178 protein-coding genes, 7 tRNA genes and 1 pseudogene are annotated in these 188,452 nt (G+C 67.6%); 87 read left to right on the top strand and 99 right to left on the bottom strand.

All coding sequences use genetic code 11. From position 1 onward, the window contains the following. Positions 1 to 129: 129 nt before the first annotated feature. The 4 genes from ACODRX_RS05590 to ACODRX_RS05575 form a co-directional block, all read right to left on the bottom strand. Positions 130 to 1,758 (bottom strand): phosphoethanolamine transferase, encoded by a 1,629-nt coding sequence (locus ACODRX_RS05590; protein ID WP_488870099.1) that lies wholly within the window; start codon positions 1,756 to 1,758, stop codon positions 130 to 132. 81 nt (positions 1,759 to 1,839) lie between these two features. After that, entirely contained in the window at positions 1,840 to 3,423 is a 1,584-nt protein-coding gene (locus ACODRX_RS05585; RefSeq protein WP_488870097.1) for an ArnT family glycosyltransferase, read from the bottom strand. Positions 3,424 to 3,447: 24 nt separating this feature from the next. Then, a complete protein-coding gene (locus ACODRX_RS05580; protein ID WP_488870095.1) occupies positions 3,448 to 3,990 on the bottom strand; it encodes a phosphatase PAP2 family protein in 543 nt (180 codons plus the stop codon). A gap of 548 nt (positions 3,991 to 4,538) precedes the next feature. Beyond that, positions 4,539 to 5,723 (bottom strand): CaiB/BaiF CoA transferase family protein, encoded by a 1,185-nt coding sequence (locus ACODRX_RS05575; RefSeq protein ID WP_488870093.1) that lies wholly within the window; start codon positions 5,721 to 5,723, stop codon positions 4,539 to 4,541. Positions 5,724 to 5,847: 124 nt separating this feature from the next. On the opposite strand from ACODRX_RS05575, the gene earP reads away from it, so the two are divergent. From earP to ACODRX_RS05550, 5 genes are all read left to right on the top strand, one after another. Then, on the top strand, positions 5,848 to 7,035 hold the full coding sequence (gene earP, locus ACODRX_RS05570; protein ID WP_488870091.1) for an elongation factor P maturation arginine rhamnosyltransferase EarP: 1,188 nt from the start codon (positions 5,848 to 5,850) through the stop codon (positions 7,033 to 7,035). 190 nt (positions 7,036 to 7,225) lie between these two features. Further along, positions 7,226 to 7,780 (top strand): elongation factor P, encoded by a 555-nt coding sequence (gene efp / locus ACODRX_RS05565; RefSeq protein WP_488870089.1) that lies wholly within the window; start codon positions 7,226 to 7,228, stop codon positions 7,778 to 7,780. A 242-nt stretch (positions 7,781 to 8,022) separates the two neighbouring features. Beyond that, on the top strand, positions 8,023 to 8,634 hold the full coding sequence (locus ACODRX_RS05560; protein ID WP_488870088.1) for a DUF2239 family protein: 612 nt from the start codon (positions 8,023 to 8,025) through the stop codon (positions 8,632 to 8,634). A 9-nt stretch (positions 8,635 to 8,643) separates the two neighbouring features. Then, positions 8,644 to 10,023, top strand: coding sequence for an MATE family efflux transporter (locus tag ACODRX_RS05555; RefSeq protein ID WP_488870086.1), 1,380 nt, complete (start codon positions 8,644 to 8,646; stop codon positions 10,021 to 10,023). A 33-nt stretch (positions 10,024 to 10,056) separates the two neighbouring features. Next, on the top strand, positions 10,057 to 10,869 hold the full coding sequence (locus ACODRX_RS05550; RefSeq protein WP_488870084.1) for a PPK2 family polyphosphate kinase: 813 nt from the start codon (positions 10,057 to 10,059) through the stop codon (positions 10,867 to 10,869). A gap of 160 nt (positions 10,870 to 11,029) precedes the next feature. On the opposite strand, the gene rimO is transcribed toward ACODRX_RS05550, so the two are convergent. Together rimO and phaR are read right to left on the bottom strand one after the other, a co-directional pair. Further along, complete coding sequence (rimO, locus tag ACODRX_RS05545; RefSeq protein WP_488870082.1) at positions 11,030 to 12,442, bottom strand: 30S ribosomal protein S12 methylthiotransferase RimO; 1,413 nt, start codon at positions 12,440 to 12,442, stop codon at positions 11,030 to 11,032. A gap of 103 nt (positions 12,443 to 12,545) precedes the next feature. Then, complete coding sequence (gene phaR, locus ACODRX_RS05540) at positions 12,546 to 13,079, bottom strand: polyhydroxyalkanoate synthesis repressor PhaR (protein ID WP_488870080.1); 534 nt, start codon at positions 13,077 to 13,079, stop codon at positions 12,546 to 12,548. Positions 13,080 to 13,237: 158 nt separating this feature from the next. On the opposite strand from phaR, the gene ACODRX_RS05535 reads away from it, so the two are divergent. Beyond that, positions 13,238 to 14,065 (top strand): zeta toxin family protein, encoded by an 828-nt coding sequence (locus tag ACODRX_RS05535; RefSeq protein WP_488870079.1) that lies wholly within the window; start codon positions 13,238 to 13,240, stop codon positions 14,063 to 14,065. Positions 14,066 to 14,265: 200 nt separating this feature from the next. Here the strand turns inward: ACODRX_RS05535 and ACODRX_RS05530 are convergent. The 3 genes from ACODRX_RS05530 to ACODRX_RS05520 all read right to left on the bottom strand — a co-directional run bounded on the left by ACODRX_RS05530 (position 14,266) and on the right by ACODRX_RS05520 (position 17,688). Next, positions 14,266 to 14,342: transfer RNA gene (locus tag ACODRX_RS05530), tRNA-Val, on the bottom strand. Positions 14,343 to 14,501: 159 nt separating this feature from the next. Further along, positions 14,502 to 16,739, bottom strand: coding sequence for a RelA/SpoT family protein (locus ACODRX_RS05525; protein ID WP_488870077.1), 2,238 nt, complete (start codon positions 16,737 to 16,739; stop codon positions 14,502 to 14,504). Positions 16,740 to 16,752: 13 nt separating this feature from the next. Continuing rightward, positions 16,753 to 17,688: an alpha/beta fold hydrolase gene (locus ACODRX_RS05520; protein WP_488870076.1), complete on the bottom strand. Its 936-nt coding sequence runs from the start codon at positions 17,686 to 17,688 to the stop codon at positions 16,753 to 16,755. An 87-nt stretch (positions 17,689 to 17,775) separates the two neighbouring features. Here ACODRX_RS05520 and ACODRX_RS05515 point away from each other — a divergent pair, with 87 nt between their 5' ends. The 5 genes from ACODRX_RS05515 (at position 17,776) to hpnC (ending at position 22,330) form a co-directional block, all read left to right on the top strand. Further along, positions 17,776 to 18,558: a 3-hydroxybutyrate dehydrogenase gene (locus tag ACODRX_RS05515; RefSeq protein WP_488870075.1), complete on the top strand. Its 783-nt coding sequence runs from the start codon at positions 17,776 to 17,778 to the stop codon at positions 18,556 to 18,558. Between the two features lie 323 nt (positions 18,559 to 18,881). Continuing rightward, positions 18,882 to 19,613 carry an osmolarity response regulator transcription factor OmpR gene (gene ompR, locus ACODRX_RS05510; protein ID WP_488870074.1) on the top strand — a complete coding sequence of 244 codons (732 nt, stop codon included), beginning with the start codon at positions 18,882 to 18,884 and terminating at the stop codon, positions 19,611 to 19,613. Positions 19,614 to 19,767: 154 nt separating this feature from the next. Further along, complete coding sequence (locus ACODRX_RS05505) at positions 19,768 to 21,231, top strand: sensor histidine kinase (protein ID WP_488870106.1); 1,464 nt, start codon at positions 19,768 to 19,770, stop codon at positions 21,229 to 21,231. 93 nt (positions 21,232 to 21,324) lie between these two features. Then, positions 21,325 to 21,411: transfer RNA gene (locus ACODRX_RS05500), tRNA-Leu, on the top strand. 55 nt (positions 21,412 to 21,466) lie between these two features. Continuing rightward, on the top strand, positions 21,467 to 22,330 hold the full coding sequence (hpnC, locus tag ACODRX_RS05495) for a squalene synthase HpnC (protein WP_488870073.1): 864 nt from the start codon (positions 21,467 to 21,469) through the stop codon (positions 22,328 to 22,330). 32 nt (positions 22,331 to 22,362) lie between these two features. Here hpnC and acuI read toward each other — a convergent pair whose 3' ends face one another. The 3 genes from acuI to ACODRX_RS05480 are packed head-to-tail and all read right to left on the bottom strand — an operon-like array spanning position 22,363 to position 25,628. Then, positions 22,363 to 23,349 carry an acrylyl-CoA reductase (NADPH) gene (acuI, locus tag ACODRX_RS05490; protein ID WP_488870071.1) on the bottom strand — a complete coding sequence of 329 codons (987 nt, stop codon included), beginning with the start codon at positions 23,347 to 23,349 and terminating at the stop codon, positions 22,363 to 22,365. 32 nt (positions 23,350 to 23,381) lie between these two features. Next, the gene (locus ACODRX_RS05485) at positions 23,382 to 24,641 is read right to left on the bottom strand and encodes a CaiB/BaiF CoA transferase family protein (RefSeq protein ID WP_488870070.1); all 1,260 of its coding nucleotides are present in this window, start codon (positions 24,639 to 24,641) and stop codon (positions 23,382 to 23,384) included. Positions 24,642 to 24,656: 15 nt separating this feature from the next. Next, complete coding sequence (locus ACODRX_RS05480) at positions 24,657 to 25,628, bottom strand: tripartite tricarboxylate transporter substrate-binding protein (protein WP_488870069.1); 972 nt, start codon at positions 25,626 to 25,628, stop codon at positions 24,657 to 24,659. Between the two features lie 102 nt (positions 25,629 to 25,730). On the opposite strand from ACODRX_RS05480, the gene ACODRX_RS05475 reads away from it, so the two are divergent. Then, the gene (locus ACODRX_RS05475; protein ID WP_488870068.1) at positions 25,731 to 26,663 is read left to right on the top strand and encodes a LysR family transcriptional regulator; all 933 of its coding nucleotides are present in this window, start codon (positions 25,731 to 25,733) and stop codon (positions 26,661 to 26,663) included. A gap of 415 nt (positions 26,664 to 27,078) precedes the next feature. Here the strand turns inward: ACODRX_RS05475 and ACODRX_RS05470 are convergent, their stop codons facing one another. The 4 genes from ACODRX_RS05470 to ACODRX_RS05455 all read right to left on the bottom strand — a co-directional run bounded on the left by ACODRX_RS05470 (position 27,079) and on the right by ACODRX_RS05455 (position 31,446). Beyond that, the gene (locus tag ACODRX_RS05470) at positions 27,079 to 27,552 is read right to left on the bottom strand and encodes a carboxypeptidase-like regulatory domain-containing protein (RefSeq protein ID WP_488870066.1); all 474 of its coding nucleotides are present in this window, start codon (positions 27,550 to 27,552) and stop codon (positions 27,079 to 27,081) included. A 38-nt stretch (positions 27,553 to 27,590) separates the two neighbouring features. After that, positions 27,591 to 29,129 (bottom strand): DegQ family serine endoprotease, encoded by a 1,539-nt coding sequence (locus ACODRX_RS05465; protein WP_488870064.1) that lies wholly within the window; start codon positions 29,127 to 29,129, stop codon positions 27,591 to 27,593. A gap of 275 nt (positions 29,130 to 29,404) precedes the next feature. Next, a complete protein-coding gene (locus ACODRX_RS05460) occupies positions 29,405 to 30,745 on the bottom strand; it encodes an ATP-binding protein (protein WP_488870105.1) in 1,341 nt (446 codons plus the stop codon). 2 nt (positions 30,746 to 30,747) lie between these two features. Then, on the bottom strand, positions 30,748 to 31,446 hold the full coding sequence (locus ACODRX_RS05455; RefSeq protein WP_488870063.1) for a response regulator: 699 nt from the start codon (positions 31,444 to 31,446) through the stop codon (positions 30,748 to 30,750). A gap of 49 nt (positions 31,447 to 31,495) precedes the next feature. Between ACODRX_RS05455 and hpnD the strand changes: the two genes are divergently transcribed. Continuing rightward, entirely contained in the window at positions 31,496 to 32,338 is an 843-nt protein-coding gene (gene hpnD / locus ACODRX_RS05450; RefSeq protein WP_488870061.1) for a presqualene diphosphate synthase HpnD, read from the top strand. A gap of 7 nt (positions 32,339 to 32,345) precedes the next feature. Then, positions 32,346 to 33,650 carry a hydroxysqualene dehydroxylase HpnE gene (gene hpnE, locus ACODRX_RS05445; RefSeq protein WP_488870059.1) on the top strand — a complete coding sequence of 435 codons (1,305 nt, stop codon included), beginning with the start codon at positions 32,346 to 32,348 and terminating at the stop codon, positions 33,648 to 33,650. Positions 33,651 to 33,666: 16 nt separating this feature from the next. Here hpnE and ACODRX_RS05440 read toward each other — a convergent pair whose 3' ends face one another. Further along, positions 33,667 to 34,401 carry an HAD-IA family hydrolase gene (locus tag ACODRX_RS05440; RefSeq protein WP_488870057.1) on the bottom strand — a complete coding sequence of 245 codons (735 nt, stop codon included), beginning with the start codon at positions 34,399 to 34,401 and terminating at the stop codon, positions 33,667 to 33,669. A 47-nt stretch (positions 34,402 to 34,448) separates the two neighbouring features. Between ACODRX_RS05440 and hemH the strand changes: the two genes are divergently transcribed. From hemH to vapC, 5 genes are all read left to right on the top strand, one after another. Beyond that, on the top strand, positions 34,449 to 35,483 hold the full coding sequence (hemH, locus tag ACODRX_RS05435) for a ferrochelatase (RefSeq protein WP_488870056.1): 1,035 nt from the start codon (positions 34,449 to 34,451) through the stop codon (positions 35,481 to 35,483). A gap of 46 nt (positions 35,484 to 35,529) precedes the next feature. Beyond that, complete coding sequence (locus tag ACODRX_RS05430) at positions 35,530 to 38,238, top strand: AAA family ATPase (RefSeq protein ID WP_488870054.1); 2,709 nt, start codon at positions 35,530 to 35,532, stop codon at positions 38,236 to 38,238. Between the two features lie 167 nt (positions 38,239 to 38,405). Then, the gene (locus ACODRX_RS05425) at positions 38,406 to 38,723 is read left to right on the top strand and encodes a DUF4148 domain-containing protein (protein ID WP_488870053.1); all 318 of its coding nucleotides are present in this window, start codon (positions 38,406 to 38,408) and stop codon (positions 38,721 to 38,723) included. Between the two features lie 122 nt (positions 38,724 to 38,845). Beyond that, positions 38,846 to 39,079, top strand: a complete 234-nt coding sequence (vapB, locus tag ACODRX_RS05420; protein WP_488870051.1) for a type II toxin-antitoxin system VapB family antitoxin — start codon at positions 38,846 to 38,848, stop codon at positions 39,077 to 39,079. Next, on the top strand, positions 39,076 to 39,474 hold the full coding sequence (gene vapC, locus ACODRX_RS05415) for a type II toxin-antitoxin system tRNA(fMet)-specific endonuclease VapC (protein ID WP_488870050.1): 399 nt from the start codon (positions 39,076 to 39,078) through the stop codon (positions 39,472 to 39,474). Before vapB ends, vapC begins: the two co-directional genes overlap by 4 nt. Here vapC and ACODRX_RS05410 read toward each other — a convergent pair whose 3' ends face one another. Then, the gene (locus ACODRX_RS05410; RefSeq protein ID WP_488870049.1) at positions 39,475 to 40,368 is read right to left on the bottom strand and encodes a ParB N-terminal domain-containing protein; all 894 of its coding nucleotides are present in this window, start codon (positions 40,366 to 40,368) and stop codon (positions 39,475 to 39,477) included. It abuts the gene before it with no gap. Between the two features lie 123 nt (positions 40,369 to 40,491). Between ACODRX_RS05410 and ACODRX_RS05405 the strand changes: the two genes are divergently transcribed. The 3 genes from ACODRX_RS05405 to ACODRX_RS05395 are packed head-to-tail and all read left to right on the top strand — an operon-like array spanning position 40,492 to position 42,724. Next, positions 40,492 to 41,448 carry a sulfurtransferase gene (locus tag ACODRX_RS05405; RefSeq protein WP_488870048.1) on the top strand — a complete coding sequence of 319 codons (957 nt, stop codon included), beginning with the start codon at positions 40,492 to 40,494 and terminating at the stop codon, positions 41,446 to 41,448. Between the two features lie 14 nt (positions 41,449 to 41,462). Beyond that, positions 41,463 to 42,542 (top strand): YeeE/YedE thiosulfate transporter family protein, encoded by a 1,080-nt coding sequence (locus tag ACODRX_RS05400; protein WP_488870046.1) that lies wholly within the window; start codon positions 41,463 to 41,465, stop codon positions 42,540 to 42,542. Between the two features lie 14 nt (positions 42,543 to 42,556). Further along, a complete protein-coding gene (locus tag ACODRX_RS05395) occupies positions 42,557 to 42,724 on the top strand; it encodes a hypothetical protein (protein ID WP_488870045.1) in 168 nt (55 codons plus the stop codon). 17 nt (positions 42,725 to 42,741) lie between these two features. Here the strand turns inward: ACODRX_RS05395 and ACODRX_RS05390 are convergent, their stop codons facing one another. Then, positions 42,742 to 43,698, bottom strand: coding sequence for a rhodanese-like domain-containing protein (locus ACODRX_RS05390; protein ID WP_488870044.1), 957 nt, complete (start codon positions 43,696 to 43,698; stop codon positions 42,742 to 42,744). Between the two features lie 101 nt (positions 43,699 to 43,799). Here ACODRX_RS05390 and ACODRX_RS05385 point away from each other — a divergent pair, with 101 nt between their 5' ends. Further along, positions 43,800 to 44,663, top strand: coding sequence for a DNA ligase (locus tag ACODRX_RS05385; RefSeq protein ID WP_488870042.1), 864 nt, complete (start codon positions 43,800 to 43,802; stop codon positions 44,661 to 44,663). Between the two features lie 15 nt (positions 44,664 to 44,678). On the opposite strand, the gene ACODRX_RS05380 is transcribed toward ACODRX_RS05385, so the two are convergent. Then, complete coding sequence (locus tag ACODRX_RS05380) at positions 44,679 to 47,231, bottom strand: Orn/Lys/Arg family decarboxylase (RefSeq protein ID WP_488870041.1); 2,553 nt, start codon at positions 47,229 to 47,231, stop codon at positions 44,679 to 44,681. 158 nt (positions 47,232 to 47,389) lie between these two features. Between ACODRX_RS05380 and ACODRX_RS05375 the strand changes: the two genes are divergently transcribed. Both ACODRX_RS05375 and ACODRX_RS05370 read left to right on the top strand, forming a co-directional pair. Beyond that, complete coding sequence (locus ACODRX_RS05375) at positions 47,390 to 47,830, top strand: NfeD family protein (protein WP_488870039.1); 441 nt, start codon at positions 47,390 to 47,392, stop codon at positions 47,828 to 47,830. Between the two features lie 26 nt (positions 47,831 to 47,856). Beyond that, positions 47,857 to 48,774, top strand: coding sequence for an SPFH domain-containing protein (locus tag ACODRX_RS05370; RefSeq protein ID WP_488870037.1), 918 nt, complete (start codon positions 47,857 to 47,859; stop codon positions 48,772 to 48,774). A gap of 62 nt (positions 48,775 to 48,836) precedes the next feature. Here ACODRX_RS05370 and ACODRX_RS05365 read toward each other — a convergent pair whose 3' ends face one another. Genes ACODRX_RS05365 through ACODRX_RS05345 form a run of 5 tightly spaced genes read right to left on the bottom strand, consistent with a single transcriptional unit; the run spans position 48,837 to position 56,766 of the window. Next, complete coding sequence (locus tag ACODRX_RS05365; protein WP_488870036.1) at positions 48,837 to 50,255, bottom strand: heavy metal sensor histidine kinase; 1,419 nt, start codon at positions 50,253 to 50,255, stop codon at positions 48,837 to 48,839. Next, positions 50,236 to 50,925, bottom strand: a complete 690-nt coding sequence (locus tag ACODRX_RS05360; RefSeq protein ID WP_488870035.1) for a heavy metal response regulator transcription factor — start codon at positions 50,923 to 50,925, stop codon at positions 50,236 to 50,238. The genes ACODRX_RS05365 and ACODRX_RS05360 overlap by 20 nt, the downstream gene beginning before the upstream one ends. Continuing rightward, the gene (locus ACODRX_RS05355; protein WP_488870033.1) at positions 50,922 to 54,110 is read right to left on the bottom strand and encodes an efflux RND transporter permease subunit; all 3,189 of its coding nucleotides are present in this window, start codon (positions 54,108 to 54,110) and stop codon (positions 50,922 to 50,924) included. Before ACODRX_RS05355 ends, ACODRX_RS05360 begins: the two co-directional genes overlap by 4 nt. Continuing rightward, positions 54,107 to 55,339, bottom strand: coding sequence for an efflux RND transporter periplasmic adaptor subunit (locus tag ACODRX_RS05350; protein WP_488870032.1), 1,233 nt, complete (start codon positions 55,337 to 55,339; stop codon positions 54,107 to 54,109). Before ACODRX_RS05350 ends, ACODRX_RS05355 begins: the two co-directional genes overlap by 4 nt. Then, positions 55,336 to 56,766, bottom strand: coding sequence for an efflux transporter outer membrane subunit (locus tag ACODRX_RS05345; protein ID WP_488870030.1), 1,431 nt, complete (start codon positions 56,764 to 56,766; stop codon positions 55,336 to 55,338). Before ACODRX_RS05345 ends, ACODRX_RS05350 begins: the two co-directional genes overlap by 4 nt. Positions 56,767 to 57,035: 269 nt before the next feature. On the opposite strand from ACODRX_RS05345, the gene ACODRX_RS05340 reads away from it, so the two are divergent. The 4 genes from ACODRX_RS05340 to ACODRX_RS05325 all read left to right on the top strand — a co-directional run bounded on the left by ACODRX_RS05340 (position 57,036) and on the right by ACODRX_RS05325 (position 59,856). After that, positions 57,036 to 57,126: transfer RNA gene (locus ACODRX_RS05340), tRNA-Ser, on the top strand. Between the two features lie 148 nt (positions 57,127 to 57,274). After that, complete coding sequence (locus tag ACODRX_RS05335) at positions 57,275 to 58,309, top strand: hypothetical protein (protein ID WP_488870028.1); 1,035 nt, start codon at positions 57,275 to 57,277, stop codon at positions 58,307 to 58,309. Between the two features lie 94 nt (positions 58,310 to 58,403). Next, positions 58,404 to 58,532, top strand: coding sequence for a hypothetical protein (locus tag ACODRX_RS05330; RefSeq protein WP_488870027.1), 129 nt, complete (start codon positions 58,404 to 58,406; stop codon positions 58,530 to 58,532). Positions 58,533 to 58,866: 334 nt separating this feature from the next. Then, on the top strand, positions 58,867 to 59,856 hold the full coding sequence (locus tag ACODRX_RS05325; protein ID WP_488870026.1) for a LysR family transcriptional regulator: 990 nt from the start codon (positions 58,867 to 58,869) through the stop codon (positions 59,854 to 59,856). Here the strand turns inward: ACODRX_RS05325 and ACODRX_RS05320 are convergent. From ACODRX_RS05320 to ACODRX_RS05235, 18 genes are all read right to left on the bottom strand, one after another. Further along, positions 59,842 to 60,843 carry an amidohydrolase family protein gene (locus ACODRX_RS05320; RefSeq protein ID WP_488870024.1) on the bottom strand — a complete coding sequence of 334 codons (1,002 nt, stop codon included), beginning with the start codon at positions 60,841 to 60,843 and terminating at the stop codon, positions 59,842 to 59,844. The genes ACODRX_RS05325 and ACODRX_RS05320 overlap by 15 nt on opposite strands. Beyond that, positions 60,840 to 61,427, bottom strand: coding sequence for a 3-hydroxyanthranilate 3,4-dioxygenase (locus ACODRX_RS05315; protein WP_488870023.1), 588 nt, complete (start codon positions 61,425 to 61,427; stop codon positions 60,840 to 60,842). Before ACODRX_RS05315 ends, ACODRX_RS05320 begins: the two co-directional genes overlap by 4 nt. Positions 61,428 to 61,451: 24 nt before the next feature. After that, positions 61,452 to 61,889 (bottom strand): RidA family protein, encoded by a 438-nt coding sequence (locus ACODRX_RS05310; protein WP_488870022.1) that lies wholly within the window; start codon positions 61,887 to 61,889, stop codon positions 61,452 to 61,454. A gap of 28 nt (positions 61,890 to 61,917) precedes the next feature. Beyond that, on the bottom strand, positions 61,918 to 62,721 hold the full coding sequence (locus ACODRX_RS05305) for a 2-keto-4-pentenoate hydratase (RefSeq protein WP_488870021.1): 804 nt from the start codon (positions 62,719 to 62,721) through the stop codon (positions 61,918 to 61,920). Further along, on the bottom strand, positions 62,718 to 63,809 hold the full coding sequence (gene dmpG / locus ACODRX_RS05300; protein WP_488870020.1) for a 4-hydroxy-2-oxovalerate aldolase: 1,092 nt from the start codon (positions 63,807 to 63,809) through the stop codon (positions 62,718 to 62,720). Before dmpG ends, ACODRX_RS05305 begins: the two co-directional genes overlap by 4 nt. A gap of 15 nt (positions 63,810 to 63,824) precedes the next feature. Continuing rightward, positions 63,825 to 64,796, bottom strand: a complete 972-nt coding sequence (locus ACODRX_RS05295) for an acetaldehyde dehydrogenase (acetylating) (protein ID WP_488870019.1) — start codon at positions 64,794 to 64,796, stop codon at positions 63,825 to 63,827. Between the two features lie 29 nt (positions 64,797 to 64,825). Beyond that, a complete protein-coding gene (locus ACODRX_RS05290) occupies positions 64,826 to 65,602 on the bottom strand; it encodes a 2-keto-4-pentenoate hydratase (RefSeq protein WP_488870104.1) in 777 nt (258 codons plus the stop codon). 33 nt (positions 65,603 to 65,635) lie between these two features. Continuing rightward, entirely contained in the window at positions 65,636 to 66,031 is a 396-nt protein-coding gene (locus ACODRX_RS05285) for a RidA family protein (protein ID WP_488870018.1), read from the bottom strand. A gap of 11 nt (positions 66,032 to 66,042) precedes the next feature. Next, the gene (locus ACODRX_RS05280) at positions 66,043 to 67,533 is read right to left on the bottom strand and encodes a 2-hydroxymuconic semialdehyde dehydrogenase (protein WP_488870017.1); all 1,491 of its coding nucleotides are present in this window, start codon (positions 67,531 to 67,533) and stop codon (positions 66,043 to 66,045) included. 118 nt (positions 67,534 to 67,651) lie between these two features. After that, positions 67,652 to 68,995: an MFS transporter gene (locus ACODRX_RS05275; protein ID WP_488870016.1), complete on the bottom strand. Its 1,344-nt coding sequence runs from the start codon at positions 68,993 to 68,995 to the stop codon at positions 67,652 to 67,654. Between the two features lie 164 nt (positions 68,996 to 69,159). Next, positions 69,160 to 69,510, bottom strand: coding sequence for a cupin domain-containing protein (locus tag ACODRX_RS05270; protein ID WP_488870015.1), 351 nt, complete (start codon positions 69,508 to 69,510; stop codon positions 69,160 to 69,162). A gap of 12 nt (positions 69,511 to 69,522) precedes the next feature. After that, positions 69,523 to 70,521 carry a quinone oxidoreductase family protein gene (locus ACODRX_RS05265; protein WP_488870014.1) on the bottom strand — a complete coding sequence of 333 codons (999 nt, stop codon included), beginning with the start codon at positions 70,519 to 70,521 and terminating at the stop codon, positions 69,523 to 69,525. Positions 70,522 to 70,581: 60 nt separating this feature from the next. Next, the gene (locus ACODRX_RS05260) at positions 70,582 to 71,484 is read right to left on the bottom strand and encodes a beta-keto acid cleavage family enzyme (RefSeq protein ID WP_488870013.1); all 903 of its coding nucleotides are present in this window, start codon (positions 71,482 to 71,484) and stop codon (positions 70,582 to 70,584) included. 14 nt (positions 71,485 to 71,498) lie between these two features. Then, on the bottom strand, positions 71,499 to 72,263 hold the full coding sequence (locus ACODRX_RS05255; protein ID WP_488870011.1) for an SDR family NAD(P)-dependent oxidoreductase: 765 nt from the start codon (positions 72,261 to 72,263) through the stop codon (positions 71,499 to 71,501). A 24-nt stretch (positions 72,264 to 72,287) separates the two neighbouring features. After that, positions 72,288 to 73,169 carry a dioxygenase family protein gene (locus ACODRX_RS05250; protein ID WP_488870010.1) on the bottom strand — a complete coding sequence of 294 codons (882 nt, stop codon included), beginning with the start codon at positions 73,167 to 73,169 and terminating at the stop codon, positions 72,288 to 72,290. 111 nt (positions 73,170 to 73,280) lie between these two features. Next, positions 73,281 to 74,399: an amidohydrolase family protein gene (locus ACODRX_RS05245; protein WP_488870008.1), complete on the bottom strand. Its 1,119-nt coding sequence runs from the start codon at positions 74,397 to 74,399 to the stop codon at positions 73,281 to 73,283. Positions 74,400 to 74,448: 49 nt separating this feature from the next. After that, positions 74,449 to 75,090 carry a nuclear transport factor 2 family protein gene (locus ACODRX_RS05240; protein ID WP_488870007.1) on the bottom strand — a complete coding sequence of 214 codons (642 nt, stop codon included), beginning with the start codon at positions 75,088 to 75,090 and terminating at the stop codon, positions 74,449 to 74,451. A gap of 10 nt (positions 75,091 to 75,100) precedes the next feature. Then, on the bottom strand, positions 75,101 to 76,147 hold the full coding sequence (locus ACODRX_RS05235) for a porin (protein WP_488870005.1): 1,047 nt from the start codon (positions 76,145 to 76,147) through the stop codon (positions 75,101 to 75,103). 54 nt (positions 76,148 to 76,201) lie between these two features. On the opposite strand from ACODRX_RS05235, the gene ACODRX_RS05230 reads away from it, so the two are divergent. Further along, positions 76,202 to 77,107, top strand: coding sequence for a LysR family transcriptional regulator (locus tag ACODRX_RS05230; protein WP_488870003.1), 906 nt, complete (start codon positions 76,202 to 76,204; stop codon positions 77,105 to 77,107). Between the two features lie 28 nt (positions 77,108 to 77,135). Here ACODRX_RS05230 and ACODRX_RS05225 read toward each other — a convergent pair whose 3' ends face one another. The 3 genes from ACODRX_RS05225 to ACODRX_RS05215 form a co-directional block, all read right to left on the bottom strand. Next, positions 77,136 to 77,618: a RidA family protein gene (locus tag ACODRX_RS05225; protein ID WP_488870001.1), complete on the bottom strand. Its 483-nt coding sequence runs from the start codon at positions 77,616 to 77,618 to the stop codon at positions 77,136 to 77,138. A gap of 71 nt (positions 77,619 to 77,689) precedes the next feature. Continuing rightward, positions 77,690 to 79,024 (bottom strand): amidohydrolase family protein, encoded by a 1,335-nt coding sequence (locus tag ACODRX_RS05220; protein WP_488869999.1) that lies wholly within the window; start codon positions 79,022 to 79,024, stop codon positions 77,690 to 77,692. Between the two features lie 74 nt (positions 79,025 to 79,098). After that, positions 79,099 to 80,151 (bottom strand): Bug family tripartite tricarboxylate transporter substrate binding protein, encoded by a 1,053-nt coding sequence (locus ACODRX_RS05215; protein ID WP_488869997.1) that lies wholly within the window; start codon positions 80,149 to 80,151, stop codon positions 79,099 to 79,101. Between the two features lie 314 nt (positions 80,152 to 80,465). Here ACODRX_RS05215 and ACODRX_RS05210 point away from each other — a divergent pair, with 314 nt between their 5' ends. From ACODRX_RS05210 to ACODRX_RS05160, 11 genes are all read left to right on the top strand, one after another. After that, a complete protein-coding gene (locus tag ACODRX_RS05210; protein WP_488869995.1) occupies positions 80,466 to 81,434 on the top strand; it encodes a LysR family transcriptional regulator in 969 nt (322 codons plus the stop codon). A gap of 213 nt (positions 81,435 to 81,647) precedes the next feature. Continuing rightward, on the top strand, positions 81,648 to 83,249 hold the full coding sequence (locus tag ACODRX_RS05205) for an ABC transporter substrate-binding protein (RefSeq protein ID WP_488869994.1): 1,602 nt from the start codon (positions 81,648 to 81,650) through the stop codon (positions 83,247 to 83,249). Next, a complete protein-coding gene (locus ACODRX_RS05200) occupies positions 83,246 to 84,298 on the top strand; it encodes an ABC transporter permease (RefSeq protein WP_488869992.1) in 1,053 nt (350 codons plus the stop codon). The genes ACODRX_RS05205 and ACODRX_RS05200 overlap by 4 nt, the downstream gene beginning before the upstream one ends. Further along, positions 84,298 to 85,146, top strand: a complete 849-nt coding sequence (locus tag ACODRX_RS05195) for an ABC transporter permease (RefSeq protein ID WP_488869991.1) — start codon at positions 84,298 to 84,300, stop codon at positions 85,144 to 85,146. The genes ACODRX_RS05200 and ACODRX_RS05195 overlap by 1 nt, the downstream gene beginning before the upstream one ends. A gap of 8 nt (positions 85,147 to 85,154) precedes the next feature. Further along, a complete protein-coding gene (locus tag ACODRX_RS05190) occupies positions 85,155 to 86,171 on the top strand; it encodes an ABC transporter ATP-binding protein (RefSeq protein WP_488869990.1) in 1,017 nt (338 codons plus the stop codon). Further along, positions 86,161 to 86,976, top strand: coding sequence for an ATP-binding cassette domain-containing protein (locus ACODRX_RS05185; protein ID WP_488869988.1), 816 nt, complete (start codon positions 86,161 to 86,163; stop codon positions 86,974 to 86,976). Before ACODRX_RS05190 ends, ACODRX_RS05185 begins: the two co-directional genes overlap by 11 nt. 62 nt (positions 86,977 to 87,038) lie before the next feature. Then, positions 87,039 to 88,121, top strand: a complete 1,083-nt coding sequence (locus ACODRX_RS05180) for a sugar phosphate isomerase/epimerase family protein (RefSeq protein WP_488869987.1) — start codon at positions 87,039 to 87,041, stop codon at positions 88,119 to 88,121. After that, entirely contained in the window at positions 88,118 to 89,311 is a 1,194-nt protein-coding gene (locus ACODRX_RS05175; RefSeq protein ID WP_488869986.1) for an amidohydrolase family protein, read from the top strand. Before ACODRX_RS05180 ends, ACODRX_RS05175 begins: the two co-directional genes overlap by 4 nt. A 48-nt stretch (positions 89,312 to 89,359) precedes the next feature. Continuing rightward, entirely contained in the window at positions 89,360 to 89,641 is a 282-nt protein-coding gene (locus tag ACODRX_RS05170) for a YciI family protein (RefSeq protein ID WP_488869984.1), read from the top strand. Positions 89,642 to 89,969: 328 nt separating this feature from the next. After that, positions 89,970 to 91,064, top strand: coding sequence for a porin (locus ACODRX_RS05165; protein WP_488869983.1), 1,095 nt, complete (start codon positions 89,970 to 89,972; stop codon positions 91,062 to 91,064). 78 nt (positions 91,065 to 91,142) lie between these two features. After that, entirely contained in the window at positions 91,143 to 91,883 is a 741-nt protein-coding gene (locus ACODRX_RS05160; RefSeq protein ID WP_488869981.1) for an aspartate/glutamate racemase family protein, read from the top strand. 56 nt (positions 91,884 to 91,939) lie between these two features. Here ACODRX_RS05160 and ACODRX_RS05155 read toward each other — a convergent pair whose 3' ends face one another. Continuing rightward, complete coding sequence (locus tag ACODRX_RS05155) at positions 91,940 to 92,758, bottom strand: helix-turn-helix domain-containing protein (protein WP_488869980.1); 819 nt, start codon at positions 92,756 to 92,758, stop codon at positions 91,940 to 91,942. A 219-nt stretch (positions 92,759 to 92,977) separates the two neighbouring features. Here ACODRX_RS05155 and ACODRX_RS05150 point away from each other — a divergent pair, with 219 nt between their 5' ends. Genes ACODRX_RS05150 through ACODRX_RS05140 form a run of 3 tightly spaced genes read left to right on the top strand, consistent with a single transcriptional unit; the run spans position 92,978 to position 95,737 of the window. After that, a complete protein-coding gene (locus tag ACODRX_RS05150) occupies positions 92,978 to 93,739 on the top strand; it encodes an alpha/beta fold hydrolase (RefSeq protein ID WP_488869979.1) in 762 nt (253 codons plus the stop codon). 25 nt (positions 93,740 to 93,764) lie between these two features. Next, the gene (locus tag ACODRX_RS05145) at positions 93,765 to 94,667 is read left to right on the top strand and encodes an alpha/beta hydrolase (protein WP_488869978.1); all 903 of its coding nucleotides are present in this window, start codon (positions 93,765 to 93,767) and stop codon (positions 94,665 to 94,667) included. Continuing rightward, on the top strand, positions 94,664 to 95,737 hold the full coding sequence (locus tag ACODRX_RS05140; protein WP_488869977.1) for an Ldh family oxidoreductase: 1,074 nt from the start codon (positions 94,664 to 94,666) through the stop codon (positions 95,735 to 95,737). Before ACODRX_RS05145 ends, ACODRX_RS05140 begins: the two co-directional genes overlap by 4 nt. A 76-nt stretch (positions 95,738 to 95,813) precedes the next feature. On the opposite strand, the gene ACODRX_RS05135 is transcribed toward ACODRX_RS05140, so the two are convergent. Next, positions 95,814 to 96,785, bottom strand: coding sequence for a Bug family tripartite tricarboxylate transporter substrate binding protein (locus ACODRX_RS05135; RefSeq protein ID WP_488869976.1), 972 nt, complete (start codon positions 96,783 to 96,785; stop codon positions 95,814 to 95,816). Between the two features lie 299 nt (positions 96,786 to 97,084). Here ACODRX_RS05135 and ACODRX_RS05130 point away from each other — a divergent pair, with 299 nt between their 5' ends. From ACODRX_RS05130 to ACODRX_RS05110, 5 genes are read left to right on the top strand one after another with little or no spacing between them, the layout of a single operon-like run. Next, complete coding sequence (locus tag ACODRX_RS05130; protein ID WP_488869974.1) at positions 97,085 to 98,137, top strand: porin; 1,053 nt, start codon at positions 97,085 to 97,087, stop codon at positions 98,135 to 98,137. Positions 98,138 to 98,173: 36 nt separating this feature from the next. Further along, a complete protein-coding gene (locus ACODRX_RS05125) occupies positions 98,174 to 98,704 on the top strand; it encodes a GlcG/HbpS family heme-binding protein (RefSeq protein WP_488869973.1) in 531 nt (176 codons plus the stop codon). A 43-nt stretch (positions 98,705 to 98,747) separates the two neighbouring features. Next, a complete protein-coding gene (locus tag ACODRX_RS05120; protein ID WP_488869971.1) occupies positions 98,748 to 100,055 on the top strand; it encodes an acetamidase/formamidase family protein in 1,308 nt (435 codons plus the stop codon). Beyond that, positions 100,052 to 100,378, top strand: a complete 327-nt coding sequence (locus ACODRX_RS05115; protein WP_488869970.1) for an NIPSNAP family protein — start codon at positions 100,052 to 100,054, stop codon at positions 100,376 to 100,378. The genes ACODRX_RS05120 and ACODRX_RS05115 overlap by 4 nt, the downstream gene beginning before the upstream one ends. 34 nt (positions 100,379 to 100,412) lie before the next feature. Continuing rightward, positions 100,413 to 101,090: a c-type cytochrome gene (locus tag ACODRX_RS05110; RefSeq protein ID WP_488869969.1), complete on the top strand. Its 678-nt coding sequence runs from the start codon at positions 100,413 to 100,415 to the stop codon at positions 101,088 to 101,090. 11 nt (positions 101,091 to 101,101) lie between these two features. Here the strand turns inward: ACODRX_RS05110 and ACODRX_RS05105 are convergent, their stop codons facing one another. Continuing rightward, a complete protein-coding gene (locus ACODRX_RS05105) occupies positions 101,102 to 102,433 on the bottom strand; it encodes a chloride channel protein (protein ID WP_488869968.1) in 1,332 nt (443 codons plus the stop codon). Positions 102,434 to 102,471: 38 nt separating this feature from the next. Continuing rightward, positions 102,472 to 103,482, bottom strand: a complete 1,011-nt coding sequence (locus ACODRX_RS05100) for an isopenicillin N synthase family dioxygenase (protein ID WP_488869966.1) — start codon at positions 103,480 to 103,482, stop codon at positions 102,472 to 102,474. Positions 103,483 to 103,907: 425 nt separating this feature from the next. Between ACODRX_RS05100 and ACODRX_RS05095 the strand changes: the two genes are divergently transcribed. From ACODRX_RS05095 to ACODRX_RS05080, 4 genes are read left to right on the top strand one after another with little or no spacing between them, the layout of a single operon-like run. Next, positions 103,908 to 104,936 carry an ABC transporter substrate-binding protein gene (locus tag ACODRX_RS05095; protein ID WP_488869965.1) on the top strand — a complete coding sequence of 343 codons (1,029 nt, stop codon included), beginning with the start codon at positions 103,908 to 103,910 and terminating at the stop codon, positions 104,934 to 104,936. 27 nt (positions 104,937 to 104,963) lie between these two features. Next, positions 104,964 to 105,989: an ABC transporter substrate-binding protein gene (locus ACODRX_RS05090; protein WP_488869964.1), complete on the top strand. Its 1,026-nt coding sequence runs from the start codon at positions 104,964 to 104,966 to the stop codon at positions 105,987 to 105,989. A 52-nt stretch (positions 105,990 to 106,041) separates the two neighbouring features. Further along, positions 106,042 to 106,896, top strand: a complete 855-nt coding sequence (locus ACODRX_RS05085) for an ABC transporter ATP-binding protein (protein ID WP_488869962.1) — start codon at positions 106,042 to 106,044, stop codon at positions 106,894 to 106,896. A gap of 19 nt (positions 106,897 to 106,915) precedes the next feature. Beyond that, a complete protein-coding gene (locus ACODRX_RS05080; protein WP_488869960.1) occupies positions 106,916 to 107,683 on the top strand; it encodes an ABC transporter permease in 768 nt (255 codons plus the stop codon). 10 nt (positions 107,684 to 107,693) lie between these two features. On the opposite strand, the gene ACODRX_RS05075 is transcribed toward ACODRX_RS05080, so the two are convergent. The 6 genes from ACODRX_RS05075 to urtA all read right to left on the bottom strand — a co-directional run bounded on the left by ACODRX_RS05075 (position 107,694) and on the right by urtA (position 114,449). Then, a complete protein-coding gene (locus ACODRX_RS05075; RefSeq protein ID WP_488869958.1) occupies positions 107,694 to 108,524 on the bottom strand; it encodes an urease accessory protein UreD in 831 nt (276 codons plus the stop codon). A 22-nt stretch (positions 108,525 to 108,546) separates the two neighbouring features. Beyond that, positions 108,547 to 109,251, bottom strand: a complete 705-nt coding sequence (gene urtE / locus ACODRX_RS05070) for an urea ABC transporter ATP-binding subunit UrtE (protein ID WP_488869957.1) — start codon at positions 109,249 to 109,251, stop codon at positions 108,547 to 108,549. Positions 109,252 to 109,401: 150 nt separating this feature from the next. Beyond that, positions 109,402 to 110,259, bottom strand: a complete 858-nt coding sequence (gene urtD, locus ACODRX_RS05065) for an urea ABC transporter ATP-binding protein UrtD (protein ID WP_488869955.1) — start codon at positions 110,257 to 110,259, stop codon at positions 109,402 to 109,404. After that, positions 110,256 to 111,407, bottom strand: a complete 1,152-nt coding sequence (gene urtC, locus ACODRX_RS05060; RefSeq protein WP_488869954.1) for an urea ABC transporter permease subunit UrtC — start codon at positions 111,405 to 111,407, stop codon at positions 110,256 to 110,258. The genes urtD and urtC overlap by 4 nt, the downstream gene beginning before the upstream one ends. A gap of 3 nt (positions 111,408 to 111,410) precedes the next feature. Then, positions 111,411 to 113,003 carry an urea ABC transporter permease subunit UrtB gene (urtB, locus tag ACODRX_RS05055; protein ID WP_488869953.1) on the bottom strand — a complete coding sequence of 531 codons (1,593 nt, stop codon included), beginning with the start codon at positions 113,001 to 113,003 and terminating at the stop codon, positions 111,411 to 111,413. A 174-nt stretch (positions 113,004 to 113,177) separates the two neighbouring features. Then, positions 113,178 to 114,449, bottom strand: a complete 1,272-nt coding sequence (gene urtA / locus ACODRX_RS05050; RefSeq protein WP_488869952.1) for an urea ABC transporter substrate-binding protein — start codon at positions 114,447 to 114,449, stop codon at positions 113,178 to 113,180. 281 nt (positions 114,450 to 114,730) lie between these two features. On the opposite strand from urtA, the gene ACODRX_RS05045 reads away from it, so the two are divergent. The 7 genes and pseudogenes from ACODRX_RS05045 (at position 114,731) to ureG (ending at position 119,656) form a co-directional block, all read left to right on the top strand. Then, complete coding sequence (locus tag ACODRX_RS05045) at positions 114,731 to 115,033, top strand: urease subunit gamma (protein ID WP_488869950.1); 303 nt, start codon at positions 114,731 to 114,733, stop codon at positions 115,031 to 115,033. 47 nt (positions 115,034 to 115,080) lie between these two features. Continuing rightward, positions 115,081 to 115,680 (top strand): HupE/UreJ family protein, encoded by a 600-nt coding sequence (locus ACODRX_RS05040; protein ID WP_488869948.1) that lies wholly within the window; start codon positions 115,081 to 115,083, stop codon positions 115,678 to 115,680. Between the two features lie 11 nt (positions 115,681 to 115,691). Continuing rightward, positions 115,692 to 115,997, top strand: a complete 306-nt coding sequence (locus ACODRX_RS05035; RefSeq protein ID WP_488869946.1) for an urease subunit beta — start codon at positions 115,692 to 115,694, stop codon at positions 115,995 to 115,997. Next, on the top strand, positions 115,997 to 117,715 hold the full coding sequence (ureC, locus tag ACODRX_RS05030; protein WP_488869944.1) for an urease subunit alpha: 1,719 nt from the start codon (positions 115,997 to 115,999) through the stop codon (positions 117,713 to 117,715). Before ACODRX_RS05035 ends, ureC begins: the two co-directional genes overlap by 1 nt. Before the next feature lie 51 nt (positions 117,716 to 117,766). Further along, positions 117,767 to 118,288: pseudogene (gene ureE, locus ACODRX_RS05025) on the top strand (urease accessory protein UreE); the annotation flags it as partial. Then, positions 118,275 to 119,000, top strand: coding sequence for an urease accessory protein UreF (locus tag ACODRX_RS05020; protein WP_488870103.1), 726 nt, complete (start codon positions 118,275 to 118,277; stop codon positions 118,998 to 119,000). The pseudogene ureE and the gene ACODRX_RS05020, both read left to right, overlap by 14 nt. Further along, entirely contained in the window at positions 118,997 to 119,656 is a 660-nt protein-coding gene (gene ureG / locus ACODRX_RS05015) for an urease accessory protein UreG (RefSeq protein ID WP_488869943.1), read from the top strand. Before ACODRX_RS05020 ends, ureG begins: the two co-directional genes overlap by 4 nt. Positions 119,657 to 119,674: 18 nt before the next feature. Here ureG and ACODRX_RS05010 read toward each other — a convergent pair whose 3' ends face one another. The 4 genes from ACODRX_RS05010 to ACODRX_RS04995 all read right to left on the bottom strand — a co-directional run bounded on the left by ACODRX_RS05010 (position 119,675) and on the right by ACODRX_RS04995 (position 122,918). After that, positions 119,675 to 119,944, bottom strand: coding sequence for a Bug family tripartite tricarboxylate transporter substrate binding protein (locus ACODRX_RS05010; RefSeq protein WP_488869941.1), 270 nt, complete (start codon positions 119,942 to 119,944; stop codon positions 119,675 to 119,677). Between the two features lie 588 nt (positions 119,945 to 120,532). Continuing rightward, on the bottom strand, positions 120,533 to 121,057 hold the full coding sequence (locus ACODRX_RS05005; RefSeq protein ID WP_488869940.1) for a carboxymuconolactone decarboxylase family protein: 525 nt from the start codon (positions 121,055 to 121,057) through the stop codon (positions 120,533 to 120,535). A gap of 30 nt (positions 121,058 to 121,087) precedes the next feature. After that, positions 121,088 to 122,062 (bottom strand): Bug family tripartite tricarboxylate transporter substrate binding protein, encoded by a 975-nt coding sequence (locus tag ACODRX_RS05000; RefSeq protein ID WP_488869938.1) that lies wholly within the window; start codon positions 122,060 to 122,062, stop codon positions 121,088 to 121,090. Positions 122,063 to 122,123: 61 nt separating this feature from the next. Next, positions 122,124 to 122,918, bottom strand: coding sequence for an SDR family NAD(P)-dependent oxidoreductase (locus ACODRX_RS04995; RefSeq protein ID WP_488869936.1), 795 nt, complete (start codon positions 122,916 to 122,918; stop codon positions 122,124 to 122,126). A gap of 118 nt (positions 122,919 to 123,036) precedes the next feature. On the opposite strand from ACODRX_RS04995, the gene ACODRX_RS04990 reads away from it, so the two are divergent. Next, complete coding sequence (locus ACODRX_RS04990; protein ID WP_488869934.1) at positions 123,037 to 123,993, top strand: LysR family transcriptional regulator; 957 nt, start codon at positions 123,037 to 123,039, stop codon at positions 123,991 to 123,993. Between the two features lie 98 nt (positions 123,994 to 124,091). Here ACODRX_RS04990 and ACODRX_RS04985 read toward each other — a convergent pair. Next, positions 124,092 to 124,168 (bottom strand) — tRNA-Arg (locus ACODRX_RS04985). A 102-nt stretch (positions 124,169 to 124,270) separates the two neighbouring features. Continuing rightward, a complete protein-coding gene (locus ACODRX_RS04980; RefSeq protein ID WP_488869932.1) occupies positions 124,271 to 125,488 on the bottom strand; it encodes an MFS transporter in 1,218 nt (405 codons plus the stop codon). A gap of 197 nt (positions 125,489 to 125,685) precedes the next feature. Between ACODRX_RS04980 and ACODRX_RS04975 the strand changes: the two genes are divergently transcribed. After that, positions 125,686 to 125,762, top strand: a tRNA-Arg gene (locus ACODRX_RS04975). A 46-nt stretch (positions 125,763 to 125,808) separates the two neighbouring features. Here the strand turns inward: ACODRX_RS04975 and ACODRX_RS04970 are convergent. The 17 genes from ACODRX_RS04970 to ACODRX_RS04890 are packed head-to-tail and all read right to left on the bottom strand — an operon-like array spanning position 125,809 to position 142,257. Further along, positions 125,809 to 127,314 (bottom strand): AMP-binding protein, encoded by a 1,506-nt coding sequence (locus tag ACODRX_RS04970; RefSeq protein ID WP_488869931.1) that lies wholly within the window; start codon positions 127,312 to 127,314, stop codon positions 125,809 to 125,811. A gap of 43 nt (positions 127,315 to 127,357) precedes the next feature. Further along, on the bottom strand, positions 127,358 to 128,530 hold the full coding sequence (locus ACODRX_RS04965) for an acyl-CoA dehydrogenase family protein (RefSeq protein ID WP_488869930.1): 1,173 nt from the start codon (positions 128,528 to 128,530) through the stop codon (positions 127,358 to 127,360). Positions 128,531 to 128,550: 20 nt separating this feature from the next. Then, positions 128,551 to 129,522, bottom strand: coding sequence for a tripartite tricarboxylate transporter substrate binding protein (locus ACODRX_RS04960; RefSeq protein WP_488869929.1), 972 nt, complete (start codon positions 129,520 to 129,522; stop codon positions 128,551 to 128,553). After that, positions 129,519 to 130,343 carry an enoyl-CoA hydratase/isomerase family protein gene (locus ACODRX_RS04955; RefSeq protein WP_488869927.1) on the bottom strand — a complete coding sequence of 275 codons (825 nt, stop codon included), beginning with the start codon at positions 130,341 to 130,343 and terminating at the stop codon, positions 129,519 to 129,521. The genes ACODRX_RS04960 and ACODRX_RS04955 overlap by 4 nt, the downstream gene beginning before the upstream one ends. 1 nt (position 130,344) lies before the next feature. Further along, positions 130,345 to 131,520, bottom strand: coding sequence for a CaiB/BaiF CoA transferase family protein (locus ACODRX_RS04950; RefSeq protein WP_488869925.1), 1,176 nt, complete (start codon positions 131,518 to 131,520; stop codon positions 130,345 to 130,347). Position 131,521: 1 nt separating this feature from the next. Next, positions 131,522 to 132,520 carry a Bug family tripartite tricarboxylate transporter substrate binding protein gene (locus ACODRX_RS04945; protein WP_488869923.1) on the bottom strand — a complete coding sequence of 333 codons (999 nt, stop codon included), beginning with the start codon at positions 132,518 to 132,520 and terminating at the stop codon, positions 131,522 to 131,524. A 24-nt stretch (positions 132,521 to 132,544) separates the two neighbouring features. Further along, the gene (lpdA, locus tag ACODRX_RS04940) at positions 132,545 to 133,963 is read right to left on the bottom strand and encodes a dihydrolipoyl dehydrogenase (RefSeq protein ID WP_488870101.1); all 1,419 of its coding nucleotides are present in this window, start codon (positions 133,961 to 133,963) and stop codon (positions 132,545 to 132,547) included. Continuing rightward, entirely contained in the window at positions 133,963 to 135,123 is a 1,161-nt protein-coding gene (locus ACODRX_RS04935; protein ID WP_488869921.1) for a dihydrolipoamide acetyltransferase family protein, read from the bottom strand. The genes lpdA and ACODRX_RS04935 overlap by 1 nt, the downstream gene beginning before the upstream one ends. A gap of 3 nt (positions 135,124 to 135,126) precedes the next feature. Then, positions 135,127 to 135,918: an enoyl-CoA hydratase/isomerase family protein gene (locus ACODRX_RS04930; protein WP_488869919.1), complete on the bottom strand. Its 792-nt coding sequence runs from the start codon at positions 135,916 to 135,918 to the stop codon at positions 135,127 to 135,129. Between the two features lie 18 nt (positions 135,919 to 135,936). Further along, a complete protein-coding gene (locus ACODRX_RS04925; RefSeq protein WP_488869917.1) occupies positions 135,937 to 136,914 on the bottom strand; it encodes an alpha-ketoacid dehydrogenase subunit beta in 978 nt (325 codons plus the stop codon). Next, positions 136,911 to 137,891 carry a thiamine pyrophosphate-dependent dehydrogenase E1 component subunit alpha gene (locus ACODRX_RS04920; RefSeq protein WP_488869915.1) on the bottom strand — a complete coding sequence of 327 codons (981 nt, stop codon included), beginning with the start codon at positions 137,889 to 137,891 and terminating at the stop codon, positions 136,911 to 136,913. The genes ACODRX_RS04925 and ACODRX_RS04920 overlap by 4 nt, the downstream gene beginning before the upstream one ends. 10 nt (positions 137,892 to 137,901) lie before the next feature. Further along, a complete protein-coding gene (locus ACODRX_RS04915; RefSeq protein ID WP_488869913.1) occupies positions 137,902 to 138,315 on the bottom strand; it encodes a MaoC family dehydratase in 414 nt (137 codons plus the stop codon). Between the two features lie 55 nt (positions 138,316 to 138,370). Next, positions 138,371 to 138,775 carry a hypothetical protein gene (locus tag ACODRX_RS04910; protein WP_488869911.1) on the bottom strand — a complete coding sequence of 135 codons (405 nt, stop codon included), beginning with the start codon at positions 138,773 to 138,775 and terminating at the stop codon, positions 138,371 to 138,373. Continuing rightward, the gene (locus ACODRX_RS04905; RefSeq protein ID WP_488869909.1) at positions 138,772 to 139,170 is read right to left on the bottom strand and encodes a Zn-ribbon domain-containing OB-fold protein; all 399 of its coding nucleotides are present in this window, start codon (positions 139,168 to 139,170) and stop codon (positions 138,772 to 138,774) included. Before ACODRX_RS04905 ends, ACODRX_RS04910 begins: the two co-directional genes overlap by 4 nt. After that, on the bottom strand, positions 139,170 to 140,324 hold the full coding sequence (locus ACODRX_RS04900; RefSeq protein ID WP_488869907.1) for a thiolase family protein: 1,155 nt from the start codon (positions 140,322 to 140,324) through the stop codon (positions 139,170 to 139,172). The genes ACODRX_RS04905 and ACODRX_RS04900 overlap by 1 nt, the downstream gene beginning before the upstream one ends. Beyond that, positions 140,321 to 141,112 (bottom strand): enoyl-CoA hydratase/isomerase family protein, encoded by a 792-nt coding sequence (locus ACODRX_RS04895; protein ID WP_488869905.1) that lies wholly within the window; start codon positions 141,110 to 141,112, stop codon positions 140,321 to 140,323. Before ACODRX_RS04895 ends, ACODRX_RS04900 begins: the two co-directional genes overlap by 4 nt. Next, positions 141,109 to 142,257: an acyl-CoA dehydrogenase family protein gene (locus tag ACODRX_RS04890; RefSeq protein ID WP_488869903.1), complete on the bottom strand. Its 1,149-nt coding sequence runs from the start codon at positions 142,255 to 142,257 to the stop codon at positions 141,109 to 141,111. The genes ACODRX_RS04895 and ACODRX_RS04890 overlap by 4 nt, the downstream gene beginning before the upstream one ends. 253 nt (positions 142,258 to 142,510) lie before the next feature. Between ACODRX_RS04890 and ACODRX_RS04885 the strand changes: the two genes are divergently transcribed. From ACODRX_RS04885 to ACODRX_RS04860, 6 genes are all read left to right on the top strand, one after another. Further along, positions 142,511 to 143,665: an acyl-CoA dehydrogenase family protein gene (locus tag ACODRX_RS04885; RefSeq protein ID WP_488869901.1), complete on the top strand. Its 1,155-nt coding sequence runs from the start codon at positions 142,511 to 142,513 to the stop codon at positions 143,663 to 143,665. Between the two features lie 47 nt (positions 143,666 to 143,712). Next, positions 143,713 to 144,681 carry a Bug family tripartite tricarboxylate transporter substrate binding protein gene (locus ACODRX_RS04880; RefSeq protein ID WP_488869899.1) on the top strand — a complete coding sequence of 323 codons (969 nt, stop codon included), beginning with the start codon at positions 143,713 to 143,715 and terminating at the stop codon, positions 144,679 to 144,681. A gap of 1 nt (position 144,682) precedes the next feature. Further along, positions 144,683 to 145,831: a CaiB/BaiF CoA transferase family protein gene (locus tag ACODRX_RS04875; protein ID WP_488869897.1), complete on the top strand. Its 1,149-nt coding sequence runs from the start codon at positions 144,683 to 144,685 to the stop codon at positions 145,829 to 145,831. Continuing rightward, the gene (locus ACODRX_RS04870) at positions 145,828 to 147,927 is read left to right on the top strand and encodes an acetate--CoA ligase family protein (protein WP_488869895.1); all 2,100 of its coding nucleotides are present in this window, start codon (positions 145,828 to 145,830) and stop codon (positions 147,925 to 147,927) included. The genes ACODRX_RS04875 and ACODRX_RS04870 overlap by 4 nt, the downstream gene beginning before the upstream one ends. Positions 147,928 to 147,943: 16 nt before the next feature. Next, the gene (locus tag ACODRX_RS04865; RefSeq protein ID WP_488869893.1) at positions 147,944 to 148,708 is read left to right on the top strand and encodes an enoyl-CoA hydratase/isomerase family protein; all 765 of its coding nucleotides are present in this window, start codon (positions 147,944 to 147,946) and stop codon (positions 148,706 to 148,708) included. 62 nt (positions 148,709 to 148,770) lie between these two features. Beyond that, positions 148,771 to 149,568, top strand: a complete 798-nt coding sequence (locus tag ACODRX_RS04860) for an IclR family transcriptional regulator (RefSeq protein WP_488869892.1) — start codon at positions 148,771 to 148,773, stop codon at positions 149,566 to 149,568. On the opposite strand, the gene ACODRX_RS04855 is transcribed toward ACODRX_RS04860, so the two are convergent. The 10 genes from ACODRX_RS04855 to hrcA form a co-directional block, all read right to left on the bottom strand. Continuing rightward, positions 149,565 to 152,426, bottom strand: coding sequence for an Hsp70 family protein (locus ACODRX_RS04855; RefSeq protein ID WP_488869891.1), 2,862 nt, complete (start codon positions 152,424 to 152,426; stop codon positions 149,565 to 149,567). The two genes, ACODRX_RS04860 and ACODRX_RS04855, sit on opposite strands and share 4 nt — an antisense overlap. A gap of 23 nt (positions 152,427 to 152,449) precedes the next feature. Then, positions 152,450 to 154,348, bottom strand: a complete 1,899-nt coding sequence (locus ACODRX_RS04850) for an Hsp70 family protein (protein WP_488869890.1) — start codon at positions 154,346 to 154,348, stop codon at positions 152,450 to 152,452. A 2-nt stretch (positions 154,349 to 154,350) separates the two neighbouring features. Further along, positions 154,351 to 155,001: a DUF2760 domain-containing protein gene (locus tag ACODRX_RS04845; protein WP_488869889.1), complete on the bottom strand. Its 651-nt coding sequence runs from the start codon at positions 154,999 to 155,001 to the stop codon at positions 154,351 to 154,353. 184 nt (positions 155,002 to 155,185) lie between these two features. Beyond that, positions 155,186 to 156,487 carry a type II toxin-antitoxin system HipA family toxin gene (locus tag ACODRX_RS04840; protein ID WP_488869888.1) on the bottom strand — a complete coding sequence of 434 codons (1,302 nt, stop codon included), beginning with the start codon at positions 156,485 to 156,487 and terminating at the stop codon, positions 155,186 to 155,188. 45 nt (positions 156,488 to 156,532) lie between these two features. Next, the gene (locus ACODRX_RS04835) at positions 156,533 to 156,856 is read right to left on the bottom strand and encodes a helix-turn-helix domain-containing protein (RefSeq protein ID WP_488869887.1); all 324 of its coding nucleotides are present in this window, start codon (positions 156,854 to 156,856) and stop codon (positions 156,533 to 156,535) included. A gap of 179 nt (positions 156,857 to 157,035) precedes the next feature. Then, a complete protein-coding gene (locus ACODRX_RS04830; protein WP_488869886.1) occupies positions 157,036 to 157,566 on the bottom strand; it encodes a GNAT family N-acetyltransferase in 531 nt (176 codons plus the stop codon). Positions 157,567 to 157,764: 198 nt separating this feature from the next. Then, positions 157,765 to 158,193 carry a type II toxin-antitoxin system VapC family toxin gene (locus tag ACODRX_RS04825; RefSeq protein WP_488869885.1) on the bottom strand — a complete coding sequence of 143 codons (429 nt, stop codon included), beginning with the start codon at positions 158,191 to 158,193 and terminating at the stop codon, positions 157,765 to 157,767. After that, on the bottom strand, positions 158,190 to 158,444 hold the full coding sequence (locus ACODRX_RS04820) for a type II toxin-antitoxin system Phd/YefM family antitoxin (RefSeq protein WP_488869884.1): 255 nt from the start codon (positions 158,442 to 158,444) through the stop codon (positions 158,190 to 158,192). Before ACODRX_RS04820 ends, ACODRX_RS04825 begins: the two co-directional genes overlap by 4 nt. A gap of 184 nt (positions 158,445 to 158,628) precedes the next feature. Beyond that, positions 158,629 to 158,707: transfer RNA gene (locus tag ACODRX_RS04815), tRNA-Ile, on the bottom strand. Positions 158,708 to 158,746: 39 nt separating this feature from the next. After that, positions 158,747 to 159,751 (bottom strand): heat-inducible transcriptional repressor HrcA, encoded by a 1,005-nt coding sequence (gene hrcA / locus ACODRX_RS04810; RefSeq protein WP_488869882.1) that lies wholly within the window; start codon positions 159,749 to 159,751, stop codon positions 158,747 to 158,749. Positions 159,752 to 159,779: 28 nt separating this feature from the next. Here hrcA and ACODRX_RS04805 point away from each other — a divergent pair, with 28 nt between their 5' ends. From ACODRX_RS04805 to rapZ, 3 genes are read left to right on the top strand one after another with little or no spacing between them, the layout of a single operon-like run. Continuing rightward, the gene (locus tag ACODRX_RS04805) at positions 159,780 to 160,682 is read left to right on the top strand and encodes an NAD kinase (RefSeq protein ID WP_488869881.1); all 903 of its coding nucleotides are present in this window, start codon (positions 159,780 to 159,782) and stop codon (positions 160,680 to 160,682) included. Next, positions 160,679 to 162,346 (top strand): DNA repair protein RecN, encoded by a 1,668-nt coding sequence (recN, locus tag ACODRX_RS04800; RefSeq protein WP_488869880.1) that lies wholly within the window; start codon positions 160,679 to 160,681, stop codon positions 162,344 to 162,346. The genes ACODRX_RS04805 and recN overlap by 4 nt, the downstream gene beginning before the upstream one ends. Further along, positions 162,327 to 163,235 (top strand): RNase adapter RapZ, encoded by a 909-nt coding sequence (gene rapZ / locus ACODRX_RS04795; protein WP_488869879.1) that lies wholly within the window; start codon positions 162,327 to 162,329, stop codon positions 163,233 to 163,235. The genes recN and rapZ overlap by 20 nt, the downstream gene beginning before the upstream one ends. Before the next feature lie 73 nt (positions 163,236 to 163,308). Here rapZ and mutY read toward each other — a convergent pair whose 3' ends face one another. Together mutY and mutM are read right to left on the bottom strand one after the other, a co-directional pair. After that, positions 163,309 to 164,349, bottom strand: a complete 1,041-nt coding sequence (gene mutY / locus ACODRX_RS04790; protein ID WP_488869877.1) for an A/G-specific adenine glycosylase — start codon at positions 164,347 to 164,349, stop codon at positions 163,309 to 163,311. A gap of 42 nt (positions 164,350 to 164,391) precedes the next feature. Continuing rightward, entirely contained in the window at positions 164,392 to 165,204 is an 813-nt protein-coding gene (mutM, locus tag ACODRX_RS04785) for a bifunctional DNA-formamidopyrimidine glycosylase/DNA-(apurinic or apyrimidinic site) lyase (protein WP_488869876.1), read from the bottom strand. Between the two features lie 47 nt (positions 165,205 to 165,251). On the opposite strand from mutM, the gene ACODRX_RS04780 reads away from it, so the two are divergent. From ACODRX_RS04780 to pth, 7 genes are all read left to right on the top strand, one after another. Next, positions 165,252 to 167,069, top strand: coding sequence for a tetratricopeptide repeat protein (locus tag ACODRX_RS04780; RefSeq protein ID WP_488869874.1), 1,818 nt, complete (start codon positions 165,252 to 165,254; stop codon positions 167,067 to 167,069). Further along, positions 167,066 to 167,587 (top strand): lipoprotein insertase outer membrane protein LolB, encoded by a 522-nt coding sequence (locus tag ACODRX_RS04775; protein ID WP_488869873.1) that lies wholly within the window; start codon positions 167,066 to 167,068, stop codon positions 167,585 to 167,587. The genes ACODRX_RS04780 and ACODRX_RS04775 overlap by 4 nt, the downstream gene beginning before the upstream one ends. A 31-nt stretch (positions 167,588 to 167,618) precedes the next feature. Then, the gene (ispE, locus tag ACODRX_RS04770) at positions 167,619 to 168,470 is read left to right on the top strand and encodes a 4-(cytidine 5'-diphospho)-2-C-methyl-D-erythritol kinase (protein ID WP_488869871.1); all 852 of its coding nucleotides are present in this window, start codon (positions 167,619 to 167,621) and stop codon (positions 168,468 to 168,470) included. A 39-nt stretch (positions 168,471 to 168,509) separates the two neighbouring features. Further along, positions 168,510 to 168,586: transfer RNA gene (locus ACODRX_RS04765), tRNA-Gln, on the top strand. Between the two features lie 48 nt (positions 168,587 to 168,634). Further along, on the top strand, positions 168,635 to 169,597 hold the full coding sequence (locus tag ACODRX_RS04760) for a ribose-phosphate pyrophosphokinase (protein ID WP_488869869.1): 963 nt from the start codon (positions 168,635 to 168,637) through the stop codon (positions 169,595 to 169,597). Positions 169,598 to 169,699: 102 nt separating this feature from the next. Continuing rightward, on the top strand, positions 169,700 to 170,296 hold the full coding sequence (locus tag ACODRX_RS04755) for a 50S ribosomal protein L25/general stress protein Ctc (protein ID WP_488869868.1): 597 nt from the start codon (positions 169,700 to 169,702) through the stop codon (positions 170,294 to 170,296). A gap of 89 nt (positions 170,297 to 170,385) precedes the next feature. After that, a complete protein-coding gene (gene pth, locus ACODRX_RS04750; RefSeq protein WP_488869866.1) occupies positions 170,386 to 171,003 on the top strand; it encodes an aminoacyl-tRNA hydrolase in 618 nt (205 codons plus the stop codon). A gap of 19 nt (positions 171,004 to 171,022) precedes the next feature. Here pth and ACODRX_RS04745 read toward each other — a convergent pair whose 3' ends face one another. Further along, positions 171,023 to 171,280, bottom strand: a complete 258-nt coding sequence (locus tag ACODRX_RS04745; RefSeq protein ID WP_488869865.1) for a YfhL family 4Fe-4S dicluster ferredoxin — start codon at positions 171,278 to 171,280, stop codon at positions 171,023 to 171,025. A gap of 142 nt (positions 171,281 to 171,422) precedes the next feature. Between ACODRX_RS04745 and ACODRX_RS04740 the strand changes: the two genes are divergently transcribed. The 6 genes from ACODRX_RS04740 to ACODRX_RS04715 all read left to right on the top strand — a co-directional run bounded on the left by ACODRX_RS04740 (position 171,423) and on the right by ACODRX_RS04715 (position 178,118). Further along, positions 171,423 to 172,385: an ABC transporter permease gene (locus ACODRX_RS04740; RefSeq protein WP_488869863.1), complete on the top strand. Its 963-nt coding sequence runs from the start codon at positions 171,423 to 171,425 to the stop codon at positions 172,383 to 172,385. Then, complete coding sequence (locus ACODRX_RS04735) at positions 172,375 to 173,211, top strand: ABC transporter permease (RefSeq protein ID WP_488869862.1); 837 nt, start codon at positions 172,375 to 172,377, stop codon at positions 173,209 to 173,211. Before ACODRX_RS04740 ends, ACODRX_RS04735 begins: the two co-directional genes overlap by 11 nt. Positions 173,212 to 173,329: 118 nt before the next feature. After that, positions 173,330 to 174,340, top strand: a complete 1,011-nt coding sequence (locus ACODRX_RS04730; RefSeq protein WP_488869861.1) for an ABC transporter ATP-binding protein — start codon at positions 173,330 to 173,332, stop codon at positions 174,338 to 174,340. Beyond that, positions 174,337 to 175,146 carry an ATP-binding cassette domain-containing protein gene (locus tag ACODRX_RS04725; RefSeq protein WP_488869860.1) on the top strand — a complete coding sequence of 270 codons (810 nt, stop codon included), beginning with the start codon at positions 174,337 to 174,339 and terminating at the stop codon, positions 175,144 to 175,146. The genes ACODRX_RS04730 and ACODRX_RS04725 overlap by 4 nt, the downstream gene beginning before the upstream one ends. 79 nt (positions 175,147 to 175,225) lie before the next feature. Next, the gene (locus ACODRX_RS04720; RefSeq protein ID WP_488869859.1) at positions 175,226 to 176,713 is read left to right on the top strand and encodes an ABC transporter substrate-binding protein; all 1,488 of its coding nucleotides are present in this window, start codon (positions 175,226 to 175,228) and stop codon (positions 176,711 to 176,713) included. Between the two features lies 1 nt (position 176,714). After that, positions 176,715 to 178,118, top strand: a complete 1,404-nt coding sequence (locus ACODRX_RS04715) for an amidase (protein WP_488869857.1) — start codon at positions 176,715 to 176,717, stop codon at positions 178,116 to 178,118. A 15-nt stretch (positions 178,119 to 178,133) separates the two neighbouring features. On the opposite strand, the gene ACODRX_RS04710 is transcribed toward ACODRX_RS04715, so the two are convergent. The 3 genes from ACODRX_RS04710 to ACODRX_RS04700 are packed head-to-tail and all read right to left on the bottom strand — an operon-like array spanning position 178,134 to position 180,178. Beyond that, the gene (locus tag ACODRX_RS04710) at positions 178,134 to 178,553 is read right to left on the bottom strand and encodes a type II toxin-antitoxin system VapC family toxin (protein WP_488869855.1); all 420 of its coding nucleotides are present in this window, start codon (positions 178,551 to 178,553) and stop codon (positions 178,134 to 178,136) included. Then, positions 178,550 to 178,822 carry an antitoxin gene (locus tag ACODRX_RS04705; RefSeq protein ID WP_488869854.1) on the bottom strand — a complete coding sequence of 91 codons (273 nt, stop codon included), beginning with the start codon at positions 178,820 to 178,822 and terminating at the stop codon, positions 178,550 to 178,552. Before ACODRX_RS04705 ends, ACODRX_RS04710 begins: the two co-directional genes overlap by 4 nt. Positions 178,823 to 178,882: 60 nt before the next feature. Then, a complete protein-coding gene (locus tag ACODRX_RS04700; protein WP_488869852.1) occupies positions 178,883 to 180,178 on the bottom strand; it encodes a Y-family DNA polymerase in 1,296 nt (431 codons plus the stop codon). A gap of 82 nt (positions 180,179 to 180,260) precedes the next feature. Between ACODRX_RS04700 and ACODRX_RS04695 the strand changes: the two genes are divergently transcribed. Both ACODRX_RS04695 and ACODRX_RS04690 read left to right on the top strand, forming a co-directional pair. Then, positions 180,261 to 180,755, top strand: a complete 495-nt coding sequence (locus tag ACODRX_RS04695) for a MarR family winged helix-turn-helix transcriptional regulator (protein WP_488869851.1) — start codon at positions 180,261 to 180,263, stop codon at positions 180,753 to 180,755. Beyond that, complete coding sequence (locus ACODRX_RS04690; protein WP_488869850.1) at positions 180,752 to 181,528, top strand: DNA alkylation repair protein; 777 nt, start codon at positions 180,752 to 180,754, stop codon at positions 181,526 to 181,528. Before ACODRX_RS04695 ends, ACODRX_RS04690 begins: the two co-directional genes overlap by 4 nt. A 10-nt stretch (positions 181,529 to 181,538) precedes the next feature. Here the strand turns inward: ACODRX_RS04690 and ACODRX_RS04685 are convergent, their stop codons facing one another. The 4 genes from ACODRX_RS04685 to ACODRX_RS04670 form a co-directional block, all read right to left on the bottom strand. Beyond that, positions 181,539 to 182,864 (bottom strand): MFS family transporter, encoded by a 1,326-nt coding sequence (locus ACODRX_RS04685; RefSeq protein WP_488869849.1) that lies wholly within the window; start codon positions 182,862 to 182,864, stop codon positions 181,539 to 181,541. Between the two features lie 87 nt (positions 182,865 to 182,951). Further along, complete coding sequence (locus ACODRX_RS04680; protein ID WP_488869847.1) at positions 182,952 to 183,872, bottom strand: DMT family transporter; 921 nt, start codon at positions 183,870 to 183,872, stop codon at positions 182,952 to 182,954. Between the two features lie 213 nt (positions 183,873 to 184,085). Then, positions 184,086 to 185,162 carry a YidB family protein gene (locus ACODRX_RS04675; protein WP_488869846.1) on the bottom strand — a complete coding sequence of 359 codons (1,077 nt, stop codon included), beginning with the start codon at positions 185,160 to 185,162 and terminating at the stop codon, positions 184,086 to 184,088. Positions 185,163 to 185,301: 139 nt separating this feature from the next. Then, positions 185,302 to 186,465, bottom strand: coding sequence for an alpha-hydroxy acid oxidase (locus ACODRX_RS04670; protein WP_488869844.1), 1,164 nt, complete (start codon positions 186,463 to 186,465; stop codon positions 185,302 to 185,304). 296 nt (positions 186,466 to 186,761) lie between these two features. On the opposite strand from ACODRX_RS04670, the gene ACODRX_RS04665 reads away from it, so the two are divergent. Continuing rightward, entirely contained in the window at positions 186,762 to 188,423 is a 1,662-nt protein-coding gene (locus ACODRX_RS04665) for an L-lactate permease (protein WP_488869843.1), read from the top strand. Positions 188,424 to 188,452: the final 29 nt, after the last annotated feature.

The following is a 188,452-nucleotide window of genomic DNA, read 5'->3' as shown; positions in this document are numbered from 1 at the left end:
TCGCCCGCCGGGGCGAGACCCGGCCTCTGGCCTCAAAACAAGGCTCCACGCTTGCGCTACGCTGGGTCTCCCGAAGAGCTCATGCCGTTCACTGGCTAAGTGAACGGCATGACCCCAAGCGGGCGCTCTTCAGCCCCGGGCGGCGCAGCGCGCAAACATGTCCAGCGCCGGCTGGTAGAGCCCGGTATGCACATCGGCCATGCCCAGCACCGAATGGAAATAGTTGTCGTGCGAGATCTGCTGCCCCGCCAGAGAAGTCTGCAGGCAGCCCAGCTCGACCCCCATGCGCTGGCGCATGGCCGGCGACAGCCAGGTGATCCATGGGATGTGCTTTTGCAGATCGGGCGCCACCGAGTAAGGCAGCCCGTGCAGGTAGATATTGTTCTCGCCCAGCGACTCGCCATGGTCGGCCACGTACATCATCGCGGTGGGCTGGCGCGCATGCGCCATCGCCAGCCACTGGATCAGCGTGCCCAGCATGCGGTCGGTGGCAACGATGCTGTTGTCGTAGGCATTGAGCAGCTCCTGCCGGCTGCATGACTGCAGCGCATTGCTGGTGCATTCGGGCAGGAAGCGCTTGTCCTGCGGCGCCGAGCGCTTGTAGTAGGCCGGCCCGTGGCTGCCCATCTGGTGCAGCACCAGCACCACCCCGCGCTCGCGCTGCTCGCGCGGCAGGGCCGCGATGCGTTCGCCCAGCCCGTCCAGCAGCGCCATGTCCAGGCACTCGCCGTCTGCGCACAGCGCCGGGTCGGCCTCGCCGGCGTCGGAGGTCTTCGCGGAATGCACCCGGGCGCACACGCCCTTGCAGCCGCCCTGGTTGTCCACCCACAGCACCGCCAGCCCGGCGCGCTGCAGTATGTCGAGCAGGTTTTCGTAGTGCTTGCCGTCGTCGATCTCGGTGCGGCTGAGGTGCGAGAACATGCAGGGCAGCGACACCGCGGTACTGGTGCCGCAGGACCAGGCGTTGCGCGCCACGATCAGGTCGCTGCGCGCGGACAGCATGGGCGTCGTCGGCCGGGCATAGCCGCCGACCCCGAAATTGCCCGCCCGCCCGGTCTCGCCCACCACCAGCACCAGCAGCGGCGCCGCCGGCTGCCGCTGGTAGCTGGCGCCCAGCCGGGCATCCTCGCCGATGCGATGCAGGCTGGCATCCGCATGGTGCAGCCTGGCGGCGACGAGATCGCCCACGGCATAGAAGGTGGCCAGCGGATTCATCATATAGCGCAGCTGCTTGTAGTTGCGCATGGCGCTGGACAGCGGCTGGAACACCAGCAACCCCGCGGCCAGCGCCAAAAGCATGCCGCCCAGCACCAGGCCCGCATTGCGCACGGCCTGGCGCAGCCCGGTGGCGGATGCCAGCCGCGCGCGCCACAGCCACCAGCTGGGCGGCAGGGCCAGCACGCCGACCACCGCCGCCATGCGCCAGTGCAGCAGGTCGAGCGACTCGCGCACATTGGTCTGCAGCACATTGACCAGCATCACCGTATCGATCGCTATGCCATAGCTGAGCATGAAATAGGCGGCGAACGCCGCCACCCAGACCGACAGCAGCAGCAGCGGCTTGGTGGCGCGCCCCCAGGCCAGCAGCCCCAGGATGGCCACCATGGCGCCGGCGATCATGCAGCCCAGGCCCAGCCCGAGCTCCCAGCTCTGCGCCGCGGTCCATTGCGGCAGGCTGGCCAGCCGCTGCCACAGGGCCACGTTGGAAAATGCCGCCAGCCACAGGCTGACCATCACCACCGCATGCCAGGTGGGCATTTCCCTAGGCACTTCCCTGGACATTGCTCTGGGCATTTCCCTGAACATTTCTCGCCGCGACATCATGGGCTGAAACGTCCCTCAGCCACCACAGTCCCGGAGCAGCGCCGAGCCCTGCGGCGCATGCCACAGCCGTATATCGCCAGCGCTAAACACCGGCGCAATCGCCGCCAGCTCGGGCACGCTGCGCGCGAAGTCCCTGCCGTCCGACACCAGCCACACGCCTTGCTTGCCGCACAGCAGCCCGCGCAGCTGCGCGCGGCCGATCAAATGCTGCGCCTGCTCGGGCGTGGCAAAGCCGGCCGCGTCGGCCAGCTCCTTCTTCCAGTTGTCGCGCAGCGCCAGCCCGGGGTCGTCCCAGTTCGAGTAGATATAGGGCTCGCCCTGCACCCGCAGGTAGAAGGGCAGCTCATAGGCCAGCCCGTCGAGCATGACCAGCTTGTCCTGCGGCTGCACCGCGAACTGGCGCAGCGCCCGCAGCTGGGTTGATGGCGGCACGGCCACCGTGCCCAGCGCCAGCGCGAGCGCCGCGCACAGCAGGGCCGCGCCGCCCCCCCACGGCGCCAGCCGCCTGCGCCCGGGCTGCGGCGCCCAGCGCCACAGCGCCAGGCGCGCCAGCAGGTAGGCCAGCGGCGGCATCGCCGGCATGATGTAGCCCACCAGCTTGCTGTGGGGCAGCGAGAAAAAGCCCACCACCACCACCGCCCAGACCACCATCAGGCGGTCGATCGCGCTGAGCTGCGGCATGCGCCGCAGCCTCAGCAGCCGCCGGCTCGCCAGCAGCGCCGTCCAGGGCAGGCTCGCCAGCAGGATGCAGGCGGGGTAGAACCACAGAGGCTGCTGGTTGTTGAAGCCCTGCTGCGTGAAGCGGCGGAAATGCTGGGTCACGATGAAGTAGTCCCAGAACTGCGGATGGTGCTGCTGCATCGCCCACATCCACGGCCCGGCAACCGCCAGCGTGATCGCCCAGCCCGGGCTCCACAGCAGCAGCTGCAGCTGGCGCCAGCGCCGGCCCCAGGCGCACCACAGCACCAGGATGGCCAGCGGCAGCACGAAGCCGATCAAGCCCTTGGCGAGGAAGGTGATGCCCGCAAACGCATAGGCGCCGGCCAGCAGGCCGCGCCAGGGCAGGCCGCCGTGGTGGCGCAGCGCGGCCGCTGCGCCCAGCAGCACCGTGGCCGCCAGGCAGCCCGCGACCAGCATGTCCATGTTGGCGTACTGCGCCCCCAGGTAGAACAGCGGCAGGGTCAGCAGCACCAGCCAGCTGGCACGCGCCAGCGGCTCGGCCGCGAATAGCCGCAAAAAGGCCAGCAGCCCCAGCGCCGCCATGGCCGCGCCCAGCAGCGAGGGCAGCCGCCCCACCCATTCATGGACACCAAAGACCTTGAGCCCGGCCGCGCAGATCCAGTAGAACAGCGGCGGCTTGTGGAAGAACGGCATGCCGGCCAGCCGCGGCGTGAGCCAATCGCCGGTGCGCAGCATGTCGAGCGCCACCACCACATAGCGCCCCTCGTCGGGATGGCTCAGGGGCCGGATCCAGGCCAGCGCCATCAGCCAGGCCAGGCTGAGCAGCGCCGCCAGGGGCAGTGAAAGTGCAAACCCGCCGGCAGCGGGCGCTGCCGGGGCGCCGGCCGCCGCGCGGCGGCTGGGATGGAGAAGGCTCATGGAGATAGGCTCGCCGGCCGGGCTTCAGCGCTCGTCGTCGGGCGCGAACAGGCGCTGGCCCGCCAGCGGCGAGCTGAGTGCGGCCAGCCGGATGGTGCCGAACACGAAGGCGATGGCCGCGCCCAGGCCCATGCCGGCCAGGATGTCCAGCGGAAAGTGGATGCCGACATACACCCGGGCCCAGCTCGTGGCCAGCGCACAGGCGCAGACCCACAGCCCCAGGCGCCGCAGGTCGAGGCTGTGCAGGCAGATGAATGCCAGGGTCCACAGCACGGTGGCATGCGCGCTGGGCAGCGAGCCGCGCGCCGCATGCTCCACGTATTCGGGGCTCAGGCCGATCATGAAGGGCCGGGGGTGGTTGATATAGTCCGCCAGCGCATGGGCCGCCATGGCCGCCAGGCCGCTGACCGCCACCGCGCACAGCAGGTAGCCGAGCTTGGAGGGCATGCGCCACATGGCCCAGACCGCGCCGCCAAAGGCCAGCCATCCGCCGCCATCGGCCAGCAGGCGCGCCAATGTCAGCAGCTCAGTATTGGGGGCGTGCCCCGCGGCGATCCAGGCAAACATTTGTCGGTTGATAAAGTTCATCGGTGCGTGCTCTTCAACATCGGGCCGATTCGGCCCCCCTCACAAGGGCAGCCTGCGATACCGGCCTGCTGAAGCTCAGCGGGCCGCAGTATCCGCGAGACTGCCTTAGCGTTTACTTAATTTTTCGGCCGCCACCCATGGCGGGAAACCGCGGCCGGCCGGGCCACGGCAAAGCTACCGGGGCAGGCACTGCCGCCCGGCACAGAAATGCAACTTGCTACCCTCTCCAGCCAGAAGCCCGTTCACTGGCATCGCCTGGTGCCGGGATGCCGGCAGCCGGTACGATGCGAACTTCTTGCAACAGATTCAACGAATCTTCTCTTTTGAATTTGTCGCGAATATTAATGCGCAAAAAACATTTTCATTCAATAAATTTACATTTAGAAACCTATTGAATGCATCTTAATAGTGTTTGTGAGCACTTTCGCGCAAAGTCGTGCAGACACAGTCTCTTCATGCCGGCCACCAATGCAAAGGGCTGCATACGGATATGCAGCCCTTGCTTCGCCAGGCCCCCCTGGCCTAGCTCATTGCACGACGCCGCGCGCGCGCAGCTCGGCTATCTGCGCATCGCCAAGGCCCATGCCGCGCAGCACCGACTCGGTGTCGTCGCCCACATGCGGCGCGCTGCTGCGCACCGTGCCCGGCGTGGCCGAGAGCTTGGGCACGATGCCCGGCACCTCCAGGCTGTAGCCGTCGCGCGTGTGCTGGGTCAGCAGCATGTCGCGCGCGCGGTAGTGCGGGTCTTCGGCGATGTCGCGGGCGGTGTAGACCTTGCCGGCCGGCACGCGCGCGGCGGCCAGCCGCTCCATCACCGCCTGCACGCTGCGCGGCCGGGTCCAGTCGCCGATGGCCGCGTCGATCTCGGCGATGCGCGCCACGCGCCCGGCGTTGTCGGCCAGCGCGGGATCGCGCTCCAGGTCGGGGCGCTCTATCGCCGCCATCAGCCGCTTGAAAATGGAGTCGCCATTGCCGGCCACCAGCACCCAGCCGTCCTGGCAGGGATAGGCATTCGACGGCGCAATGCCCGGCAGCGCGCTGCCGGCGGCCTCGCGGATCGCGCCGAATGCGCTGTACTCGGGGATCAGGCTCTCCATCACGTTGAACACCGCCTCGTGCAGCGCCACGTCGATCACCTGCCCCTGGCCGCCGTTCACCTTGCGGTGGTAGAGCGCCATCATCACGCCGATCACGCCATGCAGCGCGGCCAGCGTGTCGCCGATCGAGACGCCCACGCGCACCGGCACGCGGCCGGGCTCGGCGGTCAGGTGGCGCAGCCCGCCCATGGCCTCGCCGATCACGCCAAAGCCCGGCAGGTCGCGGTACGGCCCGCTCTGGCCGTAGCCCGAGATGCGCAGCATGACCAGGCCCGGGTTGAGCGCGTGCAGCTCCTCGGGCGACATGCCCCAGCCCTCCAGCGTGCCGGGGCGGAAGTTCTCGACCAGCACGTCGGCCTCGGCGATCAGCTGGCGCGCCAGGGCCTGCGCCTCCTGCTGGCGCAGGTCCAGCGCCACCGACTTCTTGTTGCGCGACTGCACCTGCCACCACACCGAGGTACCGTTCTTGAGCAGGCGCCAGTTGCGCAGCGGATCGCCCGCGCCCGGCGCCTCGATCTTGACCACCTCGGCGCCGAATTCGCCCAGCGTCTTGCCGCAGAACGGCCCGGCGATCAACTGCCCCATCTCCACCACCTTGACCCCTTGCAAGGCCATGGGGGTGGCAGCAGCGGGAACAGCGTGAGAAGTGGCGGCTGAAGCAGCGGCGGTGGAGCGGGAATCCGGCATGGCACGACCTCGGGCGGGATGGAACAGTTGGCGAGCATGATAATCCGGCCCCATGAGCATGCCATCCACCGCCGCCAACGCGCCGCGCATCTGGGACCTTTTCTGCCAGGTGATAGACAACTTCGGCGACATCGGCGTCTGCTGGCGCCTGGCCTGCCAATTGGCGGCAAGTGGCGAGCAGGTGCGGCTGTGGGTGGACGACGCCAGCGCCCTCGCCTGGATGGCGCCCGGCGGCGCCCCGCCCCAGGTGCAGGTGCTGCGCTGGCCCGATGCGCCCGATGCCGCGACCCGGGCACTGCTCGCCGCCGCGCCGCCGCAGGTGCTGGTGGAGGCCTTTGGCTGCGAGCCGCCCGCGGCCTACCTGGAGCAGCTTGCGCAGCGCGTGCGCCTTGGCGGGCGGCGCCAGCCGGTGTGGATCAACCTCGAATACCTGTCGGCCGAAGCCTATGTGGCACGCAGCCACCGCCTGCCCTCGCTGCTGGCCAGCGGGCCGGCCGCAGGCTGGACGCGCTGGTTCTTCTACCCCGGCTTCACGCCGGACACCGGCGGCCTGCTGCGCGAGGCCGATCTGCCCGGGCGCCAGGCCGCGTTCGAGCCCGAGCGCTGGCGCCGCCAGCACGGCCTGCCCGTGGCCGCCACGCAGATCTCGCTGTTTTGCTATGAGCCGCCCGGGCTGGCCGCATGGTGGCGGTCGCTGCCGGCGGCGGCGCAGCCGCTGTCGCTCGCGGTGACTGCCGGGCGCGCCACGGCCGCGCTGCAACCGCTACTGGAACAGGAGCACATAGCGCTTGACAGCAGGGAATTTCAGATACAAAACACTTCAGAACCCTTATCCATCAATCGCTGCCAGCTACTGTTTTTACCGCTGTTGCCGCAGCCGGCCTTTGACGAACTGCTCTGGGCGAGCGAGCTGAACTGCGTGCGTGGCGAGGACTCGCTGGTGCGCGCGCTGTGGGCCGGCCAGCCGCTGCTCTGGAACATCTACCCGCAGCATGACCAAGCCCATCACGGCAAGCTCCAGGCCTTTCTCGACTGGCTGGATGCCCCGCCCAGCCTGCGCCTGGCGCATGCGCTGTGGAACGGCCTGCCATGCGGCAAGGGCGCCGCCTGGCCGGCACTGACGCCGGCGCTGCTGGCCGAGTGGCGCGCCTGCGTGCAGCAGGCGCGCGCCCGGCTGCTGGCGCAGGCCGATCTGGCCAGCCAGCTGCGGGCATTCGCTGCCAGCAAAGAAAAAGGTTAGAATTGCGGTCTTTGTGCCTTTCGCGGTTTCGGCATCGTGCCGGGCCCGCATCCAGTGAGGCGCACAACGCCGCGGAATCAGCAGTGGCGCAGCCGCCCTTTACCACGGGCCTTACCGTGGACCCGTGCCGCCCCGGCACAGCGAGCCGCCCGCAGCCAGGTTGAGCGGCTCCACCACAGGCAAATCTGCTATGAAAATCGCTCAAGAAATCCGCGCCGGCAACGTGATCATGCACGGCAAGGACCCGATGGTCGTCCTGAAGACCGAATACGCCCGCGGCGGCCGCGGCGCAGCCACCGTGCGCATGAAGCTCAAGAGCCTGATCGGCAACTTCGGCACCGAGAACGTGTTCAAGGCCGACGACAAGATCGACAACGTGATCCTCGACAAGAAGGACTGCACCTACTCGTACTTCGCCGATCCGATGTACGTGTGGATGGACGCCGAGTTCAACCAGTACGAAGTCGAAGCCGAGAACATGGGCGACGCCATCAACTACCTGGAAGACGGCATGGAAGCCGAAGTCGTGTTCTACGACGGCAAGGCCATCTCGGTCGAGCTGCCCACCACCGTGGTGCGCGAGATCACCTGGACCGAGCCCGCCGTCAAGGGCGATACCTCCGGCAAGGTGCTCAAGCCCGCCAAGATCGCCACCGGCTTCGAAGTGGCCGTGCCGCTGTTCGTGGCCCAGGAAGACAAGGTCGAAATCGACACCCGCACCGGCGAATACCGCAAGCGCGTGTAAACGCGCCCCTGCTGCGACCCTTACGCGGTACGCGATACAGCCAAGGCCCTGCGCTTCATGCGCAGGGCTTTTTTTTTGCCGCCGGGCCGCCCCAAGGCAAAAAGCGGCCCCCTCGGGGGCAGCGGCTACACGCAGTGAGCAAGCGTGGGGGTTCTTTTTTTTGCTGCATGCAAGCGCTCTACATTAATTTACCCAGATCAAATTGACATCATCAATTTAACCCAGGTAATATGACAGACATCATGAGCGACACCTCCCCCCACTACACCATCTTCCAGGGCAAGCACCAGCTGCTGCAGGGCGACCGCAGCGCGGTGCTGCAGTACCTGAGGCACCACGACATCGCCACGCAGGGCAGCAGCCTGGCGCCGCTGTGGGTGTTCGACGACCAGAGCGGCATGCGCCTGGACCTGGACTGGCGCAGCGAACTGGCGCCGGCCGCGGATACGCCGCAGTCAGCACCGCAGCCAACGCCGCAGCCCGAAGCCGCGCCAGCTGCCAAGCCGCGCTCGGTGGGCCGCCCCAAGCTCGGCGTGATCTCGCGCGAGGTGACGCTGCTGCCCCGGCACTGGGACTGGCTGGGCCGCCAGCCCGGCGGCGCATCCGGCACGCTGCGCCGCCTGATCGACGAGGCCCGCAACGCCAGCGCCGCGCAGGACGCGCTGCGCGCCGCCACCGAGGCCAGCTACCGCTTCATGAGCGAGATGGCGGGCGACCTGCCCGGCTTCGAGGAAGCCTGCCGCGCCCTGTTTGCGCGCCAGTACCAACCCTTCGTGCTGCACACGCAAAGCTGGCCCGGCGACGTGCTGGCCTACCTGCACCGGCTCAGCGCGCCGGTGTGGCAATCCGAATAACTACCCTCCATGCAATCTCCCCCTCTCCACGGCGCCCCGGCGGCCGGCGTGCAACCGCAGTGGCGCGTGTTCCTGCGCTTTCTCGGGCCGATGATCCTGGCGAACACGCTGCAATCGCTGTCGGGCACCATCAATAGCGCCTTCCTCGGCCATATGCTCGGCGTGCAGGCGCTGGCCGCGGTGGCCGCCTTCTTTCCGGTGATGTTTTTGTTCATCGCCTTCATGATCGGCCTGGGCGCCGGTGCCTCGGTGCTGATTGGCCAGGCCTGGGGCGCGCGCATGCCGGACAAGGTGCGCGCCATCGCCGGCACCAGCCTCGCGGTGGGCCTGGCCTTCGGCGCGGTGGTAGCCCTGTTCGGCGGCCTGTTCAGCGCGCCGCTGATGCACCTGCTGGGCACGCCGCCCGACATCCTGGAGACGGCCACCACCTATTCGCGCGTGGTGCTGCTGGGCATGCCGGGCCTGTTCGTGTTCCTGCTGGCCACCTCGATGCTGCGCGGCGTGGGCGACACGGTGTCGCCGATGTGGTCGCTGGTGGTCTCCACCGGCGTGGGCCTGGTGGCCACGCCCGCCCTTATCGCCGGCTGGTGGGGCCTGCCGCGCCTGGGCGTGATGAGCGCGGGCGTGTCGATGATCCTGGGCTTCACGCTGGCGCTGCTGTGGCTGGGCTGGCGCCTGCGCCGCATCGGCAGCCCGCTCGCGCCCGGCGCGGCGCTGTGGCGCGCGCTGCGCATCGACCTGGCGCTGCTCAAGGCCATCCTGCGCGTCGGCATCCCCACCGGCGTGCAGATGGTGGCCTCTTCGCTGGCGGCGCTGGTGGTGGTGTCGCTGGTCAACGGCTTCGGCTCCAATGCCACCGCGGCCTATGGCGCGGTCAACCAGATCAATGCGTTCGCGCAGTTTCCCATCATCTCGGTGGCGATCACCGCGTCCATCCTGGGCGCGCAAGCCATCGGCGCCGGCCGCGCGCAGCAGCTGGGCGCGATCGCGGCCACCGCGATCCGCATGAACCTGATCATCGGCGCCGCGCTGGCGCTGGCCGGCAGCGTGCTGGCGCGGCCGCTGCTGGGCCTGTTCATCGCCGATGCGCAGGTGGTGGATACCGCGGTGCACCTGCTGCACATCATCTTGTGGAGCGGGTTGATCTTCGGCTGCTTCGTGGCGCTGTCGGCGGTAATGCGCGCCAGCGGCGACGTGTTGGTGCCCACCGGCATCACCATCGCGGTGCTGGCGCTGCTGGAGCTGCCAATGGCCTGGCTGCTGAGCCGCCGCTTCGGGTTGACCGGCGTGTGGCTGGCGCTTCCGCTGTCCTACACCATCACGCTGGCGCTGCAGTCGCTGTACTACCACCGGGTGTGGAAGCACAAGCCGATCCGCCGGATGGTGTAAAAACGACCTCTTCACCCACCTCGCACAGCGCCCATGCCCGATCTCAAAGACTACCGCATACCAGTTTCCGGCAAATTCCAGCTCAAGGACGCCAACCCGGCGGCCACGCCATTTGCCAGCGGCGACAAGAAGGGCCAGGAGGCCGAGCTGCTGCAGCTCAACGAAGCCCTGGCCAAGCTGCAGCGCGCGCTGCAGGCAGAGGCCCGGCGCTCGGTGCTGCTGGTGCTGCAGGGCATGGACGGCAGCGGCAAGGACGGCTCGGTGCGCGGCGTGTTCGCCCGCACCGGCCCGCTCGGCATCCGCGTGGCCACCTTCAAGAGCCCGAGCAAGGAGGAGCTGGCGCACGACTACCTGTGGCGCTGCCATGCGGTAGTGCCTGCGCGCGGCGAGATCGGCGTGTGGAACCGCAGCCACTACGAGGATGTGCTGGTGCCGGTGGTCAACGGCTGGATCGATGCCGACACCACGCGGCTGCGCTACGCACAGATCAACGACTTCGAGCGCCTGCTGGCCGAAAACGGCACCGCCGTGCTCAAGTGCATGCTGCATATCAGCAAGGGCGAGCAGCGCGAGCGCCTGCAGGACCGCATCGATACCCCGGAAAAACGCTGGAAGTTCGACCTCGGCGACCTGGAGGTGCGCAAGCGCTGGAGCGACTACCAGCAGGCCTACGAGGATCTGCTGAACGCCACCTCGACCAAGCACGCGCCCTGGTACGTGGTGCCGGCAGACAACAAGCTGCACCGCAACCTCATGGTCAACCGCCTGCTGAACAAGGTGCTGCAGGAGCTGGACCCGCAGTACCCGGTGGACCAGCCCGAGCTCAAGGGCCTGAAGGTCGAATAGGTTTTTGCCTAAGAGCTGCTAGCACAACCCAGCAAATCGAAGATTTGCGGTTGAGACGAGGCGCCGGGCCGCGATCGGCAAGCCGCAGGCAGTACAGTAGTACGACAAGGCTAGGCGCCCCCGACGAAGCAACGACGTATCAAGGGCTGTGCTAGCGGCGCTAAACCGGCAGCGCCACCAGGTCATGCCCCTGGGTGCGCAGCACGCGGGCCCGGATCAGCTCGCCCACCTTGTAGGTCTTGCTGATCTTCTCGGGCGGCAGCAGGTGCACCACGCCATCGATCTCGGGCGCATCGGCGTAGCTGCGACCCAGGCCGCCCTTCTTGCCCAGCGCCACCGCCTTGTCCACCAGCACCTGCATGGTCGCGCCCACGCGGCGCTGCAGGCGCTGGGTGGAGACTTCCTCGGCCACCGCCATGAAGCGCGCGCGGCGCTCCTCGCGCAGCTCCTGCGGCAGCATGCCGGGCAGCTGGTTGGCGGCCGCGCCCTCGACATCGCTGTAGGCGAAGCAGCCGGCGCGATCGATCTGCGCCTCGCGGATGAAGTCGAGCAGGTGCGCGAACTCTTCCTCGCTCTCGCCCGGAAAGCCGGCGATGAAGGTGCTGCGGATCACCAGGTCGGGGCACAGCTCGCGCCAGCGCTGGATGCGCTCCAGGTTCTTCTCGCCGTTGGCCGGCCGCTTCATGCGCTTGAGCACATCGGGGTGGCTGTGCTGGAAGGGCACGTCCAGGTAGGGCAGCACCAGGCCCTGGGCCATCAGCGGGATCACCTCGTCCACGCTGGGGTACGGGTACACATAGTGCAGCCGCACCCAGGCGCCGTGCGCGCGGGCCAGCTCGCCCAGCTGCTGCACCAGCTCCAGCATGCGGGTCTTGACCGGCTTGCCATTCCAAAAACCGGTGCGGTACTTCAGGTCCACGCCATAGGCCGAGGTGTCCTGGCTGATCACCAGCAGCTCCTTGACGCCGCCCTCGAACAGCGCCTTGGCCTCCTTGAGCACATCGCCGATCGGGCGCGACGCCAGGTCGCCGCGCATCGACGGAATGATGCAGAAGGTGCAGCGGTGGTTGCAGCCCTCGCTGATCTTCAGGTAGGCATAGTGCTTGGGGGTGAGCTTGATCCCGGCCTCGCCGAACGCACCGGGCACCAGGTCGATGAAGGGATCGTGCGGCTTGGGCAGGTGCGTGTGCACCGCGTCCATCACCTCCTGCGTGGCATGCGGCCCGGTCACCGCCAGCACGCTGGGATGGATCTCCCTGACCAGGTTGCCGCCGTCGGATGCCGCCTTGGCGCCCAGGCAGCCGGTCACGATCACCTTGCCGTTCTCGGCCAGCGCCTCGCCGATGGTGTCCAGGCTTTCCTTGACCGCATCGTCGATGAAGCCGCAGGTGTTGACGATCACCAGGTCCGCGCCCTCGAAGGTCTTGGCGGTCTGGTAGCCCTCGGCGCTGAGCTGGGTGAGGATCAGCTCGCTGTCGGTCAGCGCCTTGGGGCATCCCAGGGAGACGAAGCCCACCTTCGGGGCTTTGGCGGCATCGGTGGGTCGTGGGAGTGTGGTGATCGTATCGCTCATAGGGGCGATATTTTCGCAGGTCGGCGCCGCGGGCGCCATGCGCAGGGCATTCCCAAGAGCAAAGGCGCACCGAGGTGCGCCTTTGCGAGCACCCGGCTCGGTATCAGGGCTTCTTGATGCCGAAGGCCCCCAGCAGCTGCTCGGTCTGCTTTTGCATCTGCTCCTGCATCTGGGTGAACATCTGCTTGGACTGCTCCTGGTAGTTGCCCGCCACGTCGCCGAATCCCGGCATGCCCATCATCTTGCGCCAGGCCTCGGGCGTCATGCCCTGCATCTGCTCGGCGAAGCGGTTCTGCATCTCGGTGAAGAGCTGCACGTTGCGCTCCAGGTACGAGCCCATGAAGCCCTGCATCGCATGGCCGTAGTAGCGGATGATGTTGGCCAGCATGGCCTCGGAGAACATCGGCGCGCCGCCCGCCTCCTCCTCCAGGATGATCTGCAGCAGGATGCTGCGCGTGAGGTCGTCGCCCGTCTTCGCATCCCGCACGGCAATGGGCGCGTTCTGCATCACCAGCGCCTTGACCTCGGCCAGCGTGATGTAGGCCGAGGTCTGCGTGTCGTACAGACGGCGGTTGGGGTATTTCTTGATGACTCGCTCGGCCGGCGCCGCAGCGCCCGTTGCTTGGTTCTCCGACACGCGGTGACTCCTGACAAGTTGAGAATGCACGACCCACGCGGCAAACGCCGCCAAGCCGCCCTCATTGTAGTAACCGGCACCCTGCCGCAGTGCAGCATTTACCCTGACTATGCATGCGCTCAAAGCAAGAGCGTCCAGGCTTGGGATCACAATGCGCCATGACCGAGCAAGAGCAGCAATTCATCGAGGGGGCCAGGGCTTGGGTGAAGGCGAACCGCACGGCGTTGAGCCGCAGCATCACGGACACCGCCCGCTACCCCCGGGAGGATGACCCCGTTTCCGTCTTCATGGCGGGCTCGCCCGGCGCAGGCAAAACCGAGACTTCGAAAGCATACATTGCACAGTTCAACGAAGAAGGCCTTGAAATCCTTCGTATCGATCCGGATGAGTACCGCGAACTGATACCCGGCTATACCGGCGACAACTCCTGGATGGTGCAACCCGCGGTCTCACTGCTGGTCGAGCGCGTGCTGGACCGGGCACTGAGCCAGAGGCAATCCTTCATTTTGGACGGGACTTTCTCGAACCTGCAAAAATCGCGTGACAACATACGCTGCAGCCTTGCAAAGGGTCGCTTCGTCCAAATACTCTATGTCTATCAGGAGCCTGCGCTTGCATGGGCTTTTGTTCTGGCCCGGGAGTCCGTCGAAGGGCGCAAGATTCCATTTGACAGATTCGCGGAACAGTTCGTCCAGGCCCAAGCCTGCGTACAGGCAGCGCTTGAGGAATTTGGCGCCGCAATCCGTGTCGAAGTGCTTGTAAAGCCCATTGACAATGGCCGCCCGGTACACCATGCTGACGTGAAAAACCTGAGAGCGGTTCTGCCAAGCGGGTACACCACGCAAGAGATTTATTCGCTATGCCAACAGGAGAAAGCATTAAACACGAAGCCAATCGCGTGCTCTCGGTATCCGAGACCCGGTTTGCGCACTTCGTGCGCGCCGCGCCCGCTGCAGAGCGTCAGCGTGTTTTCGTTCGGGCCATGAAGGCCGCAACCGAAGAACAGCGCAAGATCATTGCGCAAAGCAACAACCAGAATCCAGAATCGGAGCCCGCGCATTGAGCGCGGCCGGCAGCGCCCCGCAATAAGGCCAAAAAAGGCAAAAGAAAACCCGGCTCAAGGCCGGGTTTTCTGCCATAAATCTCCCGCTTGAGTTTATGGCCCTCATGTTTCAGAGGAGGAATTTGGTAGGCGCAATTGGACTCGAACCAACGACCCCCACCATGTCAAGGTGGTGCTCTAACCAGCTGAGCTATGCGCCTGTCGTTGAAGCTGAAATTATAGCCTGAAAAATCCGGCTTTCCCAAATATCTGCTGCAACCGCCAAAAAAGACCACCGCGCTTGCTCACTGCGTGTAGCCGCTGCCCGCCGAGGGGGCGCTTTTTGCCTTGGGGCGGCCCGGCGGCAAAAAATCTGCCGCTCAGCGCCGGCGGGCCGAGCGTACGCCCTGCACCGTGGCGACTTGCGCCAGCACCTTGGACAGGCGATCGGTGCCAGCGATCTCCACGGTGAAGGTCATCCAGGCCGTGCCCTTGACCGACTGGGTCTGCACGCCGATGACATTGGTCTTCTCGCGCGCGAAGACTTCCGAAATGTCGCGCAGCAGGCCTTGCCGGTCGGCGGCCTCCACCGCCACGTCCACCGGGTAGACCGCCAGGTCGGCGCTCTTGCTGCGCCCCTCGCCCCAGGCCACGTCAATCACTCGCTCGGGGTTGCGCGCGCTCATTTCGCGGAAATTGCTGCAGTCGCAGCGGTGCACGCTCACGCCCTTGCCGCGGGTGACGAAACCGCCGATGGCATCGGGCGGCGCGGGCTTGCAGCACTTGGCAAGCAGGGTCATCAGCGAATCGACACCCACCACCAGCACGCCGCCCTTGCCCGAACCCTCGCTGGCACGGCGCGGCTTGTTCAGCAGGTATTCGTCCTGGTCGAACTCCGGCGCCGGCGGGTGCAGGATGTTCTCGATCGTGCGCAGCGACAACTCGTCCTTGCCCACCACCTCGAACAGCGCCTCGGCGCTCTTGAAACCCAGCTCGCCGGCCAGGTCGTCGAGCTTGACCGCGGTCTTGCCTTCGCGCTGCAGCAGCTTTTCGACCAGCTCGCGGCCGCGGCTGACGTTCTCGTGCGTGATCTGCGCATTGAACCAGGCCCGCACCTTGGCCTTGGCGCGGTTGCCCACCAGGTAGCCCAGATCGGGATTGAGCCAGTCGCGCGACGGGCGCCCCTCCTTGACCGTGGCCACCTCCACCGTCTGGCCGTTTTGCAGCGGCGTGTTCAGCGGCACCATGCTGCCGTCGACCTTGGCGCCGCGGCAGCGGTGGCCCAGCTCGGTATGCACGGCATAGGCGAAATCCACCGGCGTCGCGCCCTGCGGCAGCTCGATCACCGCCGCATCGGGCGTGAGCACATAGATATGGTCGTCGAACAGGCCGCTGTCCTCGGCCTGCCCCACCAGATCGCCGCGCCAGGCCAGCAGCTGGCGCAGCACCGCGATCTTGGCGTCGTACTCGCTGTCGGCCGACACGCCGGCATAGCCCTTGGCGCCCGCCTCCTTGTAGGCCCAGTGCGCCGCCACGCCGTTCTCGGCGTTGTCGTGCATGGCCTGGGTGCGGATCTGGATCTCGATCGCCTTGCCATTGGCATCGCGCACCACCGTGTGCAGCGACTGGTAGCCGTTGGGCTTGGGCCTGGCGATGTAGTCGTCGAACTCGGACTCGATGGGCGTGAACTGCTCGTGCACCCGCGACAGCGCCGCATAGCAGTCCTTGACCGTGGGCACCACCACGCGCAGCGCGCGGATGTCGAACAGCTGCTCGAAATCCAGCGACTTGCCGCGCATCTTCTTGACGATGCTGTAGATATGCTTGGGCCGCCCGGCCACCGTGGCGCTGATGCTGTGCGCGCGCAGGTCGGATTCGAGCCGGTCGCGCAGGTTCTCCAGGTACAGCTCGCGCTCCACCCGGGTCTCGTCCAGCAGCTTGGCTATTCTTTTGTAGGTCTCAGGCTCCAGGAAGCGGAAGGACAGATCCTCCAGCTCCCACTTGATCTGCCAGATGCCCAGACGGTTGGCCAGCGGCGCGAACACCTGCAGGCTTTCGCGCGCGATGGCGGGCGACACCGGCCGCTTGCTGGCCGCGTACCAGCGCAGGGTCTGCAGGCGCGAGGTGAGCCGCAGCATCACCACCCGCAGGTCGCGCGAGAAGGCGAGCAGCATCTTGCGGATGTTCTCGGTCTGCGTGGCCGGATCGTCCACCAGGTGGCCGGTCTCCGCCTGGCGCGCCTGCTCCTGCACCTTCATCAGTGCGGTGGTCTCGACCGCCAGCGAGGCATAGCTGCCGCCAAACACCTTGGCGATGACTTCGCGGGGCTTGTTCAGGTGCACGCTGGCATGCACCAGGTAGGCGGCGGCCTGCATGGCCTCGGAGCCGCCGATGTGCCGCAGGATGGCGGCCACCGCGTCGGCGTGCTCCAGCGCGTTCTCGCCGGTGCCCAGGCTCTCGCCGGCGATCAGCGGCAGCGCGAAGGCCCGGGCGCGGGTGAGCGCGTTTTCCTGCACCGGCAGGGCGTTGGCGGTGGCGGCTACCAGCGGGGACACCGGCGCTGCGGGGAACTTGTCGGAGCCTGCTGTGGGCTGTGCTGCCGCCGAAAGACTTTTCATGTTGACGTTGTTTCTATGTCTCTGCTTCGAGGAATCCGGCAACCGCCGCGATCTGGTCCGGCGCCACGATGGTGGGCGCATGGCCTACGCCGGCGAACTCCACGACCCGGGCCCGCGGCCCGGTCTCGGCCATAGTTTGGGCCGTCTCGCGGGAAAGCAAGTCCGAATCCGCCCCGCGCAGCAGCAAGGTCCGGGCGGTGATCTGCGAATACAGCTTCCATAGCAGCTGCTCGCCCTGCGCCGCGGCCTCGGGCGTGATGGCCAGCAGCGCCTGGGCGATCGCCGGGTCGTAGTGCAGCCGAAAGCCCCCCGCCGCATCGGGCGCCAGCATCGGCCGGCTCAGCGCCAGCCACTGCTCGGCCGTGTGCGGCCCGAAACTGCGGGAGATATTCCACAGCGCATCCGCGGCCTCCTGCTCGCTGGCGAAATGCATGGCCTTGCCGACATACTGGCCGATGCGCGCCAGCGCGGACGCCCCGATCGCCGGCCCCACATCGTTGAGCACCAGGCGGCGCAGCGGCACGGGCAGCAGCGGCTGCACCGAAGGCTCGCCCGCGACGACAATGCCGATCAGCCCGCCCATGCTGGTGCCCACCCAGTCGAGCTGCGCGATGGGCGCGGCGGCATGCAGCTGCTGCAGCAGCGCCAGCATGTCGGCCGCATACTGCGGCACCTGGTAGGCCAGCGGATCGGCCAGCCAGTCGCTGCGCCCGCGCCCCGCCACATCGGGGCAGACCACCCGCATGCGCTGCGACAGCCGGCTGGCCAGCGCGTCGAAATCCCGTCCCTGGCGGGTCAGCCCGTGCACGCACACCGCCACATGCGGGTGCTGCGGATTGCCGGTGGCATTCCACTCCCAGTAGGCCATGCGGTGGGTGGCCTCCGATGGCTGGGCAGCGGCCGCGGCGGCGCCCGCGCAAGTCACATGGTTCAGGGTCGGCTGGGGCATGGCGTGTGGCATGGCGGTTTCAATTTGCGGATACGATCCGGCAGGGAACGATCTTGCATCCTACCGTAACGTCATCGGAGATATCGAATGCTCAAAGGAAAAACCGCCCTGGTCACCGGCTCCACCAGCGGCATCGGACTTGGCATGGCCAAGGCCCTCGCCCGCGAGGGCGCGCACATCATCATGAACGGCTTTGGCGACACCGAGGGCCCGAAGTCCCAGATCCAGGCCGCCATGGGCGGCTCGGGTGCCCGCATCGGCTACCACGGCGCCGACATGAGCAAGGTGGCCGAGATCGAGGACATGTTCGCCTATGCCGCCCGCGAGTTCGGCCAGGTGGACATCCTGGTGAACAACGCCGGCATCCAGCACGTGGCCAACGTCGAGAGCTTTCCGCCCGAGCGCTGGGACGCCATCATCGCCATCAACCTCTCCAGCGCCTTCCACACCAGCCGCCTGGCCCTGCCCGCGATGCAAAAGGCCAACTGGGGCCGCATCATCAACGTCGCCTCGGTGCACGGCCTGGTGGCATCCGCGGGCAAGGCCGCCTATGTCGCGGCCAAGCACGGCATCGTGGGGCTGACCAAGGTCACCGCGCTCGAAAACGCCACCACCGGCGTCACCTGCAACGCCATCTGCCCCGGCTGGGTGCTGACGCCACTGGTGCAAAAGCAGGTGGACGACAAGGCCGCGCAGCAAGGCATCAGCAACGACGAGGCTAAGAAGCAGCTGCTGGGCGAGAAGGAGCCCTCGATGCAGTTCACCACGCCCGAAGAGCTGGGCGAGCTGGCCGTCTTCTTCTGCTCGCCCGCCGCGGGCAATGTGCGCGGCGTGGCCTGGAACATGGACGGCGGCTGGACTGCGCAATAGCGGCCGCCCCCCATCTCGCCCGTGCAAGCCGGTGCGCAGACAGCGCACTGGCTTTTTTCATGGTCAGCCAGCCCAGCTAAGCAATTAATGCATAAATTGCATAGTATTGAAACACTCACAAAAAATACTTCAAAACAGCATAAACCACCAACATCGAACGGCAAAAGCCATACTATTTGTTAAATAAAATGTAAATTCCAAGGATTTCGGGGAACAATCACCAAAAAATTCGTAACATAGACCCATTCTTGCCATTCCGGCTGGCGGCCGCCTCTGCGCCCTACCCGGTTGGCGTGTTGCAAACATGTCAAAGGATTCCGAACATGGTGACTACCCCGAATCGCGTCGACAAAATCCTGGTGGTGGATGACGACGCCCGCATCCGCGACCTGCTGCGCCGCTACCTTTCGCACGAAGGCTTTGAAGTCATGATCGCCGAGGACGGCAAGGGCCTGCAGCGCCTGCTGCTGCGCGAGACGGTGGACCTGATCGTGCTGGACCTGATGATGCCGGGCGAGGACGGCCTGTCCATCTGCCGCCGCCTGCGCGCCAGCAACGACCGCACCCCCATCATCATGCTGACCGCCAAGGGCGAGGATGTGGACCGCATCGTCGGCCTGGAGGTCGGCGCGGACGACTACATCGGCAAGCCCTTCAATCCACGCGAGCTGCTGGCCCGCATCCACGCGGTGCTGCGCCGCCGCCCGCCGCAGGAAGCGCCGGGCGCGCCCTCCGGCGAAAACGAGGTGGTCAACTTCGGCCCCTTCGTCTTCGACATGGGCACGCGGGTGCTGACGCGCAATGGCGAAGAGCTGCCGCTGACGACCGGCGAATTCGCCATGCTCAAGACCCTGGTGCGCCATCCGCGCCAGCCGCTGTCGCGCGAAAAGCTCGCGCTGCTGGCCCGCGGCCGCGAGTTCGAGCCCTTCGACCGCAGCCTGGATGTGCAGGTATCGCGCCTGCGCAAGCTGGTGGAGATCGACCCCGCCGCGCCCCGCTACATCCAGACCGTGTGGGGGGTTGGCTACGTGTTCGTGCCCGACGGCAACAATTGAACCGCGTCGGGCGCCGGCCGCTGCCCGCCGCAGCGTAGACTGGCAACCGGATTCATGAACTCACTGATCGTGGCAAGCTGCGTGGCGCGCCACGCGCACATCTAAGCAACTGGCCATGGTTTCCTCAGCCGCCCACGACGAAGTCTCCGGACTCATGCCGCTCGATGCGGCCGCGAGTTCGCTCGACCCCGCGGTGCGCAAGCGCAAGCGGCTGGGCTTCAATCTCTTTTGGCGCACCTTCTTCCTGCTCGCGGTGCTGCTTTCGGGCAGCATCTTCGCCTGGGTCCAGACCCTGAGGGCGCTGGAGCTGGAGCCGCGCACGATCCAGACCGCGCAGCAGATCGCCTCGCTGGTCAACCTCAGCCGCGAGGCGCTGGTGCATGCCGACCCCATCGCGCGCGTGGCCCTGATCAAGACCATGGCCGACCAGGAGCGCGTGCGCATCGTGCCGCGCGAGCCCAACGACCGCTACGAGGTGCTCGACCAAGGCACGCCGCTCGGACTGCGCCTGACCCAGGAGCTGACCCACCGCCTCGGCCCCGGCACCCTGGTCGCGCAAAGCGTGAACGGCCAGGATGGCCTGTGGGTGGGCTTCACGATCGGCGCGGACCAGAACTGGTTCCTGATCGAGCCCTCGCGCTACACGCCCGCCGGGGGCAAGACCTGGCTGATCTGGGTGCTGACCGCGGCCGGCCTGTCGCTGGCCGGCGCGGCCGCGATTGCCGGCCTGATCAACCGCCCGCTCAAGCAGCTGTCCAGCGCCACCAACCGGCTCAAGGAAGGCGATTTTGCCGCCCAGCTCGACGAGGATGCGGTAACCAGCGAGATCCGCGAGGTCAATATCGGCTTTAACCGCATGACCGAGCGCCTGGCCAAGCTGGAGCAAGACCGCGCGGTGATGCTGGCCGGCATCTCCCACGACCTGCGCACGCCGCTGGCGCGGCTGCGGCTGGAAACCGAGATGAGCGTGTTCGACGACGTGGCGCGCGAGCACATGGTCGCCGACATCGTGCAGCTCGATGCCACGATCGACAAGTTCCTCGACTACGCCCGGCCCGACACCATCGCCAAGCTCACGCCGGTCAACGTGCATGGCGTGGTCTCCTCCTGCGTCTACGCGGTGCAGGACCACCACGAGCTGCAGATCCACATGGACGTGCCCCGCGAGCTGATGGTGATGGCCGACGAGATCGAGCTCTCGCGCGTGTTGTCCAACGTGCTGGAGAACGCCCGGCGCTACGGCAAGACGCCCGACACCGACTACACCCAGGTCGACATCACCATCAAATGCAGCGAGCGCAACCTGCTCATCCAGGTGCGCGACCGCGGCCGCGGCGTACCGCCCGAGCAGCTGGCCAACATCACCAAGCCCTTCTTTCGCGGCGACACCGCCCGCACCGCGGCGGCAGGCGCGGGCCTGGGCCTGTCGATCGTGGACAAGACCCTGCAGCGCATGGGTGGCAAGCTGCGCATGAGCAATGCCACCCACGGCACCGGCCTGGTCACCAGCATCCAGCTGCAGCGCGCGCCCGATCTGCCCAAGGGCAAGGAAACCAAGCACCGCCTGCAGCGCCCGCAGGTCAGGCGCAACGCCCCCACCAATTTCGGCGATCTGTGAGGCGGGCGGCGCGTCGGCCAAAAAGTGCCGGCAATCGCCCGGAGACCGCCTGGCTTGCATGTAGAATCGCCCTCTTGTCCGGCAGGGCAGATTGCGCGGGTGGCGAAATTGGTAGACGCACCAGGTTTAGGTCCTGACGCCAGCAATGGTGTGGGGGTTCGAGTCCCCCCCCGCGCACCACATGCATGCAACAACGCCACGCTTTTTGTGTGGCGTTTTTCTTTGCAGGCCTCGTATGCGCGCTAGCATGCGCGCTGTGAACGAATCCGCGCCCATCCAGCACTACGAGAATTTTCCGGTCGCATCGTGGCTGTGCCCGGCGCGGCTGCGCCCGCCGATCGCCGCCATCTACCATTTCGCCCGCACCGCCGACGACATCGCCGATGAGGGCGATGCCAGCGCCCGGCAGCGGCTGGCCGCGCTATCGCGCTACCGCGACGAGCTGGCGCGGGTGGCTGCCGGCCAAGCGCCTCAGTCGCCCTGGAATGCGGTGTTCGCGCCACTGGCCGCGATGATCCGGCAGTTCGGGCTGCCGGTGGCGCTGCTGGACGACTTGCTCAGCGCCTTCATGCAGGACATTGCCCGCACCGCAGAGCGCGCCACCTACCGCGACCGCGAGCAGCTGCTGGACTACTGCCGCCGCTCGGCCAATCCGGTGGGCCGCCTGCTGCTGCACCTGTACGGCATCGCCGACGCCGCGTCGCTGGCGCAAAGCGACGCGGTCTGCAGCGCCTTGCAGTTGATCAACTTCTGGCAGGACCTGAGCGTGGACATTCCGCGCCAGCGCTACTACCTGTGCGACGCCGACCGCGAGCGCTTTGGCGTGAGCCTGGCCGACATGCAGGCGCAGCACCCCTCGCCCGCCATGCAGGCGCTGATCGCCGACCTGCTGCAATGGGCCGAGGCGCTGATGCACAGCGGCGCGCCGCTGGTGCATACCGTGCCCGGGCGCAGCGGCTGGGAGCTGCGGCTGGTGGTGCAAGGCGGCCTGGCCATGCTGGCCAAGGTGCGGGCGCAACAGGGCGGCAGCCTGCGCCAGCGCCGCACGCTCGGCCCGCTGGATGCGCCCGGCCTGCTCTGGCGCGCGCTGCGGATGTAGGCCCTCGCTCAGGCTGCAGTTCACACGGCAGCTCAGGCAGCGGTATCGACCACCACCCGGCCGCGCACCTGCCCTTGCAGCAGGCGCTGCGCCAAGGGAATCGCGTCCTTCAGTCCGATGGTCTGGGTATTGCGTTCGAGTACGCTGCGCGGCAGCTCTTCGGCCAGGCGCTGCCAGGCCCGCTCGCGGCGCGCTTTCGGCGCCTGGACGCTGTCCACGCCGATCAGGCTGACGCCGCGCAGGATGAAAGGCGCCACCGTCGCCGGAAAGTCCATGCCCTGCGCGAGCCCGCAGGCAGCCACCGTGCCGCCGTAGCGCAGGCTGGCGCAGACATTGGCCAGCGTATGGCTGCCCACGCTGTCGATGGCCGCGGCCCAGCGCTCCTTTTGCAGCGGTTTGCCCGGCGCGCCAAGGGCGCCGCGCTCGATGATCTCGCTGGCACCCAGGGCCCGCAGATGCTCGGCCTCCTGCAGGCGGCCGGTGCTGGCATGCACCGCATAGCCCTTGCTCGCAAGCAAGGCGATGGCGATGCTGCCCACGCCGCCGTTGGCGCCGGTCACCAGCACCGGGCCGTCGGCGGGCGCCACGCCGCGCTCTTCCAGCGCCATCAGGCACAGCATGGCGGTATAGCCCGCCGTGCCGATGGACATGGCCTGCTGGGCGCTCAGCCCCGCCGGGCGCCTGATCAGCCACTGCGCTTTCACGCATGCCTGCTGTGCAAGGCCACCCCAGTGGGTTTCGCCCACGCCCCAGCCGTTGAGGACGACTGCGTCGCCGGGCCGGTAGGCCGCGTCGCTGCTTTCGATCACCGTGCCGGCGAAATCGATGCCCGGCACCATGGGAAACTGGCGCACCACCGGCGAGCGGCCAGTGATGGCCAGCCCGTCCTTGTAGTTGATGGTGCTGTGCGATACCGCCACCCGCACCGCCTCCTGCGGCAGCTGGGACTCGTCCAGCGCCACCACATCGGCCTGGGTTTCGCGCTGGCCCGCCTGGGTCAGCAAAATGGCTTTGAACATGTTTCCATCTCCTGTGTTGTTGCCTGCAGCATTCATGCGGCCGGCTCGGCCAGCACCCCGGACGCGCACAGCGCATCGATGTCCGGCTCTGACAGGCCCAGCTCCCTGAGCAGTTGCCGGCCATCCGCCCCCAGCCCCGGCGCAGGCGCGCCTGGCATGCCCGCCACCCCATCCGCGCCGCCGAAGCGAAAGCCCAGGCCCGGCGTGTGCACGCCGCCGCCGCCTTGGCGGTAGCTCGTGGACTGCAGCGCGCCCTGGGCTTGCGCCTCGGCCAAAAACGCACCCAGCTGCCGCACCCGGGCGGCGGGTATGGCGGCGGCATTGAGCCTCTCTTCCATCTCTGCTGCGCTGCGCGTGGCAAATGCCTGCTGGAACCGGCTGCGCAGCGCCTGCAGATCACGGGCCACCACAAAGCCGCCTTGCTGCGCCCGCAAGGCCTGCAGGTCGAGCAGGTCGCCGTCGTCGCATACCTCTTGCAGGCCCAGCTCGGCGGCCAGCCGGCGAAACTGCGTCGGCGTGTTGGCCGCCACCGACAGCCAGCCATCGCGGCATTGGTAGGTGTCGGCCGTGGGGCTGCCGGTGTAGCCGCGGTTACCGACCCGCTGGGGTTCGATGCCGTGGGTCATGAAGCTGCAGGCATGCGGATACATGAGCATCAGCGAGGCCTGGAGCATGGAAGCGTCGATATGGCCGCCCGCCCGCCGCCCGCTCCCCGATGGCTCGCGCTGGTGCAGCGCGGCGGCGATGGACAAGGCCCCGAGCATGCCGACCGCCACATCGATCACCGGAAACCCGACCTTGACCGGCGGCGAGCCCTCGCTGTCGCCGGACATCATCATCATGCCGGTCAGCGCCTGAACGACATGGTCGTAGGCGCCCCGCCCGGCCCACGGCCCCTGCTGGCCGAAGCCCGATATCGAGCAGTACACGATGTCCGGCCGCAGCGCGCGGATGTCCTCATAGCCCAGCCCATACCTGGCCACCTTGCCAGGGCGGAAGTTCTCGATGAACACGTCCGCGGTGGCGGCAAGGCTGCGCACCAGAGCGGCGCCGGCGGGCTGGCGTATGTCCACCGCCAGCGAGCGCTTGCCCGCATTCAGCGCCACGAAACCCGAGGGCGTGTCGGACGCAGCCGTTTCGCCCGCCACCCGGCTGCGGCGCATCACCTCGCCGCCCACCGGCTCGATCTTGATCACTTCGGCGCCGAGCTGCGCCAGGTAGTGCGAGGCCAGCGGCCCGGCGATCACATGCGACATGTCGATGACGCGCACACCGCTCAATGCTTGGTTCATGCTGTTCCCCGCCGCTCAGCTGCTGGCCGTCACGCCGGCCAGTTCCACGATCTCGGTCCACTTGCGGTTCTCGCTGCGCACGAAGTGCGCAAATGCCGCCGGCGTAGGGCTGGCGACCGCGAGGTTGCCGGCTTTTTCGTAGGCTGCCTGCAGCGCAGGCGTGGCCGCCGCCTTGCGCGTGGCCGCATTCATCAGGCCCAGCGCCGCCTCGTCGGTCCTGGCCGGCGCCCAGATGCCGAACCAGGACTCCTGTACCGCTAGCTCGCTCTTGAGCACCTCTTGCAAGGTGGGCACCTGCGGCAGCTGGACCATGCGCCGGGCGCTGGTGACCGCCAGCGCGCGCAGCTTGCCGCCCTGGATCTGGGGCATGGCGGTGCCGGCTACCGGAAAGGCATAGTCGGTATCGCCGCGGATCAGCGACGCAGCAATCTCCACCGAGCCCTTGAGCGGAATGTGCGTGACCTCCAGCCCCGCCAGCGAGGCCAGCGTCGCGCCGGCCAGATGGGCCGAAGTCCCGATTCCGCCGGAGCCGTAGTTGCATTGCCTGGGCCTGGCCTTGATCGCCGCGATCAGCTCCTCGGCGCTGCGCTGGGGTGCATCGGCGCGCACGACCAGCACCACCGGCGACATCGCCAGATTGCTCACCGGCGCGAAGTCGCCGATGGGATCGAAATGCAGCGCGGGCTGCAGGATCTTCTGGATCAGATGGGTGTTGGAGCCCAGCAGGTAGGTATAGCCGTCGGCCGGCTGGTTGGCCACGTACTGCGCCGCGAGCACGCCCGCGGCGCCTACCTTGTTCTCGATCACCACGGACTGCCCCAGGGCCTCGCCCAGCAGCGGGCCAGCCTGGCGCAGCTGGACATCGGGGCCTCCGCCTGCGGCATAGGGCGATATCACCCGCACGGGCCTGGAGGGAAAGCCTTGCGCATGCAAGAGCGGCGCGGCAGCGGCGCTGACGGCGCCAGCGAGAAATATCCTGCGGTCCACCTGGAGTCTCCTTCGTCGATGTTGTGGGCCAAGAATAGAGCGCGCATGAAATTTCCAATAGTGATATGTTTTAATAGATTGAAATCTTTTAGTTATCACTGCATGTCCACATACGACCCCAGGCGGCTGCTTGCCCGCTTGCGCTTCAGGCACTTGCAGCTGCTGGTCACGCTGCAGGAGGCCGGCAGCCTGCGCGCCGCCGCCGCCAGCCTGCACCTGACCCAGCCGGCGCTGAGCAAGGCGCTGGGGGAAATCGAATCCGCGTTCGGCACCACGCTGTTCACTCGCAACGCACGTGGGCTGGAACCCACCGAGCAGGGCCGGATCGCCATCCGCGGCGCCGCGATGCTGCTGCAGGAGCTGGCGCACTGGGGGCAGGAGACCTCGCGACAGCCCTCGGTCAGTCTGCTGCGCATCGGCGCCCCACCCTTCGTGGCCCAGTGCGTCTTGCCGCTGGTGCTGGGCCGGCTGGCCGAACAGGCGCCGCATGTCCGGGTGCAGTTGCAGGAGGAGCGGGTTCCGCTGCTGATCGAGCACCTGCTCGGCGGCCGGCTGGATGCGCTGGTGTCGAGCTACCCCCTGGAACTGCCGGAAGCCGCGGGCCAGCCGCTGCGCTACGAAAAGCTCTTCGATACGGATTTTTCGGTGATCGCGCCCAGCAGCCATCCAGCCGCGCACAGCCAGGCCAATACCTGGCAGGGCCTGGCGGCCCAGCGCTGGATACTGCCTACCGGCAGCTCGATGCTGCGGCGCATGATGGAAGAGGTGTTCCGCCATGCGGGCGTGATCGCTCCCACGCCGGTCATAGAGTCCACCAGCCCGTTCACCAATATCCAGCTGGTCAAGGCGGGGTTGGGGCTGAGCGCCGTGCCCAGCGCCACGCTGCAGCTCGCGCCCATGCCTGCCGGAGTGAGCCGGGTGCGCATAGAGCCAGGCATCTCGGCCGGCCCGGTGGCCTTGATCAGCCGGGGTGCGGTGCACAATCCCCGCGTCGACATCTTGCGCGCGGCGCTGGAGCCCTCTACGCCGGCCTGAGCTTGGCCCATCTCCGCGAGCTCGGCGGCAAAAAAAGGCCCCCACGCTTGCCCACTGCGTGTGGCCGCTGCCCCCCGAGGGGGCGCTTTTTGCCTTGGGGCGGCCCGGCGGCAAAAAAGGGCCCCCGCGCTTGCCCACTGCGTGTGGCCACTGCCCCCCGAGGGGGCCGCTTTTTGCCTTGGGACGGCCCGGCGGAAAAAAAACCGGGCCCAAGGGCCCGGTGTGAATAGAGGCCCAAGGACCTCTGAGGAGAGTGTGTGACGGTGCCGGTGTTCAAAGCCAGCTTGCACGCCTGCCGTCAAGGCGCTCTCCCGAGCTGCGGGACAGTCCGAAGATGGGTGTTGGAAGCCGCCGCGGCTCAAGGGTTCCGATCTTTACGCCGCAGATATGCAACGCATACCTGTGCGCCAAGGTGTTACCTGGCCGGCGCCCGGCTGTCGGTGCCAGCCGGCCATTCCAGCACCACATGCGCCGGCTGGCCCTTGCGCACCGCCACCTCGCGCTGCAGGGCCCTGCCGTCGAGCGTGGCCTCGAGCCGGTAGCTGCCGGGCGGCAGCTCGGCCAGCAGGAACGGGCCCTGGCTGGTGGCCTTGAGCACCGTGGCGCCCTGGCCGTTCTTCAGCAGCACATGCACGTTGGATGCGTATTCCGCCTGCGCCCCGGTCTTGATCGCGAACTCCAGGCTCAGCGGCCAGTTGCCGGCGGCCGCTTTCATCGCGCTGGATTCGTCGCTGCCGATGCCGCCGCTGGTGTAGCGCACCCCCTGGTAGCTGTGCACCGCCGGCAGCTGGCCCGCCTCGGCCTGGGCGGCGCTGGCCATGCCCGCGCCCGCCAGTGCCAAAGAAGCGATCAGCGCGGCGGCGGCGCCGGTCAAGATGGATCTTTTCATGGTGTCTTCCTTTCCTGCAAAGCGGCCAGTCCCCGGTGTCAGCCCATGCGGACCGGCACAAATATCTTCTGCCCATCGCGCTCGATCAGCAAGGCCACCGACTTGTCGGCCTTGGCCACCATCTCGCGCACCTTGTCGACCTGGCTCACCGGCACGCCGTTGACCGACAGCACCAGATCGCCCGGCTGCACGCCGGCCAGCGCCGCGGGGCCGGCGGCGTTTTCCACCACCAGGCCGGCGTCAACGCCCGAGGCCTTTTTCTCCTGCGGCGTGAGCTCGCGCAGCGCCAGGCCCAGCTTGCCCTTTTCAAGCTTGGCGTTGCTGGCCAGTTGCGCTGCCTTGCCCTGGTCGCCGCCCAGCACCGCCGAGATCTCGGTGCTCTTGCCCTGGCGCCAGACCTGCAGCGCGGCCTGCGCGCCCGGCTTGGCCTGGGCGATCAACGCCGGCAGGTCGTTGGACGAGACGATGGGCTGGCCGTTGTAGCTGGCGATCACGTCGCCCGGCTGCAGGCCGGCCTTGTCGGCGGGGCCGCCCTTCTCGACGCTGGCCACCAGCGCGCCTTCGGGCCTGGGCAGCTTGAAGGAGTCGGCAAACGCCTGGTTCACTTCCTGGATCACCACGCCCAGCCGCGCATGCTGCACCTTGCCGGTGGCCACGATCTGGTCCTTGATGTGCACCGCCAGGTCGATCGGGATGGCGAAGGACAGCCCCTCGTAGCCGCCCGAGCGGGTGTAGATCTGCGAGTTGATGCCCACCACCTCGCCATTGGCGTTGAGCAGCGGGCCGCCGGAGTTGCCGGGGTTCACCGCTACGTCGGTCTGGATGAAGGGCACCGCGCTGTCGTCGGGCAGCGCACGCCCCTTGGCGCTGACCACGCCCGCCGTGACCGAGTTCTCGAAGCCGAACGGCGAGCCTATGGCCAGCACCCACTCGCCCTGCTGCAGCTTGTTGGAGTCGCCCAGCTTGACCACCGGCAGGTTGCTGGCGTCGATCTTGAGCACCGCGATGTCGGTCTTGGGGTCGGAGCCCAGCACCTTGGCGCTGAACTCGCGCCGGTCGGTGAGCTTGACGGTCACCGTCTTGGCGCCCTTGACCACGTGGGCATTGGTGAGGATGGTGCCGTCCGAGCTCACGATGAAGCCCGAGCCTTCGCCGGCGACCGGCACTTCCTGCGGGGCCTGGCGGCGCATGCCTTGCTGCGGCATGCCGAAGCCGAACTGCTTGAAGAACTGCAGCATCGGATCGTTCGGGTCGAACTGCGGCCCGCGCGACTGGGACGAAGGCGCGGCGCTGGGGCCGTCGTCGTCATCGTCGTCCGACACCTTGCGCGTGCCGCGCACGCTGATGTTGACCACCGCCGGCCCGGCCTGCGCGGTGATGGCGGTGAAGTTGGGCACCGCCGCCGGCGCCAGCGCATTCACCGCGCCGGCCGGCACCGCCAAGGCCGCAGCGGGCTGCGCGTGCGCCGGGATCTGCACATGCTCGAACGCGGTGGCGCCCACGCCGCCCAGCACGCCGGCGGCGAGCAAGGCCGCGATCAGTTGCTTGGAAGGGAGCTGAAGGGATTGCTTGGTCATGGCGGTGTTCTCCTGTCACACTTGCATCTCGATGGTGTGACTATCGCAGCCATGGCTTAGAAGAAACTTAGAGTCGCTGGATAGCGGGCAGATTCAAAAAAATGAGCTACTTGCGCTTATCCATCATAGTTTTTCAATACATTTGTTATTAAAAACAAGTACCCTAGAGCGCTGGCAGCTCACTTTTTTATTGCTGGGCCGCCCCAAGATGAAAAGCGCCCCTCTCGGAGGGGCAGCGACCACACGCAGTGGGGAGCGTGGGGAGTCATTTTTTTTCACTCCAGCACCGCAAAGCGCAGCCGCACCCGCAGCCCCTGCCATTGCGGCGACTCGTCGAGCACCAGCTCGGCGCCGTGCTGGCGCGCCACCGCATGCACGATCGCCAGGCCCAGGCCGCTGCCATGCGCGGCGGTGCCGGGCACGCGGTAGAAGCGGTCGAGCACCCGGGCGCGCTGCTCGGGCGCAATGCCGGGGCCGCTGTCCTCTACCGTCAGCAGCGCATGGCCGGCATCGGCGCGCTGCCAGCCCAGCAGCACCCAGCCCGGCGCCGGGGTGTAGCGCAGCGCGTTCTCCAGCAGGTTGCGCAGCAGCAGCTCCAGCGCGTCGGGCTGACCGGCCACGCGCAGGCCGCGCGCCGCCTCATCGCATTCCCACTGCAGCTGCAGCCCGCTGCGCGCGGCCTCGGCCTGCCAGTCGCCGACCATGCGCTCGCACAGCGCGGCCATGGGCACCGGCAGCGCATTTTGCCGCGGCTGCAGCTGGTTTTGCCCGGCCTCCTGGCGCGCCAGCGACAGCAGCTGCTCCACCATGCGGGTGGCGCGGTCGATGCCGCCCATGACCCGTGCGCCGGCGATGCGGCGGGCCTCGTCGTCCGGTGCGCGCGCCAAGCTCTGCACCTGCAGCCGCAGCGCGGCCAGCGGCGTGCGCAGCTCGTGCGCCGCATCGCTCACGAAGTGCTGCAGCGCATCCCAGGCGGCCTGCAGGCGCAGGAACAGCTGGTTCATCTCCTGCACCAGCGGCAGGATCTCGGCGGGCAGGCCCTGCTCGGGCAGCGGCGACAGATCGTGCGCCGCTCGCGCTGCCAGGCTCTGGCGGCTGCGCTCCAGCGGCGCCAGCGCACGTGAAATCACCCACCACACCACCAGCATGATCAGCGGCGCCAGCAGCGCCACCGGCACGATGGAGCGCAGCGCCAGCTCGCGCGCCATCTCGGCGCGCGAGGCCGCGACCTGCGCCACCTGGATCACCTGGGTCGGGGTCTGCAGCGCATAAACGCGGTAGGCGATGCCATGCGCCTGCACGTCGCTGAAGCCCAGCACCGCCACCTGCGGCAGCAGCCGCGGGCTGGCCGAGCGGTAGAGCATGATGCCGTCGGCGCGCCAGATCTGCACGATGATGTCGCGCCGGCGGGCCTCGGCGTTGTCCAGCTCGCCCCCCAGCACCTCGGCCGCCAGGCCGCCCGACAGCGACAGCGCCACGCGCTGCAGCTGGGCGTCGAACAAGGCCTCGGTCTCGGCGCGCGCGGTGTGGAAGATCACCACCGCCTGCACGCAGGCCGCCAGCAGCACCACCGCCAGCAGCGCCGCGGTGAGCCGCGCCCGCAGCGAGCGCGGCATGCTCACGGCAGCTCCTGGCCGCCGCCGGGCTCCTGCACCGGCACCAGGTAGCCCAGCCCGCGCACGTTCTGGATCAGCTCGGCGCCGAGCTTCTTGCGCACGCCGTGGATGTAGACCTCCACCGCATTGCTGCTGATCTCGTCGCGCCAGGAGTAGAGCTTTTCCTCGAGCTGCGCGCGCGACAGCACCCGGCCCGGGCGCGCCAGCAGCGGCTCGAGCACCGCCCATTCGCGCGCCGACAGCGTCACCGGCTCGCCATGCACGCTGGCCTCGCGCGTGGCCGGCACGATGCGCACCGCGCCCCAGGTGTACTCGGGCTCGGCGCGGCCGCTGGCGCGGCGCACCAGCGCGCGCATGCGGGCCATCAGCTCGTCCAGGTCGTAGGGCTTGATGATGTAGTCGTCGGCCCCGGCGTCCAGCGCCGCCACGCGCTCGGCGATGGCGTCGCGCGCGGTAGCCACCAGCACCGGCACCCGGCGCTGCGCCGCGGACGGCGCAGCGCGCAGCCCGCGCAGCACCTGCAGCCCGTCGCGCTTGGGCAGGCCCAGGTCCAGCAGCACCAGGTCGTAGTCGCCGGTGGCCAGCGCCGTCTCGGCCATCGCACCGTCCTTCACCCAATCCACCGCCCAGGAGGCGGCGCGCAGTGCATCCAGCACCACCTCGCCGATCATCTGATCGTCTTCCACCAGCAAAATGCGCATAGGTCTTTCATCCTAGACATGTAGTGTCGCATGGGAGAATACAGCCCCTATGACCACGCCCCAGCAGTACGTACAGAACAAGGCCGCAGCCGCGGGCAGCAGTTTCTACTACGCCTTTCGTTTCCTGCCGGCGGATCGCCGCGCAGCGATCACCGCCTTCTATGCCTTTTGCCGCGAAGTGGACGATGTGGTGGACGAGGTCAGCGACGCCGGTGTGGCGCACACCAAGCTGGCATGGTGGCAGTCCGAGGTGCGCAAGAGCTTCGCCGGCCAGCCCAGCCACCCGGTGATGCAGGCGCTGATGCCCTACACCGCCCGCTACGGCATCGAGGCTGCGCACCTGCTGGCGGTGGTCGACGGCTGCCAGATGGACTTGGAGCAGACGCGCTACCTCGACTTCGCCGGCCTCTCGCGCTACTGCCACCTGGTGGCCGGCGTGGTGGGCGAGGTGGCCGCGCGCATCTTCGGGCAGACCGAGGCCCAGACCACGGCCTACGCCCATAAGCTGGGCCTGGCCTTCCAGCTCACCAACATCATCCGCGACGTGGGCGAAGACGCGATGCGCGGCCGCATCTACCTGCCGGTCAATGAGCTGCAGCAGTTCGACGTGAAGGCGCACGAGATCCTGAACCGCCAGTACTCCGACCGCTTTGCGGCGCTGATGCGCTTCCAGGCCGAGCGCGCGCAGCGCCTGTACGACGAGGCCCTGGCTCTGCTGCCCGCCGCCGACCACCGCGCGCAAAAGCCTGGCCTGATGATGGCCAGCATCTACCGCACGCTGCTCGGCGAGATCGAGGCCGAGGATTTCAAGGTGCTGCACCAGCGCATCAGCCTCACCCCGCTGCGCAAGCTGTGGCTGGCGTGGAAGGTGCAGGCGCTGGGGCGCATGTAGGCAGACGATGGCCCCTCCCCGCAGGATCGCCATCATCGGCGGCGGCTGGGCCGGCATGGCTGCCGCCGTGGGCCTGGCATGCGCCGGCGAGCCGGCACAGCTGAGCGTGTTCGAGGCCGCCAGGGTCTTCGGCGGCCGGGCGCGCGCGCTGCAGCTGGCGCAGCCGGGCGGCGGCACGCTCCTGCTCGACAACGGCCAGCACATCCTGATCGGCGCCTATGCCGAATGCCGCCGCCTGATGGCGCTGGTGGGCGTGGACGCCAGCCATGCCTTCGTGCGCCAGCCGCTGGCACTGGTGCATGCCGACGGCAGCGGCATCGCCCTGCCCGAGCTGGCGCCGCCCTGGGATGCGCTGTGGGGCATCGCCCGGGCGCGCGGCTGGTCGTGGCGCGAGCGGCTCGCGCTGCTGCGCCAGGCCGCCCGCTGGCAGCGCCAGGGCTTCGGCTGCGCACCCACTGCCACCGTGGCCGAGCTGTGCGCCCTGCTGCCGCCGCGGCTGCAGGTCGAGTTCATCGAGCCGCTGTGCATCTCGGCGCTCAACACACCGATGCAGCAAGCCAGCGGCCAGGTCTTTCTGCGCGTGCTGCGCGACAGCCTGTTCGCCGGCCGCGGCGGCTCGCACCTGTGGCTGCCCGTGGCCGACCTCAGCACCCTGTTTCCCGCCAGCGCCGCGGCCTGGCTGCAAGCGCGCGGCCACGACTGCCGCAGTGGCACTCGCGTCGCCGAGCTGGCGGCGCGGCCGCAGGGCGGGTGGCTGGTCGACGGCCAGGCCTTCGACGCGGTGGTGCTGGCCACGCCCGCGCCCGAGGCCGCGCGGCTGGTGCGCGGCGCAGCACCGTGGGCCGCGCCCTGGGCCGATACCGCCGAGCGCCTGCGGCACACCGCCATCGCCACCGTCTATGCCCAGGCCGATGCGGCCACGCGCCTGCCCCGCCCCATGCTGGCGCTGCGCAGCCGCAGCGGCTGGCCGGCGCAGTTCGTCTTCGACCGGGGCCAGCTCGGCGGCCCTGCCGGGCTGCTGGCCTTCGTGATCAGCACCAGCGCAGGCGCGCAGGCCGGGCTGCAGGCCCAAGTGCTGGCCCAGGCCGAGGCGCAGCTCGGCCTGCGACTTGCGCCGCTGCAGACCATCGTGGAAAAGCGCGCCACCTTCGCCTGCACACCGGGCCTGCGGCGCCCGGGCATGGCGATCGCGCCAGGGCTGCTGGCCTGCGGCGACTATGTGGACGGGCCCTACCCGGCCACGCTGGAAGGCGCGATGCTCAGCGGCAGCGCGGCGGCCCAGGCCTTGGCCGCGGGGCCAGCTGGGCAGTAGGACAAAGACTCAACAGCTACCGCCCCAGCAGCGCGCACAGCTCGTGCAGCGTGGCCACCACCGCCTGCGGCGGCGGGCTGGGCAGCTGCCAGCGCGGCGCGGTGCCCTCCTGCGCCGGCCGGTGGTAGTCGATCTCGGGGCGCTGCACCCAGGCGGCCTGCATGCCGGCGGCCAGCGCCCCCTCCACATCGAGCGCGGCATCGTCACCCACGTGCAAAAAGGCCGACAGCGGCAGCCGCAGTTGCTGCGCCGCCAGCGCGAAGATGCGCGCATCGGGCTTGGCCATGCCCGCCTGGTGGGCGCTGATGCCGGCGCTGAAATAGCCGTCCAGCCCCACGCGGTCGAGCCGCGCATTGCCGTTGGAGATCGCCACCAGCGGGTAGCGCGCCTGCAGCCAGTCCAGGCAGTCGTGCACCTCGTCGAACATGTCGACCTGGTTGCGGCCGGCATGGAAGGCCTCGAACGCGGCTGGCATCAGCCCGCTGTCGCCGCCGGTCTGCTGCAGCGCCCGCGCGATGAACTGCTGGCGAAAATGCGTCATGTCGTGCAGCCGGTGGGCCAGCTCTGCGCGCAGGCCCTCGCGCAGGCGACGGGCATTGTCCTCATCCTGCAGCCAGGCGGCAGTGGCCGGCGCGTGCTGCTGCAGGAAGGCATGCTGCGCGGCCTCGGCGCGGGCCAGCGCTGGCAGCACTGGCCACAGGGTGTCGTCCAGATCGAAACTGATGGCGCGTATGCGCGAGATATCCAACATGCGGCGAGCATAGCGGATTCGCGGCGGCGAACTGAGACAATACCGCCATGCCCCCTCGCTTCGTGACCGAACCCGACCTGCCCCCAGCCGCCCGCGAACACACCGCCGTCCTGCTGTGCAACCTGGGCACGCCCGACGCGCCCAGCGCAGCCGCGCTGCGCCGCTACCTGGCCGAGTTCCTGGGCGATCCGCGGGTGGTGGAGATTCCTCGGCCGCTGTGGCGGCCCATCCTGCACGGCATCATCCTGCGCGTGCGGCCCGCCAAGTCGGCCGCCAAGTACCGCAGCATCTGGACGCCCGAGGGCTCGCCGCTGGCCACCTGGACCGCACGCCAGGCGCAGCTGCTGCCGCAGTGGCTGGCCGAGGCCGGCCACCAGGCGACGGTGCGCCATGCCATGCGCTATGGCAGCCCCTCCATCGCCAGCCAGCTCGATGCGCTCAAGGCCGAGGGCGCGCAGCGCATCCTGCTGCTGCCGCTGTACCCGCAGTACTCGGCCACCACCACCGCCAGCGTCTGGGATGCGGTCTATGCCTGGAGCGCCCGGCAACGCCGCATTCCGGAGCTGCGCTTCGTCAACGGCTATGCCGGCAACGCCGGCTACATCGCCGCGCTGGCCGCATCGGTGCGCCGGCACTGGCAGGCCGAGGGCCGCGCCGAACGGCTGGTGATGAGCTTTCACGGCATACCCGAGCGCAATGTGCGCCTGGGCGACCCCTACCAGCGCGAGGCCCTGGCCACCGCCCAGGCGCTGGCCGCCGCGCTGCAGCTGGCGCCGGCGGACTACAGCGTCACCTTCCAGTCGCGCTTTGGCAAGGCCCGGTGGCTGGAGCCCTATACCGAGCCCACGCTGGTGGCGCTGGCCCGGCAGGGCACGCGCCATGTGCAGGTGATCTGCCCCGGCTTCGCCGCCGACTGCCTGGAAACGCTGGAAGAAATAAACCAGGAGGCCCGCCACGCATTTTTGCAGGCCGGCGGCACGCGCTTCGACTACATCGCCTGCCTCAACGACCAGCCCGATTGGATCGCCGCGCTCGGCCGGCTGTGCCTGCAGCACCTGCAAGGATGGCCGACGGCCCTCTGAAGTCCCTCGTCCCTTGCCCCTCGCCTCTTTTTTGGAAGCTTCCGCATTGATCGCTCCTTCTCCCGCCCCAACCGCCGCCCCATCCGCCGCACCTTCCCCCGCCCCCTGCGCCGAGCTGCTGCACAGCGCCCAGCTGCGCCTCCGCATCGACCCGCAGAGCCTGGGCTTTGCCAGCACGGCCGAGCTGCTGCAGGAGCCTTTCTCGTGGATAGGCCAGCAGCGCGCCCAGGCCGCGGCCGAGTTCGGCCTGGCGATCCAGCAGCCCGACTACCACCTCTTCGTGCTGGGCGACGAAGGCAGCGGCCGCACCTCGCTGCTGCGCCGCGCCATGCTGGCCGAGGCCATGCGCCGCCCGGCCGCGCCCGACATCTGCTTCGTGCACAACTTTGCGGTGCCCGAGCGGCCGCTGGCGCTGCGCCTGCCCGCCGGGCAGGGCCGCATCCTGCGCCGCCGCATGGAAGCGCTGACCGACAAACTGCCGCGCCAGCTGGAGGCCGCGCTGTCCGAGCCCGCCCGGCGCAGCGGCATCGAGCAGATCTACCACCAGGCCCGGCAGCGCGAGGACGCCGCCTTCGACCAGTTGCAGGACTGGGCCCGGGAGCGCGGCCTGGACATAGGCCGCGACAACGGCCAGCTCGTCATCCGCATGGGCGGAGATGCCAAGGACCATCCGCCTGCGGGCCCGGCAGCCCTGCCACCGGATGCCGCCGACGGCACGCCTGGCGTAGATGGCACACATGGCGCGGCGGGCCCGGATGGCGAGGCCCTGCCGCAGAGCGCCGCGGACGAAACCGCGCCCCCGCTCGAATACCAGCTGCGCCTGGAGCTGGCCCAGTTCCGCGGCCAGGTGCGGCTGTGGGAGCAGCAGCGCGACGAGGCGCTGCAAGCCTTCTACCGCGAGGCCGCGGCGCCGCTGTGGGCCGCGGCGCTGGCCCGGCTGGGCGAGGGCCTCTCGCCCCAGGGCGAGCATGCGGCCACGCTGCAGCGCTGGCAGTCGCAGGTGCAGGCCGAATGGCTCAAGCAGATTGAGCTGTGGGTGCCGCGCAGCATCGCGCAGGAGGCCGATGAGATCTTCGACGGCGGCGGCGCGGACGGCGACGGCGAGCAGGAAGACGAGCGCCACCGCCAGGAAGCCGGGCTGCAGTCGCTGCGCGCGCTCAGCCAGGTCAACCTGGTGGTCGACCACCATGGCGAAAGCCATGCGCCGGTAGTCATCGAAGACCAGCCCAGCCTGCGCAACCTGTTCGGCACCATCGACCCGCCCAGCCACGAGGACGAGCACCGCAGCGACTTCTCGTGCATCCGCGGCGGCAGCGTGCTGCGCGCCGACGGCGGCTTCTTGCTGCTGCACCTGCGCGACCTGGCCGGCACCGGCCCCGAGAGCGAGGCCGCCTGGCAATACCTGCGCCGCGTGCTGCGCACCCGCCAGCTGCGCATCGAAGACGTGCATGCCAGCCAGGGCCCGAGCAGCAGCAGCGCGCTGCTGCCCGAGCTGCTGCCGCTGGCGTTCAAGCTGGTGCTGATCGGCTCCGAAGACAGCTACTACCAGCTGCAGGAAACCGACCCCGACATGGCCCGGCGCTTTCGCTGCAAGGTGGAGTTCTCCGCGCAGTTCAAGGCCACGCCCGCCACCTGGCGCGCCACCGCCGCGCTGATGGCGCAGCGCTGCGCCCAATACCGGCTGCCGCACTGCGACGCCGGCGCCACCGCCCGCCTGCTGGAGGAGTCGCACCGCGAGGCCGACGACCAGCAGCGCCAAAGCGGCCGGCTGAACACGCTGGAGGCGCTGCTGATCGAAAGCGCGCAATATGCCCAGCAGGAAGCGCAGCAAGCAATGCCGGCCGCGCCCGCGGGCGAATGCCTGGTGCGCGTGGCGCATGTCGAGGCCGCGATCGCCGCCCGGCGCCTGCGCCACAATGCCATGGAAGAGGCGCTGCACGAGGCCATCGCCGAGGGCGAGCATGTCATCGCCTTCGGCGGCCGCCTGGTGGGCCAGCTCAACGGCCTGTCGCAGATCGACACCGGCGACCACCGCTTCGGCCTGCCCGCGCGCATCAGCGCCCGCACCTATGCCGGCCAGGACGGCGTGCTCAACATCGAGCGCGAGGTCGCCATGTCCGGCCCCATCCACGACAAAGGCGTGCTCATCCTGCAAAGCTACCTGACCTCGCTGTTCAGCGAGCTGGCGCCGCTGGCGCTGAACGCATCGGTGGTGTTCGAGCAGGAGTACAGCGGCGTCGAGGGCGATTCGGCCTCGTGCGCCGAGCTGCTGGCGCTGCTGTCTTCGCTCTCGGGCCTGCCGCTGCTGCAGAACATCGCGGTCACCGGCGCGCTCAACCAGCATGGCGAGATCCTGCCGGTGGGCGGCCTCAACGAAAAGATCGAAGGCTGGTTCGACCTGTGCGCCGAGCAGGGCCTGGACGGCTCGCATGGCGTGCTCATCCCCGCCCGCAACCAGCGCCACCTGATGCTGGCCAGCCGCGTGATCGCCGCGGTGCAGGCCGGGCGCTTCCATGTCTACACCGCCGAGCATGCCGCCCAGGCCGTGGCGCTGCTGATGGAGCAAGGCGATTGCCTGCCCTGCACCAGCCCGCTGGCCGCCATGGGCCCGCAGCCGCTGCCGCCCCTGGTGATGCAGCGCGCCGGCGACCGGCTGCGCCAGTTCCGCCTGGCGCTCCAGAAGGCCGAGGCGGCTCCCAAGCGTAGCCAGCGCCAGCGCAGCAAACGGGCGGCGGAGCCGCTGCACGGCCGATGATTCAACCCATATTCGGAACAATCAATTCCACACAGGGTGATTTATCGAAATTCGTTCAACAAATACACTTTCCCCATCGCTGAACGACCAGCCCCCCCGCGCTGGCCAAAGAGTTCAACGACGCGATCGACCATGGGGCCGACCGCCACTGTGGAAAGGATTGCAAAATGTTGAACGCACGTATCTTCGCCATCGCCGCTTCCCTGGCCCTGGGTGCCGCCGCCGCGCAAGCCGGCTCGATCTATGAAGGCGAAGGCTCTTTCCCACCGGCTGTGGCCGCCAGCAGCCAGCTCAGCCGCGCCGAGGTCATCGCCCAGGTGAACGAGGCCAATCGCAATGGCTCGGTGGCCGTGCTCAGCGACCGGGTGGACTTTGCCGCCAGCGGCCAGGGTGCCCCGGCGCTCAGCCGCGAAGCCGTGCGCCAGCAAGCCGCCCAGGCCCTGCGCACCGGCCGCATTGCCGATGGCGAGGGCTACGGCGAATAAGCCGGCTGCCCGGCGCGAGGCACACCATTGAGCAGCTGCCGAATCCCCGGCAGCTTCGATGCCTGGGCATTCTGGATTGCTTGCATATACAATACACATATGCAACGCAAAAGGAGGCTGCCATGAATACCGTCAAGCTCTTTTGGAACAATAAAAGCCAGGCCCTGCGATTGCCCAAGGCACTGGAATTTGGCGCCGGCGTGACCGAGGTGAGCGTGGTGGCGCAGGGCAATACCCGCATGATCACCCCGGTGGAAGCGAGCTGGGACGCCTGGTTCGCCCAAGGCGCCAGCGATGATGCCCTGCTGCCCGAGCGCGAGCAGCCCGCCATGCAGCAACGCGAGATCCTGAAGTGACGCGCTACCTGCTCGACACCAACACCTGTATCTACGTGATGAACCGGCGCCCCGCGCATGTGCTGCCAATATTCAATGCACATGCGGGCATGATGGGCATTTCCGAGATCACCCGCTTTGAACTGCTGTACGGCGCGTACAAGTCGCAGTCTCCGCACAAGGCCCTGCACAATCTGCAGGCGTTCTGTGCCCGAATCGAAGTACTCCCTTTCGATTCCCTGGCGGCGGAACACTCGGCGCAAATTCGCACGCAACTCGAACAAAAGGGCATGCCCATCGGCCCCTTCGATACCCAAATCGCCGGCCACGCCCAAAGCCTCGCGGCCATACTCGTGACCAACAACCTCAAGGAGTTTCAGCGCGTCGGCGGCTTGATGCTGGAGGATTGGATCTAGTCAGGAGTCCGAACCCTCAAGCGCCGCAGCCAGCTCGCTGCGCAGGCGCTGGTTTTCCGCTTCCAGCTCCTGCACCCGGGCCCGCAGGGTCGACAACTGCTGCTGGGCGGTTTCGAGCGCCGCATCCACGGCCTGCATGCCATGGGCCTGCGAGGCCAGTTCGGCAGGCGATGCGCCTTCTGCGTCCCCAGGCTCATCGGCCTTGGACTTGCGCTTGGCCTCGCGCACCTTCTTGGCCGCCTGCTTGAGCTCATCCTTGCCGCCCTGGGCCGCGGCCTGCTGTTCGGCCACCGGCAGCGTGGCCACCACCGCCGCGGTATTGATCGAGACATCGCCCGCCTTGATGGCCTGCACCAGCTCGGGCGCCGCATGCTTCTGGATCTTCTCGATCTGCGCCACCTGGGCGCTGGACAGGCGCGCCGCCTTGGCCACCGCCTCGCGCGTGGCGACCTTCTCCAGCTCGGCGGCATCTTCCGAGCTGAAGGCCGGAACCTCCCCTGCCTGGGCTTGCGCCGCTTCCTCGGGCGCCGCGCCCTCCTCCTTGGGCACCGGGAAAGGCGCCAACTGCTTGCGCGAGGCCAGGATGGCGCGCTTGCGCAGCGCCAGCACGCCGCGCTGGAAGTCCGATACGCTGCGCCGGCCCAGGTGCTGGTCGATCATCCACAGGTACACGTCCTCCATGCTCGTGAAGCGCGTGTTCTGCACGGTGTTGAACGGCAGGCCATGCTTGCGGCAGATGCCGTAGCGGTTGTGGCCGTCCACCAGCACATCGCCCCACAGCACCAGCGCATCGCGGCAGCCCTCGGCCAGGATGCTGCGCTCCAGCGCCTCGTATTCGTCCGCGCTCAAGGGGTCGATATAGGCCTTGAGCTCTTCATTGATCACTATGTCCATCGCTGCGCGGTTCTTCGTCTGCAAAAAACCCTCGATTGTAGGGATGTGCCGGCCCTGTCTCCCAAGTGGCCTCGGCCAGCGCCGCACAATGGCATCATCCCCAGCCTTCGCAGGAATCCAGCCATGAAGCAATTGTTCACCCTCATCCTGGCCGGCACGCTCGGCGGCGTGGCGCTGGCCGCGCAGCCGCTGCTCTCGCCCAAGGAGCTGCAGGCGCAGCTGGCCAGCACACCGTCCGGGCAGGCCGAGCTGAAGATCATCGACATCCGCGAGCCCAAGCTGTATGCGCAGCAGCACATTCCCGGCGCGCTGAACGCGCCCTACGGCAAGTGGCGCGGCCCGGCCACCAACCCGGGCGAGCTGCCCGACATCGCCAAGCTCACGCTGCTGGTGCAGTCGCTGGGGCTAACGCCCGCCACCCACGCGGTGGTGGTCTCGACCGGTGCCGACCCCACTGACTTTGGCGCCATGGCCCGCGTGTACTGGACGCTGAAGGTGCTGGGCCTCAAAGAGCTGTCCATCGTCAATGGCGGCATGAAGGCCTGGCAGGCCGACGGCGGCGCGCTCGATGGCGCGGTGCCGCAGGTGGCGGCCAGCAGCTGGCAGCCACAGATCGACACCAGCTACCTCGCCACCCGCGAGCAGGTGCGCCAGCACCTCGACCTGAGCAATGCCGCGCTGGTGGATTCGCGGCCCGACGCCTTCTACCAGGGCCAGACGCGCGCGCCCGCGGCCAAGCTCTCGGGTACGCTGCCGGGCGCGCAGCAGCTCGATTTCAACCAGTGGTTCGTGCCCGGCACCGCGCGCTTCGTGGACCCGGCCAGCGCCAGGCAGATCGCCGCCAAGGTGCAGCGCAAGCAGGGCGAGGACATGGTGGCCTTCTGCAACACCGGCCACTGGGCCGCGACCGACTGGTTCGGCCTGAGCGAGATGGCGGGCTACCCGAATGTGAAGCTGTATGCCGGCTCGATGGTGGACTGGACCCAGTCGGCCGCGCCGCCGCCCATGCAGAACCAGCCGGGGCGCATCGAATCGCTGGCCTACGACGCCCGGCAGTGGTGGCAGCGCAAGTTCAAATAATCCTCTTTAATCACATGAAACGACTCCCCCTGTCGATCCTGATGGCCGCATTCTGTGGCTGGCTGCTGTGGAGCGTCTCCGCACGCCAGGCGGCGCTGTTCCTGGTGGGCATAGGCCTGGGCGCGGTGCTGGCGGGCAAGCGCTTTGGCTTCACCACCGGCTGGCGCATGCTGGTCGAGGACAAGGACCCGCGCGGCGTATTCGGCCAGTTGCTGCTGCTGGCGCTGGCCGCCGCCATGGCGATGCCGCTACTCGGGCATTATCCGGAGCTGGCCGCCGCGCTCGGGCCGCCCAGCGTGAGCCTGCTGGTCGGCGCCTTCGCCTTCGGCCTGTGCATGCAGATTGCAGACGGCTGCGGCAGCGGCACGCTGTACAAGGCCGGCATGGGCATTCCGATGAACACCGCCATCCTGCCGCTGTTCGCGCTGGGCAGCTTTCTGGGTTCGGCCCACCTGGGCTGGTGGCTGGAGCTGGGCCGCCTGCCGGCGGTGGGCCTGGTCGGCAGCTGGGGCTGGCTGCCCGCGCTGGCCGCCACGCTGGCGGCGCTGGCGCTGATCGGCCTGGCGGTGCGCCGCTATACCGCCAGCGCCAGGCCCGCAACGCCCTGGGAGCGCCGCTGGGTGACGGGCGCGGTCTGGCTGGCGCTGCTGGCCACGCTGAACCTGCTGCTCGCCGGCCAGCCCTGGGGCGTGGTGTATGGCTTCGGCCTGTGGGCCGCGAAGCTTGCCAACGCCAGCGGCGCGATGGATCTGGCGCACAACTGGTTCTGGAGCCAGCCGGGCAATGCCGCGCGGCTGCAGGAGACCGTGCTGCTCGACGTGACCAGCATCACCAACATTGGCATCCTGGCCGGCGCGCTGTGGGTGGCGGCCGGCAGGCCCGCCGCGGCCAAGCCGCTCACCGGCCAGCAATGGCTGGTGGCGCTGGCGGCCGGGCTGGTGCTGGGCTACAGCTCGCGCCTGGCCTTCGGCTGCAACGTGGGCGCGATGCTCTCGGGTATCAGCACCGGCAGCATCCACGGCTGGATCTGGGTGCCGCTGGCCTTTGCCGGCACCATCTTCGGGCTGCGCATCCGCCGCCACTTCGGCTTTTGACGAGGAGCGCCACCATGACCACAGCAAGCACCCTGCGCCTGGCATTCTGGGCCGCCCTCGCCGCCTTCCTGGCCTGGGACTACCACCACTCCAAGCCGGTGGACCTGCGCTACGAGGCGCCCTTCATCGCCGCCGGCTCGGGCCAGCACGCCTCGGGCGGCCATTGCTCGATGCCGGACTGACGCCGCTACGCCGCAGCCTACGCCGCAGCGGCCGTACCTGCGGCCTGCGGCTCCTGGCCGTGCACGTCGTAGCCGGCGGCCACCCAGGCGTCGAGCCCGCCGAGCAGCGGCCGCACCTTGTGGTAGCCCGCGCGGTGCAGCATGCGAGCGACGATGGCGGCCGAAGCCTCGTTGGGGCAGGCGCAGTAGACCACCACCTCCTCGCCGGGTGTCACCGCCGGCAGCGACCGGCTGCTGGCGCCGGGCTCGAAGACATGGGCGCCGGGAATGTGCGACTCGCCATAGGCGGCTTGCGAGCGCACGTCCAGCACCACCGGCGGCCGGTCGCTGGCCAGCATGTGGCTGAGCTCATCCACCGTGACCCGCGCCATGCGCAGCGAGCGGATCAGCTGCCGCCGCGCCCACCATTTGCGCGCCAGGAACACCGCCAGCGCCAGTGCCAGCAGCAGCACGCCCCACTGGCCCAGCGCCGCGAGCACCGCCAGCAGCTCCTCCACGGCCGAGCTGAACAGTTGGCCCAGCAGCACCGCCGATCCGACCCAGATGCAGGCGCCCAGGCCGTCGAGCAGCAGGAAGCGGCGGCGCGACGTACCCACCACCCCGGCCAGCGCGCTGGCCACCGACGCAAAGCCCGGAATGAACTTGGCCACCAGCAGCGACTTGGGGCCGAAGCGGGTATACAGCGCCTCGGTCTGGCGCACGCAGCTGTCGGGCGACAGCGAGATGCGGCACAGCTGCGACATCACGCGCCGCCCGTAGCGCTGGCCCAGCAGGTACCACACGCCGTCGGCCACCAGCGCCGCCAGCACCGCCACGCCCACCAGCAGCCAGCGCTCGGCGCCGCTTGCCGCGACCGCGCCGGTCACCACCAGCACCGGATAGGCGGGCAGGGGCGCGCCCAGCTGCTCGATGAGCACATTCAGGAAAACGATCCCCAGACCGTAGTCGCGGATCAGCTCAATGATCAACTGCATGGCAAGGCTGGCTCTGGGTTGTATGCATATGCCGCCATGGTATAGAGCGGTATTCAACCGTGCGCACAGAGGGACAAGGGATGCATTTTAGAAATACAAGATTGATAGCAAATTTTGCTTCATATATTAGGGCTGCAGCGCTATTTCTTTTACTTTCGGGGAGCTGCTGCCTGCATGCCGCGCCGCCGGCGCTGTGGCTGGCACAGAAATACCCGGGCGGCCTGGAACTGCAGGCCTATTGGGTCAGCGAGAAATACGACGGCGTGCGCGGCTACTGGGACGGCCAGCGCCTATGGACACGCCAGGGCGAGCCTATCGCCGCGCCCGCCTGGTTCACCGCCGGCTGGCCCGCCACGGCCATGGAGGGCGAGCTGTGGGCCGGGCGCGGCCAGTTCGCCCACGCCCAGTCCACCGCCCGCCGGCAGGTGCCAGCGGATGCGGCCTGGCGGCGCATGCGCTTCATGCTGTTCGACCTGCCCGGCCACCCCGGCAGTTTCGACGAGCGCCTGCACGAGCTGCAGCGGCTGGCGGCCGGCATCGCCCTGCCCTGGGTGCAGGCCGCGCCGCAGTGGAAAGAGGCCAGCGAAGAGAGCCTGCGGCGGCGCCTGGACACGCTGGTGCAGGACGGTGCCGAGGGACTGATGCTGCACAAGGCCGCGGCGCCCTACCGCAGCGGACGCGGCGACGACGTGCTCAAGCTCAAGCCCCAGGACGATGCCGAGGCGCAGGTGCTGGCCCACCTGCCGGGCAAAGGCAAATACCAGGGGCTGACCGGCGCCCTGCTGGTGCGCGCGCCGGACGGCCGCGAATTCAGGCTGGGCTCGGGCCTCAGCGATGCCGAGCGGCGGCATCCGCCGCCCCTGGGCAGTTGGGTCAGCTACCGCTACCGCGGCCTGCATGCCAGCGGCCTGCCGCGCTTTGCCACCTATTGGCGTATGCGCGAGGACGGGCCGCCCCAACCCTGAACGCCGCCCCGGCACTCAGGCCGCGCCCGCCTTTTTGGCCTTGCGCGCGCGTGCCACCTGCGGCTGCTGCGGGGTTTCGGCCACCGGCGACAGCCGGCCCGCCGCCGGATCGCCCAGCGGCACTTCCGACTTCAGCGCCTTCTTCAGGCTCGCGCCCGACCTGGCCTTGCCCGAGGCCGCGGGCGCCTTGGACTTGAGCATCGGGCTTTTCTTCGATGCCGCCACCGGCGCCGAGACCACACGGGTCTGCATGGCCTGGTCGTGCGCGTCCAGCGCCACGCAGTCGGCGTAGAAGCGCAGCGCGCCGCTATCGTCGACCTGCTCCACCAGGCCGTGGATGTCGGTCTCGAAGCCCGGGCAGAGCTTGGAGAATTCGCGCGCGAAGATCAGGTAGTCCACGATCTTCTTGTTGAACACCTCGCCCGGGATCAGCAGCGGAATGCCGGGGGGGTACGGCGTGACCAGGCCCACCGTGACCCGGCCTTCGAGGTGGTCGATCTCCACGCGCTCGGTCTTGCGCCGCGCGATGTGGGCATAGGCGTCGCTGGGCTTCATCGCCGGCGTCAGCTCCGACAGGTACATCTCCGTCGTCAGGCGGGCGATGTCGTACTTGGCGTACAGCTCGTGCACGTGCTGGCACAGGTCGCGCAGGCCCATGCGCTCGTAGACCTTGTGCTGCTGGCAGAACTCGGGAAGGATGCGCCACATGGGCTGGTTCTTCTCGTAGTCGTCCTTGAACTGCTGCAGCGCGGTCAGCATGGTGTTCCAGCGGCCCTTGGTGATGCCGATGGTGAACATGATGAAGAAGCTGTACAGGCCGGTCTTCTCGACCACCACGCCATGCTCGGCCAGGTACTTGGTGACGATGGAGGCCGGAATGCCGCTCTTGCCGAAGGTGCCGTCCAGGTTCAGGCCCGGCGTGACGATGGTGGACTTGATCGGGTCCAGCATGTTGAAGCCGTCGGCCAGCTCGCCGAAGCCGTGCCAGGAATCCGCCTTGTGATCCGCCTTCGAGCCCTTGCCGGCCTTGCCCTTCTTGCTGCGGATGATCCAGTCGTCGGCGCGGCCTATGCCCTCGTCGGCCAGATCCTGCGGGCCCCAGACCTGGAACCACCAGTCGTCCTTGCCGAAGTCTTCCTCCACCTTGCGCATGGCGCGGCGGAAGTTCAGCGCCTCGACGATGCTCTCCTCCACCAGCGCGGTGCCGCCGGGCGGCTCCATCATCGCGGCCGCCACGTCGCAGCTGGCGATGATGCTGTACTGCGGGCTGGTCGAGGTGTGCATCAGGTACGCCTCGTTGAACAGGTTGAAGTCCAGCTTGGTGGTCTGCGAGTCCTGCACCAGCACATGCGAGGCCTGGCTGATGCCGGCCAGCAGCTTGTGGATCGACTGGGTGGCGTAGACCACCGACTGGCGCGGGCGCGCGCGCTTCTTGCCCATGGCGTGGTAGGCGCCATAGAACGGGTGGAAGGCCGCGTGCGGCAGCCAGGCCTCGTCGAAATGCAGGTTGTCCACGTAGCCGTCGAGCTTGCCCTTGATGGTCTCGGTGTTGTAGAGCACGCCGTCGTAGGTGGACTGGGTGAGCGTGAGGATGCGCGGCTTGACGGTCTTGGCGTCCACGCCCTGCAGCAGCGGGTTGGCAGCGATCTTGGCCTGGATGGTCTCGGGCGCGAATTCGCTCTCCGGGATCGGGCCGATGATGCCGAAATGGTTGCGCGTGGGCTTGAGGAACACCGGAATGGCCCCGGTCATGATGATCGAGTGCAGGATGGACTTGTGGCAGTTGCGGTCCACCACCACCACGTCGCCGGGTGCGACCGTGTGGTGCCACACCATCTTGTTCGAGGTGGAGGTGCCGTTGGTCACGAAGAAGCAATGGTCGGCGTTGAAGATGCGCGCCGCGTTGCGCTCGCTCTCGCCGATGGCGCCGTTATGGTCGAGCAGCTGGCCCAGCTCCTCGACCGCGTTGCAGACGTCGGCGCGCAGCATGTTCTCGCCGTAGAACTGGTGGTACATCTGGCCGATGGGGCTCTTGAGGAAGGCCACGCCGCCCGAGTGGCCCGGGCAGTGCCAGGAGTAGGAGCCGTCCTCGGCATAGTCGAGCAGCGCCTTGAAGAACGGCGGCTGGATGCTCTCCAGGTAGTTCTTGGCCTCGCGGATGATGTGCTTGGCCACGAACTCGGGCGTGTCCTCGAACATGTGTATGAAGCCGTGCAGCTCGCGCAGGATGTCGTTGGGCAGGTGGCGGCTGGTCTTGGTCTCGCCGTAGATGTAGATCGGCACGTCCGGGTTCTTGCGGCGCACCTCGGAGATGAAGTCGCGCACATTGCGCACGATCGGGTCTTCGTCGCCGCCCTGGGTGAATTCCTCGTCGTCCACCGACAGGATGAAGGCGCTGGCGCGGCTTTGCTGCTGCGCGAACTGCGACAAATCCCCGTAGCTGGTCACGCCCAGCACCTCGAAACCCTCTTCCTCGATGGCATGCGCCAGGTCGCGGATGCTCAGGCCGGAGGTGTTCTCCGAGCGGAAATCCTCGTCGATGATGACGATGGGAAAGCGGAATTTCATGGGGAACCCCTCGCCCCTCAGGGCATCGAATGGAAGCAAACAGCCGCGAAGTGTACGGAATTCGCTGGCCTGGTTTGATGTATCTCCTATCATTTGCTGGAAATTTGATCGAGATATGCGGTCAAAATGCATCCATTTACTACGAAAGGAGGGGAGCCATGGCTGAATCCACACTCTGGTGGATCGCAACCGGCGTAGCCGTCGCCGCCGAGCTGCTGAGTGGCACGCTGTATCTGCTGATGGTGGCCATCGGCCTGGCCGCGGCCGCCATCGCGGCGCACCTGGGGCTGGGCACGCCGGTGCAGATGCTGGTGGCCGCGCTGGTGGGCAGCGCCACCGTGGTGCTGTGCTACCTGCGGCAAAGGCGCCGCGACAAAAGCCGCGGCCAGCGCAGTGCCCAGGCCGATCCCGACCTGCACCTGGACATCGGCGAGCAGCTGCAGATCCCCGCCTGGGGTGCCGACGGCACGGCGCAGGTGCGCTACCGCGGCGCCCAGTGGACCGCGGTACTGCGCCCCGGGGCCCAACCCACAAGCACCACCTACCGCGTGGCGGCGTTCGACGGCAGCCGCCTGCTGGTCGAGCCGGTGCCCGCCTGAATCAATCATTTTCTAGGAGAGTCTGCATGGAATTCGCCCTCGTGATCCTGGTGATCGCCATCATCTTCATTGCCATGTCCGTCAAGATCGTGCCGCAGCAGCACGCCTGGATCAAGGAACGCCTTGGCCGCTATGCCGGCACGCTGGCGCCCGGCCCGCGCTTCATCATCCCCTTCGTCGACAAGATCGCCTACAAGCACAGCCTCAAGGAAATCCCGCTGGACGTGCCCAGCCAGGTCTGCATCACACGCGACAACACGCAGCTGCAGGTCGACGGCATCCTGTACTTCCAGGTGACCGACCCGATGCGCGCCAGCTACGGCTCGTCCAACTACATCATGGCCGTCACCCAGCTGGCGCAGACCTCGCTGCGCAGCGTGATCGGCAAGCTCGAACTCGACAAGACCTTCGAGGAGCGCGACATGATCAACGCCCAGGTGGTCTCGGCCATCGACGAGGCGGCGCTGAACTGGGGCGTGAAGGTGCTGCGCTACGAGATCAAGGACTTGACGCCGCCCAACGAGATCCTGCGCGCCATGCAGGCCCAGATCACCGCCGAGCGCGAGAAGCGCGCGCTGATCGCTGCCTCCGAGGGCCGCCGCCAGGAGCAGATCAACATCGCCACCGGCGAGCGCGAGGCCTTCATCGCCCGCTCCGAGGGCGAGAAGCAGGCGGTCATCAACAAGGCCCAGGGCGAGGCCGAGTCCATCAAGGCGGTGGCCGATGCGACCGCCCAGGCGCTGGAGCGCATCGCCAACGCGATCCGCCAGCCCGGCGGCGAACAGGCGGTGCAGCTCAAGGTGGCCGAGCAGGCGGTCTCCGCCTACGGCAAGCTGGCCACGGACGCGACCACCACGCTGGTCGTGCCGAGCAATATGACCGAGGTGTCCGCGCTGATCACCTCGGCGATGAAGATGATGCAGGTGGGCGGGCAGCGCAGCTGAGGTTTCCGCCGCAAAATTCAGCCTCAAATGGCGGCTGGCGCTTGTGAATAAAGTGCCAGCCGCTATGTTTTTTGATCCAGCGGCAGCCGCAGCCCGAAGCTGATGCGCCCCTCGCCCTGGCGCGCGAAGGCCGCGCCGCCGTGCATGCGGGCGATCGCCTGCACGATGGCCAGGCCCAGGCCGTGGCTTTCGACGCTGTTGGCGCGCGCATGGTCGGCGCGATAGAAGCGGTCGAACACATGCGCCAGCTGCTCCGGCGTGAGCGGCGCGCTGGCATTGGTCACCGCCAGCTCGGCCCAGCCCGGCTCCGGCTGGGAGATGCGCACCGCGATGTTCGGGCTGCCGCTGGCGTGCTGGATGGCGTTGTGCAGCAGGTTGCTGAGCGCGCGGCGCAGCAGCGCGGTTTCCGCCCATAGCTGCGCATCGCCCTGCACCTGCACCGCCATGCCCGATTCGTCAAGCACCATGTCGAAGAAGTCGGCGATCTTGCGCACTTCCTGCGCCAGCGATACCCGCACCCGGCTGCGCACCCGTTCGCCCTGCTCGGCCCGGGCCAGGAACAGCATGTCGGCGACGATGCCGCGCAGCCGCTCCAGCTCTTCCAGGTTGGATTGCAGCACCTCGCGCAAGGCGGGCGCGCTGCGCTCGCGCGACAGCGCCACCTGGGTCTGGCCGATGAGGTTGGCCACCGGCGTGCGCAGCTCGTGGGCCACGTCGGCGTTGAAGGTCTCGAGCTGCTGGTAGGCGGCGTTCAGGCGGTCGAGCGCGGCGTTGAAGGAGGCCCCCATGTCCAGCAGCTCCATCGGCAGCGCCGGCAGGCGCAGGCGCTCGCCACGGCTGTCGGGCCCGATGCGCTGGGCCTCGCGCGAGAGCTGCTGCACCGGCTGCAGCCCGGCCAGCGCCACCCAGTAGCCCAGCCCGGCCGCCAGGGCCGCGCCAAGCACGGCGAGCACCAGCAGCGCGGTCTCGAAGGTTTTGAGCGTATGGTCCATGCCCTGCGTGTCCATGCCCGCCACCAGCACCACCGCCGGCCGGATGTCGTTGGCCGCAATGCGCGCGCCCAGCACCGCCATGCGCTGCAGGCCAGGCTGCTGCGGCACCAGCACCATGCCCGGGCGCGCCAGCGCGGCGGCGGCCATGGCGCGCGCACCATCGCCATGGCGCCAGGCCGGCTCGTCGCTCCACAGCCAGTAGCGGGTGTGGCCGTCGGCGCTGCCCAGCTCGTCCATCTTCTGCTTGGTGTGCTCCAGCAGCAGCGGCGAGCGCCCATGCATCAGCATGTAGCGGATGTCTTCGAGATGCCCCTGCAGCTGCTCGGCCTGGTAGCGGTCGAGCTCGCGCGCCAGCACATGGTGCAGCGCCATGCCGGTAAGCGCGAACACCGCCACCGCGGCGGCGGCGAACATCAGCGCCAGGCGGCCGGCGATCGAGCGGCGCCAGCGCAGCGGGCGCGGCAACCAGTCAGGCAGGGCCCGGGCCATCGCCCCGCTCCTCCAGCACATAGCCCATGCCGCGGATGGTGTGCAGCAGCGGCTGCGCGAACGGCGCGTCGATCTTGGCGCGCAGGCGCTTGACGGCCACCTCGACCACGTTGGTGTTGCTGTCGAAATTCATGTCCCATACCGCCTCGGCGATCGCGGTCTTCGACAGGATCTCGCCCTGGCGCCGCGCCAGCAGCGCCAGCAGCGCGAACTCCTTGGCGGTGAGGTCGATGCGCTGGCCGGCGCGCGCCACCTTGCGGCGGATCAGGTCCACCTGCAGCTCGCCCACGCGCAGCAGCGTGGGCTCGCGGGCATGGCCGCGGCGGGTCAGCGCCTGCAGCCGCGCCAGCAGCTCCATGAAGGAGAAGGGCTTGACCAGGTAGTCGTCGGCGCCGCCCTGCAGGCCGCGCACGCGGTCGTCGATGCCGTCGCGGGCGGTGAGCATGATGACCGGCGTCTGCTTGACCGCGCGCAGCGAGCGCAGCACCTCGAAGCCGTCGAGTCCGGGCAGCATCACGTCGAGCACGATCACGTCGAAGTCGTAGTGCAGCGCCAGGTGCTGGCCGTCGATGCCGTCATGCGCCAGCTCGACGCTGCAGCCCTGCTCGGTCAGGCCCTGGTGCAGGTACTCGGCCGTCTTGCGCTCGTCTTCGACGATCAGCACTTTCATGGCTGCGCCGCCGACTGTTGCGCCCCACCGGCGCGCTTGCGCCGCAGCCAGGCGGCCTTTCTGCGCTCGTACCAGTAGTGGGCGCGGTCGAGGTAGAGGTAGATGATGGGCGTGGTGAACAGCGTGAGCAGCTGCGACAGCACCAGCCCGCCCACCATGGCGTAGCCCAGCGGGCGGCGCAGCTCCGAGCCGGCGCCGCTGCCCAGCATCAGCGGCAGGCCGGACAGCAGCGCGCACATGGTGGTCATCATGATGGGGCGAAAGCGCAGCAGGCAGGCTTCGAAGATGGCGTCGCGCGGCGACATGCCCTTGTCACGTTCCGCATGCAGCGCAAAATCCACCATCATGATGCCGTTCTTCTTGACGATACCGATGAGCAGGATGATACCTATCAGCGCGATCACCGACAGGTCGTAGCCGCCGGCCATCAGGATCAGCAGCGCCCCCACGCCGGCCGACGGCAGCGTCGACAGGATGGTCAGCGGGTGGATGTAGCTCTCGTACAGCAGGCCCAGCACGATGTACACCGCCACCAGCGCCGCCGCGATCAGGTAGGGCTGGGTGCGCAGCGAATCGCCGAAGGCCTGCGCCGTGCCCTGAAAGTTGCCCGACAGCGTGGCCGGCACGCCCATCTCGGCCTGCGCCTGCTGGATGGCCTGCACCGCGTCGCCCAGCGAATGGCCGGGCTGCAGGTTGAACGAGATCGTCACCGCCGGGAACTGGCCCTGGTGGTTCACCGCCAGGTAGCCAGTGCGGCTGGTGTCGACCTTGACGAAGGTGGACAGCGGCACCTGCTGCCCGGTGATCGGCGAGCTGAGGTACAGCCGCTCGAACAACTGCGGGTCCTGCTGCAGGCGCGGCGTGACCTCGAGCACCACGAAGTAGCTGTTGAGCTGCGTGAAGTACTGCGCCACCTGGCGCTGGCCCACCGCATCGTTGATGCTCGCATCCACCAGCGCGGGCGTGATGCCGTAGCTGCTGGCCAGGTCGCGGTCGATGGTGAGCATGGCGGTGGGCGCGGCGTTCTGCTGGTCCGAGGTCACGTCGGTCAGCCCCGGCAGCGCGCGCAGCCGCTCCATGATGCGCGGCGTCCAGTCGTTGAGCTCCTGCAGGTTGGTGTCGGTCAGCGTGTACTGGTACTGGGTGCGCGCCAGGCGCCCGCCGACATTGATGTCCTGCCCGGCCTGCATGTACAGCGTGATGCCCGGCACCTTGGCCAGCTGCGGCCGCAGCCGCGCGATCACCTGGTCGGCGGTGGCGCTGCGGCCCTCGTCCTGGGGCTTCAAGCTGATGAACATATTGCCCGAGTTGAACGCGCTGGCGCCGGCCTGCATGCCGAAGCTGAGCACGTCCGGGTCCTGGCGCACGATGTCGGCCAGCGCCAGCATGCGGCGGTGCATGGACTCGGACGACGAGTCCTGCCCCGCCACCGCCGAGCCGAAGATGAAGCCGGTGTCCTGCTGCGGGAAGAAGCCCTTGGGAATGAAGGCGTAGAGCACCACCGTGGCCGCCACGGTGGCGATGAAGCTCAGCAGCGTGATGAACGGGTGGCGCAGCACCACTTCCAGGCCGCGCCGGTAGCCGCGCAGCAGGGCCTCGAAGCCGTGCTCGAACCACATGAACAGGCGGCCGTGCCGCTCGCTCGAATGGCCTTCGGCATCGTGCGGATGGCCCTTGAGGAACTTGGCGCACAGCATCGGCGTGACGGTGAGCGACACCAGCACCGACACCGCGATGGTGATGGTCACCGTGACCGCGAACTCGCGGAACAGCCGCCCGACGATGCCGCCCATCAGCAGCAGCGGAATGAACACCGCCACCAGCGACACCGAGATCGACACGATGGTGAAGCCGATCTCGCGCGAGCCCTGCAGCGCCGCCTGCAGCGGCGCCATGCCGTCCTCGATGTGGCGGTAGATGTTCTCCAGCATCACGATGGCATCATCCACCACGAAGCCCACCGCGATGGTCAGCGCCATCAGCGACAGGTTGTCCAGGCTGTAGCCCACCACGTACATCACCGCCGAGGTGCCAAGGATGGCCAGCGGCACGGTGATGCTGGGAATCAGCGTGACCATCACGCTGCGCAGGAACACGAAGATCACCGCCACCACCAGCGCGATCGACAGCAGCAGCGTGAACTCCACGTCCTTGACCGAGGCGCGGATGGTCTGCGTGCGGTCGGCCAGCACATTGACCTTGACGCTCGGCGGTATGCCGGCCTCCAGCCTGGGCAGCGCGGCCTGGATGCGGTCCACCGTCTCGATCACGTTGGCGCCCGGCATCTTGGTGATGGCCAGCATGATGGCCCGGCCATCGCGCAGGGTGCTGGCCGCGTCGTGCAGCGCCGCGCCCCGGAATCCCCAGGCGGCGATCTTGGCATTCTCGGGCCCGTCGAGCGCCACGCCGATGTCGCGCACGCGGATGGGCGCGCCATTGCGCCAGGCCAGCACCACGTTGTTCCAGGGCCCGGCCTGCAGCAGCTGGTCGTTGGTGTAGACGTTGAAGGCCTGCGCGCCGCCGTCGATGGTGCCGGTGGGCGAGCTGATGGTGGTGTTGGCGATCACGCCGCGGATATCCTCCAGCGACAGGCCCAGGGCCTTGAGCCTGGCCGGATCGGCCTGGATGCGGATGGCCGGCTTTTGCTGGCCGAACACGTTCACCAGCCCCACGCCCTCGATGCGCGAGATCTGCTGCGCCAGGATGTTCTCGGCATAGTCGTCCACCTGCGTCAACGGCAGCACCTCGGACTGCACGCCCAGGATCAGCACCGGCGAGTCGGCCGGGTTGATCTTGCGAAAGCTCGGCGGGCTGGGCAGGTTCTTGGGCAGCTGGCCGGTGGCGGCATTGATGGCCGACTGCACGTCGAGCGCCGCGCCGTCGATGCTGCGCGCCAGATCGAACTGCAGCGTGATCTGCGACAGCCCCAGCGAGCTGGTCGAAGTCATCTGCGCCAGCCCGGGGATCAGCGAGAACTGCCGCTCCAGCGGCTGGGCCACGTTGGAGGCCATGGTCTCGGGGCTGGCGCCGGGCAGCTTGCCGGTGACCTGGATGGTCGGAAAATCCACCTGCGGCAGCGGCGCCACCGGCAGCAGCGGCCAGGCCACCAGGCCGATGAGCAGCAGCGCCAGCGCCAGCAGCGTGGTGCCGATGGGGCGGCGGATGAAGGGCTCGGAGATGTTCATGGCGCGCCCTTCTCTGCCTTCCCCTCCGCCCCCCCCTGTGTGGCAGGCTGCTCGGCCGCCGGGGCGGCATCGAGCACCGCGGCCCCCGGCGTCACCCGGTACTGGCCATCGCTCACCACGCGCTGCCCGGCCTGCAGGCCGGAGGCGACCACCGATGCGCTGCCCTCGCTGCCCGCCACCTGGATGGCCTGCACCTGCGCCCGGCCGGCGCCGTCGACCACATAGGCGAACAGCCCGTCCTGGCCGCGCTGCACCACCGACGAGGGCACCACCAGCGCATCCTTTTGCGTGCCCAGCACCAGCCGCGCCATCGCCGCCTGCCCGGGCCAGAGCTTGTGCTGCGGGTTGGCGAAGCGGGCCTTCAGCGAGATGGTGCCGGTGGTGGTGTCGATCTGGTTGTTCAGCAGGGTCAGCTCGCCGCTGGCCAGCAGCTCGCCCGAAGCCTGGTCCAGCACCTGCACCGCCAGCGGCTTGCCGGCATTGATGGCGCGGTTCACCGCCTGGAAGCGCTCCTGCGGCAGCGTGAACTGCAGCGCGATCGGATCGATCTGGTTCACCACCAGCAGGCCACCGGCATCGGCCGCATGCACGATGTTGCCCGGATCGACCAGGCGCGCGCCGATGCGCCCCGAGATCGGCGAGGTGATGGTGGCAAAGCCCAGCTGCACGCGCGCATAGTTCAGCTGCGCGGCGTCGTTCTGCACCGTGGCCTCCAGCTGGCGCACCAGAGCCTTTTGCGTGTCCAGCGTCTGGCGCGTGGTGGCCTCGTCCTGGATCAGCGCGGTGTAGCGCGCCAGGTCGGCCCGGGCATTGGCGAGCTGCGCCTCATCCTTGGCCTTTTGCGCCTGCACCTGCTGGAGCTGGGCCTCGAAGGTGCGCGCATCGAGCCGCGCCAGCACCTGGCCGGCCTTCACGTCCTGCCCCTCCTTGAACTCCACCTTGTCGAGCTGCCCATCCACCCGCGTGCGTATCGTCACCGAGGCCACCGGCACCACCGTACCCATGCCGGTGACCGCGATCGGCATGTCGCGCTGCTGCACCAGCGCGGTGTGTACCGGCACGGCCGCGGCCTGAGGCTGCGCCGGCTTCTTCTCGGCAGAATGTTCGGCCGAATAGGCGCGCCACTGCGGCAGCCCCGCCGCCACCGCGATCACCGCCAGCGCCAGCGCCAGCGCCGAAAGGCCGATGAGCCGGCCCCGTGAGAAAGCGCCCTGTGCTTTGTCGTTCATGTCGGATTTCCTTTGGCGGCCTGGTAGCCGCCCCCCAATGCCTTGACCAGCGCCACGCTGGCCGCAAATTCACGCCCCTGCAATTGCAGCGCGGTGCGCTGGCTGGTAAGCGACAGCGCCTGCGCGGTGATCACCCCCAGGTAGGTGGCGGTGCCCGCGCGGTACTGGCTCAGCGCCACCCGCTCGGCCTCGCCCGAGGCCCGCACCGCGCGCTGCTGGGCCTGCATCTCCTGCTGCAGGTCGCGCAGCGCGGCCAGGTTGTCCTCCACCTCCTGAAAGCCCGTCAGCACCGTCTGCCGGTAGGCCGCCGCGGCCGCATCGAAGGCGGCGCGGCTGCGGGCCACATTGGCGCTGCGCGCGCCGCCATCGAACAGCGCGCCGGCCAGCCCGGCGCCCAGCGCCCAGACCTTGCCCGGCGCCGCGGCCCACGTGGCCAGCCCCAGGCCGGCGCCGGCAAAACCGCCGCTGGCGCTGAGCGTGAGGTTCGGGAAATACGCAGCCTGCGCCACGCCGATCTGCGCATTCGCCGCCGCCACGCGCCGCTCGGCGCCCGCGATGTCGGGGCGCCGCTCCAGCAGCTGCGACGGCAGCCCCGGCGGCATGCCGGGCAGCGCGGGCAAGGCGCCCTCGGGCTCGGGCGGCAGCGAGAAATCCGCCGGCGTGCGCCCCAGCAGCACGGCCAGCGCATGCGCCAGCTGGCGCCGCGACAGCCCCAGGTCCAGCGCCTGCGCCTCGGCCGCGGCCAGCGTGCTTTCGGCCAGCGCCACATCGGCGCCGGTGGCCACGCCCGCGCGGTGCTGCGCCTGGGTGAGCCGCAGCGATTCGCGGTAGGCGGCAAGCGTGCGCTGGTACAGCGCCTGCTGCCGGTCGAGCACGCGCAGCTGCAGGTAATCGTTGACCACGCTGGCCTGCACCGCCAGCTGCGCGGCGGCCAGATCGGCGCCGCTCGCCTCGGCGCCGGCCCGGGCCGATTCGACACTGCGGCGCACGCCGCCCCACAGGTCCGGCTCCCACGAGGCGCTGAGCGACCAGGCATGGCTGTCGCCCTGCGACGAGGTGCCGCCACTGAGCGTGCGCGCCCGGCTGCCGCTGGCGCTGAAGCCAGCGGTCGGATAGAACGCGGCCGACGCCCCCTGCACCAGGGCCTGCGCCTGGCGGTACTGGGCCTCGGCCTGCGCCAGCGTCTGGTTGGCGGTGGTGGCCTCGGCCACCATGGCATCAAGCCGCGCATCGCCATAGGCGGCCCACCAGGGCTGCGACGGATCGGGCTGCGCCGGCATGGCCAGGCGCCAGGCCCCATCTTCGAGAAACGCGGCCTGATGGTCGGCGCCATCGGGCGCCGCCGGCCGCACATAGTCCGGCCCCACCGCACAGCCGCCCACGCAGATCCCCAGGCAGACGGCCGCAAGCTTTACAACACGCGACATACTGATTCTCTTTGGCAAATGCGGTCACTGTAGAAAGCCGATCGGCTCGCCCCGCTGACAGCAGCATGACAGTTCTGTCAGCCAACCGTCATCATCAGAAAAGAGAGCATTCTGCGATTACCTGCTCTTGAATGTAGATAGTTTTCTATCCAATATGTCCGTACAGCAGGCGCCAGAAGCTCTTATTTTTATAGCAAACAAAACTTCTCGCAGTGCACGCCGGCGGATTGCCTGCGCCGGCCCAAAGTCCTGCTACAATGGCCGGCTTCGGAGAGGTGGATGAGCGGTTTAAGTCGCACGCCTGGAAAGCGTGTGTGGGTTAATAGCCCACCGCGGGTTCGAATCCCGCCCTCTCCGCCAGAACACCCCATAAAGGCTGCAAGCTTCGGTTTGCAGCCTTTTTGCGTTTGACCCCGGTGCAACGGGATCGGCGCCGAGGGCCTGGCCGGATGCTACGCTTGCTGCTCCCAAGCAAGTCCATAGGCCATCTCGGAAGACAAGCAGCATCGTGAAGGCATATTTTCAAATAAGGCGATCGCTGGCCGCGTTTGCCGCCGCCCTCGGGCTCTGCGCTGTGGCCGTGTGGGCGGGTTTCCTCGTGTCGTGCGCAGGTGACGAAACCGGCTTGCTGGCCGGGCTGAACCTCAAGGAGGGCCACTATGCGCTGGTGGTTTCAAAGCGCGACCCGAAGGCCTCGGAATCCAGTCTGCCGCGCCAGGCGATCCGGCTGATCGATGACCAGGCCGCGATTGCGAAATACCGCAATCAAATCCAACTCCGGCGGAGCTGGACTGAATTCCTCCCAGGCGAGCGCAGCGGGGACTATTTCATCTACGTCTTCCGCGATACCGCACAGGTGGCCGGGCACACGGTCGCCATGTCGGAGTTCGTGGAGATACCGGACACGCTGTTCGAGGCCGGCAAACCCATGTCAGCCGCAAGCTTCAACGGACCGCGAGCAGCCTATCTGGAAAAGCTCGCCCGGCTCAGGGCGGCGGATACCCTGATCAGATGGGCAGAGGAGCCGGGCGACGGGCGCTTCGAGCACTCCTTCATGATCGAATTGCCGACGATAGCGGTTCCTGACGGAGAGGATTTCGATCCCGTTGCCTATGCGCGCGATGCCGCCCGGCGCATCACGCGGCAGGTTTCCGGTACCGACTTCGAAGTATTGCTCTGGCAGGCGCCAGACCCGCCCTACGATGAGGCCATGATCATGGATGCCGGTGGAGGCTACATGCGCGACGACAACCGCATGCCGCTGAAGCTGAAGGGGGTCAGGCTCTACACCATGCGCCTCATGGTCGAATGCCTGCCGCACGCCCACGGGAAATTCCTGGGCCTCGATCTGGGGGCATTGGTTGCCGACAAGCGCAACGCTGAAGCAGTCGCCACTGCGTGGAAGCGCTCGACCGGCAAACCGCAGGCGCCTGCGGACATTTATCTCGACAACTTCTCTTCCGGCAGGGTGGGAGCGCTTCACGAACGCAGCTACACTGTCAACTACTGGGAGATGGCGAAAGACCCGCGTGTTGGCCGGTGAATGGCACATCCGAGGGAATTGCGCAGAACCTGCAAGATGTCACGGAAAGCGCTGCATTTGCTGATAAATTGTCCAGGTCGACAATTTCACCCGCATGGAGATGAAAGCAAAAATCAATTTCATTGAAAGAGCGCGGATCTTCCGCCGCGAGCTGAGGCGGCGCCGGGTGAAATTCCTGCCGCAGCAAGTCCTGCGCCGGATCTTCAAGGCAGCGGGTATCTAAGAGCTTGTTCACGATCCCCACGGCGCCGCGCCAGCGCATTTGTGGGCGCCCGGCCAGGGGATGGGATTCGCGTGGCCGGCAAGGCAACGCCGCAGGCCGCCCCCGCCCGGGCGGCCGCAAAGGCAGTGGCCCTACGGGTTGGAACGCAATCGCTCGATTGCGCATCCAGTGCCGCATTGTGGAGACCGCAAGCATGTTCCGGGAGCAGCCCATGCCGTTGCTGTGCCAGAATGCCCTGGCCAGCCCGAACAGACTTTACGGCAATGCCACTTTGCCCGGGCGCAGGATGGGCGTCCTGGCGCATTCATGGTGAATGCGCAGGCATGCCCGCCCCATGCAGATGCCACCATACATGCAGGAATTTGAGGATCTTCAGCCGGCGATGCCGCTTGCGCGCCGGCTTCGGCTGCAGCAGATCGCCATCTTCATCCAGGTCATAGAGTCTGGCTCGGTGCTGGCCGCGTCGCGGCAATTGGCGATGACGCAGCCTGCCGTCAGCAAGTCGATCCAGGATCTCGAAAGCCAGGTGGGCGTGGCCCTGTTCGAGCGCAGCAAGCGGGGCATGGCGTTGACGGATTTCGGCAGGACCTTCGAAAACCACGCGAAGATCATGCTGTCGCAGCTGCGCTACCTGTCGGAGGACCTGGAGTCCTGGAAGAGCGGCGCCGCGGGGCACCTGATCGTCGGCACCTTGATCGCGGCTTCTGCCACCATGCTGCCCGATGCCCTGGGCATTTTGCGGCGCCTTGCACCCAATGTGAAGGTCACCGTCAAGGTGGGGGCGAATGCCAGCCTCTACCCCATGCTGATCAAGGGCGAGGTGGACATGGTGCTGGGCATCCTGCCCGAGGATGCCAGCATCCATTTGCCCGACCCCAAGGGCGCCGCCTCGCTCAAGCATGTGGCCCTGTACGAGGAAGGCATGCATGTGGTCGTGTCCAGCAGGCACGCCCTGGCGGCCCGGCAGAAAGTGGCCAGCCATGAGCTGGAGGCGCTCGAATGGATTGTGCCGACCAGGGATTCCGCCACCTTCCAAGCCGTGCTGCGCTTCTTCCGCGAGCAGCAGCTGCCGTTTCCGGCGCGCGTGATCGAGTCGGTCTCCATTCTCACCAACCTTGAGCTGCTGATCAGGTGGGACATGATCGGCTTCATGCCGCGCTCGGTCGCCCAGCGCTTCGAGAGGCAGGGGCTCGTCAAGATCCTGGAGATCGGCAACCTCGACGACGCCACCACCATGGGCTACACCGTGCGCTCCGACCGCGAGCAGAGCGTGGTGATCCAGAGCTTCATTCGCGCGCTGCGCGAAGCCTCAGGCGGCGCCTAGCCCGAAGAAGGCGCGCGCATTGTTCTCCAGGATGTCGCTGCGTTGCGCGGCGTCGAGGAAGGACACGTCCTTGACCAGCGCGCCGATGCGCTGCTCGCCCAGGGGATAGGGATAGTCCGAGCCCAGCATGATGTTGCCGCTGCCCATCACATCCACCAGCAGCCGCAGCGCGCCGGGATCGAAGACGGCCGAATCCACATGCAGCCGGCGCGCATACTCCGATGGTGGGCGCGGGCAGTCCTTGCGCACGATGTCGCGGTGCTTCCAGGCATTGTCGGCGCGCCCGAGCAGATAGGCGAAGCTGCCGCCGCCGTGGGCGAAGCAGATCTTCAGGGATTCGGGAATCCGCTCCAGCGCCCCCGAGAGAATCAGCGACATCATGCTGAGCTGGGTTTCCGCTGCCATCGCCACCAGCCACGGCAGCATCCACTGCTGCATGCGGCCGGGGCTGCCCATCATGTCCCAGGGGTGCTCCAGAATGGGGATGCCATTCTCGGCGCAGTAGATCAGGAAGTCCACGATGTCGGGATGGTCCATGTCCTTGTCGCCGACATGATTGCCGATCTGCACGCCGACGCAGCCCATCTTCATCGCGCGCGATGCCTCGGCGCAGGCCAGCTTCACATCCTGCAGCGGCACCTGGGCCAGCGCCTTGAAGCGCGTGGGGTGCGCGGCGCAGAAGGCCACCGCCTTCTCGTTCATCTGCGCAGCCCAGTCCGCGGCCTTGAGCGCATCCCACGAGTAGCCGAACATGACCGGCGTGGCGCAGACGATCTGCAGGCCGATGCCCTGCTGGTCCATCTCCTGCAGGCGGAAGTCCGGGTCCCACAGCGCCTGGTACACCGGGCGAAACGGCTTGCCGCCGAGCATGATCTGGCCCTGGCTCGCGCCGGGCTCCACCGCCAGCCAGGGCGCGATCTTCGCATCGACCGCGGCGGCCTCTTTCTGCGTGATGAGCGGAAAGAAATGCGAGTGCATGTCGATCATGCCAGCTCTCCCCGCGCCAGGTTCACCCTGGAGCCTGCCAGCTGCCGGTGCCAGGCCTTGTAGTCGCGCCCGGGGTGCACGGTGCCGCAGCGCGTGCAGGTGCGCTCTTGCTCGCCCGTAGCGTAGAACTGCTCGTAGACCGGGGGCAGGTCGCTCACGATGCTCTGCAGCGTGACTTCGCTGCGCCTGATGAGCTGGCCGCAGCAGGCGCAGTTCCACTGGAACGCGTCCTGCTCGCCGAGGTCGCGCACATGCTCGACCACCAGGCACAGGCTGCCCGCCTCGGGGCGCTGTGGCGAATGCAGCACATGCTTGGGCAGTAGGAAGATGTCGCCCTCGCGCAGGTCCACGCGCTCGTACTGGCCCCGGTCCAGGATCACCAGGTGGGCATTGCCCTTGAACTGGTAGAAGAACTCTTCGATGGGATCGTCGTGGAAGTCCGAGCGGCCATTGGGGCCACCCACGATGGTGACCATGAAGTCGCCATCCTTCCAGACCTGTGCGTTGTTGACCGGTGGCTGCAGCAGATGCTGGTTGTCGTCGATCCAGCGCTGGAAGTTCAGCGCGCGTCCGTACTTGAGCATGATGAAGGTCTCCGTGAATCCGATTCAGTTGCGGACCAGCGGCTTGTAGGCCACGGCCTTGATCTCGATGAGCAGGTGCGGATGCGGCAGCTGGTGCACCGCCACCGTGGTGCGCGTGGGGCCGTCGTAGTCGAAGTACTCGGCCCAGACCTCGTTGTAGCCGCCGAAATCGTTCATGTTCACGAGGAACACGCCGGCCTCCACCAGGTCGCCGAGATCCGCGCCCGCGTCGCGCAGGATGTCGCGGATGTTCTCGATCACCGCGCGGGTCTGGGCGCGGATGTCGAGATTGGTCACGCCCAGGGGGTCGACCTGCACGCCTTCGAAGCTGTTGTCCTTGCGGCGCGAGCTGGTGCCCGAGATGTAGAGGAAATCCCCGCCGCGCTTGAGGTGCGGGAACTTGCCGCGCGGCGTGGCCTTGCCTTCGACGACGCTGGCCTTGACTGCTTGTGTGCTTGACATGCTTGCTTCCTTGTCGCTTCGTGTTGCGCTACTGCGCCTGTGCGGCGCTGGCGGTATGGAACATCACCGAGCCCAGCGCGCTGCGGCCGCTGCCGATATGGCATTCGACGGTGCTGGCGGGCTGCAGCGCCTCGGCGGCGGTAGCGGCGCCGGCCATGATGAGCGAGCCCGCGGGCAGGCTCATGCCGGCGCCGTGCAGCAGGCGCGAGGCCTGCACGATGGAGCGCAGCGGCTGCCCCAGGATGGCCGCGGTGGAGCCCACCTGCACATTGCGGCCGTTGACCTGCATGCGCACGCCGGCATTGGCCAGCGCCTCGAAATTGCGCGACCAGGCGCCCACCACCAGGCCCGCCGAGGAGCAGTTGTCGGCCACCACGTCTTCGAGCGTGAACTTGAAGTTGCGGTAGCGCGAGTCGATGATCTCCATCGCCGGCGCCACCGCCTCCAGGTAGTTCACCGCGTCGAGCGCGGTCAGCGGCCCGTCGATGGCCTTGCGGGTGACGAAGCAGATCTCGGGCTCCACCCGGGGGTGGATGTAGCGCGCAAGCTGAACCACTGCGCCTTCCTCCTCCTGCATGCCATCGGTCAGCAGGCCCCAGATCAGGCTGTCCACCCCCATCTGGATCATCTTGGCGCGGCTGGTGAAGCCGAGCTTGATGCCCACCATCCGCTCGCCCCGGGCGATGCGGTGGTCGATGGACGCGCGCTGGATCGCATAGGCCTCGGGCAGCGAGAAATGCCCGGCGGGAAACTGGTCGACCTCGCGCGCCTGGTGCGCCGCGGCGTCCAGCGTTTGCGCCACCTGCGCCAGCAATTCGCTCCTGCTGCTCATGCGGCCTCCTTCCGGCCGGCGGCCAGGCCCGCGGCGCCCGAGGCATCCGCGCCGCGCTGCTTGAGCATGTCGAGCGCCACATCGACGATCATGTCTTCCTGCCCGCCCACCATGCGGCGGCGGCCCAGCTCGGCCAGGATGTCGAAGGTCGGCAGGCCATAGCGCCTGGCCGCGGCCTCGCTGTGCAGCAGGAAGCTCGAATAAACGCCGGCATAGCCAAGCGCCAGCGTTTCGCGGTCCACCCGCACCGGGCGCTGCTGCAGCGGGCGCACGATGTCTTCGGCGGCGTCGATGAGCTTGCGCACATCGCAGCCATGGTTCAGGCCCATGCGGTCGACCGCGGCGATGAACACTTCCAGCGGCGCATTGCCCGCGCCCGCGCCCATGCCGGTGAGGCTGGCGTCGATGCGGTCGCAGCCATGTTCGAGCGCGACGATGGAGTTGGCCACGCCCAGGCTCAGGTTGTGGTGGGCATGCATGCCGGTCTGGGTCTCGGGCTTGAGCACCTGCTTGAAGGCCTTGAAGCGCTCGGCGATGTCGTACATGTTCATCGCTCCGCCCGAGTCCACCACGTAGACGCACTGCGCGCCATAGCTCTCCATCAGCTTGGCCTGCTCGGCGAGCCGGGCCGGCTCGTTCATGTGGCCCATCATCAGGAAGCCCACGGTATCCATGCCCAGTTCGCGGGCATATTCGATGTGCTGCCGGGAGATGTCGGCCTCGGTGCTGTGCGTGGCAACGCGCACCACGCGCGCGCCGGCGTCGTAGGCGGCGCGCAGGTCGTGGATGGTGCCGATGCCCGGCAGCAGCAACGTGGCGACCTTGGCATGCTGGAGCTCGCCGGCCACGGCTTCGATCCACTCCAGGTCGGTGTGCGCGCCAAAGCCGTAGTTGAAGCTGGTGCCGCGCAGGCCGTCGCCGTGCGCAACCTCGATGCTGTCCACCTTGGCGGCGTCGAGCGCGCGGGCGATGCGGCGCACGTCGTCGAGCGAATACTGGTGGCGGATGGCATGCATGCCGTCGCGCAGGGTCACGTCGGAGACGTAGATCTTCTTGCTGCGATCGAATGCGGATGGGATGGTGGACATGGTGAAGACTCCTTTTCAGGCCGCGGCGGCGGCTGGTTGACCCTGCGCGGCGAGCATGCGCGCGGCCATCTGCTCGGCGGTGGCCATCGCGGCGCTGGTCATGATGTCGAGATTGCCGGCATAGGCGGGCAGGTAGTGCGCGGCGCCCTCCACTTCGAGCATGACGGTGACCTTCAGGCCCTGGGTGAGGCCGATGCCCGGCACATTGACGCGGCGCTCGCCGTCGATGCGCTCGAACTGCACCCGCTGCTTGAGGCGGTAGCCCGGCACATAGGAATGCACCTTGGCCACCATGTTCTCCACCGAGGCGGAAATCGCCTCTTCGCTGGCCGACAGTTCGGTGAGGCAGTACACCGTATCGCGCATGATCAGCGGCGGCTCGGCCGGATTCAGCACGATGATGGCCTTGCCGTGCGCGGCGCCGCCCACCAGCTCGATCGCCTTGGAGGTGGTTTCGGTGAACTCGTCGATGTTGGCGCGCGTGCCGGGGCCGGCGGACTTGCTGGCGATCGACGCAACGATCTCCGCATAGCGCACCGGAGCCACGTTGGCCACCGCGCGCACCATGGGAATCGTCGCCTGTCCGCCGCAGGTCACCATGTTGACATTGGCCTGGTCCAGGTGGTCGCCCATGTTCACCACCGGCACCACATAGGGGCCGATGGCCGCGGGCGTGAGATCGATCACGCGCTTGCCATGGCTTTGCAGGATCTGGTTGTTCTTGATGTGGGCGCCCGCGCTGGTCGCATCGAAGACGATGCCGATGTCCTTGAAGCACGGCAGCTGCACCAGGCCGTCGATGCCTTCGGCCGTGGTGGCAACGCCCAGGCGCGCGGCGCGCGCCAGGCCATCCGAGGCCGGGTCGATGCCGACCATGGCGGCCATGCGCAGGTGCTTGCTGTGGCGCATCACCTTGATCATCAGGTCGGTGCCGATGTTGCCCGAGCCGATGATGGCGACGGGAATGCGGGAGTCAGTGTTGCTCATGGAACATCTCCTTGGCTTGAGCTGTGGCTTTATTGGGGTTGGCCGAAGGCGGCGCTCACGCTGCCGAGTCCCTCGATGCGCGCGGTGTAGACATCGCCGGGCTTCACGACGGCCATGGGGCCGAGCGCGCCGGTCATCAGCACGTCGCCGGCCTTGAGCGGCGAGCCCACGCGCACCATGGTGTCGGCCAGCCACACGGCGGCATTGAGCGGGTTGCCCAGGCAGGCCGCGCCCACGCCCACCGAGACCGGCTCGCCACGGCAGTCCATGCGCATGCCGCAGCCGGCAAGATCGAGCCGGGCCAGCGGCACGGGCCGCGTGCCCAGCACGAAGAGCGATGAGGAGGCGTTGTCGGCAACCGTGTCGACAAGGCGGATGTCCCAGTTGGCAATGCGGCTGCCCACCACCTCGATGGCCGCCACCGCGTAGGCCGTGGCGCCGATGATGTCGGCCACGGTGTGGCGCTCGTGCGGCAGGTCGCGATCGAGCACGAGGGCGATTTCGGCCTCGGCCTTGGGCTGTTGCAGCCGGCTCCAGGCGATTTCCTCGCCGTCGCCCACGGCCATTTCGGCAAACAGCGCGCCAAAGTCCGGCGAGTCAACGCCCAGCTGCTTTTGCACGGCGATGGAAGTCAGCCCGATCTTGCGGCCCACCAGGCGGTGGCCCAGCGCCGCGCGGCGCGCGGTGTTGAGCTGCTGCACCGCATACGCGGCAGCGATCGCGTCGCCGCCGAGCGCGGCGATCTCATCGCGCAGCGCGGCGATGGGCTGGTTGGTCTGTTCGGCCTGCCAGAGGCGATCGGCCATGCTTTGGAGTTGGGCTTGCACGGGGCAGCTCCTTTATCGGGTTGCTGGGTTGCGGTAAAACAGGAATTCGATCTCGACCAGCGCCGCCAGCGGCAGGGCGCTCACGCCGACCGAGGTGCGCGCAGGCGGCGCCACCTGGCTGAACTGCGCCTCCCACACGGTATTGATGGCGGGGAACTCGTCCATGCAGGTGGTGTAGATGCGCGCGAGCATCAAGTCCTGCAGCTCGTAGCCATAGTCGGGCAGCGCGAGGTACAGGTTGTCGAAGATGCGCTGCGTCTGCGCGGCCACGCCGCCCTCGACGAGGCGGCCCGTTTGCGGGTCGAGCGCCACCATGCCCGAGACCATGCCCAACGGGCCGTTCTTCACACAGGGCGTGTAGCGGAACTTCGGTTGCGGGCCCTTGGCCGAGGTGATCAGTTCTCGCATGCGAATGGTGCTCACAGCGCGAGGCAGATATTGGTTGTTTCCGAATAGAAGTCCAGCGAATGGCGCCCGCCCTCGCGGCCGATGCCCGAGAGCTTGGAGCCGCCGAACGGCGTGCGCAGATCGCGCGAGAACCAGGTGTTGATCCACACGATGCCGGCATGGAATTGGCGCGACACCCGGTGCGCCCGCTGCAGCTGACCGGTCCAGACGCAGGCGGCCAGGCCATAGGGCGTGTCGTTCACGCGCGCGATGACCTCTTCTTCCGTGTCGAACGGGCTGATATGGCAGACCGGGCCAAACACCTCTTCGCGCATGCAGCGCGCGGAGTCGGCCAGGCCCGTCCAGATCGTCGGCTGCACGAACGCGCCGTCGTCGCGCGCATCGCCAAACCGGGGCACGCCGCCGCCGCTCACCACGGTGGCGCCCTCCTCGACCGCCAGCCGGTAGTACGACAGCACCTTGTCACGGTGCTCGTGCGAGATCAGCGAACCCATGAAGACGCCCTGCTCGTCAGGCCAGCCGATCTTGAGCGCTTCGGTCCTGGCCTTGAGCGCGGCCACGAACTTGTCGAAGATCGGGCGCTGCACGAACACGCGCTCGGAGCACAGGCAGACCTGGCCCGAGTTGGTGAAGCTGGACTTCACGATGCCTTCGACAGCCGCATCGAAATCGGCATCGGCGAAGACCACCGCGCCGTTCTTGCCGCCCAGCTCGAACGAGATGTCCTTCACCCCATCGGCCACCGCCTTCATGATGGCGGAGCCGGTGCGCGACTCGCCGGTGAAGGTCACCGCATCGACGCCGGGATGCATGGTCATGGCTTCGCCGGCGGAGCCCGGGCCAAAGCCATGCACCAGGTTGAATACGCCGGGCGGAACGCCCGCCTCGTCGAATGCCTCGGCCAGCAGCGTGGCCGAGGATGGGGTTTCCTCCGAGGGTTTGACCACCATGGTGTTGCCGCAAATCAGCGCGGGGCCGGCCTTCCAGGTCATCGACAGCAGCGGCAGGTTCCACGGGCAGATGCTGGCGATCACGCCCAGGGGCTTGCGCACCGTGTAGTTCATCAGGTTCTGACCGTTGGCCAGCTGGGTCTCGAAGTACTCGCCGTTCGCCACCTTGCCCAGGTCGGCAAAGGTGCGCAGGTTGGCCATGCCGCGATAGATGTCGAGCGCGCGCGCCTGCTCGATCGGGCGCCCGGTATCCGCCACCTCGGCGGCGACGAATTCGTCGAAACGGCGCTCGATGATGCCGGCCACCTTGTAGAGCAGCTCGGCACGCTGCTGCACGCTCATGCGCCCCCAGGGGCCGCTCAGGGCCTGGCGGGCGGCCTGCACCGCCTGGTCGACGAGCTGCGCGTCGGCCTCATGCACCTTGGCCAGCAGGCGGCCATCGAGCGGGCTGACGTTGTCGAAGGTCTTGCCGGTTTCCACGAACTGGCCGTTCACGTAGTTGCGCAGCGACTGCAGGCTGGCCGGCAGTGCAAAGCGGGCGGAAGTTGTCATCCTGGGCTCCAGTGTTGCTATGCGTGTTTCAGAGTGCTGGCAGTCTAGGCAGCGCCGACTCCGTTGACTAATGAATTCGAAGGCCGCATCTATGACGGCGAGGAATATCGCGGCCGGCTCATGCCAAGCCCGGCCGGCGGTTGCACACCAGGTCCGAGCGCTGGTGCTGAACCAGCAGGATGCTGATCGCGGCCACCACCGCGGGCGCGGCGATCGCCAGGAAATTGCTTTGCAAGGGCAGCTCCATGCCCACGATGGCGCCGATGAAGATCGGCGACAGAATCGCGCCCACGCGGCCCACGCCGAGCATCAGGCCCACGCCGGTGGCCCGCGCCGTGGTCGGGTAGAACTGGCTGCAGTAGGCGCAAGTCATGGTCTGCGTGCCGATGGTGCATGCACCGGCGATGGCCACCACAACGAACAGGGCTGGCGTGGGCAGCTTGTAGCCCATGAGGGTGATGGCCACGGCGGCGATCACGAACATCAGGAAGGTCACGACCTTGATGTGGATGCGGTCCGCCAGCCAGCCCGCGAACACGGCCCCCACGGTGGCGCCGATGTTGAGCACCAGCACGAAGGTCAGCGCCGAACCCAGGCTGTAGCCAGCCTGCGCCATGAGCTTGGTGAGCCAGGAGTTGAGCGCATACACCATGAACAGCGCCATGAAGCAGGTGAGCCAGAACATCACCGTGCTGAAACCCCGGCCCTGCGCGAACAGCTCGCCCAGCGCAGAGCGCTGCGCGGCCTTGCCGGCCTGCGCTGCGGCCAGCACGAACTGGTCGCCAGGCTGCGGCTCGAAGCCCGGCGACATGCGCGCCAGCACCCGCCCCAGCTCGCCGGTGCGACCCCGCTTGAGCAGGAAGCCGAGCGACTCGGGCATCTGCATCCAGATCAGGGGCAGCAGCAAGACCGGCGCGGCCGCCGCCAGGAAGACCGCCTGCCAGCCATAGGTTTCGATCAGCCCCTTGCCCAGGATGGCGGCCAGCATGCCGCCCACGGAGTAGCCGCTGAACGTCAGGGTGATGAGCGTGCTGCGCATGCGCAGCGGCGAATAATCCGTCATCTGCGCGATCACGTTGGGCATCACGCCGCCGATCCCCAGCCCGGCGATGAAGCGCATCGCACTGAATGAGACCGGGCCATGCATCATGCCGGCCAGCGCGGTGAACAGGCTGAAAATCGCAATGCACAGGCACAGCACGAACCTGCGCCCGAAGCGGTCGGACAGCCCGCCGAACAGCACGTTGCCGAACATCATCCCGAACAGCGCCGAGCTGGCCATGAAGCCGGCCTGCGTGGCATCGACGCCCATGTCCTTCATGATCGACGGCAACGCAATGCCGACCACGGCCAGGTCGTACCCATCGAACACGATCGCCAGCGCGCACCAGACCAGGACCGTCCAATGGAATCTCGTGAACGGGGCTTCGTCAGCAAGCACCTGAAGGTTGATTTTTCGCATTCCCGCCTCTTTTCATTCAGCACCCCTTGAACCAGGGGACACATGTCTCGTGACGCTGAAATGTAGTGAGGATGCCGGCGCTTGGATAATGAATTCGAGAGACGCAGATATAAGCCGATGGAATACAACGCCGGCCCGCCTGCGCCCCATCCCAGGGCACGGAATCATCCCCGCCGCGGCATGACCAGCAGCAGGCGAGCGGGTTGCGCGCCGATATTGCGCAGCTGCCGCGCCTCTGCCGGGGCGATGCGGCAACTGTCCAGCGGGCGCAGCACCGTCTCTTCAGAGCGGCCGCCAGCCGACGCCGTCACCTGCACCTCGCCCTCCAGGCAGACATAGAATTTCTCGACCTCGGAGGCGCTCAGCGTCGTGCCGCCCCCGGGCTCGATCAGCGAGCAGCCGATCCAGACGCTGTCCGATGGGCCGGCCTCCATCCCCTGCAGCCGCTGCATGCGCATGCCGGCATGGCCAGGGGCTTCGTAGGTGGGGGCCTGGGCAATGGGCACCGCATGCATGGCATCCACCCTTCAGGGGGCGAGGACCACGCGGTCCATCGAGCCGCCCAGCACCTTGCGATAGGCATTCGCGGCCTCGCAGAGTGGCAGCAGCGTGGCCTCATCCACGTCGAAGGCGCGCAGCGATCCATCGTTGAACCCCGGCAGCAAGGTATTGAGCACTTGCGCGCATTGGCTTACGCTGAGCTTGAGGCTGTCCACCCCGAGCATCTGCAGGTTGCGGCGGTAGAACGCCAGAATATCGAAGGGCACCGTGCGCTCTATCGTGGAAATCAGGATCTGCGTGCCACCAATCGCAAGGCTGCCTAGCGCCAGCTCGAAGTACGGCGATCCCACGGTGTTGTAGGCGATGTCGATGCCGCGGCCTGCCGAGGCCTGCACAATGCGCTGGGCCAGATCGGGGCTTGCGCTGTCGAGCATGGCGATGGGCGCGGATGCGTGTCCATGGTAGGTGCTGGAGCCGCGATCCACGCCGATCACCGCTGCGCCGGCACGCGTTGCCAGCTGGACTGCCGCCTGGCCAACCTTGCCATTCGCGCCAAGCACGAGGACCGTCTGCCCGGCGCCCCTCAGGCCGGCACGGCGCAGGCCCTCGTTGGCCGTAATGAAAGGCACCCCGACCGTCGCGGCGGCCGCAACCGAGACGCTCGCGGGCTTGCGGCTCAGAGCATCCACCGGCAGGACGAGATAGCGCGCATGCGTGCCATCGCGGGTCACCCCCAGATCGCCGCCGGTGCCCCAGACATCCTCGCCGATCCATTCGGCGGGGCCTGCGACCACGCGGCCGGCGAAGTCACGGCCGGGGGTGCGCGGCCAGATGGCCTGCGGCATGGCGCCCAGCGCCGCCTTCACGTCACTGGGGTTGACGGCGGCGGCCAGCACCTCCACCACCGCCTCGCCCTGCCCGGGCTCGGGCCGTGGCTGGTCGATGATGGCGGGAGCGATGTCGTCGGCGCTGGCGGCCTTGGCGGCCAGCCTCAGGGCTTGGGGAATGGTTTGCAGGATGGTCATGATTGAATACTCTTTCGAACAAGATGGGTGAATACAGACGGGTGCCCAGGCGGCCGGCAATCAACGCGCAGCCGGTTGGGCATTGCTTGGGCGAAGCCCCCAGCGCGTGCGCGCCTGCTCACTGGTGGCGAGCGTGCCTCCCAGGTCCTCCACGATGCGCCGGGCCTTGCCGACCAGCTGGGCATTGCTTTTGGCCAGCTCGCCCCGGCTGATGTAGATCGTGTCCTCCAGGCCGACGCGCACGTTTCCACCCAGCAGGCAGGCCTGCGCGACCGCTGGAAACGCATGCCGGCCCACGGCAAATGCCGTCCATTGGGCCTGCCCGGGGATCAGCGAAGCCGCCAGTTGCATGGCCTGCGTGGTAAACGGCAGCGAGTAGCGCACACCCATCACAAAGCTGAAGATGCCCGGCCCTTGCAGGCAGCCCTCCTCGATGAGCTGTTGCGCAAGCACGAGATCGCCCGTATCAAAGCATTCGAGCTCGGGCACCACGCCGGCTTCCCGGATGATTTTTGCCATGCGGCGCACGTTGGCGGGCGTGTTCATCACCACCTGGTTGCCGGAGTTCATGGTGTTGAGGTCAAGCGAGCAGATATCCGGCTGCAGCGCCGCGATATGCTGCACACGCTGCTGCGGCGGCAGCAGCGAAGTCCCCGGGGCATAGATCTTGGGATCGTCCTCGCTGGGCACGTAGCGCCCGCCGGGTCCGGTAGTGAGGTTGATGATGAGCTGCGGTCGTTCGCGGCGCAGCGTCTGCACCACCTGGGCATACAGCTCCAGGTCCATGGAGGGCTTGCCGGTCTGAGGATCGCGCACATGGATATGCACCGCCGCAGCCCCGGCATCGTGGGCCTCGATGCAGGCGGCGGACAGCTGCTCCGGGGTGATCGGCAAATAGGGGGTCTGCTCCGGCGTGGTCAGGTTGCCGGTCACGGCGCAGGTCAGGATGGTGGGTTGGTTCATATCGCTTGCTGGAATCAGAGGTGGCGGCCGCCATCGGCCACGAAGATGCTGCCGGTGGCATAGCGCAGGCTGGTGCAGCACGCCACGACTGCAGCGGCCACGTCGTCGGCGCTGCCCACGCGGCGCAAGGGGATCGAGGCGCCGGTCCTGGCGTTGAAGTCCGCATCGCGCCCCGCGACGAAGCCGGTATCCACGACCCCCGGCGCCACTGCCAGCACCCGGACGTGCGGCGCCAGGGTTTTCGCCAAGCCCTTGGTCAGCGCGTCGATGCCGGCCTTGGCGGCCGCGTAGGCGAGATTGCTGCCCAACCCGGTGCCGCCCGCGATGGAGGACAGGTTCACCACCACGCCGTCCTGCGTGGCCCGCATCTGCGGCGCAAAGGCGCGAATGGCGGCGAACGTGCCGCGCCAGTTGGAGGCGAACATCGCGTCGATGAGCTCGTCGTCGAGCGCATCCAGGTCCGCGGCCGCAACGGGATGGGTATGGCCGGCGCAGTTCACCAGAATCCGGGCCGGGCCGTACTCCAGCTCGACCGCCCGGGCGGCGGCCTCCAGCTGCCGGCTGTCGGTGACGGATGCGGTGACCGCACCGTGCCCCGATCCTGGCAGCGACGCCAGCAGCGGCGCGGCCTTGTCGGCATTGCCGCGATGCAGCAGCACCACGTGGGCGCCAAGAGAGGCCAGGCGCCGGGCCGTCGCGGCGCCGATGGCGCCGGTTGCGCCAGTGATGACGGCGACCTGGCCGTCAAGGCGGTCAAGGGGAGAGAAAGCACTATTCATAGAGCTGCGGTCCGCCAGCGGACATCAAGGAATGGGACATTTGGGAATACGGGTCTCGCCGGGCTCCAGGCGCAGCTCCACGTCCAGGCGGAAGCTGCCATCGGCCTGCGGCTCGAAGCGGCGCAGCAGCGATCCCACGGCGCCAAAGACCACGTCATCGAATGCATGCGGGTCTTCGGCGTCGAAGAACTGCGTCGCGAGCACCTTGTGCCCCGGCGCAACCACGATGAAGTGCAGATGCGCGGGCCGCATGGTGTGCCGGCCCTGCGCGGCCAGCAGCGCTCCGCATGGCCCGTCCACCGGCACCGGGTAGCCGGCCGGGCGCACGCTCTCGAAAGAGAAGCGGCCCTGTTCATCGGTCTCGAAGCGGCCGCGCAGATTCATGCTTGCCTGCGTATCGTCCTGGTTCTCGTAGAGGCCCTTGGGCGATGCCTGCCAGGTCTCCACCCGGGCACCGGCCAGCGCGGTGCCGTCCAGGGACAGCACCCGCCCCGATACCTGCATGCGGGCGCCAGGCGTGTCCTTGCTGCAGATGCTCTCGCCGTTTTGCTTGAGCGGCTGGTTGGCCCGCCAAAACGGTCCTATCAGCGCGGGCTCCGTGCCGCCGGCGGCAAGCGCGTGGCGCGCGTCATGGAGCTGCACCAGCGTTGCCAGCCCTAGAATGTCGGCCAGCAAAATACCTTCATGCTTCTTCGGGCCGCTGGCCTGCCCGATCCCGACCAGGAAGTCCAGGCCATGCTCGAGCTCGGCGGGGGTGAGGCCGGCCTCCAGCGCGAAGGCATGCAAATGCCGGATGCCGATCTCCAGAATCTTACGCAGCCGTGGGTTGGCGGTGCCGGCGTTTGCCTTGAGCACTTGGGCCAGCAGTGCCTGCGGATCGGTGGATGACAAAACTTGGTGCTCCATCCTGTTGCTCTCCTGTTTGCGAGGGTTGGTCTTCAATCGCACGCGCCCGGCCAGGCAGCGCCCAGCCCGGGCCGGGTGCCCCCATAGTCCTGCCGTGCCGCGTGCTCTTTGCTATTGGTGCGCCAGCATCTTCAAGGTGTTGCCGCGATAGATGGCTTGCAGCTCGGCCGGGGTGAATCCGCTTTGCTCCAGGCCCTTGGCGATCTTCGCCGGCTCCACCCAGGGGTAGTCCGAGCCGAAGAGGATCTGGGAGTTGGGCACGATCATCCTCAGGATGCCCATGTGCACCGCGTCGGCGGCCGCCGCCGTGTCGTAGTAGAAGCGCCGGAAATGGTGCAGGCGCGAGTTGGCCGGCGCCTGCTGGGCAAGCGACTGCACCGTCTCGCCCACCAGGAAGCGCTGCGCCCAGATGCTGCCCCCGCCATGCGACCAGATGAAGCGCACGTCGGGCGTGGCATTGGCGACACCGTTGTGCACCAGGCTCACCATGGCGCGCGCCAGGTCGGAGCTGAGCTCCACGATCGTCGGCAGGATGCCCGGCTGATAATTCCAGGAACAGCAGCCCGGGGCCGTGGCATGTACGTAGACGATGGCCTTGCGGCGGTTGAGCTCCTGCCACATCGGCGCAAACGAGGGATCGCCCAGCCACTTGTCGTCATAGCTGGACAGCAGGCCCACGCCGTCGGCCTTGAGCACATCGAACGCATACTCGATCTCGCGCAGCGTGGCCTCCATGTCCGGCAGGGGCAGCACCGCAAACAGCCCATAGCGGCCCTTGCGCCTTTCCTTCATGCCGGTGCCGTACTCGTTGAGCTCGCGCGCGGCATAGGCGGTTTCCTTGACATCGCCAAACCACACGCCGGGCTGGGTGACGGAGAGGTAGGCCTTCTCCACCCCGCCCCGGTCCAGCACCTCGATATCACGCTCCAGGGTCCAGTTCTTGAAGTGCTCGAAGCCGAGCACCGGCTGTAGCGCGTTGCGCTTGTCCACCATCTTCACCCACTTGGGCGAGAAGAAATGGTGGTGAACGTCGATGCGCCCGGCGGCCGCCCCCGCAGCACCGGCTGCACCGGGGTCGGCGGAAGCCGCCGGCAGATGCTGGCAGCCCGGCAGCGCCGCAGCGGCGGCGAGCCCCGAGAACATGCCCATGAAGTGGCGCCGCGAGCAGCAGGCGGCATGCATTGCGGCCGAAGCCGGCGCACGCCTGCCTGCGGTGATATTCGTCTCCATCCAATAATCTCCCCGCCCCATGGGCATAGTCAGTCAACAAGCCAATCCATCACTGCGCGCCGAACAGCTTGTAGGACGGGTCATTCCTGCCGGCGCGTGGCGCGATCTGGTAGTTCTTCTTCACCTCTGCGGCGCTCACATAGCTGATGCGGCGATAGTCGCTCACCGTCTTGCGGCCATCCAGGCCCCACTTGCCGTTGCGCCGCGACCAGGTATCGAGATAGCGCGAATGCATCCAGCGCTCCTCGTACATGTCGGGATCACCGGCCTTGGGCACCAGCAGCGTCGCAGTACCCGTGGTTTCGCTGACGGCGTGGTCGCCGTTGACGCGGATCAGGATGTTGGTCATGCGGTGGTTGTTGCCCGTCATTTCGTCATGGGCCTTCATGAGCCAGTCCACATAGGCGGCCCAGCTGGGAAACTCCGTCTTGCCGAAAGTCATCTTGGCATCCGGATGCCCGATGGACAGGAGCAGCTCGCGGTCGAGCCGGTCCAGGCCGCGCGGATAGGTGTTGATCAGCTCGGTGATGGCTTGCTTGTCCAGCAGCTCCTGGATCTGGGCCGAAGTGGGCGCGGCAACGGCAGGCGGCGCGCCCGCCTGCTGCGCCTGGGCAGCGCCCGCGAAGCTGAGCAGCGCTGCGAGCGCCAGGCCGCTGAGTGATGGTTTGCCGAAGCTGGAAGATGGTTGCATGCTGGTCTCCTTAGAAAATATGCCGAATGCCGAACTCGAATCCAGACGAGCTGGCGCCGGGCTGGTTGGTCAGCGGTTGGTTGGTGGGGGCGTTGCCAAAGCCGGTGGTGGTGACGATCTGCGCGGACTTGCCGCGGTTGCCGATGCGCGCATAGGTTCCGTAGAGCGCCGTGCGCTTGGATAGATGGTGCAGATAGCCCAGCGACAGCTTGGTCCAGTCATCGCGGCTGTTCTTGCGGTCGTAGTAGCTGTAGGTGGCCCGCAGCTCGCCCAGGCCGCCGGCCGGCGCGGTCGCGCCGATGAGGTAGGCATCGATGCGCGCACCCGCGGAGTTCTTCTCGCTGGCCCAGAAGGCCATGGGCTTGACCATGCCGAAGTCGTAGGTGCCCACCACGCTCATGCTGTCGATGCGGCTGGCCACGGTGGCCGTGCCGCTGTGGTATTGCGACACCGAGGCCGCCAGGTTCATGCGCGCATTGGAGTACCCGCCGCGAATGCCGATGTAGTTGCCCTTCTTGCTGTTGGCAGAGCCTGAAGGCTCCTCGCCGAATGCGTACTGCAGCTGGCCGTGGACGCCCTCCAGGGTTCTGGGCAGAAGATAGCTCACCGCGTTGCCGATGCGAATCGGCGAGCCCAGCATCATGAAGGCCATCGGCTGGCCGATGCCCGTGCCCTGGAACGGATCGAACCAGGCAGGGTTGTAGTACGAGGCGGTGAAGTCCTGGCCCAGGCGCAGCTCGCCAAAGCTGCCCCAGAGGCTCACCGTGGCGCGGCGCACGAAGTTCAGGCTCGTGGCGGGATTGAGCCCTTGCCCGGTATCCCCCGAGAGGGGAGCCTCCAGCCAAAAGCCCGCCTTGAGCCCGCCACCAAGATCCTCGGTGCCCTTGAAGCCCAGGCGCGAATAGCTGGCGCCGCTGTTGGTGAGCGCGGTCACGCTCTGCCCTCCAGCCTTGACGTAGGCAAGGCCTGTGTCCACGACACCAAAAACGCTGACCTGACTCTGCGCCAAGGCGCAAAAGGGGACCATGCCGGCAAGCAGCATTGTGATTTTCTTCATGTCTCCTGCACTTTCTCTATTAATATGAATAGAAACCAATCATGAGTTTTTCAAATGGCCTCAAATATCACGCTGCGCCAGCTGCGCGCGTTCGTGGAAGTGGTTCGCAGCGCCGGCTTCACTGCCGCGGCCAGGAAGCTGCATCTCACGCAATCGGCCACCAGCCTGCTGGTGCGCGAGCTGGAGGCGCAGGTCGGGCTGCAGCTGATCGACCGCACCACCCGCCAGGTGCTGCTCACCGAGGCGGGCCAGGAATTTCTGGAGCGCGCGGAGCGCATCCTGCGCGACGTCGAATTCGCCGTCTCCAACGCGCAGGACCTGCTGCACAAGCGCCGCGGACGCGTGACCATCGCCACCACCCCGCTGCTGGCCGCAAGCTTCGTGCCATCGGTGATTGCCGAATTCCAGCAGCGCCATCCCGCCATCGAGGTGCGGATCGTCGACCAGCCGGTGGATCAGGTGCTGCGCCTGGTGAGCAACGGCGACGTGGACATCGGTTTCGGCGCGTTTCCGCAGACCGACATCGAGCTGCGGCGGCAAGCGATGCTCAAGCACAGCATGGGCGTCATGGTCCCCCGCGGCTGGCCGCTGGCCGATCGCAAACGGCTGGCCTGGAAGAACCTCGCCGAGCAACCCTTGATCACGCTCTCTTCCGGCAGCGGCTTTCGCACGCTGGTGGATCCCTTGTTTGCGCAGATGGGCATCGCCATCATCCCGCGATTCGAGGTGAACTACCTCGGAACCGCGGTCGGCATGGTGGAAGCCGGCCTCGGGATCACCGTGGTGCCCTCGTACGTGGGAGCCCTGCTGGACTCCCAGCATGCACGCTTCATCGCCCTGCACGACCCGGTCGTCTTCCGCGCCATCGAGATGGTGACGCAGCAGGGCCGCTCGATGTCGCCCGGCGTAGCAGTGTTCGCCGAGTGCCTGACACATATGTGCAAGAACTTTCACAAGTAGCTCCTGGGGCCGGTCCGGGCAGCCGTGCTCAGCGAGCGGCCAGGTGCTTGTCGCCCACCACGGCGGTCGCCTGGATCTCCACCAGCATGCCCGGCATGGCCAACGCCGACACCGTGACCTGCGCGCTCGCCGGATAGCGGCCCTTGGCGAACATTTCAGCGCGCACCTTCTGGAACACGGCGCCGTTGCGCACATCGGTGAGATACACCGTCATGTTGACGATGTCCGCCATCCCGCCGCCGGAGCGCTTGAGGGTCTCGTCGATCAGCGCGAATACGGTGCGCACCTGCGCCTCCATGTCACCACGAATGTCCTTGCCGTCCAGATCGGTGGTCGTGGTCACGCCCGCCAGCCAGATGGTCTTGCCGCCCTCGGTGATCACCGCCGGCGAATAGGTGCGCCCCTGGGTGCGTTCCGAATGGGCCAGGAACTCGGCCGCATGCGCGCCCGCGGCTCCGAGGCTCGCGGCCAGCATGGTCGCCATAGCGGCGGTGCGATGGGCTTGCTTCATATCGTCTCCAGTTCTTTCTCGGTTGAAAATAAATCGATGCGCCGCGTTCGGCGGCAGGGGGCAGGATGGATTCATGGCTGCGGCAGCAGCCGGGCCAGCTTGTGGGCCGACTCGATCGCCTCGCGCGCCACCGACTGCGGGTCGAGCTGGGTCAATTGCCCGCGGCGCACCAGCGCCTTGCCATCGACCAGCACGGTGTCCACGTTCACGGGCTGGCCGGAATACACCAGCGCATGGGCCGCATCCAGGACCGGCGCCATGTTCAGATCCGTAGTGCGCACCAGCATGAGGTCGGCGCGCTTGCCCGGCGTGATCGATCCGATGCGGTCCGCAAGCCCCAGGTCACGTGCGCCATCGAGCGTCGCGAGTTGCAGCAGGCGGGTCGCCGGCAGCGGCTCGGCGCTGCCAAAACGCTGCTTGTGCGACCACAGCAGTGCCCTGATACAGCTGAAGAAGTCCGCATTGGCGGACGCGGCCGAGCTGTCCACCGAGAGGCTTTGCTGCACGCCGGCCTGTTCGAGTTCATGGAACTGGATCACGCCGCGCGCGGCCTGCGCATAGTGCATCTCGATCACCGGCGAGCAGGTCATCGTGGTACGGCTCTCGGCGAGCCAGCCGCATTCCTGCTCGCTCACGCCCTGCGGATGCACCAGCTGCAAGTCCGGGCCGAGCAGGCCATGCTCGCGCAATACCGAGACGATGCCGGGGCGCGCATGCATGGTGATCGGCAGTCCGAGCTTGCGGATGTGCCGGCACTCGTGGCTGACGACCTCGATGGGCACGATGCCGCGAGGGTTGGAGATGGGCGTGCGCACCGCTGCGCCCAGCGTGACGAGGCCGCCGTGCTCGCCGCACTGGCGCTGCACGCGCTCCAAGTCAGCGAGATCCATGTGCTCGGACAGCGGCAGGTCCTGCCCCCAGCCATAGGAAAAGCGGCCGCGTATCCCCACTTCGCGCATGGCGCGCAGCTCGGCATCGGCATGCGCCGGCGTGCGGGTGTTGTGCGACCAGTTGTGCACGGTGGTGATGCCGGAAAGCAGCCCTTCCGCCAACCCAAGGCGCACCGCGCGATAGGAGTCCTCGGGCGTGAAATGCGGCCCAAGGCCAAGCGTCACCGGAAAGTAGCCGCATTGGGCATCGTCGCCGCGCACCAGGCCGCGCAAGGCGCTGTTCCACAAATGCCAGTGCGTGTCCACAAACCCCGGCAGGGCGATCATGTCGCGCGCATCGACCTCCGGTACTGCGGGGCAGCTCAGCTGCTGCCGCACTGCGACGATCGCGCCATCGCGCACATGGATGTCGGCGTTCGCCAGCTCGCCTAGCTCGGGGTCCATGCTCAGGACATGCGCATTGCGGATCACGAATTCGCCGGGCAGGGCAGCGCTGGGGGAAAGAGAGAATGTCATGGATAGGCGAAGCTGTACGGGCACACGGTGCGTGTGTGCGGGAAAGGGGCGGTAGATGGGCGGCGCGTCCCGGCCTACTCGGCCTTGGCGCCGGTCATGCGTATGAGCCTTGACTTCTGCGCGGCGTCCTCCGCGATGAATTGGCGGAACTCGGCCGGGGTGGAGAAAATGGGCGTGAAGCCACGCTGCTCCAACAGCTTGGAGAACTCGCTGCTGCGGCCGATGGCAGCGACATCCTGCTGGATCTGGGCAATGACCGCGGCTGGCGTCTGCGAGGCCGCGAACAAGCCAAACCAGGACTCGCGCGGATTGACGTCGCCGAACCCCTCCTCCTGCAGCGTGGGCACCTTGGGGAACTCCGCAATCCGCCTGGAGTTGGCCACGGCCAGCGCCTTGAGCTTGCCCGTGGTGAGATGCCCCTGTGCCGCCGAAACCCCAGCCAGCGTGAGCTGCACCTCATTGCCCAGGACCGCCATGACCGCCGGCGTAATGCCCTTGTAGGGGACTTGTACCAGGTCGATGCCGGAGCGCAGCTTGAGCCCGCCAAACAGCAGATGCGGCAGGCTGCCCGAGCCGTAGGACGCATAGTTCAGCGCCTGCTCGCCGGCCTTGGCCTGGGCCACCAGTTCGCCCAAGGTGTTGGCTGCGATGGACGGATGCGCGACCACCATCTGCGCAAGGCTCAGTATCTGGGAGACCGGGGCGAGATCGCGCTGCGGGTCGTAGGGCAGCTTGCTGAACAGATAGGGATTGCTGGTGATGGAGGCCTCGCTCGTCAACAGCAATGTGTGTCCATCGGGATCGGATTTGGCGACCGCCATGGTGCCGATGATCGTCGAGGCACCGGTCTTGTTCTCGACGATGACGGCCTGCTTCCACTTGCGCTGCAACCGATCCGCGAGCAGCCGGGCCACGGCATCGATTCCGCCTCCGGGCGCATATGGCACGATGATCCGGACAGTCTTCGACGGAAAGGCCTGCGCCCGCGCCGGCGCCAGCCAGCCATAGGCGCATGCCAGGCTCGCGGCGCCTGCGAGAAACTGCCTTCTGCCATGCCGGCTCGGCGGTACGAAAGGCAGGCGGTCCAGTGCGCAGGCTTGGGCAAATGGGTGGTTCGAAGCGTTCATGGCGCTATTTCAAGCCATTTGAAACCATTCGTCCAACGATATAAATAAATCAATTGATGAGAAAAATAAATACTATCGCCAGCACCGCTCCATGTGCGACACCGGCGCAAATGGAGCGGCCGGCGCAGCTGCGCTGATGGCTCGGGATTGCCGGAAAAGCGGGCGGCCCGAATGGATTTCCTATCACTTCCATTCTTCAAATGCATTTTTTCCATGCCTGCTGTAGCGCAGCGGACTCCTGCGAGGGCAAGCCCCGATGACAGCACCCGCCGCCTTGGTTACATTAGAAGATGCCCCTTATGAACACTGTGTAAATGCGCAACTTTCGCTGGTCCAAGCTTTCCCTCGGTCGAAAGTTGAGATTTCATCAATTGATGGTATTTGAGCGCGCACTGGAGACGGGGTCGCTGCAACGCGTGGCGAACGAGATGGCGCTGACGCAGCCCGCCATCACCAAGATCATCCAGGAGCTTGAAAGCAATCTGGGAGGCGCCCTGTTCGAGCGCTCCAGCCGCGGCGTTCGCCCCACGGAGCTGGGCATGCTGCTCGGGCGCCGGGTCAAACCCATCATGGCCGAATTCGAGCGCATGACGGAAGACGTCAATGCCTTTCAGGAAGGGCGTAGCGGCCACCTGCTGGTCGGCACGCTGGTGGGTGCTTCGGCAAAGCTGCTGCCCTTGAGCCTGGTTGCGCTCAAGCAAAGCGTGCCCGACGTGCAGGTGACGCTGCAGGAGTCGGATGCGGTACAGCTCTATTCCGCGCTCGCCGGAGGCAAGATAGACATTGCCGTGGGACGGCTCCCCGACCAATACCAAATGGTGGCCAGCGCGTTTTCATTGCGCCACGAAGTGCTTTTCGAGGAAAGCCTCTGCCTCGTCGGCGGCACGAAATTCTGGGCCCGGCATCAGGATGGCAGCGCGGATTTTGATGTCCACATGCTCAAGGACGCCGCCTGGATTCTGCCGGTACCTGATTCGCCATCGCGGATTGCCGTCGAGAACTACTTTCGGCGCAACCAGCTGCCGGTGCCGCGCGATGTGGTGGAGTCCCCATCCATGCTGGCCAACATCGGCCTGATGATGGCTGCGCCCAGAGTTGCCATGATGTCGCGGTCGACGATTCAGCAGTTCGTCGATCTGGGAGTGCTGTGCATCCTCGACACCAATGCCGCAGGCAGTGCCGGCGCCGTCGGCTTCACGGTCCCCACTGACCGCGAGCTCAAGCCCGCGTGCCGGATTCTCATCGAGTGCCTGAAGGAAGTGGCCAACCGCACTTCGCCATAGTCTGGCACGCCTTCTGCGCGATCCCCACTGCCCCCTGCCCCAGCCAGATTCTCCGCAGCTGCCTTGCACATGGGCAGCCCGCGGCGCGTCCCTTGCATTCCGACTGGTTATGGCGGCGCGCCATTTTTTCAATTTCCCAAGCCGCACCGCTTCCCTAGACTTCCCTTCATCGCTGTTTACCTTGAGAAATCCAGCCCATCAGGAGCACAAGAAATGAGACACCGCAACTTACCCACGATCGCCCTTGCCCCCAAGGTGAGAAAACGCGCGGCAGGCATGCCCGCGCTGGTGATTGCCGCGGCCGCCCTCTCGGCGCTGCATGGCGGCGGCGCGCAGGCGCAGCAGCTCAATCGCAACAACACGGTCGTCTTTGCCAACGGCGGGGTCATCGCCACGCTTGATCCGATGCGTACGGACTATGCGCAGACCAGCTTCGTGGCGAGCACCTTGTACGACACCCTGGTCACCTACGACGCGTCTGGAAATTTGGTGGGGTCGCTGGCCGAGCGCTTTTCGGTGTCGGACGACGTCAAATCCGTCAGCATCCAGTTGAAGCCCGGCTTGAAGTTCCACGACGGTGCGGAGCTGAGCGCCGCGGATGTGGCTTTCACGCTGGACCGGCTGCGGCGCCTTGGCCTGGGTATCGCTTCGCAGATCGACGGCTACGACAGGACCGAGGTGAAGGATGCACTCCATCTCAGCATCCACCTGACCAGGCCCGCCTCTGTCTTCCTGGGCGCGCTGTCGAAGGTCTACATCCTGAACTCCAAGCTCGTGAAGGCGAATGCGGGCAGCGACGATGGCCAGTCCTGGCTGACATCGCACGATGCAGGCAGCGGCCCCTATACCTTCGCCACGCGCCGGGGCAACGATGTGATGGTGGTCCGCAACGCCAGGTACTGGCAGAAGTCGGAGGGCCACCCGCAAGCGATTGTGTTCCGCCGGATCGACGAAGGATCGACACAGCGCGATGAGCTGCGCGCAGGCAATGTAGACCTGGCCGTACTGGGGATGGGGTACCGCGACGCAGCGATGATGGACCAGGAGGGCCTGGTGAAGGACGCTCGCCTCAAGCCCAACCTGCAGACCAATATCTTCTTCAACACACGGTCGGGGCCTACGGCAGATTCCCGGGTGCGCAAGGCCATCCGGCTGGCCTACGACTATGAAGGCGGCCTTGCCGGCATCCGCCAGGGCAATGGCGTGATCGCCAACGGACCGCTGCCGTCAACGATGGGCTGCAGGCCGGATCTGCCCCAGGCAAAACGCGACCTCGCCGAGGCCAGGCGCCTCCTGAAGGAAGCCAAGGCAGAGAACATCACGCTCACGATGCGCTTTCAGCCCACGGTGGAAGTGCAGCGCCTTGAAGCCACCTTGCTGCAGTCCAATCTTGCCGAAATCGGCATCACCCTGAAGCTCGAACCCATCTCCTTTGCCGCCTACATGGCGAGCACGGCACGCATCGAGACCATTCCGCAGATGATGCTGCTCGACGATTTCACGCAGTTCCCGGACCCTGGGGCGGTGCTGCTTCGTGGCTACAAGTCGGATGCCATCGGCACCAACCGTGGCGCCTATGCCAATCCCAAGGTCGATGAACTGCTGGGCAAGGCCATGGGCTCCGGCAACGAGGCACAACGCTGCGATCTGTATAAGCAGGTGCAGGCCATCATCGACAAGGACTCGGTCATCATGCCGTTGTACACCGTGGGACGCCCCGTGGTGTACCGGCCGCAGAAACTGCAGGTTCCACAGGTGAACAGCGTGGTGTTTCCGCTGGCTCCGGCCGACTTGAAGCTGGCGGCCAAGCCATGAGCGCGCCCGCCTTTCACCGCTCGGTCTACCTGCGCTACCTAGGCGGCAGACTGGCTGTCATGGGCATGACACTGCTGGGCCTGGTCGTGGTCGTGTTCGCCATGGTGAAGATGATTCCTGGCGACGAAGCCCAGGTGATTGCGGGCGCGGAGGCAACGCCGCAACAGGTGCAAGCGGTGCGCGAGAAGCTGGGGCTCAATGCGCCGGTGCCCGTGCAGTTTGTGCACTTCCTGGGGCGGGTGCTGCAGGCCGACCTGGGCACCTCCACCAGCACGCTGCAGCCCGTCATGAGCGATTTGGCCAAGGTGTTTCCCGCGACGATCGAGCTGGTGGTGGTGACACTGGTGTTCAGCATGCTGGTGTCCGTGCCCTCTGCCGTGGCGGCCGCCACCTGGCGCGATGGCGCGTTTGATCGCATCTGCCGCGTGATCGCCACGGCCGCAGGCGGCATGCCGGCATTCTGGCTGGCCCTGCTCGCCCAGTTCGTGCTCGCGAGCCGCTGGGGCCTGTTTCCGATCTCGGGTCAGCAAAGCCTGGAGTACATGGTGCCCGAGCTGACGCACATGCCCACGATCGACGCGCTGCTGGCGGGAAACCTGCCTGCGTTTCGCGATGCTGCCTGGTACCTGGTGCTGCCCACCTTGGCGCTCGCGCCGTTCTTTGCCGCCCAGTTCTTTCGCACATTGCGCACTTCGCTGATCTCGATTCTCGAAAGCGACTTCATCGTCCCCGTGCGGGCCAAGGGGGCCTCCGGCGCTCGCATCATGTGGCGGCACGCGCTGCCCAATGCAACCGGCCCGACGATCACTTTGGCGGGCGTGCTTCTGGGCGTGATGGTGGGCTCCGCAGTGCTGGTGGAGAGCGTGTATGGCCGGCAAGGCGTGGGCGCTTACCTGACCAATGCGGTGGAGCAAAAGGATACCTATGCGGTGCTGGGCACCGTGCTTTTTGTAGGGGTGATGGTGTGCTTGAGCAATATGTTGGTGGATATCGTGCTGCTGCTGGTCGATCCACGCGTGCGCGCAGCGCAGTTTCAAAAGGGATCCTGATGAGCCGCGCATTCGCTGTGAGACGCTTCTTCGGGTCATTGTCCGTGTTTGACCGCATGGTGATCCTGCTTGTCGTGCTGCTGGCGGCCCTGGCCATCGCCGGCCCGTGGCTGGCGCCGGACGCCATCTACCAGTCCGATATCCGCAGTGCCTTGCAGGCACCCAGTGCCATGCATTGGTTCGGCACCGATGACCAGGGCCGCGACGTGTTCTGGCGGGTGATCGCCGGCGCCAGAGCCACGCTGCTCTCTGCGACGCTGATCGTGGCCCTCTATTCGCTCATCGGTGTGGTTGTCGCCACGGTGGCAACGATAGGGCCGCGCTGGCTCGATGAAGTGCTGATGCGCATTACCGACATTGGCCTGGCGCTGCCCGGCCTGGTGGTGGCACTCGGCTTTGCCGCGGCCATGGGGCCAAGCCTCACCTCGGCCATCGTCGCCAAGGCGATCACCGGCTGGCCGGTCACGGCGCGCCTGCTGCGCGCAATCATGCGACAGACCATGACTGCGCAATTCGTGGTCGGTGCACAGGCCATGGGTGTGTCGCGGTGGCGCCTGATGACGCGGCATGTGCTCCCCAATTCGCTCGATGTGCTGATCGTCAAATGGGCGGGCGATATCGGCAGCGCGGTACTGGTGCTCGCCGGCATGTCGTTCATCGGCGTTGGCGCGCAGCCGCCCAGCGCCGAGTGGGGCGCCATGATCGCCTCGGCCAAGGGCTATGTCAGCAATGCCTGGTGGGTGGTGACGGCGCCTGGCGCGGCCATCGCGCTGGCGGCCATTGGTTTTGGCCTGCTCGGCGACATCCTCCAAGTGCGCCGTGATCCGAGCCTGGGAGGCAAAGCATGAATCACCCCTTGAACCCCGTACAACCGATGCTGGCCGACGATCAAGGCGCCGGCGAGGTATTGCTCGACGTGCAGAACCTGTGCGTCGACCTGCCCGCGGCGGGCGGGCAGACGCGCCTCGTGGATCGGGTGAGCTTTCGCATTCGCAAAGGCGAACGTGTCGCCCTGGTGGGCGAGTCCGGCTCGGGCAAGTCGGTGACTGCCCGTTCGCTGCTGCGGCTCAATCGCCGGCTCGCGACCAGCGGCCTCATCCGGCTCGATGGCCTGGATCTGCTGCAGCTGCCGGAGCGGCAGATGGCGCAGGTGCGCGGCCGCAAGATCGGCATGGCCTTTCAGGATGCCTTCACCTCGCTCGATCCGGTGATGCGCATAGGCGACCAAGTGATGGAAACCCTGCTCGTGCACGGAACCCACCGGAGCCTGGCCCACGAACAAGCCGTGAACATGCTGCGGGAGCTGGGCGTGCAGGATGCCGAAAACCGGATGAAGGCCTATGTGCACGAGTTCTCCGGCGGCATGCGCCAGCGTGTGGTGCTGGCAATGGCATTGATCGGCCAGCCTCAGTTGCTGATCGCCGACGAGCCCACGACGGCGCTCGATGTGCGCATCGCGCAGCAGGTGCTGGACCTGCTCGACGACGTGGCCACCCAACGCAACCTCTCCGTGCTCCTGATCACCCACGACATGGGCGTCGTGGCCTCGTTCGCCGACCGCGTGGTCGTGATGTACTCGGGCCGCGTGGTGGAGGATGCGCAAGTGCATGAATTGTTCGAACGCCCCTGGCATCCCTATACGCAGGGCCTGCTCAATGCGGTGCCTCGAATCGACAGGCATGTCGAGAAGCTGGTGGCCGTGCCGGGACTGCCGGTGGCACCGAGTGCGCGCCCCCAAGGCTGCGCCTTCCATCCGCGCTGCCATATGGCCAGCGCCGCCTGCCGCAGCGAAGTGCCTGAACTACGCGCATTCGGACCACACAAGGTGGCTTGCCACCACGCGCAAGCACTGGGAGCCAGCCATGCTGTTTGAGATGCGACATGTCTCCAAATCGTTTTCCGATGGCCGGGGTGGATGGGCAACGGCGCTGGGCGACATCAGCCTGGGCCTGGCCGCGGGCCAGTCGGTGGGACTGGTGGGTGAATCGGGCTCCGGCAAGACCACCCTGATCCGCTGCGCACTGCGGCTCATGAGGCCGGACAGCGGCCACATCGTGTACGACGGCATGGATGTTCTCAGCGCCGGCAGATCGCAGATGCAACGCTTTCGGCGCGAAGTCCAGCCCGTTTTCCAGGACCCATTTGCCAGCCTCAATCCGCGCATGACGGTGGAGGATCTCGTCGGCGAAGGCCTGCTGGTGCATGGCATCGAGCGCAATCCTGGGCGCAGGCGCGAGCTGGTGGCGCAAACGCTGGAGATGGTGGGGCTGGGCGCATCCGATATGCCGCGATACACCCATTCGTTTTCCGGCGGCCAGCGGCAACGCATCGCGATTGCCCGAGCACTGGCCATGCGGCCCCGGCTGCTGATCTGCGATGAGCCGGTTTCGGCTCTCGACGTATCGGTGCAGGCCCAAGTGATCAACCTCCTGCAGGAGATGCAGCAGGCCATGGGGCTCACCGTGCTGTTCATTGCCCACGACCTCGCCGTGGTACGCCATCTGTGCGACGAAATTCACGTACTGCACAAGGGCGTCATCGTGGAGAGCGGACCCGCGCGGCAATTGTTCGAGCAACCCGCGCATGCGTACACGCAAGCCTTGTTGGGCGCCGTACCCATCCCCGACCCGCACCTGGCGCGGCAAAGACACGGGCAACGCAGCTTGATGCGCCAGTAAGACAGAGAAAAGCCCCCCAATCCCGGAGATGGAAAATGAGACTTGGAATAGATGGAAAGAAGATGCCCGAAGCACAGAAGCAAGGCCCGATCGCCAGCTTCGAGCACGCGCGGAAGTTTGGCATGGACGGCCTTTTCTTCCGCACGGTCCTGGAGATGTCCCCTCGGCTGGACCATGGGTTCCTCAAGGAAATCCGTGCCAAGGCGGACAGCCTGGACATGTACCTGGAGACAGGCCTGGGCAAGGTCAACCCCTATGCCCTGCCCGAAACGCCGGAGATCCGCCTGGCCGGAGATGGCGATGTGATACGTGGCTTTCGGCGCTTGATGGAGGCCTGTGCGGCCATTGACTGCCGCGAGCTGTGGGTGGCCATGGCCAACTACAAGACCGCATTCGTCGGCAAGTACTCCACGGATCGCTTCCGCACCGATGTATCGTGGAGCGAGCAGCTCAAGGCCACCGAGGGCCTGCTGAGGAAACTTGCGCCCATGGCCCGGGATCTGGGCATTCACCTGAACATCGAAACGCACGAAGAGGCGACCACTTTCGAGATTGTGCGGCTGGTCGAAGCCGTCGGCCCCGACGTGCTGGGCATCGTGTTCGATTCTGCCAACGTGCTGCAGCGCACCGAACATCCCGTATACGCGGCCAAGCGGGTCGCGCCCTATGTGCGCCAGACGCACATCAAGGACGCGCTGGTGGGCAGCGAAGCGGCCGGAGTGAAATACCAGATGCGCCCCTGCGGCGAAGGCTCGGTGGATTTCGGCGCCATTCTTCCGCTGCTGGCGGCACACAAGCCGGACCTGAACCTCTCGATCGAGAACGACTCGTCCTACGAAGACCGCCCGCGCACCCCGGTACGCATGCGGATCGACATCTACGACGAGGAGTGGAAGGCGGCACATCCGGACCTGACCTCCGAGGAGCTCGAAGCCTTCATGGACTTGGTTGCCGAAGGGGACCGGCGCATTGCATCTGGTGAAGTCGCGGATTTCGAATCGTTCGATGCGCTGCGCCCCGGCTATGTGCAGACCATTGAGAACATCAAGAAGACCGCTGCGCATATCCGCAACATCTGCGCCTTCCACGCGCTGCCCATGCGCAGCGTTCCGGAATACGCCGCTGCGGGCTTGGGCGCCGCATGAGCCGCGCCCTTGTGCTCCAGAGCGGGCGCGTCAATGGCGGAGCATTCGCCGATGTGCTGATCCGCGATGGAATCATCGAACGGATTGACGCTCAAGTGCAGCCGCCCCCCGGCGCGCTCGTCGAGGACGTGACGGGAATGCTGGTCTTGCCCGGGCTGGTGGAGGCGCACACGCACCTCGACAAAACACTGTGGGGTATGCCGTGGCGCGAAAACACGGTGGGCCCGACGCTTCAGGACAAGATCGACCATGAGCGCCTGGCGCGCAAGCTCTGGCAGATCGACCCTGCGCTGCAATCGGCGAGGCAGGTGGAGCTTTCGGTTGCCCAGGGCACGACCCATATCTTGAGCCATGTCGATATCGATACGCACAATGGCCTGAGCTGTCTTGAGGGCGTGCTGGCCACCAAGCAGAAATACCGCGGCCTTGTCGATATCCAGATCGCGGCGTTTCCCCAGTCGGGCATGATGATCCGGCCCGGCACGGCGCAGCTGATGGATGAAGCCATGGCCCTGGGCTGCGACTGGGTCGGCGGCCTGGACCCCTACGCGATCGACCGCGATCCCAAGGGCCAGCTCGATGCCGTCTTCTCCCTGGCCCAGAAATATGCCCGCCCCGTCGACATTCACCTGCACGAGCCGGAAGAGATGGGAGCGCAGACGCTGTCGCTCATCTTCGAGCGCACCCGCGTGCTGGGAATGCAAGGCCAGGTGACGATCAGCCATGCGTTCTGCCTTGGCTCCGAACGCGCGCACATCGTCAATCCCTTGATCGATCAGCTCGTGGAGCTGGATATCGCCATAGTCACCACAGGCCCGAGCGGTTGGTCATCGCCCCCGATCCAGCGGCTGCTGGCCGCCGGCATTCGCGTGGCGGGCGGCTCCGACGGTGTGCGCGATACCTGGAAGCACTATGGAAACGCCGACATGCTGGAGCGCGCCATGTTCATCGGCATGCGCAACCGGCTCACCCGCGACGACGAAATGCGCCAGGCGCTCGACATCTGCACCCATGGCGGAGCCGCCGTCATGCGGCTGGAGAACTACGGGCTGCGCGCCGGCTGCAGGGCCGATCTGTTCGTGGTCGAGGCGCAGAACATAGCCCACGCCGTCGCCATGCATCCGGTACGCCACCTGGTGGTCAAGAACGGCAAGCTGGTAGCCAGGGATGGTGTTTTCCTGGCCCCCTGATTTTTCACGCCTTTTATTTTTCAACCCTTCCGGTAAATAGGAGAGAACATGCTTTATGTAAGGCTTTGCCTTGACGCACCCGGCTCATTCGATTTGAGGATGAAACACAGGCCTGAGCGCCAGGCCTACCTGGATAGCGGCGCCATCAAGATCGTGGAGGCCGGTCCGCTGTGTGCTGGAGACAACGCCGACGTCTATGTAGGCACATTCATGTTGATCGACGCCGATTCACGCGAGCAGGTAGTGGATTACCATAATAACGATCCATTCACCAAGGCAGGAATTTATGAGCGGTCTTTCATCATGAAATTCAAGAAAAACATCGGATAGATTTCACCCCCAACTCCTTCACGTGATTTCATTGCGAGCCACCGAAGGCGTTTCAACGCCCTGGGCGACTGGCTTTTATCCTTCGGCAACCCTCCAAGTGGCTGAAGGATTTTTTGTTGCCAGAATGGATTTTCAACGGCACATGATCCATTGGTGTTTTCACGAGGGATATTCTTGTTGGCTATGGCTTGCACCCATTTATTCATTACCGTGACGCGACTCAAATTTCTACACTTTCAATATCAGGCATTCGTTCGCAAGATCAGTGACTGATTAAGGTTATTTCCTTTGTTGCAACGTGAATGAATACTTGAGGAATGCTATGTTCATGGATAAACGCTTCACACTCCTGCCGCTGCTGATTGCCGCGGCCGCGGGCTCGGCAAATGCTCAATCCGTCAGTATTTTCGGTGTAGTCGACGTTTCTTTGAGCCACTATTCCGTGGCAGGCGGACAAAAACTGAATGCGTTGGCCGACTCGAATCTGAACTCGAGCCGGCTCGGTTTCCAGGGAAAGGAAGACCTGGGTGGCGGCCTGGCCGCCTCGTTCTGGCTCGAAGGCGCACTCAGCCCGAGCGATGGCTCGGCGAGCGGCTTCAACTTCATGCGCCGCTCCACCATCAGCCTGTCGGGCCCCTGGGGGGAAATCCGCGCGGGCCGCGACTTCACGCCAACGTTCTGGATCGACGCGCTCTACGACCCGTTCGGCGCGGCAGGGATAGGAACCAATCTGATCCAGCAGGTTCGCAGCACCGGCAATATTCCCGGACGCGCCCCGTTCGTGCAAGGCTGGGGCGCCAACAACCTGGGCTTCATTCGTTCATCCAACGCGGTGAGCTACTATCTTCCGCGCAACCTGGGAGGCTTTCATGGGCAAATCCAGTATGGGTTTCAGGAGCAAAGCGTGCAGACACTGTCGCCGACCTCGCAGATTCGGTTCCTCGGCGCACGGGCGGGCTATGCAAGCGGCCCTTTGGATATCTCCATGGCACTGGCACACAGCGCGGGCGCACAGTCGGCGACCACAAGCTTGCCCAAGGTCGAAACCGCCAGCCTGGGCGCTTCCTACAAGTTCCCGCTGGCCACCTTGTCCGGCGCCTACTTGAACGAAAGCAACACGGCATACGACTCCGGCGCGAAATACCGGCTCCGGGGCTATCTGGCGGGCGTTGCCGTGCCGCTGGGCCTGTGGACATTCAATGCAAGCTATGCGCGCGTGAGCAGCAATGTTGCGCAATCGCCCACGGTCGACAAGTGGGCCCTTGGCTATGTCTACAACCTGTCCAAGCGCACAGCCCTGTATGGAACCTATGCCCGCATCGGCAATCGCCACGGGTCGATGATCACAGTGAACGGCGCGGTGGCCGGCATCGCCAACGCAAGCTCCAGCGGCGTGGAGACGGGTATCCGGCACGCATTCTGAGGCTTTCGGATACATCCCGTTTTCGCATTTCGGCGCTCGCCACCCCATCTTTGACCCCACACATCCACAACCCGAAAAATGCGCATCAAGCTCATCAACCCCAATACCACGCTTGCCATGACCCGCAGCATGGGTGACTGCGCCCGCCAGTTCGCCAGCCCAGGAACGGATATCGTGGCAGTGAGCCCCCGGATGGGGCCCGTGTCCATAGAAAGCCACTACGACGAAGCCTTGGCCGTTCCAGGCTTGCTCGAGGAAATCCGCCTCGGAGAACAAGCAGGTTTTGATGCCTATGTGCTCGCCTGCTTCGGCGACCCGGGGCTCCTGGCATGCCGTGAACTGGCAACCGGCCCGGTCATTGGCATCGCCGAAGCGGCGATGCACGCCGCCAGCATGCTGGGCACGGGCTTTTCCGTGGTCACCACCCTCCAAAGGACTTGCGCAATGGCATGGCACTTGGCAGAGCGCTACGGAATGAAGCATTTCTGCAGGAATGTGCGCGCCTCCGACATTCCCGTGCTGGCGCTGGAGCAGCGCAGCGAAGAGGTCTTTCGGCAGATCGTGCAAGAGTGCCAGCGCGCCTTGCGCGAAGACGGATCGGACGTGATCGTGCTGGGCTGCGCCGGCATGGCCGCGCTCGCAAAGGATATCAGCGCCGAGCTCGGGGTTCCGGTCATCGAGGGCGTTTCGGTCGCCGTCAAGCTGGCGGAGTCCCTGGTGAGCCTGAACCTGAGCACCAGCAAGAGCCGCGACTTTGCGCGGCCCTTGCCCAAGGAATATGTGGGGGCGCTGTCCGGCTTTGCGCTGGCGCCAATCTGAGGCAGCGGCCCCGCCTCAAAGCCTGGCATGGCCCGCAGCACTGAAGCCGGCGCCGCTCACTCCACGATCACCCCACGCCGGTACTCGCTGGGGGGCACGCCCATGTGATGGGTGAAAAAGCGTGCGAAATGGCTGGGTGCCGAAAAGCCCAGCGCATCGGAGATCTCCGCCAGGCTCTCTTCGCCGCGTGCCAGCAGCTCGGTTGCCACGCCCATGCGCGCCCAGTCGAGGTATTGCTGCGGCGTAACGCCCAGGCAGGCCTTGAACTGCTCGAAAAAGCGCGACCTGGACAGGCCGACCTGGCTGGCTATCCATTCGAGGCTGGGGTTCTGCGTCGCCTTGCCGCGTATCAGTGCCAATGACTTCATCACGCGGGCATCCATGGGGCGGTTGGCGCGCTGCATCTGGGCCAGGGCTGGCGGATCGGCGTAGTCGCGCGCCAGCACCTGCACCAGCTCCAGCACCAGCGGCTCATACTGGGACTCCATGAATGCCGCGCCCGCGCGCATGGCGGCGGCCAGGCGCAGCACGCACCGTTGCAGCTCGGGCCCCACCGCCGCGTCGGGGTGCTGGAACAGCCGCACCAGGGGCATGCCGGCACAATCGAGCGCCTGGGCAAGCCAGGCGCTGTCCGGCAGCACGGTCAGCACCTCGGTCACGATCTCGCCCTCGCTCGCGAGCTTGGCGTGCGGCAGCCACGGATTCACCAGGATGGCGGTGGACTCGTTGAGCACATAACGGTGCTGCCCCACGGTAAACGGCGACGGCGCGCCGCCGATATGGAAGATGAAATTGAACTCCTGGTGCGCATGCTCGACGAGCGCCCGGCCCGTGAAATGCGCCGCCACCCGGCCAAAACTCCCCTGCACTGCCACGGATGATGCTTCCTGACCCATTGGCTCGCCTCCTGCGCCTGCTGGGTTGCAGGCTGATTCAAATAGCCCATCGCAAAATCGGACGAACGGGTAAGACACCGGATGACCCGGAGCCTACCGCCAGGGATTTTGACCCTAAATTGGACGCCATGTCGAGCACGCAGCCCGCGCGCCCGGCGGCGCGGCATCGCGCCGCACCAAACCTGGAGACAAATCCCTATGAGCAAAGTCCTGATTGCCGGCCACGGGCCACACCATGTCATCGCCGTGCACGGCTGGTTTGGCAGCGCCAGCGCCTGGCAGCCCCTGGCCAATGTGGTGGATGGCGAGCGCTTCACCTATGCGTTCATGGACTGCCGGGGCTATGGCGAGCGCCGCGCCGAACCCGGCCCCTACGACATGCAGACGATCGCAGGCGACATACTGGGCCTGGCCGATGGGCTGGGCTGGCAGCGCTTTGACCTGGTCGGGCACTCCATGGGCGGCAAGGCCATCCAGCTCGCGCTCGCCCAGGCGCCCGCGCGCGTGCGCAAGCTCGTGGCCGTCACCCCGGTACCCGCGGCCGGCGTGCCCTTCGACGACGCTGCCTGGGCCTTGTTCTCCAGCGCGGCAGGCAACGCGCAGGCGCGCGAGGCCATCGTCAGCCACAGCACGGGCAACCGGCTCTCCGCCCACTGGGCCAGGCAGATCGTGGCCCACTCGCTCAAGGAATCCACACCACAGGCGTTTGGCGCCTACCTGGCATCGTGGGCGCGCGAAGACCACTGCGCGAGCCTTGCGCACCTTGCCGGCCATGCGCACCCCATGCTGATCCTCGTGGGCGAGCACGACCCCGGCCTGACTGCCGAGGTGATGCAGGCCACCTACCTGCCGCTGTACCCCCATGCGCGCATCGAGACGATTGCCAACGCGGGGCACTACCCCATGGATGAAACGCCCGTGGCGCTGGCAACGAGCATCGAGCGCTTCCTCTGCGAATAGAAACACCACTTCAAGCGAGCCCATCATGGACATTCCAGTCAACTTCCCTTCCGACGGACTATCTCTCAGCGGCGTCCTGCAAGTCCCCGACGACTTGGCGCAAGACGGCAGCCGCCCCGCCATCATCGTGCTGCACGGCTTTGGCAGCAACAAGGCAGACGGCATGGTGATGCTGGCGAGCCGCCTGTTCGAAAAACTCGGCTATGTCGTGCTGCGCTTTGACATGCGCGGCTGCGGCGAGAGCGAGGGCGAGCGCGCGCGGGTGATCTGCCTGGAGCAGGTGGAGGACACCCGCAACGCCGTCACCTACCTGCGCAGCCGCAAAGAGGTGGCGGGCGCGGCCATCGCGGTCATGGGCCATAGCTTTGGCGCGGCGGTTGCGGTGTACGCGGCCGGCGTCGACGAGCGCATTGCCGCCTGCATCTCCTCTGGCGGCTGGGGCGATGGCGAGGCCAAGTTCCGCGCGCAGCACGCATCGGCCGAAGCCTGGGAGCGCTTTCAGGCCATGCGCCGCCAGGGGCAGGAAAAGCTCGCGCAGGGGGAATCCATGCGCGTCTCGCGCTTTGACATCGTGCCCATTCCACCCGCGCTGCGCGGCAATCTGCCGGCGGGCTCCTTCATGGATTTCCCGTTCGAAGTGGTCGAGGGCATGTACCATTTCAAGCCGATCGAGAAGGTCGGCCAGATCGCGCCGCGCCCGCTGATGCTGCTGCACCCCGCGGTGGATTCGGTCACGCCGACGCAGCAGTCGATCGACCTATTCTCGCGCGCCGGCATGCCCACCGACCTGCACCTGGTGGCCGGCATCGATCACTTCATCTTCTCCGACGACAGCACCCTCACGCTCAACCTGGTCGCCCGCTGGCTGAACAAATTCTTTCCGCTGTACCGGCTGCCGGCCCCCGACGGGGCGGAGGGCAAGGCATGAGCAATGCCAGTGAATACCGGGTGGCGGCCGAGCCGCTCAAAGGCTGGGCGGGCCGGATACTGCAAGCGGCCGGCATGCTCCCCGCGAGCGCGGCCCAGGTAGCCGATGCGCTGGTGTGGGCCGATTTGCGCGGCACGGGCTCGCATGGCGTGTCCCGGCTGCCGCTCTACCTGCAGTGGCTGGAGAGCGGTGAAATGGATGGCGCCGCAGAGCCTCGCGTCACCACCCGCCTGCCCGCGCTGGCGGTGGTGGACGGGCACGGCTGCGCCGGTGCGGTGGGCATGAACTGCACGGTGGCGGCCGTCACCGAAGGCGCGCAGCGCGCGGGCGCATGCGTGGGCCTGCTCAGGGCCACCACCCACACCGGCGCGCTGGGCTACTTCACATCCCGTATCGCAGATCGCGGCATGCTGGGCATCGCCATGGCGGCGTCCGGGCCGCACATGGCCTACCACGGCGCGGCGGCCAATGGCGTCTCGACGGCGCCGCTGTCCATCGCCGCACCCGGCGCGCACGGCGCGGCGCCCATGGCCTTCGACATGGCATCGAGCGCGGTGGCGCTTGGCAAGCTCATGCAGGCCAAGGCGGCCGGCGTGCCGCTGCAGCCCGGCTGGGCGATCGACGGCAGCGGCGCGCCCACGCTGGATGCAGCCGCCGCCAAGACGCTGCTGCCGCTGGGCGGCCCCAAGGGATCGGGGCTGGCTCTCATGGCCGAAGTGGTATGCAGCCTGCTCGGCGCCAATCCCATTCTTGCGCCCGCGCTTGGGCAGCCGTCCGCGCAGCGGCGCCATCGCCAGAATGCATTCGTGCTCGCCGTCGACATCGCACAAATCACCAGCCTGGCGGATTTCCAGCGCGAAATGGGCGAGCTCGTCCAGGCCATCAAGCGCCTGCCCGCCGCCTCGCAGGCGCCGATTCTGATGCCAGGCGAGCGCGGCGAACGCGAGCGGCACAACCGCATCGCACATGGCATCGTGCTGCCGGCGCCAACCGCCAAGGCCTTGCAGGCGCTTGCCGGCCGACTCGGGCTGCCGGCCCCGTGGCAAGCCGATACGGCGCCGTCCACATAGGCTGCGCGGCCCTCGCGCAATTGCCCAAGGCCGCATCCGGCAGTGCCCGATGCGGCCTTGGGCCGAACGCTCCATCTCAATTGACGTAGTTGCCGGTCTTTTGCGCCACCGCCTTCCAGCGCTTGGTCTCCGCATCCATGCGAGCCTTGATTTCTTGCGGTGTGGCGGCCGAGAACTTCAGATCCACTTCCTGCCTGGTGATTTTTTCCTTGACGGCCGGCTCCTGCAGAACCGCGGTCAGCTCCTTGTTGAGCCGTGCGATCACATCGGGCGGCGTGTTCTTCGGTGCGAACAGGGCAAACCACATGCCGATGTCGTAGCCGGGCACCGCTTCGGCAAACGGCGCCGCCTGGGGCAACTGGGCGATGCGCTGCGAGCTGCCCAGCGCAAAGGCCTTGAGCTTCTTGCTCTGGATCAGCGGCAGCAGTTGCGGAGCGGGCCCCACGGCGATGTCGAGGCGATCGCCCATGATGTCCTGCAGCGCCTCGCCCACGCCCTTGTACGGGATGAACTGCATGTCCACGCCCGCCTGCATCATGAGCAGGTCGATCGCGAAGCTCGTGGTACTGCCGGCCTGGATCTTGCCTGGATGCGCCTTCGCATAGGCCAGGAATTCCTGCGGGGTCGAAAACGGCACCTTGTTGTTGGCGACGTAGATCACGGGCGACTCGCCCAGCGCCTTGATCGGGATGAAGTCCTGATCCAGCTTGAACGGGATATGGCGAAAGAACGCCGCGTTGGCCGTGTGCACGCCGCTGAGCAGGCCGATGGTGTAGCCATCGGGCGCGGCCTTGGCCAGGGCTTCGGCGCCCAGGTTGCCCGCGGCGCCACCGCGGTTGTCGACGATCACCGCCTGCTTGAGCCGCTGGCCCAGCGGCTCCGCCACGATGCGGGTCAGCACGTCCTGGGTGCCGCCGGCCGGAAAGGGCACGATGATGCGGATGGTCTTGCCGGGGTAGCTCTGCGCCACGGCGGCCAGAGGTGCCGCGAGCACCAGCCCGGCCAGCGTCAGGCCCAGCCGACGGCGGGTGAGGGAAAGTCGTTGCATAGGGAGTCTCCTGGGTAAGCGGGAAGCCGCCAATGGCGGCTGTCGGGGCTTCGAAAAGCGTGCAGGCCAGTATAGAAATCGGCGCCAGGGCCTGTGAACGCATGCATCCCGGCAATTACCCAATCGTCCGAAAGATGCGCGCAAGGCAAAAACCTCGGACGAATGGGTAAGAAGCCGGAAGCTGCGGTTCCAGCGTTTTCCGAGGGCTGTTTAGTCTTGCACCAGCTTGAAAAACGAGGCGCCGCATGCGCTTCGCATCAGGCCAAAGAAGCAAGAACTCGCCAACGGAGACCCAACCCATGCTCGCCCGCCCTTCCAGAAAACTGCTGCTCGCGCCGATCGCGCTGGGCATGCTCGCCCCCCTTGCCCATGCGCAAAGCCAAGTGTCGATCTACGGCATCATCGATGAATACGCCGGCGCGATCCGCACGGCAACCGCCAGCACGAAATCGAGCACGGCGGGAGTCGTGAATTCAGGCGGCATGACCACATCGTTCATCGGCTTTCGCGGCGCCGAAGACCTGGGCGGCGGCACCAAGGCCATCTTCAACCTCGAATCGTTCATCCGCGCGGACACCGGCGTTCCCGGCCGCAACGACAGCGATGTGTTCTGGGGCCGCGCGTCCTTCATGGGCCTTGAATCCGCGCGCTGGGGCAGCTTGACCATGGGCCGCCATGTCACGCCGTATGCCATCAATCTGGCCGTGTACTCGCCCCTTCCCGGCTCCACCACGTTCAGCCCCTCGTTTGCCACGGTATTCAAGGGCAATGTGCTCGGGGACACGCGCTTCAACAACAGCGTGCACTACCTCTCGCCGAAGCTGAACGGCTTCGTGATCGACGGACTGTACTCATTCGGCACCGAGGTCAGCAGCGGCCCGGACAGCCACCAGAACCGCGCATTCGACGGCGCGGTGCGCTACGAGGGGCGCCATTGGGGACTCGGGGTGGCCACGCGCCAGATCAACCTGAACGCCAATGACAATGGGCGCAAGCAGAAGTCGTACATGGTGGGCGGCAACTACGACTTCGGCTTCGCGCAGGTCTACGGCCAGGCCCACCAAAGCCATGAGAGCTATGCATACAACTCGTCGCAGGACGTCAGGCGCCGGGCCTACGAGCTGAGCGCCGGCATACCCGTGGGCCCGGGCAAGTTTGCGGCGGCCTATGCCTACTCCAGCATCCGCGACGACAGCGCCGCAACGCCGAGCCAGCGCCGGGTCTGGTCGCTTTCGTACGACTACATCCTCTCCAAGCGCACCGATGTGTATGCCATCGCCTACCGCGACCTGCAGCGCAACCCGCTCATCGAGCAGCGCATTCTGGGTATCGGCGTCCGGCACCGCTTCTGACCCTCCGCGCTCCCCCAACCCAAGGAAATACGCAACATGCAAGGATTCAACACCCAACTTAGCCGCGCATTGGCTGGCGCCTGCCTGCTGGCGGCCGGCAGCGGCGCGCTGGCCGCCCAGCCCGAGGGCACGGTGGCGGTCGCCAACATTTCGCTTGCGCAGGCCATCAAGGTCATCGAAGGCGCCACCGCCTATGCGCGGGCCCACAAGGCCAGCATGTCGGTGGTGGTGGTCGACACCAGCGGCTACGTGGTCGCGGCCGCCCGCATGGATGGCGTGCCATTCGGCAGCTTCGACGTGGCCCGCGGCAAGGCGATTGCCAGCGTGGCCACGGGCGGGGTATCGGGCAAGGAGCTGATGGAGCGCTACAAGGCCAATCCCATCGTGTTCGGGCAGATCAGCTCCTTGTCCTACGGGGGGCCGATGTTCCCATCGCAAGGCTCGCTGCCGATCTACAAGGGTGGCGTACTCATCGGCGCCGTGGGCGCCAGCGCGGCATCGTCCCAGTTGGACGAAGACGCCGGGCGCTCCGGCATCCAGGCCATCGGCGCCTCGGAAAAACCCTAGACCGCCGGCTGGCCGGCACCCATCCACCTGCAGGAAATCCACCATGACTACTTCCACCTCCACCACCGGCGGCTACGCACGCTTTGAATGCTGCGCGGGCCTGTCCGAATGCGTCCACAAGATCGCGGGCGACGCGGCCATGCCCCAGGGCGACGGCATCGACTCCGAAGCCGTGCGCCGCCTGGCCGACGAACGCAGCAAATCGCTGCGCTCGCCTTCGCGCCGCGCGGCGCTGAACTGGGGCGCCCTGCTGGGACTGGGCTCGCTGGTGCCGCTGGCGGGCTGCGCCAGCGCCTCCGCGGACCCGGCCCATGGCGGCGCCACGCCCGAACCCTTCAAGGATGGCGTGCCCCTGGGCCGGCGCCATGAGCTGCCCTCGAACAAGGATACGGTGCGCGTGGGCGCCATGGACCCCAAGGCGCCGCCCGCGGTGACCATCGACTCGGGCGACTGGGTGCACTACCCCAACACCTGGGTGAACTGGGCGGACGAAGCCAAGTACGGCATGGCGTTCGACGAGCGCGAGCCGATTCGCAAGCGCTATCCCGCCGGGCCCTACTCGCTGGTCGGGCCGGTTGCGATACGCGGCGCGGAGCCGGGCGACTGGATCGAGTGCCGCATGCTGAGGCTGCGGCCCATCGAGTGGGGCTGGAACAGCGCGCCGATGGGTGTGGGCGCCCTGCCTACCGAGTTCAAGCAGCCGTATCTGCAGTATTTCAAATTCGACGCCGACCGCACCCAGGCAAGCTTCAAGAACGGCATCGCCTATGCGCTGCGCCCGACGCAAGGGGTGATCGCGGCGATGCCGGCGGGCGATCAGCCGGTGAGCGGCATTCTGAGCGGCGCCTATGGCGGCAACATCGTGCTGCGCGAGTTGAATGAAGGCTGCTCGATCTTCCTGCCCGTGCAGCGCGCCGGCGGCCAGATCTGGACCGGCGACTCGCACGCGGCGCAGGGCGACGGCGTGGTGAACCAGACCGCCATCGAAACGGCCATGGAGGACATGCGCATCCAGTACATCCTGCACAAGCGCTCGCCGCTCAAGAGCCTGCTGGCCGAAACGCCTACGCACTGGATCAGCATGGGCTATGGCAAGACCCTGGAAGATGCGCTGTCCGAATCGCTGCTGCACGCCATCGACTGGCTCGCCCCGGCAGCGCAGATCGAGCGCGTCGAAGCGTATTCCCTGCTCAGCATCGCGGGCAGCGTCCGCGTGACGCAGTACGCCCACCAGCTCAAGACGGTGTACAGCAATGTGCCGCCCAAGGGAGTGCACGCCATCGTGCCCAAGAGCGTATTCAGCGCCGATCAGATCGCCGCCATCTCCCGCCGGACCAGGACCGGATCGTGATCATCGAGCAGCGCACCTACACCCTCGGCCCGGGCGCCCTGCCGCGCTTTCTGGCCGCCTACGAAAGCCTCGGTTTGCCGGCGCACCGCGATATCTACCAGCGCCTGGCGGGCTACTTCGTGAGCGAAACCGGCGTGCTCAACCAGGTGGTGCACCAATGGGCCTTCGAGAGCTTCGAAGACCGCAACACCCGCCGCGGCCGGTTGCAGCGCGATCCGCGCTGGCAGCAGTACCTGGAGCAGGTACAGGGCCTGGTGGTGCAGCAGGAAAGCCGCCTGCTCAGGCCCATGCCCTGGTCGCCCACGGTGCAGCCGCTGGGATGAATCCCGCAGACAACCCTCGAGAGGTGAGACAGACATGACGCAGCAGAGAAACCCTGGCATCCGCGGATCGTTCGCCGGCATTGCGCTGGCGGGCGCATGCAGCCTGGCGGGCACGGCCATTGCGGCAAGTCCGCCAGCGCCCCCCGCCGCCCCGTTGAAGGGGCGCGCCGAGCAAGGCGCCATCATCGCCAACCAGACCTGCGCGGCCTGCCACGGGCCGGGGGGCAACCCCACGATGCCGGACTACCCGCGCCTGGCGGGGCAGATTCCGGAATACCTGGCCAAGCAGCTGCGGGCGTTCCAGGCGCCGGCGGGGCAGCGGGCCCACCGCTCAAGCCCCATCATGCAGCCCCTGGCGGCCGCCTTGAAAGAGCAGCAGATACTGGACGTGGCGGCCTACTACGCCCAGCAGCGGCCGCTCACCGCCAAGCCCCGCGATCCCGCGCGGGTGGAGGCCGGCAAGAAGATCTACTTCAGCGGCAATCCATCCAACGACCTGCCCGCCTGCGCCTCCTGCCACCGGGCTGATGGACGAGGCATGGCGCCTGACTTCCCGGCTCTCGCAGGGCAGCAGCCGGCCTACCTGGCCAACCAGCTGCGCCACTGGGAGGCCAATCGCGGCGGGCGCGGCAAGCTGATGACGATGATCGCGCCGCACCTGAGGCCGGAAGACATCGAGGCGGTGGCCGACTTCCTGGCGCAGATGCGCTGAGTGCGGCGGCCCTAGGCCGGTGGGGGTGCGGGCGCGGATGCAGGCGCGGGCGCGCTTTGCTGCGCGAAGCGGTGCGCCAGCGTGTGGTAGAACGACGGCGAGAAAAGCCGCGACACCTGGCTGGCCAGCAGCGCCACCGCCATCAGCGGAATCACCATCTGGTGGCCGTCGATCATCTCCATCACGATCACGAAGGCCGTGATCGGCGACTGCGTGACCGCGGCAAGATAGCCCACCATGCACAGCGCGGCCAGCGCCGGCAATGCGATCACCGAGCTGAGGTGCGACAGGGCATTGCCCAGCCCTGCGCCGATGGCCAGCGAAGGCGCGAAGATGCCGCCAGGAATGCCCGACAGGTACGAGGCGATGAGCGCGCCGAACTTGAGCAGCGCATATGCGGGGTTCAGCGTCTCGTGCGAATCGAGCAGGCTGCGGGCCTCGGCATAGCCGCTGCCGAAGGTGACGCCGCCCGACACCAGGCCGATCACCGCAATCACCAGGCCGCAGCCCGCGGCAAACGCCACCGGGCGCTCGCGGCGCAGCTGCTGCAGGCGCTGCGGCATCCAGCGCGCCACATTGAGCAGCAGCCAGCAGAACAGGCCGCCGGCCACGCCGGTGAGCACGCCGGCGCCGATCAGCGTGGGCACCAGCGCCCACTGGAAATCGGTGATAGCCTGGATGCGGCCAAAATACAGGTAGTTGCCCTGCAGGCCCAGCGCGACGACGCCGGAGAAGATGATCGCGGTGATCAGCGCGCCGCTGCTGCGCGCGACGAAGCTGCGGCTGAGCTCCTCGATGGCGAAGACCACGCCGGCCAGCGGCGTGTTGAAGGCCGCGGCCAGCCCGGCCGCGGCGCCGGCCAGCGCCAGCTGGTGCTCGATCTGCACGCTGCTGCGGCGGTAGCCCTTGCGCATGGCATACATCAGCGAGGCGCCGATCTGCACCGTCGGCCCCTCGCGCCCTATGGTCAGGCCGCTCAGGATGCCGATGAAGGAGCCCGCGATCTTGCCGAACATGATGCGCAGCGACAGCAGGCGGGGCGCGAGGCGGCCGTCCTGCAGCGTGGCGATCACCTGCGGTATGCCGCTGCCTTCGGCGCCGGGAAAGCAGCGGCGCGTGAGCCAGGCGGCGAGCGCGGTGCCCGCCGGCGTGATGATCAGCGGCAGCCAGAAGCCGTGGGCAACGATGCCGCGAAACAGCTCGAAGCCATGGTCGATGATCTTGGCATAGGCCACCGAGACGAAGCCCACGCAGATCGCGCCCAGCCACAGCACCCCGTAGTTGTCCCACAGCCGCCGCGCACGGCGGATCGTCCATTCGGGCAGAAGCGATCGCAAAGACATCGCCGCCGATTATAGAAGCCCCCCGCGCTCGCCCCCACTCAATAGCGGTTGGAGAAATTGGCGCTGATGCGCTGGCGCAGGTACTCCGCGCCGGTGATGGGCGGATATTTCCCCGCCGGGCCCTGGATCACCGCGTCCTCGTTGGCCTGGCAGAAAAATGCCAGGCTGTAGCGCGGCCCCTGGTATTCGTGCGGCAGCGGATTGCGCACGCGGTGGAAATTGCTGGGCAGCCGGTCGTCGCTCCAGCGCGTGAGCATGTCGCCGATGTTGCAGGTGATCACGCCCGCCACCGGCTCCACCGGCGTCCATCGCTGCGTCTGCATCTCCTTGCCCGGCAGCACCTGCAGCCCGCCCTGGCCGACGCGCTGGAACAGCAGGGTCAGGCAGTCGAAGTCGGTGTGCGCGCCGGCGCGCCACAGGCCCGGCCCGCCCTCGAGCGCGGGATCGGCCGCAAAATAGTGCAGCATGCGCAGCGTGCTCTGGTAGCTGCCGGCCTCTGGATCGTGCGCGCGGGTGAAGAATCCCTCGTCAAAGCCCAGCTTGTACGCAAAGCACGACAGCACGCGCATGCCCACTTCCCAGCACTGGCGCTCGAAGGCCAGCGTGGCCGCCCGAAAGCCGGGCAGCTCCTCCTCGCTGGGCCACAGGCCCGCCATGCGCGGGCGCGTGACCTGGTAGGACTCCTTCTGGTCCGGGGTGCGGGTCGATGGGCGGATCTGCGCCTTGTGCTCCCAGCCCGCGTTGCGCGCCAGCGGCCACTGCTCCTTGAGCGCGCGCGGCAGCGCGAACAGTTGCTCGGCCCGGGCGAACGCGGCATCGATGTCGGCCAGCGCGATGCCATGGCCCGAGACCTGGAAGAAGCCGATCTCCACCGCCGCGTCCCACAGCTGCTCGGCGATCTCCGCCTTGCGCCGCGTGAAGTCCGAAAGGTCGATGATGCGCACCTCGCGGGCCTGGGTTTCCTCACCCATCGCACCCATGCGGGCTTCCTTGGCGAGTTCGCCGAGCACATGACCGGCGGTGGATGGGGTGTTTGCAAATGGGGTCATGGCAAGGGGCTCCTGGGTTGAACAGCGAACGAGAGCAATGACCTGCCACGCCCCGGCCCTGCCGGCCTGCGCGCTGAACGCTTCTACTCTGCAAGGCAGCTGTAGCAATTCCCGGGCCAGGCGGCGCAGTCCCCGGCCAAGGCATTCGACCCCTCCGCGCTCCCCGCGGCCCGCGCACCTCGGGCGTGCGGCCGCTGCCACGCCTTGAAGCGCACCGGCACCACTTTGATGCACGGCAGCATCCGCCGTCCTGCATCTGCCTGCGCCCAGCCAAGGCAGCCCCGAGCAGGCACGGCATTTGCATACCGACTGCCACGAGTAGAAGCGTTCAGCCCGTGCCATGCACAGCCCGGAAATTGCTCATGCCGCGCCCGCCGGCCCCGTACGGACCGGTCGGTCTCTTTCGCAGCTCCAGGGACCTCCAGATGCAACGCCGCCATTTCCTCTCCACCCTTCCCGCCATCGGCGCCTGCGCCGCCCTGCCCGCCGCACATGCACAGGGCCAGGCACTGATGCCTCTCAGGTTCACGCTGGACTTTCGCGTCACCGGGCAGACCGCGCCGTTCTTCCTGGCGCTGCAAAAAGGCTACTACCGCGCCGAGGGGCTGGAGGTGAGCATCGACGTGGGCTCGGGCTCGGTGGCCTCCATCGCCCGCATCGCCAGCGGCGCCTACCAGCTGGGCCTGGGCGACATCAGCTCGCTGATCGAGTTCCAGGCGCAGAACCCCGGCTCGCCGCGGGTGCAGGCGGTCTACCAGTACTACAACCGCGCGCCCTTCGTCATCATCGGCCGCAAGGACCGGGGCATCACCACCGATTTCGCCAGCCTGCGGGGCAAGCAGGTGGCGGCCGCAGCGGTGGAGTCCACACGCCGCGCGTGGCCGCTGGTGGCGCGCAAGCGCGGCCTGCCGCCCGACCTGTTCACCTGGGCCACCACCGAGTTCTCGGCGCGCGACAACGTGATGGTGCGCGGCGATGTGGATGCCGCCACCTACTTTCACGACTCGGCGGTGTCCCTGTTCGCGCGGCTGCCGCCCGAGCAGCTATCCATCCTGCGCTACACCGATGCGGGCGTGCAGCTCTACGGCAATGCCATCCTGGCCTCGAGCAGCCTGCTCGCCGAGCGCCCCGGGGCGGTGGCGGCCTTCCTGCGCGCCAGCAACCGCGCCATCGTCGAGACCCTGGCCAACCCGGCAGCCGCGATGGCCGCCATCCGCCAGCGCGAGCCCATCCTCGACGAGAAGCTGGAGCTCGCGCGCTGGGCCATCACCGCGCAGTATGTGGCCGCGCCCGACACCCGCAGCCATGGGCTGGGCGACTGCAGCCCGCGCCTGCTGGAGCAGCAGGTGAGCGACGTGGCCGACAGCTTCGCGCTCAAGGCGCGCCCGCCGGCCGCCACGCTCTTTCACCGCGGCCTGCTGCCGCCGCTGGCCGAGCGCATGGCCCAGGCCTGATCCGCAATCAACTCCAAGGAAAGCACCATGCACAAGCGACTCTTCCTGCATACCGCCCTGGCCCTGTCCGCCGCCACGGCCCTGCCCCACGCCTGGGCCGCCACGCCGATCAAGTTCCAGCTCGACTGGCGCTTCGAGGGCCCGGCCGCATTCTTTCTGCTGCCCGCGGCCAAGGGCTATTTCAAGGGCGCCGGCCTCGACGTGGCCATCGATGCCGGCAACGGCTCGGGCGGCGTGGTGCAGCGCGTGGCTTCGGGCGCCTACGACATGGGCTTTGCCGACCTGGCCGCGCTGATGGAATTCCAGGCCAACAACCCCGGCATGCCCAACCAGCCGGTGGCGGTGATGGTGGTCTACAGCAACACGCCAGCCTCGGTGATGGCGCTCAAGAAAAGTGGCATCGTCAAGCCGGCCGACCTGACGGGCAAGAAGCTCGGCGCACCGGTGTTCGATGCCGGCCGGCGCGGCTTCGCGCTGTTTGCCAAGGCCAACCAGGTGGGCAGCGTGCAGTGGACCAGCATGGACCCGCCGCTGCGCGAGACCATGCTGGTGCGCGGCGACATCGATGCGATCACCGGCTTTACCTTCACCTCGCTGCTGAACCTGGAGGCGCGCGGCATCAAGGCGGCCGACGTGACGGTGATGCCGTTCTCGGACTACGGCGTCAAGCTCTACGGCAACGCCATCATCGCCAGCCCCCGGCTCATCAAGGAGAACCCCGCCGCGGTCAAGGCCTTCTTGCAGGCGTTCGCCAAGGGCACCAAGGAGGTGATCGCCAACCCGGCCGCCGCCATCGCCTATGTGAAGGAGCGCGACGGCATCGTCAACACGCAACTCGAGACCCGCCGCCTGCAGCTGGCGATTGCCACCGCGGTCAACACGCCGGACGCTCGCGCCGAAGGCTTTGGCCAGGCAACGCCCGCGCGGCTGTCGCTGATGGCCTCGCAGGTATCCGACGTCTATGCCACCAAGGCGCGGGTGCAGCCCGAGGCGGTGTGGAACGGCAGCTTTCTGCCCACCGCGGCCGAGCTCGATGTCTTGCCCCGCAAGTAAGCTCTCGATGACCCATGGCGCTTGCCCCCCAAGCGCCTGAACTGGTTTTGATATGAATCCTGCTGTTTCCAATCCCGCCCAACCCTTCGTGGAGTTCCGCGACGTCTGGCTGGCCTACAACGAGGAGCTGCTGCGCGCCAACCATTTCGCGGTGGAGGCGATCGATCTGGAGGTGGCGCGCGGCGAGTTCATCGCCATCGTCGGCCCTTCGGGCTGCGGCAAGTCCACCTTCATGAAGCTGACCACCGGGCTGAAGATGCCCTCCATCGGCCGCATCCTGGTGGCAGGCGAGCGCGTGAGCGGGCCGCTGAAGATCTCGGGCATGGCCTTCCAGGCACCGTCGCTGCTGCCCTGGCGCACCACGGTCGACAACGTGCTGCTGCCGCTGGAGATCGTGGAGCCGCACCGCAGCCGCTTCAAGGCCCGACGCAAGGAGTACGAGGAGCGCGCCCGCATGCTGCTGCGCAAGGTCGGCCTGGCCGGCTACGAGGACAAGTTCCCCTGGCAGCTCTCGGGCGGCATGCAGCAGCGCGCCAGCATCTGCCGCGCGCTGATCCACGAGCCCCAGATGCTGCTGCTGGACGAGCCTTTCGGCGCGCTCGACGCCTTCACCCGCGAGGAGCTGTGGTGCATTCTGCGCGACCTGCAGGCCGAGCAGGGCTTCAACGTCATCCTGGTCACGCACGACCTGCGCGAGAGCGTGTTCCTGGCCGACACGGTCTATGTGATGAGCAAGAGCCCGGGCCGCTTCGTGGTGCGCCGCGAGATCGCGCTGCCGCGCCCGCGCGAGCTGGAGCTGACCTATACCCGCGAATTCACCGACATCGTGCACGAGCTGCGCGGCCACATCGGCGCGCTGCGCCATGCCCCGGCCGCCGGCACCGCCGGCGCCGCCATCAGCCAATAACACACCGAGGGACTCTTGCATGCAACGCAAATATGTGGAACGCTGGGCGCCGTGGGTGCTGCTGCTGGCGATCGTCGTGCTGTGGCAGCTGATCTGCTCGGGCTTCGGCGTGTCGGAATTCATCTTTCCCAGCCCGCTGGCCATAGGCCGGCAGCTGGCCGAGTTCAGCGGCGTCATCGCCGGCCATGCCTGGCGCACTTTCTGGGTCACGATGGCGGGCTTCGGCATTGCCATCGTGGTAGGCGTGCTGCTGGGCTTTCTGATCGGCTCCTCGCGCCTGGCCTACGCGGCTTTCTACCCGCTGATGACGGCCTTCAACGCGCTGCCCAAGGCAGCCTTCGTGCCGATCCTGGTGGTGTGGTTCGGCATAGGCGCGGGGCCGGCGATACTCACCGCCTTCCTGATCAGCTTCTTTCCCATCATGGTCAACATCGCCACCGGCCTGGCCACGCTGGAGCCCGAGCTGGAGGACGTGCTGCGCGTGCTCGGCGCCAGGCGCTGGGACGTGCTGCTCAAGGTCGGCCTGCCGCGCTCCATGCCCTACTTCTACGCCTCGCTCAAGGTAGCGATCACGCTGGCCTTCGTGGGCACCACGGTCAGCGAGATGACCGCCGCCAACGAGGGCATTGGCTACCTGCTGGTGTCGGCCGGCTCGTCGATGCAGATGGGGCTGGCCTTCGCGGGCCTGATCGTGGTCGGCGCCATGGCGATGCTGATGTACGAGCTGTTCAGCGCGATCGAGCGGCACACCACCGGCTGGGCACGGCGGGGCTCGCAGGGCGAGTAGGCACCCTGCCTCACATCGCCCAGATGCGGGGCATGCCGCCGCGCAGGCCCCACAGCTGGCCGCGCCACAGCGCCCAGGCGCTCTTGCACAGCGCCATCGCCGGCTCCACCACCGGCGCCAGCGCGCGCAGCACCAGCAGGTGCTCGCTCGGCGCGGTCACGCCGGCCACCACGCCAGCGGGCGCGGACTGCAGCAGCTCGTGCATGCTCTCCAGCAGCGCCTCGCGCTGGGCGCGCGCCAGCGGCGTGCCACTGGCCAGCACCAGGCTGGCCAGGCAGCGGCGGCCGGCCAGGCCCAACTCGCCGTCGAGCAGCAGGCGGTCCTGCGCATCGATCAGGCCGCGCTCCAGGAATAGGCCCGGCCACTCCAGGTGCTGGACGAAGCGGCCCTGCGCGAAAGGCTGGCCGGCCAGCGGCAGGCCCAGCGCCGTCACATCCCAGGCCAGCAGCTGCGCGCCTTCGGCCAGCTCCATCTGCAGATGGTTCAGCGCGTCGCAGGCGTTGTAGGCGATGGCCTCCAGCGGCAGCCATTCGAGCCGCGCGCCGGCGGCCAGGCACAGCCGCGTGCGCTGCAGCGCCTGCTGGCCGTTGCTCTTGTAGAAGCGCGCCGCGCCCGGCGTGGTCACCAGCGCATGGGCGCCGGCGCCGACCCGCACCGCGATGTCGAGCACATCGCCGCCAACCAGGCCGCCGGGCGGATGCACCAGCACGTTGTGGCAGATGGCTGGCCCTTCCGGGTACAGGCTCTTGAGCACGCGCAGCGGGCCGTCGTGCCTGAAGTGCATGGCCGTCCTGCCCTGCTGCGCGCGGTAGTCGAGGTCGAGTTGTGCATGCCAGCCCATGGCGCCATTAGATCGTAAACACTCAGATCGCCACCAGCTTGCGAATGCCCTTGTCCCGCATCTCGCTGCCTGGCCCGGCGGCGATGACCTCGCCGCGCTCCATCACGAGGTAGCGATCGGCCAGCTCCTCGGCAAAATCGTAGTACTGCTCGCACAGCAAGATGGCCATGCCCTGCCCGTTCATGCCTCGGTTGGCCAGCCTGCGGATCACGCGGCCGATGTCCTTGATGATGCTGGGCTGTATGCCCTCGGTGGGCTCGTCGAGGATCAGCATCCGCGGGCCCGGCGCCAGCGCGCGCGCAATCGCCAGCTGCTGCTGCTGCCCGCCCGAGAGATCGCCGCCGCGCCGCTGCAGCATCTGCTTGAGCACCGGGAACAGCTCGTACAGCTCGGCCGGGATCGCGGTGCGCGCCGGGCAATAGGCCAGGCCCATGCGCAGGTTGTCCTCGACCGACAGGCGCGAGAAGATCTCGCGCCCCTGCGGCACGTAGCCGATGCCGCGGCGCGCGCGCTCGTAGGGCGTGCTGCGCGCGATGTCCTGGCCCTGCCAGGCGATGCGGCCGCTCTTGATGGGCACCAGCCCCATCAGGCTCTTGAGCAGCGTGGTCTTGCCCACGCCGTTGCGCCCCAGCAGCACGGTGACCTTGCCGGTCTCGGCCTGGAGGCTGACGTCGCGCAGTATGTGCGAGCCGCCGTAGTACTGGTGCAGGTTCTGGACTTCGAGCATTCGGTACTCCTGCGCGGGCCTGGCCTGCGCATTCAATTTTCATAGCTTGCAGCGCTTATCCCTACTAGTTTTCAATATGAAACATATCTGAAAACCTTTATGAATCAGCGCTTGCAGCTCTCATTTTCTTTGTTCCAGCAAGGCCGCGGCTCAGCGGCCGAGGTACACCTCGATCACCCGCTCATCGGCCTGCACCTGGGCCAGCGGCCCCTCGGCCAGCACCGCGCCGTCGCACAGCACGGTCACCTTCTCGCTGATGGTGGCGATGAAGCCCATGTCGTGCTCCACCACCATCAGCGAGTGCCGGCCCTTGAGCGCGAGGAACAGCTCGGCGGTGCGCGCGGTTTCCTCGTCGGTCATGCCGGCCACGGGCTCGTCGAGCAGCAGCAGCCTGGGTTCTTGCACCAGCAGCATGCCGATCTCCAGCCACTGCTTCTGGCCATGGCTGAGCAGCCCGGCCTGGCGCGTGATGCTGCCGGCCAGGTGGATGGTGTGCAGCACCTCGGCGATGCGGTCTTTCTGCGCGCCGCCGAGCGCGAAGCGCATGGATGCGGCCACGCCCTTGTGCGTCTTCAGCGCCAGCTCCAGGTTCTCGAACACGCTGAGCTGCTCGAACACCGTGGGCTTCTGGAACTTGCGGCCTATGCCCATCGCGGCGATCTCGGGCTCGCTGTAGCGCAGCAGGTCGATGGTGGAGCCGAAGAACACGGTGCCGCTGTCGGGCCGGGTCTTGCCGGTGATGATGTCCATCATCGTGGTCTTGCCCGCGCCGTTGGGGCCGATGATGCAGCGCAGCTCGCCGGGCGCGATGTCGAGATTCAGGCCGTTGATGGCCTTGAAGCCGTCGAAGCTCACATGCACGTCTTCCAGGTACAGGATGCGGCCGTGGGTCACATCCACTTCGCCGGCCACCACGGGCCGCGCCATGCTGGCGCTGCGCCCGCCCGACTCGGTGCTGCGGTAGTGCTGCAGGCGCTGGTTGCCGGCTTCCATCAGGTCGGGTGTCATGCCTTGGCTCCTTGCAGCGGGGTGGATGCGCGCGCCTGGGCGCGGCGCCTGGCGCTCCATTCGCGTACCTGGCGCGGCAGGCGGATCAGGCCGCCGGGCATGAACAGCGTCACCACGATGAAGAGCGCGCCCAGCACGTACAGCCAGGACTCGGGCGCCGCCATGGTGAGCCAGCTCTTGCCGCCATTGACCACGAAGGCGCCGATGATCGGGCCCGCCAGGCTGGCGCGCCCGCCCACCGCGGTCCACACCGCCATTTCGATGGAGTTGCCCACGCTCATCTCGCCGGGGTTGATGATGCCCACCTGCGGCACATAGAGCGCGCCGGCCAGGCCGCACATCATCGCCGAGATGACCCAGACCGAGAGCTTGTAGGGCAGCGGGTCGTAGCCGCAGAACATGGTTCGCGACTCGGCATCGCGCACCGCCTGCAGCACGCGGCCGTATTTGCTGCGGATCAGCCAGCGCGAGAACAGAAAGCAGCCCAGCAGCGCCAGCCCCGACAGCGCGAACAGCAGCACGTGCATGGCCTGCGTGTTCAGCGGGAAGCCGAGAATGCGCTGGAACCCGGTGAAGCCGTTGTTGCCGCCAAAGCCCGTCTCGTTGCGGAAGAACAGCAGCATGGCCGCATAGGTCAGCGCCTGGGTGATGATGGAGAAATACACACCCTTGATGCGCGAGCGAAAGGCGAAGTAGCCGAACACGCCGGCTATCGCGCCCGGCACCAGCAACACCAGCACCGCGGTGGCCGCGAAGCTGCCCGACAGCGCCCAGTGCCAGGGCAGCTCCTTCCAGTCCAGAAATCCCATGAAGGCCGGCAGCGCGCCGGGCCCGGCGGCCTCGCGCATCAGGTGCATGCCCATCACATAGCCGCCCAGCGCGAAGAACAGGCCATGGCCCAGGCTCAGGATGCCGGTGTAGCCCCAGATCAGATCAATCGCCAGCGCCACGATCGCATAGCACATGAACTTGCCAAGCAGCCCGATCAGGTAGTCGGACAGATGCAGCGCGCTGCCCTCGGGCACCAGCAGGTTCAGCGCCGGCGCCAGCGCGCAGACCGCGACGAGCGCTGCCAGGAAGACGGCCCAGCCCCGGGCGCCGAGCAGCGGCTCGGGCTGGGGCAGTTGCAGATCGATCTTGGTTGCCATGGCTCAAGCCTCCGCGCTGCGGCCCTTCAGGGCGAAGATGCCCTGCGGACGTTTCTGTATGAACACCACGATGAACAGCAGCACCGCGATCTTGGCCAGCACCGCGCCGGTCCAGCCTTCGAGCAGCTTGGACAGCACGCCCAGGCCCAGCGCCGCGTACACCGTGCCCGCGAGCTGGCCCACGCCGCCGAGCACCACCACCAGGAAGGAGTCGACGATGTAGTTCTGGCCCAGGTCCGGCCCCACGTTGCCGATCTGGCTCAGCGCGCAGCCGGCCAGCCCGGCGATGCCCGAGCCCAGCGCGAAGGCATAGGTGTCGGTGCGTGCGGTGTTCACGCCCACACAGGAAGCCATGGCGCGGTTCTGGGTGACGCCGCGCACGAACAGGCCCAGCCGCGTCTTGGCGATCATGAAGGCCACCGCGCCCAGCACCGCGAACGCGAAGACGATGATCGCGATGCGGTTAAACGGCAGCGTGAGGTTGGGCAGCAGCGCCAAGCCGCCGCTCATCCAGGCGGGGTTTTCCACGCCCACGTTCTGCGCGCCGAACAGGCTGCGCACCGCCTGCTGCAGCACCAGGCTGATGCCGAAGGTGGCCAGCAGCGTCTCCAGCGGGCGGCCGTAGAGGAAGCGGATCACGCCGCGCTCCAGCACCGCGCCCACCAGCGCGGCGGCGCCAAAGGCCACCGGCACCGCCACCACCAGGTACCCGCCGAACCAGGCCTCGGGCAGCCAGCGCTGGAACAGGGCCTGCACCACATAGGTCGCGTAGGCGCCAATCATGATCAGCTCGCCATGCGCCATGTTGATCACGCCCATCAGGCCATAGGTGATCGCCAGCCCCAGCGCGGCCAGCAGCAGCACCGAGCCCAGGCTCAGGCCGCTGAAGACCGCGCCCGCCCGCTCGCCCCAGGCCAGGGATTCGGCAATCGCCGAGAGCGCGGTGCGGATCGCCTTTTGCACCGCGGGGTCGCTCTCGTCGGCCAGGCGCTGGTTCAGCAGCAACTGTGTCTCGGGCGTCTTGAGCTGGGCCAGCTGGCGCACCGCCCGCAGGCGCTGGGCGGCATCTTCGCTGCCCAGCAGGCTGGCGGCGCGGGCGCGCGCCAGCAGGGCCTTGACCTCGGCATCCGTCTCGCCGGCCAGCACCTTGTTGATCAGGGGCAGGCGCGCGGCATCCGGCTCGTCGGCGAGCTTGCGCGCCGCGGCGCGGCGCGCCTGCACATCGCTGCCGGCGAGCGCCAGCGCGGCCTGCGCCGACTCGATCACGCCGCGCAGGTAGTTGTTGTTGACCACTTCCTCGGCATCGGCCGGCAGGGCCGCGGCCGCACCGGTGGCGGGGTCGAGCGCGCGCTCGCCATCGACGATGTAGGCCTTGCCGCCGGCGGTGCGCACTGCATCGTCGGCCAGGGCCTGCAGGTAGGCCGCCAGCCGGCCACCGTCGCCGGGCTCCAGCACCGCGGCGTTGATCGCCTGGGCACGCGCGTCGCTGCCATCGGCGGCCGCCATCGCGAAGGCCTGATCGGCCGTGAGCGCATGGCCGGGCAGGGAGAGCAGCATGCCCAAGGCGCCGGCCAGTGCTATGCGCAGGATTTTCATAGTCAAATCAACCTTCGGCACTTAGCCCAGCTATCGTTTCTAAATCACTTCCCATGAAACCGGCACGCTCCATCAGCGGGCACCGAGGAAGGGCCGCCCCGCCCCGAAGGTGCCGCCCCCCTCCAGTGCGAAGCACCAGAGAGGGGGAGGCGGCGCAGCCGCTCAGGGGGTGCCTCATTTCATGTCGGGCTCGTCCTTCTTCTTGTCATTGCCTTCGATATAAGGGCTCCAGGGCTGGGCCTTGATCGGACCCTTGGTCTTCCAGACCACGTTGAACTGGCCGTCGGCCTTGATCTCGCCCACCATCACCGGCTTGTGCAGGTGGTGGTTCTTCTCGTCCATCTTCACGGTGAAGCCGTCGGGCGCGGCAAAGCTCTGGCCGGCCATCGCGGCGATCACCTTGTCCACGTCGGTGCTCTTGGCCTTTTCCACGGCCTGCTTCCACATGTGGATGCCGATCCAGGTGGCCTCCATCGGATCGTTGGTCAGCGGCTTGTCCTTGTGGCCCGCGATGCCCTTGGCCTTGGCGTAGTCGCTCCACTGCTTGATGAAGGCGGTGTTCGTGGGGTTCTTCACGCTCATGAAGTAGTTCCACGCGGCCAGGTGGCCCACCAGCGGCTTGGCATCCACGCCGCGCAGCTCTTCCTCGCCCACGCTGAAGGCCACCACGGGCACGTCCTTGGCCTTGAGCCCGGCATTGCCCAGCTCCTTGTAGAAGGGCACGTTGGAGTCGCCGTTGATGGTGGAGATCACCGCCGTCTTGCCGCCGGTGGAGAACTTCTTGATGTCGGCCACGATGGTCTGGTAGTCGCTGTGGCCGAACGGCGTGTAGGTCTCCATGATGTCGGCCTCCTTCACACCCTTGGACTTGAGGAAGGCGCGCAGGATCTTGTTCGTGGTGCGCGGGTACACATAGTCGGTGCCCAGCAGCACGAAGCGCTTGGCACCGCCGCCTTCCTTGCTCATCAGGTATTCCACCGCCGGAATAGCCTGCTGGTTCGGCGCGGCGCCGGTGTAGAACACGTTCTTGGAAAGCTCCTCGCCCTCGTACTGCACCGGGTAGAACAGCAGGCCGTTGTTCTGCTCGAACACCGGCAGCACCGACTTGCGCGACACGCTGGTCCAGCAGCCGAAGACCACGGCCACCTTGTCCTGCGTCAGCAGCTGCTTGGCCTTCTCGGCGAACAGCGGCCAGTTGGAGGCCGGGTCCACCACCACGGGCTCGAGCTTCTTGCCCAGCACGCCGCCCTTGGCGTTGATGTCGTCGATGGCCATGAGCACCGTGTCCTTGAGCACGGTCTCCGAGATGGCCATGGTGCCCGAGAGGCTGTGCAGCACGCCGACCTTGATGGTATCGGCTGCCTGGGCGCTGGCGCCCATCAACGACAGGCCGGCGACAGCCGCTGCTGCGGCCAGGGTTTTCATGGCGGTGCGACGCTCGAACATGGCTTTACCTTTCAAGAAAGTGGAGAACCCGATACAGGCCAGGAACCGTTTTCCCGGCCTTGGCGAAGCCCTCAAGCAAGCCGCGTGCCATGCCCGTTTCATTCTGATGCACCGCAGCAGCGCGCTGCACTTGCGCGGGCCCGCAGGCACCAGACTGGTGCATGCCGGCACCACAAACCAGCATCCGGGCACCGCATGCACGCAGCCGTGCAGCGCGCATGCACGGATTTGGAGTCCTGCGCCCCAAACCAGCTGGCACGGCCCTTGCATCGTGCAGCGGCATGGAACTCTCTCCCCGCGAAAAAGACAAGCTGCTGATCTTTACCGCAGCACTGCTGGCCGAGCGCCGCAAGGCGCGCGGCCTCAAGCTCAACTACCCCGAGGCGGTGGCGCTGATCAGCGCCTTCGTGATGGAGGGCGCGCGCGACGGCCGCACGGTGGCCGAGCTGATGAGCGCCGGCCGCGGCGTACTTGGGCGCGCCGACGTGATGCAAGGCGTGCCCGAGATGATTCCCGACATCCAGATCGAGGCCACCTTTCCCGACGGCACCAAGCTGGTCACGGTGCACGAGCCGATCATCTGAAGCCGCCATCCTCCCCCCTCCCCCCTCTCCACCCAGCACCAGCAGCCATGAAAAAAATCAGCACCCTCGCCCTTGCCGGCCTGCCCGCCGCCGCCCTGGCCCATATGGGCGGCCAGCCGCACACGCATGGCCTGGCCGACAGCTTCCTGCAGGGCCTGGCCCATCCCTTCACCGGCCTCGACCACCTGGCGGCCATGCTGGCCGTGGGCGCCTGGAGCGCGCTGACCTTTCCCGCGTTGCGGGCCGCCTGGCGCGTGCCGGCCGCCTTCGTGGCGCTGCTGGTGGCCGGCGCCTTGGCCGGCTTTTCCGGCCTGTGGGTGCCGGGCGTGGAGCCCATGATCGCGGCCTCGGTGCTGGTGCTGGGCCTGCTGGTGGCGGTGCAAAAGCGCATGCCCTGGGTGCTGGCCGCGGCGCTGGCGGGCGTGTTCGCCTTCTTCCATGGCGCGGCGCATGGCTACGAGCTGGCGGGCGACGCCGGCCTGGCGGCGCTCGGCGCGCTGGCCGGCATGGCCCTGGGCTCGGCGCTGCTGCATGTCGCCGGCATGGCGCTGGGCCATGTGGCGATGCAGCGCCACCAGTGGCTGGCCCGGGTGGCTGGCGCGGCCACCGCGCTGCTCGGCGCCTTCTTGCTGACCCGGCTGGCCTGAGGGGAAACCGCATGATTCCTGGAGAACTGCTGATCGACGCGGGCGAGCACGCCCTGAACCCTGGCCGCCGCACCCGCACGCTGGTGGTGCACAACGCCAGCGACCGCCCCATACAGGTGGGCTCGCACTACCACTTTGCCGAAACCAATGCCGGGCTGGCATTCGAGCGCGCCGCGGCCCATGGCATGCGGCTGAACATCGCCAGCGGCATGGCGGTGCGCTTCGAGCCGGGCCAGCAGCGCACGGTGGAGCTGGTGGATATCGCCGGCGCGCGGCAGATCTACGGCTTTCGCGGCCTGGTTCAAGGAGCACTCTGATGGCCACCATGGACAGGCGCGCCTATGCCGAGACCTATGGCCCCACGGTGGGCGACCGGCTGCGGCTGGCAGATACCGATCTCGTCATCGAGGTGGAGCAGGACTTCACCCTGGCCGCGGGCGGCTATGGCGAAGAGGTGAAGTTCGGCGGCGGCAAGACCATACGCGACGGCATGGCGCAGTCGCAGCGCAGCCGCGCCGAAGGCGCGGCCGACACCGTGCTGACGAATGCGCTGATCATCGACCACTGGGGCATCGCCAAGGCCGACATCGGCCTCAAGAGTGGGCGCATCGCCGCCATCGGCAAGGCCGGCAACCCCGACACCCAGCCCGGCGTGGACATCATCATCGGCCCCGGCACCGAGATCATCAGCTGCGAGGGGCTGATCGTGACCGCCGGCGGCATCGACACCCACATCCACTTCATCTGCCCGCAGCAGATCGAGGAGGCGCTGGCCAGCGGCGTGACCACCATGATCGGCGGCGGCACCGGCCCGGCCACCGGCACCTTCGCCACCACCTGCACGCCGGGGCCCTGGCATATGGAGCGCATGCTGCAGGCGGCCGACGCCTTCCCGATGAACCTGGGCTTCCTGGGCAAGGGCAACGCCAGCCTGCCGGGCGCGCTGCACGAGCAGATCGCCGCCGGCGCCATCGGCCTGAAGCTGCACGAGGACTGGGGCAGCACGCCGGCGGCCATCGACAACTGCCTCGCCGTGGCCGAGCAGACCGACACCCAGGTCGCCATCCACACCGACACGCTCAACGAATCGGGCTTCGTGGAAGACACCGTGGCCGCGTTCAAGGGCCGCACCATCCACACCTTCCACACCGAGGGCGCGGGCGGCGGCCACGCGCCCGACATCCTGAAGGTGGTGGGCGAAGCCAACGTGCTGCCCAGCTCGACCAACCCCACCCGCCCCTATACGGTGAACACGCTGGACGAGCATGTGGACATGCTCATGGTCTGCCACCACCTGGACGCCGGCATCGCCGAAGACCTGGCGTTTGCCGAAAGCCGCATCCGCAAGGAGACCATCGCGGCCGAGGACATCCTGCACGACATCGGCGCGATCAGCATGTTCAGCTCCGACAGCCAGGCCATGGGCCGGGTGGGCGAGGTCATCCTGCGCTGCTGGCAGACCGCGCACAAGATGAAGCTGCAGCGCGGCGCCCTGCCGGGCGACGGCGCGCGCAACGACAACTTCCGCGCCCGGCGCTACATCGCCAAGTACACCATCAACCCGGCCATCGCCCACGGCATCAGCCACGAGGTCGGCAGCATCGAGGTGGGCAAGTGGGCCGACATCGTGCTCTGGAAGCCGGCCTTCTTCGGCGTCAAGCCCGCCTGCATCCTCAAAGGCGGCAGCATCGCCATGGCGGCCATGGGCGACCCCAACGCCAGCATCCCCACACCCCAGCCGGTGCACTACCGGCCGATGTTCGGCGCCTTCGCCGGCAGCAATGCGCACGGCTCGCTCACCTTCGTCTCGCAGGCGGGGCTGGCGGCCGGCATCGGCGAGCGCTTCGGGCTGCGCAAGCCGCTGGCGGCCGTCAAGGGCATACGCGGCGTGCAAAAGCGCCACATGGTCCACAACGACCTGGCGCCGCACATGGAGGTGGATGCCCAGACCTACGCGGTGCGCGCCAACGGCGAGCTGCTGGTCTGCGAGCCCGCCGCCAGCCTGCCCATGGCGCAGCGCTACTTCCTGTTCTGACGGTATGCTGACCGCATCAAGCGCCATCGCTTTTTGAATGGACCCGCCCCCATGCTGACCGCCAACAAACTCCTGCCCCAGGGACAGGGCCTCTCGCCCGTGCTGCTCAGGCGCGCCACCACCGTGGAACTGGACTGGGACGTGCGCCAGAAAAGCCGCTTCGCCGCCACCGACAGCCAGGGCCGCGAGCTGGCCGTCTTCCTGCCACGCGGCCAGGCCGTGCGCGGCGGCGACGTGCTGGTGGCCGAAGACGGCAGCCTGGTGCGCGTGCTGGCCGCGCCGCAGAAGGTGCTGCGCATCACCGCCTGCGCCGAGCACGGCAGCCCCTTCGACCTCATGCGCGCCGCCTACCACCTGGGCAACCGCCATGTGCCCATCGAGCTGCAGCCCGACCACCTGAAGATCGAGCCCGACCATGTGCTGGCCGACATGCTGCGCGCCATGCACATGACCGTGACCGAGGCCGAAGTGCCTTTCGAGCCGGAAGGCGGCGCCTACGGCGGGACACATGGTGGCCACCAGCACGGACACGAACATGCCCACGGGCATGGGCACCACCATGGGCACGACCACTGAAGCGCCGCCGCCCCTGGCCCCGGCCACGCTGCTGCAGCTGATGTGGCTGGCCTCGCCGGCGCTGCCCATCGGCGGCTTTTCCTACTCCGAAGGGCTGGAGGCCGCCATCCATGCCGCGCATGTCACGACCGAGGCCGAGGCCGCCAGCTGGCTGGTGCAGCAGCTGCAGCTGACCCAGGCGCGCGGCGACATGGCCGCCATCGCCCAGGCGCTGCCCGCCTGGCTGGGTGGCGACCTGGCCCGCGTGCAGCAGCTCAACGACTGGGTGCTGGCCACGCGCGAGACCAGCGAGCTGCGCCTGCAGACCGAGCAGATGGGCCGCTCGCTCGCCGACTGGCTGCGCAACCAGCAGGCGGCGGATGCCGCGCGCAGCGCACAGATCCGGCAATTGGCGGCGCTGTCGCGCCAGCGCCCCACCTACCCCATTGCCTTCGCGCTGGCCACCGCCTTCGCCCAGGCGCCGGTGGAACAGGCCCTGCTCGCCTATGCCTTCGGCTGGGCCGAGAACATGGTGCAGGCCGCCATCAAGGCCGTGCCGCTGGGCCAGAGCGCGGGCCAGCGCATCCTGGCCCGGCTGGCCCGGGAAATCCCCGCCGCCGTGGCGCACGCCGCAGTCCTGCCGGACGCCGCGCGCCAGGCCTTCTCGCCCATGCTGGCCATACTCTCGGCCCGGCACGAACACCAATATTCACGCCTGTTCAGATCATGACATCCGCACTGCACCACATTCCCCACCGCAGCAAGCAGCTGCCCCCGCTGCGCGTGGGCATAGGCGGGCCGGTCGGCTCGGGCAAGACCACCATCCTGGAGATGCTGTGCAAGGCCATGCGCGACAAATGGGACCTGGTGGCCATCACCAACGACATCTACACCAAGGAAGACCAGCGCCTGCTGACCATCAGCGGCGCGCTGCCGGCCGAGCGCATCATGGGCGTGGAAACCGGCGGCTGCCCGCACACGGCCATCCGCGAGGATGCCTCGATCAACCTCGAAGCCATAGACCGCATGCTGGGCCAGTTCCCCGATGCCGACATCGTCTTCATCGAATCGGGCGGCGACAACCTGGCCGCCACCTTCAGCCCCGAGCTCTCGGACCTGACCATCTACGTGATCGACGTGGCCGCGGGCGAGAAGATCCCGCGCAAGGGCGGCCCCGGCATCACCAAGAGCGACCTCTTCGTCATCAACAAGACCGATCTGGCCCCTCACGTGGGCGCCGACCTGGAAGTCATGCGCGCCGACACCGTGCGCATGCGCACCACGCCCAAGGGGCTCAAGCCCTTCGTCATGACCAACCTCAAGACCCTGCAGGGGCTGGACGAGGTGGTGGCCTTCATCGAGCGCCAGGGCTTGCTGGCGGCGTGAGGCCAAGCGCCAGGCAGCTCAGTCCAGCTTGATCTGCAGGCTGTTGATCAGCTTCTGCATTTTTCCGGTCTCGCTGCGGATGAAGGCATCGAACTGCTCCGGCGTGCCCGACACGACCTCGGAGCCCATCTCCAGCCACTTCTCGCGGAACCGGGGATCGGCAAAGACTTCCTGCAGCGTGGTGTTGAGCTTGGCGATCACCGGCTTGGGAGTGCCCGCCGTGGTGGAGATGCCATGCCATGCGTAGTACTCGAACCCTGGATAGCCCTGTTCGGCGATGGACGGCACTTCTGGCAGCAGCGGCGAGCGGTCTTTGGTGGTGACCGACCTGGGCCGAGCCGATATTGCCGCTGGCGCCGGCGCGGTTCTCGACAATGACCGGCACATTGAGCTTTTGGGACAATGGCGTTGCGATCAGGCGGGCCGTCAGAACGTGTTTACGCTCTCTACGGCGCCGCGCCAGTGCATTTGCGGGATGGGATGCAAGGCGCGATACCGCAGCAATAGCACCGCTATTGCGAGGATTCGCGCGGCCGGCGAGGCAACGCCGCAGACCGCCCCTCCCCGGGCGGCCGCAAATGCACTGGCCCTACGGGTTGGGGCGCAATCGGGCGATTGCTTCGCGCTGCGTCTTGCATGCACACCAGTGCATGCTGCGCCACATCGACTCGCACTCATCCCGATTGCGCCTCCAACGCGGCGTCGTAGAGAGCGTAAACACGTTCTCAGATCCGTGGGTCCGCCCGGTGGATACGGCACAACGAAGGTAATGGGTTTGCTGGGCCATGCTTCCTGGGCCAGTGCCGCAAGCGGCAGCAGCATGGCGGCGAGGACTAACTGTTTCTTCACATCTGTCTCCTTGGTTCTTATCCGGGTTCAACGCTCGTCATGCGAATGGATCTGCAGTGCCTCCAGGAAGCGCGACACCATGTTGTAGGCCGCAATCGTCGCCGTGATCTCGACAATCTCCTCGTTGCCGTAGAGTTTCGCCACCGCGGCGAACGTCTCCTCTGGCACCTGGATTTCACGGGTCATTGAGTCCGTATAGGCCAGGATGGCGCGCTCCCTTTCGTCGTAGGCCTTGCTTGCCGGCCAATGCGCAAGCGCATCGAGCTTGGCCTGGGACAGGCCTTCCTGCAAAGCGATGGGCGCATGCTGCTCTGCTTCGTAGGGCGCATTGTTGAGAAGCGCCACGCGCATGATGATCAGCTCGCGCATTGCCCCGCCGATGCTCGTCTTTTGGCGGATGGCGGTGAGGTAATTGAGCCAGCCTTGCGCCACCGGGGCGCTGTGCATCAACATCTGGTACAGGTGCAGGATGCTTCCGCGCTCTGCAATGATGCGATCGGAAAGCTCCTTGACCGCCGGCCGTTGGCAGTCTGCGTAGGGGATACGTGCCATGAATGGGATTTTTCTTGGGTTGAAAAGAGATCAGTTGGCTTCAACGATCTTTCGCTTGACCAGCTCCGACATCACATCCGAGTCTTTGCGCACGCGCAGGGCCATCGCCTGCGGCGTGCCATTGACAATGTCAAAGGCGTTTTCGTTGAAGCGCCTGGCGATCTGGGGGTCTTGCATCGTGCCGCTGAAGGCCTTGATGATCTTGGCGCGCACATCCGCAGGCAAGCCCTTGGGCGCCACATAGCCAATCCAGGTGGGGTAGTCGAAACCCGGGATGAACTCGTTCATTGCCGGCACCTCAGGCAGCATCGCGGAACGCTTGGGAGAGCTGACCGCTATGGCGCGCACCTTGCCCGCCTTGATGTGCGGCAGCAGCACCGACAGGCCGCCGAAGGCATAGTCGATGTGCCCGCCCAACAGGTCGGCCATCATGGGCGCGGCGCCTTTGTATGGCACATGCTCGGTCTTCAGTTCCTTGGCGATCGACAGCTGCGCGCTGTTCACATGGCCAGCGGAAGCGGTGCCGGCCGAGCCATAGCTTGCATCGGGATGGGCCTTGAGATAGGCGACCAGCTCATCCAAGGTCTTGGCGGGGATGTCGTTGCGCACCACCAAAACCTGCGGCGTGGTCACCAGGATGCCCAGGTAGTCAAAGCTGTTGAAGGTATCGAATGGCAGATTCTTGACGATGTGGTGATTCACCGCCTGGGAATCCAGCGCCAGCATGACCGTATAGCCATCAGGCTTGGCACGGGCGAGTTCGCCAGCCGCAACCGAGCCACTGGCACCGGGCTTGTTCTCGACAACGATCTGCTGGCCCAGGCGCTCGGCCAGAGCGCCACTGATGATCCGGGCGGTTTGATCCACCGCACCGCCGGGCGCAAACGGCACGATCAGGCGGATGGGCTGGCTGGGGTAGGCCTGCGCCCAGGCGGCGCTGCTCAGGCCCATTCCCATTCCCAGCCCCACGCAGGCAGCGGCAAGCCAATGACGGCGATTCATCATCTGTTCTCCTTGGATGTGTATCGAAACAGGGGCTCTTGGGCCGCCCCCGTGGCCTACCCAGTCAGCGTGTGGCCGCGATGAGTCCGCCATCCACCACGATCTCGGTACCTGTGACGTACCGGCTCTCGTCGGCCACGAGGAAGAGCACTGCATTCGCGGTATCCCATCCCGTGCCCATGTGCTTCATTGGCACCTGGTTGTTCCGGTGCTCGATGAATCCCTGCGTGTCGCCCTTGGCGTACTTCGCCGCCAGGCCCTCAATGAGCGGCGTGTGCATCAGGCCAGGAACCACCGTGTTGATGCGGATGCCCTCGGCGGCGTGAATGACTGCCGAAGTGTGGCCAAGATGCATGAGCCCGGCCTTGGCTGCCGCATAGGCCACCTGCGGCTTGCCCACATAGCGCAGGCCCGCCACAGATGCCACGTTGACAATCGCGCCGCCGCCCTGCGCGCGCATATGGGGTATGACGTGCTTGAGTGTCAAAAAGGCGCCCTTGAGATTGACCTGGATCTGGGCATCCCAGGTCTCCTCGCTCATGTCCACGGGGCCGCCAGGCTGCGACACGCCTACGTTGTTGACCAAGATGTCGATCCGGCCAAACCGCTGGATGCAATCCTCGACAGTGGCCGCGACCTGGTCCGACTGGGTGACATCGCAGATGGACACATGGCACTCGCCCCCTTCCTGCGCAATCAGCTCGCGGGTCTCGCTGGCCCGGTCCAGCGAGATATCGGTGCCATAGACCTTCGCTCCCTGGCGAGCCAGCAGAACTGCCGTGGCCCTGCCATTTCCCCAGCCCTTGGCCACTGCGCCGCAGCCCATCACCAAAGCCACCTTGTTGCTCAGATCCAGCATGTCGTCTCCGTCCTTTCAATGGCGCCACGCGTGACACGGCGCTTGGGACAGATGCTAGGCACATCAGGTATATTTCAAAAATTCTTTATTTTCATTGATCTATATCTCGAAGAAATAAATGAATATTTCCCCTAAGCAGCTTCGCATCTTCCTGGCGCTGGCGGATACGCTCAATTTCAGCAAAACCGCCGAAAAGATGTTCATGACGCAGCCGGCCCTGAGCAAGGCGGTGCGCGAGCTGGAAGAAAACCTGGGACTCCCCCTGTTTGAGCGCTCCACCCGCCATGTCCGCATCACGGAAGGCGGCAAACGGCTGGCCTCCATCGCCCGCACCATCATTGGCGAGTACGACAGCGGCATGACGCGCCTGCTGTCCTCCGCAGAGCACGAGTCGCTGCAGCTGAGCATCTCCGCCTGGCCCTCTCTGGCCAACGTGCTGGTTCCGCAGATCTGCGCCATATTGGAGGAGCGCTTCAACGCACCCCACATCACCGTGCTGGACGCGCCCAACAGCCGATGCGTCGATCACATCGTCCACTACCAGGCAGACCTGGCCTTCGCCTCCATCGCCCCTTCGCACCCGGACCTGCAGTACCGCGAGCTGATGCGAGACCGGTTCGTGGTCCTCGCCGGGGAACGCTGGCACAGCAAGACCCCCTCGCACCTGAAGCTCAGCGACCTCGTCGGCATGCCAATCATCACCCTGACCAACGCGAGCACGGCCTGGCGCTACATGAGCGCAGCCTACCTCGGCCGTGGCATCGAGTACCAGCCCAAGATGCAGCTCGAGCAGATCAGCTCCGTCATCGGCCTGGTGCAGGCCGGCGTCGGCGTCGCGGTGCTGCCGTACCTGGGAGTGTTTCCCGCCGTGGGAATGAAAGGCGTGCAGATTTCTGAAATCATCGACGGACCGCTGCGCTCCATTGGAATCATCAACCGGCGCACGGGCAAGCCTACGGTGCTGGCGGATGCGGCGATGGAGGTGGCTGCCTCGGTATGCAGGCAACTGATCAAAAAACACCCCAGGTGGATACTTCCGCCCACCGCGAAAAGAGCCCTCAGGCGCAGCTCTTGAAGCCGCCCACCGCGACCCGCCAACGCCCCCCTGCGGGGCGCGCCCAAGAAAAAAGGCTTAGAGAATAATCTCTAAGCCTTTGATTTCATTTCAGTTTTTGGTGCGGCTGGCAGGAATCGAACCCACGACCCCTTGGTTCGTAGCCAAGTACTCTATCCAGCTGAGCTACAGCCGCGAAGCTCGCATTATAGATCAAAGAAATCACTGCTTTGGCGAACTTTGGCAGGTCAGTGAAAATACTGCAGCCCCGCCACGCTGCAACCCATGAATCGGCGAATCACCCTCGCTCGGCACCCGGCTTCCGGGGAATCCAGTGCGCCAGCGCGCCTGCCGCCGCGAAGGCGATGAGCCCGGTCGTGGCGATGCCGGCCGCCAGTGACAAGCTGCCGGCAAGAAAGGACAGCAGCGCCGGCCCGCACGAAGCGCCGATGTCCGACATCAGGCGCCATACCCCCAGGAAATGGGCCCGCCCGTGGCGCGGCGAATGGTCTGCGCCCAGGGTCATGATCATCCCCGAGCCGATGCCGTTGCCAAACCCGATGGCCAGCGCAGCGAGCAGCAGCGTGGTGAAGCCCGAGGTCAAGGGCATCAGCAACATCGCCGCGCCCATGATGAGCATCGAGGGCACGGCCACCCAGCGCCGGCCCTTGTGGTCCATCACCTTGCCGGCAGGGTAGAAGACCAGCATGTCGATGCCGCCCGCAAGGCCGTAGACCAGCGATGCCACCGCGGGCGCCAGCGCAAGATGATCGGCCCACAGCGGGATGACCACCTGGCGCGATGCCCGCACGGCGCTGACCAGCAGCACCCCCAACCCCAGCGTGAGGAATACCTGGCGATGGTCCCGCAGCGTGGACAGGATGGTGGTGGATGCCGGCGGCGCCTGGCCGGGGGCCAGCGCGGGCGGCTCCAGATCCGGTACGCGCACGGCAATGGCCGCCGCGCACAGCACACCGGCAATCCCGACGCCAAAGGCCGCGGCCAGGCCAAACGAATGCACCGCCCAGGCGCCGAGGAAGGGGCCGATGAACATGCCTATGCGCATCACGCCGCCCAGCGTGGAAAGCGCCCGCGCCCGGTAGGCGATGGGCACGGCCTCGGTCATGTAGCTCTGGCGCGCCAGGTTGTAGACCGCCTGCGACATGCCCACCATGAAGCAACCCGCCGCGAACAGCAGCAGATGCGAGGTGAACACGCACAGCGCCATGCCCAGGCCGCTCCACAAGCCGGCCGCCACGATGGCCCAGCGCTCGCCCCAGCGCATCGTGATCAGCGATGCCGGAATATTGTTGAGCAGCGAGCCGATGCTGATCAGGCCGACGACCAGCGCCGCCATCGGCACCGAGGCGCCCAGGTCGCGCGCCATCAGCGGAATGATCGGCAGGATGGCGCCCTCGCCCAGCCCGAAGAGCAGCGAGGGGCCAAAAGCCGGGATGGCGATGCGCCACAGGGAAAAATCGGTGGGAGGGGGTGGCGTGGCGGAAGGGGTCGACATGCGGAAACAGGGCGTGGGTGCCTGCTTGGTGGCGGCAAGCTGGGGGCATTATCCTCATCTGCCGCCTGTCGGTGGCCCCGGCGTCCCATTCCTGACTTGCGGTGACGCCTTGTTTTCCCGGGGCGCCACAGCCGGGATCTGCCTTGGCAGCCGCGGCTCGGCATGCCGCTGTTTTTTCATGCTAGAATGCGAGCTTCGCGGCTGTAGCTCAGCTGGATAGAGTACTTGGCTACGAACCAAGGGGTCGTGGGTTCGATTCCTGCCAGCCGCACCATATGCAAAGCCCCCGATGCATCGCATCGGGGGCTTTTTGCATGGAACTAGTCCATGGATGCATACTGCTCGCGCAGCTGGCGCTTGAGCACCTTGCCGGAAGGATTGCGCGGCAGGGCCTCGGCAACAATCAGCTGCCTGGGGATCTTGAAGCCAGCCAGCTTGCCGGCGCAGTGCTCCCGCAACTGCTCCGGGCCCAGGCCTGCGCCTTCGCGCAGCACCACCACAGCAGTCACACGCTCTCCCCAGCGGGCATCAGGCAAGCCGATGACGGCAGCCTCCGTCACCTGTGGCAACTGGTAAAGCACCCGCTCGACCTCGGACGAAGCGATATTCTCGCCGCCGCTGATGATCATGTCCTTCTTGCGGTCGGTCAGGAACAGAAAGCCCTCCGCATCGAGATGGCCCACGTCGCCCGTGCGGAACCAGCCGTCGACGAAACAGGCTCGCGTCTTGGCTTCATCACGCCAATACCCCTGGCTCACCTTCGGCCCACGCAGGCAAACCTCGCCGCTCTCGCCCGCCGCCAGGGGCTGCCCTGCATCGTCGAGGATGGCGAGCTCGACATGGGCCAGCGCCCGGCCCGTGGAGCCTATCTTCTCGATCTCGCGGCCGGCCTCCATCATGGTGTCGCCCGAGCAGGATTCGGTCAGGCCATAGGCATCGACATACCGCGCCCGCGGAAACAGCGTACCGAATTCGCGGATGCGTTCCTCCGGCGTGCGCTCGCCGCCACCCACCAGCCAACGCAGGCTGGACAGGTCGAAACTGCCTCGCCCCGGCAGCGCAAGGCAGCGGTTCAGCATGACCGGAGCCATCCAGCCACCAGTGATGCATTCGCGCTCGATCAATGCCAATGTCGCCTCGGCATGGAAATCGCGCTCCACCGCGAGCAGGCCGCCCATGTGCCATACGGCAACCCCAGGCAGGTCGAAGGCGCCCACGTGGTACAGCGGCCCCACGACCAGCAAACGCTCCTGGCCCGACAGGCCCAGCGCCGCCACGTGGTCCATGCACTTCCAGGCCATGTTGCCAAAGCTGTGCATCACGCCCTTGGGCCGGTCCGTCGTCCCCGAGGTGTACATCAGCCTGTAGAGATCATCCGTCTGCCGGTGAACCGGATCGAGCAACGGGGCAAGGCCGGCCTGCCCGCCGAGCACGCGGCTGTCGCGCTGCGCCGCCTCGTCCAGCAGGATGGTGGGCACGCGCTGGCCGGCAGCCGCCTCGAACTCCGCATCGGCAAACAGCAGCTTCACACCCGCATGGTTGAGGATGTAGTCCACCTCCTCGGCACCAAGCCGGTAGTTGATGGGCAGAAGCACGCCACCCGCATGCGTGACGGCCAGTGCCAGCTCGAGGAAGGCGGCGCTGTTCTTCATCAGCAGCGCCACCACGTCGCCGGCACCAATGCCGCGGCTGACCATCAGGCCCGCAGCCTGCTCCACGCGCGCCTGAAGTTCGCCGAACGCAATGCGCTCTCCCTGGTAGATAAGTGCTTCTCTGGTGGGCTCGGTGCGAGCCCACCAGGCCACGCTGGCTGTGATGGACACCATGGATTCTTCCCCTTCATTGACTGAACGACCTGCCACTCGCCGCTCAATACGACCGGGGCATGCCCAGCTCATGCACCGCCACGTAGTTGAGCAGCATCTCCTCGGAGACCGGAGCAAAGCGAAACAACCTCGCATCGCGCCACAGGCGCTCTACGTGGTATTCCTTGGCATAGCCCATCCCGCCCATGGTCTGCATGGCGCGCTCGGTTGCCCGGGCCACCGCCTGGGCCGCGATCAGCTTGGCCGCATTGGCCTCGTTGCTGTAAGGCAGACGGGCATCGAAGTTGGTGGCAGCCTTGTGATTGAGCAGGCGGGCCGCCCCGATTTCTACATGGCACTGCGCCAGCGGGAATTGCAGGCCCTGGTAGCTGCTGATGGGCCGGTCACCGAACACCTTGCGGTCATTGGCATACTGCACCGCCAGACCAATGGCCAGCTCACCGGCCCCTACCAACCCAGCCGTAGTCACCATGCGCTCGGTATTGAGCACATCGAGCAACTCGCGCCAGCCGGCATGCAGGGTTCCGATCAACTCGTCGGCCTCGACGCGCACGTTGTCGAAGAACACGCTGCTCGAATCCAGCGTGCAGGTGCCCAGCTTGTCGATGGGCGTGTGCGTCAATCCCTCGCGCTGCACGTCGATCATGAACATGCTCAAGCCATCGGTCCGCGAACTGGATTGCGCCAGCTTCCTGGTGCGTGCGATCACCAGCATCTTCTGCGCCGAGGCCACGCCGGTGATCCAGATCTTGCGGCCACTCAGGCGCCAACCGCCACCGTCGGCGCTGGCAAAGGTCTTGATCTCCAGCGTGTTGGTGCCGGCGTCAGGCTCGGTCAGCGCCATGCAGCAATTGATTTCGCCATTGATGATCCCGGGCAGGACTTCACGCTTCATGCGTTCGCGGCCAAAGCGCGAGATCGACACGCCGCCAAAGATAGGGTTGATCATGAACAGCTGCCCCACCGTGGAGCCGCCACCGGAGGCCGCCAGCGCCTCCACGATCAGCGACATCTCCATCATGCCCAGGCCGCTGCCGCCCTGCTCCTCGGGCAAGGCCACGCCGCAGAGGCCTGCCTCGCACACCGCCCTCCAGTATTCGGCGGGAAACTGCTTGCGGGCATCGAGCTCGCGCCAGTACTCCAGGCCGAAGCGCTCGCCGATCTGGCGCGCGGTGTCGACCATCATGCGCTGCTCGTCGTTGAGTCGAAAGTCCATGCAATGCTCCTTGGTGGCGGCTAGTCCGCCGTGATGTGGTTGGCCTGGATCACTTTTCTCCAGTTCGCTATCTCGCCGTCCAGGCGCTGGCGCGCGGCGGCGGGCGTGTCGGCGATAGGCTCCAGGCCCTGCTCGCGCAGCCAGGCGGCCATCGCGGGGGCCCGGAGAATGGCAACGAACTCGCGGTTCAGCCGCTCGACCACCGGCCGCGGCGTCTTGGCCGGCACGAACACGCCATACCAGACCGAGGCATCGAATCCCTTCACCCCGGCCTCGGCCACCGTGCCCATCTCGGGCCACAGGGCGCTGCGCGAGCCGGTGGTGAGCGCCAGGGCGCGCAGCTTGCCGGACTCGGCGTACTTGCGGGCGGTGGCGAGCGGGTCGAGGATCAGCTGCACGTCGCCGGCCATCGCCGCGGTCAGCGCCAGGCTCGCGCCCTTGAACGGCACATGCACCAGGTCCATGCCGGTGGCGGACTTCAGGTACTCGGTCGTCAGGTGGATGGAACTGCCGACGCCGGGCGTGCCATAGTTGAGCTTGCCCGGCCGGGCCTTCGCATAGGCGATCAGCTCGGCCATGGTCTTGACCGGCAGCTCGTTGTTCACCAGCACCGCAAACGGCCCGGCGACGGCCGTGGTCACGGCGGCCAGGTCGCGCTGCACGTCGTAGGACAGCCGTGGCTTGAGCGCCGGGTCCACCGCGATGGCGCCGCTGTGCAGCAGGATGGTGCTGCCGTCGGCATCACCACGCACTGCGGCCTCGGTGCCCAGCGAGCCACCGGCCCCGGCGCGGTTCTCCACGATCACCGAGCGGTCGATGCGTGCGGCCAGATCCTGCGCCAGCTTGCGGCCCAGGATGTCGGAGGTGCCGCCCGGCGCGAACGGCACGATGATCTTCACGACCTTGCCCGCTGGCGGCAAGTCATCGACGGCCTGGGCCGCAGCCATGCCCAGCAGGCCGCACAGGGCCAGGGCGAAAAGTGAACGCATCATGCGAAGTCTCCTTGGGAAGCGTGGGTGGCTGCCGCGTCCAGCCCGGGAAAGGCCAGGGGTTCGCGGGCGAGAAAGCGGCGCACGGCATCGCGGTGGTAGTCGCTGTCCATGCACAGGCCCTGGGCATAGCTCTCCAACTCGGCCATCGCGCGCTGGTCCAGCTGGAAGCTCTGGTTCAGGATGTTCTTGGTCAGGCCAATCGCCAGTGGCGAGGCCTCCGTGAAGCGCCGGGCCAGCGCCATCGCCTCGGCCAGCAGGTCCTCGGGCTCATGCAGCGCATAGACGATGCCCAGCGCCTGCGCCTCGGCTGCCGGCAGCACGCGCGCGCTGAACATCAGCTCCTTGGCGCGCTGCAGTCCCACGATGCGCGGCAGCAGGTACATGGCCGCCATGTCCGGCACCAGGCCTATGCGCGCGAACACCTGGCAGAAACGCGCCCGCGGCGTGGCCAGCACGAAGTCGGACAGCAGCGCCAGGCTGAAGCCGCCGCCGAAGGCCGAGCCGTCGACCGCGGCGATCACCGGCTTCTCCAGGTTGGCCCAGGCCGGCAGCCATTCGTGCAGCGCGTGGATGCGCTGGCGCGACTGGTAGGCGGTGCGCGGCCGGGCGCTCATGGCGCGCAGGTCGCCGCCGGCGCAGAAATGGCCGCCAGCGCCTTGCAGCACCACCGCGCGAACCGCGTCATCCTCGCGCAGTTGTTGCAGCAGCTGCGGCAGTTCGCGGCGCATCGTCTCATCTAGCGCATTGCGGGCCTCGGAGCGGTCGAGCGTGACCAGGGCCACGCCGTCGCTCGATTCGCAGTGCAGGGTATGCCAGTCCATGTCAGCCCCCCTGTACCGCTGCGCCCAGGGACAGCAGGTGCTCACAAGCCTCCGAATCCAGGCCCGCCTCGCGCAGCACGGCCCGCGTGTGCTGCCCGATGCAGGGCGCCGGCGCACTTGTGGCGCCCTGCAGCAGCCCCGGCATGCGCACCACCGGCAGCCGGCCGATCTCGCCCAGGTCGGTGTCGGCAAAAATGCCCTGGGCCTGCGTCTGCGGGTGGGAACGAAAGCCGTCATAGTCCTGCACCTGCTGCGCGATCAGGTCGGCCGCATGCAGCAGCGGCAGCCAGTGGGCCACCGGGTGTTCGGCCAGCGCCTCGGCGATCGCCGTGCGCAGCCCGTCCTGGTTCTCGAAACGCGCCTGCGGGCTACCAAAGCCTGGCTGCTGCAGCAGCACCTCCTGGCCGATCAGCCGCACCAGGTCGATCACCTGCTGGTCGCGCATCGCGCTCAGCGCGATGTAGCCGTCGGCGCAGCGGTAGATGCCGATGGCGGCGAACAGCTCACGAGCAATGGCACCGCCGCTCGCCTGGTGCTCGGCGAACTTGTAGCCCTGCACAGCGGCGATGCAGTGCATCAGCGACAGGTCCACATGCTGGCCTTCGCCGGTGCGGCCGCGCTGCACCAGGGCGGCCAGCACAGCCTGGCTGAGGTAGATGCCCGTCACCACGTCCACCAGCGAGATCCGCACCCGGATAGGCTGCACCATGTCGTTGGCGCCGAACGACAGCCCGCTAAAGGCCTGCACCGCCGCATCGGTGGCCGGCCGGTCGGCGTAGGGCCCGGTGCGCCCGAAGCCGGTGACCGAGGCATAGACGATGCGGGGCTGGATGCGGCGCACGCTTTCGTAGTCTAGGCCCAGGCGCTGCATGACGCCGGGGCGGTTGCTCTCGATCAGCACGTCCGCATCGGCGATCAGGCGGCACGCCGCCTCCAGCGCCTCGGGCTGCTTGAGATCCAGCGCCAGCCCGCGCTTGCCGCGGTTGAAGGTGCCGTAGAGCACGCTGGAGCCGTTGCGCTTGACGCCCAGCCCGCGCAGCCAGTCGCCGGAGGGCGGCTCGACCTTGACCACGTCGGCCCCCATCTCCGCCATCAGGCAGGCGCCGTGCGGCGCTGCAATGCCCTGGCTGAAGTCCAGTACCTTGATGCCCTGTAGGGCCTGTTGCAATGCCTGCACCTCAGTCCGCCTTGATGCCGGCATCTGCAATGACCTTGCGCCAGCGCTCGGTGTCCTCGGTGATCCACTGGCGCAGCACCTCAAGGCTGGAGCCGCCGGGAACGATGGCCTGGGCCGCCAGCCGCGTGCGCATCTCGGGCTCGGCCAGGATGGCCAGCAGCTCCCGGTTCAGCCGCTCGATCGCCACTGCAGGCGTGCCGGCCGGCGCCAGCACCGCATACCAGCCCAGCGACTGGAAGCCGGCCACGCCCGCCTCCGCAATGGTCGGCAGCTCGGGCGCCAGCGGCGTGCGCTGCGCGGAGGTAACGCCCAGCAGCTTCAGCCGGTCGTTGTGCAGGTGCGGCAGCACCGAGCCCAGCGAACTGAACGCCACGTCCACCTGGCCGCCGATCAGGTCGTTGAGCGCCGGCGCCTCGCCCTTGTAGGGGATGTGCGTGAGCTGCAGGCCGGTGCGGCGCTTGAACAGCTCCATCGTCAGGTGCGCCGTGGTGGCGTTGCCGGCCGAGGCATAGCTCAGCCGGCCCGGCTTGCTGCGTGCCAACGCCATGAAGGCCTGCAGGTCTGCGGCCTGCACGCGAGAGCTGGCCACCAGGGCCATCGGGAAGGTGGCCACCTGCGCCACCGGGGCGAAGTCGCGCAGCGTGTCGTACGGCAGCTTGGGGTACAGCACCGGGTTGACGCTGGCCACGCCCTGGTACACCAGCACCAGGTGGTAGCCGTCGGCCGGCGAGCGCGCCGCCGCCGACATGCCGATCACGCCCGCGCCGCCGGGCCGGTTGTCGACCACCACCTGCTGGCCCAGGCGGGTGGACAGGCCGCTGGCCAGCATGCGCGCCAGCGCATCGGTCAGCCCGCCGGCCGCGATGGGCGCGATCAGCTGCAGCGGCCGCTCGGGCCAGCGTTCCTGCGCCGCAGCCGGGCCAGCCAGGCCCGGCAGGAAGCCGGCCAGCGCCAGCCCCAGGCAGCTGCGGCGGTCGATGGGAAATTGCTCAGGTGTCATGGTTTGCCTCTCAGTGCGGGCCCGTCAGGTGTGCAGCGGACGGCCCCACGCTGCCAGCACCGATTCGTGCATCGCCTCGGACAGCGTGGGATGGGGAAAGATGGTCTCGATCAGCTCGGCCTCGGTGGCCTCGAGCGTGCGCGCCAGCGTGAAGCCATGGATCAGCTCCGTGGCCTCGGCGCCCACCAGGTGGGCGCCCAGCAGCTCGCCGGTCTGCGCATCGAAGATGGTCTTGGCGAAGCCCCTGGCCTCGTCGATGGCGATGGCCTTGCCGTTGGCCTCGAGCGGAAAGCTCCCGACCCGGAGCGGCCGGCCCGTGGCCCGGGCCTGCGCCTCGGTCAGGCCCACGGCCGCGCTCGGCGGGTGGCTGTAGACACAGGCGGGCACGTTCAGCACCGGGGGCTCCTCGCCCGCGTGCAGGCCGGCGATGCGCTCGGCGCACAACAGGCCCTGGTGGCTGGCCCGGTGCGCCAGCATGGGCGCGCCGGTCACATCGCCGACCGCATGAATGCCGGGCTCGGCCGTCGCGCCCCAGCCGTCCACGGCGATGCAGCCGCGCTCGACCTGCACGCGCGTACCCTCCAGGCCCAGGCCCTCGGTATGACCCATGAGGCCGATGGCCACGAGCACGCGCTCGGCCTGCAGGCTCTGCCCGCCATCGGCGGTCTCCAGCTGCACGCCCACACCGTCGGGGCCGACCTGGGCGCCCTTCACCACGGCACCCAGGTGCACGCGGATTCCATCCTTGGCGACGGCCTGCCGCACAAAGGCCGCGACATCGGCATCGCTGCTCGGCAGCAATTGGGACTGCGCCTCCACCACGGTCACCTCGGTGCCCATGGCGGCATAGAACGAGGCGAACTCCATGCCGATGGCGCCGGCGCCGATCACCAGCAACGAACGCGGAGCTGCCTTGGCCACCAGTGCGTCGCGGTAGCTCCACACCCGCTCACCATCGAACGGCAGGCCGGGCAGCTCGCGGGCGCGGGCGCCGGTGGCCAGGATCACATGCGGGGCCTGCAACCATTGAGCAGTGCCGCCTTCGGCTTCGACCTGCACGCTGTGCAAGCCGTCCAGTTGCGGTCCCAGCCGGGCCGAGCCCATGAATACCGGGGACTTGGCCTTCTTCAGCAGGTGCGCAACACCGCCGCCCAGCCGCTGCGCCACCTGGCGCGAACGCGCCACCAGCCTGGCAAAGTCCACCTGCGGCCGGGCCACCTCGATGCCCAGCGCACCGGCCTGCGCGATGCGCCGCAGCGTGTCGGCCGCGTGCAGCAAGGCCTTGGTGGGGATGCAGCCCCAGTTCAGGCAGATGCCGCCCAGGTGCTCGCGCTCGACCAGGGCCACGCGCTGGCCGAGTTGCGCGCAGCGCAGCGCCGCCACATAGCCACCGGGGCCGCCGCCGATGACGATCACGTCGAAAGTCTTGGCCTGCCTTGCCATCACGCGACCAGCAAGGCCAGGGGGTTTTCGAGCAGGCCGGTGATGCGCTTGAGCAGCCCCAGCGCCGACACCCCGTCGAGCACGCGGTGGTCCGCCGACAGCACCAGGCCCATTTCGCGGCGCAGCCGGGGCTTGCCTTTCTTGTTGGGGCGGAAGACCTCGCGCACCGCGCCCACGCCCAGGATCATGGCCTGGCCGGGGTTGATGATGGAGGTCATGTAGGTCACGCCGTGCATGCCCGCGTTGGACACGGTGATCGCGCCGCCGGCCATCTCGGCGGCGGCCAGCCGGCCGGCCTTGGCCCGCTCGGCCGCATCGCGCGCAGCGCTGGCGGTGGCGGCCAGCGTCTTCGCCCCCACGTTGCGCAGCACCGGCACCAGCAGGCCGCGATCGGCATCGACGGCCATGCCGACATCGCTGTGCGTGAACGCGCGTATGCCTGCGTCGGTCCAGACACGGTTGAGCTGCGGCATCTCGGCCAGCGCCCGCCCCACCGCCGCGAGCAGGAAATGGTTGAGCGTGAACGGCAGGCCCTGCTGCGCGGCATTCAGCTGCGCCCGCAGCGCCAGCAGCCGGCTGACCTCGGCCTCCACCGCCAGGTAGAAGTGCGGCACCTGCTGCTTGGCCTCGGTCAGCCGCCGGGCCACGGTCTGCTCCAGCGCCGTGGGCGCGCGCAGATCGCCGGCCTGCGATTCGGGCTGCGGGCATGCGGCGGCAGCCAGGGCCGCGGCCTGGACCTCGGGCAGGTCGCGCGCCCGGATGCGGCCGCGCGGCCCCGAGCCTGCCAACTGCGACAGATCGATGCCGCGCTGCGCCGCCAGCCGCCGCGCCAGCGGCGTGACCGGCACGCGCGCCGCGAGAGTGGGTACAGCGGCCGTTGCAACCGCTGCGGCCGGATCGCCGGCGGGCGGCCCTCCCTCCAGCCCATCGTCCCAGTAGCCGATCACCGCGCCGCAGGGCAAGGTCGCCCCGGCTTCGGCCGCGATCTCCAGCAGCACGCCATCGGCCTCGGCGCCGACTTCGTTGGCGGCCTTTTCCGACTCGATCACGAACAGGCCCTGCTCCACCCTGAAGGTGTCGCCCGGCTGCACCATCCATTCCACCAGCACGCCCTCGGACATGGTCAGTCCGAGCTTGGGCACCAAGAGTTCGCGGCGCATGGCTTATTTCCCGCTGAACTGGGCCGCGCGCTTGGCGAGGAAGGCGCCGCAGCCCTCGTGCGCGTCGCGGCTGTCCAGCACCAGGCCGATCATGGCCTGCTCGTGCGCCAGCGCGGCGTCCAGTGGCATCTCGGCGCCGTCGCGCAGCGTGCGCTTGAGCAGCTTCAGCGTCAGCGGCGACTTCTGCGCGATCTGCTGCGCCAGCGCCATGGCCTCGCCCATGAGCTGCTCGCGCGGCACGGCGCGGTTGCACAGCCCGAGCTGGACCGCCTCGGCGGCCGTGACCTGGCTGCCGGTGAACATCAGCTCCTTGGCGCGGCACAGCGGCACCTGGCGGATCAGGCGCTGCGAGCCGCCCGCGCCCGGAAACAGGCCGAGGTTGATCTCGGGCAGGCCCAGCTTCGCCTCCTGCGCCACCAGGCGGATGTCGAGCGTGAGCAGCAATTCGGTGCCGCCCCCCAGCGCCCAGCCGTTGATGGCGCCTATCGTGGGCTTGTCGCACAGCTCGAAGCGGCGGAACACGCGGTGGATCACCTCGGCGAATTCCTGGTAATGCTGCAGGCCCTGGCGGCTGTCGAGGTCGGCAATGTCGCCACCGGCCACGAAAGCCTTGTCGCCGGCGCCGGTGATGACGATGGCGCGCACGCCGTGGTCGCTCTCCAGTTCGCCCAGCGCAGACTCCAGCGCCAGCAGCGTGGGGATATCGAGCGCATTCAGCGTCTTCGGGCGATTGATGGTGAGCACGCCGACGGTGCCCGCACGTTCGCACAGGATGGGGTTGGTCGCTTCGGACATTTCTGGTCTCCTCAGGTTTCAGGCTAGCGCACGGCGCACGGCATCGATCACGCGCTGCGCAGTCACTGCGTAGCCCTGCTCCAGCGAACTGGCGAACGGCGGCGGCATGAAGGGCGCGGCCACCCGCAGCACCGGGGCATCGAGCTCGTCGAAACCCTCATCGGCCACGGTGGCAACGATCTCGGCGCCCACGCCAAAGGCCTGCACCGCCTCGTGCACCACCACCATGCGATGGGTGCGCGCCAGCGACTGCAGCACCGCGGCCTTGTCCCAGGGCTGGATGGAGCGCAGGTCCAGCACCTCGGCCTCGATGCCCTCGCCGGCCAGCTGCTGCGCGGCCTGCAGGCACAGCGGCACGGTGGCGCCATAGCTGACCAGGCTCACGTCGCGGCCGGCGCGCACGATGCGGGCCTCGCCGATGCGCGCCGTCTGCGCGGTGTCGACCCGCCCCTTGGCCGCATACATGGCCTTGTGCTCGATGAAAACCACCGGATCGGGGTCGGCGATGGCCGCGCGCAGCAGCGCGTAGGCGTCCTGCGGGCTCGATGGGCAGACCACCTTCAAGCCCGGCACATGGGCCAGCCAGGCCTCCAGGCACTGCGAGTGCTGCGGCCCCGCGCTCAACCCGCCGCCATGGGGCGTGCGCAGCACCAGGGACACCGAGCCCTGGCCGCCAAACATGTAGCGCGCCTTGGCCGCCTGGTTGACCAGCGCATCCATGGCCAGCGTGACGAAATCCATGAACATGATCTCCACCACCGGCCTGAGTCCGGTCAGCGCCATGCCCACGGCGGCCGACGCCATGGAGGCCTCCGAGATGGGCGTATCGATCACGCGCCGCGGGCCGAAGGCATCGAGCAGGCCGCGCGTGGCCTTGAACGAGCCGCCGGCGGCGGCAATGTCCTCACCCAGCAGCACCACGGCCTCGTCCTGCTGCATGCTGTCGCGCAGCGCCTGGTTGATGGCGCCGGCGGTTCTCAGTTCGGTGGCGCTCATGCGCGGGCCTCCTCATGCGGGGTGTAGACGTCGGCCACGGCGGCCTCGAAGGCGGGCAAGGCGTCGGCGCGCGCGGCCTCGATGGCCGCCTCGATCTGCCCGGCAATGCGCGCATCCAGCGCCTCGATGTCGGTATCTGCCACTCCTGCAGCCTGCAGGGCCTGGCGCGCGCGGGCCAGCGGGTCGTGCGCGTCGAGGCCGCTGATCTCGTCGGCGTCGCGGTATTTCTGGGCGTCGCCTTCGAAGTGGCCGCGCACGCGGTGGGTCACGCACTCCAGCACGCTCGGCCCCTGGCCGGCGCGCAGCCGCGCGGCCGCCAGGGCCGCGGCACCGGCCACGGCCTGCACGTCGTTGCCGTCGACCTGCTGGCAGTGCACGCCGAACGCGGCGGCCAGCGCGGACAGCCGGGCCGCGAACTGCCGCTCGGTGGGCGAGAACTCCGACCAGCCATTGTTCTCGCACACCAGCAGCAGCGGGCTGCGGTACAGCGCGGCCATGTTCAGGCTCTCGTGCAGCACGCCCTCGGCCATCGCGCCGTCGCCGAAGAAGGCCACGGCCATGCCCTGCGTGCCGCGGATGGCATGCGCCATCGCGCTGCCCAGCGCGATCGGGATGCCGGCGCCCACGATGCCGTTGGCGCCCAGGATGCCCAGGCCGAGGTCGGCCACGTGCATGGAGCCGCCCCGGCCCTGGCACAGGCCGCCGGCGCGGCCCATGATTTCCTTGAAAAAGCCGCCCACGTCCATTCCGCGCGCCAGCACATGGCCATGGCCGCGGTGCGTGGTGGCCAGCGTGTCCTGCGGCTGCATGGCGCTGGCCACGCCGGCGGCCACCGCCTCCTGGCCGATGCTGAGGTGGATGAAGCCGGGCACCTCGCTGTTGGCGAAGAGCCGCGTGAGCGCCTGCTCCACCTGGCGGATCAGGGCCATGCGCCCGTAGAGCGCGAGCAGTTCAGCGGTCTGGTCTTGGTTGGACATGCGGCCTCCCTCAGCCCGCGACGCGGATCTGGCCGTTCAGCCGGTCGGCGCCGTCGGGGCCGCGCACCCAGACGGCATAGCCGCCATCGGCCATGCGCTCGCCGCCGGCCGTCAGCACCTCGCCCACGCGCACGGGCTTGACGAAGCGGATGTCGAGGTCCAGGTCGTCGAACACCCGGGGCGGCAGGGTCTGCTGCACCGATTGCCACAGCAGGCAGATCGACATGCTGCCGTGCGCGATCACGCCCTGCATGGGCGTGGTAGCGGCGAACGCAGGATCGAGGTGGATGGGGTTGAAGTCGTCGGTCAGCTCGCCGTAGGCGCGGATGGCGTCCATGGACACGGTGAGCGTGGCGGGCGCCAGCACGGGCGGCAAGGCACCTGGTTCAAAAAGCGGAGCGCCTGGCGCTTGTTGGTCGGTCATTTCAATGCCTTTTTATATGAATATCGTTTATGGGTGAGCGCGAGGAGCTATCTTTTTAAGCTGCCCAGACCAGGCTCAGCCGGGCATCGAACAATGGGCGCTCGCCCTCGCCAGTGCCCACGGCCCGCAGCTCCACATAGCGGCGCTCGCGCCGGATCTCCTTGTGCTCGCACGACATGACGGTGCGAATGCGCTCGCCCAGCCGCGGCGTGCCGGCCAGGCGCATGCGCTGGCGTGCATGCACATTGCCCGGCGGGCGCGGCGTGACGACGTTGAGGTAGGCGCGCATCATCATCACCACGGCCATGCTCGCGGCCTCGGCGGGGCCGCCGCCGGCATCGGCGCCGAAGATGCTCTGCCAGGCCTGGGCCAGCGCGGCCTCGAAGGGCAGCACGATCTCGCCGATGGCGGCGCCGGGCACGAAGTCCTCGTACAACATGGGCTTCATGGTGGGCTTCATGGCAGCACCTCCGCCTGCGGCAGCGCCGCGCCGTCCACGGTGGCGAAGGCTATGCGCACCGGCTGGTCCACGCGCAACGCCTGCCGCGCGCCGTCCTTCACCTGGGTCATCAGGCGAAAGCCTTCGTCCATGTGCACGATGGCGATCACATACGGCACGTCGGCCTTGAAGGCCGGCACCGGCGCGCGGTGCACCACGGTGTAGCTCAGCAGCCGGCCCTGGCGGGCCGAGACCTTCCAGGCCAGGCTGCTGCCATGGCAGCGCTCGCACAGCGCGCGCGGAATCAGTTGTACCGCGCCGCAGTCCGCGCACTGCTGATAGCGCAGTTCGCCTTGGGCGCAGCCGTCCCAGAAGGGCTGGGTCTCGGGCGTGGGTTTGGGCAGGGGTCGGGTCATCAGTGCGCTCCAAGAACCAGGGAACAGTGGGCGGACAGGATGCCGCCGTCGCCATGCACGAAGGCCAGGCGCGCGTCGGGCACCTGGCGCGCGCCGGCGTCGCCGCGCAGCTGGTGCACGGCCTCCACCGCGTGGAACATGCCGCCGGCCGCGCCCGAGTGGGCATACGACATTAGCCCGCCATGGGTGTTACATGGCAGCCGGCCGCCCAGGCCCAGCTCGCCGCGCGCGGCCGCCTGGCCCGCCTCGCCGCGCTCGAAGAAGCCGATGGACTCCAGCTCCACCGCCAGCGTGATCGTGAACGAGTCGTAGATCTCGGCCACGTCGATCTCGGCGGGCTGGATGCCGGCGCGCGCGAATGCGGTGCGGCTCGAGGCCTTGCAGCCGAAATCGACCAGGCTGGGCGCGGCGACGATGTGCTCGTGCGTATGGCCCTGGCCCGCGCCCAGGATCTCGATGGCGCGCGACCTGGCATCGCGCGCCGCCGCGCGGCTCGATACCACCAGCGCCGCGCCGCCGTCAGAGATCAGGCAGCAGTCCAGCAGGTGCAGCGGCTCGGCGATGGGCTTGGAGGCGAGCACGTCGGCGATGGTGATGGGCTCGCGCTTGTGCGCCTTGGGGTGGCGGGCGGCATGGCGGCGGTGCTCCACCGCGATGGCGGCGAGCTGCTCGCGGCTCACGCCATACTCGTGCATGTAGCGCCGTGCCACCAGGCCATAGGAGGCCGGCACGCTGATGCCGAAGGGCCGCTCGAACTGCGGATGCCCCACCTCGGCCAGCGCCGCCACGGCACCGTCGCGCGACAGGCCGGTGAGGCGGTTGTCGCCGGTGACCACCAGCACATGGTTGCACTGGCCGCTGGCGACCAGCGCGGCCGCCTGCATGACCATGATGCAGGCGCTGGCCCCGCCCGCCTGGATGGCCAGGCAGGTGCCGGGGTGGATGCCCAGGTACTCGCAGAACACCGAGGCCAGCATCAAATGCGGTTCGGTGAACGAATAGGCGCAAAGCACGCCGTCGATGTCCGAGGGCTTGAGCCCCGCGTCGGCCACCGCGCCCAGCGCGGCCTCGGCGTGCAGGGCCATGCAGCTGCTGCCGGGCAGCTCGCCCACGGCCGTGTCGTAGGCGCCGGTGATGAAGGCGTTCATGCTCATGGCTTGGCGATCCCCTGGAAGGCGAGCGGGCGCTTGCCCAGGAAGTTGCCCACCGCCTCGGCGTGGTAGGCGCTGTGGCGCGCCACGGCCTGGGCGGACGACTCCAGCTCGGCCAGCGTGTCCTGGTCGAGGTTGAACGAGCGGTTGAGGATGTTCTTGGCCATGCCTATCGCCTCGATCGAGGCCGATTCGAGCTGCTGCGCGAGCTCCAGCGCCGCGGGCATCAGCGCATCCGGCGCCACCACCTGCATGGCGATGCCCAGCTCCTTCGCCTCGGCCGCGGGCAGCTCGCGCGCGGTGAACACCAGCTCCTTGGCCCGCTGCAGGCCCACGATGCGCGGCAGCAAAAAGAACCCACCCAGGTCGGGCACCAGGCCGATGCGGCCGAACACCGCGCAAAAACGGGCACGGTCGGTGGCGATGACGAAGTCGCAGGCCAGCGCCAGGTTGAAGCCCGCGCCGAAGGCCGGGCCGTCCACCGCGGCGATCACAGGTTTCTCCAGGTTCACCAGCTCGCGGAACCAGGGGTGCAGCCGCCGGATGCGGTCGCGGTCCTGGTAGACGGTGCGCTCGCCCTCGGTCAGCGACTTGAGGTCGCCGCCGGCGCAGAAGACGCCGTCGGTGCCGGTCAGCACCAACACCTTCACGCCGTCGTCGTCGCGCGCCTCGAGGATGGCCTCGGCCAGGCCCTGGCGCACCTCCAGGTCGAAGGCATTGCGCCGCTCGGGGCGGTTCAGGCGCACGATGCGCGTCGCGCCCTGGTTGTCGATGTGGATGAACTTGCTCATGCCTTGAACCCCAGATCGCGGGCGATCAGATTGCGCTGGATGTCGCTGGTGCCTTCGCCGATGACGTAGACCAGCGCGTCGCGGTGGATGCGCCCCACGGGGTACTCGCGCATGATTCCGGCGCCGCCCAGGATGCGGATGGCCGCCTCGCTGACCTTGAGCGCCGTCTCCGACGCCACCAGCTTGACCTTGGCCGCCGTGGCGCTGTCCAGCGTGCCCTGGTCCACGCGCCAGGCGCCGTAGTACACCAGCCACCTGGCGGCCTCGATGTCGGCCGCCATATCGGCCAGCCGGTGCGCGATGGCCTGGTAATCGCCGATGCGCCGGCCCGCCACCAGGCGCTCGTCGGCATAGGAGCGCGCCGCGTCGAAGGCGGCCCGCGCCATGCCCAGCGCATTGGCGGCCACCGCCACGCGGTTCTCGCTCAGCGAACCCAGGATCACCGGGTAGGTGCCCACGCGCTCGCCCAGCAGGCAGTCGTCGGGCACGAAGGCATTCTCGATATGGATCAGCCCGGTCTCGGAGGCGCGAATGCCCTCCTTCTTCAGCTTGTGGATGTCGAAGCCGTTGTGGGGCAGCTCGACGATGAACAGGCTGATCGACTCGGAGCGCAGCTCGGCCGAGGTGCGCGCCGCCACCAGCAGAAAGTCGGCTATCGGCGCATTGGTGATGTAGAGCTTGCTGCCATTGAGCATCCAGCCGCCGTCGACCTTGTCGGCCCGGGTCTTGAGCGCGCGGATGTTGGAGCCGCCATCGGGCTCGCTCAGGCCGAAGCCCGACACCTTCTCGCCGCGCAGCGCCGGAGCCAGGAAGCGCTGCTTCTGCTGCGGCGTGCCCACCTTCCAGATGGGCCAGATGCCCAAGTGGGTGTGTGCCGACCAGCTCGACGCGAAGGACTGGCACAGGTAGCTGAGCTCCTCGCGCACGATGCAGTCGCTGACCTTGTCCAGGCCGCTGCCGCCGTCGGCCTCGGGGTACTGCACGCCCAGCAGGCCCAGTTCGCCCCAGCGCTGGAACACCTGCCGAGGAAAGGATTCGTTCTCTTCCGCATCGCGCACCAGCGGAGCCAATTCATCCCGGCACAGCCTGCGCACCGTGTCGCGCACGGCTTCATGCTCCGCAGAGAACTCGAAGTTCAATGACATCGCTCACCTTTCAAAATTCTTCATAGAGAATTTAATTATTTTTAAAGAATATCAAATACAGGTTTTCCCTAAGAATCCAGATCAACCATACCCCGCAATAAACAGTACCCGGAGCGATTTTTATAAAAGATAAAAAGAAGAAATTTCCCTTGCAAACAGCAGCAGCGCCCGCGGATGCATGAGGGAAAACCATATTGCAATCATTCTTTATTAAAAATACTATTCTTTATAGAGAATTTTTCGGAGACCATTGATGAGTGACAGCAGCCGCCGCCCAGTCAACCAGGTGGACCGCGAAGCCTTCCGGGACATGTGCCGCGCCTTCGCGCACAAGGAGATCGGCCCGCGTTGGGCGCGGGCCGATGCCACCAAGACCTTTCCCCGCGACTTCTACGTAGCAGCGGCACGCGCCGGCCTGATCGGCATCACCGCCAGCGAGGACATCGGTGGATCAGGCCTTGGTTCCTACGAAGAAGCCATCGCCATGGAGGAGATGTCCAAGGTCAACCCCAACCTGGCGGTGTCGGTGCTGGTGCAGAACGTGGCCGGCTCCATCCTGTATGAGCACGGCGGCCCCGCGCACCGCGAGCTGGCGCGGCGCATGATCGCCGGCGAGCACATGGTGGCCATCACCATCACCGAGCCCGAGGCCGGCAACGACATACAGAACGTGCGCACCCGCGCCACGCGCGATGGAAGCAGCTGGATCGTAGACGGGCTGAAATCCTTCATCACGCTGGGCGGCGTAGCAGACACCCTGGTGACGCTCGCGCAGACCGATCCGGAGCAAGGGCGCCATGGCATGCGATTTTTCGCCATCCCGCGCGAGACCTCCGGCGTGCAGGCCAGCCAGATCGACACCTATGTCAACCGCCCCGCCCCCACCTACCGCGTCGCCTTCAATCAGGTGCGGGTCGCCGAGGGCACATGCCTGGATGCGGGCTTCGCGGCCATCATGGCCGGCTTCAACCGCGAGCGCATCATGGTCTGCGCACGCTGGCTCGGGCACATGCAGTCGGCACTGCAATGGGCGCTGGACTATGCCCGCACGCGCCAGCAGTTCGGCCGCTCCATCGGTGCCAACCAGTCCATTGCCTTCTCTCTTGCACAGGCCCATGCCGACGTCGAAGCTTCGCGCACGCTGACCTACAAGGCGGCCGAGCGCTGGGATGCGGGCGCGCCGCTCGGCGAGGTGATCCTCGACGTGTCCACCGCCAAGCTTTTCGTTACCCAGGCCGTCACCCGCGTCACTCAGACTGCACTGCACATCGGTGGCGGCTGGGGCTTGACCTCCGAGCTGCCGGTGATGCGCATGGCCATGGATGCGCTGGTCGCGCCGGTCACGGTGGGCAGCGTCGAGATCCAGCAGCGCGCCGTCGCGCGCCAACTCGGGCTGCCGGTCGACTGAGCCGCGCCCGCCTTTCCCCGTTCCAGATCCCCCCGGAGACCATCCCCATGACTGCTTTGCCCCGCCGCTCCCTCCTTGCCCTCGCGCTCGCCGCCGCCGCGGCAGCACAGGCGCAGGGCTGGCCCGACAAGCCGATCCGCATGATCGTGCCCTACACCGCGGGCTCCGCGTCCGACCTGATGGCACGCGTCATCTCCGAGCCGCTGGCGAAGTCGCTGGGCCAGCCCATCGTCATCGACAACAAGCCAGGCGCGAATTCCACGCTGGGCACGCACCTGGCAGCCAAGGCCGCGCCCGACGGCTATACATTGCTAATGGCCACCAACGCCGGCCTGGCCGCCAGCCCCGGGGGTCTGACCGACGGCGTTCCCTACGACCCGCTGAAAGACCTGCGCTATGTGACGCTGGCGGGCTCTGTTTCCTATGTCTGGATCGCCAACAACGGCCTCAAGGTGCGCAACGCCAAGGAGATGGTCGACTACATCAAGGCACATCCGAAACAGATGAACTACGCCAGCGGCAATACCGGCGGCATCGCCTACGGCGGCTTTCTCAAGAACACCTATGGGCTAGACATCACCCATGCACCCTACAAGTCCACGCCGCCGGCCATCATCGACCTGATCGGCGGCCAGGTGCAAGTGATGATGGCCGACGTGGCCTCGGCCACGCCGATGATCCAGTCCGGCAAGGTGAAGGCCCTGGGCGTGCCCATCGCCCAGCGCAACCCGCTGCTGCCCGACGTGCCCACCTTTGCCGAGCAGGGCCTGGTCACGCCACCAGACATGTCGGGCTGGTGGATGGTGGCTGCGCCGGCGGGCACGCCGGACGCGGTGCTGACCAGGCTGAACACCGAAATTGTCAAGGTACTGGACATGCCCGAGGTGCGCGGCAAGCTGCTGCAAAGCGGGATAGTCGCCTCCCCGACCAGCCGAGAAGAGGCTGCCAGATATCAGCGCGAGCAGCTGCAGGTGTGGCGGCGCATGGTCGGGGAACTGGATCTGAGAAGCAACTGAAGTGGCTGTACCCCCCATGATCAACCATGCGCTCGACGGCGTGACGGTCCTCGACCTGAGCCAGGGCATTGCCGGCCCCTACTGCGCCGCCCTGCTGGGCGAGCTTGGAGCACGCGTGCTCAAGGTGGAGCCGCCCGGCGGCGATTGGCTGCGATACGCTGGCGGGCGCATAGGCAGTTCCACGGTGATGTTCGAAAGCTTCAATCGCGGCAAGCAGTCCATTGCGCTCGATCTCAAGACGCCGGCTGGTGCAGCCGCAGCCCGGCGGCTGGCGCTGAGCTCCGACGTGGTGGTGGAAAATGCACGCGTCGGTGCCATGGACCGGCTGGGCCTGGGCTATGGACATCTGAGCGCCGAACGGCCCTCACTGGTCTATACCTCCATCAGCGGTTTCGACCCGCAGGGCCCTCGTGCCCGGCAACCCGCCACCGATACCGTGATGCAGGCCTACGCCGGTATCGCGCAGCATGCCACCTCGGTGCCCGGCATGCCGCGGCTGCGCATCGCGCTGGTGGACATCGTCAGCGGCCTCTATGCCCACCAGGCAACGCTGGCTGCGCTGATGCAGCGCTGGCGCGGCGGAGCCTGTGGCTCAGGCCAATGGGTCCGGATTGACCTCGCCCATGCAATGGCTGCACTGCAGGCCTACAAGATCGCCGACACGCTGGTCAATGGCCCCTCCAGCGACCTTGAGGCCTTTGCCATCGCCGGCAACTACCAGGCACGAGACGGCGCATTGTCGATCAGCGCCGCCAATGACACCCAGGTGCTGGCCGCGCTGCAAGCCCTCGGCTTGAGAGACCTGGTCGAAATATCCGATTTCGCCGATGCCCCGGCACGCCAGACGCACCAGGCCGCACTGCGCGAACGGATTGCACAAACGCTGGAGTCCATGGCTCTTGGCGATGCGCTTGGCCGGCTGCAGGCAGCACAGGTGCCTTGCCAGCCCATTCTCGACTATGCCGGCTTCGTGGCCGATGCCCAGGCCAGCTCACCAGGCCTGTTCCAGTGGCTGCGCTGCGCCAGCGGTGCGCAACTGCCCGCCGTGCGCATGCCCGGCACCGCCAGTACCGCGCCGCTGCCCCGCGCCCCATCCCTCGACGAACACGCGGCGCAGTTGTGCGCCGAATTCCAGCTGGAGTACGAATGAATCCGCTTGCCAAGGCGTTTGCGCCCGCATCCATCGCAGTGCTCGGTGCTTCCGACAATCCGCACAAGGTCGGCGGGCGGCCGATTGCCTTCATGCTGCAGTATGGCTACCAGGGGCGAATCTACCCCGTCAACCCACAGCGGCCCGAGATCCAGGGGCTGCGCGCCTACGCCTCGCTGGCGCAACTGCCCGAGGTGCCAGAGATGGCGGTGGTCGCCGTCGGAGGCCAAAGCGGGCTGGAGCTGGTGCAGCAATGCGCGGCCGCTGGCGTGGCAGCCGTGGTGGTCATGGCATCGGGCTATGCCGAGTCCGGCGACGAAGGCCGGCTGCTGCAGCAGCAGATGGTGGCCGCCTGCCGCGCCAGCGGCACCCGCCTGGTAGGCCCCAACTGCCAGGGGCTGGCCAACTTCCGCAATGGCGCCATCGCCAACTTCTCCACCATCTTCCACGAGCAGCCCGGCCAGGACGGGCCGCTAGCCATCATCGGCCAGAGCGGCGCCGCCACACAGTCCGTCTACGTGCTGGCACAGGCCCGGGGCATGCATGCACGCTATGTGCATGCCACCGGCAACGAGGCCGACGTGACCGCGGCCGAGCTGCTGCTGCAGACGGTGGAGGACACCGATATCCGCGCCGTGGTGATGTACCTCGAAGCGCTTGCCGATCCGCAGGCGCTGGCACGCGCCGCCGCGCGCGCTGTCGAGCGCGGCGTGCCGGTGATCGCCGTCAAGGGCGGGCGCACGGCCAACGGCCAGCGCGCCGCCACCTCGCACACCGGCGCCATGGCCACCGAGGACCGGGTGGTCGACGCCTTCTTCGAGCGCCACCACATCATCCGCGCCACCGACCCCTACGAGGCGATATCCATCGCCGCGCTGTGCGTGGGCACGCCGCTGCCGCAGGGCTCCAACCTGGTGGTGATGAGCAACTCGGGCGCCAGCTGCGTGATGGGCGCCGACACGGCGGACGAGCTGCGCATGCCACTGCTGTGCTTTGCCGAGCCCGCAACCCAGGCGCTGCAGCGGGTGATGCCGGCCTTCAGCAGCGCCAGCAATCCCATCGACCTGACCGGCGCGATGCTGACCGACCGCCAGCTCTTCCCCGGCGTGGTCGAGGTGCTGGCCCGCCAGGAGGAGTTGCACCTGCTGATGGTTTCGTTCCCCATTGCCGGCAGCGGCTATGACGTGAACGGCTATGCCGATGCCCTGGCCCGCCTGGCGCGCGAGCGCTTGGTCACGATCGCCGTCTCGGCCTACCAGGAGCCGGTGCGGGAAGCCTTCCGCCAGCGCGGCCTGGTGGTCTACGGCCGCGAGCGCGAGGCGCTGCAGGCCCTCGATACCTATGCCACCTATGCCCAACGGCTGCGGGCCTCGGCGGCGCACACTGCCGACATGGCATCTTCGACACCGGCCCTGCCAGCCGGCGGCGGCCCGCTGGACGAGGCATGCAGCCTGGAGTTGCTGCGTGCGATCGGCATCCAGACCATCCCCTTCGCGCTGTGCGCCGATGCCGATGCGGCGGTGGCCGCGGCAGCGCAGATGGGCGGCCCGGTGGTGCTCAAGGGTTGCTCGCCCGATGTACCGCACAAGAGCGAGCATGGCTTGGTGTCACTGAATTTGACCTCCCCGCAGCAGGTGCGGGATGCTGCACTACGCCACGAAGCCACGCTGCGCGCGCTGCATGCGCGCAGCAGCGGCGTGCTGGTAGCGCGCATGCTGGGCGGCGGGCGCGAGCTGGCATTGGGGGCGCGCATGGACCCGGTGTTCGGGCCAGTGGTGCTGGTGGGCGACGGCGGCATCTACCTGGAGGCCCTGCAGGACCTGCGCCTGCTGGTGCCGCCCTTCACCGAGGCCGATGTGGCCAACGCCCTGGCGCGCCTGCGCATCGCGCCCTTGCTGGCGGGCGTGCGCGGCGAGCCGCCGGCCGATGTACCGGCCTTCTGCCGCATGGCCGTGCGCCTGGGCCAGGCCATACTGCAATGGGGTACCCAGGTGGCCTCGATCGACATCAACCCGGTCAAGCTGCTGGCGGCGGGCCAAGGCGCCTTCGCGCTCGACGCGGTCGTGGAACTGGCGAAGGACGGCCATGGCGCATGAAGCCGCCGCACCGGACATGGCACATTCCGACTCGATCAGTATCCAACGCACAGGCCCGCTGCTGCGACTGACGCTGAACCGCCCCGCAAAGGCCAATGCACTCACGGCAGAAATGCTGCAGGCACTGGCCCAGGCCGTGCAAGGCACTGCACGCGGCGATCTCATCGTATTGGACAGCGCCGCGCCGCGCCTGTTCTGCGCCGGCGCAGACATCGCCCAGTTCGTATCCGGTGCGCAAGCTTTGCGGCAGCAGGAGCATGGGCTGCTGGCGCTGATCGAGGCAATGGCCCAGTCCCAGGCTCCCATCGTCGCCGTCGCCCGCGGGCGAGCCGCAGGTGGCGGCGCCATCCTGCTGGCGTTGGCCGATGTCGTGCTGGCCGCCGACGATCTACAGATCTCGGCGCCCGAATTCGTCTTCGGCATGTATCCGGTGATTGTCGAGACCGTGCTGCAATCGCGCCTGTGGCCGGCACTGGCCAGCCGGCTGTGCCTGGGCGCAGGCAGCCTCGGCGCCAAAGAAGCGCTGGCACTGGGATTGGTGGCAGAAGTGCTGCCTGCAGCCGATTTTGCGGCCACGGCGGCAGCCCGAGTCAACCACTATATCGGCCGCCAAGCCGGCCTGCAGGCGCTGCGCGACAGCCGCCGCGCAAGTGCCGCCACGGCGGCGCTGCGCCAGCAGCTGGCCACCGTGGCACCGATGATGATCGCCAACTTCCAGGCGTCTGGCGTGCGCGAACGCATCAATAGTTACCTGGAAGGGCTGCGCCAGCGGGCTGACTGAGAGTCCAGTGAGTGGCTTGGCATTTGTAGAATAACCATCCACTATCCAATCCTCCACACCTGATGGCCGAATCTTCCCCCCCCGAGAAACTGGTTGGAGCGTTGAGCTCCGGGTTGCGCATACTGCGCTATCTGGCCAGCGCGGATACGCCCACCGGGGTCACGCGGATCGCGCGCGATCTGGGCATCAATGCCAGCACCTGCTTCAATTTGCTGAAGACGCTGGTCCACGAAGGGCTGGCGATCTTCGACGAGGACACCAAGACCTATGCCATCGGCCTGGGCATGGTGGAGCTGGCCAAGGGCGCGCTGGAACAGGCATCCTATGTACGGCTGCTGCGCCCTCACCTGCAGGAGCTGGCGCGCCGCCACCGGGTAACGACCACGCTGTGGCAGCGCAGCACCAAGGGCCGCGTGGTACTGGTCGACCTGGTGGAAAGCTCGTCCACCATGCGCGTGCACATGAGCATAGGCCAACGGCTTCCGATGTACCTGGCGGCGCTCGGGCGCTGCATGGCAGCCTACTCCTCGCTCCCCCCCGACGAACTGCGCACGGAGCTGAGCGCCATCCGCTGGGAGAACGGCCCGAGCTTCGAGGCCTATATGCGCGATGTGGAGCAGGTCAAGCGCATCGGCTACGCGTCGGACGTGGACAACTATGTCTCTGGCATCACCACGGTGTCGTCGCCCATTCTCGACTCGCAGCGCTCGGCACTGATGGCGCTGAGCGCGGTGGGCTTCTCGGCACAGTTTTCCAAAATCGGCGTGGAGTCGCTCGGCGAGGACCTGCGCCAGCGCTGCAGCGACATCTCGTATTCGATCTCCGGCGGCACCGTGCAGCTGGATTACTCAAACGCCTAGCCCCCCAGCAGCCGCAGCCCCGGCGGCAGGGCATCGCCAAAGCTGCGCCGGGCATCGGCCTCGTCTTGCACGGCGACCTCCCGCACCAGCTGCAGCCAGCGTGCCGGCGCCTGGGCTTGCTGCAGCTGGTGCAGCACGCGCTCGCGCAAGGGCTCGGCGATGTCGCGGGCGCGGTCGCCGGTCATGCGGGCCATCTGCACCGCGGCGAACATGGCGGTTTCGTTCTTGCGCCAGTCCTGGGCCAGGGCGGCATCCAGAAACTCCTGCGCCGCCTCGGGCGGCATCACCAGGTGTGCGTTGGCGGCCAGCGGCTGGCGCGCGGCCAGGCGGCCAATGGCCCACCAGGTCTGCACCGTCTCCTCGGGGCGCTTGAGGCGCTGCAGCATCCACTGGCCCATTTCCTGGCGGTACTGCCAGGGCACGGCCTCCATCGCCGCAAACAGGCGCAGCATGTCGTCGTAGCTCCCATGGCTCGATTTGCCGCCGCTTCTGCAGGTCTGCTGCACCGCCTTTTGCATGTGGCCGGCCACGTCTTCCAGCAGCTCCATCTGCTGCGCCTCATCGAGGCCGGCCGCCACGCGGCGCCAGAACACCCACCACTCGGTCCAGTTGCCGGCCTCCTTGCCGTGGCCCAGGCCCTGGGCGTACAGCGCCCAGATCTGCTGCATGCGCCAGGCATCGAGCTCGGCCCCCACGCCGGGGCGCAGGCACCAGCCCGCAAGATTGAGCCATACGCGCTCGTGCTCCGGCGTGCGGCGGCGGCGCTTGGCGCGGGCCAGCAAGGCATCGAACAGCACACGCAGCAGGCCCAGCGCCCAGCCCTCGCGCGGGCCGAGCAGCTTTTCCAGCGACTGGCGCAGCTGGCGCACTTCCTTGAGCGCGATCTCCTGCGCCTGGTGGCCGAAGATGCGCTCTATCAAATCAATAGCTTTCTGCGATTTACCATCATTAATTTCAGATATTTTTATATCTGAAATCTTTTCTGAATGCGCGATAGTAGCTATCGAATTGGAAGCATCCACGGCGCCGCGCACCACGAATGGCAGCAGCCAGGACTGCGCGGCCTCTTCCACGGCCACGCAGCGCACCTCCAGCGTGCCGACCTCGGTCATGCCGGCCTGCAACTGCACTTCGACCTGGGCCTTGCCGCCGCGCCCTTCGGGCGCCGGCAATACGGTGGACAGCGGCGGCAGCTCCACCCAGCCTTCGCCACCGACTTCCGCGATCTGCCCCGCCTGCGCGGGTTGGTTGCCGCGGCTGCTGGCCAGCAGGTTGAAGCGCACGGCCTGACCCAGGCGCAGCGCAAAGCGCCGGCCCGACAGCACGATGCGAACGCCCTCTTCGGTGCCGCGCGGCAGCAGGCAGATGCCTTGCGGGCGGCCGCCGGATCTGGAAGGCAGCAGCAGCCAGTAGCTGCGCGCCGCGCCGCCGCCGATCTGCGGCAAAGGCAGGCTGGCCTTCGCCAGGGCAGTTTTTTTCTCAACCGCCGGCCGATAGCGCGCCAGCCCATGGGCCACGGCCCCCCGCGCCACGGCCCAGTCGGGGTGCGGGTTGTGCAGTACGCGCACCGGGCTGCCGCGCCAGGCCGAGAGTTGTTCGGTCAACCTCTCGACCACGGCATGGGCATGGAACACGCCGCCGTTGAGCAGCACGGTGTCGGGCAGCTGCGTGGCCGCATGCTGCGACAGGAACTGCGCCAGGTGCCGCGAGATCGCCGCATCGGCCGGGTATGGCAGGCCAAAGCCGCGCAGCGCGCCCTGGCGCCGGGCCGGCGCAGCGCCGATCTGCGCGGGTGGCAGAAAGCCTTCCAGCACCCATTGGCGCACCTGCGCACGCGTGAGCGTGGCGCTGCGCGCCTGGGCCAGCAGGCGGCTGCCGCCGCCCAGCAGGGTAACGGCCACGCTTTGCGGCGCATCTGCAGCCAGCAATTGCTCCTTGGCAATGCGGCAGCGCTGCGCCAGCTGGGCAAATCTTGCGGCCGGCAAGCGCTGGCCTTCGCCAGCAAACTGCGCCTCCAGCTGGTGCGCCAGCGCCAGGTCCATGTTGTCGCCGCCCAGCATCAGGTGCTCGCCCACGGCGGTGCGGGTGAGCACGGGCAGGCCGCCATCGGGCGCGGCGTCCACGCGGATCAGCGTCAGGTCGGTGGTGCCGCCGCCCACATCGACGACCAGCACCAGCCGGCTGCCGGCCAGCCTGGCCGCGAGCTGCCCGCCCTGCAGCACCAGCCAGTCGAGGAAAGCCGCCTTGGGCTCTTCCAGCAGGTGCACTCCGGGCAGGCCGGCCAGTTGCGCGGCCTCCAGCGTCAGCGCACGCGCGCCTTCGTCGAACGAGGCCGGCACCGTGAGTACCACGGTCTGCTCGCGCAGCGGAGCCTCGGGGTGGGCGTGCTCCCAGGCGGCCTTGACATGGGCGAGATACGAGCTCGATGCCGCCAGCGGCGACACCTTGGCCACATCCTCTGCCGCCCCCCAGGGCAGTATGGGCGCCGTGCGGTCGACCCCGGTGTGCGACAGCCAGCTCTTGGCACTGGCCACCAGCCGGCCCGGCGCGGCCGTGCCCAACTCGCGCGCCCAGCGGCCAATGACGGCCGGCGCCTGCTGCGAGGCATCCTGCGGCGGCCAGGGCTCGCGCCAGGCCTCGCCCAGCTCGCCAGGCGCGGCCTGGTAGCGCACCGACGGCAGCAGCGGCTGGGCAACGACTTCGCCGGCGGCGCTGCGCTGGGCGATATCCAGCAAGGCGATATCGGCGGCAAGGCCCCCCAACGGTGCATGGGCCACGACGGTATGGCTGGTGCCGAGGTCTATGCCCACTACATGACGAGCAAGGCCCAAAGAAGTGCATCCAGTCGCGGCCGTCATGTGAGGCGGTTCAGGCCAGGGCATCAATACGCCGCGGGCCCGGCGTCTTCGGCGGAAGCCTGCGCCCGCACATCGAACTCCACCTTCCAGCGCTCGCTGCCGCCCACGGGCACGGCATTGAGCTCCAGCGTGCCGATGTCGGTCACGCGCGCATGCAGGGTGACGGGCACGACCTCGCCCCCCGCTGCACCGCTGTTGCGGCCCTCGGCGGGCAGGTGGACTTCGATTTCCTGCAGCTCCACCAGTTCTTCGGGGCCCCAGAAATCCAGCATGGTGCCCACGGCATCGCTGCGGCGCACGCTGGAGCCGAAAAAGCGCAGGCGCACCGGCTCGCCCACGACCAGGCCGAACTCCTGCGCGGCCAGCGCCACCTCGGTGCCCTCTTCCATGCCGAAGGGCGCGAGGCACAGCGCCGAGATCGGCGGCTCCATGCCGGGGATGGCGGGCATGTTCGATTCCACGCCCACGTAGTAGCTCTGCGCCGTGCCGCCGCGAATGCGCACGCCCCGGCCCTGGCGCACATGGCCGTAGTAGGCGGCGCCGCGCGCCACCGCTAGGTCGAGGTTGGCGCCGTCGAGCAGGCGCGCGGGCGCTGCACCCTCGGCAGCCAGCCAGCCGTTGACGACTTCGAGAATGCGCTGCTCGATCTGCGCGGCCTTGAGCACGCCGCCATTGAACAGGATGGCCGTGGGGTGCAGGAAGCTGGCCCCCGCGGGCTGCGTGCCCTGCAGGCCATCGATCTGCTCGGTGGCGCCGGCCTGGCGGCTCAGGAAGGCGGCCAGGTGGCGGGTCACCGCGGCGTCCTGCGCATAGGGCAGGCCCAGTTGCGTGAGCGCGCCGCGCGCGCGGCTCTGGGGCTTGTCGGCGATGGCCGCCCGGGGGAAGAAGCCCTCGACCAGCATGGCCAGCACTTCGGCGCGGGTGACTTCGGTGCGGATGCTGCCGCCGATCAGCTTGCTGCCGCGGCTGGGCACCACCACCGGCACCGACTGCAGGCTTTCGTCGGCCAGCAGTTGCTCTTTGGCGGCCCTGCAGCCATGGGCCAGCGCACGGGTCTGCCAGGCGTCGAGCTGCCGGCCCTCGGCCGCGAGCTTGCGCGCCACGCCATAGGCCAGCGCCAGGTCCATGTTGTCGCCGCCGAGCAGGATGTGCTCGCCCACGGCCACGCGCTGCAGCTCCAGGTTGCCATCCTTCTCCAGCACCGCGATCAGCGACAGGTCGGTGGTGCCGCCGCCCACGTCCACCACGAGGATGATGTCGCCGTGCTTGACCTGCTTGCGCCAGTGGCCGCCGCTGGCCTGGATCCAGCTGTAGAGCGCGGCCTGCGGCTCCTCCAGCAGCGTGAGCTGCTGGTAGCCCGCGGCCCTGCAGGCCTCGGCCGTGAGCTCGCGCGCGGCCGGGTCGAACGAGGCGGGAATGGTGACGGTGATGTCCTGCTGCTCGAACGGTGCCTCGGGATGGGCCTGCTCCCAGGCCCAGCGCAGGTGCGAGAGATAGCGGATGGAGGCGGCCAGGGGCGAGACACGCTGCACCTCGGGCGGCGCGTCCGCCGGCAGCAGCGGCGAGCGGCGGTCCACGCCGGGATGGCACAGCCAGCTCTTGGCGCTGGACACCAGCCGGATCGGCGTGGCCGCGCCGCGCGTGCGCGCCAGCTCGCCGACCACGAAATCCTGCTGCCCGAGCTGGGCGCTCCAGGGCAGGGCCATGTCGCCCGCGTTGAGCTCGTTCTCGTGCGGCAGGTACAGGAAGGACGGTAGCAGCGGCTTGGCCTCGATGCTGGCCGGCCCGGTGAGCTGGGGAATGTCCAGCACGCCCTGCACCACGTTTTCTCCGTCGCACGCAGACTTGTCCACCCACGACAGCGCGCAATGCGTGGTGCCCAGGTCGATGCCGATGCTGAACTTGGCGGGGTTGCGGTCCATGCTCACAGCTCCACCTCGGCTTGCGCGATCACCTTGGCGGCCTGGGCATCGGTGAGCTGCGGCAGGCGCACATCAGCCACCCGCCAGCCGCGATGCGATAGCATGCCGGTGAACGGCGCCTGGCCGACCACATTGCCGGTCAGTCGCACGGCAGCGGCATCAAAGCCGCTCTGCAGCGTAAGGCGCGAGCCCTCGGGCTCGGCGCGCACGGCTTGAATGCTGAAATGCTCGCGCAGCACCTTGCGGCAGCCCTCGTGCACCACGCGGGCCGCGGCGCCGATCTCGGCATCGGTGTAAGCAGCCACTTCCTCCTGAACGAAGTCCACAAAACGGGCCTCGCGCTGCAGCAGGCCCAGCAGCTGCAGCGCGGCGGTGTCCGCGGCACCGGCGGCGGGTACTTCGACGCGCCTTTCCACCGTCTTCTCGACGATCTTTTCCACCGGCACTTCCACGCGGATTTCGACGATCTTCTCGACCAGTTTCTCGACCGGAACCTCGACACGCACTTCCTGGGGCGGCACGTCGGCGGCCAGGGCCTCACCGCCGCGCAGGCGCCTCACGTCGCCAGCCAGGCGGCCGTTGCCGAGAATGGCGAAGAAGCTGCCGATCGCGATCGCGATGCGGCTGAAAAAGGATGGGGGTTGGGAATGCATGGCAGGGTATTCAGAAGCAGGCGCCGCATGGCGAGGCATGCGGCGCTATGGGGCCGGCATGGAGCTGCCGGCTACAGGGCGGAAATTTTAACGATTTGCCGGATTCCCTCGACTCCATTCGGAAGTCATCAAATTTGATAGCAAACAGCGCAATAGCCATCGCGGTAAATTCCGATCTTCATGGCTATTTCGCCAACGCAACCCCGCCCGCCAGCCGCCGCGATACCTCGCGCCGCACCTGGGGCGGCGCGTCCTTGAGCAGCTCGGGCCAGTCGGCCTGGGCCTGCTGCACCAGCTTTTTGGCCATGCGCAGGTGGTTGGGAATGCGCGCCAGCCCGGCGCGCGCCAGCAGCGCCTCCAGCTCGGCCCAGCCGAAGGCGCGCAGCTTCTGGTCGATGGCGCGGTTGATGCCATAGTCGGTGGGCGGCACGTCATGGAGCAAGGCGCTCACGCACACCGGATCGTACAGCGGCGCCAGCACCGGCTGGTGCGCGTCGGGGTAAGTGAGCGCCCAGTTCTTCAGGTGCGCATCGGTGTTGCCCATCAGGATGAAGGCCACCAGGCGGTGGACGAACTCGCGCACGTCGGCCACGCGGTTGGCAGACAGGGCGTTGAGCACCCGCAGCATGTTGCCGTAGTCGGCAGCCAGATCACTGCCGTACTTGCGGCCCGGCGGGTAGCCCAGCACCTGGATGAACTCCTCCATGTGCACGCGCAGCCCATCCGGGCCGCGGTCGAAGCGCCGCACCACCAGGATCTGCTCGAACGGCACCGCCCCGGGCAGCTCGGCCTCGGCGCGGCCGACGATGCGGGCCTGCGCGCAGTCGAGGCCCAGCGCCTGCGCCAGGCGGTAGCCCGTCATCTCGTTGGCCACCAGGTCGGGATGGCGGCTGGTGGGCAGCTTGAGGATGTACGAGCCCGCCTGGCCGTGCTTCTTGACCGCGTAGCGCCGCCCGTCGTACACGGCCGAGAACTTGGTGACCACGCCGGGCAGCGAGGCGGCGTCCTCCACCGGAGACTCGACGAAGCCTGGCTCCAGCACATCGAGCCCCATCGCCGTGTGCCAGTGGCGCACCACATCGGGGATGCCTTCGTCCCGCGGCACGGGCTCCACCTCCAGCGCGCCCATCAGATCGTGGCCCGCGGCGGCCAGCAGCTCGAACTCGTCATCGGGCGAGCAGTGGCGCTCGCGCGCCAGCCGCTCGCGGTTATGACCTTCGGGCAGCAGGTTGCTGAAGTAGCTGGGCCAATGCCCATCGGTACGCACCAGCCGGTGGTCGCGCGCGGCCGTCAGGATGGCCTGGGTCGCGGCCTCGTCGGCGCCGCGCAGCGACAGCGACAGCGCCGGCCGGCGGGGGTCGCGCACATAGTCCTCGTCGAACGAGGCACGCAGTATGTCGCCGTACTGCGACAGATAGCCGATCGCCCGCCGGCTGCGGTCCGGCAGGTGCAGGTACATGCGCAGGTAGCGAATGGCGGTGCTCATGACGGCCTCTCAAAAAGATAGCTGCCCACACATGCTGGACATACCCTAGCGCTCATTCTTATCGTAACTCTTTCGCAGCAGCTCCTCCACCACCGACGGCGGCGCCCCGGCACCGCTGGGCTGGGCCAGCACCCGGCCGCCAGACTGCACAAAGGCCTCGACCTCGCTGCGCACCGAGTGCGGCACCAGCATCAGCGTCAGGCCCAGCGCCTGCGCCATTTCCTGCACGGTGGACAGGCGCGGATCGACCACGCCCGACTCGGTGCGCTGCACCGTCAGCCGTGTCAGGCCCGCGGCCTGCGCCAGCTCTTGCTGGCTCAGCCGCGCTGCCTTGCGGCTGGTGGCGAGCATTTCAGCAATGTTCATCATGATATGTATTCATCTATAAATGCATACTTTAATGATCTTCTCAAAAATTGCAAGCAGGCCAGATCATTCCACCATGCATGCATCCAGCAATGCCTGCAGCATGGAGAACTGCCCGCTGGGATTGGGCAGGCTGGTGGGCAAAATAGCCGGTTCGCCCCACGCCACCGCGGGCCGCACGATCACCTGCCCCACACAGGCCAGCCCCGCACCATCCCCACGCGGCGGGCCGGGTCCAGCCCGCGCAGCGCCTCTTGCTCCAGCAGATCCATCAAGTGGGATGGACAGGCATCGCCTTCCGCCATCTGAAAACCCAGCGACGCATAGAACCGTGCATTGAAGGGCGCCAGCCGGTCGGTGGTCAGCGATGCCCCCGCCAGCCCCCGCGCCCGGCCCTGGGCCAGCAGCGCCTGCAGCAGGCTTCGGCCTATGCCCCGGCGCTGCCAGCGGGGGTGCACATCCATCTCGCCAATGTGAAGCCAGCCGTCCACCACGCTCGCGCCGGCAAAGCCCACAGGTTCCGCGCCTTCATTGAAAGCCGCCAAGAGCAACCCGGCGCCCAGATAGCACCGCAGGTCTTCATCGCTGCTTGCCACCGCAGCACCAGACACCGCCCCCGCCACGCGCAAAGTCTCGAACGAGGCCAGCTCGATGGCCCGCAGCGCTGCGAAATGGCTGGAATCAGCGGGATGGATGGAGATGAGGGAAGCCATGGGGAAAACCGCTGGCGCCCAAGCATCTCGCGCGACACGTAAACGCGGTCATGTCTTGGTCAGAGCAGCCAGATGCGGGCAAAAAAGAAGCCTGAGGCACGGCGCCCAAGGGATTGATTTCAATGTGGGCAAAACCAAGCTCCGTACCGCTGGAGTGCCGCCATGCAAGGTGATCTTGAACCCGCAGGCAGTCGGCAGTCATGGCGATGGCTCCCACGGATTGGCGATGGCCACACCTGTCGGCTGGAAATCAGCCACGTTGCGCGTTACCACCGTCATGCCGTGCACCAGCGCCGTAGCCGCGATGAGTGCGTCACGCTCAGCGCGCTTGTCCGGCACATGCAGTCGAGCGCAGCGCTGCGCCACAGCGGTATCGATAGGCAACGTGCGCCCGGAGAACTCGGGCAGTACGTGCTGCTCCAGCCACGAGCGCAGCATGCCCCCCTGGGTCGCGTCCTTGCGTTCAATCGACAAAACGCCGAGCTCCAACTCCATGATGGTGATGGCCGATACGAAGAGGTCGGCGGCATCGACGCTTTCCGTCCATGCCGCCACATTCGCATCGGCCTTGCCAAGCCGTACCTTGCGCAGCTCCGACAGCACGTTGGTATCGAGCACGTACATCATGAGAGATCAGCCGGCCGGGCTCCAATGGTCACGCGCGGCGGCTCAAACTCGATGTCCGCAACACCCGGCATCGCCAGCGCATCGGCAATGTTGCGCCGCTGCTTCGTCAGCCGCTGATAGTCCTCGAAGCTGAGCAGCACGTGCGCGGGCTTGCCGCGATCCGTGATGAACACCGGGCCGCTCTTGGCCGCCTTCTTTGCCCGGGTCACGTCCTGGTTCAGCTCCCGGCTGGTTAGCGTTGTGATGGTCATGGGCATCTCCTGCAATCACCTAATGTAGTTACGTTACTACAATCTTGATGAACGGGCAAACGGCCGAGTCCCCCCCCCCGGCGGAAGGCAGGAAAACGCTGCTGGCGACCTGCCAAGGAAAAAACCCGCATGCCATGCAGCACGCGGGTTTCGAGAGGTTCTGAGACAACCTGAGATGTTCTTTTGGTAGGGCCTCGCGGAGTCGAACCGCGCACCAACGGATTATGAGTCCGCTGCTCTAACCAAGCATGAGCTAAGGCCCCGGCACCATCACCTTGCAGTGAAGCTTTCTATTGTAGGGCCTATTTCGTATGGCTCAGCGCATTGCTCACCAGCCGCGAGGTGATGCCCACGATCTGGATCATCTTCTCGTAGGGCATGCGGGTCGGGCCGATCACGCCCAGCGTGCCGACGACCTTGCCATCCACCCGGTAGGGCGCGCTGACCAGCGACAGCTCGTCAAACGGCAGCACCTGGCTTTCGCCGCCGATGTAGATCTGCACGCCCTCGGCGCGGTTGGAGCTGTCGAGCAGGTGCAGGATCTGCGTCTTCTGCTCGAACAGGTCGAAGGCGCGGCGCAGGTTGTGCATGTCGTGCGAGAAGTCACTCACCGCCAGCAGGTTCTTCTCGCCGGCGATGACCAGCTCGTCCTGGGTCTGGGTGGCGCCTTCGTCATCCACATTCACGGCCTGCAGCATCAGCGCCGCGATCTCGCCGCGCAGTTTTTCCACCTCGCGCTTGAGCTGCTCGCGCACCTTGTCCATCGCCATGCCGGCGAAATGCGCATTGAGGTAGTTGGCGGTCTCCACCAGCTGGCTCTGCGCATAGTCGGACTCGGTGAAGATGACCCGGTTTTGCACATCGCCCTCGGGCGACACCAGGATCACCAGGATGCGCTTTTCCGACAGGCGCAGGAACTCGATCTGCCGGAACGCGCTGTTGCGCCGCGGCGCCAGCACCACGCCCACGAACTGCGACAGCTCGGACAGCACGCTGGCCGCGTTGGCGATCACCTTCTGCGGCTGCTCGGGCGCGATCTCGGCCGACATGGCCTGCTCGGGCTCCATCGTCAGCATGGTGTCCACGAACAAGCGATATCCCCGGGCCGTGGGAATGCGTCCGGCCGAGGTGTGCGGGCTGGCGATCAGCCCCAGCTCCTCCAGGTCGGCCATGACGTTGCGGATCGTGGCGGGCGACAGCGCCAGGCCGGGCGCCCGCGACAATGTACGGGAACCTATGGGCTGGCCGTCCGCTATGTAGCGTTCAACCAGCGTTTTGAGCAACAACCGGGCGCGATCATCGAGCATTGCCGCATTTTAATGATCTAATTTGTGCATGCAGCCCCACTTCCATCATGTCGCCCTGGTAGGCAAATACCATGCGCCGCCCTCCCCCGAGGTGCGCCAGCAGTCGATCAGCGCCCTCACCGAGGTGGCCGCCTACCTGGAATCGCTGGGCGCCAGCGCCTATGTGGAGAGCGAGACCGCCAACTTCACCGGGCTGGACCACTATCCGGTGCTGCACGTCGACGAGATCGGCACCCGCTGCGACCTGGCGCTGGTGCTGGGCGGCGATGGCACCATGCTGGGCGTGGCCCGGCAGCTGGCGCGCTACGGCATCCCGCTGGTGGGCGTGAACCAGGGCCGGCTGGGCTTCGTGACCGACATCCCGCTGCAGGGCTACCACGAGCCGCTCAAGGCCATCATGTCGGGCCAGTACGAGGAAGAATCGCGCTCGATGATGCAGGCGCGGGTGATGCGCGACGGCGACTGCGTGTTCCGCGCGCTCGCCTTCAACGACGTGGTAGTCAACCGCGGCGGCACCTCGGGCATGGCCGAGCTGCGCGTCGAGGTGGGCGGCCAGTTCGTTGCGCACCAGCGCGCCGACGGCCTGATCATCGCCACCCCGACCGGCTCCACCGCCTATACGCTGTCGGTGGGCGGCCCCATCGTGCACCCCACGGTGCCATGCTGGATCATGGCGCCGATCGCGCCGCACATGCTCTCCAACCGGCCGATCATCATCCCCGACACCGAGGAGATCTCCATCGAGGTGATGGGCGGGCGCGACGTGGCGGCCAACTTCGACATGCAGTCGCTCGCCTCCATTTTGCGCGGCGACCGGATCCTGGTGCGCAGCGCGCCGCACAAGGCGCGCTTTCTGCACCCGCGCGGCTGGAACTACTACGCCACGCTGCGCAAGAAGCTGGGCTGGAACGAGGGAGGATTCCCGTCATGAGCCTCAGGCGCATCGCGCTGCGCGAGTTCGTGATCGTTGCGCAGATGGAGGTGGAGTTCGCCGGTGGCTTCACCGCGCTGACCGGCGAGACCGGCGCCGGCAAATCCATACTGATCGATGCGCTGCAGCTGGTGCTGGGCGCCCGCGCCGACTCGGGCGTGGTGCGCCAGGGCGCCGAGCGCGCCGAGATCGTGGCCGAGTTCGACACCCCGCCCAGCCTGCTGCCCTGGCTGGCCGAGGCCGGCATCGACGACGGCGATGCGCTGCTGCTGCGCCGCGTGATCGATGCGCAGGGCAAGAGCCGCTTCTGGATCAACGGCGTGCCCGCCACCGCCACCCAGCTGCGCCAGGTGGCGCCCGAGCTGATGGACATCCACGGCCAGCACGCCTGGCAAAGCCTGATGCAGCCCGAATCGGTGCGCCGCCTGCTCGACGCCTACGCCGGCGCCGCCACCGCCGAGGTGCACGGCGCCTACACCGCCTGGCGCAGTGCAGAAAAGGCGCTGCAGCAGGCCCACGGCCAGCAAGAGCACAACCAGCGCGAGCGCGAGCGGCTGCTGTGGCAGATCGCCGAGCTGGACAAGCTCGCGCCGCAGCAAGGCGAATGGCCCGAACTCAACGCCCAGCACACGCGGCTGTCGCACGCGCAGGCCCTGATGGACGCGGCCCAGCAGTCGCTCGCCATCCTGAGCGACGACGACGCCGGCATCGCCGCGCAGGCCGCGCGCGCGCTGCACCTGCTGCAGGGCCAGGTGCACGTCGAGCCCTCGTTCGCGGCGATGGCCGAGGCCCTGGAATCGAGCCTGGCGCAGCTCGACGACGTGGTGCATTCACTGAGCGGCTACCTGCGCCATGCCGAACTCGACCCCGAGCGGCTCGACGCGCTGGACCAACGCCTGGGCCAGTGGCTGTCGCTGGCGCGGCGCTACAAGCGCCCGCCCGAAGAGCTGTGGCCGCTGCTGCAGGCCTGGCGCGCCGAACTCAGCGCGCTCGACCAGGCGGCCGACCTGGACACGCTGGCCCAGGCCGAGCAGTCCAGCCGCCAGCGCTACCAGCAGGCCGCGCGCCAGCTGACGCAGCTGCGCACCCGGGGCGCCAGGCGGCTGTCCGCCGCCATCACCGAATCCATGCAGGGCCTGGGCATGGCGGGCGGCCGCTTCGAGGCCGCCGTCAGCCCCGCCAGGGAGCCGCGCGCCGACGGCCTGGACGAGGTGGAATTCCTGGTCGCCGGCCACCCGGGCGCCGAGCCCCGCCCTATTGCCAAGGTAGCCTCGGGCGGCGAGCTCTCGCGCATCTCGCTGGCGATCGCCATCTCCACCAGCCGCCTCGGCCAGGCACCCACGCTGATCTTCGACGAGATCGATGCCGGCATAGGCGGCGCCGTGGCCGATGCGGTGGGCCGCGTGATGCACCAGCTCGGCAGCGACCGCCAGGTGCTGGCCGTCACCCACCTGGCGCAGGTGGCCGCCCGCGCCGACCACCACCTCGTGGTAGCCAAGCAGCGCAGCGGCCGCGGCACCACCAGCCACATCGAAGGCATGGCGGGCGAGCGCCGCGTCGAGGAGATTGCGCGCATGCTCGGCGGCGAAAAGATATCCGCCACCTCGCGCGCGCATGCGCTGGAAATGATGTACGGAGAACGCGATGCCCACGCCAGCCGCTGAAACCCCGCCCCTGCACGTAGTGCTGCTCACCGGCATGGCCGGCTCCGGCAAGTCGGTCGCGCTGCATGCGCTCGAAGACATGGGCTACTACTGCCTGGACAACCTGCCGCCCGAGCTGCTCACCTCGCTGCTGTCGCTGCAGAACTGGCAGCACGGCCAGCACATCGCCATCGCCATCGACGCGCGCAGCGCCAGCTCGCTGCACCTGGTGCCGGCGCAGCTCCAGGCCATGCGCGCTGCCGGCACGCAGGTGCAGCTCATCTACCTCGATGCCCAGCGCGACACGCTGATCCGGCGCTTCTCCGAAACCCGCCGGCGCCACCCGCTGACCAACGAGGCACTGCAAAAAGGCCCCAAGGCCCTGGTGCAGATGATCGACGAAGAGCGCGCGCTGCTGGCCGAGCTGCGCGAGCAGGCGCATGTGATCGACACCTCGTCGATTCGCGCCTCGCAGCTGCAGGCCTACATCAAGCAACTGATGCAGGCGCCCACCACCAGCATGACGCTGGTGTTCCAATCCTTCGGCTTCAAGCGCGGCATCCCCATGGATTCGGACTTCATGTTCGACGTGCGCATGCTGCCCAACCCCTACTACGAGCCCGAGCTGCGCCCGCTGACCGGGCTCGACGCGCCGGTGGCCCACTTCCTGCAGCAGCAGCCCGAAGTGCTGCAGATGAAGACCGACATCGTGCAGTTCACAGGCCGCTGGCTCACCGCCATGGCGCACAACCACCGCAGCTACGTCACCGTCTCCATCGGCTGCACCGGTGGCCAGCACCGCTCGGTCTACCTGGCGGCCGAGCTGGCCCGCCATTTCAGCGCCGGCTGGACAACGGTGCAGCGGCACCGCGAGATGGAGCTGATCGCAGAGATGGCACAAAAATCATAGCTGCCACCACTTGCCAGCATTGGATTTCAATATGAAAAATACTTGAAATCCTTTACCGGAGAGCGCTCAAAGCTCACTTTTTAGCCATCCCCAGCAGCAGCGAGCGAATAGGCGCCGGCATGCCCACATCGGCCCAGTCCTTTTCCGCGCACCAGATGCCCGGCCCCGGCGGCTGCGCCGCCGCGCCGGCCTGCGCGGCCACCGGGTGCAGGTACAGGTCGCGGTGCGTCAGCACATGCAGGAAGGCCGGCAGATGCGCCTGCAGCGCCCCATCCATGCCGGGCAGCGCCTGCGCCAGCGCGGCCTCCGACTCGAACACCGGCAGGCAGTGCAGCCCGGCCCAGATGCCGGGCGCAGGGCGCTTTTGCAGCCACACGGCACCATCGCCACGGCGCAGCAGCAGCAGCCACCATTGCTGGGCGCTGCGCTTGAGCGTGCGCGTTCTGACTGGAAAACGCTCGGGCGTGCCCAGCTTGCGCGCCCGGCAGCCGTGCTGCACCGGGCACAGCAGGCAGCTCGGGCCGCGCGCGGTGCACACCGATGCGCCCAGGTCCATCAGGCCCTGGGTATAGCGCGGCATGCTCTGCGCCAGCTGCGTCTCGGGCAGCAGCGATTCGGCCAGCGCCCAGAGCTTTTTCTCCGACGCGGCCTTGGCCAGGTCGTCCTCGAAGGCGAAGGCCCGCGTCAGCACCCGCTTGACGTTGGCATCCAGGATCGCGGCCCGCTCGCCAAAACAGAACGATGCAATCGCCGCCGCGGTCGAGCGGCCTATGCCCGGCAGGCTGGCCAGCTCGGCCGCGCTGCGCGGAAACTCGCCGCCAAAGCGCTGCACCACCGCCTGGGCGCAGCGGTGCAGGTTGCGCGCCCGGCTGTAGTAGCCCAGCCCCGCCCACAGCGCCATCACATCTTCGTCGCTGGCGCCGGCCAGCTCGCCGACGCTGGGAAAGCGGTCGAGAAAGCGCTGGTAGTAGCCCAGCACGGTCGTCACCTGCGTCTGCTGCAGCATGATCTCGGACAGCCAGACCCGGTAGGGATCGGTGGTGTTCTGCCACGGCAGGTGGTGGCGCCCGTGCTCGGCCTGCCATTGCACCACTTGGTCGGAAAAATCGCTCACGCTCGCCTTGTCTTGTTCAAAAATCGCCGCCCCCCATCGCCGTTACTTCTGGCAGCGGGGGCAATAGTAGGTGCTGCGCTGGCCCTGCTGGATCTGCGCGATGGCGCCGCCGCAGCGCCGGCAGGGCTGGCCCGCCCGATCGTACACGCTGGCCTGCTCCTGGAAGGCCCCCGCATAGCCGTCCACATGCGAGAAATCGCGCAAGGTGCTGCCGCCCGCCGCAATCGCCTGCGCCAGCACCTGGCGGATGGCCGCATGCAACCGCTGCGCGGCCGCGCGCCCCACGCGCTGGGCCGGCTTGGTGGGCGCGATGCCGGCCAGAAACAGCACCTCGCTGGCATAGATGTTGCCCACGCCCACGACCAGCTTGCCGCTCAAGAGCAGCTGCTTGATCGCCACCCGCGAGCGCTGCAGGCCGCGCCAGAAGCCCTCGAAGCTAAAGCCCTCTTCCAGCGGCTCCACGCCCAGGCCGCCCAGCAGCTTCAGGCCCATGCCGGCATCCTCGCGCTCGGCCCACACCACCGCGCCGAAGCGGCGCGGATCGTGCAGGCGCAGCACGCCGCCGCTGGTCTGCAGCTCGAAATGGTCGTGCACGCCGCGCGGCGGCAGCTCGGGCGCAAAGCGCAGGCTGCCGGACATGCCCAAGTGGATCAGCAGCAGGCCTTCGTCCAGGTCCATCAGCAGGTATTTGCCGCGCCGGCGCAGCGCGCGCACCGCCTGCCCGAGCAGGCGCTGCTCGGCGATGCCCAGCGGCCAGCGCAGCGGCTTGCCCAGCTGCACGGCTTCGATGCTTACCCCTTGGATCGCGTCAGCCAAACCTCTGCGCGTAACCTCGACTTCCGGCAATTCGGGCACATTCGTCCTTTACCAAAACCCTTGATGGCATCGATTATTATCATCCGATGAAGCAAACTCTTCGCCTACTGGCCTATGGGCTGGCCGCCAGCCTGTGCAGCCCGCTGCTCGCCGCGCCCGCACCCAGCAAGCCAGCACCGGCCGGTGAGCACAAGGCCGAACAAAAAACCGCGCCCAAGGCCGGGCAGCAAAGCCCCCAGAGCCTGGCCGCCGCCGAGCGCGAGGAAAACGCCCGAGCCGAGCTCGACGCCGAGCTGTTCTATGAACTGCTGCTGGGCGAGATGTATGCCTACCGCGGCGAAGCCGCGCCCAGCGTCGAGCTGCTGCTGGACGCGGCCCGCCGCTCGGGCGATGCCAAGGTCTACCAGCGCGCGGCCCAGGTCGCGCTGCTGTCGCGCTCCGCCGAGCAGGCCACCATGGTGGCCCGGGCCTGGAAGGATGCCTACCCGCAGTCCTCGCAGGCCAACCGCTTCCTGCTGCAGGTGCTGCTGGCCACCAACCAGGGCGAGGCCACGCGCGCGGTGCTCAAGCAGGAGATCGCGAACACGCCCACCGAGGAAAAGCGCGAATTCATCCAGGCGCTGCCGCGCATCTACGGCCGGCTCGGCAACCGGGCGCTGGCCGCTTCCATCGTGCGTGACGCGCTGGCGCCGGAGCTGGAGAACCCCGCCACCGGCGGCGATGCCTGGGTGGCCATCGGCCGCGTGCAATTGTCCGCCGGCGAGAAGCTGCCGGCGCTGGAATCCACCCGCCGGGCCATGGACATCGACGCCAACAACGAAGGCGCGGCACGCCTGGCGGCCGACCTGGTGAACGAGGGCGTGCGCGATGCCGAGCCGCTGGTCAAGGCCTACCTGGAGAAGACCTCCAGCGCCGACGCCCACCTGGCCTATGCCCGCAGCCTGATGAATGCGCAGCGCGAAGACGAGGCGCTGCAGCAGGTGCGCCGGGCCACCGAGCTCGATCCCGAGTCGCCCGACGCCTGGATGCTCAAGGCCATCATCGAGGCGCAGACCAAGCAGTATGCCGAGGCCGACATGTCGCTGCTCAAGCTCGACACGCTGGTGCCCAAGCTGCCCTCGTCGGTGCTGCAGCGCGAGGTGCGCATCCAGAGCCTGATGCTGCGCGAGCAGATGGCCGAGGCGCAGAAGAAATGGAGCGAGGCCGAGCAATGGGCCCGCCAGATCGGCGAGGCCGGCAACCAGCCGCTGTCCACGCTGCGCCTGGCATCGATCCGCATGCAGCAGGGCCGCTACGACGAGGCCGGCGAGCTGCTGGACAAGCTGCCGCAGGACACGCCGTCCGACATGCGCACCAAGCTCGCCGCCCAGGTGCAGCTGCAAAAGACCGCCAAGAACTACGCCAAGGCGCTGCAGCTGCAGTCCAGGCTGGTGGACATGTCGCCCAACGACAGCGACGCGCTCTACGAGCAGGCCATGCTGGCCGAGCGCATGAACGACATCGCGCAGATGGAGTCCCTGCTGCGCCAGCTCATCGCCCGCAAGAGCGACTACTACCATGCCTACAACGCGCTGGGCTACTCGCTGGCCGACCGCGGCCTCAAGCTCGACGAGGCCAAGAGCCTGATCGAGACCGCGCTGAAGATGTCGCCGGGCGACCCGATGATCATCGACAGCCTGGGCTGGGTCGAATACAAGCTCGGCAACAACGAGCGCGCGGCGCAGCTGCTGGAAGAGGCCTACACCAAAGTGAGCGACCCGGAAATCGGCGCGCACCTGGCGCAGGTCTGGTGGGCGCAGGGCAAGCGGCAGGCGGCGGAATCGCTGCTGCGCACCGCGCTCAAGGATGCGCCCGGCAACGAAGAGCTGCTCAAGACCTTCCAGCAGCTGGGGCTCAAGCCGTGAATGCCGCAAATGCCCGGGGCTCTGCGCCCGCGCGGCGGCGCCACCTGCTCGGGCTGGGCTCCTCGCTGCTGCTCGCGGCCTGCGCCGCGCCCAGCCGGCAGCTGGCGCCCGCGCCCGAGGCCGACTACTGGAGCGGCCGTCTGAGCGTGCAGGTGCAGACCGACCCGCCGCAGTCGAACAGCGGCGAATTCGAGCTCTCGGGCAACGCACAGGCCGGCGAGCTGGTGCTGCTCAACCCGCTGGGCAATATCGTGGCCCGGCTGCAATGGGCGCGCGGCGAGGCCAGCGTCACCCAGGGCGGCAGCACGCGCAGCTCGGGCTCGCTGGCGCAGCTGGTGCAGGAGCTGCTGGGCGCGCCGCTGCCCATCGAGGCCTTGTTCGACTGGCTGCACGGCAAGGCCACGCGCGCCGAGGGCTGGGTGGCCGAGCTCGGCGCGGTCGCCGACGGCAAACTCAGCGCCCACCGCTACAGCCCGCAGCCCGAGGCCAGCCTGCGCATCGTGTTCACGCAGCTCTGACCGCCCGCTCTCCCGCCCTCCCCTTCTTCGCATGCGCGCGCTCTACGACGTACCCGCTCCGGCCAAGCTCAACACCTTCCTGCACATCACCGGGCGGCGGGCCGACGGCTACCACCTGCTGCAATCCGTCTTCCTGCTGATCGACTGGCAGGACCGGCTGCATTTCGAGCAGCGCGCGGACGGCGCCGTCGCCCGCCACGACCTGGGCTCGCCGCTGCCGCCCGACGACCTGATCCTGCGCGCGGCGCGCGCGCTGCAGGCCGCCACCGGCTGCGGCCAGGGCGCGGACATCTCCATAGAGAAATCCATCCCCGCCCAGGCCGGCATGGGCGGCGGCTCGTCGGACGCGGCCAGCACGCTGCTGGCGCTCAACCGCCTGTGGCAGCTGGGGCTCACCACGCCGCAGCTCTCGCGCATAGGCCTGGCGCTGGGCGCCGACGTGCCGTTTTTCCTGTGCGGCCACAACGCCTGGGTCGAGGGCATAGGCGACGTCGTCACGCCGCTGCACGATGCGGCGCTGGCCGGCCAGGACATCGTCGTCGCCAAGCCGCAGGCCGGGCTCGACACAAAATCCATTTTTTCTCATCCATCCTTAAAACGCGATTCAGAGCATGCTACAATTGCGGTCTTCGCTGATAGGCACTTTGACTTCGGTCGAAATGACTTGCAGCCGGTAGCTGAAGGCCTGTGCCCCGAGATGAAAAAAACCATCGAATGGTTCGAATCTCAAGGATTACATGCTAGAATGACGGGCTCAGGCAGCGCAGTGTTTGCAGTGAAGAAGCAAGCTCAAAACTATACAGCCCGACATGCATCTGACTGGATAGTGAGAGATTGCAAAAGTCTTGCCGAGCACCCTTTGCGGGGTTGGTCTGCAGACTGAAGGTTTATGAGGATTGGCAAATCTGCTGCCGGTTCTTGTAGGGGAGTCGCCAAGTTGGTCAAGGCACCGGATTTTGATTCCGGCATGCGAGGGTTCGAGTCCTTCCTCCCCTGCCACCCAACATCCACGAGCAATCATCGAGGCCCATCTGCAGTGGGACGCTCATGCAAAACCATCATCCAGACTTCATGGTTTTCACCGGCAATGCCAACCCAGGCCTGGCCGCTGAAATTGCGCAGCACCTCCATACGCCCATGGGCGTGGCCGACGTAGGCCGCTTCTCCGACGGCGAAGTCACGGTCGAGATCCGCCAGAACGTGCGCACCCGCGACGTCTTCGTGGTGCAGCCCACCTGCGCGCCCACGAACGACCACCTCATGGAACTGCTGGTCATGGTGGATGCGCTCAAGCGCGCATCGGCCGAGCGCATCTGCGCCGTGATCCCCTATTTCGGCTACGCCCGCCAGGACCGCCGCCCGCGCTCGTCGCGCGTGCCGATCTCGGCCAAGGTGGTGGCCAACATGCTGCAGGCGGTGGGCGTGTCGCGCGTGCTGACCATGGACCTGCATGCCGACCAGATCCAGGGCTTCTTCGACATTCCGGTCGACAACATCTACGCATCGCCGGTGCTGCTGGGCGACCTGCGCCAGAAGAACTACGAAGACCTGATCGTGGTCTCGCCCGACGTGGGCGGCGTGGTGCGCGCCCGCGCGCTGGCCAAGCAGCTCAATTGCGACCTGGCCATCATCGACAAGCGCCGCCCCAAGGCCAACGTGTCTGAAGTAATGCATGTGATCGGCGACATCGACGGCCGCAACTGCGTGATCATGGACGACATGATCGACACCGCCGGCACGCTGGTGAAGGCGGCCGAGGTGCTCAAGGAGCGCGGCGCCAAGCAGGTGTATGCCTACTGCACGCACCCCATCCTGTCGGGCCCGGCCATCGACCGCATCACCAACGGCGCGGCGCTGGACGAAGTGGTGGTGACCAACACCATCCCGCTGTCGCAGAACGCGCTGCAGTGCAAGAAGATCCGCCAGCTGTCGGTGGCGCCGCTGTTTGCCGAGACCATCCAGCGCATCGCCACCGGCGAATCGGTCATCAGTTTGTTCCAGGACGCCTGAGCCCAGGCATCCTGGCATCGCCGGCCGTTGCCCCGCTCGCGGGACGACGGCCTTTGTAATCGGACCCACTGGTCGCGGTAGGTCCCTATTGGAGTATTGAAAATGAACTTTGTCGCTTTTGAGCGCGCCAAGCAAGGTACGGGTGCGAGCCGCCGCCTGCGCAACTCGGGCCGCACGCCCGGCATCGTCTACGGTGGCGAAGCTGCCCCCGTGGCCATCGAGCTGGACCACAACGCCCTGTGGCATGCACTGAAGAAGGAAGCCTTCCACTCCAGCGTGCTGGAGATGGAACTGGCCGGCGCCAAGAGCCAGGTGCTGCTGCGCGACGTGCAATACCACCCGTTCAAGCAACTGGTTCTGCACGTGGACTTCCAGCGCGTGGACGCAAAGACCAAGCTGCACATGAAGGTACCGGTGCACTACAGCGGCGCTGAAGAGTCGCCCGCAGTGAAGGTGGCCAAGTGCCTGGTGACCCCCGTGGTGACCGAAATCGAAGTCAGCTGCCTGCCCCAGGATCTGCCCGAGTTCATCGCGGTGGACCTGAGCAAGCTGGAAAAGGGCTCGACCCTGCACCTGGCCGACATCGCCCTGCCCAAGGGCGTGGCCGCCGTGTCGAACACCAACCCCGCGCTGGTGTCGGTGGCTGCCCCCGCCGGCGGCAGCTCGGACGAGGCTGCGGAAGAAGCGCCCGCCGCCTAAGCACTTGGCCGCATGGCGCAAAGGCTGCACCCCGGTGCAGCCTTTTTTGTTTTTCAAGCCTGCCCCGCGGGCACCGATAATCCCCAGCCATGATCAAGCTGTTTGTAGGGCTCGGCAACCCCGGCCCCGAATACGAGGACACCCGCCACAACGCCGGCTTCTGGTGGCTCGATGCGATGGCGCGCGACCTGGGCGTGCACCTGCAGCCCGAGCGCAGCTACTACGCGCTGATGGCGCGCACCAGCCACCAGGGCGAGCCGGTGTGGCTGCTCGAGCCGCAGACCTTCATGAACCTGTCGGGCAAGTCGGTGGGCGCGCTGGCGCGCTTCTTCAAGATCAAGCCCGACGAGATCCTGGTGGTGCACGACGAGCTCGACCTGCCGCCCGGCCAGGTCAAGCTCAAGAAAGGCGGCGGCCACGGCGGCCACAACGGCCTGCGCGACATCCACGCCCAGCTCGGCAGCCCCGACTACTGGCGGCTGCGCATAGGCATCGGCCATCCCGGGCTCAAGCACGAGGTGCCGAACTGGGTTTTGAAGAAGCCCGCGCCCGACCAACGCCGCCTGATCGAGGACAGCATCATCCACTCGCTCAAGGCCTACCCCGAGATGCTGGCGGGCCAGATGGACAAGGCCACGCTACTGATCCACACCACCAAGCCGCCCCGGCCCAAGCCGCCCAGGCCCCTGCCCGAGCCGGCCAACTGACGCAGCCAACTAACGGCGGCTACGGCTGCTTGGCCTCCTGCAGGCGCTGGTATTTCTGCCACAGCGTCTCGCGGCTTTCCTCGTGCTGCGGGTTGACCGGGATGCAGGCCACCGGGCAGATCTGCACGCACTGCGGCTCGTCGAAATGCCCCACGCATTCGGTGCAGCGCGACGGCTCGATCTCATAGATCAGCTCGCCCATCGAGATCGCATCGTTGGGGCATTCGGGCTCGCACACATCGCAGTTGATGCATTCGTCGGTGATCATCAGCGCCATGTCTGCCCCGCCTGGAAGTTGCAAAAACCGTGTGCCATGGGCGACATTATCGGCCCGGCGCGCCGCTGCAATTGATTGCACCCGCAATTGGCATGGCGCGAAGTAGGCGTTATGCTGCGGCGACTGTCTCTGATCTACCGCGATGGGCTTATTCCTTCTCAAGCGCCTGGCCACCCTGGTGCTCACCCTGCTGGGCACCTCGGTGGTGGTGTTCCTGGTGCTGGACATCCTGCCGGGCAATGCCGCCCAGATGCTGCTCGGGCCCGACGCCGCGCCCGAGGCGGTGGCCGAGCTGGCGCAGCAGCTCGGCCTGAACCAGCCCGCCTGGGAGCGCTACCTGCACTGGATCGCCGGCCTGCTGCACGGCCAGCTGGGCGACAGCTACAGCTACGGCTCGCCGGTGTGGGAGCTGATCGCCGAGCGCCTGGCGCTCACCGTGCCGCTGGCGGTGATGGCCATGCTGCTGAGCGTGGCGATCGCGCTGGCGGCCGGCATCTATGCCGCGGCCAACCACAACAAATGGGGCGATGTGGGCGTGATGGGCCTGGCGCAGCTGGGCATCGCGATCCCCAACTTCTGGTTCGCCATCCTGCTGATCATGCTGTTCTCGGTGCGGCTGCAGTGGTTTTCCGCTGGCGGCTTTCCGGGCTGGAGCGAGGCCGCCGGCGGCTCGCCCTGGGCCGCGCTCAAGGCGCTGCTGCTGCCCGCGCTGTCGCTGGCGGTGGTGCAGGCCGCCATCCTGGCGCGCATGACGCGCTCGGCCCTGCTCGAAGTGCTGCGCGAGGACTTCGTGCGCACCGCGCGCGCCAAGGGCCTGGGCCGCCGCGCGGTGCTGTTCGGCCACGTGCTGCGCAACGCGATGATTCCGGTGCTCACCGTGATCGGCCTGCAGTTCGCCAACCTGCTGGCCGGCACCATCGTGGTGGAGAACGTGTTCTACCTGCCCGGCATGGGCCGGCTGATCTTCCAGTCGATCGCCAACCGCGACCTCGTCGTGGTGCGCAACTGCGTCATGCTGCTCGCGGCCATGGTGGTGCTCGTGAACTTCGTGGTCGACCTGCTCTACGCGGTGATCGACCCCCGCATCAAGGCCCATGACATTTAGCACCCTGCGCGCACTGCGCAACCCCAGCCTTGCCATAGGCGCCACCCTGAACGCGCTGCTGCTGCTCGCGGCCGCGCTGTCGTACCTGTGGACGCCCTGGCCGCCGCAGGGCATCGATATGGAGGCCAAGCTGCTGGCGCCCGATGCGGCCCACTGGCTGGGCACCGACGCCTATGGCCGCGACGTGGCCTCGCAGCTGCTGGTGGGCGCGCGCAGTTCCATCCTGGTGGGCGTGGTGGCGGTGGGCATAGGCCTCACGCTGGGCACCGCGCTCGGCCTGCTGGCCGCCGCGCGGCGCGGCTGGGTCGAGGAGGCCATCATGCGGCTGGCGGACTTCAGCTTCGCGTTTCCGGCCGTGCTCTCGGCCATCATGCTGACGGCGGTGTTCGGGCCCGGCGTGCTCAATGCCATCATCGCCATCGGCATCTTCAACATCCCCACCTTCGCGCGCATCACCCGCGCATCGGCAAACGCCATCTGGGCGCGCGAATACATCCTGGCGGCCCGCGCCTGCGGCCGCAACGCCTGGCAGATCACGGGGCAGCATGTGCTGCCCAACCTGCTGCCGGTGCTGATCGTGCAGGCCACCATCCAGTTCGCGCTGGCCATCCTGGCCGAGGCCGCGCTGTCGTACCTGGGCCTGGGCACGCAGCCGCCGCAGCCCTCCTGGGGCCGCATGCTGGCCGAGGCGCAGACATTGATGTTCCAGGCGCCGCTGCTGGCGGTGTTTCCCGGCGTGGCGATCGCGCTGTCGGTGCTGGGCCTGAACCTGATGGGCGACGGCCTGCGCGATGTGCTCGACCCGCGCCTGAGCAGAAAGCGCTGAAGCCAATGGCTTTATAAAAAACATAGCTATCAGCGATTACCCACCTTGAATTTCAAATATAAAACATATTGAAAACCATGTATATCAAGCGCCAGCAGCTCACTTTTTCGACAGCATCATGCCGCTGATCGAAGCCCGCGACCTCGGCATCCGGCTGCAGACGCAGCGCGGCCCCGCGCAGGCGGTGCAGGGGATTGGCTTTGAGATTGAGCGCGGCCAGGCGCTGGGGCTGATCGGCGAATCCGGCTGCGGCAAGTCCATCACCGCGCTGGCGCTGATGGGCCTGCTGCCCGACACGGCCCAGCTGAGCGGCAGCCTGCGCTTGCAGGGCCAGGAGCTGCTCGCGCTGCCCGAGCGCCAGTGGCGCGGGCTGCGCGGCAACCGCATCGCCATGGTCTTCCAGGAGCCGATGAGCGCGCTGAACCCGGTGCACACCATCGGCCGCCAGATCGCCGAGCCGATGCGCCTGCACCAGGGCCTATCGGCCGCCGCCGCGCGCGATGCGGCCATCGCGCTGCTGGCGCGCGTGGGCATCGCCCAGCCGGCCCAGCGCTTCGACGCCTACCCGCACCAGTTCTCGGGCGGCCAGCGCCAGCGCATCACCATCGCCATGGCCCTGGCCTGCGGGCCCGACCTGCTGATCGCCGACGAGCCCACCACCGCGCTGGATGTGACGCTGCAGCGCCAGATCCTGGAGCTCATCAACGAGCTGGTGGCCGAGCGCGACATGGCGCTGCTGCTGATCTCGCACGACCTGGGCCTGATCTCGCAGAACGTGGACCACATGCTGGTGATGTACGGCGGGCGCATCGTCGAATCGGGCGCCACCGCCGATGTCTTCGAGCACATGGCCCACCCCTACACCCGCGGCCTGCTCGCGGCCCGGCCGAGCCTCGAGCCACGCCCTCCGCGCGCCCCCGGCCAGCCCCGCCCGCGCCTGGCCACCATCGCCGGCACCGTGCCCGAGCTGGCCGAGCTGCCCGCGGGCTGCAGCTTTGCCGGCCGCTGCGGCTTCACCCGGCCCGCCTGCCACACGCAGCGACCGCCCGCGGTGGCGCTTGCGCTGCAGCACCGCGTGTATTGCCTGCGCCCCGAAGCCTACGCCTGCGCCCAGGCCAGCACGCCATGAACCCCACCGCCGCCCCCGCCCTGCTGGAAGTGCGCGCTGTCACCCGCCGCTACACGCTGCCGCGCGAAAGGCTCTGGACGCCCGCGCCCACGGTGCAGGCGCTGCAGGGCGTGAGCTTTTGCCTGCAGGCCGGGCGCAGCCTGGGCGTGGTGGGCGAATCGGGCTCGGGCAAGTCCACGCTGGCGCGCATCGTGATGGCGCTCGATGCGCCCAGCTCCGGCCAGATATTGCTGCTCGGGCGCGACCTGCACGCCCTGCCGGCCGCCGAGCTGCGCGCGGCGCGGCGCGACTTCCAGATGGTGTTCCAAGACCCGTATGGCTCGCTGGACCCGCGCCAGACCGTGGCGCGCATCGTGACCGAGCCGCTCGCCGCCCGCAGCGCGGCCGAGCGGCGCGAGCAGGCGCTTGAGGTGTTGCAGCAGGTGGGCCTGCGCACCAGCGATGCCGACAAATACCCGCACGAATTCTCCGGCGGCCAGCGCCAGCGCATCGCCATCGCCCGCGCGCTGATCACCCGGCCCCGGCTGATCGTGGCCGACGAGCCGGTTAGCGCGCTCGACGTCTCGGTGCAGGCCCAGGTGCTCAACCTGATGCAGGAGCTGCAGGAGCAGTTCGGCATCACCTACCTGCTGATCAGCCACGACCTGGCCGTCGTCAACCACCTGTGCGACGATGTGGCGGTGATGCACCAGGGCCGGATCGTGGAGCAAGGCCCGCCCGACGAGCTGCTGCGGCACGCGCAGCACCCGTATACGCGCCAGCTGGTGGCGGCCGTGCCCCAGGTGCGGCCGCGCCGGGCCCGGTAAAAAATATCAATCGGAATCTGCGATCGCGCTGATATATTCAACGCCATACGCTATCCTTTTAAGAACACCGGAGATCCCCATGCTGAACCGAAGAACCCTGATCGCGACTGGCGCGCTCGCCACCCTGCCCGGCCTGGGCCGGGCGCAGAACCAGGCAAGCAAGAAGAACACCCTGGTGCTCGGCCTCACGCTGGAGCCGCCGGGGCTGGACCCCACCACCAGCGCCGCATCCTCGGTCGGCGAAGTCACGCTCTACAACATCTACGAGACGCTGACCAAGATCAACTCGGACGGCAGCGTATCGCCGCTGCTGGCCGAAAGCTGGGAAGTCTCGCCCGACCTCAAGACCTACACCTTCAAGCTGCGCAAGGGCGTGAAGTTCCACAACGGCGAACCCTTCAACGCCCAGGCGGTCAAGTTCTCGTTCGACCGCGCCGGCGGCGACAAGAGCACCAACAAGGACAAGCGCCTGTTTGCCAGCCTCAGCACCCAGGCGGTGGACGAGCACACCGTGGTGGTGATCAACAAGGAGATCGATCCCGACCTGCTGTTCGAGCTGGGCCAGGCCACGGCCATCATCGTCGAGCCCAAGAGCGCCGACAAGAACGCCACCGCCCCCGTGGGCACCGGCCCCTACAAGCTCGGCGGCTGGAGCCGGGGCTCGGCCATCACCCTCGCCGCCTGGCCCGACTGGCGCCAGGCCGGCGGCATCCGCATCCAGCGCGCCACCTTCCGCGTCATCCCCGATGCCGCGGCGCAGGTGGCGGCGCTGCTCGCGGGCGATGTCGACCTGTTCCCCCGCGCCGCGCCGCGGGGCATCGAGCAATTCAAGAGCAACCCGCGCTACCAGGTGCTGATCAACGGCTCGCGCGCCAAGACCATCGTGGCCATCAACGAGCGCCGCAAGCCGCTCGACGACGTGCGCGTGCGCCGCGCCATCTCGGCCGCCATCGACCGCAAGGCCATCATCGCCGGCGCCGCCGATGGCCTGGGCGCTCCCATCGGCAGCCACTACGTGCCCGGCGCCTTCGGCTATGTGGACACCACCGGCATCAACCCCTACGACCTGGACAAGGCCAAGAAACTGATGGCCGAGGCCGGCGTGAAGACGCCGCTCACCCTCACCATGACGCTGCCGCCCGCGCCCTACGCGCGCCAGGGCGGCGAGATCGTCGCCGCGCAGCTCGCCAAGATCGGCATCGAGCTCAAGCTGCAGAACGTGGAATGGGCGCAGTGGCTCAGCGGCACCTACACCAACCGCAACTACGACCTCTCGATCATCTCGCACGTCGAGCCCTTCGACCTGGTGAACTACACCCGCAGCGACTACTACTGGGGCTACCACTCCGAGAAGTTCAACGCGCTGTACGAGCAGATCAAGACCGCCACCCGCCCGGCCGACCGCGCCCGCCTGCTGGGCGACGCGCAGCGCATGCTGGCCGAGGACGCGGCCAACGTCTTCCTCTACCAGGCGCAATGGGTCACCGTGGCCAACAAGAGCCTGCGCGGCCTGTGGAAGGACATGCCCGTCTTCGCCAACGACCTGTCCTCCTTCTACTGGGTTTGAAATGACCGCATTGCATGACTGGAGCGCCGGCCAGCTGCTGGCCGCCTACCGCGAACGCAGCCTGTCGCCGATGGAGGTGATGCGCTCGGTGATCGCGCAGGTGGAGCGCTGGGAGCCTCAGCTGTGCGCCACCTACCTGTACCGCCCCGAGCAGGCCCTGGCCCAGGCCCGCGCCAGCGAGCAGCGCTGGCTGGCCGGCACGCCGGCCGGGCCGCTGGACGGCGTGCCCTGCACCATCAAGGAAAACATCGCCACCGCCGGCGACCCGGTGCCACTGGGCACGGCCGCGCTGAAGCTGGCGCCCGCCACGGCCGACGCACCGCCGGCCGCGCGCATGCGCGAGGCCCACGCGATCATGTTCGCCAAGACCACCATGCCCGACTACGGCATGCTCTCGTCGGGGCTGTCGAGCTTTCACCCGCTGGCGCGCAACCCCTGGGACCTCTCCAAGGGCCCCGGCGGCTCCAGCGCCGGCGGCGGCGCGGCGGCCGCGGCCGGCTACGGCCCGCTGCACATCGGCACCGACATAGGAGGATCGCTGCGCCTGCCGGCCAGCTGGTGCGGCATCTTCAGCCTCAAGCCCAGCCTGGGCCGCGTTCCTATCGATCCGCCCTATACCGGCCGCGCCGCCGGTCCCATGACCCGCAGCGTGGCCGATGCCGCGCTGATGATGCAGGTGCTGTCGCAAGCCGATGCGCGCGACAGCATGGGCCTGCCCGCGCAGGACATCGCCTGGCACGAGGTGGCCGCCACCACGCCCACCTTCGTGCGCGGCCTGCGCATCGGCCTGCTGCTCGATGCGGGCTGTGGCCTGCCGCTGGAGCCCGACATCCAAGCCGCCGTGCAGCAGAGCGCGCGCTGGCTGGAGGCGGCCGGCGCACAGATCGTGCCCATGCAGCCCTTCATGACGCCCGAGATGCTGGCCGGCATGGACCACTTCTGGCGCATGCGCTCGCTGGCCGACCTGCAGGCGCTGGGCGCCGAACAGCGCGGCAAGGTGCTGCCCTACATCCGCGCCTGGGCCGAAAGCGCCGCGGCCTTCGGCGGCCGCGAGGTGTTCGATGCCAGCCAGCAATTCCACCTGTGCCGCGTGGCCACGGTGCGCGCCTGCAACGCCTTCGACTACGTGATCTCGCCGGTGGCGCCGCATGCCGCCTTTGCCGCCGAATGGGCCTCGCCCACCAACGACCCGCTGCGCCCGCTGGAGCACATCGCCTATACCGTGCCGTTCAACATGTCGGAGCAGCCGGCGGCCTCGGTCAACTGCGGCTATACCGCGGGCGGCCTACCGATCGGCTTGCAGATCGCCGGCCCGCGCTTCGACGACCTGGGCGTGCTCAAGCTCGCCCGCGCCTTCGAGCAGATCCGCGGCCCGCAGCGGCCCTGGCCGCTGCCGCCGGGGTGACGGGAGGGCCTGGTTCTATGCCACGCCCTCCTCGTCCGCCAACCAGTTTTCCACCTTGAGGCCCGGGATGCGCGTGAACTCCCGGGTGTTGCCCGTCACCAGCGTCAGGCCGAGCGAGCGGGCATGCGCGGCTATCAGCAAGTCGTTGCCACCGAAGGGCTGGCCTGCCGCCTCCAGCTGGGCGCGAATGCCGCCATAGTCGGCGTCGGCCGGCATGTCCAGCGGCAGCACGGGCAGGGTGCCAAGCAGCGCCTCCACCTTGGCCTGCAGCCTGGGCGAACCCTTCTTGGCGCAGCCATAGCGCAGCTCGGCGGCCACGACGATGCTGGTGCATATCCCTTTGGCGCCTAGCTGCGCTATGCGCCGCGCCGCCAGCCCGGACGGGTTGCGGATGAGGTCGCTGATGATATTGGTATCCAGCAGATAGCCGTTCACAGCAGCTCCTCGGTCGGCACGGGCAGGTCCTCGATGGCCGGGAATTCGTCCTGAGGCTGCAGCGGCGGCTCCGCGCGCCATGCGGCCAGCAGCTCGACGATGTTCGTGGGCCTGGATACCGGCTCGATGATGAGCCTGCCGCCCTCGCGGTGGATCAGCACCCTGTCGCCCGGCAGCTCGAACTCCACCGGTATGCGCACCGCCTGGCTGCGGTTGTTGCGAAACAGCTTGGCCTCCTTGGGCTTGGATGGGCGAGACAGGGCAGGCATCGGATCTCCGTTGGCGATCTTTGACATATGCCATATTGTATATGCCCAACCTCATCCTCCTCACCCCTCGCCCTCGAACAAAGGCAGCGTGAACGGATCGGCCGGCGCATGCCGCTCGGGCGGCCGCGGCTGCGCTTCGGATTGCCGCACCTGCGCCCAGCCGGCCGCAAGCCCTTGCGCCTGGGCCTCGGTCAGCGGCAGCAGATTGCCCACACGCACGCCCAGCAGGCGCAGGCGCTGCGCGAGCGGCGCGCGCTTGAGGCTCTGGCCCGCGGCATAGCGGATGGCCTGGGCATCAGCGGTGTACAGCTGCAGGCTGTGGTCGCGCGTGGCGGTGCGAAAGTCCGCATAGCGCAGCTTGACGCCAATGGTGCGGCCCACATAGCCCTTGCGCTGCAGATCCGCCGCCACCTGCACGCACAGCTCGGTGAAGATCGCGCCCAGCTCGGCCTTGTCGCGCACGGCATGCAGGTCGCGCTCGAAGGTGGTCTCGCGGCTCATCGACACCGGCTCGCTCTCGGTCACCACCGGCCGCTCGTCGCGGCCCCAGGCCGAATCGTGCAGCCACGCACCGTAGGACTTGCCAAAATGCTGCACCAGCCATTCGCGCGGCTTGAGCGAGATGTCGCCAATGGTGTGCAGGCCCAGCGCGGCCAGCTTGGCATCGGCCTTGGGGCCGATGCCATTGAGCTTGCGGCAGGGCAGCGGCCAGATCAGCCGCTGCAGATCCTCCTCCATCACGATGGAGACGCCATGGGGCTTGTTGAATTCGCTGGCGAGTTTGGCCAGCTGCTTGTTGGGCGCCACGCCGATCGAGCAGGTCAGCCCCGTAGCCTGATGGATCGCGCGCTGCAACGCCAGCGCCAGCACGCGGCCGCCCTCGTCCTGCCCGCCCGGCACAGCGCTGAAGTCGATATAGACCTCGTCCACGCCGCGGTCCTCCATCTGCGGCGCTATCGCGGTGATGATGGCCTTGAACTGGCGCGAATACTGGCGGTAGCGCGCAAAATCCACCGGCAGCAGGATGGCCTCGGGGCAAAGCTTGGCCGCCTTCATCATGCCCATCGCCGAGCCTATGCCGAACTGCCGCGCCGGGTAGGTGGCGGTGGTGATCACGCCACGTCCCACATAGCCGGCCAGGCGCGCGAACGCCGCCACCGGAATCTGCTCCAGCCGCCCGCCATAGGCGGCGGCCAGCGCATCGTCCTCGCCGCGGCGCCCGCCGCCGATCACCACCGGCAGGCCCTGGAGCTGCGGGTAGCGCAGCAACTCCACGGAGGCATAGAAGGCATCCATGTCCAGATGGGCGATACGGCGCGGGCGGGTGGTCACGCCGTGATTGTCGCAGCCATTCATGGATATGGCGGCACATATGGGTTGTTGCCCCGCTTTCGAAAATCCATATAATTAGCCGCCATACCATATGGCGGCATTAAACATGAATCTGGAGCAGAAATACCTGGCCCTGCTGGGCGAGGCGCAGCGGCGGCTGCTGCCCGATATCGACGGCATCCGCCTGTGCTTGCAGACGCTTTCGCTGGCCACGGCCATCGACCGCGACTGCGCGGCGCGGCTGGCCCCGCACGGCCTGTCCGAGGGCCGCTTCGTGCTGCTGTTCCTGCTCGATGCCGCCGCCGACGGGCTGGCCCCGAACCTGTTGGCCGAACAGGCCGGCGTCACCCGCGCCACCGTCACCGGCCTGCTGGACGGGCTGCAGCGCGAAGGCCTGGCCGAGCGCCATGCGGATGCGGCCGACCGCCGCGCGCTGCAAGTGCGGCTCACGCGCAAAGGCAGGCAGCTTGCCCGGCGCGTGTTCGAGCAGCACGGCCGCTGGATCTCCGGCCTGTTCGGCAATCTCTCGGCGCCAGAGCGCGGCCAGCTCGCGGCGCTGCTGGGCAAGGTGGCCGGCAACCTCGAAGGCCGGGCGCCATGAGCCTCGGCACGTCCCGCAAGGGCGCAAGCCGCGCCGCCGACATTGCACCGGAGGTTCTGCAGGCCCTGTCGCGCGGCGAAATGCAAAGCGCCACGCTGGCCGAATGCCTGGCCATCGACCAAGCCCGGCTGCTGCGCACGGTCTTTGCCAGCCTATCCTGCCAGACCCTGCAGGCCGCCGATACCGCCTGCCGGCAAGGCATCCTCAAGCGCATGGCCGGCATCGGCACGGCGCTGCTGCAGGAGCTGGGCGCCGCCGGCATCGAGCGCTGCCGGGCGCATGGCGCCGACACGGTGCGCGGCTGGGCCTGCTTCATGGTCGGCGCGCAGCCCGGCCTGGATCTTGCGGCGCGCCTGGCCGCGATCCGCCCGCTGGCCGACGACCCGCACTTCGGCGTGCGCGAATGGGCCTGGATGGCTGTGCGGCCGCACCTGGCGCAGGAGCTGAAGGCAGCCATCGCCGAGCTTGCGGCCTGGACCGCATCACCCTCCGAGCGCCTGCGCCGCTTCGCCAGCGAAGCGCTGCGCCCGCGCGGCGTATGGTGCGCCCATATCGCCGCGCTCAAACAAGAGCCCGCGCTCGCGCTGCCCATCCTGTCGCCTCTGCATGCCGACCCATCAGCCTACGTGCAGGACTCGGTGGCCAACTGGCTCAACGATGCCGCCAAGGACCAGCCAGACTGGGTGCGCGGCCTCTGCACCCAATGGCTGCAAGGCACGCCTGCCGAGGCCACCCGCCGCATCTGCCAACGCGCCCTGCGCAATCTGGGATGAGCCGGCGGCCTCAACGCTCGTGGTGCAGATACGCCGCCTGCCTGGGCAGCCGCATGCTGAACAGAAGGGCCACCACCATCATCGCCGACACGTACCAGAAGAAGGCGGGCTCGTGCCCGGCCTTCTTCAGCGCCAGCGCCACGTATTCGGCGCTGCCGCCGAACACCGCATTGCCCACCGCATAGGCCAGGCCCACGCCGAGCGCGCGCACCTCGGGCGGAAACATCTCGGCCTTCACGATGCCGGAGATCGAGGTGTAGAAGCTGACGATGGCCAGCGCCGCGACGATGAGCAGCCCCGCCATCTCGGGTGAGTGCACATGCTGCAGCGCCGTCAGGATGGGCACGGTGAACACCGCGCCCAGCGCGCCGAACAGCATCATCGATGCGCGCCGGCCGATGCGGTCCGACAGCATGCCGAACAGCGGCTGCATGCACATGTAGAGGAACAGGCATGCCGTCATCACATAGCTGGTGGTCTTGACCGGCAGGCCCACGCTGTTGACCAGGTATTTCTGCATGTAGGTGGTGAAGGTGTAGAAGATCAGCGAGCCGCCGGCCGTGTAGCCCACCACGGTGATGAAGGCGCCCAGGTGGTTGCGGAAAAGGCTGGACATGGTGCCCGCATCCCGACTCGCCAGGGCCTCCTTGGACTGGGTCTCGTGCAGCGTGCGGCGCAGCAGCATGGCCACCACCGCCGCCACCGCGCCGAACACGAAGGGAATGCGCCAGCCGAAGTCGCGCAGCTGCTGCTCGGACAGCAAGGCCTCCAGGATGACGATCAGCAGCACCGCCAGCAGCTGCCCGCCGATCAGCGTCACATACTGGAACGACGAGAAGAAGCCGCGCTGGCCCTTGAGCGCCACCTCGCTCATGTAGGTGGCGGTGGTGCCGTACTCGCCGCCCACCGACAAGCCCTGGAACAGCCGGCACAGCAGCAGCAGGAACGGCGCCCAGGCGCCGATCTGCGCATAGGTGGGCAGGCAGGCGATCACCAGCGAGCCGGCGCACATCATGGTCACCGAGATCAGCATCGACTTCTTGCGCCCGTAGCGGTCGGCGATGCGGCCGAACAGCCAGCCGCCGATGGGCCGCATCAGAAAGCCGGCGGCGAACACGCCGGCGGTATTGAGCAGCTGCGCCGTGGGGTCGCCCTTGGGGAAGAACGCCGCGGCGAAATAAATGGCCGAGAAGGCGTAGACATAGAAGTCGAACCACTCGACCAGGTTGCCGGACGAAGCCGCCATGATCGCGAAGACGCGATGGCGCTTTTCCTCGGCCGTGTAGTGTGGTGCCTGCGCCGCGGCCGCGGCGTTGAAGGGGGATGATGTAGTCATGGCTTATGGTCCCGATTGCCGAACCATCCCATCATGCGCCGGCCGCGGCGGCGCGGCTGTCAGACAGCGGCGCGGTCAGCCGCCTGCCTACAGCTGCAGGCAGATAAGCACGATGCCCAGCATCATCAGCGCCATGCCCCAGCGCTCTTCGCGGCGCAGGTGTTCGCGCAGCAGGCGGCGCGACACCAGGTAGCTGAACACCACCTCGACCATGCCCAGCGTGCGCACCGCGGCGGCGCCCTGCAGCGCATAGGCGCTGAACCAGGCCAGCGATGCGGCGCAGCCCAGGCCGCCGGCCAGCAGCGACACGCGCCAGGCGCGCGCGATGCGCACCAGCACCTGCGGATCGCGCCAGGCAAACCACAGCCCCATCGAGACGGTCTGCATCAGCTGCGCAAAGAACACGCCCCAGGCGCCGGAAAGCCAGGCGCTGGGCGCCTGCAGCTCCAGCGCCGCGCCGCGGTAGCCGATGGTGGCGATCGCGAAGCAGGCGCCGCAGATGAGCCCGTACATCGCCGACTTGCTGCGCCAGGCAGACAGCCCCTGCCCCTTGGGCGGCAGCGACAGCAGCACCACGCCGAGCGTGGCGACCACCATGGCCGCGAGCGCGATCCAGCTGGGCAGCTCGTGCAGGAACAGCGCCGCAAACACGGCGATCTGCAGCACCTCGGTCTTGGACAGGGTGACCGCCACCGCGAAATTGCGCTGCTGCATGGCCAGCAGCAGCGCGCCGGTGGCGGCGATCTGGGCGAATGCGCCCAGCGCAATCCAGCCAAAGTACTGCGGCCTGAACTGCCCGACATGCGCGGGCTGCTCGGGCAGCGTGTACAGCAGCACCAGGAACAGCGCCGCCAGCGGCAGGCCGTACAGAAAACGCACCAGCGTCGCGGCCCAGGTGCCCAGCTCGGCGGTGAGCGAGCGCTGCGCCGCATTGCGCCCGGTCTGCGCCGCCGCCGCGAACAGCACCATCGCCACCCACCAGCCGCCCCATTGACTGCCTGCATCCATAGCGCCCACTCACTCCACCCGGTTGTCTTCAAGGAAGCCGAGCGTATGCGAAAACGCCGCGGCGGCGCACCCGCATTTGGCGAAGGAAGATTGCTCCAATGGGAAGCTGTGCCCAGATGGCGCCCGCAAAAAAACGCTGCCAGCACCCGATCCACGGGCGCTGGCAGCCATTGGCGTGAACGGGCGCCGCTGTGTCCGGCGCCCGGGCTCGGCTTATTGCCGCACGGTCACATCCACCCGGCGGGCCGCTGCATTGGAGCCAATGGCCTCGGTGGTATCGGCCGGCTTTTCCAGCACGACCTGGCCCTGGGCGACACCGGCGGCCAGCAACGCGGCCTGCACCGTCTGCGCGCGCTGCTTGGACAGCTCGGCGTTCTTGGCCGGATCGCCGGTCGGGTCGTTGAAGCCCGACACCACGGCCTTGGCATCGCCGTGCGACTGCAGGTAGGCCACCAGATCCTTGGCCTTGTCGGCAAACTCGGCCGCCACCTCGGTCTTGCCCGAATCGAAGAATACCTGCAGCATCGGCACGCCGTGCGCCACCGCATCCAGCACGGCCGCGCCCTGCGGGACTGCGGGTGCGGCATCGGCAGCGGGTGCCGGGGCTGCAGCGGGGGCCGGTGCAGGCTCAGGCGCTGGAGCGGGCGCAGGTGCCGGCTCGGGTGCCGGGGCCGGCGTGGCCGGCGGTGGCATGTCGCTGCCGGTTGGCTTCTTGTTGCAATAGGTCAGGCCGCCGATCACCACCGCTGCCACCACCACCCAGGGCAGCCATTTGCCCGCGCCGCCCGAGGCCGGGGCTGGCGCGACCGCTACCGGGATCGGTGCGGGCGCCGGGGGCGGAACAGGCACGGCCGTCGTGGCCGCGGCGGCGGCTCCGCCGCCAAAGAGCGCGCCGGTGCCGATCAAGGCGGCCACCTCCGGGGGCAGCACGGACGGCACGCTGCCCGAAGGCGTGAGCCGCGAGATCAGCTTCGGCACCAGGAAGGCCAGCGCGGAGGTCACGGTTTCGCGCGACAGGTTCAGGCGCGAGACCAGCGACGGGATCAGGCCGCCTTGCGCGCCGAGCACCGACTCCAGCTGCGCGGGGCTGGGCGATTCGGGCACGACGGTGGAGCCCAGCCAGCTCTCGACCAGCGACCCCAAACCTGCGGTGCGGAATCGCTCCAGAAACCCACTGATACCGCCCGAGGCGGGATTGACCACGTAGGCCAGGACGGTCTGCACCAATTCCTTGGCCTTGCCATCGAGGCCCAGGCGGGTTTCGGCATCTTGAATCAGCGCATCAAACATTGGCTTCCTCCGGTTCTAGGAACAAGAAGTCCAGTGTAAAAAGCGATATCTGCGCTCAAATGTAGGACAAGCACGCCATAGCACCGACCCAAACATCCGATATTGCAAACAATTGCGGCGCCGCGGCCCACCGGGCGCATCAAGGCAGCGGATAAGTCCCCGGCCGCAGTATGGAGCGGTCCACCGTTTGGATGTCGGTATGGCCGCAGAAGGCCATGGTCACGTCCAGCTCCTTGTGGATGATCTGCAGCGCCCGGCTCACGCCGGCCTCGCCGAAGGCGCCCAGGCCGTAGGCCATCGAGCGGCCGATCATGGTGCCGCGCGCGCCCAGCGCCCAGGCCTTGAGCACGTCCTGGCCGCTGCGGATGCCGCCGTCCATCCAGACTTCGAGCTTGCCGCCCACCGCATCGGCGATGGCCGGCAGCGCCTGGATGGAGGACGGCGCGCCGTCGAGCTGGCGCCCGCCGTGGTTGCTGACCACGATGGCGTCGGCGCCATGCTGCGCGGCCAGCACCGCATCCTCCACCTCCATGATGCCTTTGAGGATGAGCTTGCCGCCCCATTGCTGCTTGACCCAGTCCACATCGGCCCACGACAGGCGCGGGTCGAACTGCTCATTGGTCCAGGCGGCGAGCGAATTCATGTCCGACACGCCCTTCACATGGCCCACCAGGTTGCGGAAGGTGCGCCGCTGCGTGCCCAGCATCCCCAGGCACCACTGCGGCTTGGTCATCAGGTTGAGGAGGTTCTTCAGCGTGGGCCGCGGCGGCGCGGTCAGGCCGTTCTTGATGTCCTTGTGGCGCTGGCCGATCACCTGCAGGTCGAGCGTGAGCACCAGCGCGCTGCACCTGGCGTCCTTGGCGCGCTGGATCATGCGCGCCATGGCGTCGCGGTCGCGCATCATGTAGAGCTGGAACCAGAACGGCGCGGCGGTGCTCCCGGCGATGTCTTCGATGGAGCAGATGCTCATGGTCGACAGCGTGAACGGGATGCCGAACTTCTCGGCGGCGCGCGCGGCATGGATCTCGCCGTCGGCATGCTGCATGCCGGTCAGGCCCACCGGCGCGATGGCCACCGGCATCTTCGCCTGCTGGCCCACCATGGTGGTGGCGGTGCTGCGGCCCTCCATGTTGACCGCCACGCGCTGGCGCAGCTTGATGGCCTGGAAGTCGGCCTCGTTGGCGCGGTAGGTGCCCTCGGTCCACGCGCCGGAGTCCGCATAGTCGTAGAACATGCGCGGCACGCGGCGCTCGGCGACCACGCGCAGGTCTTCGATGCAGGTCATTTTGGAGAGATCGGTCACACGTACATCCTTGCTGTGGCTGTGGTGGGGGATGGCTGGGGCTGGCGCCCCCGGCATGCGGATCGGAACATGCTAGCGCCGGCCCAGCCGCGCGGTTTGAATGTATTGCGCTGCATGCTGAAATTAATTAAACAGCGGAAAAACCTTGATAAACAAAGGCCACGACCCTATCAAAAAGAGAGCATCCATGCCCCATGTGCGCCACACCCTAGGGTTTTCCTCAGGCCGCCGCAGCCGGCATCCTTTGCCATGATCGACCACCTTTGATTTTTCAATCCGACAACGAGGAGATGCCAATGGTCTGGCAACAGATATACAACCCGTTCGGCAACATGCTGATATCGACCCTGCTGGCCGCCATCCCGGTGGTGGTGATGCTGGCGGCGCTGGGCCTCTTTCACATCAAGGCGCACATCGCCGCCGGCATGGGCCTGGTGGCCGCGCTGCTGGTGGCCATCTTCGCCTATGGCATGCCGGCCGACATGGCGGGCCGCGCGGCCCTGTACGGCGGCTTCACCGGCCTGCTGCCCATCGGCTGGATCGTGCTGAACATCATCTTCCTGCACCAGCTGACCGAGCAGAACGGCAGCTTCAAGGTGCTGCAGGATTCGCTCTCGGGCATCACCGAGGACCGGCGCATCCAGCTGCTGCTGATCGCCTTTTGCTTCGGCGCCTTCTTCGAGGGCGCGGCCGGCTTCGGCACGCCGGTGGCGGTGACGGCCGCGATCCTGATCGGCCTGGGCTTCTCGCCGCTGGCCGCCTCGGGCCTGAGCCTGATCGCCAACACCGCGCCGGTGGCCTTCGGCGCGCTGGGCACGCCGGTGATCACGCTGGCCAAGGTGCACGGCTACGACCTGATGGAAGTGACCGCGATGATCGGCCGCCAGCTGCCCTTCTTCTCGCTGCTGGTGCCTTTCTGGCTGATCTGGGCCTTTGCCGGACGCAAGGCCATGATGGAGATCTGGCCCGCCATCCTGGTGACCGGCGTGTCGTTCGCGGTCCCGCAGTACCTGGTGTCCAACTTCATCGGCCCCGAGCTGGTGGACATCATCGCCGCCATCGTCTCCATGGTCAGCCTGGTCGCCTTCCTGCGCGTCTGGCAGCCCAAGAAGGTGTGGACCTCGCCGTCGCTGCGCGGCCACGACCCCAGCGCCGGCGAGACCAAGCCGCCGCAGCCGGTGACGCGCCACAGCAAGGAGGCGCTGATCGCCGCCTGGACGCCCTGGGTCATCCTCTCCGTCTTCGTGTTCATCTGGGGCCTGCCCTCGGTCAAGACCTGGCTCAACGGGCTGTTCGCGCCGGCCTTCCCTATCGACGGCCTGCACAATCTGATCGAGAAGATGCCGCCGGTGGTAGCCAAGCCCACCAAGGAAGGCGCGGTCTACGTGCTCAACCTGCTGTCGGCCACCGGCACCGGGATCCTGCTGTCGGCCATCGTCAGCGCCTTCGTGATGAAGTACAACCCCGTCGCCATCGTGCGCACCTTCTTCAAGACGCTGTGGCTGGTCAAGTACTCGCTGCTGACCATCGTGCTGATGCTGGCGCTGGGCACCCTCACCCGCTACTCGGGCACCGACACCACGCTGGGCCTGGCATTCGCCAACACCGGCGTGTTCTACCCCTTCTTCGGCACGCTGATGGGCTGGCTGGGCGTGGCGCTCACCGGCTCGGACACCGCCTCGAACGTGCTCTTCGGCGGCATGCAGAAGGTGGCGGCCGAGCAGCTCGGCCTGTCGGGCAACCTGATGGGCGCGGCCAACAGCTCGGGCGGCGTGATGGGCAAGATGATCGACGCGCAGTCGATCGTGGTGGCCTCCACCGCCACGCGCTGGTTCGACCATGAGGGCGACATCCTGCGCTATGTGTTCTTCCACTCGATCGCGCTGGCCTGCCTGGTGGGCCTGTACGTGACCATGCAGGCCTACGTCTGGCCGTTCACCGCGATGGTGGTCCGCTGACGGCAGCGCCGCGGGGGGGGGGGGGGGGG

This window comes from Comamonas sp. FG99, assembly GCF_057808605.1.
The sequence above is the reverse complement of the archived record's forward strand: the minus strand, read 5'-3'. Positions and strand labels throughout refer to the sequence as shown.

Excerpts from the sequence above, each read along its gene's own strand:
- ACODRX_RS05590 (WP_488870099.1), bottom strand. The coding sequence starts at position 1,758 with ATGCCCACCTGGCATGCGGTGGTGATGGTCAGCCTGTGGCTGGCGGCA.
- ACODRX_RS05585 (WP_488870097.1), bottom strand. The coding sequence starts at position 3,423 with ATGAGCCTTCTCCATCCCAGCCGCCGCGCGGCGGCCGGCGCCCCGGCA.
- ACODRX_RS05580 (WP_488870095.1), bottom strand. The coding sequence starts at position 3,990 with ATGTTTGCCTGGATCGCCGCGGGGCACGCCCCCAATACTGAGCTGCTG.
- ACODRX_RS05575 (WP_488870093.1), bottom strand. The coding sequence starts at position 5,723 with ATGGCCTTGCAAGGGGTCAAGGTGGTGGAGATGGGGCAGTTGATCGCC.
- earP (WP_488870091.1), top strand. The coding sequence starts at position 5,848 with ATGAGCATGCCATCCACCGCCGCCAACGCGCCGCGCATCTGGGACCTT.
- efp (WP_488870089.1), top strand. The coding sequence starts at position 7,226 with ATGAAAATCGCTCAAGAAATCCGCGCCGGCAACGTGATCATGCACGGC.
- ACODRX_RS05560 (WP_488870088.1), top strand. The coding sequence starts at position 8,023 with ATGAGCGACACCTCCCCCCACTACACCATCTTCCAGGGCAAGCACCAG.
- ACODRX_RS05555 (WP_488870086.1), top strand. The coding sequence starts at position 8,644 with ATGCAATCTCCCCCTCTCCACGGCGCCCCGGCGGCCGGCGTGCAACCG.
- ACODRX_RS05550 (WP_488870084.1), top strand. The coding sequence starts at position 10,057 with ATGCCCGATCTCAAAGACTACCGCATACCAGTTTCCGGCAAATTCCAG.
- rimO (WP_488870082.1), bottom strand. The coding sequence starts at position 12,442 with ATGAGCGATACGATCACCACACTCCCACGACCCACCGATGCCGCCAAA.
- ACODRX_RS05535 (WP_488870079.1), top strand. The coding sequence starts at position 13,238 with ATGACCGAGCAAGAGCAGCAATTCATCGAGGGGGCCAGGGCTTGGGTG.
- ACODRX_RS05525 (WP_488870077.1), bottom strand. The coding sequence starts at position 16,739 with ATGAAAAGTCTTTCGGCGGCAGCACAGCCCACAGCAGGCTCCGACAAG.
- ACODRX_RS05520 (WP_488870076.1), bottom strand. The coding sequence starts at position 17,688 with ATGCCCCAGCCGACCCTGAACCATGTGACTTGCGCGGGCGCCGCCGCG.
- ACODRX_RS05515 (WP_488870075.1), top strand. The coding sequence starts at position 17,776 with ATGCTCAAAGGAAAAACCGCCCTGGTCACCGGCTCCACCAGCGGCATC.
- ompR (WP_488870074.1), top strand. The coding sequence starts at position 18,882 with ATGGTGACTACCCCGAATCGCGTCGACAAAATCCTGGTGGTGGATGAC.
- ACODRX_RS05505 (WP_488870106.1), top strand. The coding sequence starts at position 19,768 with ATGCCGCTCGATGCGGCCGCGAGTTCGCTCGACCCCGCGGTGCGCAAG.
- hpnC (WP_488870073.1), top strand. The coding sequence starts at position 21,467 with ATGCGCGCTAGCATGCGCGCTGTGAACGAATCCGCGCCCATCCAGCAC.
- acuI (WP_488870071.1), bottom strand. The coding sequence starts at position 23,349 with ATGTTCAAAGCCATTTTGCTGACCCAGGCGGGCCAGCGCGAAACCCAG.
- ACODRX_RS05485 (WP_488870070.1), bottom strand. The coding sequence starts at position 24,641 with ATGAACCAAGCATTGAGCGGTGTGCGCGTCATCGACATGTCGCATGTG.
- ACODRX_RS05475 (WP_488870068.1), top strand. The coding sequence starts at position 25,731 with ATGTCCACATACGACCCCAGGCGGCTGCTTGCCCGCTTGCGCTTCAGG.
- ACODRX_RS05470 (WP_488870066.1), bottom strand. The coding sequence starts at position 27,552 with ATGAAAAGATCCATCTTGACCGGCGCCGCCGCCGCGCTGATCGCTTCT.
- ACODRX_RS05465 (WP_488870064.1), bottom strand. The coding sequence starts at position 29,129 with ATGACCAAGCAATCCCTTCAGCTCCCTTCCAAGCAACTGATCGCGGCC.
- ACODRX_RS05460 (WP_488870105.1), bottom strand. The coding sequence starts at position 30,745 with ATGCCGCGCTCGCTGCGGGCGCGGCTCACCGCGGCGCTGCTGGCGGTG.
- ACODRX_RS05455 (WP_488870063.1), bottom strand. The coding sequence starts at position 31,446 with ATGCGCATTTTGCTGGTGGAAGACGATCAGATGATCGGCGAGGTGGTG.
- hpnD (WP_488870061.1), top strand. The coding sequence starts at position 31,496 with ATGACCACGCCCCAGCAGTACGTACAGAACAAGGCCGCAGCCGCGGGC.
- hpnE (WP_488870059.1), top strand. The coding sequence starts at position 32,346 with ATGGCCCCTCCCCGCAGGATCGCCATCATCGGCGGCGGCTGGGCCGGC.
- ACODRX_RS05440 (WP_488870057.1), bottom strand. The coding sequence starts at position 34,401 with ATGTTGGATATCTCGCGCATACGCGCCATCAGTTTCGATCTGGACGAC.
- hemH (WP_488870056.1), top strand. The coding sequence starts at position 34,449 with ATGCCCCCTCGCTTCGTGACCGAACCCGACCTGCCCCCAGCCGCCCGC.
- ACODRX_RS05425 (WP_488870053.1), top strand. The coding sequence starts at position 38,406 with ATGTTGAACGCACGTATCTTCGCCATCGCCGCTTCCCTGGCCCTGGGT.
- vapB (WP_488870051.1), top strand. The coding sequence starts at position 38,846 with ATGAATACCGTCAAGCTCTTTTGGAACAATAAAAGCCAGGCCCTGCGA.
- ACODRX_RS05410 (WP_488870049.1), bottom strand. The coding sequence starts at position 40,368 with ATGGACATAGTGATCAATGAAGAGCTCAAGGCCTATATCGACCCCTTG.
- ACODRX_RS05405 (WP_488870048.1), top strand. The coding sequence starts at position 40,492 with ATGAAGCAATTGTTCACCCTCATCCTGGCCGGCACGCTCGGCGGCGTG.
- ACODRX_RS05400 (WP_488870046.1), top strand. The coding sequence starts at position 41,463 with ATGAAACGACTCCCCCTGTCGATCCTGATGGCCGCATTCTGTGGCTGG.
- ACODRX_RS05395 (WP_488870045.1), top strand. The coding sequence starts at position 42,557 with ATGACCACAGCAAGCACCCTGCGCCTGGCATTCTGGGCCGCCCTCGCC.
- ACODRX_RS05390 (WP_488870044.1), bottom strand. The coding sequence starts at position 43,698 with ATGCAGTTGATCATTGAGCTGATCCGCGACTACGGTCTGGGGATCGTT.
- ACODRX_RS05380 (WP_488870041.1), bottom strand. The coding sequence starts at position 47,231 with ATGAAATTCCGCTTTCCCATCGTCATCATCGACGAGGATTTCCGCTCG.
- ACODRX_RS05375 (WP_488870039.1), top strand. The coding sequence starts at position 47,390 with ATGGCTGAATCCACACTCTGGTGGATCGCAACCGGCGTAGCCGTCGCC.
- ACODRX_RS05370 (WP_488870037.1), top strand. The coding sequence starts at position 47,857 with ATGGAATTCGCCCTCGTGATCCTGGTGATCGCCATCATCTTCATTGCC.
- ACODRX_RS05365 (WP_488870036.1), bottom strand. The coding sequence starts at position 50,255 with ATGGCCCGGGCCCTGCCTGACTGGTTGCCGCGCCCGCTGCGCTGGCGC.
- ACODRX_RS05360 (WP_488870035.1), bottom strand. The coding sequence starts at position 50,925 with ATGAAAGTGCTGATCGTCGAAGACGAGCGCAAGACGGCCGAGTACCTG.
- ACODRX_RS05355 (WP_488870033.1), bottom strand. The coding sequence starts at position 54,110 with ATGAACATCTCCGAGCCCTTCATCCGCCGCCCCATCGGCACCACGCTG.
- ACODRX_RS05350 (WP_488870032.1), bottom strand. The coding sequence starts at position 55,339 with ATGAACGACAAAGCACAGGGCGCTTTCTCACGGGGCCGGCTCATCGGC.
- ACODRX_RS05345 (WP_488870030.1), bottom strand. The coding sequence starts at position 56,766 with ATGTCGCGTGTTGTAAAGCTTGCGGCCGTCTGCCTGGGGATCTGCGTG.
- ACODRX_RS05330 (WP_488870027.1), top strand. The coding sequence starts at position 58,404 with ATGGAGATGAAAGCAAAAATCAATTTCATTGAAAGAGCGCGGATCTTC.
- ACODRX_RS05325 (WP_488870026.1), top strand. The coding sequence starts at position 58,867 with ATGCAGATGCCACCATACATGCAGGAATTTGAGGATCTTCAGCCGGCG.
- ACODRX_RS05320 (WP_488870024.1), bottom strand. The coding sequence starts at position 60,843 with ATGATCGACATGCACTCGCATTTCTTTCCGCTCATCACGCAGAAAGAG.
- ACODRX_RS05315 (WP_488870023.1), bottom strand. The coding sequence starts at position 61,427 with ATGCTCAAGTACGGACGCGCGCTGAACTTCCAGCGCTGGATCGACGAC.
- ACODRX_RS05310 (WP_488870022.1), bottom strand. The coding sequence starts at position 61,889 with ATGTCAAGCACACAAGCAGTCAAGGCCAGCGTCGTCGAAGGCAAGGCC.
- ACODRX_RS05305 (WP_488870021.1), bottom strand. The coding sequence starts at position 62,721 with ATGAGCAGCAGGAGCGAATTGCTGGCGCAGGTGGCGCAAACGCTGGAC.
- dmpG (WP_488870020.1), bottom strand. The coding sequence starts at position 63,809 with ATGTCCACCATCCCATCCGCATTCGATCGCAGCAAGAAGATCTACGTC.
- ACODRX_RS05295 (WP_488870019.1), bottom strand. The coding sequence starts at position 64,796 with ATGAGCAACACTGACTCCCGCATTCCCGTCGCCATCATCGGCTCGGGC.
- ACODRX_RS05290 (WP_488870104.1), bottom strand. The coding sequence starts at position 65,602 with ATGGCCGATCGCCTCTGGCAGGCCGAACAGACCAACCAGCCCATCGCC.
- ACODRX_RS05285 (WP_488870018.1), bottom strand. The coding sequence starts at position 66,031 with ATGCGAGAACTGATCACCTCGGCCAAGGGCCCGCAACCGAAGTTCCGC.
- ACODRX_RS05280 (WP_488870017.1), bottom strand. The coding sequence starts at position 67,533 with ATGACAACTTCCGCCCGCTTTGCACTGCCGGCCAGCCTGCAGTCGCTG.
- ACODRX_RS05275 (WP_488870016.1), bottom strand. The coding sequence starts at position 68,995 with ATGCGAAAAATCAACCTTCAGGTGCTTGCTGACGAAGCCCCGTTCACG.
- ACODRX_RS05270 (WP_488870015.1), bottom strand. The coding sequence starts at position 69,510 with ATGCATGCGGTGCCCATTGCCCAGGCCCCCACCTACGAAGCCCCTGGC.
- ACODRX_RS05265 (WP_488870014.1), bottom strand. The coding sequence starts at position 70,521 with ATGACCATCCTGCAAACCATTCCCCAAGCCCTGAGGCTGGCCGCCAAG.
- ACODRX_RS05260 (WP_488870013.1), bottom strand. The coding sequence starts at position 71,484 with ATGAACCAACCCACCATCCTGACCTGCGCCGTGACCGGCAACCTGACC.
- ACODRX_RS05255 (WP_488870011.1), bottom strand. The coding sequence starts at position 72,263 with ATGAATAGTGCTTTCTCTCCCCTTGACCGCCTTGACGGCCAGGTCGCC.
- ACODRX_RS05250 (WP_488870010.1), bottom strand. The coding sequence starts at position 73,169 with ATGGAGCACCAAGTTTTGTCATCCACCGATCCGCAGGCACTGCTGGCC.
- ACODRX_RS05245 (WP_488870008.1), bottom strand. The coding sequence starts at position 74,399 with ATGGAGACGAATATCACCGCAGGCAGGCGTGCGCCGGCTTCGGCCGCA.
- ACODRX_RS05240 (WP_488870007.1), bottom strand. The coding sequence starts at position 75,090 with ATGCAACCATCTTCCAGCTTCGGCAAACCATCACTCAGCGGCCTGGCG.
- ACODRX_RS05235 (WP_488870005.1), bottom strand. The coding sequence starts at position 76,147 with ATGAAGAAAATCACAATGCTGCTTGCCGGCATGGTCCCCTTTTGCGCC.
- ACODRX_RS05230 (WP_488870003.1), top strand. The coding sequence starts at position 76,202 with ATGGCCTCAAATATCACGCTGCGCCAGCTGCGCGCGTTCGTGGAAGTG.
- ACODRX_RS05225 (WP_488870001.1), bottom strand. The coding sequence starts at position 77,618 with ATGAAGCAAGCCCATCGCACCGCCGCTATGGCGACCATGCTGGCCGCG.
- ACODRX_RS05220 (WP_488869999.1), bottom strand. The coding sequence starts at position 79,024 with ATGACATTCTCTCTTTCCCCCAGCGCTGCCCTGCCCGGCGAATTCGTG.
- ACODRX_RS05215 (WP_488869997.1), bottom strand. The coding sequence starts at position 80,151 with ATGAACGCTTCGAACCACCCATTTGCCCAAGCCTGCGCACTGGACCGC.
- ACODRX_RS05210 (WP_488869995.1), top strand. The coding sequence starts at position 80,466 with ATGCGCAACTTTCGCTGGTCCAAGCTTTCCCTCGGTCGAAAGTTGAGA.
- ACODRX_RS05205 (WP_488869994.1), top strand. The coding sequence starts at position 81,648 with ATGAGACACCGCAACTTACCCACGATCGCCCTTGCCCCCAAGGTGAGA.
- ACODRX_RS05200 (WP_488869992.1), top strand. The coding sequence starts at position 83,246 with ATGAGCGCGCCCGCCTTTCACCGCTCGGTCTACCTGCGCTACCTAGGC.
- ACODRX_RS05195 (WP_488869991.1), top strand. The coding sequence starts at position 84,298 with ATGAGCCGCGCATTCGCTGTGAGACGCTTCTTCGGGTCATTGTCCGTG.
- ACODRX_RS05185 (WP_488869988.1), top strand. The coding sequence starts at position 86,161 with ATGCTGTTTGAGATGCGACATGTCTCCAAATCGTTTTCCGATGGCCGG.
- ACODRX_RS05180 (WP_488869987.1), top strand. The coding sequence starts at position 87,039 with ATGCCCGAAGCACAGAAGCAAGGCCCGATCGCCAGCTTCGAGCACGCG.
- ACODRX_RS05175 (WP_488869986.1), top strand. The coding sequence starts at position 88,118 with ATGAGCCGCGCCCTTGTGCTCCAGAGCGGGCGCGTCAATGGCGGAGCA.
- ACODRX_RS05170 (WP_488869984.1), top strand. The coding sequence starts at position 89,360 with ATGCTTTATGTAAGGCTTTGCCTTGACGCACCCGGCTCATTCGATTTG.
- ACODRX_RS05165 (WP_488869983.1), top strand. The coding sequence starts at position 89,970 with ATGGATAAACGCTTCACACTCCTGCCGCTGCTGATTGCCGCGGCCGCG.
- ACODRX_RS05160 (WP_488869981.1), top strand. The coding sequence starts at position 91,143 with ATGCGCATCAAGCTCATCAACCCCAATACCACGCTTGCCATGACCCGC.
- ACODRX_RS05150 (WP_488869979.1), top strand. The coding sequence starts at position 92,978 with ATGAGCAAAGTCCTGATTGCCGGCCACGGGCCACACCATGTCATCGCC.
- ACODRX_RS05145 (WP_488869978.1), top strand. The coding sequence starts at position 93,765 with ATGGACATTCCAGTCAACTTCCCTTCCGACGGACTATCTCTCAGCGGC.
- ACODRX_RS05140 (WP_488869977.1), top strand. The coding sequence starts at position 94,664 with ATGAGCAATGCCAGTGAATACCGGGTGGCGGCCGAGCCGCTCAAAGGC.
- ACODRX_RS05135 (WP_488869976.1), bottom strand. The coding sequence starts at position 96,785 with ATGCAACGACTTTCCCTCACCCGCCGTCGGCTGGGCCTGACGCTGGCC.
- ACODRX_RS05130 (WP_488869974.1), top strand. The coding sequence starts at position 97,085 with ATGCTCGCCCGCCCTTCCAGAAAACTGCTGCTCGCGCCGATCGCGCTG.
- ACODRX_RS05125 (WP_488869973.1), top strand. The coding sequence starts at position 98,174 with ATGCAAGGATTCAACACCCAACTTAGCCGCGCATTGGCTGGCGCCTGC.
- ACODRX_RS05120 (WP_488869971.1), top strand. The coding sequence starts at position 98,748 with ATGACTACTTCCACCTCCACCACCGGCGGCTACGCACGCTTTGAATGC.
- ACODRX_RS05110 (WP_488869969.1), top strand. The coding sequence starts at position 100,413 with ATGACGCAGCAGAGAAACCCTGGCATCCGCGGATCGTTCGCCGGCATT.
- ACODRX_RS05105 (WP_488869968.1), bottom strand. The coding sequence starts at position 102,433 with ATGTCTTTGCGATCGCTTCTGCCCGAATGGACGATCCGCCGTGCGCGG.
- ACODRX_RS05100 (WP_488869966.1), bottom strand. The coding sequence starts at position 103,482 with ATGACCCCATTTGCAAACACCCCATCCACCGCCGGTCATGTGCTCGGC.
- ACODRX_RS05095 (WP_488869965.1), top strand. The coding sequence starts at position 103,908 with ATGCAACGCCGCCATTTCCTCTCCACCCTTCCCGCCATCGGCGCCTGC.
- ACODRX_RS05090 (WP_488869964.1), top strand. The coding sequence starts at position 104,964 with ATGCACAAGCGACTCTTCCTGCATACCGCCCTGGCCCTGTCCGCCGCC.
- ACODRX_RS05085 (WP_488869962.1), top strand. The coding sequence starts at position 106,042 with ATGAATCCTGCTGTTTCCAATCCCGCCCAACCCTTCGTGGAGTTCCGC.
- ACODRX_RS05080 (WP_488869960.1), top strand. The coding sequence starts at position 106,916 with ATGCAACGCAAATATGTGGAACGCTGGGCGCCGTGGGTGCTGCTGCTG.
- ACODRX_RS05075 (WP_488869958.1), bottom strand. The coding sequence starts at position 108,524 with ATGGGCTGGCATGCACAACTCGACCTCGACTACCGCGCGCAGCAGGGC.
- urtE (WP_488869957.1), bottom strand. The coding sequence starts at position 109,251 with ATGCTCGAAGTCCAGAACCTGCACCAGTACTACGGCGGCTCGCACATA.
- urtD (WP_488869955.1), bottom strand. The coding sequence starts at position 110,259 with ATGACACCCGACCTGATGGAAGCCGGCAACCAGCGCCTGCAGCACTAC.
- urtC (WP_488869954.1), bottom strand. The coding sequence starts at position 111,407 with ATGGCAACCAAGATCGATCTGCAACTGCCCCAGCCCGAGCCGCTGCTC.
- urtB (WP_488869953.1), bottom strand. The coding sequence starts at position 113,003 with ATGAAAATCCTGCGCATAGCACTGGCCGGCGCCTTGGGCATGCTGCTC.
- urtA (WP_488869952.1), bottom strand. The coding sequence starts at position 114,449 with ATGTTCGAGCGTCGCACCGCCATGAAAACCCTGGCCGCAGCAGCGGCT.
- ACODRX_RS05045 (WP_488869950.1), top strand. The coding sequence starts at position 114,731 with ATGGAACTCTCTCCCCGCGAAAAAGACAAGCTGCTGATCTTTACCGCA.
- ACODRX_RS05040 (WP_488869948.1), top strand. The coding sequence starts at position 115,081 with ATGAAAAAAATCAGCACCCTCGCCCTTGCCGGCCTGCCCGCCGCCGCC.
- ACODRX_RS05035 (WP_488869946.1), top strand. The coding sequence starts at position 115,692 with ATGATTCCTGGAGAACTGCTGATCGACGCGGGCGAGCACGCCCTGAAC.
- ureC (WP_488869944.1), top strand. The coding sequence starts at position 115,997 with ATGGCCACCATGGACAGGCGCGCCTATGCCGAGACCTATGGCCCCACG.
- ACODRX_RS05020 (WP_488870103.1), top strand. The coding sequence starts at position 118,275 with ATGGGCACGACCACTGAAGCGCCGCCGCCCCTGGCCCCGGCCACGCTG.
- ureG (WP_488869943.1), top strand. The coding sequence starts at position 118,997 with ATGACATCCGCACTGCACCACATTCCCCACCGCAGCAAGCAGCTGCCC.
- ACODRX_RS05005 (WP_488869940.1), bottom strand. The coding sequence starts at position 121,057 with ATGGCACGTATCCCCTACGCAGACTGCCAACGGCCGGCGGTCAAGGAG.
- ACODRX_RS05000 (WP_488869938.1), bottom strand. The coding sequence starts at position 122,062 with ATGATGAATCGCCGTCATTGGCTTGCCGCTGCCTGCGTGGGGCTGGGA.
- ACODRX_RS04995 (WP_488869936.1), bottom strand. The coding sequence starts at position 122,918 with ATGCTGGATCTGAGCAACAAGGTGGCTTTGGTGATGGGCTGCGGCGCA.
- ACODRX_RS04990 (WP_488869934.1), top strand. The coding sequence starts at position 123,037 with ATGAATATTTCCCCTAAGCAGCTTCGCATCTTCCTGGCGCTGGCGGAT.
- ACODRX_RS04980 (WP_488869932.1), bottom strand. The coding sequence starts at position 125,488 with ATGTCGACCCCTTCCGCCACGCCACCCCCTCCCACCGATTTTTCCCTG.
- ACODRX_RS04970 (WP_488869931.1), bottom strand. The coding sequence starts at position 127,314 with ATGGTGTCCATCACAGCCAGCGTGGCCTGGTGGGCTCGCACCGAGCCC.
- ACODRX_RS04965 (WP_488869930.1), bottom strand. The coding sequence starts at position 128,530 with ATGGACTTTCGACTCAACGACGAGCAGCGCATGATGGTCGACACCGCG.
- ACODRX_RS04960 (WP_488869929.1), bottom strand. The coding sequence starts at position 129,522 with ATGATGCGTTCACTTTTCGCCCTGGCCCTGTGCGGCCTGCTGGGCATG.
- ACODRX_RS04955 (WP_488869927.1), bottom strand. The coding sequence starts at position 130,343 with ATGGACTGGCATACCCTGCACTGCGAATCGAGCGACGGCGTGGCCCTG.
- ACODRX_RS04945 (WP_488869923.1), bottom strand. The coding sequence starts at position 132,520 with ATGACACCTGAGCAATTTCCCATCGACCGCCGCAGCTGCCTGGGGCTG.
- lpdA (WP_488870101.1), bottom strand. The coding sequence starts at position 133,963 with ATGGCAAGGCAGGCCAAGACTTTCGACGTGATCGTCATCGGCGGCGGC.
- ACODRX_RS04935 (WP_488869921.1), bottom strand. The coding sequence starts at position 135,123 with ATGCGCCGCGAACTCTTGGTGCCCAAGCTCGGACTGACCATGTCCGAG.
- ACODRX_RS04930 (WP_488869919.1), bottom strand. The coding sequence starts at position 135,918 with ATGTCCGAAGCGACCAACCCCATCCTGTGCGAACGTGCGGGCACCGTC.
- ACODRX_RS04925 (WP_488869917.1), bottom strand. The coding sequence starts at position 136,914 with ATGAGCGCCACCGAACTGAGAACCGCCGGCGCCATCAACCAGGCGCTG.
- ACODRX_RS04920 (WP_488869915.1), bottom strand. The coding sequence starts at position 137,891 with ATGTCCAACCAAGACCAGACCGCTGAACTGCTCGCGCTCTACGGGCGC.
- ACODRX_RS04915 (WP_488869913.1), bottom strand. The coding sequence starts at position 138,315 with ATGACCGACCAACAAGCGCCAGGCGCTCCGCTTTTTGAACCAGGTGCC.
- ACODRX_RS04910 (WP_488869911.1), bottom strand. The coding sequence starts at position 138,775 with ATGAAGCCCACCATGAAGCCCATGTTGTACGAGGACTTCGTGCCCGGC.
- ACODRX_RS04905 (WP_488869909.1), bottom strand. The coding sequence starts at position 139,170 with ATGACCCGACCCCTGCCCAAACCCACGCCCGAGACCCAGCCCTTCTGG.
- ACODRX_RS04900 (WP_488869907.1), bottom strand. The coding sequence starts at position 140,324 with ATGAGCATGAACGCCTTCATCACCGGCGCCTACGACACGGCCGTGGGC.
- ACODRX_RS04895 (WP_488869905.1), bottom strand. The coding sequence starts at position 141,112 with ATGAGCAAGTTCATCCACATCGACAACCAGGGCGCGACGCGCATCGTG.
- ACODRX_RS04890 (WP_488869903.1), bottom strand. The coding sequence starts at position 142,257 with ATGTCATTGAACTTCGAGTTCTCTGCGGAGCATGAAGCCGTGCGCGAC.
- ACODRX_RS04885 (WP_488869901.1), top strand. The coding sequence starts at position 142,511 with ATGAGTGACAGCAGCCGCCGCCCAGTCAACCAGGTGGACCGCGAAGCC.
- ACODRX_RS04880 (WP_488869899.1), top strand. The coding sequence starts at position 143,713 with ATGACTGCTTTGCCCCGCCGCTCCCTCCTTGCCCTCGCGCTCGCCGCC.
- ACODRX_RS04870 (WP_488869895.1), top strand. The coding sequence starts at position 145,828 with ATGAATCCGCTTGCCAAGGCGTTTGCGCCCGCATCCATCGCAGTGCTC.
- ACODRX_RS04865 (WP_488869893.1), top strand. The coding sequence starts at position 147,944 with ATGGCACATTCCGACTCGATCAGTATCCAACGCACAGGCCCGCTGCTG.
- ACODRX_RS04860 (WP_488869892.1), top strand. The coding sequence starts at position 148,771 with ATGGCCGAATCTTCCCCCCCCGAGAAACTGGTTGGAGCGTTGAGCTCC.
- ACODRX_RS04855 (WP_488869891.1), bottom strand. The coding sequence starts at position 152,426 with ATGACGGCCGCGACTGGATGCACTTCTTTGGGCCTTGCTCGTCATGTA.
- ACODRX_RS04850 (WP_488869890.1), bottom strand. The coding sequence starts at position 154,348 with ATGGACCGCAACCCCGCCAAGTTCAGCATCGGCATCGACCTGGGCACC.
- ACODRX_RS04845 (WP_488869889.1), bottom strand. The coding sequence starts at position 155,001 with ATGCATTCCCAACCCCCATCCTTTTTCAGCCGCATCGCGATCGCGATC.
- ACODRX_RS04840 (WP_488869888.1), bottom strand. The coding sequence starts at position 156,487 with ATGAGCACCGCCATTCGCTACCTGCGCATGTACCTGCACCTGCCGGAC.
- ACODRX_RS04835 (WP_488869887.1), bottom strand. The coding sequence starts at position 156,856 with ATGATGAACATTGCTGAAATGCTCGCCACCAGCCGCAAGGCAGCGCGG.
- ACODRX_RS04830 (WP_488869886.1), bottom strand. The coding sequence starts at position 157,566 with ATGGCTTCCCTCATCTCCATCCATCCCGCTGATTCCAGCCATTTCGCA.
- ACODRX_RS04825 (WP_488869885.1), bottom strand. The coding sequence starts at position 158,193 with ATGATGTACGTGCTCGATACCAACGTGCTGTCGGAGCTGCGCAAGGTA.
- ACODRX_RS04820 (WP_488869884.1), bottom strand. The coding sequence starts at position 158,444 with ATGACCATCACAACGCTAACCAGCCGGGAGCTGAACCAGGACGTGACC.
- hrcA (WP_488869882.1), bottom strand. The coding sequence starts at position 159,751 with ATGCTCGATGATCGCGCCCGGTTGTTGCTCAAAACGCTGGTTGAACGC.
- ACODRX_RS04805 (WP_488869881.1), top strand. The coding sequence starts at position 159,780 with ATGCAGCCCCACTTCCATCATGTCGCCCTGGTAGGCAAATACCATGCG.
- recN (WP_488869880.1), top strand. The coding sequence starts at position 160,679 with ATGAGCCTCAGGCGCATCGCGCTGCGCGAGTTCGTGATCGTTGCGCAG.
- rapZ (WP_488869879.1), top strand. The coding sequence starts at position 162,327 with ATGCCCACGCCAGCCGCTGAAACCCCGCCCCTGCACGTAGTGCTGCTC.
- ACODRX_RS04780 (WP_488869874.1), top strand. The coding sequence starts at position 165,252 with ATGAAGCAAACTCTTCGCCTACTGGCCTATGGGCTGGCCGCCAGCCTG.
- ispE (WP_488869871.1), top strand. The coding sequence starts at position 167,619 with ATGCGCGCGCTCTACGACGTACCCGCTCCGGCCAAGCTCAACACCTTC.
- ACODRX_RS04760 (WP_488869869.1), top strand. The coding sequence starts at position 168,635 with ATGCAAAACCATCATCCAGACTTCATGGTTTTCACCGGCAATGCCAAC.
- ACODRX_RS04755 (WP_488869868.1), top strand. The coding sequence starts at position 169,700 with ATGAACTTTGTCGCTTTTGAGCGCGCCAAGCAAGGTACGGGTGCGAGC.
- pth (WP_488869866.1), top strand. The coding sequence starts at position 170,386 with ATGATCAAGCTGTTTGTAGGGCTCGGCAACCCCGGCCCCGAATACGAG.
- ACODRX_RS04745 (WP_488869865.1), bottom strand. The coding sequence starts at position 171,280 with ATGGCGCTGATGATCACCGACGAATGCATCAACTGCGATGTGTGCGAG.
- ACODRX_RS04740 (WP_488869863.1), top strand. The coding sequence starts at position 171,423 with ATGGGCTTATTCCTTCTCAAGCGCCTGGCCACCCTGGTGCTCACCCTG.
- ACODRX_RS04735 (WP_488869862.1), top strand. The coding sequence starts at position 172,375 with ATGACATTTAGCACCCTGCGCGCACTGCGCAACCCCAGCCTTGCCATA.
- ACODRX_RS04730 (WP_488869861.1), top strand. The coding sequence starts at position 173,330 with ATGCCGCTGATCGAAGCCCGCGACCTCGGCATCCGGCTGCAGACGCAG.
- ACODRX_RS04725 (WP_488869860.1), top strand. The coding sequence starts at position 174,337 with ATGAACCCCACCGCCGCCCCCGCCCTGCTGGAAGTGCGCGCTGTCACC.
- ACODRX_RS04720 (WP_488869859.1), top strand. The coding sequence starts at position 175,226 with ATGCTGAACCGAAGAACCCTGATCGCGACTGGCGCGCTCGCCACCCTG.
- ACODRX_RS04715 (WP_488869857.1), top strand. The coding sequence starts at position 176,715 with ATGACCGCATTGCATGACTGGAGCGCCGGCCAGCTGCTGGCCGCCTAC.
- ACODRX_RS04705 (WP_488869854.1), bottom strand. The coding sequence starts at position 178,822 with ATGCCTGCCCTGTCTCGCCCATCCAAGCCCAAGGAGGCCAAGCTGTTT.
- ACODRX_RS04700 (WP_488869852.1), bottom strand. The coding sequence starts at position 180,178 with ATGAATGGCTGCGACAATCACGGCGTGACCACCCGCCCGCGCCGTATC.
- ACODRX_RS04695 (WP_488869851.1), top strand. The coding sequence starts at position 180,261 with ATGAATCTGGAGCAGAAATACCTGGCCCTGCTGGGCGAGGCGCAGCGG.
- ACODRX_RS04690 (WP_488869850.1), top strand. The coding sequence starts at position 180,752 with ATGAGCCTCGGCACGTCCCGCAAGGGCGCAAGCCGCGCCGCCGACATT.
- ACODRX_RS04685 (WP_488869849.1), bottom strand. The coding sequence starts at position 182,864 with ATGACTACATCATCCCCCTTCAACGCCGCGGCCGCGGCGCAGGCACCA.
- ACODRX_RS04680 (WP_488869847.1), bottom strand. The coding sequence starts at position 183,872 with ATGGATGCAGGCAGTCAATGGGGCGGCTGGTGGGTGGCGATGGTGCTG.
- ACODRX_RS04675 (WP_488869846.1), bottom strand. The coding sequence starts at position 185,162 with ATGTTTGATGCGCTGATTCAAGATGCCGAAACCCGCCTGGGCCTCGAT.
- ACODRX_RS04665 (WP_488869843.1), top strand. The coding sequence starts at position 186,762 with ATGGTCTGGCAACAGATATACAACCCGTTCGGCAACATGCTGATATCG.